218 protein-coding genes, 1 tRNA gene and 2 pseudogenes (1 of these 221 running past the window's edge) are annotated in these 225341 nt (G+C 67.1%); 82 read left to right on the top strand and 139 right to left on the bottom strand.

What is annotated here, in order from left to right; translation table 11 throughout:
- Positions 1-594, top strand: partial view of a methyltransferase domain-containing protein gene (locus QY917_RS16640; protein ID WP_123674943.1) — the 3' end only. 3225 nt of this gene lie to the left of the window's left edge; the window shows 594 of its 3819 coding nt (coding positions 3226-3819); the start codon falls outside the window, past its left edge; it ends in the stop codon at positions 592-594.
- Positions 595-698: 104 nt separating this feature from the next.
- On the opposite strand, the pseudogene QY917_RS16635 reads toward QY917_RS16640, so the two are convergent.
- Positions 699-1124: pseudogene (locus QY917_RS16635) on the bottom strand (SAM-dependent methyltransferase); the annotation flags it as partial.
- A 63-nt stretch (positions 1125-1187) separates the two neighbouring features.
- On the opposite strand from QY917_RS16635, the gene QY917_RS16630 reads away from it, so the two are divergent.
- Positions 1188-2317, top strand: a protein-coding gene (locus QY917_RS16630) for an IS3 family transposase (protein ID WP_085945346.1) whose coding sequence is annotated in 2 segments (ribosomal slippage) — positions 1188-1449 and positions 1449-2317 — 1131 coding nt in all. Because the reading frame shifts where the segments join, the coding sequence is not laid out codon by codon here.
- 62 nt (positions 2318-2379) lie between these two features.
- Here the strand turns inward: QY917_RS16630 and QY917_RS16625 are convergent.
- From QY917_RS16625 to gspE, 18 genes and pseudogenes are all read right to left on the bottom strand, one after another.
- Positions 2380-2811, bottom strand: a pseudogene (locus QY917_RS16625) (SAM-dependent methyltransferase); the annotation flags it as partial.
- A 27-nt stretch (positions 2812-2838) separates the two neighbouring features.
- Positions 2839-3732, bottom strand: a complete 894-nt coding sequence (locus tag QY917_RS16620) for a bifunctional 2-polyprenyl-6-hydroxyphenol methylase/3-demethylubiquinol 3-O-methyltransferase UbiG (RefSeq protein WP_123674941.1) — start codon at positions 3730-3732, stop codon at positions 2839-2841.
- A gap of 18 nt (positions 3733-3750) precedes the next feature.
- Positions 3751-5061, bottom strand: a complete 1311-nt coding sequence (locus QY917_RS16615) for an ABC transporter ATP-binding protein (RefSeq protein ID WP_123674940.1) — start codon at positions 5059-5061, stop codon at positions 3751-3753.
- Complete coding sequence (locus tag QY917_RS16610; protein WP_302078010.1) at positions 5058-5861, bottom strand: ABC transporter permease; 804 nt, start codon at positions 5859-5861, stop codon at positions 5058-5060. Before QY917_RS16610 ends, QY917_RS16615 begins: the two co-directional genes overlap by 4 nt.
- Positions 5862-5941: 80 nt before the next feature.
- On the bottom strand, positions 5942-6856 hold the full coding sequence (locus QY917_RS16605; protein WP_302078008.1) for a peptidylprolyl isomerase: 915 nt from the start codon (positions 6854-6856) through the stop codon (positions 5942-5944).
- A gap of 96 nt (positions 6857-6952) precedes the next feature.
- Positions 6953-8599 carry a cell surface protein gene (locus tag QY917_RS16600; protein WP_302078006.1) on the bottom strand — a complete coding sequence of 549 codons (1647 nt, stop codon included), beginning with the start codon at positions 8597-8599 and terminating at the stop codon, positions 6953-6955.
- A 307-nt stretch (positions 8600-8906) separates the two neighbouring features.
- On the bottom strand, positions 8907-9326 hold the full coding sequence (locus tag QY917_RS16595; protein ID WP_123675239.1) for a hypothetical protein: 420 nt from the start codon (positions 9324-9326) through the stop codon (positions 8907-8909).
- 37 nt (positions 9327-9363) lie between these two features.
- Positions 9364-11796 carry a type II secretion system secretin GspD gene (gene gspD, locus QY917_RS16590; protein ID WP_123674938.1) on the bottom strand — a complete coding sequence of 811 codons (2433 nt, stop codon included), beginning with the start codon at positions 11794-11796 and terminating at the stop codon, positions 9364-9366.
- Between the two features lie 52 nt (positions 11797-11848).
- Positions 11849-12523: a hypothetical protein gene (locus QY917_RS16585; protein ID WP_123674937.1), complete on the bottom strand. Its 675-nt coding sequence runs from the start codon at positions 12521-12523 to the stop codon at positions 11849-11851.
- Complete coding sequence (gene gspM / locus QY917_RS16580; protein ID WP_302078002.1) at positions 12520-13044, bottom strand: type II secretion system protein GspM; 525 nt, start codon at positions 13042-13044, stop codon at positions 12520-12522. Before gspM ends, QY917_RS16585 begins: the two co-directional genes overlap by 4 nt.
- 32 nt (positions 13045-13076) lie before the next feature.
- Complete coding sequence (locus tag QY917_RS16575) at positions 13077-14393, bottom strand: PilN domain-containing protein (RefSeq protein WP_302078001.1); 1317 nt, start codon at positions 14391-14393, stop codon at positions 13077-13079.
- Between the two features lie 6 nt (positions 14394-14399).
- Positions 14400-15218 carry a type II secretion system protein GspK gene (locus tag QY917_RS16570; protein ID WP_123674934.1) on the bottom strand — a complete coding sequence of 273 codons (819 nt, stop codon included), beginning with the start codon at positions 15216-15218 and terminating at the stop codon, positions 14400-14402.
- Between the two features lie 44 nt (positions 15219-15262).
- The gene (locus tag QY917_RS16565; protein ID WP_123674933.1) at positions 15263-15961 is read right to left on the bottom strand and encodes a prepilin-type N-terminal cleavage/methylation domain-containing protein; all 699 of its coding nucleotides are present in this window, start codon (positions 15959-15961) and stop codon (positions 15263-15265) included.
- Entirely contained in the window at positions 15958-16362 is a 405-nt protein-coding gene (locus QY917_RS16560) for a prepilin-type N-terminal cleavage/methylation domain-containing protein (protein WP_123674932.1), read from the bottom strand. Before QY917_RS16560 ends, QY917_RS16565 begins: the two co-directional genes overlap by 4 nt.
- The gene (locus tag QY917_RS16555; RefSeq protein WP_123674931.1) at positions 16359-16805 is read right to left on the bottom strand and encodes a type II secretion system protein; all 447 of its coding nucleotides are present in this window, start codon (positions 16803-16805) and stop codon (positions 16359-16361) included. Before QY917_RS16555 ends, QY917_RS16560 begins: the two co-directional genes overlap by 4 nt.
- A 32-nt stretch (positions 16806-16837) precedes the next feature.
- The gene (gene gspG, locus QY917_RS16550; protein ID WP_123674930.1) at positions 16838-17293 is read right to left on the bottom strand and encodes a type II secretion system major pseudopilin GspG; all 456 of its coding nucleotides are present in this window, start codon (positions 17291-17293) and stop codon (positions 16838-16840) included.
- Positions 17294-17321: 28 nt separating this feature from the next.
- Positions 17322-18578, bottom strand: a complete 1257-nt coding sequence (locus QY917_RS16545; RefSeq protein ID WP_123674929.1) for a type II secretion system F family protein — start codon at positions 18576-18578, stop codon at positions 17322-17324.
- Positions 18571-20310: a type II secretion system ATPase GspE gene (gspE, locus tag QY917_RS16540; protein ID WP_123674928.1), complete on the bottom strand. Its 1740-nt coding sequence runs from the start codon at positions 20308-20310 to the stop codon at positions 18571-18573. Before gspE ends, QY917_RS16545 begins: the two co-directional genes overlap by 8 nt.
- 152 nt (positions 20311-20462) lie before the next feature.
- Here gspE and QY917_RS16535 point away from each other — a divergent pair, with 152 nt between their 5' ends.
- Positions 20463-22325, top strand: a complete 1863-nt coding sequence (locus tag QY917_RS16535; RefSeq protein ID WP_123674927.1) for a hypothetical protein — start codon at positions 20463-20465, stop codon at positions 22323-22325.
- A 1-nt stretch (position 22326) separates the two neighbouring features.
- Here QY917_RS16535 and rfbC read toward each other — a convergent pair whose 3' ends face one another.
- From rfbC to rfbB, 4 genes are read right to left on the bottom strand one after another with little or no spacing between them, the layout of a single operon-like run.
- The gene (gene rfbC, locus QY917_RS16530) at positions 22327-22872 is read right to left on the bottom strand and encodes a dTDP-4-dehydrorhamnose 3,5-epimerase (RefSeq protein WP_123674926.1); all 546 of its coding nucleotides are present in this window, start codon (positions 22870-22872) and stop codon (positions 22327-22329) included.
- A complete protein-coding gene (rfbA, locus tag QY917_RS16525; RefSeq protein ID WP_123674925.1) occupies positions 22872-23762 on the bottom strand; it encodes a glucose-1-phosphate thymidylyltransferase RfbA in 891 nt (296 codons plus the stop codon). The genes rfbC and rfbA overlap by 1 nt, the downstream gene beginning before the upstream one ends.
- Before the next feature lie 17 nt (positions 23763-23779).
- Positions 23780-24670: a dTDP-4-dehydrorhamnose reductase gene (gene rfbD / locus QY917_RS16520; protein ID WP_123674924.1), complete on the bottom strand. Its 891-nt coding sequence runs from the start codon at positions 24668-24670 to the stop codon at positions 23780-23782.
- Positions 24667-25734 (bottom strand): dTDP-glucose 4,6-dehydratase, encoded by a 1068-nt coding sequence (gene rfbB / locus QY917_RS16515; RefSeq protein WP_088887692.1) that lies wholly within the window; start codon positions 25732-25734, stop codon positions 24667-24669. The genes rfbD and rfbB overlap by 4 nt, the downstream gene beginning before the upstream one ends.
- 188 nt (positions 25735-25922) lie before the next feature.
- On the opposite strand from rfbB, the gene QY917_RS16510 reads away from it, so the two are divergent.
- Positions 25923-26396: a phasin family protein gene (locus QY917_RS16510; RefSeq protein ID WP_123674923.1), complete on the top strand. Its 474-nt coding sequence runs from the start codon at positions 25923-25925 to the stop codon at positions 26394-26396.
- Between the two features lie 92 nt (positions 26397-26488).
- Positions 26489-27151 carry a TetR/AcrR family transcriptional regulator gene (locus tag QY917_RS16505; protein ID WP_123674922.1) on the top strand — a complete coding sequence of 221 codons (663 nt, stop codon included), beginning with the start codon at positions 26489-26491 and terminating at the stop codon, positions 27149-27151.
- Between the two features lie 21 nt (positions 27152-27172).
- On the opposite strand, the gene QY917_RS16500 is transcribed toward QY917_RS16505, so the two are convergent.
- A complete protein-coding gene (locus QY917_RS16500) occupies positions 27173-27949 on the bottom strand; it encodes a type III pantothenate kinase (RefSeq protein WP_011803993.1) in 777 nt (258 codons plus the stop codon).
- Positions 27950-28105: 156 nt separating this feature from the next.
- Between QY917_RS16500 and lysM the strand changes: the two genes are divergently transcribed.
- The gene (gene lysM / locus QY917_RS16495) at positions 28106-28594 is read left to right on the top strand and encodes a peptidoglycan-binding protein LysM (protein ID WP_047350082.1); all 489 of its coding nucleotides are present in this window, start codon (positions 28106-28108) and stop codon (positions 28592-28594) included.
- A gap of 94 nt (positions 28595-28688) precedes the next feature.
- Here the strand turns inward: lysM and QY917_RS16490 are convergent, their stop codons facing one another.
- The 12 genes from QY917_RS16490 to QY917_RS16435 all read right to left on the bottom strand — a co-directional run bounded on the left by QY917_RS16490 (position 28689) and on the right by QY917_RS16435 (position 40722).
- Positions 28689-29129 carry a rhodanese-like domain-containing protein gene (locus QY917_RS16490; RefSeq protein WP_123675238.1) on the bottom strand — a complete coding sequence of 147 codons (441 nt, stop codon included), beginning with the start codon at positions 29127-29129 and terminating at the stop codon, positions 28689-28691.
- 38 nt (positions 29130-29167) lie between these two features.
- Positions 29168-30088, bottom strand: coding sequence for a M48 family metallopeptidase (locus QY917_RS16485; protein ID WP_123674921.1), 921 nt, complete (start codon positions 30086-30088; stop codon positions 29168-29170).
- 1 nt (position 30089) lies between these two features.
- Positions 30090-30839, bottom strand: a complete 750-nt coding sequence (locus tag QY917_RS16480; protein ID WP_088887697.1) for a 1-acyl-sn-glycerol-3-phosphate acyltransferase — start codon at positions 30837-30839, stop codon at positions 30090-30092.
- 77 nt (positions 30840-30916) lie between these two features.
- Positions 30917-31492 carry a D-glycero-beta-D-manno-heptose 1,7-bisphosphate 7-phosphatase gene (gene gmhB, locus QY917_RS16475; RefSeq protein ID WP_012655568.1) on the bottom strand — a complete coding sequence of 192 codons (576 nt, stop codon included), beginning with the start codon at positions 31490-31492 and terminating at the stop codon, positions 30917-30919.
- An 84-nt stretch (positions 31493-31576) separates the two neighbouring features.
- Positions 31577-33739, bottom strand: coding sequence for a glycine--tRNA ligase subunit beta (gene glyS / locus QY917_RS16470; RefSeq protein WP_088887698.1), 2163 nt, complete (start codon positions 33737-33739; stop codon positions 31577-31579).
- Positions 33740-33769: 30 nt separating this feature from the next.
- Positions 33770-34723, bottom strand: coding sequence for a glycine--tRNA ligase subunit alpha (gene glyQ / locus QY917_RS16465; RefSeq protein WP_123674920.1), 954 nt, complete (start codon positions 34721-34723; stop codon positions 33770-33772).
- Between the two features lie 106 nt (positions 34724-34829).
- Positions 34830-36053: a beta-ketoacyl-ACP synthase I gene (gene fabB, locus QY917_RS16460; protein ID WP_011803985.1), complete on the bottom strand. Its 1224-nt coding sequence runs from the start codon at positions 36051-36053 to the stop codon at positions 34830-34832.
- Entirely contained in the window at positions 36050-36574 is a 525-nt protein-coding gene (gene fabA, locus QY917_RS16455; RefSeq protein WP_012655566.1) for a bifunctional 3-hydroxydecanoyl-ACP dehydratase/trans-2-decenoyl-ACP isomerase, read from the bottom strand. The genes fabB and fabA overlap by 4 nt, the downstream gene beginning before the upstream one ends.
- Before the next feature lie 183 nt (positions 36575-36757).
- Positions 36758-38356: an apolipoprotein N-acyltransferase gene (gene lnt / locus QY917_RS16450; RefSeq protein ID WP_123674919.1), complete on the bottom strand. Its 1599-nt coding sequence runs from the start codon at positions 38354-38356 to the stop codon at positions 36758-36760.
- A complete protein-coding gene (locus QY917_RS16445; protein WP_041835866.1) occupies positions 38356-39234 on the bottom strand; it encodes an HlyC/CorC family transporter in 879 nt (292 codons plus the stop codon). Before QY917_RS16445 ends, lnt begins: the two co-directional genes overlap by 1 nt.
- Before the next feature lie 93 nt (positions 39235-39327).
- Positions 39328-40056, bottom strand: a complete 729-nt coding sequence (locus tag QY917_RS16440) for a GNAT family N-acetyltransferase (RefSeq protein ID WP_041838783.1) — start codon at positions 40054-40056, stop codon at positions 39328-39330.
- Between the two features lie 180 nt (positions 40057-40236).
- Positions 40237-40722 (bottom strand): Lrp/AsnC family transcriptional regulator, encoded by a 486-nt coding sequence (locus QY917_RS16435; protein WP_123674918.1) that lies wholly within the window; start codon positions 40720-40722, stop codon positions 40237-40239.
- A gap of 185 nt (positions 40723-40907) precedes the next feature.
- Between QY917_RS16435 and hppD the strand changes: the two genes are divergently transcribed.
- The 3 genes from hppD to phhA all read left to right on the top strand — a co-directional run bounded on the left by hppD (position 40908) and on the right by phhA (position 44009).
- Positions 40908-42026, top strand: a complete 1119-nt coding sequence (hppD, locus tag QY917_RS16430) for a 4-hydroxyphenylpyruvate dioxygenase (RefSeq protein ID WP_123674917.1) — start codon at positions 40908-40910, stop codon at positions 42024-42026.
- Between the two features lie 89 nt (positions 42027-42115).
- Complete coding sequence (locus QY917_RS16425) at positions 42116-43084, top strand: tripartite tricarboxylate transporter substrate binding protein (RefSeq protein ID WP_011803978.1); 969 nt, start codon at positions 42116-42118, stop codon at positions 43082-43084.
- A gap of 85 nt (positions 43085-43169) precedes the next feature.
- Positions 43170-44009, top strand: coding sequence for a phenylalanine 4-monooxygenase (phhA, locus tag QY917_RS16420; RefSeq protein ID WP_123674916.1), 840 nt, complete (start codon positions 43170-43172; stop codon positions 44007-44009).
- 18 nt (positions 44010-44027) lie between these two features.
- Here the strand turns inward: phhA and QY917_RS16415 are convergent, their stop codons facing one another.
- A complete protein-coding gene (locus tag QY917_RS16415; protein WP_123674915.1) occupies positions 44028-44939 on the bottom strand; it encodes a triacylglycerol lipase in 912 nt (303 codons plus the stop codon).
- A 140-nt stretch (positions 44940-45079) separates the two neighbouring features.
- Between QY917_RS16415 and QY917_RS16410 the strand changes: the two genes are divergently transcribed.
- The 7 genes from QY917_RS16410 to QY917_RS16380 all read left to right on the top strand — a co-directional run bounded on the left by QY917_RS16410 (position 45080) and on the right by QY917_RS16380 (position 52981).
- Positions 45080-46765 (top strand): AMP-binding protein, encoded by a 1686-nt coding sequence (locus QY917_RS16410; protein WP_123674914.1) that lies wholly within the window; start codon positions 45080-45082, stop codon positions 46763-46765.
- 34 nt (positions 46766-46799) lie between these two features.
- Positions 46800-47726, top strand: coding sequence for an MBL fold metallo-hydrolase (locus QY917_RS16405; protein ID WP_123674913.1), 927 nt, complete (start codon positions 46800-46802; stop codon positions 47724-47726).
- 240 nt (positions 47727-47966) lie between these two features.
- The gene (locus QY917_RS16400; RefSeq protein ID WP_123674912.1) at positions 47967-50273 is read left to right on the top strand and encodes a TonB-dependent siderophore receptor; all 2307 of its coding nucleotides are present in this window, start codon (positions 47967-47969) and stop codon (positions 50271-50273) included.
- A gap of 52 nt (positions 50274-50325) precedes the next feature.
- The gene (locus tag QY917_RS16395) at positions 50326-51423 is read left to right on the top strand and encodes an alpha-hydroxy acid oxidase (RefSeq protein WP_123674911.1); all 1098 of its coding nucleotides are present in this window, start codon (positions 50326-50328) and stop codon (positions 51421-51423) included.
- Complete coding sequence (locus QY917_RS16390; protein WP_123674910.1) at positions 51417-52100, top strand: Fe2+-dependent dioxygenase; 684 nt, start codon at positions 51417-51419, stop codon at positions 52098-52100. The genes QY917_RS16395 and QY917_RS16390 overlap by 7 nt, the downstream gene beginning before the upstream one ends.
- 58 nt (positions 52101-52158) lie before the next feature.
- A complete protein-coding gene (locus QY917_RS16385) occupies positions 52159-52428 on the top strand; it encodes a PepSY domain-containing protein (RefSeq protein WP_011803970.1) in 270 nt (89 codons plus the stop codon).
- Positions 52409-52981, top strand: coding sequence for a cytochrome b/b6 domain-containing protein (locus tag QY917_RS16380; RefSeq protein WP_123674909.1), 573 nt, complete (start codon positions 52409-52411; stop codon positions 52979-52981). The genes QY917_RS16385 and QY917_RS16380 overlap by 20 nt, the downstream gene beginning before the upstream one ends.
- Positions 52982-53056: 75 nt before the next feature.
- Here the strand turns inward: QY917_RS16380 and QY917_RS16375 are convergent, their stop codons facing one another.
- The gene (locus QY917_RS16375; protein ID WP_123674908.1) at positions 53057-55039 is read right to left on the bottom strand and encodes a lytic transglycosylase domain-containing protein; all 1983 of its coding nucleotides are present in this window, start codon (positions 55037-55039) and stop codon (positions 53057-53059) included.
- 14 nt (positions 55040-55053) lie between these two features.
- Between QY917_RS16375 and QY917_RS16370 the strand changes: the two genes are divergently transcribed.
- From QY917_RS16370 to QY917_RS16355, 4 genes are all read left to right on the top strand, one after another.
- Positions 55054-55626, top strand: a complete 573-nt coding sequence (locus QY917_RS16370; protein ID WP_103738534.1) for a 5-formyltetrahydrofolate cyclo-ligase — start codon at positions 55054-55056, stop codon at positions 55624-55626.
- Between the two features lie 129 nt (positions 55627-55755).
- Positions 55756-56442 (top strand): glutathione S-transferase family protein, encoded by a 687-nt coding sequence (locus QY917_RS16365; RefSeq protein WP_047350066.1) that lies wholly within the window; start codon positions 55756-55758, stop codon positions 56440-56442.
- Between the two features lie 17 nt (positions 56443-56459).
- Positions 56460-57227 carry a metallophosphoesterase gene (locus QY917_RS16360; protein WP_123674907.1) on the top strand — a complete coding sequence of 256 codons (768 nt, stop codon included), beginning with the start codon at positions 56460-56462 and terminating at the stop codon, positions 57225-57227.
- A 305-nt stretch (positions 57228-57532) separates the two neighbouring features.
- Positions 57533-58810, top strand: coding sequence for a multifunctional CCA addition/repair protein (locus QY917_RS16355; protein WP_123674906.1), 1278 nt, complete (start codon positions 57533-57535; stop codon positions 58808-58810).
- A gap of 144 nt (positions 58811-58954) precedes the next feature.
- Here the strand turns inward: QY917_RS16355 and trxC are convergent, their stop codons facing one another.
- Positions 58955-59392: a thioredoxin TrxC gene (gene trxC / locus QY917_RS16350; protein WP_012655549.1), complete on the bottom strand. Its 438-nt coding sequence runs from the start codon at positions 59390-59392 to the stop codon at positions 58955-58957.
- A gap of 128 nt (positions 59393-59520) precedes the next feature.
- Here trxC and otsB point away from each other — a divergent pair, with 128 nt between their 5' ends.
- Genes otsB through otsA form a run of 3 tightly spaced genes read left to right on the top strand, consistent with a single transcriptional unit; the run spans position 59521 to position 63503 of the window.
- Positions 59521-60252, top strand: a complete 732-nt coding sequence (gene otsB / locus QY917_RS16345) for a trehalose-phosphatase (protein WP_011803962.1) — start codon at positions 59521-59523, stop codon at positions 60250-60252.
- Complete coding sequence (locus tag QY917_RS16340; RefSeq protein WP_123674905.1) at positions 60249-62069, top strand: glycoside hydrolase family 15 protein; 1821 nt, start codon at positions 60249-60251, stop codon at positions 62067-62069. Before otsB ends, QY917_RS16340 begins: the two co-directional genes overlap by 4 nt.
- A gap of 15 nt (positions 62070-62084) precedes the next feature.
- Positions 62085-63503: an alpha,alpha-trehalose-phosphate synthase (UDP-forming) gene (gene otsA, locus QY917_RS16335; RefSeq protein WP_123674904.1), complete on the top strand. Its 1419-nt coding sequence runs from the start codon at positions 62085-62087 to the stop codon at positions 63501-63503.
- Between the two features lie 76 nt (positions 63504-63579).
- On the opposite strand, the gene QY917_RS16330 is transcribed toward otsA, so the two are convergent.
- The 7 genes from QY917_RS16330 to QY917_RS16300 all read right to left on the bottom strand — a co-directional run bounded on the left by QY917_RS16330 (position 63580) and on the right by QY917_RS16300 (position 70352).
- Positions 63580-64590, bottom strand: coding sequence for an ROK family protein (locus QY917_RS16330; protein WP_123674903.1), 1011 nt, complete (start codon positions 64588-64590; stop codon positions 63580-63582).
- A gap of 96 nt (positions 64591-64686) precedes the next feature.
- Positions 64687-64881, bottom strand: coding sequence for a DUF2905 domain-containing protein (locus QY917_RS16325; protein ID WP_011803958.1), 195 nt, complete (start codon positions 64879-64881; stop codon positions 64687-64689).
- Between the two features lie 297 nt (positions 64882-65178).
- Positions 65179-66081, bottom strand: coding sequence for an ABC transporter permease (locus QY917_RS16320; RefSeq protein WP_012655545.1), 903 nt, complete (start codon positions 66079-66081; stop codon positions 65179-65181).
- Between the two features lie 9 nt (positions 66082-66090).
- The gene (locus QY917_RS16315; RefSeq protein ID WP_123674902.1) at positions 66091-67032 is read right to left on the bottom strand and encodes an ABC transporter ATP-binding protein; all 942 of its coding nucleotides are present in this window, start codon (positions 67030-67032) and stop codon (positions 66091-66093) included.
- Positions 67032-68132, bottom strand: a complete 1101-nt coding sequence (locus tag QY917_RS16310) for an ABC transporter substrate-binding protein (RefSeq protein WP_302077956.1) — start codon at positions 68130-68132, stop codon at positions 67032-67034. Before QY917_RS16310 ends, QY917_RS16315 begins: the two co-directional genes overlap by 1 nt.
- 95 nt (positions 68133-68227) lie before the next feature.
- The gene (locus QY917_RS16305) at positions 68228-69127 is read right to left on the bottom strand and encodes a TauD/TfdA family dioxygenase (protein WP_123674901.1); all 900 of its coding nucleotides are present in this window, start codon (positions 69125-69127) and stop codon (positions 68228-68230) included.
- Between the two features lie 115 nt (positions 69128-69242).
- Positions 69243-70352, bottom strand: coding sequence for a class I SAM-dependent methyltransferase (locus tag QY917_RS16300; RefSeq protein ID WP_123675236.1), 1110 nt, complete (start codon positions 70350-70352; stop codon positions 69243-69245).
- A 10-nt stretch (positions 70353-70362) separates the two neighbouring features.
- On the opposite strand from QY917_RS16300, the gene QY917_RS16295 reads away from it, so the two are divergent.
- The 12 genes from QY917_RS16295 to QY917_RS16240 all read left to right on the top strand — a co-directional run bounded on the left by QY917_RS16295 (position 70363) and on the right by QY917_RS16240 (position 80287).
- On the top strand, positions 70363-71148 hold the full coding sequence (locus QY917_RS16295) for an SDR family oxidoreductase (RefSeq protein WP_123674900.1): 786 nt from the start codon (positions 70363-70365) through the stop codon (positions 71146-71148).
- Positions 71149-71165: 17 nt separating this feature from the next.
- Positions 71166-71537 (top strand): dihydroneopterin aldolase, encoded by a 372-nt coding sequence (locus QY917_RS16290; protein ID WP_011803955.1) that lies wholly within the window; start codon positions 71166-71168, stop codon positions 71535-71537.
- Between the two features lie 4 nt (positions 71538-71541).
- Complete coding sequence (gene ttcA, locus QY917_RS16285; protein ID WP_011803954.1) at positions 71542-72495, top strand: tRNA 2-thiocytidine(32) synthetase TtcA; 954 nt, start codon at positions 71542-71544, stop codon at positions 72493-72495.
- A gap of 44 nt (positions 72496-72539) precedes the next feature.
- Positions 72540-73175: a DUF4136 domain-containing protein gene (locus QY917_RS16280; protein ID WP_234305518.1), complete on the top strand. Its 636-nt coding sequence runs from the start codon at positions 72540-72542 to the stop codon at positions 73173-73175.
- Between the two features lie 26 nt (positions 73176-73201).
- The gene (locus QY917_RS16275) at positions 73202-73666 is read left to right on the top strand and encodes a DUF2501 domain-containing protein (protein WP_123674899.1); all 465 of its coding nucleotides are present in this window, start codon (positions 73202-73204) and stop codon (positions 73664-73666) included.
- Positions 73667-73688: 22 nt separating this feature from the next.
- Entirely contained in the window at positions 73689-74333 is a 645-nt protein-coding gene (locus QY917_RS16270; RefSeq protein ID WP_011803951.1) for a histidine phosphatase family protein, read from the top strand.
- Entirely contained in the window at positions 74317-75498 is a 1182-nt protein-coding gene (locus QY917_RS16265) for a DSD1 family PLP-dependent enzyme (protein WP_123674898.1), read from the top strand. Before QY917_RS16270 ends, QY917_RS16265 begins: the two co-directional genes overlap by 17 nt.
- A gap of 396 nt (positions 75499-75894) precedes the next feature.
- The gene (locus tag QY917_RS16260; protein WP_123674897.1) at positions 75895-76362 is read left to right on the top strand and encodes a MarR family winged helix-turn-helix transcriptional regulator; all 468 of its coding nucleotides are present in this window, start codon (positions 75895-75897) and stop codon (positions 76360-76362) included.
- Between the two features lie 61 nt (positions 76363-76423).
- Complete coding sequence (locus QY917_RS16255; protein WP_011803942.1) at positions 76424-76840, top strand: organic hydroperoxide resistance protein; 417 nt, start codon at positions 76424-76426, stop codon at positions 76838-76840.
- Between the two features lie 130 nt (positions 76841-76970).
- Positions 76971-77729 carry a metallophosphoesterase gene (locus QY917_RS16250; RefSeq protein WP_088887743.1) on the top strand — a complete coding sequence of 253 codons (759 nt, stop codon included), beginning with the start codon at positions 76971-76973 and terminating at the stop codon, positions 77727-77729.
- A gap of 42 nt (positions 77730-77771) precedes the next feature.
- On the top strand, positions 77772-79211 hold the full coding sequence (locus QY917_RS16245; protein WP_123674896.1) for a bifunctional serine/threonine-protein kinase/universal stress protein: 1440 nt from the start codon (positions 77772-77774) through the stop codon (positions 79209-79211).
- Positions 79212-79246: 35 nt separating this feature from the next.
- Positions 79247-80287 carry a serine/threonine protein kinase gene (locus QY917_RS16240; protein WP_123674895.1) on the top strand — a complete coding sequence of 347 codons (1041 nt, stop codon included), beginning with the start codon at positions 79247-79249 and terminating at the stop codon, positions 80285-80287.
- Between the two features lie 6 nt (positions 80288-80293).
- Here the strand turns inward: QY917_RS16240 and QY917_RS16235 are convergent, their stop codons facing one another.
- The 8 genes from QY917_RS16235 to QY917_RS16200 form a co-directional block, all read right to left on the bottom strand.
- Positions 80294-80965 (bottom strand): exosortase H-associated membrane protein, encoded by a 672-nt coding sequence (locus QY917_RS16235; protein ID WP_123674894.1) that lies wholly within the window; start codon positions 80963-80965, stop codon positions 80294-80296.
- A gap of 26 nt (positions 80966-80991) precedes the next feature.
- Positions 80992-81591, bottom strand: a complete 600-nt coding sequence (xrtH, locus tag QY917_RS16230) for an exosortase H (protein WP_123674893.1) — start codon at positions 81589-81591, stop codon at positions 80992-80994.
- A gap of 213 nt (positions 81592-81804) precedes the next feature.
- Positions 81805-82797, bottom strand: a complete 993-nt coding sequence (locus QY917_RS16225) for a tripartite tricarboxylate transporter substrate binding protein (RefSeq protein WP_011803936.1) — start codon at positions 82795-82797, stop codon at positions 81805-81807.
- A gap of 203 nt (positions 82798-83000) precedes the next feature.
- Entirely contained in the window at positions 83001-84953 is a 1953-nt protein-coding gene (htpG, locus tag QY917_RS16220; protein ID WP_123674892.1) for a molecular chaperone HtpG, read from the bottom strand.
- Positions 84954-85299: 346 nt separating this feature from the next.
- A complete protein-coding gene (locus QY917_RS16215) occupies positions 85300-86337 on the bottom strand; it encodes a pseudouridine synthase (protein ID WP_302077940.1) in 1038 nt (345 codons plus the stop codon).
- Positions 86338-86393: 56 nt separating this feature from the next.
- Positions 86394-87200 carry a Crp/Fnr family transcriptional regulator gene (locus tag QY917_RS16210; RefSeq protein WP_302077938.1) on the bottom strand — a complete coding sequence of 269 codons (807 nt, stop codon included), beginning with the start codon at positions 87198-87200 and terminating at the stop codon, positions 86394-86396.
- Between the two features lie 158 nt (positions 87201-87358).
- On the bottom strand, positions 87359-88126 hold the full coding sequence (locus QY917_RS16205; RefSeq protein ID WP_123674890.1) for a general secretion pathway protein GspB: 768 nt from the start codon (positions 88124-88126) through the stop codon (positions 87359-87361).
- Positions 88127-88130: 4 nt separating this feature from the next.
- Positions 88131-89852: an ExeA family protein gene (locus QY917_RS16200; RefSeq protein ID WP_123675234.1), complete on the bottom strand. Its 1722-nt coding sequence runs from the start codon at positions 89850-89852 to the stop codon at positions 88131-88133.
- Between the two features lie 224 nt (positions 89853-90076).
- Between QY917_RS16200 and QY917_RS16195 the strand changes: the two genes are divergently transcribed.
- The 9 genes from QY917_RS16195 (at position 90077) to QY917_RS16155 (ending at position 101085) form a co-directional block, all read left to right on the top strand.
- Positions 90077-92011 carry a long-chain fatty acid--CoA ligase gene (locus QY917_RS16195; protein ID WP_041835859.1) on the top strand — a complete coding sequence of 645 codons (1935 nt, stop codon included), beginning with the start codon at positions 90077-90079 and terminating at the stop codon, positions 92009-92011.
- Between the two features lie 22 nt (positions 92012-92033).
- Entirely contained in the window at positions 92034-92819 is a 786-nt protein-coding gene (locus QY917_RS16190; RefSeq protein WP_011803929.1) for an ABC transporter ATP-binding protein, read from the top strand.
- Between the two features lie 10 nt (positions 92820-92829).
- Positions 92830-93759, top strand: a complete 930-nt coding sequence (locus QY917_RS16185) for a branched-chain amino acid ABC transporter permease (protein WP_012655498.1) — start codon at positions 92830-92832, stop codon at positions 93757-93759.
- A 118-nt stretch (positions 93760-93877) separates the two neighbouring features.
- On the top strand, positions 93878-94954 hold the full coding sequence (locus tag QY917_RS16180) for a branched-chain amino acid ABC transporter permease (protein WP_012655497.1): 1077 nt from the start codon (positions 93878-93880) through the stop codon (positions 94952-94954).
- Between the two features lie 76 nt (positions 94955-95030).
- Positions 95031-96356: an ABC transporter substrate-binding protein gene (locus QY917_RS16175; protein WP_012655496.1), complete on the top strand. Its 1326-nt coding sequence runs from the start codon at positions 95031-95033 to the stop codon at positions 96354-96356.
- 195 nt (positions 96357-96551) lie between these two features.
- Positions 96552-97361 carry an ABC transporter ATP-binding protein gene (locus tag QY917_RS16170; RefSeq protein ID WP_012655495.1) on the top strand — a complete coding sequence of 270 codons (810 nt, stop codon included), beginning with the start codon at positions 96552-96554 and terminating at the stop codon, positions 97359-97361.
- Between the two features lie 92 nt (positions 97362-97453).
- Positions 97454-98701, top strand: a complete 1248-nt coding sequence (locus QY917_RS16165) for a phenylacetate--CoA ligase family protein (RefSeq protein ID WP_012655494.1) — start codon at positions 97454-97456, stop codon at positions 98699-98701.
- A 191-nt stretch (positions 98702-98892) separates the two neighbouring features.
- Positions 98893-99882, top strand: coding sequence for a tripartite tricarboxylate transporter substrate-binding protein (locus QY917_RS16160; RefSeq protein WP_011803923.1), 990 nt, complete (start codon positions 98893-98895; stop codon positions 99880-99882).
- A gap of 165 nt (positions 99883-100047) precedes the next feature.
- Complete coding sequence (locus tag QY917_RS16155) at positions 100048-101085, top strand: tripartite tricarboxylate transporter substrate binding protein (protein WP_123674889.1); 1038 nt, start codon at positions 100048-100050, stop codon at positions 101083-101085.
- A gap of 37 nt (positions 101086-101122) precedes the next feature.
- Here QY917_RS16155 and QY917_RS16150 read toward each other — a convergent pair whose 3' ends face one another.
- Positions 101123-101446 (bottom strand): DUF1840 domain-containing protein, encoded by a 324-nt coding sequence (locus QY917_RS16150; RefSeq protein ID WP_011803921.1) that lies wholly within the window; start codon positions 101444-101446, stop codon positions 101123-101125.
- A 20-nt stretch (positions 101447-101466) separates the two neighbouring features.
- A complete protein-coding gene (locus QY917_RS16145) occupies positions 101467-102750 on the bottom strand; it encodes a class I SAM-dependent methyltransferase (RefSeq protein ID WP_123675233.1) in 1284 nt (427 codons plus the stop codon).
- 289 nt (positions 102751-103039) lie between these two features.
- On the opposite strand from QY917_RS16145, the gene QY917_RS16140 reads away from it, so the two are divergent.
- Complete coding sequence (locus QY917_RS16140; RefSeq protein WP_012655490.1) at positions 103040-103210, top strand: hypothetical protein; 171 nt, start codon at positions 103040-103042, stop codon at positions 103208-103210.
- 114 nt (positions 103211-103324) lie between these two features.
- Positions 103325-103879 carry a hypothetical protein gene (locus QY917_RS16135; RefSeq protein ID WP_302077929.1) on the top strand — a complete coding sequence of 185 codons (555 nt, stop codon included), beginning with the start codon at positions 103325-103327 and terminating at the stop codon, positions 103877-103879.
- A gap of 69 nt (positions 103880-103948) precedes the next feature.
- On the opposite strand, the gene QY917_RS16130 is transcribed toward QY917_RS16135, so the two are convergent.
- Entirely contained in the window at positions 103949-104620 is a 672-nt protein-coding gene (locus QY917_RS16130; RefSeq protein ID WP_123674887.1) for a DNA-3-methyladenine glycosylase I, read from the bottom strand.
- Between the two features lie 74 nt (positions 104621-104694).
- Between QY917_RS16130 and QY917_RS16125 the strand changes: the two genes are divergently transcribed.
- The gene (locus QY917_RS16125; RefSeq protein WP_123674886.1) at positions 104695-105840 is read left to right on the top strand and encodes an aminopeptidase; all 1146 of its coding nucleotides are present in this window, start codon (positions 104695-104697) and stop codon (positions 105838-105840) included.
- 86 nt (positions 105841-105926) lie between these two features.
- Here the strand turns inward: QY917_RS16125 and QY917_RS16120 are convergent, their stop codons facing one another.
- The 4 genes from QY917_RS16120 to QY917_RS16105 form a co-directional block, all read right to left on the bottom strand.
- Positions 105927-106184 carry an acyl-CoA-binding protein gene (locus QY917_RS16120; protein ID WP_011803915.1) on the bottom strand — a complete coding sequence of 86 codons (258 nt, stop codon included), beginning with the start codon at positions 106182-106184 and terminating at the stop codon, positions 105927-105929.
- An 84-nt stretch (positions 106185-106268) separates the two neighbouring features.
- Entirely contained in the window at positions 106269-107369 is a 1101-nt protein-coding gene (locus QY917_RS16115; RefSeq protein ID WP_123674885.1) for a M14 family metallopeptidase, read from the bottom strand.
- A gap of 100 nt (positions 107370-107469) precedes the next feature.
- Complete coding sequence (locus tag QY917_RS16110; RefSeq protein WP_012655485.1) at positions 107470-108675, bottom strand: M20 aminoacylase family protein; 1206 nt, start codon at positions 108673-108675, stop codon at positions 107470-107472.
- 115 nt (positions 108676-108790) lie between these two features.
- Positions 108791-109939, bottom strand: coding sequence for an ABC transporter substrate-binding protein (locus QY917_RS16105; protein ID WP_011803912.1), 1149 nt, complete (start codon positions 109937-109939; stop codon positions 108791-108793).
- A 121-nt stretch (positions 109940-110060) separates the two neighbouring features.
- Between QY917_RS16105 and QY917_RS16100 the strand changes: the two genes are divergently transcribed.
- The gene (locus tag QY917_RS16100; RefSeq protein WP_123674884.1) at positions 110061-112127 is read left to right on the top strand and encodes a molybdopterin-dependent oxidoreductase; all 2067 of its coding nucleotides are present in this window, start codon (positions 110061-110063) and stop codon (positions 112125-112127) included.
- Between the two features lie 64 nt (positions 112128-112191).
- On the opposite strand, the gene QY917_RS16095 is transcribed toward QY917_RS16100, so the two are convergent.
- Complete coding sequence (locus tag QY917_RS16095; protein WP_123674883.1) at positions 112192-113160, bottom strand: tripartite tricarboxylate transporter substrate binding protein; 969 nt, start codon at positions 113158-113160, stop codon at positions 112192-112194.
- 76 nt (positions 113161-113236) lie between these two features.
- Entirely contained in the window at positions 113237-114220 is a 984-nt protein-coding gene (locus tag QY917_RS16090; protein ID WP_011803909.1) for a fumarylacetoacetate hydrolase family protein, read from the bottom strand.
- A gap of 115 nt (positions 114221-114335) precedes the next feature.
- On the opposite strand from QY917_RS16090, the gene QY917_RS16085 reads away from it, so the two are divergent.
- From QY917_RS16085 to QY917_RS16075, 3 genes are all read left to right on the top strand, one after another.
- Positions 114336-115124 carry an IclR family transcriptional regulator gene (locus QY917_RS16085; protein ID WP_012655480.1) on the top strand — a complete coding sequence of 263 codons (789 nt, stop codon included), beginning with the start codon at positions 114336-114338 and terminating at the stop codon, positions 115122-115124.
- Positions 115125-115128: 4 nt separating this feature from the next.
- Positions 115129-116355, top strand: a complete 1227-nt coding sequence (locus tag QY917_RS16080; protein WP_123674882.1) for a DUF3108 domain-containing protein — start codon at positions 115129-115131, stop codon at positions 116353-116355.
- Between the two features lie 176 nt (positions 116356-116531).
- The gene (locus QY917_RS16075; protein WP_011803906.1) at positions 116532-116822 is read left to right on the top strand and encodes a DUF3567 domain-containing protein; all 291 of its coding nucleotides are present in this window, start codon (positions 116532-116534) and stop codon (positions 116820-116822) included.
- Positions 116823-117042: 220 nt separating this feature from the next.
- Here QY917_RS16075 and QY917_RS16070 read toward each other — a convergent pair whose 3' ends face one another.
- The 15 genes from QY917_RS16070 to QY917_RS16000 all read right to left on the bottom strand — a co-directional run bounded on the left by QY917_RS16070 (position 117043) and on the right by QY917_RS16000 (position 136616).
- Positions 117043-117588 carry a hemerythrin domain-containing protein gene (locus tag QY917_RS16070; protein WP_123674881.1) on the bottom strand — a complete coding sequence of 182 codons (546 nt, stop codon included), beginning with the start codon at positions 117586-117588 and terminating at the stop codon, positions 117043-117045.
- Between the two features lie 4 nt (positions 117589-117592).
- On the bottom strand, positions 117593-118018 hold the full coding sequence (locus tag QY917_RS16065; protein ID WP_011803904.1) for a hypothetical protein: 426 nt from the start codon (positions 118016-118018) through the stop codon (positions 117593-117595).
- Positions 118019-118681, bottom strand: a complete 663-nt coding sequence (locus QY917_RS16060; protein ID WP_123674880.1) for a nitroreductase family protein — start codon at positions 118679-118681, stop codon at positions 118019-118021.
- A gap of 5 nt (positions 118682-118686) precedes the next feature.
- Positions 118687-120021 (bottom strand): NnrS family protein, encoded by a 1335-nt coding sequence (locus QY917_RS16055; protein WP_123674879.1) that lies wholly within the window; start codon positions 120019-120021, stop codon positions 118687-118689.
- Positions 120022-120057: 36 nt separating this feature from the next.
- On the bottom strand, positions 120058-120735 hold the full coding sequence (locus QY917_RS16050) for a carbonic anhydrase (protein WP_011803901.1): 678 nt from the start codon (positions 120733-120735) through the stop codon (positions 120058-120060).
- A gap of 21 nt (positions 120736-120756) precedes the next feature.
- Positions 120757-121593, bottom strand: a complete 837-nt coding sequence (locus tag QY917_RS16045) for a peptidylprolyl isomerase (protein WP_123674878.1) — start codon at positions 121591-121593, stop codon at positions 120757-120759.
- Positions 121594-121684: 91 nt separating this feature from the next.
- A complete protein-coding gene (narI, locus tag QY917_RS16040) occupies positions 121685-122419 on the bottom strand; it encodes a respiratory nitrate reductase subunit gamma (protein WP_012655473.1) in 735 nt (244 codons plus the stop codon).
- On the bottom strand, positions 122416-123114 hold the full coding sequence (gene narJ / locus QY917_RS16035) for a nitrate reductase molybdenum cofactor assembly chaperone (protein WP_012655472.1): 699 nt from the start codon (positions 123112-123114) through the stop codon (positions 122416-122418). The genes narI and narJ overlap by 4 nt, the downstream gene beginning before the upstream one ends.
- Before the next feature lie 19 nt (positions 123115-123133).
- A complete protein-coding gene (gene narH / locus QY917_RS16030; protein WP_012655471.1) occupies positions 123134-124657 on the bottom strand; it encodes a nitrate reductase subunit beta in 1524 nt (507 codons plus the stop codon).
- An 18-nt stretch (positions 124658-124675) separates the two neighbouring features.
- Positions 124676-128464 (bottom strand): nitrate reductase subunit alpha, encoded by a 3789-nt coding sequence (locus QY917_RS16025; protein WP_123674877.1) that lies wholly within the window; start codon positions 128462-128464, stop codon positions 124676-124678.
- A gap of 36 nt (positions 128465-128500) precedes the next feature.
- Positions 128501-129946, bottom strand: coding sequence for a NarK family nitrate/nitrite MFS transporter (locus QY917_RS16020; RefSeq protein ID WP_123674876.1), 1446 nt, complete (start codon positions 129944-129946; stop codon positions 128501-128503).
- Positions 129947-129965: 19 nt separating this feature from the next.
- On the bottom strand, positions 129966-131273 hold the full coding sequence (locus QY917_RS16015) for a nitrate/nitrite transporter (protein WP_123674875.1): 1308 nt from the start codon (positions 131271-131273) through the stop codon (positions 129966-129968).
- Positions 131274-131419: 146 nt separating this feature from the next.
- On the bottom strand, positions 131420-132091 hold the full coding sequence (locus QY917_RS16010) for a response regulator (protein WP_123674874.1): 672 nt from the start codon (positions 132089-132091) through the stop codon (positions 131420-131422).
- On the bottom strand, positions 132088-134004 hold the full coding sequence (locus tag QY917_RS16005; RefSeq protein ID WP_123674873.1) for a type IV pili methyl-accepting chemotaxis transducer N-terminal domain-containing protein: 1917 nt from the start codon (positions 134002-134004) through the stop codon (positions 132088-132090). The genes QY917_RS16010 and QY917_RS16005 overlap by 4 nt, the downstream gene beginning before the upstream one ends.
- Before the next feature lie 170 nt (positions 134005-134174).
- Positions 134175-136616, bottom strand: a complete 2442-nt coding sequence (locus QY917_RS16000; RefSeq protein ID WP_123674872.1) for an adenosylcobalamin-dependent ribonucleoside-diphosphate reductase — start codon at positions 136614-136616, stop codon at positions 134175-134177.
- Between the two features lie 291 nt (positions 136617-136907).
- Between QY917_RS16000 and QY917_RS15995 the strand changes: the two genes are divergently transcribed.
- Positions 136908-137762: a ChaN family lipoprotein gene (locus tag QY917_RS15995; RefSeq protein WP_123675232.1), complete on the top strand. Its 855-nt coding sequence runs from the start codon at positions 136908-136910 to the stop codon at positions 137760-137762.
- Between the two features lie 27 nt (positions 137763-137789).
- On the opposite strand, the gene QY917_RS15990 is transcribed toward QY917_RS15995, so the two are convergent.
- Positions 137790-140060, bottom strand: a complete 2271-nt coding sequence (locus tag QY917_RS15990) for a bifunctional diguanylate cyclase/phosphodiesterase (protein WP_123674871.1) — start codon at positions 140058-140060, stop codon at positions 137790-137792.
- 102 nt (positions 140061-140162) lie between these two features.
- Between QY917_RS15990 and purU the strand changes: the two genes are divergently transcribed.
- The 4 genes from purU to QY917_RS15970 all read left to right on the top strand — a co-directional run bounded on the left by purU (position 140163) and on the right by QY917_RS15970 (position 144164).
- Complete coding sequence (gene purU / locus QY917_RS15985; RefSeq protein ID WP_011803889.1) at positions 140163-141011, top strand: formyltetrahydrofolate deformylase; 849 nt, start codon at positions 140163-140165, stop codon at positions 141009-141011.
- A 24-nt stretch (positions 141012-141035) separates the two neighbouring features.
- Positions 141036-141956, top strand: coding sequence for a LysR substrate-binding domain-containing protein (locus tag QY917_RS15980; RefSeq protein WP_012655462.1), 921 nt, complete (start codon positions 141036-141038; stop codon positions 141954-141956).
- A gap of 175 nt (positions 141957-142131) precedes the next feature.
- Positions 142132-143616, top strand: a complete 1485-nt coding sequence (locus QY917_RS15975; protein ID WP_234305534.1) for an FAD-linked oxidase C-terminal domain-containing protein — start codon at positions 142132-142134, stop codon at positions 143614-143616.
- A gap of 92 nt (positions 143617-143708) precedes the next feature.
- The gene (locus QY917_RS15970; protein WP_012655460.1) at positions 143709-144164 is read left to right on the top strand and encodes a hypothetical protein; all 456 of its coding nucleotides are present in this window, start codon (positions 143709-143711) and stop codon (positions 144162-144164) included.
- Between the two features lie 59 nt (positions 144165-144223).
- Here the strand turns inward: QY917_RS15970 and QY917_RS15965 are convergent, their stop codons facing one another.
- The 3 genes from QY917_RS15965 to QY917_RS15955 all read right to left on the bottom strand — a co-directional run bounded on the left by QY917_RS15965 (position 144224) and on the right by QY917_RS15955 (position 147541).
- Positions 144224-145570 carry a DUF445 domain-containing protein gene (locus QY917_RS15965; RefSeq protein ID WP_170163335.1) on the bottom strand — a complete coding sequence of 449 codons (1347 nt, stop codon included), beginning with the start codon at positions 145568-145570 and terminating at the stop codon, positions 144224-144226.
- A gap of 79 nt (positions 145571-145649) precedes the next feature.
- The gene (locus tag QY917_RS15960; RefSeq protein ID WP_012655458.1) at positions 145650-146786 is read right to left on the bottom strand and encodes an aminotransferase class V-fold PLP-dependent enzyme; all 1137 of its coding nucleotides are present in this window, start codon (positions 146784-146786) and stop codon (positions 145650-145652) included.
- Between the two features lie 38 nt (positions 146787-146824).
- On the bottom strand, positions 146825-147541 hold the full coding sequence (locus QY917_RS15955) for a YggS family pyridoxal phosphate-dependent enzyme (RefSeq protein ID WP_123674870.1): 717 nt from the start codon (positions 147539-147541) through the stop codon (positions 146825-146827).
- A gap of 39 nt (positions 147542-147580) precedes the next feature.
- On the opposite strand from QY917_RS15955, the gene QY917_RS15950 reads away from it, so the two are divergent.
- The 4 genes from QY917_RS15950 (at position 147581) to QY917_RS15935 (ending at position 151507) form a co-directional block, all read left to right on the top strand.
- Positions 147581-148624 carry a type IV pilus twitching motility protein PilT gene (locus QY917_RS15950; protein WP_011803881.1) on the top strand — a complete coding sequence of 348 codons (1044 nt, stop codon included), beginning with the start codon at positions 147581-147583 and terminating at the stop codon, positions 148622-148624.
- 76 nt (positions 148625-148700) lie between these two features.
- On the top strand, positions 148701-149330 hold the full coding sequence (locus QY917_RS15945) for a Crp/Fnr family transcriptional regulator (protein ID WP_047350275.1): 630 nt from the start codon (positions 148701-148703) through the stop codon (positions 149328-149330).
- A gap of 46 nt (positions 149331-149376) precedes the next feature.
- The gene (locus QY917_RS15940; protein WP_123674869.1) at positions 149377-150513 is read left to right on the top strand and encodes a PilT/PilU family type 4a pilus ATPase; all 1137 of its coding nucleotides are present in this window, start codon (positions 149377-149379) and stop codon (positions 150511-150513) included.
- A 64-nt stretch (positions 150514-150577) separates the two neighbouring features.
- Positions 150578-151507: an NAD(P)-dependent oxidoreductase gene (locus QY917_RS15935; RefSeq protein ID WP_123674868.1), complete on the top strand. Its 930-nt coding sequence runs from the start codon at positions 150578-150580 to the stop codon at positions 151505-151507.
- Positions 151508-151604: 97 nt separating this feature from the next.
- On the opposite strand, the gene QY917_RS15930 is transcribed toward QY917_RS15935, so the two are convergent.
- The 3 genes from QY917_RS15930 to QY917_RS15920 are packed head-to-tail and all read right to left on the bottom strand — an operon-like array spanning position 151605 to position 153326.
- A complete protein-coding gene (locus QY917_RS15930; protein ID WP_012655453.1) occupies positions 151605-152279 on the bottom strand; it encodes a BON domain-containing protein in 675 nt (224 codons plus the stop codon).
- Complete coding sequence (locus QY917_RS15925) at positions 152276-152869, bottom strand: SIS domain-containing protein (protein WP_011803876.1); 594 nt, start codon at positions 152867-152869, stop codon at positions 152276-152278. Before QY917_RS15925 ends, QY917_RS15930 begins: the two co-directional genes overlap by 4 nt.
- 58 nt (positions 152870-152927) lie before the next feature.
- On the bottom strand, positions 152928-153326 hold the full coding sequence (locus tag QY917_RS15920; protein ID WP_123674867.1) for a YraN family protein: 399 nt from the start codon (positions 153324-153326) through the stop codon (positions 152928-152930).
- Between QY917_RS15920 and rsmI the strand changes: the two genes are divergently transcribed.
- A complete protein-coding gene (gene rsmI, locus QY917_RS15915; protein ID WP_162844514.1) occupies positions 153326-154264 on the top strand; it encodes a 16S rRNA (cytidine(1402)-2'-O)-methyltransferase in 939 nt (312 codons plus the stop codon). The two genes, QY917_RS15920 and rsmI, sit on opposite strands and share 1 nt — an antisense overlap.
- Positions 154265-154469: 205 nt before the next feature.
- On the opposite strand, the gene QY917_RS15910 is transcribed toward rsmI, so the two are convergent.
- Both QY917_RS15910 and QY917_RS15905 read right to left on the bottom strand, forming a co-directional pair.
- Positions 154470-155399, bottom strand: coding sequence for a lysylphosphatidylglycerol synthase transmembrane domain-containing protein (locus QY917_RS15910; RefSeq protein WP_123674866.1), 930 nt, complete (start codon positions 155397-155399; stop codon positions 154470-154472).
- Positions 155396-156427: a glycosyltransferase family 2 protein gene (locus QY917_RS15905; RefSeq protein ID WP_123674865.1), complete on the bottom strand. Its 1032-nt coding sequence runs from the start codon at positions 156425-156427 to the stop codon at positions 155396-155398. Before QY917_RS15905 ends, QY917_RS15910 begins: the two co-directional genes overlap by 4 nt.
- A gap of 103 nt (positions 156428-156530) precedes the next feature.
- On the opposite strand from QY917_RS15905, the gene QY917_RS15900 reads away from it, so the two are divergent.
- From QY917_RS15900 to QY917_RS15890, 3 genes are read left to right on the top strand one after another with little or no spacing between them, the layout of a single operon-like run.
- Complete coding sequence (locus QY917_RS15900; protein ID WP_123674864.1) at positions 156531-158048, top strand: glycosyltransferase family 39 protein; 1518 nt, start codon at positions 156531-156533, stop codon at positions 158046-158048.
- Entirely contained in the window at positions 158045-159055 is a 1011-nt protein-coding gene (locus QY917_RS15895) for an NAD-dependent epimerase (protein WP_123674863.1), read from the top strand. The genes QY917_RS15900 and QY917_RS15895 overlap by 4 nt, the downstream gene beginning before the upstream one ends.
- Complete coding sequence (locus QY917_RS15890) at positions 159052-160392, top strand: UDP-glucose/GDP-mannose dehydrogenase family protein (RefSeq protein WP_123674862.1); 1341 nt, start codon at positions 159052-159054, stop codon at positions 160390-160392. Before QY917_RS15895 ends, QY917_RS15890 begins: the two co-directional genes overlap by 4 nt.
- A gap of 161 nt (positions 160393-160553) precedes the next feature.
- Here QY917_RS15890 and QY917_RS15885 read toward each other — a convergent pair.
- The 25 genes from QY917_RS15885 to QY917_RS15765 form a co-directional block, all read right to left on the bottom strand.
- A tRNA-Met gene (locus tag QY917_RS15885) sits at positions 160554-160630 on the bottom strand.
- Between the two features lie 24 nt (positions 160631-160654).
- On the bottom strand, positions 160655-161044 hold the full coding sequence (gene rplQ / locus QY917_RS15880) for a 50S ribosomal protein L17 (protein ID WP_011803868.1): 390 nt from the start codon (positions 161042-161044) through the stop codon (positions 160655-160657).
- 89 nt (positions 161045-161133) lie between these two features.
- On the bottom strand, positions 161134-162126 hold the full coding sequence (rpoA, locus tag QY917_RS15875; protein ID WP_011803867.1) for a DNA-directed RNA polymerase subunit alpha: 993 nt from the start codon (positions 162124-162126) through the stop codon (positions 161134-161136).
- A gap of 111 nt (positions 162127-162237) precedes the next feature.
- Positions 162238-162861, bottom strand: coding sequence for a 30S ribosomal protein S4 (gene rpsD / locus QY917_RS15870; RefSeq protein WP_012655444.1), 624 nt, complete (start codon positions 162859-162861; stop codon positions 162238-162240).
- An 88-nt stretch (positions 162862-162949) separates the two neighbouring features.
- A complete protein-coding gene (gene rpsK, locus QY917_RS15865; protein ID WP_011803865.1) occupies positions 162950-163354 on the bottom strand; it encodes a 30S ribosomal protein S11 in 405 nt (134 codons plus the stop codon).
- Positions 163355-163371: 17 nt separating this feature from the next.
- Entirely contained in the window at positions 163372-163737 is a 366-nt protein-coding gene (gene rpsM, locus QY917_RS15860; protein ID WP_011803864.1) for a 30S ribosomal protein S13, read from the bottom strand.
- Positions 163738-163760: 23 nt separating this feature from the next.
- Positions 163761-163874 carry a 50S ribosomal protein L36 gene (gene rpmJ / locus QY917_RS15855; RefSeq protein WP_003050535.1) on the bottom strand — a complete coding sequence of 38 codons (114 nt, stop codon included), beginning with the start codon at positions 163872-163874 and terminating at the stop codon, positions 163761-163763.
- Positions 163875-164018: 144 nt separating this feature from the next.
- A complete protein-coding gene (gene secY / locus QY917_RS15850) occupies positions 164019-165338 on the bottom strand; it encodes a preprotein translocase subunit SecY (RefSeq protein ID WP_011803863.1) in 1320 nt (439 codons plus the stop codon).
- Positions 165339-165361: 23 nt separating this feature from the next.
- On the bottom strand, positions 165362-165793 hold the full coding sequence (gene rplO, locus QY917_RS15845; RefSeq protein WP_011803862.1) for a 50S ribosomal protein L15: 432 nt from the start codon (positions 165791-165793) through the stop codon (positions 165362-165364).
- Between the two features lie 10 nt (positions 165794-165803).
- The gene (gene rpmD / locus QY917_RS15840; RefSeq protein ID WP_012655443.1) at positions 165804-165986 is read right to left on the bottom strand and encodes a 50S ribosomal protein L30; all 183 of its coding nucleotides are present in this window, start codon (positions 165984-165986) and stop codon (positions 165804-165806) included.
- Between the two features lie 14 nt (positions 165987-166000).
- Complete coding sequence (rpsE, locus tag QY917_RS15835) at positions 166001-166522, bottom strand: 30S ribosomal protein S5 (RefSeq protein ID WP_011803860.1); 522 nt, start codon at positions 166520-166522, stop codon at positions 166001-166003.
- 17 nt (positions 166523-166539) lie between these two features.
- Positions 166540-166905 carry a 50S ribosomal protein L18 gene (rplR, locus tag QY917_RS15830; protein ID WP_011803859.1) on the bottom strand — a complete coding sequence of 122 codons (366 nt, stop codon included), beginning with the start codon at positions 166903-166905 and terminating at the stop codon, positions 166540-166542.
- An 11-nt stretch (positions 166906-166916) separates the two neighbouring features.
- Complete coding sequence (gene rplF, locus QY917_RS15825; RefSeq protein ID WP_011803858.1) at positions 166917-167450, bottom strand: 50S ribosomal protein L6; 534 nt, start codon at positions 167448-167450, stop codon at positions 166917-166919.
- Between the two features lie 24 nt (positions 167451-167474).
- A complete protein-coding gene (gene rpsH, locus QY917_RS15820; protein ID WP_011803857.1) occupies positions 167475-167870 on the bottom strand; it encodes a 30S ribosomal protein S8 in 396 nt (131 codons plus the stop codon).
- A 20-nt stretch (positions 167871-167890) separates the two neighbouring features.
- Positions 167891-168196: a 30S ribosomal protein S14 gene (gene rpsN, locus QY917_RS15815; RefSeq protein ID WP_011803856.1), complete on the bottom strand. Its 306-nt coding sequence runs from the start codon at positions 168194-168196 to the stop codon at positions 167891-167893.
- 9 nt (positions 168197-168205) lie between these two features.
- Positions 168206-168745: a 50S ribosomal protein L5 gene (rplE, locus tag QY917_RS15810; RefSeq protein ID WP_011803855.1), complete on the bottom strand. Its 540-nt coding sequence runs from the start codon at positions 168743-168745 to the stop codon at positions 168206-168208.
- A 9-nt stretch (positions 168746-168754) separates the two neighbouring features.
- Positions 168755-169075, bottom strand: a complete 321-nt coding sequence (rplX, locus tag QY917_RS15805; RefSeq protein WP_011803854.1) for a 50S ribosomal protein L24 — start codon at positions 169073-169075, stop codon at positions 168755-168757.
- 10 nt (positions 169076-169085) lie between these two features.
- Positions 169086-169454: a 50S ribosomal protein L14 gene (rplN, locus tag QY917_RS15800; RefSeq protein WP_011803853.1), complete on the bottom strand. Its 369-nt coding sequence runs from the start codon at positions 169452-169454 to the stop codon at positions 169086-169088.
- Between the two features lie 191 nt (positions 169455-169645).
- The gene (locus tag QY917_RS15795) at positions 169646-171244 is read right to left on the bottom strand and encodes a glycerol-3-phosphate dehydrogenase/oxidase (protein ID WP_123674861.1); all 1599 of its coding nucleotides are present in this window, start codon (positions 171242-171244) and stop codon (positions 169646-169648) included.
- 101 nt (positions 171245-171345) lie between these two features.
- On the bottom strand, positions 171346-173079 hold the full coding sequence (locus tag QY917_RS15790; protein WP_123674860.1) for an ABC transporter substrate-binding protein: 1734 nt from the start codon (positions 173077-173079) through the stop codon (positions 171346-171348).
- A gap of 174 nt (positions 173080-173253) precedes the next feature.
- Entirely contained in the window at positions 173254-173562 is a 309-nt protein-coding gene (locus QY917_RS15785) for a DUF2160 domain-containing protein (RefSeq protein ID WP_011803850.1), read from the bottom strand.
- 12 nt (positions 173563-173574) lie between these two features.
- Positions 173575-174387, bottom strand: a complete 813-nt coding sequence (locus QY917_RS15780) for a carbohydrate ABC transporter permease (RefSeq protein WP_012655440.1) — start codon at positions 174385-174387, stop codon at positions 173575-173577.
- Positions 174380-175276, bottom strand: a complete 897-nt coding sequence (locus QY917_RS15775; RefSeq protein WP_123674859.1) for a carbohydrate ABC transporter permease — start codon at positions 175274-175276, stop codon at positions 174380-174382. Before QY917_RS15775 ends, QY917_RS15780 begins: the two co-directional genes overlap by 8 nt.
- A 147-nt stretch (positions 175277-175423) precedes the next feature.
- Positions 175424-176494: an ABC transporter ATP-binding protein gene (locus QY917_RS15770; protein ID WP_123675231.1), complete on the bottom strand. Its 1071-nt coding sequence runs from the start codon at positions 176492-176494 to the stop codon at positions 175424-175426.
- A 1-nt stretch (position 176495) separates the two neighbouring features.
- The gene (locus QY917_RS15765; RefSeq protein ID WP_123674858.1) at positions 176496-177590 is read right to left on the bottom strand and encodes an ABC transporter ATP-binding protein; all 1095 of its coding nucleotides are present in this window, start codon (positions 177588-177590) and stop codon (positions 176496-176498) included.
- 194 nt (positions 177591-177784) lie between these two features.
- Here QY917_RS15765 and QY917_RS15760 point away from each other — a divergent pair, with 194 nt between their 5' ends.
- The 3 genes from QY917_RS15760 to proC all read left to right on the top strand — a co-directional run bounded on the left by QY917_RS15760 (position 177785) and on the right by proC (position 181094).
- Positions 177785-178552 (top strand): DeoR/GlpR family DNA-binding transcription regulator, encoded by a 768-nt coding sequence (locus QY917_RS15760; protein WP_041838933.1) that lies wholly within the window; start codon positions 177785-177787, stop codon positions 178550-178552.
- A gap of 49 nt (positions 178553-178601) precedes the next feature.
- Positions 178602-180098, top strand: coding sequence for a glycerol kinase GlpK (gene glpK / locus QY917_RS15755; protein ID WP_123674857.1), 1497 nt, complete (start codon positions 178602-178604; stop codon positions 180096-180098).
- A 165-nt stretch (positions 180099-180263) separates the two neighbouring features.
- Entirely contained in the window at positions 180264-181094 is an 831-nt protein-coding gene (proC, locus tag QY917_RS15750) for a pyrroline-5-carboxylate reductase (protein ID WP_041836159.1), read from the top strand.
- Between the two features lie 54 nt (positions 181095-181148).
- On the opposite strand, the gene ubiA is transcribed toward proC, so the two are convergent.
- The 5 genes from ubiA to recG form a co-directional block, all read right to left on the bottom strand.
- On the bottom strand, positions 181149-182021 hold the full coding sequence (ubiA, locus tag QY917_RS15745; protein ID WP_047350289.1) for a 4-hydroxybenzoate octaprenyltransferase: 873 nt from the start codon (positions 182019-182021) through the stop codon (positions 181149-181151).
- A 194-nt stretch (positions 182022-182215) separates the two neighbouring features.
- Positions 182216-183754: a CYTH and CHAD domain-containing protein gene (locus QY917_RS15740; RefSeq protein WP_123674855.1), complete on the bottom strand. Its 1539-nt coding sequence runs from the start codon at positions 183752-183754 to the stop codon at positions 182216-182218.
- A 26-nt stretch (positions 183755-183780) separates the two neighbouring features.
- The gene (locus QY917_RS15735; protein WP_011803840.1) at positions 183781-184299 is read right to left on the bottom strand and encodes a Dps family protein; all 519 of its coding nucleotides are present in this window, start codon (positions 184297-184299) and stop codon (positions 183781-183783) included.
- Positions 184300-184376: 77 nt separating this feature from the next.
- On the bottom strand, positions 184377-185342 hold the full coding sequence (locus QY917_RS15730; protein ID WP_012655431.1) for a LysR substrate-binding domain-containing protein: 966 nt from the start codon (positions 185340-185342) through the stop codon (positions 184377-184379).
- Positions 185343-185410: 68 nt separating this feature from the next.
- Positions 185411-187582 carry an ATP-dependent DNA helicase RecG gene (gene recG / locus QY917_RS15725; RefSeq protein ID WP_123674854.1) on the bottom strand — a complete coding sequence of 724 codons (2172 nt, stop codon included), beginning with the start codon at positions 187580-187582 and terminating at the stop codon, positions 185411-185413.
- 58 nt (positions 187583-187640) lie between these two features.
- On the opposite strand from recG, the gene QY917_RS15720 reads away from it, so the two are divergent.
- The 3 genes from QY917_RS15720 (at position 187641) to QY917_RS15710 (ending at position 190988) form a co-directional block, all read left to right on the top strand.
- On the top strand, positions 187641-188900 hold the full coding sequence (locus tag QY917_RS15720; RefSeq protein ID WP_123674853.1) for an HD-GYP domain-containing protein: 1260 nt from the start codon (positions 187641-187643) through the stop codon (positions 188898-188900).
- A gap of 103 nt (positions 188901-189003) precedes the next feature.
- Positions 189004-190104, top strand: coding sequence for a tRNA preQ1(34) S-adenosylmethionine ribosyltransferase-isomerase QueA (gene queA / locus QY917_RS15715; RefSeq protein WP_123674852.1), 1101 nt, complete (start codon positions 189004-189006; stop codon positions 190102-190104).
- Positions 190101-190988, top strand: coding sequence for a DMT family transporter (locus QY917_RS15710; protein ID WP_123674851.1), 888 nt, complete (start codon positions 190101-190103; stop codon positions 190986-190988). Before queA ends, QY917_RS15710 begins: the two co-directional genes overlap by 4 nt.
- Here the strand turns inward: QY917_RS15710 and QY917_RS15705 are convergent, their stop codons facing one another.
- The 8 genes from QY917_RS15705 to trpE all read right to left on the bottom strand — a co-directional run bounded on the left by QY917_RS15705 (position 190989) and on the right by trpE (position 199165).
- The gene (locus QY917_RS15705; RefSeq protein WP_123674850.1) at positions 190989-191702 is read right to left on the bottom strand and encodes a uracil-DNA glycosylase; all 714 of its coding nucleotides are present in this window, start codon (positions 191700-191702) and stop codon (positions 190989-190991) included. It lies immediately after the preceding gene.
- Positions 191703-191756: 54 nt separating this feature from the next.
- Positions 191757-194429 (bottom strand): diguanylate cyclase, encoded by a 2673-nt coding sequence (locus QY917_RS15700; RefSeq protein WP_123674849.1) that lies wholly within the window; start codon positions 194427-194429, stop codon positions 191757-191759.
- A gap of 138 nt (positions 194430-194567) precedes the next feature.
- Positions 194568-195368, bottom strand: a complete 801-nt coding sequence (gene trpC, locus QY917_RS15695; protein ID WP_088887793.1) for an indole-3-glycerol phosphate synthase TrpC — start codon at positions 195366-195368, stop codon at positions 194568-194570.
- Positions 195369-195438: 70 nt separating this feature from the next.
- The gene (locus tag QY917_RS15690; RefSeq protein WP_162844513.1) at positions 195439-195612 is read right to left on the bottom strand and encodes a hypothetical protein; all 174 of its coding nucleotides are present in this window, start codon (positions 195610-195612) and stop codon (positions 195439-195441) included.
- 10 nt (positions 195613-195622) lie between these two features.
- The gene (gene trpD / locus QY917_RS15685; RefSeq protein ID WP_088887794.1) at positions 195623-196657 is read right to left on the bottom strand and encodes an anthranilate phosphoribosyltransferase; all 1035 of its coding nucleotides are present in this window, start codon (positions 196655-196657) and stop codon (positions 195623-195625) included.
- 98 nt (positions 196658-196755) lie between these two features.
- Positions 196756-197328 carry an aminodeoxychorismate/anthranilate synthase component II gene (locus QY917_RS15680; RefSeq protein WP_012655422.1) on the bottom strand — a complete coding sequence of 191 codons (573 nt, stop codon included), beginning with the start codon at positions 197326-197328 and terminating at the stop codon, positions 196756-196758.
- Positions 197325-197669 carry a chorismate mutase gene (locus QY917_RS15675; protein WP_011803830.1) on the bottom strand — a complete coding sequence of 115 codons (345 nt, stop codon included), beginning with the start codon at positions 197667-197669 and terminating at the stop codon, positions 197325-197327. The genes QY917_RS15680 and QY917_RS15675 overlap by 4 nt, the downstream gene beginning before the upstream one ends.
- A complete protein-coding gene (gene trpE / locus QY917_RS15670) occupies positions 197666-199165 on the bottom strand; it encodes an anthranilate synthase component I (RefSeq protein ID WP_123674848.1) in 1500 nt (499 codons plus the stop codon). Before trpE ends, QY917_RS15675 begins: the two co-directional genes overlap by 4 nt.
- Positions 199166-199521: 356 nt before the next feature.
- Between trpE and QY917_RS15665 the strand changes: the two genes are divergently transcribed.
- The 3 genes from QY917_RS15665 to QY917_RS15655 all read left to right on the top strand — a co-directional run bounded on the left by QY917_RS15665 (position 199522) and on the right by QY917_RS15655 (position 203793).
- A complete protein-coding gene (locus tag QY917_RS15665) occupies positions 199522-200124 on the top strand; it encodes a chalcone isomerase family protein (RefSeq protein WP_011803828.1) in 603 nt (200 codons plus the stop codon).
- Positions 200125-200245: 121 nt separating this feature from the next.
- The gene (locus QY917_RS15660) at positions 200246-201982 is read left to right on the top strand and encodes a methyl-accepting chemotaxis protein (protein ID WP_123674847.1); all 1737 of its coding nucleotides are present in this window, start codon (positions 200246-200248) and stop codon (positions 201980-201982) included.
- A gap of 35 nt (positions 201983-202017) precedes the next feature.
- Entirely contained in the window at positions 202018-203793 is a 1776-nt protein-coding gene (locus QY917_RS15655; protein WP_123674846.1) for a methyl-accepting chemotaxis protein, read from the top strand.
- A gap of 51 nt (positions 203794-203844) precedes the next feature.
- Here the strand turns inward: QY917_RS15655 and gph are convergent, their stop codons facing one another.
- Positions 203845-204570, bottom strand: coding sequence for a phosphoglycolate phosphatase (gene gph / locus QY917_RS15650; protein ID WP_088887799.1), 726 nt, complete (start codon positions 204568-204570; stop codon positions 203845-203847).
- Between the two features lie 166 nt (positions 204571-204736).
- Between gph and QY917_RS15645 the strand changes: the two genes are divergently transcribed.
- The gene (locus QY917_RS15645; RefSeq protein WP_011803825.1) at positions 204737-205102 is read left to right on the top strand and encodes a hypothetical protein; all 366 of its coding nucleotides are present in this window, start codon (positions 204737-204739) and stop codon (positions 205100-205102) included.
- A gap of 39 nt (positions 205103-205141) precedes the next feature.
- Here the strand turns inward: QY917_RS15645 and rpe are convergent, their stop codons facing one another.
- The gene (gene rpe / locus QY917_RS15640; protein WP_123674845.1) at positions 205142-205822 is read right to left on the bottom strand and encodes a ribulose-phosphate 3-epimerase; all 681 of its coding nucleotides are present in this window, start codon (positions 205820-205822) and stop codon (positions 205142-205144) included.
- Positions 205823-205933: 111 nt separating this feature from the next.
- Here rpe and apaG point away from each other — a divergent pair, with 111 nt between their 5' ends.
- The 7 genes from apaG to QY917_RS15605 all read left to right on the top strand — a co-directional run bounded on the left by apaG (position 205934) and on the right by QY917_RS15605 (position 213010).
- Positions 205934-206341, top strand: coding sequence for a Co2+/Mg2+ efflux protein ApaG (apaG, locus tag QY917_RS15635; RefSeq protein WP_012655416.1), 408 nt, complete (start codon positions 205934-205936; stop codon positions 206339-206341).
- Positions 206338-208320 carry a site-specific recombinase gene (locus QY917_RS15630; RefSeq protein ID WP_123674844.1) on the top strand — a complete coding sequence of 661 codons (1983 nt, stop codon included), beginning with the start codon at positions 206338-206340 and terminating at the stop codon, positions 208318-208320. Before apaG ends, QY917_RS15630 begins: the two co-directional genes overlap by 4 nt.
- A gap of 181 nt (positions 208321-208501) precedes the next feature.
- A complete protein-coding gene (locus tag QY917_RS15625) occupies positions 208502-209767 on the top strand; it encodes a cation:proton antiporter (RefSeq protein WP_123674843.1) in 1266 nt (421 codons plus the stop codon).
- Positions 209757-210881 (top strand): YbdK family carboxylate-amine ligase, encoded by a 1125-nt coding sequence (locus tag QY917_RS15620; RefSeq protein WP_012655413.1) that lies wholly within the window; start codon positions 209757-209759, stop codon positions 210879-210881. The genes QY917_RS15625 and QY917_RS15620 overlap by 11 nt, the downstream gene beginning before the upstream one ends.
- 15 nt (positions 210882-210896) lie before the next feature.
- Positions 210897-211871 (top strand): thiamine-phosphate kinase, encoded by a 975-nt coding sequence (gene thiL, locus QY917_RS15615; protein WP_123674842.1) that lies wholly within the window; start codon positions 210897-210899, stop codon positions 211869-211871.
- Positions 211872-211934: 63 nt separating this feature from the next.
- A complete protein-coding gene (locus QY917_RS15610) occupies positions 211935-212465 on the top strand; it encodes a phosphatidylglycerophosphatase A (RefSeq protein WP_011803818.1) in 531 nt (176 codons plus the stop codon).
- 5 nt (positions 212466-212470) lie between these two features.
- A complete protein-coding gene (locus QY917_RS15605) occupies positions 212471-213010 on the top strand; it encodes a CinA family protein (RefSeq protein ID WP_123674841.1) in 540 nt (179 codons plus the stop codon).
- 170 nt (positions 213011-213180) lie between these two features.
- Here the strand turns inward: QY917_RS15605 and QY917_RS15600 are convergent, their stop codons facing one another.
- The 11 genes from QY917_RS15600 to argS form a co-directional block, all read right to left on the bottom strand.
- Entirely contained in the window at positions 213181-214011 is an 831-nt protein-coding gene (locus tag QY917_RS15600) for a YecA family protein (protein WP_123674840.1), read from the bottom strand.
- Between the two features lie 482 nt (positions 214012-214493).
- Positions 214494-215795 (bottom strand): UDP-N-acetylglucosamine 1-carboxyvinyltransferase, encoded by a 1302-nt coding sequence (locus QY917_RS15595; protein WP_011803815.1) that lies wholly within the window; start codon positions 215793-215795, stop codon positions 214494-214496.
- Entirely contained in the window at positions 215783-216268 is a 486-nt protein-coding gene (locus QY917_RS15590; RefSeq protein ID WP_123674839.1) for a putative toxin-antitoxin system toxin component, PIN family, read from the bottom strand. The genes QY917_RS15595 and QY917_RS15590 overlap by 13 nt, the downstream gene beginning before the upstream one ends.
- Positions 216258-217589 (bottom strand): class I SAM-dependent RNA methyltransferase, encoded by a 1332-nt coding sequence (locus tag QY917_RS15585; RefSeq protein ID WP_123674838.1) that lies wholly within the window; start codon positions 217587-217589, stop codon positions 216258-216260. The genes QY917_RS15590 and QY917_RS15585 overlap by 11 nt, the downstream gene beginning before the upstream one ends.
- Positions 217586-218029: a thioesterase family protein gene (locus tag QY917_RS15580; protein ID WP_123674837.1), complete on the bottom strand. Its 444-nt coding sequence runs from the start codon at positions 218027-218029 to the stop codon at positions 217586-217588. Before QY917_RS15580 ends, QY917_RS15585 begins: the two co-directional genes overlap by 4 nt.
- 3 nt (positions 218030-218032) lie before the next feature.
- Positions 218033-219610, bottom strand: coding sequence for an RNA polymerase factor sigma-54 (locus QY917_RS15575; RefSeq protein ID WP_123674836.1), 1578 nt, complete (start codon positions 219608-219610; stop codon positions 218033-218035).
- 52 nt (positions 219611-219662) lie between these two features.
- Positions 219663-220415: an LPS export ABC transporter ATP-binding protein gene (gene lptB, locus QY917_RS15570; protein ID WP_012655406.1), complete on the bottom strand. Its 753-nt coding sequence runs from the start codon at positions 220413-220415 to the stop codon at positions 219663-219665.
- Positions 220416-220438: 23 nt separating this feature from the next.
- A complete protein-coding gene (gene lptA, locus QY917_RS15565; protein WP_041838776.1) occupies positions 220439-221098 on the bottom strand; it encodes a lipopolysaccharide transport periplasmic protein LptA in 660 nt (219 codons plus the stop codon).
- A 173-nt stretch (positions 221099-221271) separates the two neighbouring features.
- Entirely contained in the window at positions 221272-221922 is a 651-nt protein-coding gene (locus QY917_RS15560) for a thiol:disulfide interchange protein DsbA/DsbL (protein ID WP_123674835.1), read from the bottom strand.
- Positions 221923-221980: 58 nt separating this feature from the next.
- Positions 221981-222607 (bottom strand): SPOR domain-containing protein, encoded by a 627-nt coding sequence (locus tag QY917_RS15555; protein WP_012655404.1) that lies wholly within the window; start codon positions 222605-222607, stop codon positions 221981-221983.
- 12 nt (positions 222608-222619) lie between these two features.
- Complete coding sequence (gene argS, locus QY917_RS15550; protein ID WP_047349344.1) at positions 222620-224323, bottom strand: arginine--tRNA ligase; 1704 nt, start codon at positions 224321-224323, stop codon at positions 222620-222622.
- Between the two features lie 125 nt (positions 224324-224448).
- On the opposite strand from argS, the gene QY917_RS15545 reads away from it, so the two are divergent.
- A complete protein-coding gene (locus QY917_RS15545; protein ID WP_123674834.1) occupies positions 224449-224781 on the top strand; it encodes a PsiF family protein in 333 nt (110 codons plus the stop codon).
- Between the two features lie 100 nt (positions 224782-224881).
- On the opposite strand, the gene QY917_RS15540 is transcribed toward QY917_RS15545, so the two are convergent.
- On the bottom strand, positions 224882-225337 hold the full coding sequence (locus tag QY917_RS15540; protein WP_011803804.1) for a DUF2214 family protein: 456 nt from the start codon (positions 225335-225337) through the stop codon (positions 224882-224884).
- Positions 225338-225341 lie beyond the last annotated feature (4 nt).

The following is a 225341-nucleotide window of genomic DNA, read 5'->3' as shown; positions in this document are numbered from 1 at the left end:
ACCCAGCCGCGCGCACGCTTGACAGTGCACGGCGCCTATGAAGAGCAGGATCTGCCCGGCCTGCTCGCATGGCTGCAGCCCGATCTGGTTTGGTTCCCCGCCCAATGGCCCGAAACCTACAGCTACACGCTGAGCGCCGCACTGCTGGCCGGTTTGCCCGTGGCAGTGCCGAACCTGGGCGCCTTTGCCGAGCGCATCGCCGGGCGGCCCTGGAGCTGGGTGTACGACTGGGAGCTGGACGGCAAGGGTTGGGTGGACGCTTTCACCACCCTGCACACGCAGCACTTCTCCACCGGCAATACCCCAGTGCCAGGAGATGCGCAGCCCGGGACGGAAATCCCGTCCACAGAGGACGACTGGACTTACCGCCGCGATTACCTGACCGGACTGGCGCCCGCCGCACCGGCGGATGCGCCCGGCCTCGACCATGCAGCCCTGCTGGCCTACCTGCCCAAACCGACGCCCGCCGACGCCGCAAAATCCGGCTTGCTGGGGGCGGTCGTCTATCTGCGCTCCCTGCCCGTGCTACGTGGCGTGGCGCGCCGCATCCCCGCGCACTGGCAGCGGCAGGTCAAGAATTGGCTCAGAGCTTGATGTGAAAAACAGGAGCTTATGGCGCTTGCCATACGGTGATTTCACATGGAAATCAATCTGAAACCACCGTATATCAAGCGCAAACAGCTCTTTAATTCATAGCATCACTTGCTCAACAGCAGAAATATCTCATTGTTGAGCAACCAATCCTGCGGGTAGCGATCACGCAGAGACTGCGGGACTTCCATGTCCAGATGGCGGCGCTCCTGTCGCACGACATGAAAGCCCACATCGGTGGTGGCCTCCACCAGCTCATCGGCCGTGAGCCGGTTGAGCGCGCGATATTCGTTGAAGACGAACTTCTTGTACCCGTCCACACCGAAGTCGGCAAAGCCAAAGTCCACCTCAGCCGCGTCGATCGGCCCCTCATGGGCCTCGATGATCTTCCACAGCTCTTCTTCACTGGCCAGCAGGTGGTGCCAGGGAACGTCGTCATACCGGCGCAGGTGCGAGCCGAAAGGGGAATAGAACAACGGTTCGATCTGAATGAAGAAGTAGCCTCCCGGGCGTAGGCAGGCATACAGATCCCGTGACCTGCAACCCGCCACCCGTACCAAGGCAATAGAGAATCCGCGCAACCGAGAGGAAGCGCGATGCGCAAGAGCAGGTACACGGACGAACAGATCATTGGGTTCATCAAGCAGGCCGACGCTGGCATGAGCGTTGCGGACCTGTGCCGCCGAGAGGGTTTCAGCTCGGCCACGTTCTACAAGTGGCGAGCCAAGTTCGGCGGCATGGAAGCCAGCGACGCCAAACGGCTGCGCGACCTCGAAGCCGAGAACAACCGGCTCAAGAAGCTACTGGCCGAAGCGGTGTTGGACAACGAGGCGCTGAAGGTGGCCTTCGGCGTAAAGCGCTGAGCCCACCGGCGAAGCGACGCGCGGTGGGCAAGATGTTGGAAGAGACCTCGATCAGTGAACGGCGCGCCTGCGCTTTGGTGGGACTGTCGCGCGACAGCTGGCGGCACCCGCCCCAGCGCGCACAGCACGACCAGGCCACGAGTCAGCGCATCGTCGAGCTCGCGCACGAGCGGCGTCGCTTCGGCTACCGGCGCATTGCGGACCTGCTGCGGGCTGAAGGCACGAAGGTCAACGACAAACGCGTCTATAGGCTCTACAGGCTGGCTGAGCTGTCGGTGCGCAAGCGCCGCGGCAAGCAGCGCCTGAAGCTCGAACGCGTGCCGCTGCACCAATGCCAGAGCGTCAACGAGGTCTGGAGCATGGATTTCGTCAGCGACAGCTTGGCCAGTGGCCGGCGCATCAAGTGCCTGACCATCACCGATGACTTCAGCCACGAGTGCGTGGATATCGCCGTCGACCACGGCATCGGCGGCGAGTACGTAGTGCGCGTGCTGGAGCAGGTGGCGCGGTTTCGCGGTTACCCGCAGGCCGTGCGCACAGACCAGGGGCCCGAATTCACCAGCCGAGCCTTCATGGCGTGGGCGCAGGCCAGGGGCGTGCGCCATATCCTCAACCAGCCCGGCAAGCCCACGCAGAATGCCTACATCGAGAGCTTCAACGGCAAGTTCCGCGACGAGTGTCTGAACGAGCACTGGTTCCAGAGCCTGAAACAGGCCCGTGCCGAGATTGCGCGCTGGCGGGCTGACTACAACGAGATCAGACCGCACAGCAGCTGCGGCCGGATTCCCCCAGCAAAGTTCGCAGCGCGACATCGACAATCAACTGGCGGCGCCGTAACGGCGCCGCTTCAAACCCAGGAGTAATCTCCTTTAACCAGCGGATTTTCTCAAAACGACTGGTACGGGTATTGGGGGCAGGTCACCCGCAGGATCGGTGTCAGCTGCTCGCGCTGCACGTGCTCGAAAGTGGACCAGCTCATAATGCCATCCACTCCCGCATGGCGCTGGGCCAGTGAGGCTCCGGAACGAATGGTCTCAAAGCTCAGCGCAGCCGGCAGCCGTCGCATTCCCAACTGCTCACGTGCAATGCGCGGCAGCTTGGCATATTCCTGACGGATGTCCACACCATGGATCGCCGTCGCACCGTGCCGCAGAACGAGCGCCAGATCCGTGATCCCGTCGCCGCAGCCAAAATTCAGCAGACGCGCCGTGGGGAGATCCAACACCCCCCCCACCCAATGGTTCACGACGTCCGCTGCATACTCAAAATGCGCGCGAAACCATTCGTCGGTGATCTTCCCGGCATCCCACGGAGACACCCCAAACAGCCATTCCTGCCAATGGTTTAACGTTCTCATGTCGACGCCCCGCTCATTGATGCAGACTCATCGTTTGCGCAGCACATAGGCGTCCTGATGGTTCCAGAAGTGCACTGGCGCTTGGTGCACCAGCGCGCCAAGACCCCACGTCTTCTCGATCTGCGCCAACACGAACGGTTCGGCCGTAAAGGCAGTGCCATACTCGTGCACGTCAATTGCCTGTGATTCGCTGGAGGGGGCGAAGAAGTATCCGTCGTCCTCCAACGTCACATGGTCGAAATCGGCCGCCTTCTGCCCATGGGTACTGAACACCAGCACACCTCCTGGAGCTACTGCACCATGCAAAGCCTGGAGCCAACGTGTCCACGTATGGCGCGGCAGATGGCTGAAAAGCGACAGGACGAACACCAGGTCATATTGACGGGGCCATTGCACGTCCTCGGGAACGCTGGCCGATGGGAACCCCTGCACGCCGAAGGTGGCGCGGGAAAAATCCACCGCATCCGCCACCACGTCGGAGACCGTGACACGCGAAGCTCCGAGCGCCTTCACCAGGTGCCGGGTGAAACGGCCATGGCCACTGGCAAATTCCAGCACGTGGTTCATCTTCAGCAGGGGCTGGTCCACCGCCTCCAGCAGCACCAGTAGCTCCGACAGCGTGCGCCATCCATCGGCAAAATAGTCCCTCAGCGGATTCATGCTCGAGGGATGGCCCGCAAAGAAACCGAAGATGTCGTCATGCGCCGAAATCCGGCATTCCAAGCCCATCATGTTGGTGAAGGACCCCACGAGGCCGTGCTGCTCGATCAATGCGTGCGCCTGCAGCACCACGTCCTTTTCCGCCCGCGCTCGCGCCAGTACCTGGGCCGCTCCGGTGCGGTCGCCCCGCGCCAGCAGCTCCTGGCCTTCTTGTAGCAGTGCCTGCCCAGAACTGGGCGCGTTGTCATGTTGTGAACTCATAGCTATGTGGCGCTTGCATCAGCTCCAGTGGTGCGGCAAGCGAACGAGCCCCGGCAAGGGCTTGGGGAAAATGAATCGGAAATGCAGGAACTGGAACCACTCGTCATAAACCGCGAGTCCCGTCTCATCGAACAGAAATGCGCTGATGACGTAGTCGCCGCTGTGCAGCGGCAGATCAGGAAATGTCAATATCGAGCGCCACGTTCCATCCGGCAACTGCTCGGGAGTGGCGCCATCTTCATGCGTCGCCAAAGAGGTGATTCCCACGCCCTTGGATTGCTCGATCATGAAACCAATATGCGGCCGCTCCTCCCCCCGCCCCCGCACGGTAATGGTGACCACCAGATCCTGGCTGTGCAGAACGGCCGGTTGATCTCCTTCGGGTGTACCCAAATCCTTGACGTCCACCGACAAGATGCAAGCGTCGCCGCGTTCGACCGCGGCCACCGGTGATTCTGACGCGGGGCCGCTAGAGTCTCCCGACGTGGCGTTCGCATCCGACCCCTGTGCGTACGGAATGAGCTCAGGCGCCTCCTCGCCGCGCAGCACGTCCTGCGCCTGCCGCTGGCGCGTGTGCAGATCATAGGCGGCCAGCACCGGCTCCGTGGGCCCCATCTGCACCACCTGCCCGGCCCGCAGCCATAAGGCTGCGTCACACAAATGACGAATGTGATACGGACTATGGGAACAGAACAGAATGGTGCAGCCATTGTTGCGGAAGGCCATGATGCGCTCGATGCATTTCTTCTGGAAATGCTGGTCGCCCACGGCCAATGCCTCATCAATGATCAAGACGTCTGGTTGAACCGCCGTGACCAGCGCAAACGCCAGTCGAACAGACATGCCCGACGAGTAGGTCTTCACCGGCCGGTCCAGTGCTTCACCCAGTTCGCAGAATTCGATGATCTCTGGCTCCAGGCGCGCCATTTCCGCCCCGTCGATCCCTATCAGGCTTCCGCCGAAGTACAGGTTGTCGCGCCCGCTGAAATCCGGATGGAACCCCGCGCCCAACTCCAGTATGGCCGTGACGCGGCCCACGCGCTCGATGCGCCCAGTGGACGGCTGCAACGTGCCCGCCAACAGCTTAAGCAACGAACTCTTGCCCGCGCCGTTGTCGCCAATGACCCCGATGCACTGCCCGCGCCGCAACTCGAACGAAACATCTCGCAGTGCCCAATGGCTCCGATGCGTGGCCTTGCCGGTCACCAGTGCCCTGAGGCGTGAGCGGGGCGATGGATACAGCTTGTACTCCTTGCTGACGCCGTCCACCCGCAACACCACTTGCGAGCCCAAGCCACCGCCGGCGCCACCCACACTCAAGTCCGTCATAGCCAATCCACCAACTGATCACGGCTGCGCGCGATGAGCAGATTCAGCGCTACCACCAGCAAAGCAAGCCACACGGCAGAGACCCACCATACGCTCGCTGGCGGCCACGTTCCCTGCAATAGCACCTGCTGATAGCCCTGCACGAGTGCTGTCATGGGATTGAGCCAAAGCACCCAGGCCCAGGCGTCAGGGAACATGCTCAGCGGAAACAGTATCGGCGAGAGATAAATGCCTACCGAGAGTAGAAAGCCTACAACCTGGACCGTATCCCGGAGGGCTGCTGCCAGAATAGCCAACATATAGCCCAACAATAGACACAACAGCAGCTGCACTGCCAACAGCGCCGGAAGCGCCAGCGTGGGCCACTGGAATCGATGCAGCGGCATGTAAGCCAGCGCGACCAGAAGCAGCAACGGCCCATAGATGACGGCACTTGCCAACACGGTCCGTGTCGTAAAGAGAATGGGGGGCAAAGGGTTTTTCTGCAACAACCCGCCCGCTTCGATCAGACTGTTCATCCCCCGGGAAACGGCGTCGCAAAAGGCCATCCACGGCAAAGCCCCCACGATCAAAAAGGTGCCCACGGCATGCGTAGGCGCCCCGGAGCCCAGACGCATGGAGAACACGACGTCGAAGACCAAATAGTAGGCTGCAACGGTGAGCAACGGCTGCAGGTATGGCCACAGGATGCCGACTGCGGTTCCCGCATGGCGCGCAGCTACTTCTCGTCGGGTCATGACCCCAACGAGCGCACGTGCCCCCCAGACCGCACGCGCGTCATTCCACAAATAAGTCAGCATTCAGCAACCAGTGTGCAAACCAAGCAACCCGCGAAGTTAACACGCCTTGAAAGCCTGCACACCTGCTGCGAGCGACCTGGTTACTTGCCCACAGGGGTAGGAGCTGGCTTGGGCAGTGCGTCGTATCTGGCGGCTACGGCCTTAATAGCCTCTTCATTAATTTTCACACCTAGTTGCATCTTTTGCGCTTCCTCTACGCGTGCCTCCTGAATGGCCGCGTCGCGCACCTCTTTGATTAAGGCCTCACGCACCTCTTCGTAGGGGCGGATACCGGCGGGGCGCCTGTCTTGCAACTGAATAATGTGATAGCCGAACTTGGATTGCACGACGCCGCTCAGATCCCCGGGGTTCTTCAGGCTGAATACAGCCGTTTCGAACTCTGGCACCATGCGCCCCTTGCCAAAGAAGCCCAGGTCGCCTCCTTTTGCCGCGGAACCCTTGTCCGTCGAATGCTCGCGCGCGAGCTTGGCAAAATCACCGCCAGTCTTGATCTCTTCCAACAGCTTCTGAGCCTGTGCACGCTGCTCATCGCCCTCCCCGGCGATCAGAATATGGCGCGCGCGCACCTCTTCTTGCGCTTGAAAGCGCTCGGGCTTGGCCTTGTAGACATTACGAGCCAAGCCTTCTGCAGCTGCAGCACTGGGAGTATGCGCCTTGTCCAGCTTGGCGAGATATGCGTCGGAGAGGACCTTATCCCGCGCAATGCGCAATGCGGCCTGCACTTCGGGATCCTGTGCCAACTTCTGCGCTTCCGCTGACTCAGCCATTGCACGACGTGCATACAGATTGGTGGCAATCTGCATCACAGTCTGCGGGCGAGCCAACACGATGCTGCGCATTTCAACCGGCATGCGCAGCGAGTCGGCCTGAATGTCCGCCTCTGTAATGGAGATGCGCGGCCCTTGCACCAGCGCCTGCTCTTCTGCGGATGCCACACCCGCCGCACATACCGCCGCCACCGCGGCACACAGAGGAAGAAGAAATGCTCGAGTCATGCTTGCGTTCATCGTCAATCTAAAAAAGTAATAAAAAAAGGCGGGGTCTCCCCCGCCTTTTTGGATCGCATCGCTGCGATTAAGTGCCCACGAGAATTAACGCGTGAAGCGGTGCGGCCAGGTGATGCCGTACGTACCGGACAGGCCAGGAGCCACTTGGGGGTTCGACAGCTTGATGAACGAAGCGCCCATCAGCGGCAGACCTTCCACCACGCCAGCGCCCGGAGCGCCGATGTCGTTAGCCGTGGTCACAACACCCCAGCCGTTGGTGTAGGTACCGGACGTGATGGTCGAACGGGCCACGCTGGAGGCCAGCACGGAGTTGCCCAGGTCCTTGAATGCCAGCACAGAAGCCTCACCACACAGCGACACCACAGCGGCTACGCCAGGCGTACGGGGCGAGAACACCGGGCCAGGCGTAGAGGCACCAGGGGTGGTTTCTTCACGATCCCAGAACTTCTGAGCGTCGGCCTTCACGCAGATGTTACCCTTGCCATCCGTCGAGACGGGGGTGTTAGCTGCAAAGAACCACTCATCTTGCAAAGTTGCAGCAGCGTCAGGCGTTACGCCAACGATCAAGTCAGAGAACAGACGATAAGACGTGTTGGAGTCGTTAGCCGGCGTCGTGCCAGAGATAGCTGCATAGTTAGCGGCTACGCTGTAACGGCGGGTGGGCATCGAGAACACCCAGTCAGTCTTGGCGGTGATCGACTCATCGTTAGCGTACTGATTCGTCACCGAGGTCACAGCCAGAGCAGACGTCAGCTTCACAGCCTGGGCCTTGGGGTTGCCAATGTCAGCAGCCAGGTATGGCGTGGACATGTCGGGCAGGTCATAGTAGCCAGCGGCCAGGGCGGGCGTTGCACCGAAGGCCGTACCGTCCGTCTTCAAAGCATCCGTACGCAGCAGCGGGTCAGCCGTGAATGCGTCGATCGCAGCTGCGGCAACGCCGGTATCGATCTGCGGGAAATGCACGAAGTTGCCACGACCATCAGCCACCACTGCAGTGGAAGCACCGGAGAACGTGGTGGTTTCAGGCACATTGATGATGTACCAGTCGCCCATCAGGCCGCCCGTGGGAGTGTTGAAACCAGCGTTGGCAGCGTCAGCTTCCGCCGTGTAGTTCGTCAGCGCAACGCCGAACAGGGTTGCCTCAGCCGGCGAACCAGCCACCGAGCAGGGAGCCACAGCATTCACGTGCTTGATGGCAGTGTACAAGGCAGAGTTCGTGTTAGCAGTGGTGCCGACAGTGTAGAGTTTGTCGCTGGGGATGTCAGCCATGTTGAAGATCTCAACATAACCTTCACGCGTGCCGTTAGCCTTTTCGGCGTCAGACTTGTTGGGGTCCAGACGGTTGGTGGCGAAAGCTTGGGGCGTATTGTTACCCAGGGCAGGCACCGTGCAAGTGTTGTCTGCGCTCTGAATCTGCGCCACACCATCAGCGCCGGCCGTCACAGCAGCAGTCCACACGTCGCCAGGCGACATGAACACCTGGAAGTCCATCACGTCGTCGGAGTTAGCGGCGCCGCGGAAGCGCACCTTCACAGCCTTGCCGTTCAGGGTATCGGTGTTCACCACGTGCAGCACAGTCATGTTGCCATTCTGCGCGCTGTAGTAAGGCACCAGCAGCATATTGCCCACGCCGCCTTCAGACAGCGCAAGGTTAGCACCGAGAGCTTGACCGGACATCGTGCTGTTCGCAGGCGTGACGGCATCAATCAGCAGACCTTGCTGCACGTTCACGCTGCCAGCGCCCGCCGCTACGCCGGTACCGACGATGACGTCAGCCTATGCTGCACCGGCAAAGCCCAGGCCACCAATCATGGCAGCAATGCTCAGGGCCAGAACATTCTTTTTCATACAAAAAACTCCAGTTGAAAAGTTGGTAAGCGCAACTACCACGATTGATTACGCTGGTTGATGGTAGCACAGCGCTTTGGGGACTCATCCAACAGATAGATCGTAAAAAATCTCTCTGTTGAAGAAACGCAACACCGATGTCAGAACGACTCTATGCAGCCTCCTCTGGCGCCCAAGAACTGGTGCTCCATTACAGCTCCTGGTGTCGCCACCACTGACCGTCCTCGAGCAGCCAGATCTCGTCCACGTACGTGGTTACTGTACCCACATTCATCCCCATCAAAGCAGGCGTAGCGGTGAGTTTTATGCGTACGGAGCACTTTTCCGGCTCGCAGGTCACCTTGTGTGCTTCCCCAGCATTCACGGCCGCCCCCAAACCGAACTGGCGACGAAACTGCTCTTGTGTGCGCAGCTTGCGATACGACGGTGTGGAGAGCTCGTAGGCCTTAGCGTAATCTGCTGCCGCCCTTGCCTTCCAATATTCGTTGGCACGACGTTCCACAATTTGCTCGGGTGAGCCAGCCAATGTTGCGCAGCCCGTCGCAAACAGCGAAAACGTAAAAACAACCGCAGCCATGCCCCAAGGGCGCTTGGGCGTTGACACACTCATGTGATCATCCTTCAACAACATAACGGAACACATTGATTCAATTGGGGGGTAAAGGTTGCACTACCGCAGAGGCAGCTTCGCCATTGGATTGTTTCTGCAACTGGTCTCGCATATCAACAGCGCGCAGCCCCTTCAGCCGATCGCGCAAGTCTTCACTTACCTCCCGAATGTCGATGTCGGTGCGAACGACACGCGGGGTGATCACAACGATCAATTCAGTGCGGTTGCCTATCTTGCTGTTCGTTCCAAACAGATTGCCCACGATAGGAATGTCCTGCAGCAGGGGCACCCCAGTTTTACCCGTCGTCGAGCTGTCCTTGATCAACCCCCCCAGCACAATCGCCTCTCCTGAACGGACGGCAACCTTGCTGCTGATCTGCCGCTGCATGAAGGCACGCTGACCGCTGACTTCGTCCTGCGCACCCACGTCAGTGACCGTCTGATCAATCTGCAATGAAACGATGTTGCCAGCGTTGACAGATGGAGTGACCATCAGGCTCACCCCCGTGTCCTTATATTGAATGGTACTGGTAGTGGCGCCCGTTGAGCTCTCCACATACCTCGTCTCGCTGGTCCTCACAGGCGTCTGGTCTCCGACGGCAATCGTCGCAGTGTGGTTGTCCAATACCATCAGAGATGGGTTAGAGATCATCTTCACCAACGACTTGGTCGCCAGCGCATTCAAAACTGCTTTGAGGCCGGCCGCATTGCGAAGCGTGTAAGAGAAACCCTGTCCTACGCCGCCCAACGCACCATCCTTCAGACCGCTAATGACACCTCGCCCGGAGTACCCCCCTCCCACCCCGCCGTTGAAGGCCCATTGCAGGCCATACTCCAAGTCATCTTTCAACGAAACTTCCACGATGCTCGCGTCGATCAGCACTTGGGTTGGCGGCAGATCGAGCCGCTTCAGTGTGGATTCGATCTTGGTGTATTCCGCCTTGGTGCTCCATACCAGCACGGAGTTGTTCAGTTCGTCTGCCATGACCCGTATCGAGCCCAGCCCACCAGCGACGCCACCCCCTTGGATCTGCGTGCCGCCAATCACGTTTCTGGCCCCGAAAGCGTTGTTGGCACTACTGAGCCCGGTGCTTCCCGTAAGTCCGCTGCCAAAGCCCCCCACCTGACCCGAGCCAAAGGCGCCGGTGGTGCCATAGGCATTACTGCGGCCGAAGCCACCGGTATTTCCAAACATGGCGCCGCCTCCCGCCTGCCCCGATGAACTGCCCATGGCATTGTTGAGTCCAGGAGCCACCCCACTGTTCGCCACAACAGGCGTACCACCGCCGCCAAATATGCCATTCAGCACGCTGGCCAGGTGCTTCGCATTTCCGTTCTGCACCTGATAGATATACAACTGAGGCTCCGCCCCGCCGTCACTGGGCTGATCCAATTTTTCTATCCAACGCCGCGCCTCTTCCAGATAGGAGGCACGGGGTGTCACCACCAGAATGCTGTTGAGGCGCTCAATGGGCATGATGCGCAGCGCACCAAACAGCGGATTTCCCTCGCCCAGCATGGCCTGGGCGCTTCCGGCTGTACCAGGCGCCGCACCGGCTGCACCCTGGGTACCCGCCGCAGCCCCCCCGACCACGCCCGAACCACCAGGCGCAGCAGTACCGCCGCTCACCAAGCGCAATGCCGTTTCTACCTCTTGGATCGAGGCATGTTTGAGAGGAAAGACACCCACCGACATGCCCTTGAGAAGATCGACATCAAAGGTGTTGATGATGTCCAGCCAGCCTTCTGCCTGAGTACGCGTGCCGGCAAGCACCAGCAGATTGCGCACATTGTCCACGCGCACGATGGCATCTGCTGACGCCATCGGGCGCAGAATGGATGCCATTTCGCCGGCCCCGATGTATTGCAGTGGAACCACAATGGCACCATAGCCTGGTGGTAGCGGCCCACCGCCGACTTGGCGGATCGCACCGCCGATGCCCTTGAGCGTATCCGGTCGCCCTACGTGATAGGTACCCCGCGCGTCTCTCAGGAGTGCAAGGCCGTTGGCCTGCAAAGCGCTTTCCAGCAGGAAAACTGCCTGATCGGGAGGTATGGGGGTCCGTGTCGCCAGCGTCACCGTTCCGCTGAGCGGCGGATGCAGCACATAGTCGGCTTTGAGAATGTCTCCCAGAATCGTACGTACTACCTCGGCTACGGGCGCTTCTTCAAAGCTGAAGGACAAGGGGGCACCTTCAACGCGTTGCACCGGTTTGGCGGGCGCTATCACACGGTCGTTACCACGGATGTAGCGCGGCTCAGTCGCCTTTGTGTCGGCAGCCTCCTCATTGGACCGGGTTTGAGCGGGCTTATCAACGCTATCAGCCTCAATAACGGAGCCTGTTGATGCGCTCGTCTGCGTTTTGGTTTGCGTGGCACCCGTCGAGCCAGGCACCATGGGCCCTTGTGCTGTAGCGATATGGCACACCGTCAGGGCGGCCACCGACAGAACATAGCGAGAGAGGGTCATATATCAAGGCCCGAGACTTTAGAAAGTTCAAAAAACACTAGCAACTAAACACCTACCGGCGACTACTGCGTCCGCCAAAAGATGCTCGCGGCGGTGTGGCCGCCCTGCCTGCCGGTTGGGAGGCGCCAGCGCTGTTGGCCTGTGGCGAACCACCTGGGTTCCCCGGCGCAACAGCGCGCTGTATCGCAGGCTGCGGCGATTGTGCAGATGCTGGTGCCGTCGCGAGACCTGTATAAGTGGTGACCGCAGCCCGAGGAAGCTGCAGAACACGGCTTTGCCCACCTCTAACAAAGGTCACATTGCGGCCCTGTATGGTTTTCAGCGTCCATCCGTCCACCGCTTCATTCAAGCGCGCACGGCGGTGCTTGCCGGCGATCTGAATGATGATGCCTCCTGCTCCTTCACCCACGAACACCCCCGACAGACGAGCTGTGCTCAGATTATCGGAAGGAGGCTCTTCCGCTGCTTGCGGCGGCGCAGGTGGCGGTGGCGGTTTGCGCGTAGCGGAAAACAGTGGGCGGTCCAACATGGCAATGAACTGGCTGGTGTCGGCGGGCGCCACTCCTGGCACCGCCGGAAGCATGGCGGCAAAATCCGTGGTATGAGGTACCGGCGGCTTCCAGTGCACATCACGCAGCGAGCCATCTGCATCGATCCACAGCCAGGCCAGAAGCAAAGCCAATCCGCCATTCAGTGCCAGCAGAATGTACAGCGCATACCGCTTCATGAGCGCTCCCTCAACACGCTGAGGCTGAATTGCGCAGACAGCTTAGGCGCAACTTTGGGATTCTGGTTGGCGATCCCGCCCTGTACTTGCACCTCCAGCTCATTGATCACGATGACCGGCAGCTGGCTGCTTAATACAGCCAACGCACTCTGCACCGCCAGCAGTTCTCCTTCAGTACGCAGCGTCAGGGGGATGCGATCAAATCCTTTCTCCTCCTTCGCCGGGAGCACCTGGCTGCTTATGACTTGCAGGCCCGCGGCGCTGAAGATGTCCCGCACACGCTGCTGTGCCGAATTGCCCGTCTGATTGGCATCCTGCGTCGAGGGGTACACGAATTGCGTACGGGCAGCGCTGGCTTTGGCCTTGACCGTTTCAATCTCGGCGCGCTGTGCCTCCAATCCCAACAGACGGGCGTAGCGCGGTTCCAGCTGCTCCAGTTGCTGCTGCGCCCACTGGTGCTTGCCCACAACATACCAGCCCAGCAATGCCACAGGCAGCATGATCAGGGCAAGGGTGCCCATCAGGATAGCAACCTCACGGGAGGAGACTCGCCTCATGGAGCACTCCCGCTCGCGGCAACCGCAGGCGAAGAAGCAGGCGCCACGCGGCCACCGCCAAATGAGGCCCGACCTCCCCCGAACGTTGCTCCTCCTGCACGCGTACCAGCGCCCGACGTCATAGGCGCTGCGGCTTTGGATGCTGGCGCAACAGCCGCAGACGCAGCCCCCGCCGGAGCGACTGCTGCGCTGGAGGGCATGACGGGCGACGGTGCCACAGATCCATTAGATTTTGCAAGAGAGTCCGCCGACGTTGCACCTGAAAGCGGCCTATCCACGACGCCAAATTGTTGCGGATCAAGCATGAACTCGATCACAAAATTCTCCTTTGTTGCTCCTCCCAGACGCGTGGCTGCGCTGGGGGCCTTCACGTCCCGTAATCCAGGTTGGTCACCCAGCAGTTGCATCAGCGCTGACGCATTGGCCGTGACCCCCACAAGCGTCACCTTCAGGCCTTGCAGTTTGAAGCTCTGCACGGCCGTATCGTCCGGCAGTACCTGCGTCAGACGATCGAGAACTTTCAGCGGTTCGATCCGCCCAGACAGCACTTCGGACAAAGCTCCGATCGTCTCAATGGACTGCATGAGCCCTTCGCGCTCCTTGACCAGCGGGGCGGTGCGCCGGACAGCGTCTTGATAGGCCGCTGCAGCCTCCAAAGCGCGCATGCGAAGTTGCAGCGTCGGCGTGATTGCAATCACGCTCAGCAGCACCATAGCCAGCGCCAGTAGGCTATAGCCCGCGTTACGTTGGCGCTTGATATACGCCTTTCGCAAACCTTCCCCATAGCCTTCCAGTACCGTCGGCGGAGAAGAGAGGTTGCGCACCCAGACTTCTGGCTCTGCAACTCCTTCCAGCCGGGAAGACTGGCTTTCAAGGTAGAGACCAATCTGCCTGCGCGAAGCAAGGGCCAGCTCCACTCGGTGTCCGCCCTGCGATGGGGTCTGCACCCTATACCCATAGACCAAATCTTGTGGCGCAAAAGGGCTGTTGGCCCTTGCCTCAAGTGCGACAGCACTCGCCACATCCGCCGCCGCCATGGCGGGCAAGATCATTTCCCGCCTCAGGACATACTCTTCCGGTAGTGCGACCGCCGTAAACCGAGCTGTCAAAAAGCCCGAGGACTGAGCGAATGAAGATTCGCCTCGCCATAGGGATTGCCCCTCCACCGGATGGAGCAGCACGACAGGAACTGCGGGCGTAAGCCAGGACAACAGCGGCCAGTCATGCATGCCCGACCATGTCTGGCGGATTTCACGCCATAGCGCATGAAGATCAATCCCCAGGAAACGGGCATCAGATGTGATGGATGGCATGGTGTCTTAGGAATTTTTTCGGCGCACAGGCTCGACACCGGAAGTAGTGCGGAAGGTATGCCATGGAGCGCCATCTTGCGTTCGGGCGCCAAAATCGACGCTGCGTGAAACGCGTACAACTGATCCATCGGCCATAGGCACCCGCGCCTGGATGCGCAATCGCCGCACAGTCACGCTATCAATGAAATTTGCATCCAGTGCGGAAGTATCCACTCCAACCTGGCCAGCCTCACGATTGGCGGCAATCTGTATCGCCGCGCCAGCATTTCCATTGGCAAGCACTGCCAGTACCTCAACAGGCGCGGCCATGGGATTGACTTTCCCTGAGCCACGCAAGTCCGCAGTGAGAAGCGCGGCGAGTCTAGCATAGAGGTCATAGTCCATCCCAGGCACCCGCAGCAGATCTTCCTCCGCCTCGAATCGCTGTGGAGTTCCCTTGGCATCTCTGCGTTCGCGTGCATCCACGATGGCCTGCGCAATGGCCTGCGCTGCTGCGGGGGGCATCCCTCCGCCGACGGACAACAGACGTTCCAACAGCGGAATTCCCGCCGAATTGATGTCGATGAGGCCATTCAGGGGCATCGCCTGGACCTGCATCGACACCCCTTTGTAAACAACGTTCGTTTGAACCAGCTGCACCACAGGCTTGTTGCCCGCCACTATCGCCTGCAGTACCACCTGAATGGCAGCATCCCCCAGAGCCTGCGCTTGCACATCCTGTCGCGCGAGTGACATCAGGCGTGCTTCTTCGCGGATCGAGCGGGTCAGTCCCGTTGCGATGATGCTGAGGGCTGCGACCATCCACAGCACGGAGACAAGCGCCATCCCGCGGGGATGCATATGCGCATGATGGAAACGCGCATTAGTCACTATCGCCGCCCCCCCCCAAATACGGCACCGCCTGAAGCCGGATCGCTGCCCGGCATGGTGCGCATGGCGACCACGAATTCCGGCCACGGGCCAGAAACAGTCTGCAGGGAGATAATGACCCGCTGGGGGAGCCGATCAACCACAGACCACTGCTGCGTCCACACGGGAGGCTCTTCGGAGAAGTCGCCATATTGCATAGATAAGGCCGTGACACCCGTTACCAATGCGTAGCTTGCAGCCTGGCCCCAGTTCGGCTGCACCGCAGCATCAACCCAAGGTACGTATTGCAACATCAGCGTCCGGGTGCCCCCCTCACCATCCATCAGCCCCAGGCGGAAATGGTAGCGCCCGCCTGCGCCATAGCGGGCGGGCATGACCCCCACCCAAACCATTTCTCCAGAGCTTCCTGAAAAGAAAAACGGGCTGGCGTCGGCCGCAACCATGGCCCCCATCTTCTGTGCAGAGATCCGCCCCAGAACGGAGCGTAGGAAACCATTAGCAACGCGCAGTTCATCTGTCCGGTGCAGTCGCGCATCGACACGCTCCTCGGTTTGTGCAGTCGTTCTGAGCGCGGAACCCAGCGCTAGCATGATCAGCGAAAGCAAGGAGATCACGATCAGTAGCTCCACCAGCGTGAATCCCCCTTGGGGCTCACGACGCGGCAGGCACTCGAACACGGAGATCCTGTCTGCGTTCATGGCCTTCGCCCCGGCTCCGGCGGCTTACGCTGGGGACGCAATGTGCTCAGTTCAAAACTTCGAGCCCTCCCCCCGTCCGACCACGTGACGACAATACTGATTTCGTGCAGCGGAGGCACGGTGGGGCCTTCGACCCCCGTGAGAAAGGGTGCCGACACCACACGCCATTGGTAGCCTGCGGATTCTCCCGTCTGGTTCCAGCCCCGCTCAGGCACTGCATCTCGCATGGCAAGTAGCGATTCCGCAAGAACCACTGCGCGTTGGTACCGATCTACGTCGCCAACGCTGCGCATGCTGCCCCCCATCGCCCGGTAGAGCATGCCAAGGGACAACGCCATGATGGCAAATGCCACTAGCAGTTCCAGCAGGGTAAGGCCCCGCTGCCGCCAAAGCGCCTTCATTGGAACAAGGCTTCCCGCGTTACGCGGCCCGAAAGCCAGTCGACCCGTAGCCGCGTACCCACGCCTGGAGCCCGCAGTACTTCTATGCTCCCGCCCGTTGCTCCACCACTGGGCAGGAAGCGGATGGAAGCCTGGCCTTGGGGACCGATCTCACGTCCCGCAACGATGGCCCTCACTTGCAATGACTCCGGTAAGGACTTGAGCGCGGCATCCACTCCATACATACGCTGACTCAGGTCCACGGAAAAACTAACCTCCCGACCTTCCGTCATGGCCGCCATCCGCGCTCCACGCATCTGGCTGAGCATGGTGCGCACGGCGTCACGGTACTGCGCAGCATCGCGAAGCCGGTCGAATGCCACAGGAACCAAACCGATAACGAGCGCCATGATGGCAATGACCACCAGCAACTCGACCAGCGTGAAACCGCGCGCGCGCCGCATGCGTCGTCGGGCAAGGGGAGAAACGCGGCCGCTTACTGCGCGTTGCGAATGTCGGCTGATTCGCCGTCTCCGCCCGGAGCACCGTCAGCCCCCAGGGAGAGTATCTCAATGCCACCATTGGGACCTGGGTTCGCGTAGCGATAGGGATGGCCCCATGGGTCGGAGGGTACGCCGCCCTTGAGATAGGGGCCCGTCCAGCCATTGGTCGAACCTGGCCGCTTGACCAGCGCTTCTAGTCCTTCTTCCGTAGTGGGGTAACGCCCCACATCCAGCTTGAAAAGTTCCAGCGACTTGTCGAGGTCGGCGATCTGCACGGCAGCCGTCTTCGATTTGGCTCCACCTAATTGGTTGAGCACCCGGGGCCCCACCAAACCGGCCAGCAGCGTAAGGATGGCCAGGACAACCAGCAGTTCGATCAGCGTAAAGCCGCTTGCAGACTTGCGGGACTTCAGCACGTCGGCAGTGCGGCATGCATGAGGTTGGTCCATGAAGGAAGACTCCTTGGAGAAACGAAAATTATACGGCGAGGTCATTGATAGACAGTATCCCCAACAGGATAGAAACGATGATGGCGGCAATCAATACGCCCAGGACGAGGATGAGCACAGGCTCGACCAGCGTAAGCAATCGTTTGATGCCCGTTTCCACTTCCCGGTTCAATATATTGGACAGTTCGAGCATCATGGGGCCTATGCGTCCAGTTTCCTCACCGACGCGGATGAGATTGATCGCCAAAGGTTCGAAGATGCCAGCGGCGGAGATCGCCTGAACCACTTTCCCGCCCTCTTTCACGATAGGCACCACCTTCGCCAGGGCTTGCTGCAAGATGACGTTACTTACCGTCTCGGTAGCAATATGTAATGCCGTCAGCAGGGGGACTCCATTACCCAGCAGGGTTCCGAGCGACCGGGAAAACAATGTGAGCTGGTATTTCAGCGCCAGTGGCCCCATGAGCGGCATTTTGAGCAATCGCGCCTGCCACCAGTTCCGCCCGGCCGGCGAACGAAACCAGCGTGCAAGGAGTGAACCCAGCCCAAACAGCGCTACGGCGATGAGAAGCCCATAGCTCTTGAACGCATGGCCCAGCGCCATTACCCATTGTGTTGGTAACGGCAAGGCATCGCCCATGTCCGTAAACAGCTTCTCAAACTGTGGCACCACGAAACCCAACATGGCGATAAGCGACAGTACCGCAACCCCCAACAAGATAGCAGGGTAAATGGTGGCGGAGATAACGCTGTCACGCAGCGCGCGCTGTCGCTCCATATGCTCGACAAGGCGATCGAGCACGGCAGACATCTGGCCGCTGACCTCGCCGGAGCGCACCATATTGATGTAGAAATCACTGAATAGAGCCCGATGCTCGGCTAGTGCTCGCGATAAGGGAGTGCCACCTTTCACGCCATCCAGGACGCCCTGCACAAGCATGGCGACGCTGGGTTTGTGGCTCATATCGACGAGTACACGCAGCGCGTTGTCCAGCGCCAGGCCAGCGCGCAGCATGATGGCCAGTTCGGACGTAAGTGCCAGCACATCGGCGGCATTGACTGGGCCCTTGATTTGGCGAGCTTTATCGTGTCCCAGCAACGCCGTACCCGTAGCGCCCTTGTTCACAGCGGCGCCTACAGTGATCGTATGAGCCTCTTCCATGCGCAGCGGCGTCAGCCCTTGTTCCCTCAACTGTCGCAGGGCAACCGCACCATTAGGCGCAGACAAACGCCCTTCCTCAACCTTGCCGGCTGCCGTGGCAGCCCTCCACACAAAATCAGGCATCGGACTGGTCCTGCGTCACGCGCGCCAGCTCATCCAACGAGGTGACGCCCCCTGCAACCTTGCGCAGTCCATCCTCATGCAAGCTCAGCATCCCGCTCTGCGATGCGAGCGCATGCAATGCATTGGCATCGCGGCCATCAATGATGGCTCGGCGCATCGGCTCGTCGAGCACAAACAATTCGTGGATGCCGGTGCGCCCCCGGTATCCCGTTTGGCGGCATTGATCACAGCCCACAGCGCGATAAATCGGGCGGCCCACTTCGGAAAAGCGCGATAAGCCCGAGCTTTCGCGAACGTGTTGACCAGGCTCATAGGGCTCCTTGCAGTGGCTGCACAACGTGCGCACCAAACGCTGGGCCAACACGCCATTGACAGAAGAGGTAATGAGGTAACTCTCGACGCCCATGTCCTGCATGCGGACCACGGCACCCGCCGCGGTATTGGTATGCAGGGTGGAGAGCACCAAGTGTCCCGTCAGTGCCGACTGCACGGCAATTTGCGCGGTTTCGCCGTCGCGCATTTCACCAATCATGATGATGTCAGGGTCCTGACGCAAAATTGAGCGCAGGGCATTAGCGAAGGTCAGGTTGATCTGGGGATGCACCTGTATCTGGTTGATGCCTTCAAGCTGATACTCAACCGGGTCCTCCACGGTGATGATCTTGTTGGCCTCCGAGTCGATCTTCGACAGCGCTGCGTACAGCGTGGTGGTCTTCCCAGAGCCGGTCGGCCCCGTTACAAGAAGAATACCGTGGGGCCGCGCCAGCAGTTCATTGAAGCGTGAGAGCGTATCCGGGGCAAAGCCCATAGTGTCGAGATTGAGGCGCACGCTGGCCCGATCCAACACCCGCATCACGACGCTTTCGCCGTGCACAGTGGGAACAGTGGAAACACGCAAGTCCAGCTCGCGTCCCTTCACGCGGGTTTTGATGCGCCCATCTTGTGGCAAACGGCGCTCGGCAATATCCAGATGTGCGAGCAATTTGACGCGCGAACTGACGGCGGCCGACAGGCGCGGCGGTACCAGTTCGCCACGATGGATCACCCCGTCCACCCGGTAACGCACATGCAAGCCGTCATCGAAGGGTTCCAGGTGAATATCCGATGCACGCAGATCGGTGACGCGGCCGATGATGCTGTTGACCAGTCGAATGACAGGCGCTTCGCTGGCCAGATCCTTGAGGTGCTCGACAAAATCGCCACCGTCAGCGCCATCACCAAAAAAGCCGTCGTCGTCCTCGTCCTGCGCTTCTTCGATGGGCTCTGCCAACGCCTTCTCGATGGCGCTCTCCAGAGCCAGATGCGGCACAACTTCCCGGCCGGTGGCGAGATGCAGGGCCTTGACGACAAAGGGATCCTGCGGCGTGGCCATGGCCACATGCAACGCTCCATCGCGCAGCGCCAGCGGAAACACATGGTTGGCCTGCAGGAAAGAAGGCAGCAGGCCCTCCACCTCGGGCATTAGTTCGGGAAAATCGTCCGCAGCAACGAAGGGAATGTCCAGTTGCCGAGAAAGGGCCTGAGCCACATCGATCTCGGACACCAATCCCAAGCGCACCAGCACCCGTCCCAGCAGCCCACCCATTTCCTGCTGAGCCAGCAGGGCGCGTTCAATGTCGCGGGCACTGACTTTGCCCTCCTGGACAAGTAATTCGCCCAACCTGGGACGCAGGGTCAATACCGTCTCCGCCGACACTGGGTCAGTGGTCTCTGTTACAGATGGAGTCGTCATGGGAAACAATGGGGCAAGCTTTGAAGTGTAGCCTGCGAGGCTCCTCGACCCTCTTCTGTATTCCTTATCTCAGCCACGGCAGAGGTTCATGACTGTCTTACAGTGACGCCCCATACCTGCGTCCGCAAGACCACCATAGTTCCATGCATCCGATGTCCAGTTCCCTCCACCGTTTAGCATTCTGCGCAGCCGGCCTCGCCGTCGCTGCATTGGGCATAGCGGGGGCGCTGTGGTTCCAGGAGACGGCGCAGTCGTCAGGCAAGGCGCGCGCCATGTTTCTGGCCCCCATGGTCGGAGTGATCGATGCCTGCATTGAACAGCCGCCTGCGCGTGGCACGGTGCCTGCCTCGCTGGCACGACGCTGCGTCGCTGAAGAAGGCTCTGCTGGCGCGCTGGTAGAGGCATCCCTGCAATCCCTCTCACAAGCGGGAGCGCGAGCGACGAAATATGAAGTGGGCTACACGCTGCCAATTCCCTTGCTGAAACTGTTCCGGCAAGAGCCGACAGGCTGGGCAATTGACGATGCCATGGTGCAACGCCTGGTGAATACGGTGCGCGACGTACAGCGCCCGGTGATCATGTATTTATTCTCGACGCACTTCGAGGCACACGCCCCCATAGAGAACGAACTGGCGGGCGATGAGGCGAACATGGCACAGACCCGTGACGGTGCTCTCGGCACTGACAGCTACTACGACGACCATATCTATAACTGGAGCTTCGTTAGCACGCGCAATACCCTCACTGCACGTCGAGTTCAGGCTGTGCAGGCTGTGCTCAATGCAACGTGCCGGCTACCGGAACAAGACAGGGCAAAAATTCGCGGTGTGACGCTACTCGGCGAGTTGCACCATTTATTTCCGAACTTCCAGTCTGGCATGGGATTTGATGCCCCTTATCGCATCACCGACTACTCCTCGGCATCCGTACAAGGCTTTCGCGAATACCTGGCCCAGCGATTTCGCCGGATTGACCGGCTCAACCGGTTCCTGGGAAGTGACTATGCATCTTTCGACGATGTACACCCCCCATCCAAGGACATACGGACCGAACCGCTGAAACGCTTCACCGAACACATTGACGCCTTCGCACACGGCAGTCTGCCGATCTCTGGCTGGGCGCATGTGAGCAACAGGGCATCCGACTACACACCTCGAGTCCGTGTGTATCTCAATGGGGAGCTGCTTGGTCAGGCTTTTGTTGAACTGGGCCGTCAGGACGTGCTGGCGGCACGGCCTGAGTTGGGTGATGCCAATACCGGTTGGCGCCTGGACCTGGACTTTCGCAGGCTAACACCAGGCATGCACACGCTGAACCTGTTTCTGGAGAGCCGCCCCGGCCAGTTGGTCTCCATGGGCGCACGCCAGATCGCCGTCATGGATCGGCACCAGAGCACTCCGCAAGACCAGCCGCAGCAACCTCTCCCTTGGACTGCGCCTTCCCGCACTGCGCAGAACGCCACATTTCATATTGACTTTCCACGCGACCGTGCCGCGTTCTACTACAACCCCCTGGTTCCACTGTGGCACACGTTCCGTGCACAGCAGGTCACACGTTATCTCGCCTTCTTTGATGAACTCGTAGGTGAATCCTGCTTGGCTCCCGTGCCGCGCTACACACACCAGATCATTCCATTCACCAACCCCAGTTGGGACGCGACGCGCTTCGCTATCCAGGACTCGCTGCGCCCTCACGGCTCCATGCGGCTAGGGGTGAGCCTGTATGGCGAGCCGACCTACGGACGGTCCTTTGCCCATTGGCTGCGCCGCTCAGGCCAGTCGCGCTATGGCATCACAGAGTTCCACCCCCTCAAGGCTTTGGACCCCCAGGGGCTTGCCCAAGTTTTTGATACGCATGCGCAACAGGGCGCGGAGTTTCTGTCGTTCTTCCTCGAACCGGAATGGGAGGGGGAACGCGTGCCCCGGGGCCACAACATCTTTTCGTTCGATCCCCTGAACCCCCAGTTCGGTTCGGATGTACTCTACCGGTCGACGCAAGAGGCCTTGCGCCGATAGTTCAGACGAACACCTCCGCCGCAGCAAGCGTCAGCCCCTGCGTATCCTTGGCCGACAACCTGGGCTCGCCTTCATACGGCCAGCGGATCGCCAACTGCGGATCGTTCCACGCAATGCACCGCTCATGCTCGGGTGCGTAGTAGTCCGTCGTCTTGTACAGGAAGTCCGCGCTTTCGCTGAGCACCACAAAGCCATGTGCGAAGCCCGGCGGTACCCACAACTGGTGCTGGTTGTCCTCGGACAGTTCTGCCCCCACCCATTGCCCGAAGGTCGGTGAGCTCTTGCGGATGTCCACTGCCACATCCCACACCTTGCCCCGCGCCACACGCACCAGTTTGCCCTGTGGCTGCTGGATCTGGTAATGCAGACCACGCAGCACGCCCTGGCTGGAGCGGCTGTGGTTGTCTTGCACGAATTGGTGGTTTGTGCCCGTGGCCTCGTTGAAGGTCTTCTGGTTGAAGCTCTCGAAGAAGAATCCCCGCGCGTCGCCGAACACTTTGGGCTCGATCAGCACGACGTCCGGGATAGCCAGTCGCGTTGCCTTCATCAGTACACCGTCTCTTTCAGCAGTCGTTGCAGGTACTGGCCATAGCCGTTCTTGGCCAGCGGCTGGGCCAGTCGCTCCAGCCGGTCAGCGTCGATCCAGCCGTTGCGCCAGGCGATTTCCTCGGGGCAGGCAATCTTCAAGCCCTGGCGCTGCTCCAGCGTGGCAATGAATTGGCTGGCGTCCAGCAGGCTGTCGTGCGTGCCGGTGTCTAGCCAAGCGTAGCCGCGGCCCATGATCTCGACGCTCAATTGGCCTTGCTCCAGGTACAGGCGGTTGAGGTCGGTGATTTCCAGCTCGCCGCGCGGGCTGGGCTGGAGCCCCTTGGCCAGTTCGACCACCTGGCTGTCATAGAAGTACAGGCCCGTGACGGCGTAGCTGGACTTAGGCTTCTGGGGTTTTTCCTCCAGGCTCAGCACTTTGCCGCTGGCATCGAATTCGGCCACGCCATAGCGCTCGGGATCGTGCACGTGGTAGGCAAAGACGCTGGCCCCTTGCGGGCGGGCCATGGCATTGGCCAGCAGTTCGTGGAAGTCGTGGCCGTAGAAGATGTTGTCGCCCAGCACCAGCGCGCTGGGGCTGCCGGCCAGGAAGTCTTCACCGATCAGGAAGGCCTGGGCAAGCCCGTCGGGGCTGGGCTGCACGGCGTATTGCAATTGCAGGCCCCACTGGCTGCCGTCTCCCAGCAGCTGTTCAAAGCGCGGCGTGTCCTGCGGGGTGCTGATGATGAGGATCTCGCGGATGCCCGCCAGCATCAGCGTGCTCAGCGGGTAGTAGATCATGGGCTTGTCATACACCGGCAGCAGTTGCTTGCTGATGGCAAGCGTTGCCGGGTGCAGGCGGGTGCCGGAGCCGCCGGCCAGGATGATGCCCTTGCGCGTGGGTGTCGTCATTGCAATGGGGGGGTCGGTCAGAGGATTTCGGTGAGCATGCGCGCCACGCCCTGCTGCCAATGCGGCAGCACCAAGCCGAAGGTGGTTTGCAGCCGGGTGGTGTCCAAGCGCGAGTTGTGCGGGCGCCGCGCCGGCGTAGGAAAGGCGCTGGTGGGCACGGGCGCCACCTCGGTTGCTTTCAATTCAATAGCTGGCCGCGCTTGCCTGGCATGCTCCAGAACGTATTTAGCATAAGAGTGCCAAGTGGTCTCGCCGCTGGCCACGCAGTGGTACAGGCCGCCGTCCCCGGGGCGGCTTTGCAGATGGCGGACGGCATGTGCCGTCACGTCGGCCAGCAGGTCAGCCCCCGTGGGCGCACCCCATTGGTCGTCGATGACGGTGAGGCGCTCGCGCTCGCTGCCTAAGCGGAGCATGGTCTTGGCAAAGTTGCCGCCGCGTGCGGCATAGACCCAGCTGGTGCGCAGGATGAGGTGGTGGCACCCTGTCTGCTGGATGTGCTGTTCGCCCTCCAGCTTGGTGGCGCCATAGACTGACAGCGGAGCCGGCGCATCGGTTTCCACCCAAGGCCGCGTGCCGCTGCCGTCGAACACGTAGTCGGTGCTGTAGTGAACCAGCCAGGCCCCCAGGCGCGCAGCTTCTTCTGCCAGCACGCCGGGCGTGGTGGCATTGAGCAGCCGGGCAATCTCGGGTTCGCTCTCGGCCTTGTCCACGGCAGTGTGGGCGGCGGCGTTGACGATGACGTCAGGCCGCAGGGCGCGCACGGTCTCGCGCACGCCTTCCGGGTTGGCAAAGTCGCCGCAGTGCTCGGTGCTGTCGTGGTCCAGCGCGGTGACCCGGCCCAGCACGGCCAGGCTGCGCTGCAGTTCCCAGCCCACCTGGCCGCTCTTGCCCAGCAAGAGGATGTTCATGCCGCAGCGCCTTCGTATTGCTTTTGCACCCACTCGCGATAGGCACCGCTTTGCACCTGGGCCACCCATTCGGGGTGGTCCAGGTACCACTGCACGGTCTTGCGGATGCCGGTCTCAAAGGTTTCCGCGGGCTTCCAGCCCAGTTCGCGCTCGAGCTTGCGTGCGTCGATGGCGTAGCGGCGGTCGTGGCCAGGGCGGTCGGTAACGTAGGTGATCTGGGTTGTGTAGCTCTGGCCGTCGCTGCGCGGGCGCAACTCGTCCAGCAGGGCGCACACGGTGTTGACGATGTCGATGTTGGGCTTTTCGTTCCAGCCGCCTACGTTGTAGGTCTCGCCCAGCCGGCCCGCCTGCAGCACGCGCCGGATGGCGCTGCAATGGTCCTTGACGTACAGCCAGTCCCGGATCTGCATGCCGTCGCCATACACGGGCAGGCTTTTGCCTGCCAGGGCGTTGACGATCATCAGCGGGATGAGCTTTTCCGGAAAGTGCATCGGGCCGTAGTTGTTGCTGCAGTTGGTGGTGAGTACCGGCAGGCCGTAGGTGTGGTGCCAGGCCCGTACCAGGTGGTCACTGGCCGCCTTGCTGGCGGAGTACGGGCTGTTGGGCTCGTAGTTGTGCTCTTCGGTGAAGGCCGCAGCAGCCGGCGCCAGACTGCCATAGACTTCGTCGGTACTCACGTGCAGGAAGCGGAATGCTTCTTTTTGTGTAGCTGGCAGCGCTTGCCAGTAGTGCCTGACGGCCTCCAAAAGCCTGAAGGTGCCGACGACGTTGGTCTGGATGAAGTCCTCGGGGCCGTGGATGGAGCGGTCTACGTGGGATTCGGCGGCGAAGTTGATCACGGCGCGTGGCTGGTGCTCGGCCAGCAGGCGATCCAGCAGCGCGCGGTCACCGATGTCGCCCTGCACGAACACGTGACGGCCATCGCCCTGCAGGCTGTCCAGGTTGTGCAGGTTGCCCGCGTAGGTGAGCTTGTCCAGGTTCACCACCGGCTCGTCACCGACAGCCAGCCAGTCGAGCACAAAGTTGGCGCCAATGAAGCCTGCGCCGCCTGTTACCAGAATCATGGGTGGAAATCCTTCGCCAGAACCGTCTGCAGACCGGACTGCCTGCGGGGACAAAGCCTTGGATTATCCCATCGGCATGCACATGCCTGTAACAAACTCCCGTGACGGGATTTAGGGCGCTGCACCTACATGCGCACGCTGGAGGGCGCCCACAATCACCACTCAGGTCAATGCACAAGGAGTCTCTTATGCCCCACGTTCCTCCCGATGACGACACCGACCCCGCGCGCGAATTCCCACGCATGGCCCGGGAGTCCGCACAGCAAATCTGGCTGGCTGGCCTGGGCGCCTTTGCCAAGGCCCAGGCCGAGGGCGGCAAGGTCTTTGAGGCCCTGGTGCGCGAGGGCATGGCACTGCAGCGCAAAACCCAGGACACCGCCCAGGAGCATTGGGGCGAGGCCGCGCAGCGCATGGGGCAGATGGCCTCGGGACTGGGCGAGCGCGCCGCCGGCCAGTGGGACCGGCTGGAGGGCATCTTCGAGGAGCGCGTGTCCAAAGCCCTGCAGCGCCTCGGCGTACCCACCGCGCAGGAAGTGCAGGCCCTGCACGAGCGCATCGACGCGCTCACGCAGGAATTGCAAGCGTTGCAGGAGCGCCAAGCCGACCGCGATGGCGTGACAACCGCGCCGCCGCCGTCGCGCCCCTCCACCCACGAGGGTTGAACGACCCTCCGCATCAACCCGACTGTGCACCCGCGGGCGACTGGAGTAGATTTCCGGAGCACGACAACGCCCCCGATGGGAGGAGACAGCCCATGGCGAAGAAAGCTCCCCGCCGCACCGCCGAGCGCATCCTGGAGTCCAGCCTGGCGCTGTTCAACCGCTTTGGCGAGCCCAACGTCTCCACCACGGCCATCGCCGCGGACCTGCACATCAGCGCTGGCAACCTCTATTACCACTACCCTGCCAAGGACGAGATCGTTAACGCGCTCTTCGCGCGCTACGACGAGGCGCTGAGCGGCCTGCTGCACGCGGGTGCGGACGTGCAGGACGTGGAGGACGCGTGGTTCTTCATGCACACGCTGTTCGAGTTGATCTGGCAGTACCGCTTCTTCTACCGCGACCTGAACAACCTGCTGTCGTGCAACCGCCGGCTGGAAGAGCAGTTCCCCGTGCTGCTACAAGCCAAGACCGCCGCCATGCACGATCTGCTGCAGGCACTGCGGCGCCGTGGCGCCTTGCAGATGGAACCGGCGGACGCCATGCAGCCTACCGCGACCAGCATGGTGGTGGTGCTGACCTACTGGCTCAGCTTCGAGTATGTACGCGCCCCGCGCCAGGCGCTGGAACCCGAGAGCGCGCAGGCTGCGCTGCTGCACGGCGCGCGGCATGTGTTGGGACTGCTCATGCCCTATCTGGAGCCCACCCAGCGTGCGCACCTGGCGCGGCTGGTCGGGGCCTACGACCAGGCCACTTAACACCCGCGCTGGCGGGCCGTGTCAGGCCGGCAGCTCGGCAAACCGGCGCGCCGCGATCTCCAGCAGGCCGTCAAAGATCAGGTTTTCCACCAACTCGAACGGGCGCGTCATGCTTGGCGCCATCTTCCAGCCCGCGCCACCGGTCATCATGCAGGCGGGTTCCTGCCCGCAGTGCTGCCGCAGGTGCTGGTACATGCGCTCCACCGCGCCGGCAATGGCATAGGTGCCGCCGCTGGTCAGCGCATCGCTGGTGTTGGATGGGAACAGGCGCACCTCGCCCGTGGGCACGTGCAGCCCCGCGGTGCCGGACTCCAGCGCGCGCAGCATGATGCCGTGGCCGGGCAGGATCAGGCCGCCCAGGAAGCGACCCTCCGCGTCCAGGGCCTCCACCGTCACGGCGGTGCCCACCATCACCACGATCAGCGGCCGCGCGGGCCCCTGGGCCAGCAGGCGGTGGCGCGCACCGATCATGGCCACCCAGCGGTCCGCGCCCAGGCGGGTGGGATGGTCGTAGCCGTTGATGACGCCGGCTTCCTGCGCCGACGGCACCACCCAGCGCGCGGGCACGTCCCACAGCTCCATCTGCTCGGCCACGCGGCGCTTGACCGCGTCGCCCGCCACCACGCAACCCAGCATATGCCGGGGCGCAGGCAGGTGGGACCACGGGCCCTCGGCCAGGCGTTCGATATGGTCCAGGAATTCAGCGCCATGGGCCAGCAGGCCGGCACCAGGCTGCGCTGCGTCGAATAACGCCCACTTGAGACGGGTGTTGCCCACGTCGATGGCCAGGAAAGTCATGGCGCGGATTATCCGTTTTTTGCCTTTGCCTCCCGCAGAGCGCCGCAAATGCACGCGCTGCCGCCGGCGCGGGCGTTTTTCCGACATGGCGGTGCCGGACAGTACGGCTATAGTGGTCCCGACCGTTTCTGCAACCCCCAAGAAGGAGAGAAAGCCATGGGTCTTTTCAGTTTCATCAAGGAAGCCGGCGAGAAGCTGTTTGGCGGCAAGGACGCGCAGGCTTCCACAGCTGCCGCGCCCACGCAGGCCGAGCTCAACGACAAGGCAGGCAAGGCGATCGAGGCCTACATCGCGTCGCAGAACCTGGGCGTGAGCGACGTGCAGGTCCACTTCGAAGGCCCCGAGGGCAAGGTGACGGTGAAGGGCACCGCACCTACGCAGGCGGCCAAGGAAAAGGTCACCCTGTGCTGCGGCAACGTGGCCAGCGTGACCAGCGTGGACAACCAGATGAGCGTGACCAACCCCGAGCCCGAAGCGCAGTACCACGACGTGGTGCGCGGCGACACGCTGAGCGCGATCGCCAAGAAGTTCTATGGCGACGCCAACAAGTACCCGGTGATCTTCGAAGCCAACAAGCCCATGCTGACCCACCCCGACAAGATCTACCCCGGCCAGAAGCTGCGCATTCCACCGCTGGCCAAGTAAGCCCCCGCAATCTCAAGCCAAAACGGCTGCCAGCGCTTGCACATCAAGCGCTGGCAGCTATTTTTTTGAGAGCAAAAAAACTTCAGCAATCCGCTCAGCCCTGCCGCCACGGCAGGCCGCGAAAGCGCCAGCCGCTGCGCCGGTTGCGCTGGCCGTTCTCGTCCGGCTCACCCTCGAAGCCTTCCAGGATGTTGTAGGCCTTGATGCCCAGCTCGGTCGCGCGCCGCGCCGCGGCCACCGAGCGCACGCCGCTGCGGCACAGCAGCACCGCCGTGCCGCCGGGCGGCACTGCCGCGCGCAGCTGTGCGTCGAAATCGGCATTGGGTTGCATGCCGGGCCATTGCTTCCAGGCCGCGGCCACGGCGCCGGGCACGAGGCCCACCCAGTCGCGCTCGGCATCGGTGCGCACGTCCACCAGCACCGCCTGGCCGGCGCGCACCCATTGCCACGCCAGCGGCGGGCTCACGTCGCCGGCGTAGCCCTCGGCGGGCAGGGGTTGCTCAGAAGCGTGGAGGTCAGGCGTGGGCGTGTTCATGGCGGCCATTCTGGCAGACCATGGCCGCCGCGCGCCCATCAGTCCCAGGGCGGCGCCGGCTGCTCGCGCAGGCTGCGGCGCAGCGCGGCGTAGTCGGGCACCACGGTGGCCACGGTGTCCCAGAAGCGCGGGCTGTGGTCCATCACGCGCAGGTGCGACAGCTCGTGCGCGACCACGTAGTCGATGATGGCCGGGCGGTAGTGCATGAGCCGCCAGTTCAGCCGGATGGAGCCGTCGGCCCGCGCGCTGCCCCAGCGGGTGTTGGCGCTGGACAGGCGCAGCCGCGTCCAGCGCACATCCAGCAGCGGCGCGAAGTGGTGCAGCCGCTCGGTGAAGCAGCGGCGCGCATCGCGCATCAGCCAGGCCTGCACCGCGTCGCGCACCTGGGCGGGCGCGGCGCTGCGCGCCAGGGCGATGCGCAGCGCGCGACCGGTTGCGCCGCCCTGCTCCTCGAGCGCTCCACCGCGCGCGGCGAAGCCGTGCGTGGGGTCCAGCACCACGGTGAGCGGCTCGCCCAGGTAAGGCAGCACGGCGCCGTCGCCCCAGACGATGCGCGCGCGCTCTTCCTGCTGGCGGCGCGCCTGCTGCTCGCCAAGCTTGCGCAGGATCCACGGCGCCTTGTCGCGCAGCGCGGCATCCACGCACGCCAGCGTGACCCAGGAGGGCGCGCGCACGGACAGGCCTTCGGGCCCCACGGTGAAGCCGATGGAGCGCCGGCGCGCACGCTGCAGCGCATAGGCCACCACCGCGTCGCCCAGCAGCACCTCGCGGCTGGCCGCCGGGTGGCGGAACACGGCGGGCGTGAGCAGATCGCCCAGCGGTGGCGCTGGCGCTACCAATAAAGGAGCATCTGGCGCTTGCTGGACGGGCGCTATCGCCCGTTTCGGCTGTGGCACCCCGGAATCCGGGCTGCTCCCGCCGCCCAGGAAGTCCAGCGCCAGCTGCACCAACCGCTGCATGTCAGCCGGCGGCGGGGGGGTAGGCGTCGGGGTCCAGGCGGCGCATCTCGCCCTCGATCCAGGCCTCGACCTCGCGCATCAGCTCGTCAGGCTTGCGCCCCTCGGTGGGGATGGGCCGGCCGACGGACACGTGCACCACCCCCGGGCGCTTGATGAAGGCCTTGCGTGGCCAGACCGTGGCCGAGGTCACGGCGATCGGCACCACGGGCACGCCGGCGTCGATGGCCAGGCGCGTGCCGCCGCTCTTGTAGTCGCCCTTGGCGCCGCGTTCCGTGCGCGTGCCCTCGGGGAACATGATGACCCAGGTGCCCTTGGACAGCAGGCGGCGGCCCTGCTGCAGCACCTTGGCAAAGGCGCGGGCGCGCTGGCCACGGTCGATGTGGATCATGTCCAGGCTGCCGATGGACCAGCCGAAGAACGGCACGGAAAGCAGTTCCTTCTTGAACACGTAGGCCAGCGGGTGCGGCATGATCGCCGGCATCAGGAAGGTCTCGTAGGTGGACTGGTGCTTGACCAGCAGCACCGCGCCCTGCTGCTCGCCCTGGGGCAGGTGCTCCATGCCGGTGATCTGCGTGCGGATGCCCAGCAGCCAGCGCGCCGAGTCGATGCACAGCTTCAGCCAGGCGCGCGCCACGCGGTAGCGCGCCGCCGGGCTGCCGCCCAGCACACGTACCAGCAGGATGCCCAGGGTGTAGGGGACTACGGTGACGACCATCACCAGCAGATGAAGAATGGAGCGGATCAGTGCCATGAAGCAGTTTTCAGTGTTTTTGGCTTCTAGCGCCCATGCAGTAAGCGCCAGCAGCTATCAATTCAATAGTTTTCGCATCACAGGGCCACGGGCAGGCTGGCGCCGTTCTGCGGGGCGATGAAATCCGCCAGCGCGCCCAGGCTGGCATGGGCGCGCGTGCCGGCGGGCCAGCCGGGCGGCAGGCTCTGGCGCGGGTCCAGGTGGGCCGAGCGACCGGTGCAGACCATGTGCAGTTGCGCGCCCAGCTCGCTCGCCGCCTGCAGGTGGGCCGCACTGCTGCCCGCCACCAAAATTTCCTGCCCCTCCGCGCCGTAGCGATCGCGGATCTGCTCCATCAGGCCCGGAGCGGGCTTGCGGCAGTGGCATTGCTCGCTCTCGGTGTGGGGGCAGTAGAACACCGCGTCGATGCGCCCACCCAGCGTAGCCAGCTGCCGGTGCATCTTCGCGTGGATGGCCACCAGGGTCTGCGCATCGAAGAGGCCGCGGCCCAGGCCCGGCTGGTTGGTGGCCACAACCACATGCCAGCCCGCGTGGTTCAGCCGCGCCACGGCCTCCAGCGCGCCAGGCACCGGCACCCATTCGTCGGGCGAGGCGATGAAGCCATCGCCCAGCGCGTTGAGCGTTCCGTCTCGGTCCAGGATGGCGAGTTTCATGGCGCGATTATCAAAGCAACGCTGCCGCGCCGCCCGCGTCCGCCGTCACCGGCGTAACGGTCCAGGCCCCACAGCCGCGCACGGTCACACCGCCAGGCGCGAGAGGTCGGCCACGCGGTTCATCGCCATGTGCAGCTTCTTGAGCAGGCCCTGGCGGTTCAGGCGCAACGCCAGTTCCTCGGCATTGACCATCACGTCGTCGAAGAACGCGTCCACGGGCGCGCGCAGCACGGCCAGGGTTTGCAGGCTGGCGGTGTAGTCGCCGCTGTCGAACTGGGCGTTGGCCTCGGGCACGAAGCGCTGCAGCGCGGCGTACAGGTCCTTCTCGGCGGGCTCCTGCAGCAGTTCCTCATTCACGTGCGGATCCACCTCGCCGGCCTTCTTGAGGATGTTGGTCACGCGCTTGTTGGCCGCGGCCAGCGCGGGCGCCTGCTCCAGCGTGGCGAATGCACGCACGGCCTCGATCTGCCGGGGCACCAGCGCCAGGCGCTGCGGACGCAGGGCAATCACGGCGTCCACCTCCTGGGCGCTGTAGCCCTGCTCGCGCAGGGAGCCAGCCAGGCGGTCGTAGATGAAGTCGGCCAACTGGGCGCTGGTGTCCTCGATCTTGTCGCCGAAGGCCGGCACCGCGCTGGCCAGCAGCGCATCCAGATCCAGCGGCAACTCCTTCTCGACCAGCATGCGGATCACGCCCAGCGCATGGCGGCGCAGCGCAAACGGGTCGCGGTCGCCCGTGGGCAGGTTGCCGATGCCGAACATGCCCACCAGCGTCTCCAGCTTGTCGGCCAGCGCAACGACCACGCCCACGTTCTCGCGCGGCAGCGCGTCGCCGGCAAAGCGCGGCTTGTAATGGTCCTCGATGGCGTGCGCCACCTCGTCGGGCAGGCCGTCGCTCACCGCGTAGTAGCCGCCCATGATGCCCTGCAGCTCGGGGAACTCGCCCACCATGTCGGTGACCAGGTCGGTCTTGGCCAGCAGCGCGGCGTTGTCCACGCAGGTCAGCAGATAGTCCTGGGCGATCTCGCCTTCCTGGGAGTCCAGCGCCGCGTTGCCTTGCGCAAGCGCCGTGAACAGCTGCGTGGCGATGGCCTTGGCGATATGGCGCACGCGCTCCACGCGTTCGCCCTGCGTGCCCAGCTTGTTGTGGTAGACCACCTTGGCCAGCTGGTCCACGCGGCTGACCAGGGTCTTCTTGCGGTCCTGGTCGAAGAAGAACTTGGCGTCCGCCAGGCGCGGGCGCACCACGCGCTCGTTGCCCTGGATGACGGCGCTGGCGTCCTGCGGGCTGATGTTGCTCACCACCAGGAACTGGTGGGTGAGCTTGCCCTCGGCATCCAGCAGCGGGAAGTACTTCTGGTTGGCCTTCATGGTGAGAATCAGGCACTCCTGCGGCACGGCGAGGAACTCCTTCTCGAATTCGCAGACCAGCACGTTGGGGCGCTCGACCAGCGCCGTCACCTCGTCCAGCAGGGCGGCGTCTTCGATCGGCTGCATGCCACCGCCTACACGGTCGGCGGCCGCCTGCAACTGGCGCGCGATCTCGGCGCGGCGCTCGGCAAAGCTAGCAATCACCGCGCCTTCGCTGCGCAGTTGTTCGGCATAGCTGTCGGCGCTCTGGATCACGACCGGGTCCACGGAGGCCTCGAAGCGGTGGCCGTGCGTGGTGTTGCCGGCCGTCAGGCCCAGGGCCTGCACGCCCACCAGCACCTCGCTGCCATGCAGCGCCACCAGGCCGTGCGCCGGGCGCACGAAATGCACGCTGGTCCAACCGTCCTGCAGCTGGTAGCGCATCACCTTCGGGATCGGCAGCTTGGCAATGGCTTCGTCCAGCGCCTTCTGCAGGCCGTCGGCCAGCAGCGCGCCCTTGGCCATGCTTTCAAAGAACAGCACCTCGGCCTTGCCATCGTGCACGCGCTTGAGCTGCGGCACGCTGGCGGCGTCGGCGCCCAGCGCGGTCAGCTTCTTGAGCAGCGCCGGCGTGGGCTGGCCGCTCGCGTCCAGACCCACGGCCACGGGCATGAGCTTTTGCGACACCGCCTTGTCGGCCGCGGCGGGCAGCACTTCGGTGATGTGCGCCGCCAGCCGGCGCGGCGAGGCAAAGGCGGTGAGCTGCGAGTGTGCCGAGGTCAGGCCCTGCGCCTGCAGTTGCTCCAGCAACACGCCCGCAAAGGCATCGCCGAGCTTTTGCAGGGCCTTGGGGGGCAGTTCTTCGACAAACAGTTCGACAAGAAGATTCTGGTGATTCATGGTGTGTTTCTCGCTGCGCGGCGCGTGCGCTCAGGCGGCCTTCTTGTTCTGTTGTTCCGCGGCCTTGGCCAGTTCGGCCAGCACTTCGTCGGCATGCGCCTTGGGCGCCATGGGGAAGCCCAGGCGCGCACGGCTGTCCAGGTAGGCCTTGGCCACGGCGCGCGCCAGGTTGCGGATGCGGCCGATGTAGGCTGCGCGCTCGGTCACGGAGATCGCCCCGCGCGCATCCAGCAGGTTGAACGTGTGCGCCGCCTTGAGCACCTGCTCGTAGGCCGGCAGCGCGAGCTGCTCGCCCATCAGGTGGTTGGCCTGCTTTTCATGGGCGCCAAAGGCGGTGAAGAGGAATTCGGCGTCGGAATGCTCGAAGTTGTAGGTGGACTGCTCCACCTCGTTCTGGTGGTACACATCGCCATAGGTCAATTTCGCGCCATTCGGGCTCTCGGTCCAGGTCAGGTTGTAGACGTTGTCCACGCCCTGCAGGTACATGGCCAGGCGCTCCAGGCCATAGGTGATCTCGCCCGTGGCGGGCTTGCAGTCGATGCCGCCGACCTGCTGGAAATAGGTGAACTGCGTCACCTCCATCCCGTTGAGCCACACCTCCCAGCCCAGGCCCCAGGCGCCCAGCGTGGGGTTCTCCCAGTCATCTTCCACGAAGCGGATGTCGTTCTTCTTGAGGTCAAAACCCAGGGCTTCGAGCGAGCCCAGGTACAGCTCGAGGATGTTGTCGGGCGCGGGCTTGAGCACCACTTGGTACTGGTAGTAATGCTGCAGGCGGTTGGGGTTCTCGCCATAGCGGCCGTCCTTGGGGCGGCGGCTGGGCTGCACGTAGGCTGCCTTCCAGGGCTCCGGGCCCAGAGCTCTCAAAAACGTAGCTGTATGCGACGTACCGGCGCCCACTTCCATGTCATAGGGCTGCAAGAGTGCGCAACCCTGGTCGGCCCAGTAGGACTGCAGTTTGAGGATGATTTGTTGGAATGTCAGCATGGCTGTGTGTCTGAGAGAGCGGGCGCGCTCGCACGCGCGAACCGGCAATTTTAGGCGTCCAAGCAAAACGGGGGCCGCAGCCCCCGTCGTACCTGGCCCGAGACCGTCACTGGCCTTGCCAGCGGCGCAGCACCAGGCTGGCGTTGGTGCCGCCAAAGCCGAAGCTGTTGGACAGCACGTGGGTCAACTGCGCGTCGCGCGTCTGGGTCACCAGCGGCATGGAGCCCAGCAGCGGGTCCGGCGTCTCCACGTTGGCCGAACCGGCGATGAAGCCCTTGTTCAGCATGATCAGGCAGTAGATCGCTTCCTGCACGCCGGTGGCTCCCAGCGAATGGCCGGTGAGCGACTTGGTGCTGGAGAACGGCGGCACGGCCTCGCCGAACACCGCCTGCATCGCACGCACTTCCTGCATGTCGCCCACAGGCGTGGAGGTGCCGTGGGTGTTGATGTAGTCGATGGGTGCGCCCAGTCCTTCCATGGCCTGCTGCATGCAGGCGATGGCGCCGTCGCCCGACGGGGCCACCATGTCCTCACCGTCGCTCGTGGCGCCAAAGCCCACGACCTCACCCAGAATGGTGGCGCCGCGTGCCAGTGCATGCTCCAGGCTTTCCAGCACCACGGCACCGCCGCCGCCGGCGATCACGAAGCCGTCGCGGTTGGCGTCATAGGCGCGCGAGGCCTTCTCGGGCGTGGCGTTGTACTTGCTGGACATGGCGCCCATGCCGTCGAACAGCAGCGACATGCCCCAGGACAGCTCTTCGCCGCCGCCGGCGAACATCACGTCCTGCAGGCCCCAGGCGATCTGCTGCGCAGCCGCGCCGATGCAGTGGGCCGACGTGGAGCAGGCCGAGGTAATGGAATAGTTGATGCCCTTGACCTTGAAGTTGGTCGCGAGGCACGCCGAGACGGTGGAGCTCATGCAGCGCGTGACCTGGTAGGGTCCCACGCGGCGGATGCCCTTTTCGCGCAGCGTGTCGGCCGCCTCGATCTGGTTGGCGGGAGATCCGCCGCCCGAACCCATGATGAGGCCGGTGCGCGGGTGGCTGACCTGTTCGGGGGTGAGGCCGGCCTGCTGGATGGCGTCTTCCAGGGCAATCTGCGCATAGGCCGCGGCGTCGCCCATGAAGCGCAGCTGCTTGCGGTCGATGCGCGCCTCGACGTCGATCTCAGGCACGCCCGCCACCTGGCTGCGCAGGCCCAGCTCGGTGAACTGGGGCACGGCCTTGATGCCGGAGCGGCTGGCGCGCAGCGCCTCCTCCACGGTCTGCAGATCGTTGCCAATGCACGAGACGATGCCCGCGCCCGTGATCACCACCCGTTTCTTGGTCATGCTGCGCTTCCCTGTGCGTCGCCTTCGCGCAGGAACAGACCCACGCGCAGGTCGTTGGCCACGTAGATTTCCTTGCCGTCGGCCAGCAGGCGTGCATCGCCGATGGCCATGTTGAGTTTGCGCTTGATGACGCGCTTGATGTCGATTTCGTAGGTCACGAGCTTCACGTCCGGGCCCACCTCGCCGGTGAACTTGACCTCGCCCGCGCCCAGCGCGCGGCCACGGCCCGGCAGGCGCAGCCAGGTGAGATAGAAGCCGATGAGCTGCCACATGGCATCCAGCCCCAGGCAGCCGGGCATGACCGGGTCACCCTGGAAATGGCAGGCGAAGAACCACAGGTCGGGCTTGACGTCGAGTTCGGCCACGATCTTTCCCAGGCCATGCGCGCCGCCGTCGGTGTCGATGTGCGTGATGCGATCGAACATCAGCATGGGGGGCAGGGGCAGGCGCCCGCTGTCCGGACCGAACAACCGGCCCTCGCCCGAGGCGATGAGTTGTTCGTACGAGAAGGAATCAGCCATTGTCAATCGTGCTCCAGACGGCCCGTGCCGTCGCGGTAGGTGGTTGTCGTTGATGCAAAAAAATCAGCGCGCGGCCCGCGGCCACGGGCGGCGAAGGCCCTCTATTATCCAGGCTCGCGCGCGCTCTGGCCTGTAACCGTGCCCCGGGAAAGCCCGCTGGCTACCGCGCCGGGATGATCTGGATCAATTTCCAGCCCGCGCCCGCCCTGTGCGCCCGCGCAGGCACCAGGCCAGCCCCGCCACTGCAAACCCGAGCGCCCACAGGGGCCAAAGCCCCCAGCGCGCCACCCACCGGGCGTACGGCGTGGCGGCGCCACCACGCCCCTGCACCTGGGCGCGCAGCACGCCGCGCTGATAAGCCGGCATGCGGTGCGTGACCTGCCCGCGGTGGTCGATCACCGCCGTGGCGCCGGTGTTGGTGGCACGCACCATGGGACGCTCGAACTCCAGCGCGCGCAGACGGCTGATGGCCAAGTGCTGGTCCACCGCCACGGTGTTGCCGAACCAGCCGATGTTGCTCAGGTTCACGAGGATGCTCGGGCTGCTCGCCGGGTCGAGAAAGCGCACGCCGATCTCCTCGCCGAACAAGTCCTCGTAGCAGATATTGGGCGCTATGCGCTCGCCGGCCCACGCCAGCGACGGCTGACCCACCGCGCCGCGGTTGAAGTCGCCCAGGGGGATGTTCATCATCTCGGTGAACCAGCGGAAGAACGGCGGGATGAACTCGCCGAACGGCACCAGATGGTGCTTGTCGTAGCGGTAGGGCTGCGGCTGCTCTGGCGCAAAGCCCAGCACCGAGTTGGTATAGCCCTCTTCCAGGCTGCCCAGCGGGATGCCCAGCAGCAGCGCCTGGCCGCCTGCGGCATAGCGCTCGGCCATGCCCTCCAAATAGCCGGGCACCAGCTGCTGCGGCAGCAGGGGGATGGCCGTCTCGGGCGCCACCACCAGGCTGGCCTTGGCCGCGTGGATCTGGTCGTAATACCACTGCAGCGCCATCGGCACGCCACTGCCGGGCTGGAACTTCTCGTCCTGCGGGATGTTGCCCTGCAGCAGCGCCAGCGACAGCGGCGCATGCACGGGCGGCGGGGCACCGCAGCCCTCGACGGCGCATTGGCGCTGCCAGGCGGCCCCTGCCCCCACGGCCGTGAGCGCGAGGACCAGCGCCCAGGCACGTGCGTTGCGCAGGTCGGCGCGGCGCGCCTGCGCCAGCAACATGGCCAAGAGCGCCGCCGCGGCACCGATGCCGTACACGCCCACGCTGCGCGCCAGCGCGGCCAGGGGCCCCTGCACATGCGCGTAGCCGCCTGCGCCCCACGGAAAGCCGGTCCACCATTGGCCGCGCGCCAATTCCGCCAACAACCACAGCGCAGCAAAAACGATAGCTGCCAGCGCTCTATGGACGGGCGCTAGAGCCCAAAAACATGCAGAAACCGCTGCGTAATAACTGCCGAGGAACGCCGCGAGCCCCAGCACCGCCAGCACGGCCAGCGGCGCGGCCAGTCCCCCATACGTGTGCATGGAGATGAACAGCCACCAGAACGTGCCCGCGAGCCACGCCGTGGCGAACACCCAGCCCAGCAGGGCGGCCCGGCGTGTACCGCCGGCGCCCAGCAGCACATGCGCCCACAAGGCCAGCGACAGGATCTGCAGCCACCACAGCGGCTGTCCGCCCCAGGGCCAGGCCAGCGATGCGGCCTGCGCCAGCCCGGCCACCAGTGCCAGCACCCAGGGCAACGGGCCGCGGCGCGGTGCGTGCGCGGCCAGGGGCGGTGCGACGGCCATCAGCGTTCGGACTCGGGCGTGGCCGCCGCCGGTGCGACCTTGAACCAGCGCACCGACCCGCCCTTGGTGTGCATCACCACAAACTGCAGGCCGCCGAGCACCACGGACTCTCCCTTGCGCGGCATGCGGCCCAGCTCGTGCGCGATCAGGCCGCCGATGGTGTCAAAGCTCTCATCGGGGTCGCTGCCCTGCAGCGCCACGCCGAAGGCCTCGGCCACGCGCTCCACGGGCGTGTCGCCGCTCACGCGGAAGGTGCGGTCGGCCAGGCCGAAGATGTCGCCCTCGTCCTCGGGGATATCAAACTCGTCCTCGATCTCGCCCACGATCTGCTCGATCACGTCCTCGAACGTCACCAGACCGGCGATGCGGCCGAACTCGTCGATGGCGATGGCCATATGGTTGCGCGTGTTGCGAAACTCACGCCCCAGGTCATGCAGGCCCTTGCTCTCGGGCACGAACAGCGCCGGGCGCACCAGCGTGCGCACGTTCAGCCCCGGCGAGCGCCAGAGCTTGAGCAGATCCTTGGCCAGCAGGATGCCGATGATGTTGTCGCGCTCGCCCTGGTACACCGGAAAGCGCGAGTGCGCGGTGTGCAGCACCTGGTGCATGAGCTCATCCACCGGCGCGTCGATGTCCAGCATGTCCATGCGTGGCGCGGGCACCAGCACGTCGCCCGCAGTCATCTCGGCCATGCGCAGCACGCGCTCCAGCATCACCCGCGCATCGGCGTTGATGACGTCGTTGTCCTCGGCCTCGGCCAGCGTGGCGATGAGCTCGGCCGTCGAGTCCGGCCCGGGGTTGATGAACTCGACGAGGCGCTGCAGGAACGTGCGCTTGTCCTCCTTGTCGGAGGCGCGCGCAGGGTGGGGGTCGGACACGGGGACGGGTGCAGGTTGTGCAGGGAGTGGATCAGCCCCCAAGGATAGCGGATCGCCCCGCGCACCCGCGTGGCACGCCTGGGGCGCGCCTGCCTACTCGGCGGCCTGGTGGCGGCCGTCGCGCACGCCCTGGCGGATTTCCTGCAGGTCGGCCAGGAAACGCCAGAACTGCCGCGCCTGCTTCTTGAGCTGGTAGTCCACTTCGCCGAAATGCTCGGCCATGATCTCGGACACGCGCGTGTCGAAGCGCGCGGGCGGCAGCTGCAAGTAGGCCTCGGATTCGGATCCGTCGCGGCGCACCGTGGCGCCGGCATTGCGCGCGATCTTGAGCATGGCCGTGTTCTCGGTGAGCGCGTGGATGAACATCATGCTCACGCCGCGGTTGCGCGCCAGCATCACCGCGCGCTCGAACAGCCGCGCGCCGTAGCCGCGCCCGCGCGCCGTGGCCGAGACCGAGACGCCGAACTCGGCGCAGCTTTCGTACTCGCCCGATGGCGCAAACGCCACATGGGCCATGGCGATCAACTCCAGGCGGCGGTTGAAGATGCCGAACACCTCGTCGCGCGAGAAGTCCAGCAACTCGGCGTAGCGGCGCACCTGGTCGTCGTTGGCGGCGTAGCCAAAGCGCAGGTAGCGGTCGCGCGGCTCCAGGCGCAGCAGGTGGGCGGCAATGCGCTCGCGGTGCTGCGGGCCGAGCGAACGGATGGGCACCATCACAGTGTTCATGGCAAAACCTCGGTGGAAGCGTCCCCCGGCGGTGGGGCGCAGCATTTGCCGCCCTGCGTTCCAGGAAGCGCGAAGCCAGTCTTTGGTTGAAAGCATGATGCGGCCGATTCTAGGGTTTTCCCTAGGAATCTGGGGCGCATATGCTGCAATGCAACAAAAAAGTAGGGGAAATAAGATCCAAGGGGAAAATGGCCTCTAGCCCTTACCCAATATGCGCAAGCAGCTATCAATACAGGACTGCCTCTGTCCGCCACGCGACTGCCGTGCCTTTTTTATCTACACCGGCAGGGCGGTAGTGGCCTTCACCCGGTCCAGCACGAAGCTGGTCTTGCAGTCCTGCACGCTGGGGTGCTTGAGCAGCGTGTCCATGATGAAGCGGCTGTAGTGCGCCATGTCGGCCACCACTACGCGCAGCAGATAGTCCATCTCGCCGGTGAGCGACGCGCACTCCACCACCTCGGGCCAGGTCTGCACGCTGGCGCGGAACAGGTCCATCGGGTTGCGCTTGTGGCTCTCGGTGTGCTTTTCCAGGCGCACGTTCAGGTAGGCGGTCAGTCCCAGGCCCACGCGCTCGGGGCGTACCAGTGCCACGTAGCGGTCAATCACGCCCTCTTCCTCCAGCCGCTTGGCGCGGCGCAACACGGCGCTGGGCGACAGGCCCACCCGTTCGCCGATCACGTCATAGGTCTCGCGGCCGTTGTCCTGCAGGCGGCGCAGGATGGCACGGTCCAGCTTGTCGAGGGCGGGGGTGCGTTCGCTCATGGCGGCGGATTCTAGGCAAGCGCCGCACGAGACGCACCCGCGTGTTCCCTAACGCGAAATGGATGCACATCGCATTGACGTTGCGCAACATTCCTGCATATCCACACTCAAACCCGTGCGCATTCGCCAGAAACATGAGCCCCGCCCCTCCTACAGTGAAGCGACACACCCTAAGGAGACTGACGATGACTGCCGCCCTGCCCTTTCGCGCCACCCACGACGCCGACGCCTGGGAGAACCCCATGGGCCTGATGGGCTTCGAGTTTGTAGAGTTCACCTCGCCCACCCCGGGGCTGCTGGAAGCGGTGTTCGAGAAGCTGGGCTTTACGCTCGTGGCGCGCCACCGGTCCAAGGACGTGCTGCTGTACCGGCAGAACCAGATCAACTTCATCCTGAACCGCGAGCCGGCCAGCCAGGCCGCGTACTTTGGCGCCGAACACGGCCCCTCAGCCTGCGGACTGGCCTTTCGCGTGAAGGATTCGCACCAGGCCTACCGGCGCGCGTTGGAGCTGGGCGCCCAGCCGATCGAGATCCCCACCGGCCCCATGGAACTGCGCCTGCCGGCCATCAAGGGCATCGGCGGCGCGCCGCTGTACCTGATCGACCGTTTTGAGGACGGCAAGTCCATCTACGACATCGACTTCGACTTCCTGCCCGGCGTGGACCGGCGCCCTGTGGGGCACGGCCTGAACGAGATCGACCACCTCACGCACAACGTGTACCGCGGCCGCATGGGATTCTGGGCCAATTTCTACGAAAAGCTCTTCAACTTCCGCGAGATCCGCTACTTCGACATCCAGGGCGAGTACACGGGCCTGACGTCGAAGGCCATGACCGCGCCGGACGGCAAGATCCGCATCCCGCTGAACGAAGAGGCCAAGCAGGGCGGCGGGCAGATCGAGGAATTCCTGATGCAGTTCAACGGCGAGGGCATCCAGCACATCGCGCTGATCTGCGACTCGCTCGTCGAGGTGGTGGACAAGCTGGGGCTGGCGGGCGTGCCCCTGGCCCCGGCGCCCAACGACATCTATTACGACATGCTGGACACCCGCCTGCCGGGTCACGGCCAGAACGTGGCGGAACTACAGGCGCGCGGCATCCTGCTGGACGGCACCACGGCTGACGGCACGCCCCGTCTGCTGCTGCAGATCTTCTCCACGCCCATGCTGGGGCCGGTGTTCTTTGAGTTCATCGAACGCCAGGGCAACTACCGCGAGGGTTTCGGCGAAGGCAACTTCAAGGCGCTGTTCGAATCGCTGGAGCGTGACCAGATCCGGCGCGGCGTCCTGCAGACCCAGGCGTGAGCCCTGGGCGCGGCCCGCCATGGAATGACGCACTGCAACAACGGCTTTCTATACTGAGCGCCCTTTCAAAGAGACTCGGGAGAAATTCAATGTTGCGTCGCCGTCAATTGGTGGGTTCCCTTGCGCTGTGCATGGCTTGCGCCGTACAGGCACAGAACGCATCCGCCCCCATGACCATCGTGGTGCCCTACGCGGCCGGAGGCCCGCTCGATAAGAGCGCGCGCATCCTGGCCGAAGGGGCACAGGCCCAACTCGGGCCCATCCAGGTGCAGAACAAGCCGGGCGCCGGCGGCAACCTGGGCGCAGACACGGTGGCCAAGGCGCCCAAGGGCGGCAACCTGCTGGTGATGGGCGCGGTCGCCACCCATGCCGTGAACCCCTGGCTGTACAAGAATTTCCCCTACAACCCGGTCAAGGATTTCACGCCCATCGTGCTCGTCGCCCGCACACCGAACGTGCTGGTGATGAGCGCCGAACGGGCCAAGGCGTTGGATATCAGCACCACCACCGACCTCGTGAAGTACATGAAGGCCCACCCGGACCAGCTCAAGTACGGCTCGGGCGGCAACGGCAGCATCGGCCACATCGCCGGGGAGATGTTCAAGTCGCTCACCAACACGCGCATGCCCCATGCGCCCTTCCAGGGCGCGGGTCCGGCGCTCAAAGCGCTACAGGACGGCGGCGTGGACATCGTGTTCGACAACCTAGCGTCGTCACTGCCGCTGATCCAGGGCGGCAAGCTCAAGGCGCTGGGCGTGACATCGCTGGGCAGCGACGACGCCCTGCCCCACGTGCCCAGCATCAACAGCGAGGTGCCCGGCTTCAACGTGTCCACCTGGTTCGGGCTGTTTGCCCCCGCCACGCTGCCCGCCGCCGATGCACAGAAATACGCCACGGCGTTCTCGAAAGCCATGCACTCGCCGGCCGGCAAGGCGCAGTTCCAGAAGATGGGCCTGACGCCCGAAGAACTCACGCTGGGCGGCTTCGGCAGCTTCGTGCGCTCGGAACTGGGCAAGTACGAATTCCTCATCAAGGCCGCCAAGATCCACATCGACTGAACGCCGTCCTGCACTCCCGCCCGCCGGCCCACACCAGGCCGGCGGTGCACGACGACGGCGTGGTTCCAACAAGGAGACAAGCACCATGGGACAAGCCCCCGTCGTCTACGGACAATCCAGCCGCCCGCCGCGCGGCGACTATTCGCGTGCGCAGGAGGATTACACCTGCGCGCAGAACTTCGCGGCCTACACCGCCGCCGACCACGACACCTACCACCGCCTGTACCAGCGCCAGTCGGCCCAGCTGCAGGGCCTGGCGAGCGAGGCCTTCATCCAGGCCCTGCCGCTGCTGGGCGCCAAGGAGCGCATCCCGCGCTTCGATGACGTGAACGAGCGCCTGTACCGCGCCACGCGCTGGGAGCTGGTGGCCGTGCCGGGGCTGATCCCCGAGGTGCCGTTCTTCTCGCTGCTGGCGAACCGCAAATTCCCGGTCACCGACTGGATCCGCACGCCCCAGGAGTTCGACTACATCGTCGAGCCCGACGTGTTCCACGACCTGTTCGGCCACGTGCCGCTGCTGTTCAACCCGGTGTTTGCCGACTATGTGCAGCGCTATGGCGAAGGAGGCCTGAAAGCGGCGGGACTGGGCGCCTGCGAGATGCTCTCGCGGCTGTACTGGTACACGATCGAGTTCGGCCTGATCCGCGAGCAAGGCGGGCTGCGCGCCTATGGCGCGGGCATTCTCAGCTCGCGCGGCGAACTGCCCTACGCCGTGCACAGCCCCGAGCCGCAGCGCCTGCCACTGGAGCTGGAACGCACCATGCGCACGCGCTACAAGATCGACACCTACCAGCAGACCTACTTCGTGATCGACAGCTTCGAGCAGCTGTTCGAACTCACGGCGCAGGATTTCGCGCCGATCTACGAACGGCTGCGCGGCGAGCCCGAGTTCGCGGCCGATGCGCGCGAGCCGCACCCGGCCTGAAGCGCGTCGTCGACACGCTCAGGGCTGCTCGAGCAGCGCCAGGCAGTCCTGCAGCACGCGCGGGTGGAACGCCATCTCGACGTGCGCCACCCCCTCGATGAAGCGGTTGTCCGCGCCCTGCAGCATTGCGGCCGCGGGCGGATAGACCACGTTGTCGCAGTTGGAGTACCAGCACACGAAGACTGCGGCGCGTGCCGGCGGCTCGTCTTGCCCCAACTGGTGCACCCAGGGGCCGTGCAACCGCATCTGCCGGCCATTGGTGCTGCGTGCGCCGCGCGCGGGCCAGGTGCCGTGGTGCGGCGATCCCAGCGTGACGATGCGGTGCACGCGCTGCTCGCTGCCCGGCACGGCGCGCAGCCAGGCGCGTGCGGCCAGACCGCCCATGCTGTGGCCCACGATCAGCGGCGCCCGCCCAGTGGCCTCGGCCACGCGGCGCACGGCATCGTCGATGGTGCGGCAGTAATCGTCGATGGAGCCGAAGGCGGGCTCCAGCGTCACGGCCACGAAGGCATGGCCGCGCGCACGCAGCAGCGCCAGCCAGGGCGTCCAGAACCCTCGGTTGCACAGGAAGCCGTGCACCAGCACCACGCCGCGCGGGCCGGGCACGTCCGACGCGCGCGGTGGCAGCCAGTCCGACACGGCCTGGTGGCGGAACGGCTGCCACCAACCGAAGACCAGGCTGGCCCAGCGTGACTCGGCCCACCAGGCGCGCAGCAGCTGCCCGGCGCGCGGACGCGGCGTCGCATCCCCCCGGCAAACCCAGGCCATCAAGAAAAATTGCGGCGCCATGCCCAGGCGGAATATCAGCGGGACCGCGGCCACGCCCGCCAGCGCCAGCGCCGGCGAACGGCCCCAGAACCAGGCCATCCAGCCCGCGATCAACAGCAGATGCACGGCCACCGCCCAGCGTTGCCAACGCGCGTTCGTCATGAAGCTCCCTTGTGGTGGTTGTGGTGTGTCGCTTGGGTGACCTCTGCGGCATCCGGACTAGGACAAGCCCGGTATGGCGCGTGCAAGGCCACTTCCACAATCGGTGCGATCTTGCCCCATACCGCAACGAGGACCCTTGCATGGAACGAATCTGGCTCAAGAACTACCCCGCTGGCGTGCCGCACGACGTGGATGCCGATGCCTACCCCTCGGTGGCGCAGATGCTGGAGGAGTCCTTCCACCGCCACGCCGACAGCCCGTTCTCGGTGTGCATGGACCGGTGGATGAGCTACCGCGAACTCGACCGCCTGTCGGCCCGGCTCGGCGCGTGGCTGCAGGGCCAGGGTCTCACACCCGGTGCGCGCGTGGCCATCATGCTGCCCAATGTGCCGCAGTTCGCTGTGACCATGGCCGCCGTGCTGCGCGCGGGCTACACGTGCGTGAACGTGAACCCGCTGTACACCGCGCGCGAGCTGGAGCACCAGCTCAAGGACTCGGGCGCCTCGGCCATCGTCATCCTGGAGAACTTCGCGCACACGCTGGCCGAGGTGATCGACCACACGGCCGTGCAGCACGTGGTGATCGCCTCCATGGGCGACCTGCTGGGCGCCTGGTACGGACGCTGGATCACCTTTGCCGTGCGCCACTTGGCCAAGATGGTGCCCGCGTACGAGCTGCCCCTGACGGGCGGGCGCCAAGTGATCAGTTTCAAGCGCGCGCTGGCCCTGGGCGAGCGGCGCACGCTGACCCCGGCGCGCGTCGCGCCCGACACTCCGGCCTTCCTGCAGTACACGGGCGGCACCACGGGCCTGTCCAAAGGCGCAGTGCTCACCCAGCGCAACATCGTCGCCGCGACGCTGCAGGCCGAGGCCTGGTTCACCCCCGCGCTGGGCAAGATCGGCGACCTGAGCCGCGCCAACAGCATTGCCGCGCTGCCGCTGTACCACATCTTCGCGCTCACGCTGTGCCTGCTGGCCATCCGCCAGGGCTCGCGCCTGACGCTGATCCCGAACCCGCGGGACATCCCCAAGTTCGTGGAGGTGCTGAAGAAGCGCCCCTTCCACATGCTGCCCGCCGTGAACACGCTGTTCAACGCACTGCTGCAGAACCCGCAGTTCCGCCATCTGGATTTCTCGCAGCTGTGCGTGGCGCAGGCCGGCGGCATGGCCGCGACCGAGGCCACGGCCCAGCAGTGGAAGGCCGTGACGGGCGCCACCATGATCGAAGGCTGGGGCATGAGCGAGACCTGCGCCATCGGCACCAACAACCCGGTGAACAGCACCGCCTTCAGCGGCAGCATCGGCCTGCCGCTGCCAGGCATCGACATCGCCATCAAGGACGACGCAGGCGCGAGCCTGCCCATCGGCTCGGCGGGCGAAATCTGCATCAAGGGCCCCAACGTGATGCCCGGCTACTACAACCAGCCCGAGGAAAATGCCAAGGCCTTCACGCCCGACGGCTTCATGCGCACGGGCGACATCGGCGTGATGGACGAGGAGGGCTATACGCGCATCATCGACCGCAAGAAGGACATGATCCTGGTGAGCGGCTTCAACGTCTTCCCCAACGAACTGGAGCAGGTGGTGGCCCTGTGCCCGGGCGTGCTGGAATGCGCCGCCGTGGGCGTGGCCGACGACAAGCAGGGCGAGGCCATCAAGGTGTTCGTGGTGCGCAGCGACCCCTCGCTGACCGAGGACGACGTGGTGCGCTACTGCCATGAACACCTGACCGGCTACAAGCGGCCAAAATACATCGAATTCCGCGACGAACTGCCCAAGACCAACGTGGGCAAGATCCTCCGACGGGAGCTGCGCGACGGCAAGTGATGCCGCGCTCCGGTTACTCCAATTTTCATAGCTGATGCCGCTTATTCCACCTGCCCTACCGCCGGAAATCATTGTCATCGAGCGCGGCTGGCTGTCGGCCAACAACGTGCTGCTGTTGGGGCGCGACTGCACGGCGCTGGTGGACAGCGGCTACTGCGCCCACGCGCCGCAAACCGTGGCGCTGGTGGAGTCGGCGCTGGACGGGCGTGTGCTGGACCAGTTGCTCAATACCCACCTGCACAGCGACCATTGCGGCGGCAATGCCGCGCTGCAGGCGCGCTGGCCGCAGCTTGCCACCCGCATCCCCCCGGGGCAGTGGGCACAGGTGCAGGACTGGGACCCGGTGGCGCTGAGCTACGTGCCCACCGGCCAGGAGTGCCCGCGCTTTCGTGCCGACGGCGTGCTGCCCCCCGGCACCGAGGTGCAGTTGGGCGACCGCGCGTGGCAGGTGCACGCAGCCCCGGGGCATGACACCCATGCCGTGGTGCTGTTCGAGCCGCACGCGCGCGTGCTGATCTCGGGCGACGCGCTCTGGGAGAACGGCTTCGGCGTGGTGTTCCCCGAACTGGACGGCGAGCAGGCCTTTGCCGAGGTGGGCGCCACGCTGGACCTGATCGAGCGGCTGAATCCGCTCACCGTGATCCCCGGCCACGGCAGCGTGTTTGGCGACGTGCCCGCCGCTCTAGCGCGGGCGCGGCGCCGGCTGGCGGGTTTCGAGGCCGACCCGGTCAAACACGCACGCCACGCGGCCAAGGTGCTGCTCAAGTACAAGCTGCTGGAATGGCAGCAGGCGCCGCTGGCGCAAGTGCATGCCTGGTTGGCGGCCACACCGTACTTCGGCCTGCTGCACCAGCGACACTTTGCGCAGCAGACCGCATCCGTCTGGGCCGAGCAGCTGATGCAGGAACTGGTGGACGCCGGCGCGGCCCGGCGCGAGGGCGGCGCGCTGCTCAACGCCTGATCGCCCTGCCGCCGTGTGCCATCCGGTAACGGGGCACGCGCCAGCATTGGCCGAATGCTTGCCGCGCTGGGCGGGACTTCGCGCGCCCAACCGTGTGTTTGTTGTCAAACCACCACAAAACACCACTGCTGCTGACGTTTCCGCCACTGTGGGTGAGGCATTTTTGCACTTATTGACGCAAACGAGATTGATTCGCAACAATAATCCCTAGCAAATAATTCCAACCTCTCGTTTCCAGCAATGCCCTCCTCTTCCTCTCTCAAAAAGCCCAAAAGCCTGCGCATGGCCGCAGCCCTGCTGCCGCTGAGCGCCATCGCCCAGGTGCAGCCCACGCCCGCCCCCGTCACCACCCTGCCCACGGTGACGGTGCAGGAGCAGGCCATCGATCCCAACCCCAACGCCGAGGTCGGCGCGCCCTACAAGGCCAAGACCTCCGCCGACACGCGCCACACCCGCCCGCTGGCCGAGACGCCGCAGACCATCCAAGTGGTCACCGGCGAGGCCATCCGCGACTCCGGCGCCACCGACCTCAAGCAGATCCTGGCCGCGCAGCCCGGCATCACCCTGGGCACGGGCGAAAACGGCAACGCCTTTGGCGACCGCTACATCATCCGCGGCCAGGAGGCGCGCTCGGACGTGTTCGTGGACGGCCTGCGCGACCCCGGCATGACCACGCGCGAGAGCTTCGCCATCGAGCAGGTGGAGGTCACCAAGGGCCCCAACTCCAGCTTCGCGGGCCGCGGCTCGGCGGGCGGCGCGGTGAACGCCGTGACCAAGCAGGCCACGCTGGACTATGACTTCACGCGCGTGTCCGCCGGCGTGGGCACCGACAGCCACCACCGCGTGACGCTGGACATGAACAAGGGCTTCTCCGACAAGTTCGCCCTGCGCGCCAACGCCCTGACCTCGGGCGAGGACGTGCCGGGCCGCAGCCCCTCGCAGCGCCGCCGCGACGGCCTGGCGCTGTCGGGCCTATGGGAGCTGAACCAAGACCTGTCCGTCACGCTGGACTACTACGGCCTGCGCGCCAAGGACAAGCATCCCGACCTGGGCGGCTACCTCGTGGGCACGGTGCCCAACCGCCGCCCCGCCACGGGTGTGCCGGTCTATGCGCAGAACAGCGACTTCCTGAATTCCGACGTGGACACGGTCACCGCGCGCATCGCCTACCGCTTTGCGCCCGACCTCAAACTCACCAGCCTGACGCGCTACGGCCAGTCGGACAACCGCTACGCCACCACGGGAGCCTCCAACGGCACGGTGCTGGACGCGGCCAACAACCCGATCGGCACGGCCGGCGTGCTGGACGGCGGCCACACCGGCTGGCAGGACGTGAAATATTTCGCGCACCAGAGCAACCTGCGCTGGGACAAGCAGATCGGCAGCCTCAAGCATGAATTCATCTTCGGCTTCGAATACACCGACCACAAGGTGAAGTCCGGCAACTACGGCGTGACCAACACCGGCGCCACCAACTGCCGCGTTTCGGGCCGCAACGGCCCGCAGGCCGGCTGGTGCATCACTGATCTGAACGGCAACCCCGTGAGCAACCTGGGCGACCTGGCCGGCCGCAGCTACGAACGCCGCAGTTGGACACGCGACTGGCGCGTGAAGACCTTCGCGCTGTCGGCCATGGACACGGTGGACCTGACCGACCAGTGGACCGTGTTCGGCGGCCTGCGCGCCGACCACTACGACCTGTCGCTGGACACCCGCAACAACCAGACGGGCGCGATCACGGGCAACTACGGCTTCAACGACACACTGCTCAACGGCCACCTGGGTGTGAGCTACAAGATCAACCCCATGGGTATGGTCTATGCAAGCTACGGCACGGCGCAGGACATCAACGGCGGCGAACCCGACACCGGCACGAGCAGCGGCTACGGCGGCCTGGTGATCCACAACGGCAGCGCCGCCGGCGCCAAGCCCGAGACCTCGCAGAACATCGAGCTGGGCACCAAGTGGAACCTGCTGGACGACAAGCTGCTGGCCACCGCCGCCGTGTTCCAGACCACCAAGGACGACGTGATGGAGGGCGCCAACTACGACACTGAAGGCACCTTCAATACCGGCAAGAACCGCGTGCGCGGCATCGAACTGGGCCTGGCCGGCAATCTCACCAAGAACTTCCAGCTGCAAGCCGGAGCGGCGATCATGAAATCCAAGGTGCTGCGCTCGGCCGTGGCGTCCAACGTGGGCAACCCGCTGTCCAACTTCGCCGACCGCTCCTTCACCGTACAGGGCAAGTACCAGCTCACGCGTGACTTCTCCTTCGGCGCCGTGGCGCGCTACGAGAGCAGCCGCTGCGGCGGCCAGCCCGACACCGGTGCCGGCTACACCAACGGCATGTGCTCGCAGCCGGTGCCCTCGTTCAGCGTGTACGACCTGTTCGCGTCCTACCGCATCAACAAGCACGCCGACCTGCGCCTGAACGTGCTGAACGTGACCGACAAGGACTACTACACCGCCGTGTACCGCTCGGGCGCCTTCCTGTACAAGGGCGACGGCCGCGCAGTGCGCCTGACGTTGAACCTGGACTTGTAATCAAATAGGCTGCTAGCGCTTGATGGGCAAGCGCTGGCAGCTATCAAATTTGATGACACCACATATTCCCGCAGGCGTCTGGAACGCCATCGATTACGAACGGCTCGCGCCCCAGCACATGGACGCGGGCCGTCTTGCCTATGTGGCCGGCGGCTGCGGCTGGGACCGCACGGTGGCCGCCAACCGCGCCGCCTTCGCCGCCTGGGCCATCGTGCCGCGCCTGCTGCGCGACGTGCGCGGCGGCCACACGCGGCTCACGCTGGGTGGGCTGGACCTGCCCCACCCGCTGCTGCTGGCCCCGGTGGCGCACCAGCGCCTGGCCCACTCCGAGGCAGAAGTCGCCACCGCCCGCGCCGCCCTGGCCACGGGCACCTGCCTGGTGGCCAGCACGCTGTCGTCGTGCACGCTGGAGGCAATCGCGGGTGCCGCCGGCCCCGCGCGCTGGTTCCAGCTGTACCTGCAGCCCGAGCGAGAACACACGCTCGCCCTTCTGCGCCGGGCCGAGGCCGCGGGCTACCACGCCATCGTGCTCACGCTGGACGCCAGCATCCAGCTGGCCAGCCGCAGCGCGCTGCAGGCGGGTTTTGTGATGCCCGCCGACTGCACGCCCGCCAACCTGGCAGCCTACCCACCGCCCGCGCCGCCCGGACTGGGCGCGGATGACAGCCGCATCTTCCAGGGCGCCATGCGCCACGCCCCTACCTGGGACGACCTGCGCTGGCTGCTGGGCGAGACCCGCCTGTCCGTATGGATCAAGGGCGTCATGCACCCCGACGACGCCCGCGCGCTGCAGGCGGCGGGTGCGGCCGGCCTCATCGTCTCCAACCACGGCGGGCGCAGCCTGGACGGCGCGCCCGCGTCCCTGCATCGCCTGCCCGCCGTGCGCGCCGCCGTGGGCGAGGGCTACCCCGTGCTGCTGGACGGCGGCGTGCGCAGCGGCGCCGACGCCTTCAAGGCCCTGGCACTGGGCGCCGACGCCGTGCTCATCGGCCGCCTGCAGATGTACGCCCTGGCCGTGGCGGGTGCGCTGGGCGTGGCCCACATGCTGCAGCTGCTGACCGAGGAGCTGCACGCCTGCATGGCCCAGGCCGGCTGTGCCCAGCTCTGCGACATCACCCCCAATTGCCTCACACCGCAACCACCATGCTGATCTCCATCGACCAGGTCCTCTCCAAGACGGAGGTGCGCGACTTTCGCGCCCAACTGGACGCCGCCGCCTGGGACGACGGCGCCGCCACCGCCGGCACGCTGGCCAAGAGCGTCAAGCGCAACCAGCAGATCACCGACGGCAGCGAACTCTGCCAGCGCCTGGGCCAGCACATCCTGCGCCGGCTGAGCAGCACGCCGCTGTTCATCAGCGCCGCGCTGCCGCGCACCATCTACCCGCCGAAGTTCAACCGCTACGCCGACGGCGGCACCTACGGCGCGCACGTGGACAGCGCGCTCATGTTCCTGCCCGGCAGCCACCAGCAGATGCGCACCGACCTGTCGGCCACGCTGTTCCTGGCCGAGCCCGAGGAATACGACGGCGGCGAGCTGGAAGTGGAGGGCCCCTTCGGCGTGCAGGCCGTGAAGCTGGCCGCCGGCGACATGGTGCTGTACCCCTCCAGCAGCCTGCACCGCGTCACGCCCGTCACGCGCGGGGCGCGCGTGGCATCGTTCTTCTGGATCGAGAGCCTGGTGCAGGACGAGGGCGAGCGCACGCTGCTGTTCGACCTGGACCAGTCCATCCAGCAACTCGCGCCGCTGGTGGCGCCCGACGACCCGCGCCTGGTACAGCTCACGGGCGTGTACCACAACCTGCTGCGCCGCTGGGCCAGGCCCTGAGCACACCGGCGAACGATCACCGCAACCCATTCCTTCCCGGCAAGAAAGAGAGCCCCGCATGACATCCTGGATCCCGCACATCGCCGCCCTGGCGCTCGCCGTCTCGGCCAGCAGCGCCTTCGCCCACGGCAAGGTCACCTGCCCCGAGCATCCCCCCGCCGAATGGCGACCGCACACCGAGCTGGAGCAGAAGCTGGTGAAGGAAGGCTGGACCGTGCGCCGCATGGAAAAGACCGAGACCTGCTACGAGGTCTACGGCAAAGACCCGCAGGGCAAGCGCGTGGAAGCCTTCTTCGACCCCAAGACGCTTGAGCGCGTTCAAGACTGACGGTGCGCGCGCCGCCGGCGCACCGCTGCGCGTGTGGGACCGGCCCGTGCGCCTGCTGCACTGGGGCCTGGCCGCGTGCGTGGCCATGGCCTGGTGGAGCAGCGACGACACCGGTCCGCTGCACGAGCGCGTGGGCTACGTGGCCCTGGCCCTGCTGGCCGCGCGCGTGGCGTGGGGATTCGGCGGCAGCCGCTATGCGCGCTTCGCCCAGTTCGTGCGCACGCCGGCGGCCACGCTGGCCTATGCGCGCCTGGCGCTGGCGGGCCATGCGCCGCGCTACCTCGGCCACAACCCGCTGGGCGCCTGGATGGTGCTGGCACTGCTGGCGATCATGGCGTTGCTGGGCTTCACCGGCTGGCTCTACACCACCGACCGGTTCTGGGGCTATGGCTGGCTGGCCCGCCTGCACCAGTCCCTGGGCTGGGCTCTGCTGGCCTGCGTGGCCCTGCATGTGGGCGGTGTGCTGTGGACCTGCCTGCAGCACCGCGAGAACCTGGTGCGCGCCATGGTCACCGGCCGCAAGGCGCCGCCGCGGGGTGACGATGTGGCATGAAAAATGGCTCCAGCGCTTATCCAGCAAGCGCTAAAAGCTCCTTTTTATATAGCGCAGCAGGCCCTCAAGGCAGATTCAAGGCAGATCCTTGTTCGGCTCCGGCGCGCGCGCGTCGCGCGGGCCCACGGTGCCCAGCCGGCTCTTGAGCGACTGCGGCTGGCCGGTGAGGATGGCGGCGTAGTTCACCGTGTTGGCCAGCACCTTCTTCACATAGTCGCGCGTCTCGCTGAAGGGCACGTTCTCGGCCCAGATGGCCGCGTCCAGCACCGGGCCGTTGCGCCAGTTGCGCGGGCGGCCCGGACCGGCGTTGTAGGCTGCCGCCGCCAGGAGCATGGAACCGTCGAAGTCGTCCAGCGCCAGCTTCAGATAGGCGGTGCCGATGGTGATGTTGGTGTCGCGGTCGTAGAGCTGCTGGGGGGAGAAGCCCTCCAGGCCGATCTTGCGCGCCGTCCAGCGCGCGGTGGCGGGCATCACCTGCATCAGGCCCGACGCGCCCACGCCCGAGCGGGCATCCATGATGAAGCGGCTTTCCTGGCGGATCAGGCCATAGACATAGGCCGGGTCCAGCCCGATGCCCCGCGCGCGCTCCACCACGGCGGAGCGGAACGGCATCGGAAAGCGCTGCGCCGCATCGATCACGCCCTTGGTGCGCTCGCTGGTGTTGATGCAGCGGTCCCACACCTCGCGCTGGCAGGCGAAGTCGGCCGCCGCCAGCAGCTCGCGCTCGCCCATGCCGCCAGGGGTGTGCAGGTTGGTGGTGTAGTTCCACTCGCGCACGCCTTCGCTGCGCAGGCCCATCAGGATGGCGTACAGCGCACGGTTCAGGCCGGGGTTGGCGCGCGCGGTGGCTTTTTCTTCCTCGGTCAGCGGTGCGGGCGCCGGGGGCTGCGTGACGCGCTCGCCCAGCTCCTCCAGCGCCAGCTGTTCATAAAAACCCGTGGTGCCGGCGATGCGCGCATACAGCTGGCGCGCGGCCGCGCGATCCTCGTCGCCGGGGCGGTTGGCCATGAGGGCGCGCGCCTTCCAGTACGTCCAGACGCTTTCCTGGCGCGCCGCGGGGCTCATGGCATCGATGCTGCGGCCCACCAGCTTCCACTGCCCGGCCCGCAGCGCGGCGCGCGCGCGCCAGGCCAGCATGTCGTCGGTCAGGTCGGCATCGCGGCCCACGTTGGCGTAGTAGCTGAGCGCATCGGGCGACAGCGCCGTGGCAGCCTGCTTGCCGATCAGGCCCCAGAGCCAGTTGCGCTCCTCGGCCGACAGGTGCGGTCCCCATTTGCTGTCCAGCAGGCTGGCGGCGTTGGCGACATCGCTCATGGCCATGCGGGTCAGCGCCAGCACCACCAGTTCCTGGCGCTCCTTGCCACGCGCCGTGGCGCGGCCCGTGAGGTACTTGGTGGGCGAATCCAGCGCCTCGCGCAGTTGCGGCAGCGCATCGGGCGCGACGATTTCCACCGCCTTGCGCACCACGCGCAGGCGGTTGGCCTCTGCGCCCAGACGCGCCTTGCGCCACACGTCCAGGGGCTTGATTTTCTTGGCGGCCAGCATCTCGGCGGCGGCACTGGAGCAGCCGTCGTCCAGCTCGCGCAGCGCATACCAGTGGCGCAGCATCTCGGCGCCGGCACTCTCGGCGGCCGTGCCCTTGATCTGCTCGATCGCGAGCGCGTAGCAATGCACCTCGCGGTCATCGCCCATGCGGAACTGCGGGTGAAATTCTGCGAATTGGTCCCAGTCGCGGCGTTGACCCAGCAGCAGCAGCCAGTCGTTGCGCAGACGGTCTTCCTGGTAGGTGCCAGCCCAGCGCTGCAGGAAGGCGGTCACCTCAGCGGGCTGGGCCTCCTCGAGCCGCGCACGCAGTTCCCAGTACGCGGCCCAGGGCTCCAAGGCATGGCCGCGCGCGGCCGGCAGCAGCGCGGCAAGCCGCTGCTTGTCGCCCTTGCGGAAGGCCTTTTGCATCTCCAGGACGGTGTCATCGCCGCGGTTTTGCGCCCCGGCCCACGGCGCGGCGGTGGCCAGCGCAGCGCCGGCGATCAGCGGTGTCAGAATCTTCATCCAAAGCATTGGGGGATTATGTGATGGACAAAGCAGCCCTGCGCCGCGCATTGGTAGAACAGCGCCTGAATCTGCCGGACCGCCTGCAGCGCGCCGACCAGTTGCAACGCGTGATGCGCATCTGGCTGGTGGACCGCCCGGACACCATCATCGGCGCCTACTGGCCGATCAAGGGTGAGTTCGATCCGCTGCCCGCGCTGCACCGCTGGAAGGAAGATGGCGAGTTGCTGGACGAGCCCCAGTTGCGCCGCATCGGCCTGCCCGTGGTGGACAAGGTGCACAAGACGCTCACCTTCCACGCCTGGTATCCCGGCTGCCCCATGGAGGAAGACGCCTACGGCATCCCCAAGCCCAAGGACACCGAGCTCATCCACCCCACGCTGCTGTTCGTGCCCTGCGTGGGCTACGGCCCGGGCGGCTACCGCCTGGGCTACGGCGGGGGCTTCTACGACCGCACGCTGGCTGCGCTGCAGCCCCGCCCCGCCACCGTGGGCCTGGGGTTCACCCACGGCTACCTGGACGACTTCGAGCCCGAGGCACACGATCTGCCGCTGGACGCCATACTCAACGACAACGGCGTGGTCTGGCCGGTTTGACGCTTCAAAAACAAGAGCGGTTTGCGCTTGGCATACGGTGCTTTCAAGCAAATAACGAGCTCAAACCCTGTGATTACGGGCGCGAGCAGCTCTTTTTAACGTAGCACCACAGCATCAAGGAACCCCTCCATGCTCCAGCTCTACATTGGCAACAAGAACTACTCCTCCTGGTCCATGCGCCCCTGGGTGCTGCTGCGCCAGGCCGGCATCGCGTTCGAGGAAGTGCCCGTGCGCTTTGACAGCTTCGATGCCAATTCGCAGTTCAAGCGCCAGCTCAAGGCCGTCACCCCCGTGGCCAAGGTGCCCGTGCTGGTGGATGGGGACATCACCGTCTGGGACAGCCTGGCCATCGCCGAATACCTGGCCGAGCAGTACCCCGACAAGCACCTGTGGCCCCAGGACAAGGCCGCGCGCGCCCGCGCCCGCAGCGTGGTGGCCGAGATGCACAGTGGCTTCGGCGCGCTGCGCAGCCACTGCGGCATGAACATCGAGGCCCGCCTGCCCGAAGTGGGCGAGATCGTGTGGCGAGACCAGCCCGCCGTGCGCGCCGACGTGCAGCGCCTGGTGGACATGTGGAGCGAGCTGCTGGACCAGCACGGCGGCCCCATGCTGTTCGGCCAGTTCAGCATTGCCGACGCGTTCTATGCGCCGGTGTGCATGCGTCTGGCCACCTTTGCCCTGCCCGTGCCTGAACACATCACCGCCTATGTGCAGCGCGTGCAGCAGTTGCCGGGCGTGAAGGCCTGGATCGACGGCGCACTGGCCGAGCAGGACTTCGTGCCGTTCGACGAGCCCTACCGCGCACGGCGCGGCTAGCCCGCCGGCGCGGTGCCATGAAACTGCACATCCTGTCCGACCTGCACCTGGGCGTGCAGGGCATGGAGCACCCGCGCACCGACGCGGATGTGGTGATCCTCGCGGGCGACATTGCCCGCCCCGCGGCCGCCGTGGCCTGGGCGCAGGGCTTCGCCAAGCCGGTGCTGTACGTGCCGGGCAACCACGAGTTCTACGGCTCCAGCCTGCAGGACACCGCGCAAGAGCTGCGCCGTCTGTGCGAGGGCAGCCCCGTGCACCTGCTGGACAACCGCAGCCTGGTGCTGCAGGGCGTGCGCTTCATCGGCAGCACGCTGTGGAGCGACTTCCGCGTGGCCGGCGAGGGCGCCGCCCGCACCGAAGCCATGGCCCAGGCCCAGCAGTTCATGCGCGACTTCAGCCGCATACGCGCGGGTGGTGAAGACGATGGGGCGCTCTTCACGCCCCAGCACGCGGCCGAACTGTTCGACGCCAACGCCCGCTGGCTGGCGCGCGAACTCGCCCAGCCCTTTGCCGGCCCCACCGTGGTCATCACCCACCACGCGCCTTCGCCACACAGCATCCACCCGCGCTTTGCGGGCTCGCCCATCAACGCCGCCTTCGTGTCCGACGCACAGGCCCTGGTCGAGGGCAGCGGCGCGCGGCTATGGGTGCATGGGCACACGCACGACAGCTTCGACTACGGGCTGCACGGCACACGCGTGCTGTGCAACCCGCGCGGCTATGCCAAGGATGGGCAGGTGGAGAACGCGCGGTTCAACCCCCACCTGGTTGTAGAGGTGGCGTAACCACCAGTCAGGCCAACGCGCCGAAAGGCCTGCACCACGGCCGACGACACCACCCACCTGCGTGCCCGCGTCCCGCTGGCCGAGGGCACATGGCTTTTCACCTGGACAAGCCTGTGGGTTGCGCCTGCAAACCGGCCGTGGTCGCACGCTGCGCGCGGCGGACGACGCCGGCATCGACGAGGACGATCTGCGCTGCGAAGAATGCGTCGGCTACCACCACCTGCGCCCTGCCTCGTCCAGCGGGGCGGCAGTCCTGGCGATGACGTGCGGACAGCGGCCGATTCCAGGTTGAATACACTGCCCCCATGCAGATTTACATGGTGGGCGGCGCCGTGCGCGACCGGCTGTTGGGCCGCCCCGTCAATGACCACGACTGGGTCGTCGTCGGCGCCACGCCCGACGACATGGTGGCACGCGGCTACCTGCCCGTGGGGCGCGACTTCCCCGTCTTCCTCCACCCCGAGACGCGCGAGGAATACGCGCTGGCGCGCACCGAGCGCAAGAGCGGGCGCGGCTACCGCGGCTTCGTGGTGCAGACGTCGCCCGACGTGACACTGGAAGAAGACCTGTCACGGCGCGACCTTACTATCAATGCAATAGCTGCCAGCGCTGACTGGACGGGCGCTGAAGACCTGTTTGACCCTTATGGCGGCGCGCGCGACCTGCAAGCGCGGGTACTGCGCCATGTGACCGACTCCTTCCGCGAGGACCCGGTGCGTATCCTGCGCGTGGCGCGCTTTGCGGCGCGTTTCACCGACTTCACCGTAGCGCCCGAGACGATGCAGCTCATGCGCGAGATGGTGCACGACGGCGAGGCCGACCACCTGGTGCCCGAGCGCGTGTGGCAGGAGCTGGCGCGCGGGCTCATGGAGCCGCAGCCCTCGCGCATGTTCGACGTGCTGCGCGACTGTGGCGCGCTGGCCGTGGTGCTGCCCGAGGTCGAGCGCCTGTGGGGCGTACCCCAGCGCCCCGAGTACCACCCCGAGGTGGACACCGGCGTGCACCTGATGATGGTGCTGGACATGGCAGCCCATTTGCAGGCCCCGCTCACCGTGCGCTTCGCCTGCCTCACGCACGACTTGGGAAAAGGCACCACGCCGCACGACGTGCTGCCACGCCATATCGGCCATGAGCAGCGCAGCGCGCGGCTGCTCAAGGCCGTGTGCGAACGCTTGCGCGTGCCGGTGGAATGCCGCGAACTGGCCGACGTGGTGGCGCGCGAGCACGGCAACATCCACCGCAGCGGCGACCTGGGCGCGGCCGCGCTGGTGCGCCTGCTGGAGCGCTGCGACGCCATCCGCAAACCCGCGCGGCTGGACGAGATCCTGCTGGCCTGTGAATGCGATGCGCGCGGACGCCTGGGTTTTGCCGATCGGCCCTACCCGCAGCGCGCGCGCATCAACGCCGCGCTCGCGGCCGTGCAGTCGGTCACCACCAGCAGCGTGGCTGCGCACGCTGCGCAACTGGGCCTGAGCGGCCCCAAGGTGGGCGAGATGATTCACGCCGCCCGCGTACAGGCCGTGGCCGACTGGCTTCATGCCACCGCGCAGCCTGCCCCAGAGCCTCAGGGCAACGCTGGCTGAGCACCTGTGGTGCCTGGCCCTGGTGAGGATTCCCGGTGAGGATTGGCCGCGGGTACGCAGCAACAGCCATTCGTATGGCGAATCGTCAGCGCCGCGGCCCCACAACAGGGGCGAGCGCCACACGAGGGTTGGTTCCGCAGCGCCTTACACCGACTGCACCCAGCGCGCGATATCGGCCGCACCCAGCGCACCAGAGATGCGCGCTGCCTCCTGTCCGCCGCGAAACAGGATCATCGTCGGGATGCTGCGGATGCCGTAGCGCGCCGCGATCGCGGGGTGCGCCTCGGTATCCAGCTTGGCCAGCCGCACGCGCGGCTCCAACTCGCGCGCAGCCTGAGCGAAGGCTGGCGCCATCTGGCGGCAGGGGCCGCACCACGGCGCCCAGAAGTCCACCACCACCGGCAGATGGCTGCGCGCCACATGCCGGTCGAAGCTGGCCGCATCCAGCGCCAGCGGCTCACCCGTGAACAATGGCCGATGGCAGCTGCCGCAGTCGGGCGCACTGCCCAGTTGCGCGGCCTGCACGCGGTTGGTGGTGTGGCAGTGGGGGCAGACGACGTGCAGTGCTTCGGGGGAACTCATGGGCAGGGCCTCGCGGGGGTTGGCGAAACCAGGCAATTGCGGGTAAGGGGTCAGGTTTTCAATGCCTACGGCCCTGCGGGTAGCCGGCCTACAGTGGCCGCGCGCGTGCAGGGTTAAGGTTGCAGGCGATGCCCACGCCGCCTTTGCCGACTTCCCGCCACGCCCTGTTCCTCGACTTCGACGGCACGCTGGCCGACATTGCCGCACAGCCGCATGCCGTGCAGCTGCCACCCGGCGTGGTGGACTGCCTGCAAGCACTGCATGTGCGGCTGGAGGGGGCGCTGGCCATCGTCACCGGCCGCACCATGGCCGACATCGACCATTTTTTGGACCCACTGCGCCTGCCCGTGGCCTGCGAGCATGGCGCGCAGTACCGCCTGGGCAACGGGCGCAGCGGCGGCCTGCCGGCGCTGCCACTGCAGCCGCTGCTGGCCGCGCTGCGCCCGCTGATGGCGCAGCACCCCGAGCTGCTGCTGGAGGCCAAGAGCGCCGGCCTGGCGCTGCACTACCGACAGGCGCCGCAACTGCAGGCGTTGTGTCTGCAGGCGATCACACAGGCGCTGCGCGAGGTGCCGGGCGCCGAGTTGCTGCACGGCAAGTTCGTGTACGAGGTCAAGCCCGTGGGGCCGGACAAAGGCCGTGCGATCACGGACTTCATGCGCCTGGCCCCCTTCGCCGGGCGCGCGCCGCTGTTCGTGGGTGACGATGTGACGGACGAAGCCGGCTTTGCCGCCGCACAGTCGCTGGGGGGCCTGGGCATCAAGGTGGGCGAAGGCGCGACGCGCGCCCACGCGCGGCTGGCCACACCTGCTGCCGTACGCCAATGGCTGCAGCACGCCGTGGGCGAGGAGATCACATGACGAGCAAAGCACCTCACGTGGGCGCCACCGCCATGGCCGCACCGTCGCTGGCGCTGGGAATGATCGGCAATTGCACCATCAGCGCGCTGGTGGATGCGCGCGCCTGCATCGTCTGGAGCTGCATGCCACGCTTTGACGGCGACCCGGTGTTCAATGCGCTGGTCCAGCCCGGCCCCGATGGCAGCCGCTTCGCCATCGAGCTGGAAGACTTCGCCCGCAGCGAGCAGTGGTACGAGCCCAATACCGCCGTGCTGCGCACACACCTGACCGACGTGCATGGCAATTGCCTGGAGGTGACCGACTTCTGCCCGCGCTTCTTCGCACGTTCTCGCGCCTTTCGCCCCGTGATGCTGGTGCGCCGCGTGCGACCGGTGCGGGGGGCACCGCGCATCCGCGTGCTGGTACAGCCGCGCTACGACTGGGGCATGGCCCAGCCCGCCCTCACGCGCGGCAGCAACCATATCCGCTACGTGGGGGGCGACTTCACGCTGCGGCTGAACACCGACGCGCCCGTGGCCTACGTGCTCTCGGGCGAACCCTTTGTAGCGGGGCGCGAATACAACTTCCTGCTCGGTGCAGACGAAACGCTCTCCGGCGGCATTGGCGACACCGCACGCCACTATGAGCAAGAGACCGTGTCGTACTGGAAGCACTGGACCCAGCGCCTGCATCTGCCGCTGCAGTGGCAGGAGGCCGTGATCCGCTCGGCCATCACGCTGAAGATGTCGCTGTTCGAGGACACGGGCGCCATCGTCGCGGCGATGACCACGAGCATCCCCGAATCGGCGCACAGCGGCCGCAACTGGGATTACCGCTACTGCTGGCTGCGCGACGCGTTCTTCGTGGTGCGCGCGCTCAATAGCCTGTCGGAAGTGGGCACCATGGAGGACTACCTGCGCTGGCTCGGCAACATCGTGGCCAAAACCGGCAGCGGCCACATTCAGCCGCTGTACGGCATCGGGCTGGAGCACGAGCTGCCCGAATCCGTCCTGCCCCACTTGGCCGGCTACCGCGGCATGGGCCCGGTGCGCGTGGGCAACCAAGCGGCGGAGCACTTCCAGCACGACGTGTACGGCAACATCGTGCTGGGCGCGGCGCAGTCCTTCCACGACCGGCGGCTGCTGCACCCCGCCGGCGCCGCGGAGTTCGAGCGCCTGGAGCGCGTGGGCGAGCTGGCCGTGCAGGTGTACGGCAAGCCCGACGCGGGCATGTGGGAGCTGCGCACGCGCGCGCGCATCCACACCTCGTCAGCCCTCATGAGCTGGGCGGCCTGCGACCGGCTGGCCAAGATCGCACGCGCACTGCAACTGCCCGAGCGCGCCCATTACTGGCAGCAGCATGCGCAGCGCATGCATGGCGAGATCCTGGAGCGCTCGTGGCACGCCAAGCGCCAGGTGTTTGCTGAGAGCTTTGACGGCAGCGAACTGGACGCCAGCGTGCTGCTGATGGCAGAGGTGGGCCTGATCCACCCCACCGACCCGCGCTTCGTGAGCACGCTGGACGCCATGGAACACACGCTGTGCGACGGCCCCTTCATGCGCCGCTACGAAGCCGCGGACGATTTCGGCAAGCCCGAGACCGCGTTCAACATCTGCACCTTCTGGCGCATCGATGCGCTGGCGCGCACCGGCCGGCGCGAGCAGGCGCAGGAGATCTTCGAGGCCATGCTGGCCGTGCGCAACCCGTTGGGGCTGCTGTCCGAAGACACCCACGCCGCCACGGGCGAGATGTGGGGCAACTTCCCTCAAACCTATTCCATGGTGGGCATCATCAATGCCGCCATGCGGCTGTCCGCACCCTGGGACAGCGTGATCTGACCTGGAGCTTCCTGCATGAGCCGACTCGTCGTCATCTCCAACCGCCTGGCCGACCCGCGCAAAAGCGCTGCCGGCGGCCTGGCCGTGGCCCTGGGCGACGCGCTGGCACGCACGGGCGGCCTGTGGTTCGGCTGGAGCGGCACGGTCACCCCGGACGGCACGCCCGGCGAAGGTGCGCTGCAAACACACCAGGCCGGCAACGTGACCCTGGCCACCGTGGACCTGTGCCAGGCGGACCACGCGGCCTACTACCAGGGCTACGCCAACAGCGTGCTGTGGCCGGTGCTGCACTACCGGCTGGACCTGGCCGACTTCAGCGCCAATTACAGCGAGGGCTACCGCCGCGTGAACCAGATGTTCGCGCGCAAGCTGTTGCCGCTGCTGCGCGAGGACGACGTGATCTGGGTGCACGACTACCACCTGATCCCGCTGGCGGCGGAGCTGCGTGCGCTGGGTTGCCGCCAGCGCATCGGATTTTTCCTGCATGTGCCCGTTCCGCCGCCGCTCATCCTCGCGGCGCTGCCGCAACACGAGTGGCTGATGCGTTCGTTCTTTGCCTACGACCTGGTGGGCCTGCAAAGCGAGGCCGACGTCGTCCACTTCACACGCTACATGGTCAACGAAGCCCATGCGCAAGAGCTGGACGGCCAGCGCCTGCGCGCCTTCAACGCCACCGTGCGCGTGGCGGCCTTCCCCATCGGCATCGATGTGCAGGAGTTCCAGCGCCTGGGCCGCGCACCCGACGCCGTGCAGACCTGCGAAGCCCTGCGCGCCGAGTATTCACGCCGCCAGCTGCTGCTGGGCATTGACCGGCTGGACTACTCCAAGGGTATCCCGCACCGCGTGCGCGCCTTCCGCCAACTGCTGGAACGCTACCCCGAGAACGAGCACAGCGCCACACTGGTGATGATCGCCTCGCCCTCGCGCGACGACGTGCACGCCTATGCCGACCTGCGCCAGGAGCTGGAGGGCCTGTGCGGCGCCATCAACGGCGACTACGGCGACCTGGACTGGATGCCGCTGCGCTACATCCACCGCACCGTCGCGCGCAAGCGCGTGCCCGGCCTGTGCCGCGCGGCACGCGTGGGGCTGGTCACGCCGCTGCGCGACGGCATGAACCTGGTGGCCAAGGAATACGTGGTGGCGCAAGAGCCCGAGGACCCGGGCGTGCTGGTGCTGTCGCGCTTTGCCGGCGCGGCCGAGCAACTCAAGGAGGCCTTGCTGGTCAACCCCTACGACACCCAGGGCATGGCCGACGCGATCCAGACCGCGCTGCGCATGCCGCTGTCCGAGCGCCAGTGGCGCCATGAACGGCTCATGGAACGCATCCGGCGCCATGACGTGCACTGGTGGCGCAACAGCTTCCTGCAGGCGCTGCGCGACGAGGCTGCGCCGCCGGCCACCGCGCCGGCTGGGGCCGTGGCAGCCACTTGAGGGTTGTCTGGGTGCACGCGTCCTGCGCGCAGCGGCCCCTCCACGCCCCAGCCGGTCAAGGCTGCAGCTGTGGAGTTCAGCCCGGCTGCTGCAGCAGAGCCAACGCCGCGTAGTCGCCCACCTGGGCGCCCAGCCCCGCGGGCACCAGCTCTACCCCGGCGGTGAGCGCGGGGAAGTAGCGCGCCAGCTGCGCACGCAGCAGCGGCAGCAGCAGCGCCTGGTGGTGCAGAAACACGGCACCGCCCAGGCTGATGCGCCGCACGTCCAACGTGGCCACCAGGTTGTACAGCAGCCGTCCCATCAGCACGCACAGCGCCTGCACTTCGGCCAGCGCGGCCGCGTCACCCTCGTCCGCCGCCGCCATCAGCGCGGGCGCCTCCCGGCCCAGTCGGCGCGGCAGCGCACTGCCCGCGACGAGCGACTCCACATCGCCCTGGTTGCCGCAGCCGCACAGCGCCACGTCGCTGCCCGCGTCGGGGTCGCCCACGTAGCTGTGGCCGGCATGGCCCGCGTTGCCGTTCTTTCCGCGCAGCACGCAGCCGTCCACGCACAGGCCGACGCCGATGCCGGTGCTCCAGGTCACGTAGGCGCAATCGTCCTCCCCCCGCAGCGCTCCCCACAGCCGCTCGGCCTGCAGCGCGGCGACGGCATCGTTGGCAACATGCACGCGGTCTGCCCCCAGCGCCTGCGCCAACGGCGCCTGCAGCGGCACCCGGGTCCAGTCGTTGCCCAGGCCACGCGGCGCACCAGCGAGCCCTCCGCAGATGTTGGGGTTGACGACTTCGACCATGCCCGCACTCCGCACGAACGGCCCGCAGGACGCCACGCCCACGCCCGCCAGATCCGAACGCGTGATGCCCTGCTGCGTGCAGGCGGCATCCAGCAGCCGAAGCACCTGCTGGGCCAGCGCATCCGGCGCACCGGTCTTGGCGGTGGGCTCCGCCACGCGTGTGAGCAACACCGGCGGCCCGCTGCCGTTGGCAGGGTCCGCCAGGCACACGGCCACCTTGGTGCCGCCAATGTCCACGCCGGCATGCAGGCCCGGCGACTGGGAGGTAGGAGGTTGCTGCGGCATGGGGCCCATCATGGCGCAACCGCGGCCGCCTCGGCTGTAGGGCAAAAACGTTTATCTCAATTGATAGCTGCTCGCGCTTGTCCAGCAAGGGCTAGCGCCATAAAAGACTCACAACCATTTGACCGCTAGGCTGAGCAGGAAGCTCAGCAGCACGGTGCTGGCCAGCGGAATGAACCAGTCGCGCCCGAAGAGGCGGAACTGAAAATCCCCCGGCAGCCGGCCCAGCCCCAGGCGGCGCAGCCAGGGGGTGAGCCCGTTGATGAGCACCAGGGCGAGGAAGACGACGAGAAGCCAGCGCAGCATGGGCCGAGTGTAGGCGCCTGCAGCCCGCGTGGCGTGCCGCTAGGGCCTGTGATGGAAGGAGTCGCGAAGCTCATGACAGCCTGCCCATCAAGGCGCGTGACGCAGTGCGTGCGCCCGCACGCACAAGGAACGCAACACCGAGGGGGGCTGTCATGAGCTTCCCTTCGGGTTGCCTCGCAAAGGGGCCGTCTGCGGCGTTGCCCGCGCTTGCAAGGCACGAGCCTTGCGGCGCGCAAGTGCCTTGCATCCACCCCCTTTGCGAGGCAACGCGATCCCCTTCCCTAGTGTTCACAGGCCCTAGCGCTGCACGCCCCAGCGTCGCACCGTCAGGCGCTCCAGCGTGTGAAAGCCCAGGTTCTCCACCGCCAGGCCGATGGCGATCACCATGGCGAGGCCCGCGAAGACCTTGTCTGTGTAGAGCTCATTGCGGTTCTGGAAGATGTACCAGCCCAGGCCGCCCTGCCCCGAAGACGCGCCGAACACCAGTTCCGCCGCGATCAGCGTGCGCCAGGCGAAGGCCCAGCCGATCTTCAACCCCGACAGGATGGACGGCAGCGCCGCGGGCACCAGCAGTTGCAACACGTAGCGCAGGCCCTTCAGGCCGTAGTTGCGCCCCGCCATGCGCAGCGTTTCGGGCACGCCTTGAAAGCCCGCGTAGGTGTTGAGCGCCAGCGGCCACAGCACGGAATGCACCAGCACGAAGACCAGGCTGCCCTGCCCCAGGCCGAACCACAGCAGCGCCAGCGGCAGCAGCGCGATCGCCGGCAGCGGGTTGAACATGGCCGTGAGCGTGGACAGCAGGTCGCGTCCCAGTTGCGTGGACACGGCCAGCGTGGTGAGCACGAAGGCACAGGCGATGCCCGCGAGGTAGCCCTTGAGCAGCACGGCCAGCGACAGTGCCGTCTTGTGCAGCAGCTCGCCCGAAGCCACGCCCTGTGCGAAGGCCTGCGCGGTCTGCAGGAAGGTGGGCAGCAGCAGGTCGTTGTCCTGCCAGCGCGCAACGCCTTCCCACAGCAGCGCCAGCACGGCGAGGATCAGCGCCTTGCGCAGCGCGCCCTGCTGCCAGAGGCGGCGGCCCAGCGGCAGCGGCTGCGCGGGCGCCACGCGTCCGAGCGGGGGCAGGGTGTGCAGCACTTCGGGGCGCACGGGCGGGTGCAGCGCGAAGGGCGCCGCGGAGACGGAAGAGGTTGGAAGGCTCATGGGCAGAGGTCAGGCGAAGGTGGGCGGAACAGGCGCGTGCGGGGCATCGGAAGGTGCGGCGCCGTGCACAGGCTCATCGAACAGCAGCGCATGCACCCGCTGCGCGGTGGCCTGGAAATCGGCGCTGCCCGCGCTGTGCAGACCGTACTGGTGGCAGTTGATCTCGGCACGCAGGCGCCCGGGGTGCGGCGAGAGAATGGCGATGCGGCTGCCCACCACCAGCGCTTCCTCGATGGAATGAGTGACGAACACCAGCGTGAAGCGCAACTCGTCCCACAGCGCCAGCAGCTCCTCCTGCATGCGCCGGCGCGTGAGCGCGTCCAGCGCCGCAAAGGGCTCGTCCATCAGCAGCACCTGGGGCTGCATGGCCAGCGCGCGGGCGATGGCCACGCGCTGCTTCATGCCGCCCGACAGCTGGTGCGGGTGCACGTCGGCAAACCGTGCCAGGCCCACCTTGTCCAGGTACAGCGCGGCGCGTTCGGCCGCCTCGGCGCGCGTGGCGCGGCGCGAGGCCAGCAGCGGAAACATCACGTTCTCGCGCACGGTCTTCCAGGGCGGCAGCTGGTCAAACTCCTGGAACACCACCACGCGGTCGGGCCCCGGCGCGGCGACCGCCCGGCCCTGCAGGCGCACCGTACCCTCGGCAGGCGCGATGAACCCGGCAATGGACTTGAGCAGCGTGGACTTGCCGCAGCCCGACGCGCCCAGCAGCACATAGCGCTCGCCCGCATGCACGTCGAACGACACGCGGTGGGTGGCGCGCACCACGCGCTCATGCGTGCGGTAGTCGAGGCTCACACCCTGCACCTGCAACAGCGGTGCAGGTGCTGCTGGGGCCGCACTGGCTGGGTGGCTGGCCGGATGGGCTGCTGGCTGATGGCCTGCAATGGGGCCGGGCAGGCCGCCCCAGGCGGGCGCGCCACTCGCTTCACCCTGGAATACGGTGCGCATCAGTTGCCTCCTGCAATGCGCGGGTCGTCGAAGAAGTAGTCCTGCAGCGCCACGGGCTGGTGCTTGAGCGCGCCCACGCGGTGCAGGAACTGCCCCAGCCCCAGCGTGTTCTGCGGGCGGATCTGGAACTGCACCTCGGGGTTCTTCAGCACCTGCAGCAGCAGCTGCCGGTCGGTGTTGCCGCCGTGGGTGCGCAGGTAGATGTCGGCCGCTTGCTCGGGCTGCGCGGCAATGAAGCGCGCCGCCTCGTCCAGCGCGTCCAGCAGCGCGCGGTAGGTCTTGGGGCTTTCGTTGCGGAATTTCTCCGTGGCGTAGAGCACCGTGGCCGAGGCCGGCCCGCCCAGCACGTCATAGGACTTGAGCACGATGTGCGCGGCCGGGTTGGCGGCCAGTTCCTGCTCCTGGAAGGGCGGGTTGCCGAAGTGCGCGGTGATCTCGGTGCCGCCCTTGATGATCGCCGCAGCCGCGTCGGGGTGCGGCAGGGCCACCTGCAGCTTGTCCAGGCGGTTGAATGCCGGGTCGCCCCAGCGCTGGGCGGAGGCCAGCTGCAGGATGCGCGACTGCACCGACACACCCACGGCCGGCAGCGCAATGCGGTCCTGGTCGGTGAAGTCGGCAATGGTCTTGACCGCTGGGTTGTTGCTCACCAGGTAGTACGGGAAGTTGCCCAGCGACGCCACGCCTTTCACATTCTGGCGGCCGCGCGTGCGGTCCCACAGCGTGAACAGCGGGCCTACGCCCGCGCCGGCGATGTCGATGGAGCCGGCCAGCAGCGCATCGTTGATCACGGCGCCGCCCGAGAGCTTGACGAACTCGACCCGGATGTCCACACCCGCAGCCTTGCCGTGCTTTTCGATGAGCTTCTGGTCCTGCGCCACGTTCAGCAGCAGGTAGACGATGCCGAACTGCTGGGCGATGCGCAATTGCCCCTCGGCCGCCTGGGCCACACCGTGCGCGCCCAGCAGCAGGCCGGCGACCGAGCAGAGCACCGCAGCGCGGCGGGTGGCGCGACGCAGGAAACGAAGAAAAAAATGGCGCAGGGGCCCGTGCACCGGGCTGTGCGATTGCGGTGTGGGCGTCGCGGAAGGGAGGGTCGTCATAGGTTCTGTCCTGTTTCAGGCAAAAAGTGGCCCTGGCGCTTGCCCGGCAAGCGCCAACAGCTATCAATTGGTGAGTGTGCGAAGGGGCGGCGGGATCAGCGGGGCGCGTCGCCCTCTACCGTGGTGCGGTAGAGCTTGCGGCGCTCGGTGTCGGGGGTGCCGGCGGCCAGGTGCAGCACCGCGCGGTTGTCCCAGAACACGAGGTCGTGCGGCTGCCACTGGTGGCGGTAGACGAATTCGGGCCGCACGCTGGCAGCGAACAGCTCCTGCAGCAGCGCGCGGCTCTCCTCCTCCGGCAGGTCCAGGATGCGCGTGGTGAAGTGCTCACTCACGAACAGCGCCTTGCGCCCCGTCGCCGGGTGGGTGCGCACCACGGGGTGCACGGCCGGCGCCACCTCGGCGATCTGCGCGGGCGTCAGCCGGGGGCGCCAGGGGTTGCGCTGGCGCAGTTCCTCATAGCGTGCCAGGTAGCTGTGCTCCGCCCGCAGGGGGGCGATGCGCTGCTGGGTGGCCTCGGGCAGCGCGTCGTAGGCGGCGTACTGGTCGGCAAACAGCGTGTCGCCGCCCACATTGGGCAGCTCCTGCGCATGCAGCAGCGAGCCCAGGCTGGGCTTGTCCTTGTACGACAGGTCCGAGTGCCATAGCGAACCCGCGTCGCCCAGCCCGGTGGGTTCGCCGTTCTCGTCGCGGATGTTGGAGACCACCAGCACTTCGGGGTGGCCCTGCAGCGCGAATTTGCGCTGCACATGGATCTGCAGCGGCCCGAAGCGGCGGCTGAAGGCTACCTGCTGCGCGGGCGTGATGCGCTGGTTGCGAAAGACCAGCACCACATGCTCCCAGTGCGCGCGCAGGATGCGGTCGAAGTCCGCATCGCTCAGCGGCTGGGCCAGGTCCAGCCCGAGCACTTCGGCGCCCAACGGGGCCGGCAGGCGGCGGATCTCAAACTCTTGCGATGCCTGTGAGGGCAGGCCCGGATCGTGGGGTAAAGCGGACATCGTGACAGCTCCTGTGCAGCGGTGGGTGAAGACGTGCAGTCACTGTAGGTGTCGCTTTTTATTTCTAAAAATACTGTTTTTTTGGTTGTTTAATACCAAAACATCTATAGAAACCTCAGAGCCGGTGGCTTCGGTCGCCCTGCGCAAAGCCCATGGGCCGCCACGGCGCGCCTGCGCCCACGGCCAGCACCTTGAACAGCTCGCCCATCTCGTGCTCCATCATCAACTTGGCCGCTTGGGCGCGCTGGGCCTGCGTCAGCCGCTCCAGTTCGGATAGCAGACCGCAGTTGATGAGAAAGTGCGCCTGCGTCGTGTAGCCCAGCACCTGCAGCCCCGCGTCCTGCGCGGCCAGGGCCATCGCGGTGAAGTTGACGTGCGCGGTGATGTCCTTGAGGCCTACGTCCGCCAGCGGGTCGGAATCCACCTGGTGCCCGCGGTGGCACACCAGCGTGCCCATGTGCCGCTGGGGGTGGTAGTACTCGTCCTCGCCAAAGCCGTAATCGATCAGGAAGGCCGCGCCGCGCACGAGGTGCTGGGCCAGCGTGCGCATGAAGGCCTCGCCCTGGGGGTGGATCTCGGTGAGGTAGTCGTGCGGGCCGTCGATCTCCACCGGCGGGCGCAGCGGGGTGGGACGGTCTTCCCACACGAAGCCACCCTCCGTGCCATTCAGGGCCACGCCGCGCTCGTGCCACAGGCCCGCGCGGCGCTGCAGCAGTTGCACGGGCATGGCGTCCAGCACCTCATTGCCGACCACCACGCCCTGCATCTGATCGGGCAGGCGGTCGACCCAGTGCACGCGGTCGCCCCAGGCCGCCAGCGTGGCCTGCTGGCGTGCGCGCAGGCTGCCCGACAGGTCCACGATGGTGTAGCGCCGCACGCGGTCGCCCAACGCGCCCAGCAGCTGCGCGGCCAGCGCGCCGCTGCCGGCGCCAAACTCCCAGACCTCGTCGGTGGCGGTGGCGTCCAGTGCCTCGTGCACCTGGCGGGCCAGCACGCGGCCGAAGACGGGGGACAGCTCGGGCGCGGTCACGAAGTCGCTGCCGCTGGCGGGCATGGCGCCGAACTTTGGCAGGTCGCCCGCGTAATAGCCCAGGCCCGGCGTGTACAACGCCAGCGCCATGAACCGGTCGAAGCCGATCCAGCCTCCCGCCTCGGCAATGGCCTTGGCGACATGGGTCTGCAGGGTGCTCGGTAAAATTGTGGGTTTGCTCGTCACGCACCCGATTGTCCCCCCAATGACCTCCCCTCCCCGCCCCCGCACCGTGCTGGTGACAGGCGCCGCCCGGCGCCTGGGCCGCAGCATTGCGCTGGCGCTGGCGGCCGGGGGCTGGCAGGTGGCCGTGCATTACCGGTCTTCGCAACAGGACGCTCTTGAAACCGTAGCTGCTTGCGCAGAACTGTCGCGCGCTAGTGCCCATTTTGATGCTGATTTTGCCGATGAAGCGGCCGTGCGCGCCCTGTTGCCGCGCGTGGTGGCGCACTTCGGTGCGGTGGATGCGGTTGTCAACAGCGCCTCGCTGTTCGAACACGACACGGCCGCCAGCTTCAGCTACGCGCTGCTGGAGCAGCACCTGCGCAGCAACACCGGCGCACCCGTGCTGCTGGCGCAGGCGCTGCACGCCCATCTGGAGCAGCGCGCCGCCGCGGGCGAAGCCGACGTGCAAGGCGCGGTGGTGAACCTGCTGGACCAGAAGCTGTGGAACCAGAACCCGGACTTCCTGAGCTACACGCTCTCGAAGGCCGCGCTGGAAGCCGCCGGCACCATGCTGGCCATGGCGCTCGCGCCGCGTGTGCGCGTGGTGGGCGTGGCGCCGGGGCTCACCCTCACCAGCCATCTGCTGACGGGCGAGCGCTTTGAGCGCATGCACGCACTGAGCCCGCTGGGCCGCTCGTCCACGCCGGAAGACGTGGCCGCCGCCGTGCGTTTCGCGCTGGACAATCGCTCGCTCACCGGCACCACGCTGCTGGTGGACGGCGGCCAGCACCTGATGCGCTTCGAGCGCGACTTCTCCCTGATGTGAACCCCGCACGCCCCGCCATGCACACCGCCGCCGGCACCCAGATCCTCACGCTCACCGGTTTGCGCTTCGACGCGAACCTGGGCATCCTCGCGCACGAAAAGAACGCGCCCCAGCCCATCCAGGTGGACGCCGAGCTGAACCTGGGCACCCAGCCCCTGGCGCCGCGCGACGACGACATCCAGCACGTGCTGGACTACCGCAAGGTGCGCCAGATCATCATCGACGAGTGCACGGCCGAGCATGTGAACCTGCTGGAGAGCCTGATCGGCAAGCTGGCCAACCGGCTGATGCAGCTGCCCGGCGTGCTGGGCGTGCGTGTGAAGATCGCCAAACTGGAAATTTTTGATGACTGCGAAGTCGCGATTCGCGTCGAGACAGGACAGTGGTAAACCCATGAACACCGCCAACAACACCCTTCCCACCGCCGCCGACTGGGCCGGCGAAGATGCCGCGCCCGATGCCGCCGACACACGCAAGATCGAGCGTGAGTCCCACAAGCTGGAAAAGCGCCTGTGCCGCGAGGTGGGCCGTGCCATCACCGACTTCAACATGATCGAGGAAGGCGACAAGATCATGGTGTGCATGTCCGGCGGCAAGGACAGCTACACGCTGCTGGACATCCTTCGCAAGCTGCAAAAGCGCGCGCCGGTGAAGTTCGACATCGTGGCCGTGAACCTGGACCAGAAGCAGCCCGGCTTCCCCGAGCATGTGCTGCCGGACTATTTCAAGAGCATCGGCGTGCAGTACCACATCGAGAACCAGGACACCTACAGCGTCGTCAAGCGTGTGGTGCCCGAGGGCAAGACCACCTGCAGCCTGTGCTCGCGCCTGCGCCGCGCCATCCTCTACAAGGTGGCGGACGACCTGGGCTGCACCAAGCTGGCGCTGGGCCACCACCGCGACGACATCGTCGCCACGCTGATGCTCAATATGTTCTACGGCGGCCGCATGAAGGGCATGCCGCCGAAGCTGGTCAGCGACGACGGCAAGCATGTGGTGATCCGACCGCTGTGCTACGTGCCCGAGAAGGACACGGCGCGCTGGGCGCAGTACCAGCAGTTTCCCATCATTCCCTGCAACCTGTGCGGCAGCCAGGACGGCCTGCAGCGCGTGGCCGTCAACGAAATGCTGCGCGAATGGGACAAGAAGTTCCCGGGCCGCATCGAGAGCATGCTGCGCGCCATGGGCCACGTGGTGACCACGCACCTGATGGACCCCCACCTGCACGACTTCAAGAACGCCAAGGCCACCGGCATTGCCGACCCGAATGGCGACATGGCGTTCGATCACGAGGAATTTCCGGTCGCACCCGCGCTGCCCGGCCTGCAGGTGGTGCAACTGGGCTGAACGCAGCGCCGCGCAACGCCGTACCATCACAGGCGCGGGGCCTGATGCCCCGGGGAGATACCGCCATGGCCTTCCTGCGCCACATTCCTGCCCTTGCGCTGTGCGCCGCGGCCGCGCTGCTGGCCGGCTGCGCCGGTCCGCGCCTGGTGGAGAGCGACGTCAGCAGCTTCTCCACCCTCAGCGCCCTGCCCAGCCCGCCCACCTACCGCTTCGAGCGACTGCCCTCGCAGCAGGCACAGGCCGCAGCGTTTGCACCCATCGAGGCCCAGGCCGAACAGGCGCTTGCGCGCGTGGGCCTGCGCCGCGACGACACCCAGCCACGGCTGGTTGCACAGATCGGCGCCGAGGGCGGCTACGCCACGCCGCGCTACTGGCCCTATGCGCCCGATCCGTTCTACGGCCGCTTCGGCTGGGGCCTGGGCTACGGCGGTGGCTGGGGTTTTGGCGGCATGGGCTGGATGATGGACGGCCCGCCCACCCTCTACCACCGCAAGGTCAGTCTGATGCTGCGCGACGCCGCTTCGCAGCAGGTGGTGTACGAAACCTCGGCCGTGTACGAGGACGTGTGGACGGATGATCCCGCCATCTACGGCGTGCTGTTCGACCAGGCGCTCACCGGCTTCCCGCGCCCCCCAGCGGGCCAGCGCAAGGTCCGCACAGAAATCACGCCACAACGCTGACTCCCCCCGACCTGAAAGGACCCGCCATGCGAAGCTCCATCCGACACCTTGTTCTGTGCGCCTGCCTGGGCACCGTGAGCCTGGTCGCCCAGGCATCCGGCCTGGGCGACACCCTGCGCGGCGCGACCGGCGGGGGCGCCAGCCCCTCCACGCTCGGCGGCATGTTGGGTGGGGGCGCTGCGCCGTCGGCCCTGTCCGCCATGGGTTTGAGTGGATCGGCCACCCCCAGCAACGCTGCCGGGGTGATCACCTACTGCATGAAGAACAACTATCTGAATGCCGACAAGGCCGCGCTGGTCAAACAGCAGCTGCTGGGCAAGATGGGCCTGGGCGCGGCCCAGCCCGAGCCCCGCGACGAGGGCTACCTGAGCGGCCTGTCGGGCATGGTCAGCGGTTCCAACGGCAAGCAGTTCAACCTGAACCGCCTCAAGGGCGACCTGAAGGAAAAGGCCTGCGACTTCGTGCTCGACAACGCCAGTTCCCTGCTCTGACCCCACGCCTGCGCTCTTTTCCATGCACGCCACCCGCATCATCGCCATCCGCCACGGCGAAACCGCCTGGAATGTGGACACCCGCATCCAGGGCCATCTGGACATACCGCTCAACGACACCGGCCTGTGGCAGGCCCGGCAGGTAGGGCAGGCGCTGGCCGACGAAGCGGTGGCCGCCATCTACAGCAGCGACCTGCAGCGCGCCTACGCCACGGCCGAAGCCGTGGCCCGCACCACGGGAGCGCCCCTCACGCCCGTGCCCGGCCTGCGCGAGCGCAGCTTTGGCAGCTTCCAGGGGCGCACCTTCCAGCAGATAGAGACCGAGTCCCCCGAGCAGGCCCTGCGCTGGCGCAAGCGCGATCCCCACTTCGTGCCCGACGGCGGCGGCGAGTCGCTGGACATGCTGCGCGAGCGCATTGCTGTCACGGTGGACGGCATTGCCGCGCGCCACGCGGGCGAGCAGATCGTGCTGGTGGCCCATGGCGGGGTGATGGACGTGCTCTACCGCCTGGCCACGCGGCTGGACCTGCAGGCCCCACGCACCTGGCAGCTGACCAACGCCGCCATCAACCGGCTGCTGTGGACCGAGGGCAACGGCCTCACCCTGGTGGGCTGGGCCGACACGCAACACCTGGAGAACGCGAGCCGCGATGAGATCCACTCCTGAGCATCTGCCCGAACATCTGCGCGCCACCGTCGGGCTGCGCGTGGACCTGATCGACACGCCCGCACTCGTCGTCGACCTGGATGCCATGGAGCGCAACATCCAGCGCATGGCCGAATTCGCGCACAAGCACCAGGTGCGCTGGCGACCCCACGCCAAGATGCACAAGAGCGCAGAGATCGCCCTGCAACTGGAAAAGGCCGGCGCGCGCGGCCACTGCGTGCAGAAGGTGTCCGAAGCCGAGGCGCTCGCCGCCGGCGGCGTGGCCGACCTGTACATCAGCAACGAGGTACTGGGGGGAGCCAAACTATTGCGCGCGGCACGCCTGGCCGCGCAATTGGCCGCCCGCGGCGGCCGGCTGGCCATCGCGGTGGACAGCGAAGAAGGCATCACCCGCCTGTCCGAGGCCATGCGCGTGGCAGGCAGCGACGCCGGCATCGACGTGTTCGTGGAGATCGACGTCGGCCAGGGCCGCTGCGGCGTGCCGCCCGGCCCGGCGGCGCTCGCCCTGGCCCAGGCCGTGGCAGCCCAGCCGCGCCTGCATTTCGCGGGCCTGCAGGCTTACCACGGCAGCGCACAGCACCTGCGCGGCGCGGCCGAGCGGCGCGCAGCCATCGCCCACGCAGTGCAGGCCGCCGCCGACACCCGCGCGCTGATCGAGGCCGCGGGCCTGCCCGTGCCGCTGGTCACGGGCTCCGGCACCGGCACGCTGGTGCACGAGGCCGCCAGCGGGGTGTATGGAGAACTGCAGGCCGGCTCGTTCCTCTTCATGGACGCGGACTACGCCGCCAATGAACGCGAAGGCGCCCAGCCCGCCTTCGAGCATGCGCTGTTCGTGAAGACGCAGGTGATCTCTGCACGACCCACGCATGTGGTGTGCGACGCGGGACACAAGAGCCACGCCGTCGACTCCGGCATGCCGCTGGTCTGGGGCCTGCCGCCGGAACGCGCCCTGCGCTACGCCAACGGCGGCGACGAACACGGCGTCCTGCACGCAGCTGGCCCCAAGGCGCGCCTGCCGGCCCTGGGCCGCATGCTGTGGCTGGTACCCGGCCACTGTGACCCCACGGTGAACCTGCATGACTACCTGATAGGCGTGCGTGGTGGCCTGGCGCACGGCGTGGTGGAGCGCATCATTCGCGTGGATGCCCGCGGCGCGGTGACGTAAGCGCCAAGCTTGAGCACTGCCGAGTGCTCGTCCATGGCGGCTGCGGCGAGTACGTGATCGATGCGGGCACGCAAAGTCTGCACGCTGTCACCTCCATAGCCAAAACCAAGAGCGCTACCGCATCCATGGCAGTGCGGCGACCCACCAAGCCGCACCGCCGGATCGCACGCGCGACCGACGTTCCAAGGCGCCTCGGCAGGCGGTAAAAAGGGAGAAATAGGCCTTCGGGCCAATCTGGATCTGCGCAAAAAACTCCTAAAAGAGGAGCATTTGCGCATCAACTTCCTTACTGCCATCTCGCCCTTTCTGCTGGCACAACGCGCAATCTCCCTACCGCACTGGATGGAACCAGCAATTAAATTGTGATCAATTTAATTGCTGGCAATAATAGAGCCCATGTCCTCCCGCAACACTGCCACGCCGCCCAGCCCGCCCGAGCTACTGCTGGACAACCAACTGTGCTTCGCGCTGTATTCCGCGTCGTTGGCCATGACCAAGCTCTACAAGCCGCTGCTCGACACCCTGGGCCTGACCTATCCGCAGTACCTGGTGATGTTGGCGCTGTGGGAGCGTGACGGGCTCACCGTCTCCGAGCTGGGCGAGCGCCTGTTCCTCGACTCGGGCACGCTCACACCGCTGCTCAAGCGCCTGGAATCCGCAGGTTTGCTGGCGAGGCTGCGCGACGTGCAGGACGAGCGCCGCGTGCGCATCACGCTCACCGGCCAGGGGCGTGCGCTGCGTGATGGCGCCCAGCCCATCCCGCACTGCGTGCTGGCCCGCACGCAGTGCACACCCGCCGACATTGGCGCCCTGACCGCGCAGCTCCATGCGCTACGAGACCGGCTCGTGCAGCCGCAGGCCTGACACCGTTTTCCCTCATGCCCCCGTTGGCGGGGCCTTTGTTCCACTCTGAAAGGATGCACCCATGACCACGCTCGACAAGGTTCTCTACACCGCCCGCGCCCACACCACCGGCGGGCGCGACGGCGCATCGCGCAGCGATGACGGACGGCTGCAGGTCCAGCTGTCCTCGCCCGGCGGCAGCGGCACGGGCACCAACCCCGAGCAGCTTTTCGCCGCCGGCTACTCGGCCTGCTTCATCGGCGCCATCAAGGCCGTCGCCGCGAAGCAAAAGCTGACCCTGCCCCAGGACTTGGCCATCGACGCCGAGGTGGACCTGGGCACGATCCCCAATGCCTACGGCATCGCCGCACGCCTGAAGGTGCACCTGCCCGGCATGGACCGCGCCCAGGCGCAGCAGTTGGTCAACGACGCGCACCAGGTCTGCCCCTACTCCAACGCCACACGCGGCAACATCGACGTGACGCTGACCCTGGCCTGAGGCACCGTAGCGGGCGGCACGGTTCTCCGCGTTTTCCCTAGTCTGGCGGGATACCCATTGCAAGCGAGCGCTCAGCTTCCGGGTTCATCATGCGCGGTCTGTCCCCCGCTTCGCCTGCATTGCCCGCGCCATGAAGATCGCCCTGCTGTCCGACATCCACGCCAACCTGCCCGCCTTCGACGCTTGCCTGGAGCATGCGCGAGCACACGGTGCACAGCAGTTCGCGCTGCTGGGCGACCTGGTGGGCTATGGCGCGGACCCCGGCCCGGTGCTCGACCGGGCCATGCAACTGGCCGCCGCGGGCGCACTGTGCGTGCGCGGCAACCATGACGCGGCCGCCCTCGCCCCGCCCGCCGTTGCCCAGAACCTGGGCGACCAGAGCGCACAGTGGACCCATCCGCACCTGGACGAGCGCCAGCGTGGCTTCCTGGCCGGCCTGCCGCTGACCGAGCGCCTGGGGCCCGACGCGCTGCTGGTGCACGCCAGCGCCGACGGCCCCGAGCGCTGGCACTACATCACCGACAGCAACGCCGCCGAGCGCTGCATGACCGCCGCCACGCGCATCGACCCGGCCATCCGCTACGTCTTCTGCGGCCACGTGCATGAGCAGGCGCTGTACTTCCTCACGCCCACGGCCAAGCTGATGCGTTTTTCGCCCCAGCCGGGCGTGCCCGTGCCCGTGCCGCCGCACCGCCAGTGGCTGGCCATCGCCGGCTCGTGCGGCCAGCCGCGCGATGGCGACACGCGCGCCATGTATGCCCTGTTCGACCCGGACGCCGCCACCATCACCTTCCAGCGCGTGGCCTACAACCATGCCGCCGCCGCGGCCGCCGTGCGCGCCAGCGGTCTGCCTACGTTCTTTGCCGACCGGCTGGAGCGCGGGCGCTGAGCCGTCCTTTCCACCCTCTAGGACCAGACGCACCACCGCCCCATGAAGCTGCTCACGCCCGGCACCGAGATCGACGGCTTCGTGGTGCATGAGTGCATCCACGCGGGCGGCATGGCGCACATCTACCGTGTGGGCTATGCCAATGCGTCACGCGACCCGGGCTTTCCCATGGCCATGAAGATCCCGCGCATGACGGCAGGCGACGGGGCTGAGAACATCGTAGGTTTCGAGGTCGAGCTGACCATCCTGCCCACGCTGTCGGGCCACCACGCGCCGCGCTTCGTGGCGGCGGGTGACCTGATGCGGCTGCCCTACCTGGTCATGGAATACGTGCAGGGCGATACGCTGCAGCATTGGCTGGACGATCGCCCGCCGGGCGACACCGCTGCGCGCAGCGCGGAGACCATCGCCCGCATCGGCGGCGCCATGGCGCTGGCCGCACACAGCATCCACCAGCAGAACGTCTGCCACCTGGACCTGAAGCCTGCCAACGTGCTGCTGCGCCCCGACGGCAGCGTGGTGCTGCTGGACTTCGGCCTGTCCTGCCACGCGCACTACCCCGACCTGCTGGCCGAGGAAATGCGCCAGGCCGTGGGTTCACCCACCTGGATCGCGCCCGAGCAGGTGGTGGGCGTGCGCGGCGACCTGCGCAGCGACATCTTCGCGATCGGCGTCATGCTCTACGAGATGGCCACGGGCGAACTGCCTTTCGGCTCGCCCACCACACAGGGCGGCATGCGCCAGCGCCTGTGGATGACACCTGCGCCGCCGCGCCAGTACCGCCCCGACCTGCCCGAGTGGCTGCAGGAGGTGATCCTGCGCTGTCTGGAACCCGAAGCCGCGCAGCGCTACCCTTCGGCCGCGCACTTGGCCTTTGACTTGGCCAACCCCGACCAGGTGCCCATCACCGAGCGCGGCCGGCGCCTGCGCGGGCCCGGCGTGGGCGCGCACTTCAAGCGTTGGATCAAGGCTGCGGGCATGCACTACCAGCCCAGCCCGCTGCCGGCGCGCCAGATCGCCGAGGTGCCTATCCTCATGGTGGCAGTGCCGCACGACGACGTGACGGACGCCACGCTGTACTCCTTGCGCGAAGCGGTTGCCCGTTCGCTGGGCATACGCCCCGGCGCGCGGCTGGCCTGCGTGACGGTGATCTCGCCCTCGGCCAGCAGCACGTCCGACAGCACGCGCAGCGAGACCATGCTGCACCGCACGCACCTGGCGCGGCTCAAGCAGTGGGCGGCGGGGCTGGACCTGTCGCGCCACAGCGCCAGCTACCACGTGCTGGAGGCCAGCGACGTGGCCCAGGCCCTGGTCCGCTATGCCGAGGGCAACCGCGTGAGCATGATGATCCTGGGCGCCGCCACGCACGGGCTGCAGTTGCAGCGCTTCATCGACACCGTGCCCATCCGTGTGGCGCGGGATGCCCCCTGCACCATCATCCTGGTCAAGCAGCAACTGCCTTTCGACGCGCTGGGCCAGTGACCCCGCGGGGCTGCCGCAAGCGTGACAATCACGCCATGACCGCGCCCCACAACGATGACACGCTCCACCCCTACGCCAGCCTCACGCCCGACCTGGTGCTGGACGCGCTGGCCAGCGTCGGCTTGTATGGCGACGGCCGGCTGATGGCCCTGGGCTCCTACGAGAACCGCGTGTACCAGGCCACGCTGGAAGACGGCAGCCGCGTGGTGGCCAAGTTCTACCGGCCGGGGCGCTGGAGCGAGGCGCAGATCCTGGAGGAACACGCCTTCTCCCAGGAGCTGGCCGATGCCGAGGTGCCCGTGGTCGCGCCCCTGCTGCTGCACGGCCGCAGCCTGCACCGGCATGCGGGCTTCGACTTTGCCGTCAGTCCCTGGCGCGGCGGGCGCACGCCCGAGCTCGACGACTTCGAGGTGCTGGAGTGGCTGGGCCGCTACCTCGCACGCATCCACAACGTGGGCGCAGCCCGGCCCTTCGCGCAGCGCCCGGCGCTGGACCTGCTGGCGTTTGGCCAAGAGCCGCGCGACTGGCTGATCGGCACGCAGATCATTCCCCTGGACCAACAGACGGCATGGCGCGATGCCTGCGAACAAGCTCTCGAATTAATAGCTGCTGGCGCTTGTCTATCGGGCGCTACAGGCCAATTTGGCTTGAAAGACGCGAGCAACATCCGCCTGCACGGTGACTGCCACCCCGGCAACGTGCTGTGGACGCCCGTGGACGACGCCGGCCACGGCGGCCCGCATTTCGTGGACCTGGACGACGCGCGCATGGGCCCGGCCGTGCAGGATCTGTGGATGCTGTTGTCGGGCGAGCGCCGCCAGCGCACAGTACAGCTATCGGCACTGCTGGACGGCTACGAGCAGCTGCGCCACTTCGATCGGCGCGAGCTCGCGCTCATCGAGCCGCTGCGCACACTGCGCCTGATCCACTACAGCGCGTGGCTGGCGCGGCGCTGGAGCGACCCGATCTTTCCGATCAACTTTCCCTGGTTCGGCAGCAGCGACTACTGGCGCGGCCAGGTGGACATGCTGCATGAGCAGATCGAGGCCATGCAGGAGCCACCCCTGGTCGCCTGAGGACGGTCAGCCAGCCGGTCGCTGCGGGGCCGGCGAGGCAGCCAGGGACTGCTTCCAGCCCCGCACGATCACATCGGTGAAAAACTGACGGTCCAGCCAGAGCCAGACCAGCACCGGCACCAGCGTGGGCAGTACCAGCACGCCCACCTGGTAGCCGTAGACGATGGCCTCCAGCTGCCACTGGTCCACTCGCAGCATCCGCACATCGAACTGCGCCGCACCCGCCAGTTGCATGAGCAGGTACATCACCAGGCTGAAGGCCTGCGCCGGCAACAGCAAGACATAGCCCAGCGCCGCGCGGGAGGCCCGCCCCGGCGCACGCGCGGCACCCCAAGCCGCCACCAGCAGGGCGGCAAAGATCGGCAGGCCATAGGCGTAGCGGCCCGGGTCGGCCTCCAGCGTGACTTCGGCCCGGCGCCCGCCGGAGTTGGGTACGGCGATCTCCACCGCGGTGTCCACCTCCATGCGGCCCGGCTGCTGGTGTACGCCGCGCACCCACATGGGTGCCGCCTGTTCCAGCGCCACATGGGAGAGCCATGCCACAGGGTAGGAGAGCCATGGCGAGGCCTTGGTCCACAGCAGCGTCAGCACAATCATGGCGCCAAAGGCATATAGGACAAAGCGCGTGAGCACGGAGGGTCGGCGCGCAGGGGCTCCGGTTTGCACGGGTTTTGTCACGGGGAAATCCTCCTGCGCCTGGGAGCTCAGCGCGGCGACAGGTCGAGCGAGGTGCTCACCTGTCCATGGCCCTTGTCCAGGCGTGGCATCACCAGCGGCATCGGCGGTGCGGGCGGCTCATCGGGTGGCGGCGTTTCCTGGGGCGGCTGCGCCTTGGCACCGGCACGGACCCAAAGCAGCCAGACGATCAGCACATCCAGCATGATGAGCCCCTGCCACAGGAATTCGTGCGCAAAGTTGAACACCGCCGTGTTCCACTGGCCCAGGTAGAAGAGGCTGATCACCCGCACCACGTTCAGTGCCTGCACCGCAGCAAAGCCTGCGACCAGGCCGAACAGTTTGTGGCGCAAGGAGGAAGGAAAGGCGATCACGGCCGCGAACAGGACGATGCAGGCCTCGATCCCGTTGCACCCCGGTTCGATGGACACGCCAAAACCCGTGAGGGTGTTCCACAGCACCTTGCCCTGCGCAGCGGCCGTGGTATCAAACCAGGTGACCAGCCCTGCGCAGATGCGGGCCAACAGCGCCGTCCAGGGCAACACCAGATGCTGTTGCACCCAGTTCAGCATGTTGATGCCAAACAGCGATAACTGGATGGCGAGAAAGAGAAGAAAGAAGCGCAGCATGGTGTGAGGGCCCAGGAGGCCACGGGGCGATAGGCTTTGCGCAAGGCGCCTGCATTATCCGTGGCTGCCTGGACACCGCCAGCGCTATCGACCCGACCTGGCTGCCATCGGGTGCGGCAGGGGCTCAGCAGGCTCAGCCCTCACGCTGCAGAGCCCTCTTTGGACCTGCCTAGCCCACCCTGCAACGAACTGCGCGAGGACCGTGCGCCTCCATCAGTCCTGCTTGGCGCCGGATATTTTCACCAGCTTATCGATGATGGGGTTGGACGCCTCAAAGTCCTTGCGGAACTGTGCAGCCCCGCCTTCCACCCCTTCCAGGCCGAAGACCTGCAGGCGGGCCTTCATCGCGGTGGAGTGGATGATCTGCACCGCCTCCTTCTCCAGGCGGGCCAGGATGGGCTTGGGCGTGCCCGCCGGCGCCAGCATGGTGAACCAGGCGATGGTCTTGAACTCCGGGTCGGGAAAGCCCGCCTCGGCCATCGTGGGCACGTCGGGCAAATCGGCCAGTCGCCGGGGGCCCAGGATCGCCAGCGGGCGCAGGCGCTCGGCCTTGATCTGCGGCTGCGCGGCGGCCAGCGTGCCCATGCCCCAGGAGACCACGCCCGCAGATAGGTCCTGGATGTGCGGCGCCTCGCTCTTGTAGGCCACGTGCGTCATCTCCAGCTTGCGCGAGTCGCTGAGGTAGGCGCTCATCAGGTGGCCGGGCGAGCCGGTCCCGTACGAGCCGTAGTTGATCTTGCCCTTGTTCTGTTGCGCCCAGGCCATGAATTCCTTCATGTTCTTGACGGGCACGTTGGCATTGACCATCAGCACCAGGCTGGTCGCAGCGATCTGGGTGATGAACTCGAAGTCCTTGCGGATGTCGTACGGCACCTTGGAAAACATGTGGTGCGCGTAGAACACGGGCGTGGAGTACGACACCAGCACCGTGTAGCCATCAGGCGCCGCACGCGCGACCGCATTGGCGCCCAGCATGCCCGAAGCCCCGCTCTTGTTGTCCACCACCACCGGCTGGCCCAGGCGCTTGCCCAGTTCGTCGGCCAGCACGCGGCCCACCACGTCGGTGCCGCCCCCGGCTGCGGCCGGGATCACCATGGTGATGGGCCGGCGCGGATAGTCCTGCGGCGCGGCCGCATTCTGGGCCAGGGCCAGCCCCGAACAGCCCCACACCAGGGCAGAAAAAACCAGCGATGTCTTGATTCCCATGTCACAACCCTTTTTGATCGGAACGCAGGTTTCGATATTCACCATCTGCGGTCCAGACAACCATTAGGGATAGCCTTGATGTGGACCGGGACACGCGGAACCGCCGTAGCGCAAAAAAACCCGGCCTGCTTGCGCAGGACCGGGTGCGGTCGGTCTGTAGAGACGGCCCGGCACAGGCCGGGCGCGAGGGTGGCAAGCCCGCCTCAGGCCAGTAGCGCGTTCACGCGCTTCACGTACGCGGCCGGATCCTCAGGCAGGCCGCCCTCAGCGAGCAGCGCCTGGTCGAACAGGATGTGTGCCAGGTCGTGAAAGTGCACGCTGCCGTCCAGTTTCTTGACCAGCGCATGCTCGGGGTTCACTTCCAGCACGGGCTTGGCGTCAGGCGCGCTCTGGCCTGCCTGCTTGAGCAGGCGCGCGAGCTGCGTGCTCATGCCGCCGTCCTGTACCACCAGGCAAGCGGGCGAATCGACCAGGCGCGTGGTCACGCGCACGTCCTCGGCCTTGTCCTTGAGCGCTTCCTTGAGCTTGGCGAGCACGGGCTTGAAGGCCTCGGCGGCCTCCTCGGCGGCCTTCTTCTCGGCCTCGTCCTGCAGCTTGCCCAGATCCACCGCGCCCTTGGCCACGGACTGCAGGGGCGTGCCGTCGAAGTCCTGCAGGTAGTTCAGCGCCCACTCGTCCACGCGATCGGTCATGAGCAGCACTTCGATGCCCTTCTTCTTGAAGACTTCGAGCTGCGGGCTGTTCTTGGCGGCGGCCAGCGTGTCGGCGGTGATGTAGTAGATGGCCTCCTGGCCCTCCTTCATGCGCGCCTTGTAGTCGGCAAAGGAAACGCTCGGCGTATCCGATGTGGTGGAGGCAAAGCGCAGCAGCTTGGCCAGACGTTCGCGGTTGGCGAAGTCCTCGCCCAGGCCTTCCTTGAGCACGGCGCCGAACTCGGCGTAGAACTGGGTGTACTTGCCTTCCTTGGCCTTGTCCTCGGCGCTGACCACGTCCTGCACGCCATCGGCGCCTTCCGCCGCTGCCTCATGCTTGTCGTGCTTGGCCAGGTCCTCGAGCATGGACAGCACGCGCTTGACCGAGCCGTCGCGGATCAGGCGCACGTCGCGGCTTTCCTGCAGCAGCTCGCGGCTCACGTTCAGCGGCAGGTCGGCGGAGTCGATCACGCCCTTGACGAAGCGCAGGTAGCTGGGCATGAGCGACTCGGCGTCGTCCATGATGAACACGCGCTTGACGTACAGCTTCACGCCGGCCTTCTTGTCGCGGTTCCACAGGTCGAATGGCGCCTTGGCAGGGATGTACAGCAGCTGCGTGTACTCGGTGTTGCCCTCGACGCGGTTGTGGCTCCAGGTGAGCGGATTCTCGAAGTCGTGGCTGATGGACTTGTAGAAGTCCTGGTACTGCTCGTCGGTGATGTCCTTCTTGGGCCGCGTCCACAGGGCGCTGGCCTTGTTCACGGTTTCCCACTCGCCGGTCTTCACCATCTGGCCGGGCTCGCCTTCCTTCTCGCTCTCCTTCCACTCCTCCTTCTCCATGAGGATGGGCAGGCTGATGTGGTCGGAATACCTGCCGATCACCTGCTTGATCTTCCAGGCGTTGAGGAACTCCTCGGCATCTTCGCGCAGGTGCAGGATCACGCTGGTGCCGCGCGCCGCACGTTCGATGGCCTCTACCTCGAAGTCACCCGCGCCGCCGCTGGCCCAGCGCACGCCTTCGCTGGCGGGCAGGCCCGCGCGGCGGCTCTCGACCGTGATGCGGTCGGCCACGATGAAGCCCGAGTAGAAGCCCACGCCAAACTGGCCGATCAGCTGCGCGTCGGCCTTCTGGTCGCCCGACAGGCGGTTCATGAAGTCGCGCGTACCGCTCTTGGCGATCGTGCCCAGGTGGTCAATGGCCTCCTGCTCGCTCATGCCGATGCCGTTGTCGGTGATGGTCAGCGTGCGCGCTTCCTTGTCGAAGGACACGCGCACCTCCAGGTTGGGCGCATCCTCGTACAGCGCGGCATTGTTCAGCGCTTCAAAGCGCAGCTTGTCGCAGGCGTCCGAGGCGTTGGAGACCAGCTCGCGCAGGAAGATCTCTTTGTTGGAATACAGCGAATGCGTGACCAGGTGCAGCAGTTGCGCCACTTCGGCCTGGAAGGAATGGGTGTGCTTGCTCATAGGTGTTTTTCAAACAAAGGCAACGGGAAAGAAATCACAGGGGATTCAACCATGTTCTCCGGCGCGGCCGGAACGCATGCGCAGGTGGGGGCGCCGCGCCCGGCTTCAAGGGGCGCGGCACGGCGATTTGCCACCAACCGATGCCACGCTGGCCGCATGCCCCAGCGTCGGCGCGATCCTGGGCGCGGTGATCTACAACGCACCGCTGTCGAGCGGCAGCAGCGACTGAACGCCCACCGCAGCCATCAAAAAAGAGAGCGGCTTGCGCTCTCCTTTTCTGCATTTCAATGGGTTTTGAACTGCAAACGCCATTTTGGCGAGCGCTAGCAGCTCCTGATTTAATAGCTTAAAAGCGCTCACCCGGCGCCAGGTAGCGCCACTGGCCCGGCGGCAGCTTGCCCAGCAGCACCTGGCCGATGCGAATGCGCTTGAGGCCCACCACCTTGAGGCCCACCAGCTCGCACATGCGGCGGATCTGGCGCTTTTTGCCCTCGCGCAGCACGAAGCGCAACTGCTCGGGGTTCTGCCACTCCACCACCGCCGGCTTGAGCTCCTGGCCGTCCAGCGCCAGGCCATGGTTCAGCAGCGCCAGCTTGTCGGCGGGGAAGACGGCGCGCACATCCTGCGCGCGATCGCCGTACTGCACGCGCACCAGGTACTCCTTGTCCACCGTCGAGTCCTCGCCGATGAGCTGGCGCGCCACGCGGCCGTCCTGCGTCAGCACCAGCAGGCCTACGGAGTCGATGTCCAGCCGCCCGCAGGGTGCCAGGCCCTTGAGTTGCGCCGGCGCGAAGCGCGTGCGGCTCTCATCGTCCTTCCAGTGCGTACGTGGGTTGATCAGCGCCACGGCCGGCGTGTGGCCGTCCTCGGCCTGGCCGCTCACATAGCCCATGGGCTTGTGCAGCAGGATGGTCACCTGCTGGCGCTGGTGGCCCTGGGCCGCGCGGTCCACGTCGATGCGGTCGTGCGGCCCCACCTGCAGCCCCATGGCCGCCACCTGCCCGTTGACGCGCACCCAGCCCTGGGCGATCCAGTCGTCGGCCTCGCGGCGCGAACACAGCCCCAGATCGGCCATGCGCTTGTTCAGGCGCATGCGGCCGTCTGCAGGCGCCTGCGCAGCGCCAGCGGGCGCACGGGTGGCAGGAGGGCGCGGCGCGGCCGGCGCGTGCCGGCTCGCCGTACGGGGGGCACCTGCCGCGCCGCTGGGTGCGGCCGTGCCGGCCGTCCGGCCTGCGGACCGGCCCGGCGCCTTGCCGGCGGCCACAGGTGCTGCGGGCGCGATCGGCTTGCGCAGCACCAGCCGCGGGCGCAGCGGAGTGGGGGAAGCAGAAGCGGACGGTGCGGGGACGGACCGTGCGGGGGGACGGGCGGGCGTTTCGGGCATGGCGCTATTGTCTCGCGCCATGGAGCGCGCCGCGCCCCGCCCCCTCTACCGCGCCTTCAGATCATGGCGGCAGGCTCGTTCTCGTCGGCCGGCGCCCTGCGCGGTGAAGCGCGGCGCCGGGGCCCGGGGCGGTCCGCGTCCGCCGGCTCCATCCGCCTGAACAGGCTGGTGCGCAGCGCCTGCAGGTCCAGCACGCGCAGGCCGCCGTACTCCACGCGGATCGCCCCCTGCGCTTCCAGGGTCGCCAGGGCCTCGTTCACACGTTGGCGCGACAGGCCGACCAGGTAGGCCAGCTCCTGCTGGGTGATGCGCAGCACTTCCCCGACGCCCGGGTAGAGCACGGGGTTGAACAGCGCCGCCAGGCTGCGCGCCACGCGCAGGTCGGGGTTGGTGAGGCGGTCGATTTCCCGCGCGGCGATGAACTGTGCCAGGCGCTCGTTGAGCTGGTTCATCACGAAGCGGTTGAAGCCGATGGAATGGTCCAGCAGCCAATGGAAGGTGTCGATGGGCAGGCCCGCCACCACGCTCCTGCGCAGGGCCTGGATGTTGTAGCGGTAGGGCTCGCGCTTGACCGCCGTGCCTTCGCCGAACCAGCCGCCGGGGGGCACGCCGGTGAAGGTCATTGTCAGCCCGTCGGCGTTGTCCGCGCTCATCTTGAGCAGGCCCTCGACCACCCCAAACCAGTACGTCACCGGCCGGCCCACACGGCACACGTAGTCGCCCGGCTGGGCATCGCCGACGGCCAGCGCGGCCACCGCCCGTTCGCGCTCGGCGGGCTGCAGCAACGCCATCCAGGGAATGCCGCTGAGTTCTTGGGCCGTGGGCGGGCGGCGCCGCTGGTGCAGGGAGGCGTCTTGGCTCATGCGCGCAAGCATGCGGTCAAAGCGCGCAGCGGGGCAGCGGGAATACCACGAACCAACGCCTGGCCGGTCCGAGGTATCGACACACTCAAATGCTATTTATTTAATAGCTGTTAGCGCTTACTGATTCTGGGATCAAGCCCTGTTTGACTAGAAACCCATCACTGCGTCGGCAAGGCATAGCGGTAGCCGCGGAACGCCCACACGGTACGCGCCGGCTCGATGCGCTCCAGCACCAGGCCGGGGGCGGCGGTATCCCCCTCGTGCAGCACCTGGCCGTTGACGATCACCATGCGGTACACGGGATTGGACGAGTAGGTCACGCCCGCGAGCTGCAGGGTGGGCAGTTGCTCACGCACGCTCGCCGGCAGGTCGGCCAGGGCAAAGACGGTTCCCGTCGATTCCTGCGGCGCGGGAGCCGGCGGCGCAGCGCGCGGGGCCGGTGCGCGGGCAGGCGCCGCGGGGGCCGGCGCGCTGCGCTCGGGCCGGGGGGCAGGCGCTTCGGCGCGGGCAGAGCGCTCGGGCGTGGGTTTGGATGCTGGTGCAGATGCCGATGCCGGTGCTCGCGCTGGTGTTGGCGCTGGTGTTGGTGTTGGCGCTGGTGTGGTTGCGGGCGCAGTTTCGGGCAACGGCGCTGCCCCTTGGGCCGGCACGGCGGAGGCCGGAGCGGCAGGTGCCGGTATTGCGGGTGCAGGCGCCGGCACCACCGCGGCCACCGTCGCACTGGGCGCACGCACCAGCCACCAGGCGCCGGCTGCCGCCCCAACGCCCGCCAGCGCTGCAAGCACCATCCAGGGCAGCCCCCGCGCCGGTGCGGCGCGCTGCACGGTGGGCACCGCCACGGGCGACGCGGGGGTATGCAGGCCGGGCACGCTGCCACGGCCGCGCTCGGCCTGGGCGCGCCGCAGCGCATCAAGAATGTAGGACATGGGTTCAGGCTCCGCTGAGCAAACGCGGCTCCGGCACGCCTGCGGCGCGGTTGAGCAACATCAGGGTCAAGGGACCAGCGCGGCCATCGGGCGTGAGGCCCTGGCCCAGCTGAAATTGGTGGATGCGCGCGCGGCGCGCGGCGGGCGTTGCGGTACGGGCTGCGGCGGTGCCCGCGCCGGCGGCCGCCAGTTGCTGGTCCAGCCAGGCGGCGCCCGCGGCAGTGGCGGTGACGTCGCCCGAATCGGCCAGCTCGGCAGGGGCCTTCCACAGCGTGGCAACCTCGCCGCGCCACAGCGGCGCAAGCTCCGTCACGCGCACCTGCAGCGTCTGGCCCTGCACGCCTTCCAGCGTGGCGGTGCCGTCATCCAGCCGGCGCAGCAAGACCGCCACCTCAGGCGCCAGGGCCTCGCCCTGCGCATCGCCCTCGGCGGGCCGCAGCATCAGCAGCACGGGCCGGTCGAGCTGGCGCAGCAGGTTCAGGCTGGCGCGGCGGCTGCGGTAGCAGCGCAGGCCCTCGGACGCCAGCGCGGTGCAAGGGTCCGCGGCGCCGTCGGGCACGCTCGCCTGCCACTGCCGGGCCAGCGCCTGCCAGGCCGCCGGCGCCTGCGCCACGGGCTGGATGGCCAGGAACTGCGCCAATGTCGGCGGGGGCGCTGGCGGGGCCGGCGCGTCGGGTGCAGAAGCAGCCGAGGCGGGGGATGACGCGGGCACGGCCGCAGCCGACGCGGCGATGGTCGGCCTCTGTGTCTGTGTCTGTGCCTGCGCCTGTGTGGAGCCGGCGCCACCGTCTGCGAGCGGCCACCAGCCCAGGGCCCAGGCCAGCCCGCCCAGCGCCGCAGCGCCCACCAGCCCGCCGGTTCCAGCGGCGAGCCAGCGCCCCGCCGTGCCCGGGCGCGCCGTGGCGGGCGCATCGAACACCTCGCGCGCGGCGCGGCGCACCATGGCATCGGTCACCTCGCGCACACCCGCGCCGTAGGCACCCAGCAGGGCACGGTCGCACAGCAGGTTGATGCGCCGCGGCACGCCACCCGTGAGCGCGTGCACGCGCGCCAGCGCCCGCTGCTGAAAAGGCAGCGGCCCTTGCAGCCCGGCCACGGCCATGCGGTGGGCGATGTACTGGCGTGTTTCGTCGGCGCTCAAGGCGTCCAGGTGGTAGCGCGCGATCACGCGCTGCGCGAGCTGCTCCAGCTCCGGCGCCGCCACCATCGCACGCAGCTCGGGCTGGCCGATGAGGATGATCTGCAGCAGCTTGCGCTCGCTGGTCTCGAGGTTGGTGAGCAGGCGCAGTTGTTCCAGCACATCGGGCGCGAGGTTCTGCGCCTCGTCGATGATGAGCACGTTGTTGCGCCCCGCCGCATGCTGCTGCAGCAAGAAGTCGTTGAGCGGGTCCAGGCAGTCCTTCACGGTCTCCGCCCCCGGTATGGCGGGGCGGTGCGCCACGCCGAATTCGTCGCAGATGGAGCGCAGCAGCTCAGGCACCGTGAGCTTCGGGTTGAAGATGTAAGCGACGTTGCACTGCGGCGGAATCTGTTCCAGGAAGCAGCGGCACACCGTGGTCTTGCCGGTGCCGATCTCGCCGGTGAGCAGCACGAAGCCGCCGCCCGCATCCAGGCCATACAGCAGGTGGGCCAGGGCTTCGCGATGGCGCTCGCTCATGAAGAGGTAGCGCGGGTCGGGCGCGATGGAAAAAGGCGGGTGTTCGAGTCCGAAGAACGGGGCGTACATGGCGGCGAGCATAGCGCCCTCGCCTGTCGCGCCCATGAACCCCTCAGCCCCCCGCGATCACCACCTGTCGAGGGCGGTCAGGGTTAGACCCCTGAGGACTAACCCTTGAATTGTCATCGTAAAGACAAGATAACGTCAAAGTCGTTCCTACCATTGGTTGCAAACCGGCAGCGGACTTCTTGTTTCCCGTGCGCTGCCCTCCACAGACCCTGATAGGAACCGGAATGAAGACCACATTCCCCCATCTACTGCTGCAGCACGCCGCCCAGCGCCCCGACGCTGCAGCACTGCGCGAGAAAGAATATGGCATCTGGCAGACCTGGAGCTGGAAGGACGCCGCGGCCGAGGTGCGCCACATGGCCTGCGGGCTGCTGTCGCTGGGCTTTGCCAAGGGCCAGAACCTGGCGCTGATCAGCGACAACCGGCCACACCTGTACATGGGCTTCGTAGCCGTGCAAAGCGTGGGGGGCGTGCCGATTCCGCTGTACCAGGACGCCGTGGCCGCCGAGATGACCTTCGTCATCCAGGACGCGGAGATTGCCTTCGCGTTTGCCGAAAACCAGGAACAGGTGGACAAGCTGCTGGAGGTGCGCGAATCGGTATCCGGCATCCAGCACATCATCTATGACGACCCGCGCGGCCTGCGCCACTACGACCAGCCGGGCCTCATCAGCACCGCGCAGCTGGTGGCGCGCGGCGCCGAGTGGGACAAGGCCCACCCCGGCGCATGGGATGCCCTGGTGGAGCAGATCGACCCGCAGGACGTGTCGGTGATCCTCTACACCTCGGGCACCACGGGCAAGCCCAAGGGCGTGTGCCAGACGCATGCCAGCTTCATCGCCTCTGCGCAAGGCGCGGTGGAGGTGGACCGCCTGGGCCCGCAGGACAACGTGATTTCCTACCTGCCCCCTGCGTGGGTGGGAGACCATCTCTTTTCGCTCGCGCAGTGGATGGTGGCCGGCTTCACCATCAACTGCCCCGAGTCGGCCAGCACCGTCTCCATCGACCTGCGCGAGATCGGCCCCACCTACTACTTCGCCCCGCCGCGCGTGTTCGAAGGCATGCTGACGTCGGTCTCCATCCGCATGGAAGACGCCGCCGCGCCCAAGCGCTGGCTGTTCGAGAAATGCATGCAGCTGGCGCGCCGTGTGGGCTCCGATCTCCTGGACGGCAAGCCCGTGGGCGCAATTGACCGCCTCAAGTACCGCCTGGCCGATCTCGCCATCTACGGACCGCTGCGCAATGTGATGGGCCTGTCGCGCATCCGCGTGGCCTACACGGCAGGCGCGGCCATCGGGCCCGACCTGTTCCGCTTCTTCCGCTCCATCGGCATCAACCTCAAGCAGCTCTACGGTCAGACGGAAACCTGCGCCTACGTCTGCCTGCAGCGTGATGGCCAGGTGGACCTGAACACCGTGGGCCAGGCGGCCCCCGGCATCGAGCTGAAGATCGCCGACAACGGCGAGGTGCTGGTCAAGGGCGTGTCGGTGCTCAAGGAGTACTACAAGCGGCCCGACGCCACCGCCGAGGTGATCGACGCCGAAGGCTACTTCCACACCGGCGATGCCGGCGTGATCGACGCCAACGGCCAGCTGCGCATCATCGACCGCGCCAAGGACGTGGGCAAGACGGCCAGCGGCGCCATGTTCGCGCCCAACTACATCGAGAACAAGCTCAAGTTCTTCCCGCACATCAAGGAAGCCGTCTGCTTCGGCAACCAGCGCGATCAGGTCTGCGCCTTCATCAACATCGACTACGAGGCCGTGGGCAACTGGGCCGAGCGCCAGGGCATCCCTTACGGCGGCTATGTGGACCTGGCCTCCAAGCCCAAGGTGATCGAGCTGATCGCCGACTGCATCTCGCAGGTGAACGCCGACCTGGCCGCCGAAGCCGGCATGGCCGACACGCAGGTCGCGCGCTTCCTGGTGCTGCACAAGGAGCTGGACCCCGACGACGACGAACTGACCCGCACGCGCAAGGTGCGCCGCAATTTCATCGCCGAGAAGTACGGCGTGCTGGTGGACGCGCTGTACACGGGCAAGGCCGAGCAGTTCATCGAAACGCAGGTGAAGTTCGAGGACGGGCGCAAGGGCAGCGTGAGCGCCACGCTGAAGATCACCGACGCCAAGACCTTCCCCGCCACCCGGGCGGCCGCCTGACACGCAACGAGGCAGCAGACACATGACCAGCAAGAAGATTGGCGACGTCATCCTCGACGTCAAGAACATCAGCCTGCGGTTCGGCGGCGTCAAGGCGCTCACCGACATTTCGTTCAACGTGCGCGAGCACGAGATCCGCTCGATCATCGGCCCCAACGGCGCGGGCAAGAGCTCCATGCTCAACTGCATCAACGGCGTGTACACGCCGTCCGAGGGCTCCATCACCTTCCGCGGCCAGACGTTCGGCCACATGAACAGCCGCCAGGTCGCCGAGATGGGCATCGCGCGCACTTTCCAGAACCTGGCGTTGTTCAAGGGCATGAGCGTGATCGACAACATCATGACCGGGCGCAACCTCAAGATCAAAAGCAACCTGCTCCTGCAGGCACTGCGCATCGGACCGGCCGAGCGCGAGGAGATCGCCCACCGCGAGAAGGTCGAACACATCATCGACTTCCTGGAGATCCAGGCGCACCGCAAGACCCCCGTCGGCCAGTTGCCCTACGGCCTGCAGAAGCGCGTGGACTTGGGCCGGGCCCTCGCCATGGAACCTCAGGTGCTGCTGCTCGATGAACCCATGGCCGGCATGAACGTAGAGGAGAAGCAGGACATGTGCCGCTTCATCCTGGATGTGAACGACGAGTTCGGCACCACCATCGTCCTCATCGAACACGACATGGGCGTGGTGATGGACATCAGCGACCGCGTCGTGGTGCTGGACTACGGCAAAAAGATCGGTGACGGCGCGCCGGACGAAGTGCGCAACAACGAAGACGTGATTCGCGCCTACCTGGGCACCAGCCACTGAGGGCAAGCAAATGGCATTCTTTCTCGAAACCCTGATCGGCGGCCTGATGGCCGGCATGCTCTACGCGCTGGTGGCACTCGGCTTCGTGCTGATCTTCAAGGCCTCGGGCGTCTTCAACTTCGCGCAGGGTGCCATGGTGCTGTTCGCGGCCCTGGCCATGGCGCGCTTTGCCGAGTGGATCCCGGAGTGGACCGGCATCAGCAACCCCATCGTGGCCAATCTGGCCGCGTTCCTGATCGCAGGCCTGTGCATGTTCGCAGTGGCCTGGTTCATCGAGCGCCTGGTGCTGCGCCACCTCGTGAACCAGGAAGGCGCCACGCTGCTCATGGCCACGCTGGGCATCACCTACTTCCTGGAAGGCCTGGGCCAGACCTTCTTCGGCAGCGACATCTACAAGATCGACATCGGCATGCCCAAGGACCCGGTGTTCCTGCTGGACACCGTGTTCGAGGGCGGCGTGCTCGTGAACAAGGAAGACGTGATTGCCGCAGGCATTGCCGCCGCCCTGGTGGTGGTGCTGAGCATCTTCTTTCAAAAGACCAAGACCGGCCGCGCATTGCGCGCCGTGGCGGACGACCACCAGGCGGCGCAGTCCATCGGCATCCCGCTCAACCACATCTGGGTCATCGTGTGGTGTGTCGCCGGTGTCGTGGCACTGGTGGCCGGGATGATCTGGGGCTCCAAGCTGGGCGTGCAGTTCTCGCTGACCACGGTGGCGCTGCGCGCGCTGCCAGTGGTGATCCTGGGCGGCCTGACCTCGGTGCCGGGCGCCATCATCGGCGGGCTGATCATCGGCGTGGGCGAGAAGCTCTCCGAGGTGTACCTGGGCCCCTTCGTGGGCGGCGGCATCGAGATCTGGTTTGCCTACGTGCTGGCCCTCGTGTTCCTGCTGTTCCGGCCCCAAGGTTTGTTCGGCGAGAAGATCATCGATCGCGTATGACATACGCGATCAACCCGCAGGGTTCTTCGCCGCAGGCGAAGGATGGTCTTCCTGCGAGGGCACGCAGTGCCCGCAGCCAAAAGATCATCGCCCTTGGTTGAAAGATTTGGAGTAAATAATGTTCTACCGCGAAAACGGCCAGTTCAAGACCACCTACAAGGCCGACCAGCAGATCTTTCCCATCACCCAGGACCGCATCGCCATCCTGCTGCTGTTGGCCGTGGCCTTCGTGGCGGTGCCCGCGATGGCGTCGGACTACTTCTACCGCGCCATCCTGATCCCGTTGGTCATCATGTCCATGGCCGCGCTGGGCGTGAACATCCTCGTGGGCTACTGCGGGCAGATCTCGCTGGGCTCGGGCGCCTTCATGGCGGTGGGCGCCTACGGGGCCTTCAACTTCTTCGTGCGCTTCCCCGGGATGCCGCTGGTCCCGGCCCTCATCCTGGGCGGGCTGTGCGCCACGTTCTTCGGCATCCTGTTCGGGCTGCCCAGCCTGCGCGTGAAAGGGCTGTACCTGGCCGTGGCCACGCTGGCGGCGCAGTTCTTCAGCGACTGGATGTTCCTGCGCATCAAGTGGTTCACCAACAATTCCGACTCGGGTTCGGTCTCGGTCAGCAACCTGCAGGTCTTCGGCATGCCGCTGGACAGCGCCATGGCCAAGTACCTGTTCTGCCTGACGCTCCTGGTAGTCGTGGCCCTGCTGGCCAAGAACCTGGTGCGCGGCGCCATCGGCCGCGAATGGATGGCCATCCGCGACATGGACGTGGCCGCCGCGGTGATCGGCATCCGCCCTATGTACGCCAAGCTCAGCGCCTTCGCCGTCAGCTCCTTCATCGTCGGCATGGCGGGCGCGCTGTGGGCCTTCGTGCACCTGGGTTCGTGGGAGCCGGCGGCGTTCTCGGTCGAGGTGTCGTTCCGCCTGCTGTTCATGGTCATCATCGGCGGCATGGGTTCCATCATGGGCGCGTTCTTCGGCGCGGCCTTCATCGTGGTGCTGCCCATCTTCCTGAACCAGTTCCTGCCCGCGGTGGCCGGCCTGTTCGGCGTGGACATCTCCACCGCCGCCGTGTCGCATGCGGAACTGATGATCTTCGGCGCGCTGATCGTGTGGTTCCTCATCGTGGAGCCCCACGGCCTGGCCAAGCTGTGGTCCATCGGCAAGCAGAAGATGCGCGTGTGGCCCTTCCCCCATTGATGCCATTGCAAGGTGTGTTCCGCGCCGACCGGCGCAATTCAGGCGACGTTCCATCCAACCACAAGGAGACAAGACCATGAAATTCACCCGACTCGCTGCGGCCGCCACGGTGGCCTGCACCCTGGCCGGCTTTGCAGGCGGCGCCGCCGCCCAGGCCAAGGAACAGTTCTTCCCCCTGCTGTCGTACCGCACGGGCCCCTACGCCCCGAACGGCGTGCCATGGGCCAACGGCAAGCAGGACTACATCAAGATGATCAACGCGCGCGACGGCGGCGTGAACGGCGTGAAGCTGACCTGGGAAGAGTGCGAGACCGGCTACGCCACCGACCGCGGCGTGGAGTGCTACGAGCGTCTGAAGAGCCGCCCCGGCGTGACGCTGTTCGACCCGCAGGCCACCGGCATCACCTTCGCGCTGACCGAGAAGGCGCCCGTGGACAAGATCCCGCTGATGACGCTGGGCTATGGCCTGTCGGTCGCGCAGGACGGCATGGCCTTCAAGTGGAACTTCCCCTACATGGGCAGCTACTGGACCGGCGCCGACATCCTGATCCAGCACATCGGCAAGAACGCCGGCGGCCTGGACAAGCTCAAGGGCAAGAAGATCGCACTGGTCTACCACGACAGCCCCTTCGGCAAGGAGCCGATTCCGCTGCTGCAGGAGCGCTCCAAGATGCACGGCTTCGAGCTGCAGATGCTGCCCGTGACCGCGCCCGGCGTGGAGCAGAAGGCCACCTGGCTGCAGGTGCGCCAGAGCCGCCCCGACTACGTGCTGCTGTGGGGCTGGGGCGTGATGAACTCCACCGCCCTGAAGGAAGCCCAGGCCACCGGCTACCCGCGCGACAAGATGTACGGCGTGTGGTGGGCCGGTGCCGAGCCGGACGTGCGCGACGTGGGCGATGGCGCCAAGGGCTACCACGCGCTGGCGCTCAACGGCCATGGCACGCAGTCCAAGGTCATGCAGGACATCCTCAAGCACGTGCATGGCGCCAACCAGGGCACGGGCCCCAAGGACGAAGTGGGCTCGGTGCTGTACACGCGCGGCGTGATCATCCAGATGCTGGGCGTGGAGGCCGTGCGCCGCGCGCAGGAGCGCTTCGGCAAGGGCAAGGTCATGACCGGCGAGCAGGTGCGTTGGGGCATGGAAAACCTGGCGCTGGACCAGAAAAAACTGGACGCGCTGGGCTTTACCGACCTGATGCGCCCGCTGTCCACCAGCTGCGCGGACCACATGGGTTCTACCTGGGCCCGCGTGCACACCTGGGATGGCAAGCAGTGGAAGTTCTCGTCCGACTGGTACCAGGCCGATGAGCAGGTCATCAAGCCTATGGTCAAGGCCGGCGCGGACAAGTACCTTGCCGACAAGAAGATGTCCCGCCGCGAAGCGGGCGACTGCCAGTCCTAAGGACGTCCCCTGAGGCGCTGCGCGCCATCGCCCTTCTGCTCGGGAAGGGGGTGGCGCCGGTGGTCGGGCAAGACCCGTTCCACGGCGCCTGCTGGCGCGGGTTGCGCCAGGTTCAAGCGGCTGCGCAGGGCAGCCGCCAATCGAGAGGGCTGTGGCGACAGCCCTGCCGATTGGCACCACTACAAGGGCAAGGCTATGGAGTCCAGAAACATCGTTCTCAGCGTCAATGGCATCGAGGTCATCTACAACCATGTGATCCTGGTGCTCAAGGGCGTGTCGCTGCAACTGCCCGAGAAGGGCATCGTCGCCCTGCTGGGCGGCAACGGCGCGGGCAAGACGACCACGCTGCGCGCGATCTCCAACCTGCTCAAGGGCGAGCGCGGCGAGGTCACCAAGGGCAGCATCGAGCTGCGCGGCGAGCAGATCCAGAACCTCTCGCCCGCCGACCTGGTCAAGCGCGGCGTGGTGCAGGTCATGGAGGGGCGCCACTGCTTCGCCCACCTGACCATCGAGGAGAACCTGCTCACCGGCAGCTACACGCGCACCGACAAGGGCGAGATCGCCGCCAACCTGGAGAAGGTCTACAACTACTTCCCGCGCCTGAAGACGCGCCGCACCAGCCAGGCCGCCTACACCTCGGGCGGCGAGCAGCAGATGTGCGCGATCGGCCGGGCCATCATGAGCAACCCCAACATCGTGCTGCTGGACGAGCCCTCGATGGGCCTGGCGCCGCAGATCGTGGAAGAGGTGTTCAACATCGTGAAGGATCTCAACGCCAAGGAAGGCACGACCTTCCTGCTGGCCGAGCAGAACACCAACATGGCGCTGAAGTACGCGGACTACGGCTACATCATGGAAAGCGGCCGCATCGTCATGGACGGCGCCGCGCAGGACCTGGCCAGCAACGAAGACGTGAAGGAGTTCTACCTGGGCGTGGGCGGCGGCGAGCGCAAGAGCTTCAAGGACGTCAAGAGCTACAAGCGCCGCAAGCGCTGGCTGGCCTAATTACTCTCAAATTAATAGCTGCTAGCGCTTGACAGGCAAGCGCTGGAGGCCTATTTTGCCCTAAACCCCTCCCAACGACAGGAGACCCAGGCATGAGCATGTTCTACGACGCCCTGGAAACCCGCGCCCCCGCCGAGCGCGAAGCCGCCCTCATGGCGGCCCTGCCCCGGCAGATCGCCCACGCCCAGCAGGCCAGCCCCGCCTTCGCCGGCATCCTGGCGGGCGTGGACGCCACCACCATCACCGACCGCGCCGCGCTGGCCCGCCTGCCCGTCACGCGCAAGTACGAACTGCTGGAGCGCCAGCAGGCGCAGCGCGGCCAGAATGCGTTCGGCGGCTTCAGCGCCCTGGGATTCGGGCGTCACATGCCCCGCGTGTTCGCCAGCCCCGGCACCATCTATGAGCCCGAGGGCGCGCGGCCGGACTACTGGCGCATGGCACGCGCCATGTATGCCGCGGGGTTTCGCCCCGGCGAGCTGATCCACAACAGCTTCAGCTACCACTTCGTGCCTGCCGGCTCGATGATGGAGACCGGCGCCCACGCGCTGGGCTGCACGGTCTTTCCAGGCGGCACGGGGCAGACCGAGCAGCAGGTGCAGGCCATGGCCGAACTGCGCCCGGCCGGCTACATCGGCACGCCCAGCTTCCTGAAGATCATCCTCGACAAGGCCCACGAACACGGCGTGGCGCTGCCCAGCGTGACCAAGGCGCTGGTCTCGGGCGAGGCCTTCCCGCCCTCGCTGCGCGACTGGCTGGCCGCGCGCGGCGTGACGGGCTACCAGTGCTACGCCACGGCAGACCTGGGCCTGATCGCCTATGAGACCAGCGCGCGCGAAGGCCTGGTGCTGGACGAGGGCGTGATCGTCGAGATCGTGCGCCCGGGCACCGGCGACCCGGTGCCCGAGGGCGAAGTGGGCGAGCTGGTCATCACCACGCTGAACCCCGACTACCCGCTGATCCGCTTCGGCACCGGCGACCTGTCGGCCGTACTGCCGGGCCAGTGCCCCACGGGCCGCACCAACACCCGCATCAAGGGCTGGATGGGCCGCGCGGACCAGACCACCAAAGTGCGCGGCATGTTCGTGCACCCCGGCCAGATTGCCAGCGTGGTCAAGCGCTTCCCCCAGGTGCAGCGCGCGCGGCTGGTGGTCAGCGGCGAGATGGCCAACGACCAGATGGTGCTGCAGGTGGAGACCACGGAAACCGCCGCAGGCATGGCCCAGCAACTGGCCGAAGCGCTGCGCGAAGTGACCAAGCTGCGCGGCGACGTGCAGATGGTGCCTCCCGGCAGCCTGCCCAACGACGGCAAGGTCATCGAAGACGCGCGCAGCTACCGCTGATGCCCCGCGGGGCGGCCGGCCGGCGCCGTCCGTCGCCACGGCGTCGTGCGCGGCACACAAGCCGCCCGCAGCCGCGTCAACCCCCTGGGGTCAAACGTCGCCCATTTGTCAGGCGGTGCGGCCTCGGGGGTTTCCTTGATGTCCGGCACGCCGTTCCTCTCTATGATTGCGCCTCTTTTCCAAGGAGCATCATGAGAACGACATTCAAGATCGCCGTGGGAGCGGCCGCCATCCTGGCTGCATTCGGCGCATCCGCCCAGGCCTATCCGGTCAAAGATAAGAACATCACCATCGTCGTGCCCTTCTCGGCCGGCGGCCCCACCGACCGCGTGGCCCGTGACCTGGCAGAGGCCCTGCGCAAGCCCCTGGGCGGTGCCACGGTCGTCGTCGAAAACGCCGCCGGTGCAGGCAGCACCATTGGCGCAGCCAAGGTGGCCCGTGCACAGCCGGACGGCTACACCCTGCTGCTGAACCACATCGGCATGGCCACCATCCCCACGCTGTACCGCAAGCTGTCGTTCAACGTGTTGAACGACTTCGAGTTCCTGGGCATCGTCAACGACGTGCCCATGACCATCATCTCGCGCCCGACGCTGGAGGCCAAGAACTACAAGGAATTGGCCACCTGGATTGCGCAGAACAAGGAAAAGGTGAACCTGGGCCACTCCGGCCTGGGCTCGGCCGGCCATCTGTGCGGCCTGATGTTCCAGCACGCGCTGCAGTCGCACATGACGCCCGTGGCCTACAAGGGCGCGGCGCCCGCCATCACCGACCTGATTGGCGGCCAGATCGACCTGATGTGCGACCAGACCACCAACACCACGACGCAGATCGAGGGCAAGAAGGTCAAGGCCTTTGCCGTGACCACCAACCAGCGCCTGACGATGCCTTCGCTCAAGGACTTGCCGACGCTGCAGGAAAGCGGCCTGAAAGACTTCAACGTCTCCGTCTGGCATGGCCTGTATGCCCCCAAGGGCACGCCCGCCGCCGTGCTGACGCGCATCAACGAAGCGCTGCAAGTGGCCGTGAAGGATCCTGACTTCATCAAGAAGCAGGAAGGCCTGGGCGCCGTGGTGGTGGCCGACAAGCGCGTGCTGCCGGCCGAACACAAGAAGTTCGTGCAGTCCGAAATCGAAAAGTGGGGCATGGTGATCAAGGCAGCCGGCACTTACGCCGACTGATCTGCGCCAGCGCGGCGGGCGCGTCCGTCTGCCCGCCTTTCCTGCCAACGCCCGGTGCCCGCGCACCGGGCGTTTTTTCATGGGAACTGCGGGTAATCCTGCTGCCCCTGCGCGGCTGCGGCGCCTACAACCGAAGCCTTCTTTCACGCTTTTTGGAAAGACCGCATGCCGCACACATCCACCCCACGCCGCACCCCACCGCGCCGCCAGGCCCTGCACGCCATCGCGGCGCTTCTTGCATTGGGCCTGGGCGCCACGGGCGCCGCGTATGCCCAAGCCAGCCCATGGCCGGCCAAGCCGGTCCGCATCGTGGTGCCGTTCGCCGCCGGGGGGACCACCGACATCCTGGCGCGCGCCATTGCGCCCGAGCTGGGCAAGGCCTTTGGCCAGCAGTTCATCGTGGACAACCGCGGCGGCGCGGGAGGCAACATCGGTGCCGAACTGGTGGCCAGGTCCGCCCCTGACGGCTACACGCTGCTGATGGGCACCGTGGGCACGCATGGCATCAACCGCGCGCTGTACAAGCAGTTGCCCTACGACCCGATCAAGGACTTCGCGCCCGTCACGCTTGTCGCGTCGGTGCCCAACGTGATGGTCATGAACACCGAGAAGGCGCGCAGCCTGGGCATCAACACCGTGCAGGACTTCATCCGCTATGCCCAAGCCAACCCGGGCAAGCTCAACATGGCGTCCAGCGGCAACGGCACCTCGATCCACCTGGCCGGCGAGCTGTTCAAGAGCATGACCGGCACTTACATGCTGCACATGCCCTACCGCGGATCTGCGCCCGCGCTGCTGGACATGGTGGGCGGCAACATGGACGTGATGTTCGACAACCTGCCCTCCTCCATGGCCCATATCAAGGGCGGCAAGCTCAAGGCGCTGGCGGTCACCAGCGCGAAACGCTCCACCGCCCTGCCCGACGTCCCCACGGTGGAAGAGGCCGGCGGCCCCGCGCTCAAGGGCTTCGAAGCCAGTTCTTGGTTCGGACTGCTGGCGCCCGCGGGCACGCCGGCCGACATCGTCCAGCGCGTCCAGCAGGAAGTGGCCAAGGCGCTGGCCACCCCTGCCGTCAAGGAGCGGCTGCTGTCCCAGGGAGCGATTCCCGGCGGCAATACGAGCGCCGAATTTGCCAGCCTGATCGACCGCGAGCACCGCAAGTGGGCGCAGGTGGTGAAGGCGTCCGGCGCGAAGGTGGATTGAAGAGCGGATGCGCGCGCCCGCCAGGGCGCGCTGCGCGTCACCAGACCACGTCGCAATCCTCGGCGGCGCTGCGGCGCAGCATGTCGATGAAGGGCGCCGCGCGCTGGCGCAGGCGCACGCCGTCGCCGCGAGGGGCCTCTTCCTCGGTCTGATCGTCCTCGTCCGGGGCGGTGGCCGCTGCAGCGGCCTCTTCAACCGCTACCGCCTCTTCCAGCGCGCGGATGGCGGCAGGAATCTGCGCGGCGGTGATGATGCCGTGCGGCTCATTCGGCGACTTGCCGATGATCTCCAGCAGCTGTTTGCCATTGGGCTCCAGCATGATGACGTCGGCGGTGGCGCGGGATTTGAATTTGAAAAGCATCGAAGTTCCAGGACAAAGGATCAGTGGGTGGCCGCAGGGCCTTCATACATGTAGGCGCGGCTGAAAGGATAGTCGGACTGCGCACCCTTGAGCACGCCATCTTCCACGTGGCCCGTGGGCCGCACGGCCAGCATCTGGTGCAGCGCGGTCCAGCCGCGCTCGAAGGCCAGGGCGCAGCCCGCCAGGTACAGCCGGTAGGCGCGCAGGGCCTTCTCGCCGCGTTCCTTGCCGTGCTGCGCGACAAGCACGCTGCGCGCCTCGTCCTGACGGGCCTCCAGCGCATCCGACCAGGCCCACAGCGTGCGGGCGTAGTGCGGACGCAGGTTCTCGGTGTCCACCATCTCCAGCCCGGCCCGGGCCATGTCGTGCAGCACCGTGCTCACATGCAGTAGTTCGCCGCCGGGGAAGATGTAGCGCTCGATGAAATCGCCCAAGCCGGCGCCCAGCCGGGGATTGTCCAGCCCGCCCGACGTGATGCCGTGGTTGAGCAGCAGACCACCCGGGCGCAGCAGGCGGTGCACGGTGGCAAAGTACCGCTCCATCTGCGAACGGCCCACATGTTCGAACATGCCGACCGAGGCAATCTTGTCGAACGGCTGCTCCACCTGCAGTTCGCGGTAGTCCAGCAACTGCATGCGCACACGACCCTGCAGGCCGCGCTCCTCGATGAGCCGCTGCACATGCGCATGCTGGTTGCGCGACAGCGTGATGCCCGTGGCGTCCACGCCGTACTCCTGCGCGGCCCACAGCAGCAGCCCGCCCCAGCCAGCGCCAATGTCCAGGAAGCGGTCGCCGGGACGCAGCAGCAGCTTCCTGCAGATGTGGTCCAGCTTGGCCTCCTGTGCCTGGGCCAAGCTCATGTCAGGCACGCGGTAATAAGCGCAGGAATAGACGCGCCGCGGATCCAGCCACAGGGCGTAGAAGTCGTCGGACAGGTCGTAGTGGAACTGGATATTGCGTGCGTCATGGGACAGGGTGTGCGCCGCCATCGAACGCGCACGCAGCAACACGCGCTGCCACCCAGTCGCCGGTCCCTCGTGCGTGGGGTTCAGCTTGAGCAGCGCCGCGGCCGCCGTCATCAACTGGCGCATGCTGCCTTCCAACGCCACGCGGCCTTCGACGATGGCCGTGCCCACGTTGCCGATCTCACCCATGGCCAGGGCCACCACGGCCATGCGGTCGCGAAAACGCAACCGCAGGTCGGCATTCGCGTCACCCAGGCGCGCGCCGTCGGGCAGTTCGACAGCCACCCCTACAGGGGAAAGCGCCAAGCTGGCCTCCAGGGAGTGGAGCAGATGCTTCATGGCATGTCCCTCGGTCTCCATGACAGCTGCCATTCTTGAAGGGCGCGGGCAGGCCCGTCAATGGGCGCTTGCCGACATGCCGGCAAGGTGCTGTCTGACAGATGCCGCGCGCACCGCCACTGGCAATGCCACGGCAAAATTGCCGTGGATGCCTCACCAGACGTGCCCCAACAGCTCATTTATTAATAGCAGATTTGGTGTCACGCCTGGCACACCCCTCGGCCTTGGAAGGGCGCTCGCGGCTATGGCCTAATAGGGCGTTTTCACCGTTTTCATTTCAGGAGCCATCATGGGCAACAAAATCGTCACCGAAGCCGACCGCAAGCGCACTCCCCGTCCCACCCCCATGCCCGGCATGGCAGTGACCACCCACGGCCGCGGCCAGCGCGTGAGCCTGGAGCGCGGCGTGGCCACGCGCAGCAAGAAAAACCCTGGCAAGCGCAGCAACAAGGGCGGCTGATCGCCCCTTTTGCCCGGCTTAGCCTGCAAGCCCTCTTCGGAGGGCTTTTTCATGGGCGGCGCTGCACGCCGCCCGTGCCGCACAATCGCCGCATTCCCGCTACCGGAAGGCCCCATGCCCCAGACGCCCGCGCCACTGTCTCCCGAAGATGCCGCCGCGCTGTACCAGGCCCTGCGCGCCGAGGGCATGGCCGACGCCCTCACCACGCTGCACATCGGTGGCGCGCACACGCGGCTGCTGAGCGGCGCCGCAGACGCGCCCGCGCTGCTGCGCACGCTGGACATCGGCGCGCGCGTGACGGCCGCCACCTGCTTTGCCCACCAGCCGCCCACGGAGGCCGAGATGGAGCACGCGATCATGCTGGTGGAAGATGCGGTGATGCCGGTGCGCGACCTGCTGGCGCCCGGCTCCACGCTCTACACAGCCGACGGCGGCATACGCCAGATCGCGCTGGCTGCGGGCCTGCCGGCGCAGCCGGAGTTGCGCCTGCCGCTGGAAGCGGTGGAGCACACCTTCAACCGCCTGGCCGCCCTCAGCCTGGGGCGCCCCGCCACGCAGGACACCTTTGCGCAGGACAACGCCTTCGCGGCCACGCTGCTCATCCTGCGCGAGTGCCTGCACCATCTGGGGTTCGACCACATCGTGGTCCGGTCCGACGCGGTGGTCTAGGGCCTGTTCACACTATTTTTGCCAGTGCGAATAGCGTGAGCCGGCCTTAAGCCGGCTTTGGGGCGCGCATCAGCCCGCAGCGGGGGGTGTGAACGCGGCGCGCGCGGCCTCTGCCGCAGCGCGTGCGCCGCAGCCCTCCAGGTGGTCGTTGACCAGCCCCATGGCCTGCATGAAGGCATACATGGTGGTTGGACCCACGAAGCTGAACCCACGCTTCTTCAAATCCTTGGACAGCGCCACCGACGCCGCCGAGGTGGTCATCGAACGCACCGCAGGCAGCGTCATGCGCTCGGGCCGCTGCTGCGCGGCCAGGGGCGCATAGCGCCACACATAGTGCGCCAGCGACCCGAACTCGCGGCGCAGCTCCAGCACGCGGCGCGCATTGTTGATGGCCGACTCGATCTTGCCGCGGTGGCGCACGATACCGGCGTTGCCCATCAGTTGGTCCACCTCGGCGGCGCCGAAGTCCGCCAGCGGCTCGGCCTCGAACTGCGCCAGCGCCGCGCGGAAGGCCTCGCGCTTGTTCAGGATGGTGATCCACGACAAGCCGGCCTGGAACCCCTCCAGGCAGAGCTTCTCGAACAGGCGGCGCTCGTCCGTCACCGGGAAGCCCCATTCGTGGTCGTGGTAGTGCTGGTACAGCGGGCTGGCGCGGCACCAGAAGCAGCGCGCATGGCCGCCCTCGTCGGTGAACAGGCCACTGGCCTCGTCTGGGGGGGAGGGTTCGATGGTTTCGAGCATGGGGGCATTGTGGGGGTTGGGTCGCATGGCGCAAGAACGTCTTGCTATGCTTGGCCGCACCCGCCTCCGCCACCATGAGCACATCCACCCCATCGCCCCGGCGCCCGTGGCCACTGCTGGCAGCCGCGCTGCTGCTGGGCGGCTGCGCCCAGTCGGGCGGCACGTTGGGCTACTACTGGCAGTCCCTGCGCGGGCACCTGGAGATCATGAACGCCGCGCGCCCGGTGCAGGAGTGGATCACCCACCCCGACACCTCCGCGCCGCTGCGCGAGCGGCTGCAGCTGGCCCAGCGCGCCCGGGCGTTCGCGGTGGACGAGCTGGCCCTGCCCGACAACGCCAGCTACCGCCGCTATGCGCGCCTGGACCGCACGGCTGCCGTGTGGAACGTGGTGGCGGCGGGCCCCTATTCGCTCACGCTGCACCGCTGGTGCTTTCCGATCACCGGCTGCATCGGCTACCGCGGCTACTTCGACGAGCCCGGCGCACGGGCCGAGGCCGCGCGCCTGGCGGCCACGGGACTGGAGGTCAGCGTGTACGGCGTACCCGCGTATTCCACGCTGGGCTACAGCAACTGGATGGGGGGCGACCCGCTGCTGTCCACCTTCATCGGCTGGCCCGAGGGCGACTTCGTGCGGCTGCTGCTGCACGAATTGGCGCACCAGGTGGCGTATGCCGAGGGCGATACCGCGTTCAACGAATCCTACGCCACGGCGGTGGAGCGGCTGGGCGTGCAGCGCTGGCTGCAGCAGCACGCCACCCCGGCCACCCGCGCCCAGTTCGCGGCCAGCGAGGAGCGCCGCGCGCAATGGCGCGCGCTGACCCAGGCAACGCGCCGACGGCTGGCCGAGATTTATGCATCAAATGGGGCTGTAGCGCCCGACCATCAAGCGCTATCAGCTATGAAAAAAGAAGCAATGCAGGACTTCCGCGCGGCCTATGCCACGCTGCGCGCGCGCTGGCTGGCCGCACACGTCCCGGAGGCACAACTGGCGGCGCTGGACCGTTGGGTGCGCGATGCCAACAACGCCAGCTTCGCCGCGCAGGCGGCTTATGACGAAGGGGTGCCCGCATTCATGGCGCTGTTCGAGCGCGAGGGGCGCGACTGGCCGCGCTTTCATGCAGCCGTGCGGGCGCTGGCCCAGGCGCCGCAGGCCGAGCGCACCGCCGCGCTGCAGGCGCTGGCGCCACAGCCGCCCCGGGTGGCCCACGGCGGAGGCTGACGCCGCGTTGCCCCCGCCCCCGCGTGCCTGCTGCGGCTTCGCGGCCTGGGGGACGGTTGGCCCGCACGCTGGCGGGCCCACAGCGCTCAGCCGCGCAGGGATTCGATCAAGTCGATGTACTGCTGCTTGGCCGCGTCGCCGGACGTGCCCTTGAGCTTTTCCCAAGCGTCCCACTTGGCGCGCCCCACGATGTCAGAGAAGCTCGGCTTCTTCTCGGCGTTGTCGCCGGCGGTGGCCTGCTTGTACAACGCATAGATCTTCAGCAGCGTCGGGTTGTCGGGGCGCTCGCTGAGGTTCTTGGAATTGGCCACGGCGGCCTCGAAGGTGGCGTTCAGATCGGACATGGAGTGTCTCCGGTTCAGGGTTGGTATCGCCGCACAGTGTAGTCAAAACACGAACGACCGTTCTTTTTTAAAGCCTCCCCAGGATCACGCCATGCACAGCCCATCCACGGCCTGGAACAGCACCTGCCGCGCCTGGCTGATCACCTGACCCTTCCAGGCGTCGGTGTCGGTGTAGAAGGCCTCGCGCATCTGGGCATGGACCCGCGCGGCCAGGGCGGGCGATGCCTCGGGATGCCGGTGCAGCCAATGGTCCGCCCGCAGCGCCTGCAGCACGGCGGGCGCGGGCTGCGTGCCGAACTCCAGCGTGAGGGCCGTGACCTCCGCCTGCGGGCACTCGTCATAGGCGCTGTGGCACATCAGCCCCGTGAGCGGCGCAGAGGTGGAGGAGCCGTCTTCGGTGGACGTGACCGGCGTGGCGCCACCCCCGTCCCACCAGCGGCGCGCACGCGCCAGGGCCTGCGCCTCGTCGCGCCCCGCATGGATGCGCTCGCCATGGCCGCTCGGCCCCAGGCCCGTGTGCAGGTCCACCCAGGCGATGCGTTCGGCGCGCGCGCCCGCGCGGCGCAGCACGGCGCGCAACGTGCAGTTGCTCCAGGTGGGCGCCGTGCCGCCGAAGTACAGGCCGTCCGGGTGCTGGTACTGCCCGCGGGTGATCGCCGCCTGCAGCGCCTGCAAGCCGTGCGCATTCAGCAGATCGAGCAAGGCCTGCGTATTGGCCTCGCTGGGCGGCCATTCGGGCGGCAACAACACGGGGTGCAGCGCACTGTAGGCGGGGTTGGCCGGCAACGGCTGGCTGAAGTCCACGAAGTTGCGATTCAGGTCCACGTTTTCGTGTGTCACGCGGCGCAGGTGGGCGAAGCCGTACGGGTTGAGCGCATGCAGGTAGAGCACGGCCACACGCTGCGCCCGTGCCTTGGCGCGCCACTCGCCATCCTGCAGCGCGAACACCTGCACGCCACTGCCGCACAAGCCCTCCACGCCGTGGCAGCCGCTGCTCACGATGAGCAGGCGGGGCGCGTCAAGCGGCCCATCCCGCACCACGTCCAGCGCCAGCGTCTCGCCGTTGGGGCCGCACAGCGGATGCACCTGCGGATGCAGCGCCAGGCCGGCCACCGCCGCGGCGCCAACAAATTGAGCCCGCGCCTGTGCGTAACTTGCGGCGAACGCCTGCGGGATACCGATCATCGAAACCCCCTTTGGACATGTAAAAAAGGCCCCACCGCGCAACGGTGGAGCCTGGGCATGTCAGCCGTGTGAATGCCGCCTCACGGGGACCCGGAACCTCTCAGGCCGTGGGCTGTGCCAGCCATTGGCGCGCCAGTTCCACCCAATAGGTGCCGCCCAGCGGAATCAGCGCATCGTTGAAGTCGTAGCTGGGGTTGTGCAGCGTGCAGGGACCGCCGCCGTGGCCCATGGCGCGGTGGTCGCCGTCGCCGTTGGCGATGAACACATAGGCGCCCGGCTTGGCCTGCAGCATGAAGGAAAAATCCTCCGCGCCCCCGGTGGGCTCCTGCGCCAGCACCTTGTCTTCACCCACGATGCCCACCATCACCTGGCGCGCGAACTCGGCCTCGGCCGGCGAGTTGATGGTGGGGGGGTAATTGCGCACGAACTCGAATTCGCAGCGCGCCTCGAACGCGGCGCAGGTGTGCTCGGCCACCTGCCGCATGCGGCGCTCGATCATGTCCAGCAGCTCGGTGGAGAAGGTGCGCACCGTGCCCTGCAGCTCGCAGCTGTCGGGCACTACGTTGGTGGCCTCGCCGGCGTGGATCATCGTCACCGAGATCACGCCCGCCTCGATGGGCTTCTTGTTGCGGCTGATGATGTTCTGGAACGCCTGCACCATCTGGCAGGCCACGGGCACGGGGTCAATGCCCATGTGCGGCATGGCGCCGTGGCTGCCCTTGCCGCGGATGGTGATCTTGAACTCATTGCTTGACGCCATCACCGGGCCGGGGCTCACGGCAAAGCTGCCGGCCGGCATACCCGGCCAGTTGTGCATGCCGAACACCGCCTGCATGGGGAACCGCTCAAACAGGCCGTCCTTGATCATCTCGCGTGCGCCGCCGCCACCCTCTTCCGCCGGCTGGAAGATCAAATACACGGTGCCGTCGAAGTCGCGGTGCTTGGAGAAATACTGCGCCGCCGCCAACAGCATGGCCGTGTGGCCGTCGTGGCCGCAGGCGTGCATCCGGCCCTGGTGCTTGCTCGCATGGGCGAAGGTGTTGAACTCCTGCATGGGCAGGGCGTCGATGTCTGCGCGCAGGCCCACGGCGCGGCCGCAGGCACCGCCGTCACGGCCGTGCACGATGCCCACCACACCGGTGGTGCCCAGCCCGCGGTGGATGGGGATGCCCCATTCGGTGAGCTTGGCCGCGATCACGTCGGCCGTGCGCACCTCCTGAAAGCACAGTTCGGGATGGGCATGGATGTCGCGCCGCACCTCGGCGATGGCGGCCGCTTCGCGGGCGATGGAGTCGATGATGTTCATGGGGATCGGGCCTGTCGTCCTGAGAATGCCACAGTCTAGCCGTGCTCCCCGATCCGCGCCGAAGCGGGCCCGAAGCCCCTGCGACCCGCCGATGGCGCCGGCGGGCGAGGAGCGCTCAGGTGCGCACGCGGCCGTCGCCGGTGAGCATGGACATCTCCACGAAGCGCGAGCCCTCATGGTCGGACGGGCTGAAGTTGACCGTAAAACCGCCCACCGAACCGCGCAGGGATTCCAGCCCCGCCACCAGGCTCTCGCGGGTGAGCTTGCCGCTGGCGTGCGCCTGCGCGTTGCGCAGCCCCTCGATGAAGACGCGCGCGGCCAGGTAGCCCTCCATGCTGGAGTAGTTGGCCTGCACGTTGCCGCCCTTCTTGATGGCCTCTTGGAATTCACGCGTGATCTGGCGCGACTGTTGGTAGGGCGAAGGCACCACCTGCGACACCACCACGCCCGCGCCGTTGGCGCCCAGCGCATCCGCCAGCGCCTGCGTGCCCACGAAGGACACGTTGTAGAACTTGCCGCCGTACCCCGCCTTGCGCGCGGCCAGCACGAACGCCGCACTGGCGGCATAGGCACCGATCTGCACGATGGCCACGGGCTGCGCCGCCACCAGCGGCGCCACGGCAGCCGTCACGTTGGCGGAGTTGCGCGCCACCGTGCCGGTCGCCACGGGCGCCAGCTTGCGCGTGGCCAGTGCACGGGTCACGGCGTCCAGGCCAGCCTTGCCGTAGGCGTCGTCCTGGTAGAAGACGCCGATGCGGTCCAGCCCCAGGTTGGTGAGCTGGCGCACGATGAGCTCGGCCTCGTCCGCGTAGGAGGCGCGCACGTGGAAGGCCAGGCGGTTGAACGGCTGGCGCAGGGACTCCGCGCCCGTGACGGGCGCGAAGAATGGCACCTTGGCCTGCGTGAACAGTGGTTGCGCGGCCAGGCTGGTGGGCGTGCCCACGTAGCCAAAGAGGGCCAGCACGTCCTCATTGATCAGGCGGCGCGTGTTCTCGGCGCAGCGGTCGGGCTCGTAGCCGTCGTCCAGCGAGCGCAGCTCGATGGTGCGCCGCCCGATGCCGCCCTGGGCATTGACCTGATCGAACGCCAGCTTGGCACCCGCCTGGAACTGCAGGCCCAATTGGCTGGCAGGCCCGGTCAGGGCCGCGGATTGGCCCAGCACAATGCGCGTGTCGCTCTGCGCGCGCGTCAGGGATGCGCCGGTCAGCAGGGCCGCGCCCATCCCTGCCGAGAATTGCCGGCGGCTCAACCGCGTTGAATGCATAGAAAACCCTCAGAGTAAACCATTATTGAAATAAATAAGGCACTGCGTTAAACGGAGTGCCCGGCGCGAAGTTTACCGAAGCCCGTTTTCCCCGGTTCATCCCTCACCAAAGTCCCCACACATGCTCCCGACTCCCGTCCCCGACGCTTCGGCCACCCACCAGGTGCGCGGCGCCTGCCCCCACGACTGCCCCGACACCTGCGCCCTGATCACCACCGTGGAGAACGGCCGCGCCGTGCGCGTACAGGGCAACCCGGCGCATGCGCAGACCGGCGGCGTGCTGTGCGCCAAGGTGTCGAAGTACGCCGAGCGCACCCACCATGCCGAGCGCATCCTCACGCCACTCAGGCGTACGGGCCCCAAGGGCAGCGGGCAGTTCACACCGGTGAGCTGGGACGAAGCGCTGGGGGACATCGCGGCGCGCCTGGCGCACATCGCCGCGCGCGACCCCCAGGCCATCCAGCCTTACAGCTACGCGGGCACCATGGGGCTGGTGCAGGGCGAGAGCATGGACCGGCGCTTCTTCCACCGCCTGGGCGCGTCGCTGCTGGCGCGCACCATCTGCGCCACGGCGGGCGGCGAAGGCCTGGTGCACACGCTGGGTGCCAAGGTGGGAATGAAGGTGGAGTTCTTCGCCGAGGCCCAGCTCATCCTGATCTGGGGCAGCAACTCCATCGGCAGCAACCTGCATTTCTGGCGCATCGCGCAGCAGGCCAAACGCGACGGCGCGCGCCTGGTCTGCATCGACCCGCGCAAGAGCGAGACGGCCGAGAAATGCCATGAGCACCTGCAACTGCGCCCGGGGACCGACGCCGCGCTGGCCCTGGCGCTGATGCACGAACTGATCGTGCACGACTGGCTGGACCACGACTATCTCGCCCGGCACACGCTGGGCTGGGAGCAACTGCGCGAGCGCGCCCTGCAGTGGCCGCCCGAGCGCGCGGCCGAGGTCTGCGGCCTGCCCGTGGAGCAGATCCGCCGGCTGGCGCACGACTACGGCACCACGCGGCCCGCCGCCATCCGCCTGAACTACGGCGTGCAGCGCGCGCACGGCGGCGCCAACGCGGTGCGCGCCATCGCCAGCCTGCCGGCACTCACGGGCGCCTGGCGCCACCGCGCAGGCGGCGTGCTGCTGTCCAGCTCCGGCAGCTTCCCCGTGGACCGGGCCGCGCTGCAGCGCCCCGACCTGCTGGCGGGCCGCAGCCCGCGCACCATCAACATGGTGACCATCGGCGACGACCTGCTGCGCGACGCATCGCCCAGCTTCGGGCCGAAGATCGAGGCGCTGGTGGTCTACAACAGCAACCCCGTGGCCGTGGCGCCGGACTCCCGCCAAGTGGTGCGCGGCTTTGCGCGCGAGGACCTGTTCACCGTGGTGCTGGAGCACTTCCAGACCGACACGGCCGACTACGCCGACTACATCCTGCCCGCGACCACGCAGCTGGAGCACTGGGACGTGCACCTGGCCTACGGCCACACCGACGTGCTGCTCAACCGGCCCGCGATTGCGCCCCAGGGCCAGGCGCGCAGCAATGCGCAGATCTTCCGCGACCTGGCCGCGCGCATGGGCTTCACCGAACCCTGCTTTGCCGACAGCGACGAGGCACTGTGCCGCCAGGCCTATGGCGACCAGGTGGACTTCGATCTGCTGCTGGAACAGGGCTTCGCGCCCCTGTCCGTGCCCGATGCGCCATTCGCCGACGGCGGCTTTCCCACGCCCTCGGGCCAATGCGAGTTTTACAGCCAGCGGCTGGCCGACCAGGGGCTGGATCCGCTGCCGGGCTACGTGCCCAACCACGAGGGCGCGGGCACCTCGGCCGACTACCCGCTGGCCATGATCTCGCCGCCGGCGCGCAACTTCCTCAACTCCACCTTCGTGAACCTGCAGAGCCTGCGCGACATCGAAGGCCGCCCGCTGCTGGAGATCCACCCCGAAGATGCCGCGGCGCGCGGCATTGCCGACGGCGCCCTGGTGCGCGTATTCAACGACCGCGGCAGCTACGCCTGCCACGCCGCGCTCAACGGGCGCGCCCGTCCCGGCGTGGTGAACGGCCTGGGCGTGTGGTGGCGCAAGCTGGGCCACAACGGCACCAACGTGAACGAACTGACCAGCCAGGCCCTGACCGACCTGGGCGCGGGGCCCACGTTCTACGACTGCCGGGTACAGGTGGAGCCGCTGGCCTCTTAACTATCAAAAAGTTAGCTGTTAGCGCTTGACTGTCAAGCGCTACAGCCACTTTTGGCACCAAACCTCAATCCAGCTTCACGCCCGTGGCGGCAATGACCGGCCCCCAGCGCCGCGCCTCGGCGCGGGCCAGCGCGTGGAACTGCTCGGGCGTGCCGGCCAGCGGTTCCATGCCAAAGGCCCGCATGCGCTCCACCACCTCGGGCGCGGCCAACGCCTGGTTCAGCCCGGCATTCAGCCGTGCGGTGATGGCCGTCGGCAGCCCGGCCGGGCCCAGCAGGCCCTGAAACGCATAGACCTCGGCATCGGCCACGCCCACCTCTGCCAGCGTGGGCACGTGCGGCAGCGCGGCCGCACGCCGGGCGGCGCCGATGGCCAGCGCACGCACCTTGCCCGACTGGATCACCGGCAGGCCGGCCGCAAGGTCCAGGAACATGCAGGGCACCTGGCCACCCATCACGTCCTGCACCGCCGGGGCCGCGCCGCGGTAGGGAATGTGCGTAAGGAACGTCTGCGTGCGGTGCTTGAACAACTCCATCGCCAGGTGGTGCGGCGAGCCGTTGCCGGGCGAGGCGTAGTTCACCTGGCCGGGGTGGGCCTTCACATAGGCCAGGAAGTCCTGGAAGGTCTGCGCCGCGAACGCCGGATTCACCACCAGCACCAGAGGAAAGCGCGACAGCCCGCCGATGTACGTGAAGTCCTTGTCCGGGTGGAAGGGCAGCCGGCGGTACAGGTGCTCGTTGTAGGCCAGCAGCGCGTTGTCCGCCGACATGACGGTGTAGCCGTCCGGCTTGGCGGTGGCGACGATCTGGCTGCCGATGTTGGTGGACGCGCCAGGCCGGTTGTCCACCACGATCTGCTGGCCCAGCCCGCCGCGCATGGCCTCGGCCACGGTGCGCGCCAGCACATCGGTGCCGCCGCCCGCCGGGTAGGGCACCACCCAGCGGATGGGTTGGCTGGGATAGCCCGTGTCGGCGCGTGTCCACGGCGCCGCCGCCGTGGCGGCACAGGCCGCCAGGAAGGTTCTGCGTTCCATCGGTTGTCTCCTTGCTCTTTTATTAATAGCTGCTCGCGCTTGATGGACGGGCGCTACGGCCCAAAATGACCTCAAACTACTGCGGCGCGGCAATGGTCTGGTCAATGGCGCCGAACAGGCTCTGGCCGGCCTTGTTCTTCATCTCGATGCGGATGGTGTCGCCATAGCGCATGAACTCGGTGCTGGGCTGGCCGTCCTGGATGGTCTCGATGCAGCGCTTTTCGGCAATGCAGCTGTAGCCCTTGGCCCAGTCCTTGTTGCTCACCGTGCCGCTGCCCACGATGGAGCCGGCGCGCACGTTGCGTGTCTTGGCGATGTGCGCGATGAGCTGGCCGAAGTGGAAGGTCATCTCCGGCCCCGCGTCGCACATGCCCACCTTGCGGCCGTTCCAGGTGGACTGCAGCGTGAGGTGCACGCGCCCGCCCTGCCAGGCGTCGCCCAGCTCGTCCAGCGTCACCGCCACGGGGCTGAAGGCGGTCGCCGGCTTGGACTGGAAGAAACCGAAGCCCTTGGCCAGCTCGGCCGGGATCAGGTTGCGCAGGCTGACGTCGTTGGCCAGCATCACCAGGCGGATGCCGTCCAGGGCCTGCTCCGGGCTGGCGCCCATCTTCACGTCGCCGGTGACGACGGCAATCTCGGCCTCAAAGTCGATGCCCATGGCCTCGCTGGGCACCACCACGTCGTCGCAGGGGCCGATGAAGTCGTCGCTGCCGCCCTGGTACATGAGCGGATCGGTGTAGAAGCTGGCGGGCACCTCGGCATTGCGCGCCTTGCGCACCAGCTCCACGTGGTTGATGTAGGCCGAGCCGTCCGCCCACTGGTAGGCGCGCGGCAGCGGCGCCATGCACTGCTGCGGATCGAAGGGGAACGGATGGCGCGCGCGGCCGGCATTGAGCTGGTCGTACAGGTCCTGCAACTGGGGCGCCATGAAGTTCCAGTCGTCCAGCACCTGCTGCAGGCGGCTGGCAATGCCGGTCGCATAATGGGCCGTGCCCAGATCGCGCGACACCACGACAAGCTGGCCGTCGCGCGATCCGTCTTTGTAGGTAGCAAGTTTCATGGGCCTGGGTCTCCGGGTGAATGCATCGCCTGCGCCGCGCGAGCCCTCTCGCCTGGCACAAATTACGATCCAGTGAATTGATTTAACTAAACAAAACTCCAAAATTCTAGTGCAGATGGACAAGGAACGCGTCGGCATTCAGTCGGTGGAGGTCGGGTTCGCGCTGCTGGACGCGCTGTCGCGCGCCCGCGGGCCGCTGATGCTCAAGGACCTGGCGCAGGAGGCCGGCATGAGCGCGGCCAAGGCCCACCGCTACCTGGTGAGCTTTCAGCGCCTGGGCCTGGTGGTGCAGGACGCCCGCAACGCCCGTTACGACCTGGGCCCTGCGGCACTCAAGTTAGGGCTTGCTTCGCTGGCACGCCTCGATGCCATGCGGCTGGCGCGCGAGCGCATGGCGCCACTCATGGATGCGCTGGGCCACACGCTGGCGCTGGCCGTCTGGGGCAACCATGGACCGACCATCGTGCACTGGGAGGAGGCACCACGCGCGCTCACGGCCAACCTGCGCCTGGGCGACGTGATGCCGCTGCTCAGCTCCGCCACGGGCCGCTGCTTTGCCGCTTACCTGCCACGCGAGAAGACCGCCGCGCTGCTGGCCGAGGAACTCGCGCTCGCCACCCGCCAGGGCCGCGCCGACCTGCCGCACGACGAGGCCGGCGTGCAGGCACTGCTGCGCGAGGTGCGCGAGCGCCGCTGCGCGCGGGTGCTGGACACGCTGCTGCCGGGCATCCACGCTTTCTGCGCGCCCGTGTTCGACGCCGGCGGCCACCTGGCCCTGGCCATCACCACGCTGGGCCCCGCCGCCACGTTCGATGCCGCCTGGGGCGGTGCGATAGAGGCTCCGCTGCGCGCCGCGGCGGAGCAGCTCTCGCGCGACCTGGGTCACGCCGCCACACCCGGCTGAACGCATGCCGCGCCGCGCCCTGCTGCTGCTGACCGCCGTGGTACTGGCCCTGCACTGGCTGGTGCTGGTCGGGTTGCCGCGGGGCGGCACGGACCAAGGCGCGCCGCAGCGGCTGGCCTTCCATACGCGGATGGTGGAGCCCCCGCCTCCACCGCCGCCTCCCCCGGAACCCCAGGCCGCGCCAGTGCCGCCGCCGGCCCCCAAGCCGCGCCCCCGTCCTGTGCGCAAGCCACCGCCGCCGCCCGTGGAGGCACCGCCTCCCACGCAGCACGCCGAGCCCGCACCTGTCATGGAAGCGCCCGCGCAAACCGCACCGTCGCCCGCGGAGCCCCCTGCCGAGGTGCCGGCCGGTTCCTCCGCCCCACCCCCCGAAGTGCCGGCGGACGCCGCGGCGCCCCAGGCACCCTCCGCCCCCCTCTCCCCGGCCAGAGATCCGGCCATGCCCGCAATGGCCGAAGCCTCCAGCGCGTCCGCGCCAGCCGCCGCCGCATCGCAGCCGGCGCAGGAGGCGCCCGCGTTGACCGCGGGCGTGGAAATCCTGCCCCCGGGCGCCGCGGGTGCCGTGGCCGGCACCGAACCGCCCCCGGTACGCCTGCCGCCCTCGGCGCGGCTGGCGTTCGACGTTACGGGCGAGGTGAAAAAGTTCCACTACAACGCCAGCGCCGAACTGCTGTGGCGCCAGGACGGTACGCAGTACGAGGCGCGCCAGCAGATCAAGGCCTTCCTGCTGGGCGCGCGCTCGCAAAGCAGCGTGGGCCAAATCACGCCGCAAGGACTGCGCCCCACGCGCTTCGGCGACAAGTCGCGCAGCGAGCGCGCAGCGCATTTCGACTTCGAGCGCGGCGAGGTGATCTTCAGCGCCAACGCCCCGCGCGCGGCCATTGGCAGCGGCGCCCAGGACCGGCTGAGCGTGTTCATCCAGCTGGGCGCCCTGCTGGCCGCCGCTCCCGAACGCTATCCCCCCGGCACCCGGATCACGCTGACCACCGTGGGTGCGCGCAGCGCCGAGCGCTGGACCTTCACCGTGGAAGGGCCGCAAACGCTGGAGCTGCCCGCCGGCAGCACGCCCGCGCTCAAGCTGCAGCGCCTGCCCCGCCCCGACCAGCGTTACGATCAGAAGGCCGAACTCTGGCTGGGCACGGACATGGGCTATCTGCCGGTGCGCATCCGCCTCACGCAGGCCAACGGCGACTTCGCCGACCTGTCCTTGAGTCATCACGACACGCCCTGATGCCAGCATTTGCCGCGGGCGGCGGGCGCGTCCCGGCGTGGGACAAGGCCGCGACCGCGCACGAAGGCCGCCACGGCCCCTTTTCCGTGGAATACTGGTCCCAGCGGCGGGGCGCGGGGCCTTGAACTCTGCCGATCCGCTGCAATCTGACAGGCATACCGATAGGGGGACACGCCATGAATATGCTCTACGACTCCGACTCCTTTGTGGTGGTCCACATGCTGGCAGACGCAACCCCCGACAGCGCCAGCGACGCCGCCACGCCCGCCGTTCCACAACTGGTGCGCCATGGCTTCGAGATCGTGGACAAGCGCTCCGGCAAGGAGGTGTACCTGGATGGCTCCTGGGCCGAAATGTTCCAGCAGCAGATCCTGGCCTGGCAGCGCAACACGCCCACCCAGGAAGAGGTGGAGGACACGCTGGATGGCTACGTCGGGCTCGCGCAGAACCCGGTGATCGTGCACTGACGCGGCACGAGAGTTTCGGGGGCCAGGCCCCCGTTGCGGTCCGCCCCCGGCGGGTCGCCGCCCCGTGAGGGGCACAGCGCGCCGTGGCCTAGGCCACGGCGCCTTCTTTTTGGGGGCATCCCGCTGACGAACAGCGGCGCGCAGCCGCCCGTCCGATCCAGATGAAAAATGGCTCTAGCGCTTATCCATCAAGCGGTAGCAGCTCATATTTTAATAGCGATCAACGCACGCCGCGGCGACGCGCCATCTCCTGCCCCATGGACTGCTGTGCGGGGTCGTCCAGCAGCGCGCGCGCGGCGGGATAGATGCGGTCGTCTTCATGGCGCAGGTGATCGTCGTAGCACTGCGCAAACCGGTCCAAGGCCGTCTCGTGCTGCGGCGTGAACGCCTGCACGGCCCCGTCGGCCAGCGCCTGCAACCCCACGCGCGCGGTAGCCCAGCGTTCGGCCATCAGCACATGGTCCCGCTGCAGCTGGCGCACCAGGTCCGTCAGCGCGGCGTCGCCACCGGCCAGCAGGGGCGGGAAGACGTGGAGTTCCTCGTCCTCGTGGTGCAGCGGGGCGGCGATGTCGAAATAGCGCAGCACGTCGCGCGCCGCCTGGCGGGCGGAGTCATCGCAGGCGTGCGTCTTGAGGTAGTCGCGCAGGCGCTGCAGCAGGTCCAGCGAGCGGCGAACGCGGTCATGGCAGGCGCCCAGCATCTCGAACGGCTCGTCAAAGCCCGCGCCTGGCGTGTGCAGACCGGGCAGGGACACACGGCTGGCCATGGCGTCAGCCCAGCCGCACGGGCTGGCCGTCGCGGTTGAAGGGCAGATAGGCGCTGAAAGCGCCCGTTTTCACGGCCTCCACCATGCGGCGCAGCACCTTGTCGGCGTCGTCGTCGGACGGCGCCTGCGCCGCCGTGCCCGACAGCGCCGCGGTGAACACCAGGCGCCAGGGCTGGCCCGGCTGCTCGAACTGCTGCGACTCGCGCACCAGCGCGTCGAACGACTCCAACTCCTCGGGCAGCTTGTCCACGCACATCAGCGGCACCAGCACCCCGCCCTCGCCCTGCGCGAAGCGCTCGCGCTGCTCCGGCGTGGCCTCGTCGGGCAGCTCTGTGCCAGCAAACACGAACAGCAGGCGCTGGCGCTCGCGGTGGCTGCGCGCGGCGCGCAGCAGGTCGTCAAAACTGTTGATCTCGGTTTTCACTTGCATTCATTCCCCTTGTTGCGGCCAAGGCTGCACGCCCCGGCCGGGCACCAGCGTGCCCACATACTGCGCCGGCACGGGCCGCGCGCGCACGGGCTTGCGCGACACGACCGTTCCCACGCTCACGAAACACAGCGCGCGCTCGCCTTCGCCCAGCGCGAACAGCCCGCGCAGCGCCTGCGACTGCAGCGCCTTGCCGCTGGTGAGCGCCGAGCCAAAACCCAGCGCGGTCGCCATGAGCAGCAGGTTCTGCACCGCGCAACCCGCGGACACCAGCCGCTCACTGGGTGCGATCTCGGGATCGCCCCCGCATTCGTCCACCACCACCAGCAGCAACACGGGCGCGCGCAGGGCCTTCTCGCGCGCCTGCTCCTGCTGCTCGGGCGTGGCCTGCGCGTCGCGCTCGCGCAGCGCATCGGCAAACGCCTGGCCCAGCGCCGCGCGGGCCGCGTCGGGCACCAAAACAAAACGCCAGGGCAGCAGACAGCCATGGTCCGGCGCATGCGCGGCCGCGGCCAATATGGCCTGCAGCTGCGCGGCGTCCGGCCCCGGCGTGCCCAGCCGCTTTGGCAGGATGGTCTGGCGCGCCTGCAGCAGCGCGGCGGCCAGTTCCGCCGTGGCGGCTGCATTGTTCAAGGCCTGTGGAGGCACCGGTCTCTCCTGTTCCATGGCATTCACCCCGGCCGGCCATCGGCGCGCAGCCGGCCATACCAGCCGATGAGGCGCAGGCCCCACACCGCCATGATGCCAGCCCACAGCAGGGCCGCGACGGCCAACAGCACGGGCGACCAGGGCAATGGCGCGCTCGCCGCCAGCCGCACCACGGTCGCCAGTTGCAGCACCCAGAACAGCGTCCAGACCAGGCGGTCCGCCACCAGCGCGCGGCCGCCATGGCCGCAGGACACGCGCGTGACCATGGCGAGCATGAGCGAGCCCAGGCACCCCATGGTGAGCGCATGCAGCGCGCCCAGTTCCCCAGCAGCGCTGCCGTAGAGACCCTGCACCCCGTGCGCCAAGCCATGGCCCACGAAGGCCAACCCCAGCCAGATGAAGCCGATGTGCAGCATGGCCAGCAGGCGCTGCGCCAAGCTCTGCAGCAGGCCCCAGCGGTAGGCCAGCCACACCAGCACGGCCCCCACCGACAACTCCAGCGCGCCACGCACCAGCAGCCCGCCCGTGTCAAGCGCGGGCGCCCAGCCTAGCCACGGCAGCCAGACGGCGAGCGCCTCGGCCACCACCGCGGCAAGCATCAGCCACAGAACCCAGAAAGGGCGCCATGCCTGCACCATGGGCAGCACGGCCGAGGTGAAGAAAGGAATCATGCGGTGCGCCACCACCACGAAGACCGCGGCCACGAACCCCCACAGCCCGGTCAGCACCCAGGCACGCGCCAGGTCGCCACGGCCGCCGGCCAGGCTCAGCCCCAGCGCCGCGATGCACACGCAGCCCACCAGGCAGGCCGCGGCAATGGCGCGCGCATGCAAACGGTCCTGCAGCGTGCTGCGCTGGACCAGGCGGATGAAAAGCACTGTCATCCACCCCAACCCGAGGAACGCGACAGCGCAGCCGGCGAGCGCAACCAATAGCCCCCAGGAACCGCCGGCGAGCCACACCAGCCAGCCGCCGGCCTGCAGCAGCAGGGGCGGCATGACGCGGGAGACCGGCCAGGGCTCGACATGCAGCCACTTCGGTCCCGCGGTGAAAAGAAAGCCGGCGAAAAACAGCGGCATGAAGCCAAACGTCATCACCGCCGCGTGCACCAGCGACGGCGCCACACCGTATGGCAATGCCAGCGCCCCGCTCACGCGGTCGATCTGCACCAGAGCCCACCACAGGCCCGAGGCCATGAGCAGCAGCATCGCCAGGAAGAACCCCAGCCGGTGCGGCGCCAGCATGAGGTAGCGCGGCCGCCAGCGCCGGTCCAGCCGCGCCAGCGCCTCGGCCGAGGGCCGGCCCGGCGCGGCGAGCTCGCTGCGCAGGGGCACGGTGCGGCGCCGCGCTTCAGTCATGGGCGTGGGCCTCGCCCAGTGTGGCCAGCGCGCACCTCAATCCACCAGCACTTGCCCATCATGTTCCACATACGGCGCATACGGGCCCGTGCCGCTGCTCTTGGCCTTGGACGCCGCCACGAAGCCGCCGGTGGCCACGTCGAACACGTGGACCTCGCCCTCCTCGATCACGTAGTGCCAGCCATGCAGCGCAATGCTGCCGTCCTCAACGCGGCGGCGCACCATGGGGTACTCCATGAGGCGTTCCAGTTGCAGCACCACGGCGCGCTGTTCGGTGCGGCGCAGGGCTTCGGGGCCGGGCTGCACGGGCAGCGCGGCCTCGCGGCCCAGGTCCAGCCAGCGCTGCAGGTTGCGCGCCTCGGGCGAGACCTCGCCATACAGCGCCTTGATGGCGCCGCAGTGGCTGTGGCCACACACGACGATGCGGCTCACATGCAGTTCGAGCACCGCGAACTCGATGGCGGCGGCCGTGCCGTGGTGGCCGTAGGAGCCGTCGTAGGGCGGCACGAAGGCCCCCACGTTGCGCACCAGGAACAGCTCGCCCGGTCCTGCCCCCGTCAGCAGGTAGGGCAGCAGACGGGAATCCGAGCACCCGATGAACAGGGTCGTCGGGTGTTGCCCCTCGTCCACGAGCGTCTGGAATTGCTCGCGGTATTGGGGGAAGGCATCCAGATGGAAGCGGCGCAGCCGTTGCAGCAGCTCGTCGTCAGGCATGGGTGTCTCCCCTGCCTGGCGCTACTGCACCAGCGGCGTATCGGCCGCATCGAGGTGCACGCCCTCGACCTCGGCCTCGCCCGCCAGCAACTGCAGGTACTGGCGCAGCGCGTTGACCCACGCCTGCTGGCGCAGCATGAGCGCCACGCTGGTGCGCACCTGCTCGAAGGGCAGCTCCTGGCCCGGCTGGCGCTCGCACACCTCGACCACGTGCAGGCCGAAGCGGCTGTGCACCAGGCGCGAGAGCACGCCCACTTCCTGCGTGCCGAACACCTCGCGCGCGAACTCGGGCGCGCAGTCCTCGGCCGACAGCCAGCCCAGATCGCCGCCCTCCTGCCCGCTGGGGCAGTTGGACCACTGGCCCGCCGCGGCGGCAAAGCGCGCGCCGTCATCGTCAGCGCAACGCAGGTCCAGCAACACGCCTTCGGCGCGCTGGCGCAGCAGCTTCACATCCACCCCCGGGGTGACCGCGAACAGCACGTGGCGCATCCGCACGCGCTCGCCCTGCCCGCCCAGCGTCGGGTGGGCGGCGTGGTAGCGGCGGCAGGCCTCCTCGGAGGGCTCGGGCACTTGCAGGGCCTGGTCGAGCAGGCGCTCGATGGCCTGCGATGCCTCGGCGCTGGTGGCGCCGTCCAGGCCCGGCGCGTCGTCTTGCGACAACAGCCCCTCGCGCTGCGCCTGCTGGCGCAGCAGCTCGGTGCAGGCGCGCTGGCGCAGTGCATCGGGCGGCAGGATCTCGCCGTCGGCGTGCAGAGGCACGCCATTGATGCGGGCCACCGGGGCGGCGTCTTCCTGTGGGAGGTTGTCGGTGCTGCCGGCGCAGCCGCAGCCGCCCGATCCGCAGGTGGTGTTGCTCATGGGGTTCTCCTGGAGGCTGGGAAGCCGAAAGCCGATTTCAAGCGAAATTGACCTCCAGCCCGCTACCAGCAAGCGCTGGTAGCTATTTACTTCATAGCGCGTTGCGGTTGCCCGGCTGGTTGTGGCCTGCGGGCAGGTTCATGCGGCGGGCGCGCACCAGTTGGTACGGGCGCGTGATGTAGGCCAGTGTGCCAAACCCGCTCCACACGTGCACCAGGCGGGTGAACGGGAAGATCAGGAACACGGTCATGCCCAGGAACATGTGCGCCTTGAACACCCAGCCGGCATTGGCCAGCAGTTCCACGGCGCCGCCGCGGAAGGTGACGATGCGTTGCGCCCATTCGGCCAGCAGCATCATCATCGAGCCGTCCAGGTGCTGCGCCGACAGCGGAATGGTCGCCAGGCCCAGGGCCAACTGCACCCACAGCACCCACAGCAGCAGGATGTCGCTGGTCTTGGAGGTGGCGCGGATACGCGCATCCGTCAGGCGGCGGTGCAGCAGCAGCGTCACGCCGATGAAGCCCAGGGTGCCGGCCACGCCGCCCACGACCATGGCCATGATCTGCTTGGCACCTGCGCTCATGAAGGGCTCGTACAGCGCGTGCGGCGTGAGCATGCCCACGAAGTGGCCGAAGAACAGGACCAGCACGCCCACGTGGAACAGGTTGCTGCCCCAGCGCAGGCTGCCGCGGCGCAGCAGCTGCGAGGAGTCGCTCTTCCATGTGTACTGGTCGCGGTCGAAGCGCGCCCAGCTGCCGATGAAGAAAACGGCCAGACAGATGTAGGGGTACAGGCCGAACAAGAGGTTGTCGATCCAGGCGGTCATACCGAGGCTCCTTGGGACGAGTTGGTGCGTGCGTTGCGCACGAAATGCAGGGGTTGGGGCTGGTCCGGGCGGTTCTGGCCGCGGGTGGCGCAGCCGTCGAATGCCTCGGGCTCCGCCCAGGCGTCGTCCAGGCCCGGCTCGGGCGCGATGGCGACGGCCTGCACGCGCTGGCCGGCGACTTCGAGCACCGCCGCGATCACGCAGGCGTAGGGGTTGCCCTTGCTGGTCAGCGCGGTGAACAGCGCATTGAGGATGTGCGCCATCTCGCCGAGGAATTCGCGCGCCACGGCCGGCGGCTGGGTGGAGGCGAACTCCAGCACCACCGCCAGATGGTCGGGCAGTTCCTGCGCGTCGAACTGCAGGCCGGCCTTCTCGTAGGTCTGCATCAGGTCGATGAGCGCGGGGCCGCGCTCGCGCGAGTCGCCGTGCACGTGCTCGAACAGGTGCAGCGAGGTCTGGCGGCCGCGGTCGAAGGTGTCGACGTAACGCGCCTCGGCCTCGTAGGGCTCCATGGCACACAGTTGGCGGCACAGGGCTTCGATCTCCTGCATGCGCGCCTCGGGCAGGGCGCGCTCCAGCCGCAACGCGTCCAGCAGTGCCGGCGCGTTCGCACGCAGCGCGGCATCGGGATAGCCCAGCAGGTGCGCCAGCGCACGCAGCGTCAGGCGCAGGGATTCAGGCGTTTTCTGGAACATGGCAGTTCTTCCTTTCGCCTCAGACCGTGGCCTTGATGGGGATGGTGCGTCGCTTCTTGCCACCGAACATGCTCACGTCCGTGGAGCCGTCGGAGCACCCGTTGCCGAACGAGAAGCCGCAGCCACCGCGCAGGTCGAATGCGTTCTCGGCGTACTCGCGGTGCGCCGAGGGGATGACGAAGCGGTCTTCGTAGTTGGCGATCGCCATGACCTGGTACATGTCTTCCACTTCATGCACCGTGAGCCCCACCTGCTGCAGCACGGCCAGGTTCTGCTGGCGGTCCACATGCATACCGCGCTGGTAGGCGCGCATGGCCAGCATGCGCTCCAGCGCCCGCACCACGGGGCCGGTGTCGCCGGCGGTGAGCAGGTTGGCCAGGTACTGCACGGGGATGCGCAGCTGCGACACATCGGGAATCTCGCCATTCACGCCCAGGTGGCCGGCGTTGGCCGCCGAGGTGATGGGCGACAGCGGCGGCACGTACCACACCATGGGCAGTGTGCGGTATTCGGGGTGCAGCGGCAGTGCGATCTTCCAGTCCACGGCCATCTTGTAGACGGGGCTGTTCTTGGCGGCTTCCAGCCAGGCGTCGGAGATGCCGTCGGCTTTGGCCTGGCGGATCACGTCCGGGTCGTTGGGGTCCAGGAAGATGTCCAGCTGCGCCTCGTACAGGTCGCGGTCGCGCTCCACGCTGGCGGCTTCCTGGATGCGGTCGGCGTCATACAGCAGCACACCCAGGTAGCGGATGCGGCCCACGCAGGTCTCGGAACACACCGTGGGCTGCCCCGCCTCGATGCGCGGGTAGCAGAAGATGCACTTCTCGGCCTTGCCGGTCTGCCAGTTGTAATAGATCTTCTTGTAGGGGCAGCCCGAGACGCACATGCGCCAGCCGCGGCACTTGTCCTGGTCGATCAGCACGATGCCGTCTTCCTCGCGCTTGTAGATCGAGCCCGAGGGGCACGATGCCACGCACGCCGGGTTCAGGCAGTGCTCGCACAGGCGCGGCAGGTACATCATGAAGGTGTTCTCGAACTGGCCGTACATGTCCTTCTGGACCTGCTCGAAGTTCACGTCGGCGCTGCGCTTGGAGAACTCGCCGCCCAGGATTTCCTCCCAGTTCGGGCCCCATTCGATCTTTTCCATGCGCTGGCCCGTGATCAGGCTGCGCGGGCGCGCCGTGGGCGCGGCCTTCATCTCGGGCGCCGACTGCAGGTGGTCGTAATCGAAGGTGAAGGGCTCGTAGTAGTCGTCGATCTGCGGCAGGTTAGGGTTGGCGAAGATGCGCATGAGCAGCTTCCACTTGCCGCCCTGGCGGGGGGCGATGGAGCCGTCCGGGTTGCGCACCCAGCCGCCGTTCCACTTGTCCTGGTTTTCCCATTCCTTGGGGTAGCCGATGCCGGGTTTGGTCTCGACGTTGTTGAACCAGGCGTATTCCACGCCGGGACGGCTGGTCCAGACGTTCTTGCAGGTGACGGAACAGGTGTGGCAACCGATGCACTTGTCCAGGTTCAGCACCATGCCGATTTGTGCGCGAATTTTCATCGTGTCTCTCCTTATCGCTCAGGCGTGGGCGGCGCTGGTGGATGCCTCGTCGTCCATCCAGTCGACGCGGCGCATCTTGCGCACCAGCACGAACTCGTCGCGGTTGGTGCCGATGGTCCCGTAATAGTTGAAGCCGTAGCTGTACTGCGCGTACCCGCCGATCATGTGCGTGGGCTTCAGCACCACGCGCGTGACGGAGTTGTGGATGCCGCCGCGCGTGCCCGTGATCTCCGAGCCCGGGGTGTTGATGATCTTTTCCTGCGCGTGGTACATGAGCACCATGCCCGGGTTCACGCGCTGGCTGACCACCGCACGGGCCGCAATGGCGCCGTTGGCGTTGAACAGCTCCACCCAGTCGTTGTCCACGATGCCGCCGCGCTTGGCGTCGTCCTCGCTGAGCCAGATCACCGGGCCGCCGCGGTTGAGCGTGAGCATGTGCAGGTTGTCGCTGTACGTGCTGTGGATGCCCCACTTCTGGTGCGGCGTGATGAAGTTCAGCGCGATCTCGGGATTGCCGTTGGGCATCTTGCCCTCGACCTCGTGCAGTGCCTTCAGGTGCACCGGCGGACGGTAGCTCACGAAGCCCTCGCCAAAGTCGCGCATCCAGGGATGGTCCTGGTAGAACTGCTGGCGACCCGTGAGGGTGCGCCATGGGATCAGCTCATGCACGTTGGTGTAGCCGGCGTTGTAGCTGACCTTCTCGCTCTCCAGCCCGCTCCAGGTGGGCGAGCTGATGATCTTGCGCGGCTGCGCCTGGATGTCGCGGAAACGGATCTTCTCGTCCTCGCGGTGCAGCGCCAGGTGCACGTGGTCGCGCCCGGTCTGCTTGCCCAGGGCCTCCCAGGCCTTGCAGGCCACGTGGCCGTTGGTCTCGGGGGCGAGCATCATCACCACTTCGGTGGCGTCAATATCGCTCACGATGCGCGGACGGCCCTGCGTGACGCCTTCCTCGCGCACGCGGCCGTTGAGGTCGCCCAGCTGCGCCACTTCGGTCTCGGTGTTCCAGGCAATGCCTTTACCGCCGTTGCCTACCTTGTCCATCAGCGGGCCCAGGGCCGTGAAGCGCTTGTAGGTGTTGGGGTAGTCGCGCTCGACCACCGTCACCTGCGGAGCGGTCACGCCGGGGATCAGGTCGCACTCGCCGCGCTTCCAGTCCTTCACGCCGTAGGGCTGTGCCAGCTCGGCCGGGGTGTCGTGCATGATCGGCGTGAGTACGACTTCCTTTTCCACGCCCAGGTGGCCCACGCAGACTTCGCTGAAGGCCTTGGCGAAGCCCTTGTAGATCTCCCAGTCGCTGCGCGACTGCCACGCAGGGTCGACGGCTGCCGACAGCGGGTGGATGAAGGGGTGCATGTCGCTGGTGTTGAGATCGTTCTTCTCGTACCACGTCGCCGTGGGCAGCACGATGTCCGAATACAGGCAAGTCGTGCTCATGCGGAAGTCCAACGTCACCAGCAGGTCCAGCTTGCCTTCGGGCGCCTGGGCATGCCACTTCACCTCGGTGGGCTTGGCCTCGTCCTTGCCCAGGTCCTTGCCCTGCACGCCGTTGGTGGTGCCCAGCAGGTGCTTGAGGAAGTACTCATGCCCCTTGCCCGACGAGCCCAAGATGTTGGAACGCCACACGAACATGTTGCGCGGCCAGTTCATCGGGTTGTCGGGGTCCTCGCAGCTCAGCGTGAGCGAGCCGTTCTTGAGCGACTGCACCACGTAGTCCTTGGCGTCCATCCCCTTGGCGGCGGCATCCCGCACCACTTGCAGCGGGTTGGTCTGTAGCTGCGGCGCGCTGGGCAACCAGCCCATGCGCTCGGAGCGCACGTTGAAATCGATCATCGATCCCTGGTAGGCCTTGGCATCCGCCAGGGGCGATAGCACTTCCTCGACGCCCAGTTTCTCGTAGCGCCACTGGTCGGTGTGGGCATAGAAGAAGCTGGTGGAGTTCTGCTGGCGCGGCGGGCGGATCCAGTCCAGCGCGAAGGCCAGCGCGGTCCAACCCGTCTGCGGGCGCAGCTTTTCCTGGCCCACGTAGTGCGACCAGCCGCCGCCGCTCTGGCCGATACAGCCGCACATCATCAGCATGTTGATGATGCCGCGGTAGTTCATGTCGCAGTGGTACCAGTGGTTCATGGCCGCGCCGATGATCACCATGGACTTGCCGTGGGTCTTGTCGGCGTTGTCGGCAAACTGGCGCGCGATGGCGATCACCTGATCGCGCGGCACGCCGGTAATGCTTTCCTGCCACGCCGGGGTATAGGGGGCGTTGGCGTCGTAGCCTCCGTCCTTCTCCTCGCCCTGCAGGCCGCGCAGGATGCCGTAGTTGGCCACCTGCAGGTCGAACACCGTGGCCACGGCCACGCGGCCCTGCACGCCCTCGCCCTGCAGGTCGAGGTGGGTGATGGGCACGCGGCGCACGATCACGTCGCCGCCCTGGTCGTTGGCCTCGAAGTTGGGTGTCTCGATGCCGCCGAAGTACGGGAAGGCGACATCGGTCACCTGGTGCTCTTGCGCCCCGTCTTCCAGCACCGACAGCTTGAGCTGCACGTCGTTGCCCGTGCGCGCCTCCTTGGACTCCAGGTTCCACAGGCCCTGGTCGTCACGGCCGTCCTTGCCCCAGCGGAAGCCGATGGAGCCATTGGGCAGCGCCACCTTGCCGTCGGTGCCGTAGGCCACGGTCTTCCAGTCGGGGTGGTTGGTCTGGCCCAGCTTGTCGCCGAAGTCGCTGGCGCGCACATAGCGGTCGGGGACCATCACCGTGCGGCCATCCGGCAGCGTCTTCTCCTTGAGCACCACCAGCAGCGGCAGGTCGGTGTAGCGGCGCGCGTAGTCGTCGAAGTACGCCGAGCGCTTGTCGAAGTAGAACTCCTTGAGGATCACGTGGCCCATGGCCATGGCCACGGCGGCGTCGGTGCCCTGCTTGGGGTGCAGCCACAGGTCGGCCAGCTTGGCCACCTCGGAGTAATCGGGCGTCACGGCCACGACCTTGGCGCCCTTGTAACGCACTTCGGTGAAGAAGTGCGCATCGGGCGTGCGCGTCTGGGGCACGTTGGAGCCCCAGGCGATGATGAAGTTGGAGTTGTACCAGTCGGCCGACTCGGGCACGTCGGTCTGCTCGCCCCACACCTGCGGGCTGGACGGAGGCAGGTCACAGTACCAGTCGTAAAAGCTCATCGGCACGCCGCCGATCAGGTTCAGGTAGCGGCTGCCGGCAGCGTACGAGATCATCGACATGGCCGGGATCGGCGAGAAGCCGATGATGCGGTCCGGCCCGTGCTTCTTGATGGTGTAGACGTTCGCCGCGGCGATCATCTGGTTGACCTCGTCCCAGGTGCTGCGCACGAAGCCGCCCAGGCCGCGCTGCTTCTGCCATTCGCGGCGCGCGCTGTCGTTCTCGACGATGGCGGCCCAGGCGTCCACGGGGCTCTTGGCGATGGCCAGTGCGGCACGCCAGTGCTTGAGCAGGCGGCCACGCACCATGGGGTATTTCACGCGATTGGCGCTGTACAGGTACCAGCTGTAGCTGGCGCCGCGCGCGCAGCCGCGGGGTTCATGGTTGGGCAGATCGGGACGCGTGCGCGGGTAGTCGGTCTGCTGTGTTTCCCACGTGACGATGCCGCCCTTGACGTAGATCTTCCACGAGCAACTGCCCGTGCAGTTCACACCGTGGGTGGAGCGCACGATCTTGTCGTGCGCCCAGCGGTCGCGATAGGCGTCTTCCCATGTACGGTCTTCGCCGTTGGTCTGGCCGTGGCCCTGCGAGAAGGTTTCGCGCGGCTGCGCAAAGTACGAGAGACGGTCTAGGAAATGGCTCATCGTGGGACTCCTTGGAAATCGTTGTAGTGGCGTGGCTCAGCAGGGCATCTCTGCATGCTTGCGAGAGTAGTACCACCAAGTGATGATGATGCAGAGAACATAGAAAACGGCAAACATCCACAGCGCGAATTCGGGACCGCCCGTCGCGGCGATGGAGCTGCCATAGCTCTTGGGAATGAAGAAGCCCCCGTAGGCGCCCAGCGCTCCGGCGAAGCCCACCGCGGCCGCGCCTTCGGTGTTGCCGTCCTTGATGGCCTGGGCGCGCGATGCTTCGTCATCGGTGCGCAACTCGCGCAGCTTCTGGGCCAGAAAGATCACGGGGATCATGCGGAAGGTGGAGCCGTTGCCGATGCCGGTGGTGAAGAAGAGCACCAGGAACATCAGGAAGAAGCCCGTGAAGCTGCCTTCAGCCGGGCCAAAGGGCAGTGCAAAACCGCCCGAGCCCTTGGGCAGGAAAAACAGAACGCCTACCACGGCCAGCGCCATGACGAGGAAGTTCCAAACCGTGACCCGAGCACCGCCCACCTTGTCGGCCAGCCAGCCGCCGAACGGACGCACCACGGCGCCCACCAGCGGACCCAGCCAGGCGTAGGCCAGGGGGTTGACTTCAGGGAAGAGCGCCTTGATCAGCAGCGGAAAGCCTGCGGCAAATCCGATGAACGAACCGAAGGTGCCCAGGTACAGCACGCACATGATCCAGTTGTGCTTGCGCTTGAAGATGGCCGCCTGCGCGGCGAAGCTGGCACGCGCATCGGCAATGTCGTTCATGCCGAACCACGCCGCCACCGCGGCCAGTGCGATCCAGGGCACCCAGATGAAGGCGGCGTTCTGCGCCCACACCATCTGCTCCTGGCCATTCTTCACGATGGTCTGGGGCTCCCCGCCAAAGATACCGAAGATGCCTGCCGTAATGACCAGCGGGCTCAGGAACTGCACCACCGACACCCCCAGGTTGCCCAGGCCGGCGTTCACACCCAGCGCGGAACCCTTGCGCTCCTTCGGGAAGAAGAAGCTGATGTTGGCCATGCTGGAGCTGAAGTTGCCGCCGCCCAGGCCGCACAGCAGCGCCAACAAAAGCATGGTGGGGTAGCTGGTGGTGTTGTCCTGCACCGCATAGCCGATGCCGATGGCGGGGATCAGCAGCGACGCGGTGGACAGCGCAGTCCAGCGGCGGCCGCCGAAGATGGGCACCATGAAGGAATAGAAGATACGCAGCGTGGCGCCAGACAGCGCCGGGGCGGCAGCCAGCCAGAACAGCTGGTTGGTCGAATACTTGAAACCCAGTGCCGGCAAGTTCACGGCGACCACACTCCAGACCTGCCAGATGGCGAAGGCCAGGAACAGTGCGGGCACCGAGATCCAGAGATTGATCTTGGCGACAGCCTCGCCCTCTCGCGCCCAGAAGGACTTGTCCTCGGGGGTCCAGAGCGTGAGCACCCGGCCTTTGCGGCCGCTGCCTTGCGAAACGGTGTTGGTGGACATGTGGGATCTCCGGTGGGGATCAGTGGGCAGCCGGGGCGGCGTTGTGAGACTTCATCACGTCGGTGCGGCGCACCTCGGTGAAATACATCCAGATCAACGAAACCCATACCACGCCGTACATCAGCATGAAGGCACTGGAGCGGATGCCCGTCCAGTCCATGAGCATGCCGAACAGGATGGGCAGGATGAAGCCGCCCATGCCGCCCGCCAGGCCCACGATGCCGCTGATGGCGCCGATGTTCTTGGGGTAGTCGTCGCTGATGTACTTGAACACGCTGGCCTTGCCGAAAGCCCAGGCGATGCCCAGGACGAACATCAGCGCGGTGAACATGTATACGTTCAAGCCGACGTGCAGGGTGGTGGGTCCGTTGACGGTCTGGATGGTGAAGTCGGTCTGCGGGTAGGACAGCAGGAACAGGCAGATCCAGCTCACCCACATCACCCACCAGGTCACGGAGTGCGCACCGAACTTGTCGGACAGCACGCCGCCAATGGCGCGCAGCACGCCACCCGGCAGCGAGAAGCAGGCTGCCAGCAGCGCCGCCACACGGATGTCGAGGCCGTACTCACCGACGTAGTACTGCACCATCCACAGGGAAAGCGCCACATAGCCACCGAACACGATGCTGTAGTACTGGCAGTACTTGAGCACCTTGGGGTCCTTCAGTGCCTTGAGCTGTTCGCCAAAGGACACGTTGCTGGGCACCAGGTGTGCCGGGTCGCTGTGGCTGAACAGCCAGAACAGCACCAGCGTACCGAGCATGATGGCGGCATACACATGCGGCACGGCCGCCCACCCGAAGGCCACCAGGATCACGGGCGCCACGAACTTGTTCACGGCCGCGCCCGAGTTGCCCGCGCCATACACGCCCATGGCCGTGCCCTGGCGGTGCTTGGGGAACCACCGGGCCACGTAGGGAGTACCGACCGAGAACGAACCGCCCGCCAAACCGACGAACAGGCCGATCACGAGGAAATGCCAGTATTCGGTGGCGTAACCCATCATCCAAATGGCGGGAACGGTGGCGGCCATGAGCAACGCCATCACGATGCGGCCGCCGTAGCGGTCGGTCCAGATACCCAGCGGCACGCGCACCAGCGAGCCCGTGAGCACGGGCATGGCCGTGAGCAGGCCGAACTGGGTGGAGCTGAGGTTCAGCATCTTCTTGATCGGGATCCCGATGACGCCGAACATCATCCAGACCATGAAGCAGACGGTGAAGGCGAGCGTGCTGACGATGAGCACTGACCAGGCTTTGCGGGTATGGCGTGGATCTTCGCCGACGGTTGAGGCGCTCGGCGCGGCGCGCTGGGGCAGTTGAGCCATTGCAGATGTCCTCTCTTGGGTACGGTGCAATCGTCCCGCAACTGGCCGTGCCTGCACATCCTTCGCTGGGACACCGCGGGCGGTGCAAAAGGACGAGGGCGGCCTATGCCGCCCTACTCCCTAAGAACTATGCCGGGCTCTGGGGGTTATTCCGTGAGGCGGTGGCGGTCCGAGGCGTAGACCGCCGCCTGCACGCGCGAGGACAGTCCCAGCTTGCGCAGAATGTGCTGCACATGGATCTTCACGGTGGTCTCGGCAATGTCGAGCGCACGTGCGATTTCCTTGTTGCTGAGACCGCGCGCAATCTCGCGCAACACGTCTTCTTCGCGCGGCGACAGCACCGACACGGGCTCTTCCTCTTCGGGCAGGGGCTCGGGCGTGGGCGCCCCCTGGGACTGGAACGCCGCCACCAGCTTGCCCATCATTTCGGGGCTGACCACCGGCTCGCCGCGTGCGGCCCGCCGTATCGCCTGCGCAAGCAGGTCACCGTCAATGGTCTTGAGCAGATACCCCTGCGCGCCGTTGCGCAAGGCGGCCGCCAGGTCCTGTCCATCCTCGCTCACCGTGAGCATCAACACGCGGCTGCCCTGCGACGCCTCGCGCAGGCCGGCGATGGCGTCCACGCCGCGCACACCGGGCAGGTGGTTGTCCAGCAGGATCACGTCGGGGCGCAGCGCAGGCAGCAGACGCAATGCCTCCGCGGCGTCCCCGGCCTCGCCCACCACGCGCAGGTCCGGCTGCTGGGACAGCAGCGCCACCAGTCCGCGGCGCAGCAAGGTGTGGTCATCGATCAGGAAAAGCGTGGTGGGAGCATTCATGCGGCGGCGGAAGAAACAAGGGAGAGGGGCAACGCAGGCTCCTCGCGGGTGGTTAGTGGCAGCTCCAGGACTACGCAGGTGCCACCGCCGCCGGGGCGCGAAACCAGCTCCAGATGCGCACCGATGCGCTGCGCGCGTTCACGCATGATGCCCAGGCCCACATGCAGCGAATCGGGTGGCACGCTGTCCGGGTCAAACCCGCGGCCATCGTCCTGCACCTCGAAGCGCCAGCGGGGGTGGCGCTGCACCCGCAGCTCCACACGGCGTGCATCGGCGTGCTTGCGCACGTTGGACAAGGCCTCCTGCAGGATGTGCAGCACCTGGATCTGCACGTCCTGCGCCAGCGGCAGGCCGTGCCCCGCCATGCTCAGCGCCGTGGCCGCGCCGGTCTGGTGTTCGAACTTCGAGAGCGTGGCGCGCAGCGCCGCTTCGATGTCCTCGTCCTGCGTGCGCGTGCGAAAGTGCACCAGCAGCTCACGCACGTCGGCATAGCATTCGCGCACACCGGTATCCAGCTCCGCCATGCTGCGGTCACGCGCTTCGGTGTTGCCCTTCGCCACCGCGTCGCGCAGCAGCTGGGTTTGGATCTTGAGAAAGGCCAGCGACTGCGCAATGGAGTCGTGCAATTCGCGCGCAATGAGGCTGCGCTCCTGCGCCACCGCTGCCTCGCGCTCCAGCGCCGAGGCGCGCAGGCTTTCCATGGAAGTGGCCAAGTGGTGCGCCATGGTGGACAGCAGCTCGCGCATCTCCGCCGACAGCTCCAGCGGACTGCGATACAGCAGCGTGACCTCGCCCAACAGGCGCTGGTGCATCTGCACCGGGATACTCACCACCGTCTCGAAGCCGGCCTCGCGGCAATGCGGCAACTGCAGGCCCCCGGCAGGCATGATCGGAATCACACGCATGCGCGCCTGGCCCTGCGCCTGTCCGCATTCGCAGGCGCCGGTGACCACGCAGTGCTCATGTTCCACCAGCGACTGGGGCAGCCCGTCGGAGGCCAGCAGCACGTAGCGCTCGTTGGCCTCGTCCGACCAGCGCACGGCCGCCGCGTCGCACCCCGCCACGCGGCGGATCTGCTGCACGAAACCCTGGGTCAACTCTTCCAGGCTTCCCGCCTCCGCCGCAAGGGCGCTCACCGCATACAACGCCGCCAGGCGCTGGTTGCGCACTTCGATGGTGGCGGTCTTTTCGCGTACCTTGCGCTCCAGGTCCTCGTGCGAGGTCTGCAGCGCATGGGCCATGAGGTTGAAACCCGCCGTCAGCTGGCCGAACTCGTCGTCGGCTTCCACCTCCAGGCGCGTGCCCAGATCGCCCTTGCGCAGCCGCGCCAGGGCCTGTTGCAGCCGCGTGACGGGGTTGAGTACGAGCAGGTAGCTCAGCGCCATGAAGGCCACAGCCGAGCCGATGGCCAACGCCACCATGAACAGGTGGAACAGATGCAGCACCGCCGTGAGGCGCACGATCTGGATCTCGATGGCCTCGACGAAGCTGTCCAGGTCCAGCACGAAGGCATCGGCGCGCGCCACGGCCGCGGCGCTGCTTTCATAGCGCGCGGCGGCTTTCCAGTCGTTTTCGATGAGCAGCCACTGCCGCCGGATGTGTTCGTAGCGCTCGCGCGTGTCATCGCTCCAGGGCACGAACAGCGGCCGGGCGGGGTCACCCGTGCGCAGCAACTCCAGCCCTTCGTTGAAGCGCGTTTCCAGCCGCGCGAATTCCTGGGGCGACTCGTTCTGCTGGGCCAGCACCATGCGCAGCATGTTCATGCGCAGGCGACCCGCCTCGTTCACCGCAGCGGCGCCCCCCTCCAACTTCCAGGTCACCCACAGCGTGAAGCCGATGGATGCCAGCGCCACCAGCAGGAACACCGTGCCCATGGCCAGCAGCTTGGTGGACAGCGTGGACTTGTTGCGCATGGCGGCAGTGTAGGCACGCGCTTTTGAAATGTCTTGATGGAAGTCAAGTTTGCTCAAGCCTATGGCCGCGGCATACAAGCGAAAACATGCTTTCGCGCGCTCCCATCAAGCGCGAATAGCTATCATATTGATAGTAAACGCCCTGGTGTTGCCAGGGCGTTCCGGTCTGCTCAGCCGCAGCTGCCCAGGGCGCCGCACTGGGTGCAGTAGTCGCAGCCATCCTTGCGGATCACGGCGTGGGCACCGCACTCATTGCACTTCTTGCCGGCCATGGCCGGGGGCATGCCGGTCGCGGGCGCTGCGGCGGGCTCGTCCAGCGGCAGCACCTGCTGCTGCGGCATGGCACGCTGGGCCAGGATGTTCTGCACGGCATACGCGATGGCGGCCACCTCGGAGTCGTGCCACAGCGGCACGTGGGTGCCGTCGGCCTTCTGGTGCGTGCCCAGGCGCACGGGGCCGCGGTCCCAGGCCACCTTGCGCATGTCGGACAGCGCGCGCTCCAGGAAGCCACCGCGCGCGGCCAGCGACAGCAGGCGCATGCTGGAGGTGATCCACTGCTGCGATTCGCCGCTCTGGCCCACGGGCATGAAGAACTCGATGGCGCGGTCCACCGTGCCGCCGCGCCCGTCAGGCACGGGCAGGAAGGAGACGATCAGGTACAGCGTCTTGTGGCCTTCCTGCGTCCAATACTCCAGCTTCTCCGCCACGGCCGACAGGCCGCCCGTGGGACGGCTCTCGATCATGGTGCGCATGGGGTCCACCACCACCGGGGCGGGCGCGGCCTCGGGTGCGGCGACGGGGGCCGGCGCTGCGGCGGGCGTGACTTCCAGCACGGCGCCCAGGATGCTGTTGGGACGGTAGGTGGCCAGGCCCTTCAGGCCCGAGTGCCAGGCCTGCATGTACAGGCCCTTGAAATCGGCGTAGGGGTAGTCCTCGGGCACGTTCACGGTCTTGGAGATCGCCGTGTCCACGAAGGGCTGCACGGCCTCCATCATGGCCACGTGGTCGGCGGCGGCCATGTCCATGGCGCTCACGAAGTACGCAGGCAGATGGTTCACGTCGCCGCCCAGCGTCTTGTACAGACGCCAGGCGTAGTCCTCCACCACGTACTCGCTCTTGCTGCCGTCGGCCTCGCGCTTGCGGCGCGTGTAGCTCCAGGAGAACGGCGGCTCGATGCCGTTGGAGGCGTTGTCGGCGAAAGCCAGGCTCACCGTGCCCGTGGGCGCGATGGACAGCAGGTGGCTGTTGCGGATGCCGTGCTTGCGGATGGCCTTCTGGATGTCCGCGGGCAGGCGGCTGGCGAAGGTGCCCTTGGCCAGGTAGCCATCGGCATCGAACTTGGGGAATGCGCCCTTTTCCTTCGCCAGTTCCACCGACGCGCGGTAGGCCGCGTTGCGCATGCGCTCGGCGATCTGTACCGCCATGTCGCGCCCTTCCTGGCGGTCGTAGCGCTTGCACAGCATGGCGAGAGTGTTGCCCATGCCCGTGAAGCCCACGCCGATGCGGCGCTTGGCCGCCGACTCGGCCTGCTGCTGCGGCAGAGGCCAGAAGGTCACGTCCAGCACGTTGTCCAGCGCGCGTACCTGGGTGGCCACGGCCTGCTCGAAGGCATCGAAGTCGAACGACGCCTCGCCATGCAGCCCAAACGGGTTGCGCACGAAGCGTGTGAGGATGACCGGGCCCAGGTCGCAGCAGCCGTAGGGCGGCAGCGGCTGCTCGCCACACGGGTTGGTCGCCTGGATGGTCTCCGTGTAGTGCAGGTTGTTGTCGGTGTTGATCTGGTCCAGGAACAGGATGCCGGGCTCAGCGAAGTCGTAGGCCGACTTCATGATCGTGTCCCACAATTCGCGCGCGCGCACCGTGCGGTACACCCACTGGCCGTCGGCACGCTGGTGTGCGCCCTGGGCCTGCAGCTCCGCACCGGGCGCGGCGCCATGCACCAGCTCCCAATCACGGTCCTGCTCCACCGCCTCCATGAAGGCATCGGGCACGCCCACGGACACATTGAAATTGTTCCAGCGGCCCGGCGTACGCTTGGCGGTGATGAAGTCCAGCACGTCCGGGTGGTCGATGCGCAGCACGCCCATCTGCGCGCCGCGGCGCGCGCCCGCACTCTCCACCGTGGAGCAGGACTGGTCGAAGACGTTGATGTAACTGCAGGGGCCCGAGGCCATGGAGGCCGTGCCCTTCACCAGCGCGCCGCGCGGGCGGATGCGCGAGAAGTCGTAGCCCACGCCGCCGCCGCGGCGCATGGTCTCGGCGGCCTCGCGCAGGGCCTCGTAGATGCCGGGGTAGCCCGCGTCGTCCACGCCCTGGATGCAGTCGCCCACGGGCTGCACGAAGCAGTTGATGAGGGTGGCCTGGATGTCGGTGCCGGCAGCGCTCATGATGCGCCCCGCCCCGATGGCGCCGGCACGCAGGTTGTCCAGGAAGCGCGCCTCCAGGGCCTGGCGCATGTCCTCGCGCTCGACCGAGGCCAACGCCCGCGCCACGCGGCGGAACAGATCCTCGACATCGCTCTCGCCGTCTTTGAAGTATTTCTCCTTCAGCACATCCATGCTGATGGGTTGTGTAGACAGGGCGGGGGCAAGGTCGGTGATTTCACGCTGCATGGAAGGGGCTCCGAAAGGATCTAACTGACGTGCACGCCGCGACCCAAGCGCGGCGGCAATTCTCGAATTTTCACACCGCGCGGGACGCTTCGCCGCGAACCTTACATGAAGACCCTGCGAAGTCGTTGTCGCCTCGGCGGTCACGCGGCCGTGCAGCCTAGTTGCGCTCTCCGTTTCCTGTAGCACGCCAGCCGCCCGTGGCGCGGCCCGCCGCAAATTACGGCCCAAAGCGCTCCTCATGCAAGTCACATTTACGCCCGGTTGCAATGCCGCCACGTCCTACCATTGGGCATGCCAACCCTACCGCTGTACCGCTTTCTGCTCGCCACGCTGGCTCTGGCATTCGCCGCCGGCTGTACCACACTTCTGGAGCAGTCGGCACCAACCACCGCGGGCAACGCCGCCTGGGACGCCCAACTGGAGCGCTGGCCGCCCGTGGACGCCCTACTGCTGGGCGAGCAGCATGACGCCGCCGCCCACCAACAGTGGCAGCGGCACACGGTCCAGTGGCTCGCCGCGCGCCAGCGCCTTGCGGCCCTGGTGTTGGAGATGGCGCCCGAAGGCGCGGGCACCGATGGCCTGCCGCCGGACGCGGGCGCTGCCCAGGTGCGCGCCGCGCTGCAATGGGATGAACAGGCCTGGCCCTGGGACCGCTATGCGCCGGTGGTGATGGCTGCCGTGGCCGCGGGCGTGCCGGTGCGCGGCGGTAACCTGCCGCGCAGCCAGATGCCGCAAGCCATGCGCGACACCGCGCTGGACACGCACTTGCCTCCCGCCGCGCTGGCGCGCCAGCGCACCGCGATCGAGGAGGGCCACTGCGGCCTGGTGCCGGCGCAGCGGCTGATGCCCATGGTGCGCATCCAGTTGGCGCGGGACGCCCGCATGGCGCGCGCCGTGCAGGCCGCCCACCGCCCCGGCCGCACGGTATTGCTGGTGGCGGGCTTCGGCCATGTGCAGCGCAGCTTGGGCGTGCCCACGTGGCTGCCGAGTGATTTCACGTCAAAAGTGGCAATAGCCCAAGCGGGACAAGCGCGAGAAGCTATTGAAAGCGAAGCGGATTACGTCCACCGCACGCCGGCGCTGACGCCCCACGACCCGTGCGCGGAGCTGCGCGAGCGCTGGCCCGGCCCGCCGTCCGCGCCGTAGCGGACGCCGGCCCCAGCCCGCGCTCGCTCAGCCCGCCATGCCGTTGTGCGCCTGCAGCAGCCGGGCGAACTCCTCCGCCGGCAAGGGACGGCTGCACAGGTAGCCCTGGTAGGCGTCGCAGCCGCGCTCGCGCAGGAACGCCAGCTGCTGCGGCGTCTCCACCCCCTCGGCCAGCACCGACAGCCCCAGGCTGTGCCCCATGGCAACGATGGCAGCGCTGATGGCCATGTCGTCGGCGCTGCGGGGAATGTCGCGGATGAAGCCCTGGTCGATCTTGAGCACGTCGATGGGAAAGCGCTTGAGGTGCGCCAGGGACGAATAGCCGGTCCCGAAGTCGTCCACCGCCATGCGCACGCCCAGCTGCTGCAGGCGTTGCAGCACGGCGCGGATCTCGTCGGGCCGCTCGGCCAGCACCGACTCGGTCAGTTCCAGCTCCAGGCAGCGGGCCGGGAAACCGCTGGCCTTGAGCGCCTCGGCGGCGCAGGCGGCCACGTCGGTCAACTGGAACTGGCGCGGCGAGAGGTTGATGGCCAGGCGGATCTCCGGCAGGCCGTCGGCGCGCCAGCGTTGGCCCTGCTCGCAGGCGGCGCGCATCACCCACTGGCCCAGCGGGCCGATCACGCCCGAGGTCTCGGCCACGGGGATGAAGCGCGCGGGCGAGATCATGCCCTCTTGCGGGTCCAGCCAGCGCACCAGCGCCTCGGCCCCCATGATCCGGCCGGTGGCGATGCATACCTGCGGTTGGTAGTACAGCCGCAGGTGCCCCTGCGCCAGGGCCACGCGCAGCCGCGCCTCGATCTCCAGGCGCTCGCGCGCGGCCTGAATGAGCGATTCGTCAAAAAAGCAATACGCGCCGCGCCCGCGGGCCTTGGCGCCGTACACCGAGGAATGCGCGCCCTGCAGCAGCGCCTCGGTGGTCCGCGCATGCCCGGGGAACATGCAGATGCCCACGCTCACGCCCACCACCACCTCGATGCCGTCGGGCGTGCTCCAGGGCGTACTGGCCGCGGCGATCAGGTGCCGCGCCACGGCTGCCGCGCCGTCCGCATGGCGCAGGTGGCGGGCCAGCACGGCGATCTCGTCGCCTGCCAGCCGCCCCAGCAGATCGCCCGGGCGCAGGCTCTGCTCCACCTGGCGGGTGATGTGCCTGAGCACCTCGTCGCCCACGGCGTGGCCGTAGCTGTCGTTCACGTCCTTGAAGCGGTCCAGGTTCAGGAGCAGCAGGGCCATCTGCTCGCCGCTGTCCTGTGCCTGGCGCACGGCGCTGTCGAGCTGCTCGCCAAACCAGGCGCGATTGGGCAGGCCGGTCAGCGGGTCGCAGTGCGCCAGAAACTCCAGGCGCTGGTGCTGGGCCTTTTCCTCGGAGATGTCGGTGAACATGCACACGTAGTGCGTCACCGCGCCGTCCGCGCCGCGCACGGCCGAGAGCGACATGCGCTCCGGGAACACCTCGCCGTTCTTGCGCCGGTTCCAGATCTCCCCCTGCCAGTGGCCCGTCTGGCGCATGGTGTCCCACATGGCCTCGTAGAACGCCGGTCCGTGCCGCCCCGACTTGAACACGCGCGGGTTCTGGCCCAGCAACTCTTCCTCGGTATAGCCCATGAGCCGCGTGACGGCCGGGTTGACCGAAAGGATGCGGCCGTCGGCATCGGTGACCACCACGCCTTCGATGGTGTTATCCACCACCGTGGCCGCCAGGCGCCAGCGCTGTTCGCTGAGCGCCTGCGCGTCGCGCGCGGCATGCACTTCGCGCAGGGACTGCAGTACGCACACTAGGTGGTCGGGCTCGCTCTCCAGGGCCAGCACATGGCTCACGGTGCACAGCACGGGCAGCTGCGATCCATCGCGCTGGTTGCGGCACCAGCGCTCGCCCTGGTAATGGTCGATCTCGCCGGCGCGCAGCCGCTGCAGTTGCCGCTGTGCCCAATCGCTGTCGTGCGGGCGCACCAGCGTGCGGAAGTCGATCTGCGGCAGCGGCTCGTGCGGCGCCACGCCCAACCATTCTCGCAGGCGTTCATTGGCCCACACCAGGCGGCCGTCCATGCTCAGCCGCGCCATGCCGGCGGGCGCGTGGCGCAGCACCTGCTCCACCCGGCGCGCCAGGGTGCGCCGGCTCCCGCCCCGGCGCCAGCGCAGCAGGAGCCAGCCCAGCAGTGCGCCCGCCAGCACGGCGTCCAGCCCGCTCTTGTACTGCAGCAGGGTCTGCAGCGCCTGCGGCTCCAGGGGCAGGTACTGCAAGGCGGCCGCACCCGCCCAGGCCCAGGCCGCACCCATGGCAACAACGGCCAGCGCCAACATCCAGCGGCCCTGCAGGGGCCTCCACGAGGGCCTGCGGCCCGCGCCTTTACTCAGCAATCCACACTCCTGAAGGGGCCTCGCGTGCTGCGACAATCGCAGCATATGACCCATTCCTACATCCTGACACTGTCCTGCCCCGACCGGCTCGGGCTGGTGCACGCCGTCTCCGGCTTCCTGCTGGACCACGGCGGCAACATCGAGGAAGCCGCTCAGTACAACGACCAGGGCACCGGCCTTTTCTTCATGCGCGTGCAATTCGCATGCGAGTCCACCGACGAAGCCACCCTCAAGGCCGAACTGGCCACCTTTGCCGAAGAGCACAGCATGCGCTGGAGCCTGCATGCCACCAGCGCGGCCATGAAGACCGTGCTGATGGTCAGCAAGGAAGGCCACTGCCTCAACGACCTGCTGTTTCGCTACAAGAGCGGTCTGCTGCCCATCGACATCCGCGCCATCATCAGCAACCACCGCGACTTCTACCAGCTCGCGGCCAGCTACAACATCCCCTTCCACCACATCCCCGTCACCGCCGCCACCAAGGCGCAAGCCGAGGCCAAGCAGTACGAGATCATCCAGGCCGAGGGGGCCGAACTGGTGGTGCTGGCGCGCTACATGCAAGTGCTGTCCAACGACCTGTGCACCAAGCTATCGGGCCGCGCGATCAACATCCACCACAGCTTCCTGCCCAGCTTCAAGGGCGCCAAGCCCTATTACCAGGCGCATGACCGCGGGGTGAAGCTGATTGGCGCTACCGCCCACTACGTGACGGCCGACCTCGACGAGGGGCCGATTATCGAACAAGATGTTACAAGAGCGGATCACACGGATACCGTGGAAGATCTCACCGCCCGCGGGCGGGACACCGAAAGCCAGGTGTTGGCGCGCGCCGTGAAGTGGCACAGCGAGCACCGCGTGCTGCTCAACGGCCACAAGACCGTCGTCTTCCGCTGAACCCGCCTTGCCCCACACGCCGCCATGGCCACGCAATCCCTTTCCATCGCGGCCAAGGCGGCCCTGGACGCCGCCAGCCTGCGGCGCATCCCGCCCATCCAGTGCCTGCTGACCTTCGAGGCGCTGGCGCGCCTGCGCAGCGTGACGCAGACGGCCGATGAGCTGTGCGTCACCCCCAGCGCCGTAAGCCACCGCGTCAAGCAGCTGGAGCAGATCCTGGGCACGCGGCTGTTCGGGCGGGCCGACTTTTCCCTGACCACCGACGGCAGCGCCTATCTGGCCCATGTGCGCGAGGGGCTCACCGCGCTGCAGCGCTTCCCAGGCACGGCAGTGGCCCCGGGCAAGCGCCGGCTGAAGATCGCGGTCACCCCCACCTTCGCCCGCGCCTTGCTCATCCCGCGGCTGCGCCAGTTCACCGAGACCTACCCCGAGATCGACCTGGCCCTGCAGGTCTCCATCCCGCTGCTGGACGTGGTGGCGGAGGACGCGGACCTCGTCGTGCGCTACGGCCCCGGCCACTACGCCGACATGGAGCATGTGGAGATCGCACGCGACGTGCTCACGCCCCTGGCCTCGCCCGGCTTCGTGCGCGAGCACGGCCCCTTCGAGCGCCCCGAGGACCTGGAAGGCCTGCCCCTGCTGCGCAGCCCGCTGGAGCCCTGGCGCAGCTGGTTCGCAGCCGTGGGCCTGGCCTGGGCCGAACCCAACGAAGGCTCGCAATTCAACGACGTGGGCCTGATGTGCGACGCTGCCGCGGCGGGCATGGGCGTGGCCCCGGTACGGCTCAAGCTCGCCGCGCCCTGGCTGGACCAGGGCACACTGGTACGCCTGTTCGACACCGACGCCCCCAGCCCCTACGCGCACTACCTGTGCTGGCGCACCGGCACCATGGACCGCTGGGAATGCGCGGCCTTCGCGGACTGGCTGCGCCGCACGCTGGGGTAACCCCGCAAGCGGCGCGGCCGTGCGCAAGCCAATTTCTATAAGCCAAATCAGGCTCTAGCGCTTATCCATCAAGCGCCAGTAGCTATTAATAACGCAGTAATTGGCGCAACACGGCTCACGCCCGCCTGCAAGAAAACTCACGCCGCGCGCGCACGCCATGGCCTACAGTCACGCCATGCCCAGCCCCACATCCACCGAACGCGCCCAGCGACAGGCCGAGGTCGTGCAGGCCCTGTCGGCCTGCGTGCCGCAGCATGCGCTGCTCTGGCAGCCCGAGGACACCACGCCTTACGAATGCGACGGCCTCACGGCCTACCGCCAGCGCCCGCTGGTCGTGTGCCTGCCCGAGACGGAAGGCGAAGTGCAGGCCGTGCTGAAGACCTGCCACCGCCTGGGCGTGCCCGTTGTGGCGCGCGGCGCTGGGACGGGCCTGTCGGGCGGCGCCATGCCGCATGCCATGGGCGTGACGCTGTCGCTGGCCAAGTTCAACCGCATCCTGGACCTGGACCCGGTCGCCCGCACGGCGCGCGTGCAGTGCGGCGTGCGCAACCTGGCCATCAGCGAGGCCGCCGCGCCCTACAACCTGTATTACGCCCCTGACCCCAGCAGCCAGATCGCCTGCACCATCGGCGGCAACGTGGCCGAGAACTCCGGCGGCGTGCACTGCCTGAAGTACGGCCTCACGGTGCACAACGTGCTGCGCGTGCGCGGCTACACCATGGAGGGCGAGCCCATCACCTTCGGAGCCGAGGCGCTGGACGCGCCCGGCTACGACCTGCTGGCCGCCGTGATCGGCAGCGAGGGCATGCTGGCCGTGGCATTGGAGGTCACCGTCAAGCTGGTGCCCAAGCCGCAGTTGGCGCGCTGCATCATGGCCAGCTTTGACGACGTGCGCAAAGCCGGCGACGCCGTGGCCGCGGTGATCGCCGCCGGCATCATCCCGGCCGGCCTGGAGATGATGGACAAGCCCATGACCGCCGCCGTGGAGGACTTCGTCAAGGCCGGCTACGACCTGACGGCCGAGGCCATCCTGCTGTGCGAGTCCGACGGCACACCTGAGGAGGTGGAGGAAGAGATCGCGCGCATGAGCGAGGTGCTGCGCGGCTCGGGCGCCACGGCCATCTCGGTCAGCACCAGCGAGGAAGAGCGCATGCGCTTTTGGAGCGGGCGCAAGAACGCCTTCCCCGCCAGCGGCCGCATCAGTCCCGACTACATGTGCATGGACTCCACCATCCCGAGGAAGCGCCTGGCGGACATCCTGCTCGCCATCCAGGAGATGGAGAAGAAATACCAGCTGCGCTGCTGCAACGTGTTCCACGCGGGCGACGGCAACCTGCACCCGCTGATCCTGTTCGATGCCAACGACCCCGACCAGCTCCACCGCTGCGAGCTGTTCGGCGCCGACATTCTGGAAACCAGCGTGGCCATGGGCGGCACCGTGACGGGCGAGCACGGCGTGGGGGTGGAAAAGCTCAACTCCATGTGCGCGCAGTTCACCGTGGAGGAGAACGCGCAGATGTTCGCGCTCAAGGAGGCGTTCGACCCGCAGGGCCTGCTCAACCCCGGCAAGGTGATCCCGACGCTGAACCGCTGCGCCGAGTACGGCAAGATGCTGGTGCGCAACGGCAAGATGAGCCACGCCAACCTGCCGCGCTTCTGACGGCCACCACGCGCGCTCGCGCCCTGGGCTGACAGCGCGGCGCGCAACGAGGTGCCAGCATGGCGCTTTTACCCCTGACAAGGAGGTGCGCCATGCCCGTGTTGTCCCCGTTCCCGTTTCGACTTCCCCGCCGTCTGGCGCCGCTGGGTCTGTGTGCCCTGCTGGCCAGCGGCGCCAGCGCCGTGCAGGCGCAGGCCGACAGCGCGCCCCGCCCGGCCGTGCTGCCGCCCGTGCAGACGGCCGGCGCGCTGCACTACCAGTGCGGCGGCATCGGCACGGACGAATCCACCGCCATGCGCGCAGCCATGAAGGACTACCCCCTGTCGCTGCTGTTCGCGCGAGCGGATGGCGCCTACGAGGCCAACGTCGACGTGCGCATCACCCCGCAAGGCGGGGGCGACGCGATGCAACTGCGCGCCGGCGGCCCCGTGTGCCTGCTGCAACTGCCTGCGGGCAGCTACCGTGTGGAGGTACAGGGCGCCGGCCAGAACCACAGCCGCACCGTGCAAGTGGGCCGGGCGCCGCAAACGCTGGATTTTCGGTTCTAAGCAAAATCGGGTCTTAGCGCTTATCCAGTAAGCGCTAGCAGCTACTAATTAGATAGCACTCACGGCCCGGCCACCGCCGCCCACAACGCGCCCGCGTGCGAGACGGCGAACAGCAGCAGCCCGATGCAGCCGCCCACCACGGTGCCGTTGATGCGGATGTACTGCAGGTCGCTGCCGATGTGCAGTTCCACCAGCCGCGCCATCTCCTGCGCGTCCCAGCGCTGCACCGTAGCGCGGATGTGTTCGGCCACCGACTGCGCCACATCGGGCGCAAAGGTGGCGGCCCACAGTTCCAGGCGCACGTTCAGGCGCACGCGCAGCGCCGCATCACCCGCCAGCGACAGCCCCAGCCACTGCCCCATGTCGGCCACGCGCGCGGACAATGCCGAGTCTTCGTTCATCAGATCGTCGCGCAGCTTCTGGCGCAGGTCGCTCCACAGATCGCGCACATAGCGGCCCAGCACTTCGTCGTTCTGCAGGTAACCGCGCACCTCGTCGCCGCGGCGCGCCCAATCGGGGTCGGTCTGCAGGCGGGCGATGAGGCGCTGCACGGCGCCGTCCAGCGCCTCGCGCAGCTCGTGCTGCGGGTCCTCGGCCACCGCCTTGAGCAGGGTGTCCACGGCGTGCGTGATGGCCGAGGCGCCCTTGCCCGAGAGCCAATCGGTAGGCAGCACCTTCTGCTTGAGCGGATGCTCACGCTTGATCCACTGCAGCAGCGTGTCGGCCACGAAGGCGCGCGTGTCCTCCGATCGCACCATGCCGCCCAGGCGCTCCAGCAGGTCGTCCAGCAGCGCCTGGTGCCGGCCCTGGTAGGTGAGCGCGCCCAGCGCCGACGCCATGGAGCGCGACAGGTCGATCTTGCCCACCAGCGTGCGCGCGGCCTGGCTCAGGAAGGCCTGGATCTTCGCGTCCTCCACCGTGTCCAGCGCGGTCAGCGCCAGCCTGGCCACCTGCCTGCCCAGCAGGCGCGCGTTGGCCGGTGCCGTGAGCCACTGCGCCAGCATGTTGGCCGGATCGTGGCGGCGGATCATGGTCACGAGCGAAGGCGCGTCCAGGAATTTGTCGCGTACGAACACCGCCAGGTTGCCGCCGATGCGGTCCTTGTTGCGCGCAATGATGTCGGTGTGGCGCTGCACCAGTGGCAGCGGGATGCGCCGAAACAGCGCCGACACCGCAAACCAGTCGGCCAAGGCGCCCACCATGGCGGCCTCCGCCACGGCGCGCACGCAGGCCACGCCCAGACTGGGTGGAAAGAAATAGGTCAGCGCAAAGACGACGACCACTGCCAGCAGCAGGCCGGTGGCCTGGCGCTTGGCCCGGGACAGCTGGGAGGCACGGCCCGCGAGCGCGGCCGGCTCGGCCGAAGCCGCGGCCTGCGCACCAGGCTCCAGGGGGGACGCATGCATGCGGGAAAGCATAGCCGCGCACCGCGGCCCACGCCACCCCGCGGTTGTAGGAGATGGACGCTTTTGCGCCACCGGCCAGTCAGCGCGCCGGCGCGACCTGGTCCAGCGCCGCGGCCAGGTGGCCCACCGTGCGGTCCACGTTGTGCCACTTCTCCAGGCCGAACAGGCCCAGGCGGAAGGTCTGGAAGTCCGCACCCTCGCCGCATTGCAGCGGCACGCCCGAGGCGGTCTGCAGCCCCGCCTCGGCGAACTTCTTGCCGCTCTGGATGCCGGGGTCGGTGGTGTAGCTCACCACCACGCCCGGTGCCTCGTAGCCCGCAGCCGCCACACTGGGAAAGCCCCGCGCCTGCAGCAGCGCGCGCACCTTGGCGCCGAGTGCGATCTGCTCGTCGCGCACCTTGGCAAAGCCGTAGTCGCGCGTTTCCAGCATCACGTCGCGCAGGCGCACCAGCGCATCGGTGGGCATGGTGGTGTGGTAGGCGTGCTGCCCCTTCTCGTAGCCCTCGGCGATCTGCATCCACTTCTTGAGGTCGCACGAGAAGCTGGAGCTCTGCGTCTGCTCGATCGCCTCGCGCGCGCGGGCCGACAGCATCACCATGGCGCAGCAGGGCGAGCCGCTCCAGCCCTTTTGCGGCGCGGAGATCAGCACGTCCACACCGGTCTTTTCCATGTCCACCCACATGGCGCCGGAGGCCACGCAGTCCAGCACGAACAGCGCGCCCACCTCGTGCGCGGCGTCGCTCACGGTGCGCAGGTAATCGTCGGGCAGCAGGATGCCACTGGCCGTCTCCACATGCGGGGCGAACACCACCTTCGGCCGCTCGGCGCGGATGGCGGCGGCCACCTCGCTCGCCGGGCAGGGCACCCAGGGCGCCTGTGGACCGTCGCCCTGGCGGCGCGCCTGGCAGACCACGGCACCACCGCCCAGCCCGCCGGCGTCGAAGATCTGGCTCCAGCGGTAGCTGAACCAGCCGTTGCGCACGATGAGCACCTTCTCGCGGTTGGCGAACTGGCGTGCCACGGCCTCCATGCCGAAGGTGCCGCTGCCGGGCACGAGCACCGCCGTGTGCGCGCGGTAGACCTCCTTGAGCGTCGCCAGGATGTCTTGCATCACGCCCACGAAGCGGCGCGACATGTGGTTGAGCGCACGGTCGGTATAGACCACCGAGAATTCGAGCAGGCCATCGGGATCGACATCGGGCAGCAAACCGGGCATGAGGGAATCTCCGTCAAAACTAGATGACGGCCAGCTTATCAGGCCGGGTAGTGGCGCGCACCGAAGATGCCGCTGCCCACGCGCACCATGGTGCTGCCGGCGCGCACCGCGGCCTCCAGGTCGCCGGTCATGCCCAGCGACAGGGTATCGACCGCCTCGAACCCCGGGCCGTCCTGCGCGCGCAGGGTGTCGAACACCTGGCGCACGCGCAGCAGCACGGCCAGTTGCGCGGCCTCGTCGGGCGCCGGGTCGGGGATGCTCATGACGCCGCGCAGCGTGAGCCGCGGCAGCGCTGCCACCGCCTGGGCCAGCGCCAATGCCTCCTCGGCCGGCACACCGGCCTTGGTGGCGCCACCATCCACGTTCACCTGGATACAGACCTGCAGCGCAGGCAGGTTGTCGGGACGTTGGTCGGACAGACGCTGCGCCGTCTTGGGGCGGTCCACCGTGTGCACCCAGTCGAAGTGCTGGGCCACCAGGCGGGTCTTGTTGCTCTGCACCGGGCCGATGCAGTGCCACTCCAGCGGCTGCGGCAGCCCGAGCGCCGCCACCAGAGCCATCTTTTCCACGGCTTCCTGAATGTAGTTTTCGCCAAACCGCCGCTGGCCCGCCAATGCCGCGTCACGCACAGCCTCGGGGCCGAAGGTCTTGGAAACCGCCAGCAGCGCCACGGCATCGGGTGGCCTGCCGGCCGCCGTGCAGGCGCGCGCGATGCGCTCCCGCACATTCTGGAGGTTGCTGGCAATCGTCGTCATAATGTTCGCCCAAGCGTATCAAACGATAAGAGGGAATCCGTGGACATCACCCAATTGCTCGCCTTCAGCGTGAAGAACAAGGCGTCCGACCTGCACCTTTCCGCCGGCCTGCCGCCCATGATCCGGGTCCACGGGGACGTACGCCGCATCAACGTCGATGCACTGGACCACAAGACCGTCCACGCCATGGTGTACGACATCATGAGCGACGCCCAGCGCAAGACCTACGAAGAGTTCCTGGAAGTGGACTTTTCCTTCGAGATCGACGGCCTGGCGCGCTTTCGCGTCAACGCGTTCAACCAGAACCGCGGCGCGGCCGCGGTGTTCCGTACCATTCCGAGCAAGATCCTGACGCTGGAGCAGCTCAACGCGCCCAAGATCTTTGCCGACCTGGCGCTCAAGCCGCGCGGCCTGGTGCTGGTGACGGGCCCCACAGGCTCGGGCAAGTCCACCACCCTGGCGGCCATGGTCAACTACCTCAACGAAAGCGAGTACGGCCACATCCTCACGGTGGAAGACCCGATCGAGTTCGTGCACGAGTCCAAGAAGTGCCTGATCAACCAGCGTGAAGTCGGCCCGATGACGCTGTCGTTCGCGGCCGCGCTGAAGTCCGCCCTGCGCGAAGACCCGGACGCCATCCTGGTGGGCGAAATGCGCGACTTGGAAACCATCCGCCTGGCCATGACCGCCGCGGAAACGGGCCACTTGGTGTTCGGCACGCTGCACACGTCCAGCGCCGCCAAGACCATCGACCGGATCATCGACGTCTTCCCCGCCGAAGAAAAGGAAATGGTGCGCGCGATGTTGTCGGAGTCGCTGCAGGCGGTGATCTCGCAGACGCTGTGCAAGACCAAGGACGGTTCTGGCCGCGTGGCGGCGCACGAGATCATGCTGGGCACGAGCGCCATCCGCAACCTGATCCGCGAGGCCAAGGTGGCGCAGATGTACTCCACCATCCAGACCAGCAACAGCGTGGGCATGCAGACGCTGGACCAGAACCTCTCCGACCTGGTGCGCCGCAACATCATCAGCCCGGCCGAGGCGCGCAGCAAGGCCAAGATTCCCGAGAACTTCCCCGGCTGACCCCCCTCCAAGGCGGGCCCGCACACTTTTTCACTACCAGGCTCGTTGGTACACGAGCCCGCATCGGAGCCCCATCATGAAAGGCATTCTCGGCCTGCTCAAGTCCAAAAACCGCAAGTCCGGCGAGGAGAGCACCGACTCGGTGTTCTTCACCACCGCATTTGCCGGCCAGGGCGTGGAGCAATCACAACTGGTCCCCTGGGAGGCGCGCGCCGTCGAAGTCGATGCCAAGCGCCTGCCCCAAAGCCGTGGCGGCAGGCTGCTGCAATCGCTGTGGAGCAAGGACAAGTACATGGCGCACCTGGACCACGACGCCGTGGAACGCATGGAGCGCTTCTTCGAGTTCGCCTCCGTTGCGCCCAACCGCGACCTGATCCGCCAGGACGAATACGGCAACTTCATGGTCGTGCTGCTCACGGGCACCATCGCCGTGGACCGTGTCCAGCCCTGGGGAGAGCAACTGCGCCTGGCCGAGACGCGGCCCGGCGATATCCTGGGCGAGATGTCGCTGCTGGACAGCGGCATCCGTTTTTCGGCGTGCACCACGCTCACGGAATGCGAGATAGCGGTGCTCAGCGCCGAGGCGCTGGATGAGATGATGGCCCACGACCCGCAACTGGCCGCCAGCCTGGTGGCCCTGCTGGCGCGCAAGCTGTCGCAGCGCCTGCGCGTGGTGAGCGCGCGTCTGAGTGAAAATCAACGCTGAACAGCCCGGCACAACAACACAAGGCTGACGACCAAGGGGGTATGGGATGGAACGGGATCAGGCGAGTAAATTCATCAACGATCTGCTCAAGCTGATGGTCAGCCGCGGGGGGAGCGACCTTTTCATCACGGCGGAGTTTCCGCCGGCGATCAAGGTCGACGGCAAGGTCACCAAGGTCTCTCCCCAGCCTCTGACGCCCAACCACACGCTCACGCTGGCGCGCGCCATCATGAGCGACAAGCAGGTGGCCGACTTCGAGCGCACCAAGGAGTGCAACTTTGCCATCTCGCCTGCGGGCGTGGGCCGGTTCCGCGTGAACGCCTTCATACAGCAGGGCCGCGTGGGCATGGTGCTGCGGACGATTCCGCTCACGCTGCCCACCATCGACGGCCTGGGCGTTCCGCAGGTGCTCAAGGAAGTCACCATGACCAAGCGCGGACTGTGCATCCTGGTCGGCGCGACGGGCTCGGGCAAGTCCACCACGCTGGCCGCCATGCTGGACTGGCGCAACGAGAACTCCTTCGGCCACATCATTACGGTGGAAGACCCGGTGGAATTCGTGCATCCGCACAAGAACTGCGTGATCACGCAGCGCGAGGTGGGCCTGGACACCGTCAGCTGGGAGGCGGCCCTCAAGAACACGCTGCGCCAGGCGCCGGACGTGATCCTGATGGGCGAAATCCGCGACCGCGAGACCATGGAGCACGCCGTGGCGTTTGCCGAAACCGGCCACCTGTGCCTGGCCACGCTGCACGCCAACAGCGCCAACCAGGCACTGGACCGGATCATCAACTTCTTCCCCGAGGAGCGGCGCGCCCAGCTGTTGATGGACCTGTCGCTGAACCTCAAGGCACTGGTCTCGCAGCGCCTGATTCCCAAGCAGGACGGCAAGGGGCGCGCGGCCGCCGTCGAGGTGATGCTGAACACGCCGCTGATCGCCGACCTCATCTTCAAGGGCGAGGTGGCCGAGATCAAGGAAATCATGAAGAAGAGCCGCAACCTGGGCATGCAGACCTTCGACCAGGCACTGTTCGACCTGTTCGAGGCCAACGTGATCAGCTATGAGGATGCCCTGCGCAACGCCGACTCGGTGAACGACCTGCGCTTGCAGATCAAGCTCAGCAGCCAGCGTGCCAAGACGACGGACCTGGCCTCGGGCACCGAGCATTTCGCCATCGTCTGATACCCACACACTCGCCCCACCCGGCCCGCCCCTGCGGGCCTCTCTTTTTGACGGAGCCCAACCCATGAGCAGCAGCATCAATCCCCGCACCTACGATCCGGTCCCCGCACGCCGCGTGGCCTTCCTGGGCTTGGGCGTCATGGGCTACCCGATGGCGGGGCACTTGGCATCGGCGGGCCATACCGTGACGGTGTACAACCGTACCGCTACGAAATCAGAAGCATGGTGCGCTGAATTCAAGGGCGTTACAACCGTAAAACATGCCAAGACGCCGCGCGAGGCCGCACAAGGCGCGGACATCGTGTTTTGCTGCGTGGGCAATGACGACGACCTGCGCTCCGTGGTGCTCGGGGCCGACGGCGCGTTCGCCGGCATGCAGCAGGGTGCGGTCTTCGTGGACCACACCACGGCATCCGCGGCGGTGGCGCGCGAACTCTATGGCGCCGCCCGCACGCTGGGCCTGCAGTTCATCGACGCGCCGGTCTCCGGCGGGCAGGCCGGCGCGCAAAACGGGCAACTGACCGTGATGTGCGGCGGCGACGCTGCAGCCTTCGATGCCGTACGCCCCACGGCGATGGCCTTCTCGCGCGCGTTCACCCGTATTGGCGACAGCGGCGCCGGCCAACTGGCCAAGATGGTCAACCAGATCTGCATTGCCGGCCTGGTGCAGGGTCTGTCCGAGGCGATCGCCTTCGGCCAGCACGCGGGCCTGGACATGCCGCTGGTGCTCGACGTGATCGGCAAGGGCGCTGCCCAGAGCTGGCAGATGGACAACCGCGGCAAGACCATGGTGGAGGGCCGTTTTGACTTCGGCTTTGCCGTGGACTGGATGCGCAAGGACCTGGGGCTGGTGCTCGACGAAGCCAAGCGCAACGGTGCGCGTCTGCCGGTCACGGCGCTGGTGGACCAGTTCTATGCCGACGTGCAGCTTGCCGGCGGCAACCGCTGGGACACGTCCAGCCTGATCACCCGCCTAGCGCCCAAAAAAGACTGAGGCCCCAGGCGCACTGCCCGCGCAGGGCGGGCAGTGGTTCAATCACCTGTCACAAGGCGCGGATGGTGCCGACTTGGTCGGCGCGAGCAGCCCGTGCTCAGGGCTTGACTGGCTGCGCCGCCGCGGCGGGGTCCTGCGAGACGGGCGCGGGCTGCTGCGCCGCGCCACCGCGGATCAGTTCCTCTTCGGAGATCACCTCGAACACGCGCACGACCTTGCGTACGCCATCCACGCCGCGCGCGATCTCCGCGGAGCGCTTGGCTTCGCGCTGCGTGACACGGCCCATCAGGTACACCACGTCGCGCTCGGTGACGACCTTGAACGCATTGGCAGACAGGTCCTTAGCGTCCACGAGGCTCGCGCGCACCTTGGTCGAGATGAAGGCGTCGCGCGAGCGCTGCGTCAGCGAGGACGCGGGCATCACGCCCAGGTCGTTGACCACCGAGCGCACGTTGTCCACGCCTTGCGCGATCTGCTCCACCTTCTGGCCGTCGGCGGCCGTGGGCACTTCGCCCGTCAGCAGCACCTGGCGGTTGTAGCTGGTCACGTTCACGTGCACGCGGTCGCCCAGGGTCTCACGGATGCGGCTGGCGGTGCGCATCTCGATGCCTTCGTCCTCCACCTGGGTGCCGGTGGTGCGCCGGTCGGTCGCCATCAGGGTGCCGACCACGGCACCGCCGCCGATGACCAGCGGCGCGCAGCCGGCGAGGCTGCCGGCCAGGGCCGCGGCCGCGAGCGCGGCGCTAGAAATTCGCAGCAGGGGAAATGTCATAGAGGAATCTCCTGTTCTCCAAGTAACTGGGCGTCCACGCCGTCGCACAGGCAGTGCAGCACCAGCGCATGCACCTCGCGCACACGGGCGGCTCGGTCGTGCGGCACGCAGATCTGGACATCGGTCTCGTGCAGCAGCGCGCCCAACGCCCCGCCGTCGCGGCCACACAGGGCGACCACGGTCATGTCCCGCTCATGGGCGGCCTGCACGGCCTGCAGCAGGGCTGGCTCGTTGCCGCCGATGGTGATGACCAGCAGCAGATCTCCTGCCTGCCCCAGGGCACGCACCTGGCGCGCCAGCACGGCGCTGTCCGCTACGGCGCTGGTGCCGGTGGCCAGGGCATCGGGCAGCAGGGCCAGCGCCGCCAGTTCGGGCCGATCGCGCTCGAAACCGGCCACGCAAAAGGCCGCGAACTGCAGGGCCTGCGCGGACGAAGGGCCGCTACCGCAGGCCAGCACCTTGGCGCCGTTGGTCACACAGGCCCAGATGGCCTGCACGGCTGCGCTGATGGGATGGCTGAGCGCCTGGGCCGACTGGTATTTCAGGTCGGCGCTGTCGATGAAATGCTGTTGGATGCGTTGCTCAAGCATGGGCCGTGAATGATACCTGGGGGTATCGCGGCGCCTGTAGCAAACGGTAGGCCGCGCGCTACGCGGCGTCGAATGCGCCGCGCAGCCACTGCAGCCGGTCGCCCTCGATGAGCACCGCATCGAAGCGGCACGGCGGCGGTGCGGGCCAGCGCAGCAGGTAGTGCTGCGCGGCAAAGACGATGCGCCGCTGCTTGGCCACGCCGATGCTGCCGCCCGCGCCGCCGTAGCCGCTGGCGGCGCGGCTGCGCACCTCCACGAACACCAGCGTGCCGTCGCGCTCGCGCAGGATCAGGTCGATCTCTCCGCCGCCGCGCCCCGGCGTCCGATAATTGCGCTCCACCAGCGCCAGGCCCGCCGCCGTGAGATGGGCCAGCGCGCGGTCTTCCCCCGCCTGCCCCGCGGCGCGCGTGGTGCGCGCGGGCGCACTGCCATTCACCTTCTTGCCGAGGAATCCCATTGAGCGCCTCTTTTGCCTCTGCCTTGAGCGCCGCGCGCGATGCGGCGGCCGCGCAGCATTATCCGCAGGGCGCCCTGTACGTGGTCGCCACGCCCATCGGCAACCTGGCCGACATCACACTGCGTGCGCTGCACGTGCTGCAACTGGCCGACACGCTGGCGTGCGAGGACACGCGCCACACCCAGTCGCTGCTGCGCGCCTACGGCATCGACAAGCCCTCCGACCGCCTGCTGGCGCTGCACCAGCACAACGAGGCGCAGGCCGCGCAGATGGTGGTGCAGCAACTGCAGGCCGGCCAGCGCGTGGCATACGTGAGCGACGCCGGCACGCCCGGGGTGAGTGATCCCGGCGCGCGCCTGGTGGCGGCCGTGCAGGCCGCGGGGCTGCGCTGCATTCCCTTGCCAGGGGCCAGCAGCGTGACGAGCGCGCTGAGCGTCGCGGGCGCGGTGGCCCCCACCGCCGACAGCGGCGGCTTCCTGTTCGCGGGCTTTCTTCCGCCCAAGGGCGCCGAACGCGCGGCCGCGGTGCAGCGCCTGGCGGCCGAGCCGCGCTGCGTGGTACTGCTGGAGGCGCCGCACCGCATCGCTGCGCTGGCCGACACACTGGCGGACCTGGGCGAGCGGCCGGTGACGCTCGCACGCGAACTCACCAAGCAGTTCGAGGAAGTCTCCACGCATCCCGCGCGGGAGCTGGCCGCGTGGCTGGCCGGCGCTCCCCAGCGGGTCAAGGGCGAGTTCGTGGTGCTGCTGCACCCGTTGGCGGCCACGCAGGGCGACGGCGCGGAGGCCGAGCGCGTGCTGCGCCTGCTGCTGGACGAGCTGCCGACCAAGACCGCGGTGAAACTGGCGGCCGACATCGCGCACGCCTCGCGCAACACGCTGTACGAGCGCGCGCTGCAGATCAAGCGGGACGCAGAGACTGCGGGCGAACACGGCTGAATCGCGCCGGCGCCCCGGCGCCGGCAGCGCCAGCGCCCCATCCGACCGGCATGCACGGGCACGGCGCCGCTGCATGGTCGGCGCGGGCACGCCCTTCATTTCAAGCCCAATTGACCTCCAGCGCTTATCCATCAAGCGCAAGGTGCTATCAACTTGATAAAAGTACACCAATGATGGCCAGGCCATCGCGGGCCAGCGCCCGGGCCTACCGCCCCGCGCTGCGCGGCAGGCCGAACGCCAGCGCCCCCAGCGCGCCCTGCGCCAGGCCGTAGACGCCATAGACCACGCCCACGCCCACGGCGGCGGACGCGGCCACGCCGAAGGGGGCCAGCGCGGCCACGGCGGCCGCCTCGCGCGTGCCCCAGCCGCCCACGCTCACCGGCAGCGCCGCCATCAGGAACACGGGCGCGATCGCCCAGGCCCACACGCTGGCCGGCAGCGCCACACCCAGTGCCAGCCCGCCCCCCGCCAGCGCCGCGGCCGACAGCAGCTGCACCGCCGCCGATGCCCCGGCCTGCCAGACCAGTTGACGCAGGAAGTCGGGGCGCGTTGCGGCTTCACGCAGCGGCGCGAGCCAGCCGCCCGCAAACCGGCGGCTGCGCAGCAGCGCAGGCAGGCACCACGGCAGCGCCAGCCACAGCAGCGTGCCCACAAACATCAGCGCGATGAAAAGTCCCCTTGGCAACCGCAGCCAGGGCGCCAGCACGTCGGCACAGGCGGCAGCGCCCAGGCCGCCGATGGCGCACAGCATCCACAGGCCACTCAGCCGGTCCAGCACCACCGACCAACTGGAGGCCGCCGTGTCCTGACCGGTACCACGCAGTACCACGGCGCGGTACACGTCGCCCCCCACCACGGCCCCCGGCAGCAACGCATTCAGGCCGATGGCCTGGAAGTACCAGCGGCAGGCATCGCGCGCGCTCGCGTCGGCGCCCAGCCACCGCGCCAATGCCCGCCAGCGCAGCGCCGAGACGAGGTTGGAAGCGATGCCCGCCAGCAGCCCCGCCAGCAGCCACACTGGCTGGGCCTGGCGCAGTTGGCCCCACACGCGGGACGGATCGGCCAGCGCCACCACCGCGCCCAGCAGGGCCAGGCCCACCAGGCCGCGCAGCAGGGCCTTGAACGGACGTTTCACGCTATCTTATTAGTAGCTGCTTGCGCTTGCTGGTCGCGCGCCGCAGGCATATTTACTCTTGAATCCGGCACATATTCCTGCGCATGGAACTGCGGTGCCCCGCCGGCCTCGTGGTAGATGCGCATCAGCAGCTCGCCGATCAGGCCCGCCACCACCATCTGCACGCCCATCAGCACCAGCATGACGCCGGCAAGCAGCAGCGGCCGGCCGCCGATGTCCTCGCCCAGCACTTTCTGCAGCAGCAGCCAGGCCAGGATCAGCACCCCCGGCGCAGCCAGCCACAGCCCCAGCCCGCCGAAGGCATGCAACGGGCGCTGGCGGTAGCGCATGAAGAAGACGATGAGGATCAGGTCCAGGATGACGCGGAAGGTGCGGTCGATGCCGTACTTGGACACGCCGCGGGTGCGCGCATGGTGGCGCACCGGCACTTCCGTGATGCGCGCGCCCGCCTCCTTGGCCAGCGACGGGATGAAGCGGTGCAGCTCGCCGTAGAGGCGGATACGGTCGATGATGGGCCGGCGATAGGCCTTGAGCGCGCAGCCGTAGTCGTGCAGGTGCACGCCCGTGGCGCTGGAGATCAGCCGGTTGGCGATGCGCGAGGGCAGCTTGCGCGACAGCTCCGCGTCCTGCCGGTCCTTGCGCCAGCCGCTGACCATGTCCACGCTGGAGTCGTTCTCCAGGCGCTCCAGCAGCAGCGGAATGTCGCCGGGTTCGTTCTGCAGGTCGGCATCCAGCGTCACCACATAGCGGCCGCGCACGCGATCGAAACCCGCCTGCAGGGCGCTCGACTGGCCGTAGTTGCGTGCCAAGAACACCGGGCGCAACCAGGGGCGCGTGGCCGCCAGTTCACGCAGCGTGTCGGCGCTGCCGTCGCGCGAGCCGTCGTCCACCGCGAGCAATTCGAAGCTGAGCGGCTGCGCAGACATCGCCTGCGCGATGCGCTCCACGAGGTCGGGCAGGTTCTCGACCTCGTTGTAGATCGGCACCACGATGGAGACGTCGGGCGCTGGAGTAGGGGCGGTGTTCATCAAGGAAACAGTTGTAGCGGGATAATGGCTGCGATTGTGCCTCGCGCGCCCCGCGCGTTCGCGCCCGCCGGACGCACACGGTGCGCTACTTTCCCCTTGCCCCATGACCGCCTCCACCGCGCCCCGCGCGCTTTCGTCCCGCCTTCCCTGGACCCACCCGCTGTTCTGGTTCGCGGCCATCTCGCTGGCGCACGTGGCCATGCGCCTGCTTGCGTCGCCCGCGCTGAAGTGGGATGAGGCCGAGCAGATTCTGTGGACCCAGGAGCTGGCACTGGGCTACGGCCCGCAGCCGCCGCTGTACACCTGGCTGCAATGGGCGATGAACCAGGTGTTCGGCCCCAGCGTGCTGGCGCTGTCGCTGCTCAAGCATGGGCTGCTGGCACTGACGTATTCGCTCATGTACCTGGCCGGGCGGGAACTGCTGGACGAGCGGGGGGCCTTCTGGGCGTCGGCCAGCATGGTGCTGATGCCCGCGCTGGGCTGGTATTCGGTCCGCGACCAGACCCATACCATTCTGGTCACGGCGATGGCCTGTGGCGCGTGGTGGCTGCTGCTGCGCATCGTGCGGCGCCCCCGGCCGCTGGACTTTGCCTTGCTGGGGCTGGTGTGCGGCTTCGGCATGCTGGGCAAGTACAGCTTCGCGTTGGTGGCGGGCGCCATGCTGCTGGCGGCACTGTCGGTACCCGAGGCGCGCCGCGCGCTGCTGTCGCGCGGCTGGTGGTGGGCGCCCCTGGTGGGCCTGCTGGTCGTGCTGCCGCATGCGGCATGGCTGCTGTCGCACCTCACCGAGGCGACGTCCGGCACCATCAGCAAGATGAACATCCAGCCTGAAAACGGGCTGGTCAAGGGCCTGCTGAGGCTGCTGGAGGGTGTGGTCCCCAGCACGCTGCTGCTGTGGGCGCTGTTCGCGTTGTGGGCTTTCCGTTCGGCCTGGTGGCAGCGGCCGCTGGCGCCGGTGTCGCCGCCGATGCACCGCGTGTTCGTGCGCTACCTGGGCCTGGTGTTGCTGGCGCTGGCCGGCATGGTGGTGTTTGCAGGCGTGAGCAACTTCAAGGGCCGCTGGATACTTCCACTGCTGTGTATGGCACCCCTGGCCGCCTTCTCTGCGCGGCCCGAGTTGCAACACCACCCGCGTGCACGGCGCTACACGATCGCCGTGGCCACGATGGCCGTCATCCTGCTGGTCGCTGCCGGCATACGCCCCTGGTTCAGCGGGCTGCGCGGCGAGGTGGATGAGCTGAACCACCCGTCCATCGAACTGGCGGACGCCCTGCGCGCCGCGGGCTATGACGGCACCAGCCCCATCGTCGCGTCCGACCATATGCTGGCCGGCATGCTGCGGGTGCGCTTTCCCGACGCACTGGTGGACGCCTGTGCGCCGGGCGAAGACGAGATCCCGACCTGTGTCGCCGACCATTTGCGCCGCAGCGTGCAGCGGGGGCAAGGCCTGCTCTTGATTTCACGCACCGACTACGTTCCGTCGAGCTGGTGGGATCAGGCCCAGGCCCGCATCGCGCCGCGTGCGCTGCAGTCCATCCACCTGCCATTCCACATGGTGCGCGCGGGCACACCCCAGGCCCATTACGAATACATCTGGAGCCCACGCGGCACACAACCATGAGCGTCACCCTGGTCACCGGCTGCGCCGGCTTCATCGGCATGCATTGCGCGCAGCGGCTGCTGGAGCGCGGCGAACGGGTGGTGGGCATCGATAACCTCAATGCCTACTATGACGTCGGCCTGAAGCACGCGCGCCTGGGCCGCTTGCACGGTCAGGGCGAATTCACTTTCGAGCAGATCGATGTCGCCGACCGCGACGCCATGCATGCGCTGTTTGCGCGGGTGCGTCCCCATCGGGTGTTGCATCTGGCGGCACAGGCCGGCGTGCGCTACTCCATCGACCAACCCGACGATTACACCGACTCCAATCTCCTGGGCTTCGGCAACATCCTGCAGGGCTGCCGCGCACAGCAGGTGGAGCACCTGGTGTTTGCCAGCAGCTCCAGCGTGTACGGAGGCAACGCGAAGTTGCCGTTCTCCGAGCGCGACGCGGTGGACCATCCCGTCAGCTACTACGCGGCGACCAAGAAGGCCAATGAGGTCATGGCGCATGCCTACGCGCACCTGTACGGCATTCCGACCACGGGCCTGCGGTTTTTCACGGTGTATGGGCCATGGGGGCGGCCCGACATGGCGCTCTTCAAGTTCACCCGCGCCATGCTTGCGGGCGAGACGATCGACGTCTACGGCGAAGGTCAGTTGGTGCGTGACTTCACCTACATCGACGACATCGTCGAGGGCGTATTACGCGTACTCGACAAGCCCGCCACACCCGACGCCGCATTCGATCCACTGTCGCCGTCGCCCGGCTCGAGCCTCGCGCCCTACCGTATCTTCAATATCGGCAACAGCGCTCCTACGCTGCTCATGGACTACATCCATGCGCTGGAGGAGGCGTTGGGGATGGTCGCCCTCAAGCGCATGCTTCCACTACAACCCGGCGACATGCACAGCACGGCGGCCGACATGTCGGCGCTGGCTTCCTGGGTCGGCTTTGCCCCCCATACGCCCGTGCGGGACGGCGTGGCGCGCTTCGTCCACTGGTACAAGGACTTCTACCCATCATGAAAGTTACGGTTTTTGGCACCGGCTATGTCGGCCTGGTGCAGGGTGCAGTGCTGGCCGACGTCGGCCACGATGTGATCTGCGTGGACGTCGATGCCGCCAAGGTGGCCGCGCTGCAGGCGGGCCATATCCCCATCCACGAGCCGGGGCTGGAGCCCCTGGTGCAGGCCAACCAGGCGGCAGGCCGCCTGCGCTTCACTACTGACGCCGCTCAGGGCGTGGCCCATGGGGAGCTGATCTTTCTCGCCGTCGGCACCCCGCCCGATGAGGACGGCAGCGCTGATCTGCAGCATGTGTTGGCCGTCGCGCGCACCATCGCGACGCACATGACCGAGCCGAAGACCATCGTCAATAAATCCACCGTCCCCGTGGGCACGGCCGACAAGGTCGCCGATACCGTACGCAAGGTGCTGGAGACGCGGGGCGTGGCCTTGGCATTCGAGGTGGTGTCCAACCCCGAATTCCTCAAGGAAGGTGCTGCCGTCGCCGATTGCAAGCGGCCCGACCGTATCGTCATCGGTACACGCGCACCCCAGGCCGAGCGCCAATTGCGCGAGCTGTATGCGCCTTTCAATCGCAACCACGACCGCATCGTGATGATGGATGTGCGCAGCGCCGAACTGACGAAGTACGCCGCCAACGCCATGCTGGCCACCAAGATCAGCTTCATCAATGAAATGGCCAACCTGGCCGAGCAACTGGGTGCGGACATCGAAGACGTGCGCCGCGGGCTCGGAAGTGACCCGCGCATTGGCTACCACTTCATCTATCCCGGCGTGGGTTACGGCGGGAGCTGCTTTCCCAAGGACGTCAAGGCCCTCATCCACACGGCCCAGTCCATTGGCTTCACCCCCGATCTGCTACTGGCCGTCGAAAGCCGCAATGACGCGCAACGGCAGTTGCTGGCGCGGCGCATCATTGCGCACTACGGCGGCAACCTGCGCGGCAAGACCATCGCGGTCTGGGGGCTGGCCTTCAAGCCGGAAACCGATGACATGCGCGAAGCGCCCAGCCGTTACCTCCTACAGAGCCTGTGGGCAGCAGGCGCCCAGGTGCGCGCCCACGACCCGGCCGCCATGGACGAGGCCCGGCGCATTTTTGGAGAACGTGACGACCTGGTGCTGTGCGGCAGTCCCACCGAGGCATTGGAAGGAGCGGACGCGTTGGCCATCGTGACGGAATGGAAAATTTTCCGCGTGCCCGACTTTGCGCAGATGGCCCATGCACTCCACGACCGTATGGTCTTTGACGGGCGTAACCTCTATGACCCCGAGACCATTACGCGCTTCGGCCTCGGGTACGTATCGATAGGACGCGCGCCAGCCGTCGGCAGGTCCTGAAACACAACCTCCTGAAACACAACCACGTGGGGGACCTAAGACAACAGAGGGCCGTTTCCGTCCGCCCTCGGGTCCCGCGCGCCGCAGATTCAAGAAGCGGAGCAGCCTGAACAAAAACAAAAAGGCCCACCGAGGTGGGCCTTTTTTTGACTGCCAGAATTTGGTTGCGCGAGAAGGATTTGAACCTCCGACCTTTGGGTTATGAGCCCAACGAGCTACCAGACTGCTCCATCGCGCGGTAGACAGAAATTATAACCTATATTTAAGCTTCCGTGGAAGAAACTTCAGGCGTCTCAGCACGATCAACCAGTTCGACGTACGCCATGGGCGCGTTGTCGCCCACCCGGAAGCCCATCTTCAGAATGCGGGTGTAGCCGCCGGGACGCGTCTTGAAACGCGGACCCAGGTCGTTGAACAGCTTCGTCACGCTGTCACGATCACGCAGGCGATTGAAAGCCAGGCGGCGATTCGCAACGGAATCTTCCTTGGCCAGAGTGATCATGGGCTCGATCACGCGGCGCAGTTCCTTGGCCTTGGGCAATGTGGTCTTGATGGCCTCATGCTCGATGAGCGAGTTCATCATGTTCTGCAGCATCGCGAGGCGGTGCGAGCTGGTGCGATTGAGTTTACGGAGACCGTGTCCGTGGCGCATGGTGCTTTCCTTTGATGTAATTAAATCGGGCAGCCGTATCAGGTACTGCCCGAGGCACTGGCTCTTTTCAGAGATCTTTAAATTATAACTTAACGCTTGTCGAGCCCTGCCGGAGGCCAGTTCTCGAGCTTCATACCCAGGGTCAGGCCGCGCGAAGCGAGCACTTCCTTGATCTCGTTGAGCGACTTGCGACCCAGGTTTGGCGTCTTCAGCAGTTCATTCTCGGTTCGCTGAATCAGATCACCGATGTAATAGATGTTCTCCGCCTTGAGGCAGTTGGCGGAGCGCACGGTGAGTTCCAGTTCGTCCACAGGACGCAGCAGGATCGGATCGAAGGTCGCAGCGCCGCGAGAGCTTGCCGGCGCATCGAAAGCTGCCAATTCACCGCCTTCCAGCTGCGCGAATACTGCCAACTGTTCCACCAGAATCTTGGCGGAAGCGCGGACCGCGTCCTCGGCAGTAATAGCGCCGTTGGTTTCGATCTCGACGACGAGCTTGTCCAGGTCCGTGCGCTGTTCCACACGCGCGCTCTCAACGGTATAGCTCACGCGTTTCACCGGCGAGAAGGAAGCATCCAGCACGATACGGCCAATGGACTTCGTCGCCTCGTCCGCGTAGCGGCGCAGGTTGCCGGGCACGTAGCCGCGGCCCTTCTCCACCTTGATCTGCATGTCCAGCTTGCCGCCCGCAGACAGCGTGGCAATGACGTGCTCGGGGTTCACGATTTCAACGTCGTGCGGCGTCTGGATGTCGCGCGCCGTGACGACGCCTTCGCCATCCTTGCGCAGGCTCAGCGTGACTTCGTCACGGTTGTGCAGCTTGAACACCACCCCCTTGAGGTTCAGCAGGATGTTGACCACATCCTCCTGAACGCCGTCAATGGACGAGTATTCGTGCAAGACACCGGCAATCGTCACCTCCGTTGCTGCGTAACCCACCATGGAAGAGAGCAGTACACGGCGAATGGCATTGCCCAGCGTGTGCCCGTAACCGCGCTCAAAAGGCTCCAACGCCACCTTGGCACGGTTGGGGCCAAGTTGCTCGACATTGATTGCCTTGGGTTTCAGCAAATTGGTTTGCATGCAGACTTCCTCTCAATACCCCCAGCTCGTTACACCGGTAAGGCTGGTGAAGCGCCTAAACCGCGATGCCTCGCGGTTCAGGGACGATTTCGGCTAACTTAAAGCTATGGTTTAACGCGAGTACAACTCAACGATCAGGGATTCGTTGATGTCTGCACCGAACTCATCGCGATCCGGGACCTTCTTGAAGGTACCTTCTACCTTGTCGGCATTCACTTCGACCCAAACGGGCATGCCCACCTGCTGCGCCAATTGCAAGGCTTCAACAATACGTGCTTGCTTCTTGGATTTTTCGCGTACCGCAACCACGTCGCCGGCCTTGACCAGATAGGATGCGATGTTGACGCTTTGACCATTCACAGTGATGGCCTTGTGGGACACGAGCTGACGCGCTTCGGCACGGGTCGAGCCGAAGCCCATGCGGTACACCACGTTATCCAGGCGGCACTCGAGCAGGCCGAGCAAATTAGCGCCCGTATTGCCCTTGAGGCGTTCAGCGGCCTCGAAATAGCGGCGGAATTGCTTTTCCAGCACGCCATACATGCGCTTGACTTTCTGCTTTTCGCGCAGTTGCAGACCATAGTCTGACGTGCGTGCGCCAGAAGTACGGCCATGCTGGCCTGGCTTCGAATCAAACTTGGCCTTGTCCGCGATAGAGCGGCGTGCGCTCTTCAGGAACAGGTCGGTGCCTTCGCGGCGGGAGAGTTTGGCCTTAGGGCCGAGATAACGTGCCACTTTTTATATCCTTGAATCGACTGCCGCAGCGGACTGCGGGAGCCACCATCGCGCCAGGCGATCGGTGGCGGTGGGCTTATGAAACCAATTAAATACGGCGACGTTTCTGGGGACGGCAACCGTTGTGGGGCACAGGCGTCACATCCGAGATGGAGGTGATGCGGATGCCGAGAGCGCCCAGCGCGCGCACCGAGGATTCGCGGCCAGGACCGGGACCCTTGATTTCGACATCGAGGTTCTTGATGCCTTGTTCAATGGCTGCGCGACCGGCCACTTCCGATGCCACCTGAGCAGCAAAAGGAGTCGACTTGCGCGAACCCTTGAAACCCTGGCCACCAGAAGACGCCCAGGACAGAGCATTGCCTTGGCGATCGGTGATCGTAATGATCGTGTTGTTGAAGGAGGCGTGCACGTGGGCGATGCCGTCCGAAATGTTCTTGCGAACCTTCTTGCGCACACGTTGCGCGGCGTTATTGGCAGGAGATTTAGCCATAGTGATCTTTCAGAATCTTACTTCTTCAGTGCCGCTGCACCCTTGCGCGGGCCCTTGCGGGTGCGTGCGTTGGTGCGCGTGCGCTGACCACGCATCGGCAGACCGCGACGATGACGGAAACCGCGATAGCAACCAATATCCATCAGTCGCTTGATGTTCATCGTGGTCTCACGGCGCAGGTCACCTTCGATGGTGAACTGAGCGATCTGGTCGCGAATCTTCTCCAGATCGGCATCGGTCAATTCCTTGACCTTCTTGGAATAAGCAATTCCGCATGCCTCGCAAATCTTGCGAGCACGGGTACGCCCGATCCCGTAGATGGCCGTCAGGCCAATCTCGGTGTGCTGATGGGGCGGGATATTGATACCAGCAATACGTGCCATGTTCGTCCTCTAATACTTCCCAATCAACCTTGGCGCTGCTTATGGCGCTGATCCGTGCAGATCACGCGCACAACGCCCTTGCGGCGGATGATTTTGCAGTTACGGCAAATTTTCTTGACCGAAGCCGAAACCCTCATTGCATTCTCCTAAACTTGTCCAATCGTTCCGGCCCAGTGCGCGGAACACAAAATAAGTGCCCGCGATGGATCGAAGGGCATCAATAAGCCGTTGCTTCTTGGCGAACCCGCGACTATAGCGCATTCGCCAAAGGCACACGGACATCAGGTACCTAATGTCGTCTTGAAGTTAGCCTTCTTCAGCAGCGATTCGTACTGCTGCGACATCATGTAGTTCTGTACCTGAGCCATGAAGTCCATCGTCACGACAACGATGATCAGCAACGACGTACCACCAAAATAGAACGGCACGTTGTACTTCAGGATCAGGAACTCGGGCAGCAAACACACGAAGGTGATGTAAACAGCCCCGGCCAGCGTCAGCCGCACCAGGATCTTGTCGATGTAGCGCGCGGTATGTTCACCCGGGCGGATGCCTGGAATGAATGCTCCGCTCTTCTTCAGGTTGTCTGCCGTTTCGCGGCTGTTGAAAACCAGAGCCGTGTAGAAGAAACAGAAGAAGATGATCGCCGCGGCGTAGAACATCACATAAACCGGCTGGCCAGGCGTCAGTGCCGCAGAAATATCACGCAACCACCGCATCGACTCTCCCGCGCTGAACCAATTCACAATGGTTGCAGGCAGCAGGATGATGGACGATGCAAAGATTGGAGGAATCACACCGGCCATGTTGAGCTTCAAAGGCAGATGGGAGGATTGCCCACCATAGACCTTGTTGCCCACCTGGCGCCGCGCATAGTTCACCAGTATCTTGCGCTGACCACGTTCGACGAAGACGACGAAGTACGTCACCAGTCCCACGACGATCACGATGAAGATGGCTGCCAGGATGCTCATCGCCCCCGTGCGCACCAGCTCCAACAGACCACCGATAGAACTGGGCAGACCCGCGGCGATACCGGCAAAAATCAGGATCGAAATACCGTTGCCCAGGCCGCGCTCAGTGATCTGTTCACCCAGCCACATCAGGAACATCGTGCCGGCGGTCAGGCTGACCACTGCCGTGAGCCGGAAGCCGAAGCCCGGACTCAACACGAGACCTGCGGAGCTCTCCAGAGCCACCGCAATACCCAGCGATTGGAAAATCGCCAAGCCCAACGTTCCATAACGGGTGTACTGCGTGATCTTGCGGCGCCCGGCCTCCCCTTCCTTCTTCAACTGCTCGAATGTGGGCACCACATAGGTCATCAGCTGCATGATGATCGATGCCGAGATGTACGGCATGATCCCCAGCGCGAAGACCGTGAAGCGCGAGAGCGCTCCACCCGAAAACATATTGAAAAGGTTGAGAATGCCGCCCTGCTGGCCACTGAACAACTGCTGCAGCTGCGCCGGGTCAATCCCAGGAACGGGAATGTGCGCGCCGATGCGGTACACAACCAACGCGAGCAGCAGAAAGACCAGACGCCGGCGTAGATCGCCAAACTTACCGGTTTTTGCCAGTTGAGCTGCGTTAGTAGCCACAGATGCCTTTCGTCAGAACCAGATCAGGCCAGGCTACCGCCGGCCGCTTCGATGGCAGCCTTGGCGCCAGCAGTTGCGGTGATTCCCGACAGCTTCACAGCCTTGGAAATCTCGCCACTCTTGATCACCTTGACCACCTTGGCCAGCTCGCCCACCAATCCTGCGTTCTTCAACGCCAGCACATCCACCTCAGCCAACCCCAGGTTTTCCAGGGCGGTCAAGGAGATTTCCGCATTGAACTTCAGCAGGTGCGATTTGAAGCCGCGCTTGGGCAGACGGCGCTGCAAAGGCATTTGACCGCCTTCGAAGCCCACCTTGTGGTACCCCCCGGAGCGGGACTTTTGTCCCTTGTGGCCACGGCCAGCGGTCTTGCCCAGGCCGGAACCAATGCCGCGACCAACGCGGCGCGCGGCGTGCTTGGCACCATCTGCGGGCTTGATGCTATTGAGTTCCATCATCAACCTCTCAGAGGACTTTGACCAGATAGCTGATCTTGTTAATCATGCCGCGCACTTCAGGCGTGTCCTTGAGTTCGCTGATGCTGTTGAGCTTGCGAAGACCCAGGCCACGAACGGTAGCGCGGTGCGATTCTTTGGTGCCAATCGGGCTGCGCACCAGTTGAATCTTGATGGTTTGTTGCGTTGTCATTGCACGCCTCCCTATCAGGCAGCGAAGAGGTCTTCGACCGTCTTACCGCGCTTAGCGGCCACTTCGGCCGGCGTAGTGGAATTGGTCAGGGCGTCAAACGTGGCGCGAACCATGTTGTAAGGGTTGGACGAACCGTGGCTCTTGGCCACGATATCGGTAATGCCCATCACCTCGAACACGGCGCGCATCGGGCCGCCAGCGATGATGCCGGTACCCTTGGGGGCCGGGGCCATCATCACCACGGCTGCGCCGTGGTGGCCCGTCACGTTGTGGTGAATGGTGCCGTTCTTCAGCGACACCTTCACCATGTTGCGACGTGCCTCTTCCATGGCCTTTTGCACGGCGGCGGGCACTTCCTTGGACTTACCCTTGCCCATGCCCACGCGGCCGTCACCATCGCCAACCACCGTCAGCGCAGCGAAGCCCAGAATGCGGCCACCCTTCACGACTTTGGTCACGCGGTTGACCGCGATCATTTTTTCGCGCAGACCGTCGTCCTGACCTTCGCTCTGTACCTTGGGTTGAAATTTAGCCATTTTGTATTCCGCTCCGCTTAGAACTGCAGGCCGGCTTCACGGGCTGCATCGGCCAGGGCCTTCACGCGGCCGTGGTATGCAAAACCTGCACGATCAAATGCAACCTTCTCGACACCGGCCGCCTTCGCCTTCTCAGCGATGCGCTTGCCGATGATCTGGGCTGCAGCGGCGTTGCCACCCTTGCCCGAGCCACCGAGCGACTTGCGCACATCGGCTTCGGCCGTGGATGCGCTGGCCAGCACCTTGCTGCCATCGCCGGAGATCACACTGGCGTAGATATGGAGATTCGTACGATTGACCGTCAGACGCGCGACACCTTGCTGGGCAATGCGGATGCGGGTCTGGCGGGCACGACGAAGACGCTGCTCTTTTTTGGTCAACATGCTGCAGCTCCTTACTTCTTCTTGGTCTCTTTGATCGTGACTTTTTCGTCCGCGTAGCGGATACCCTTGCCCTTATAGGGCTCGGGCGGACGAACGGCACGGATCTCGGCGGCCAGCTGGCCCACCACTTGGCGGTCAGCACCCTTGATCACGATTTCGGTGGGCGTCGGCGTGGCAACGGTGATGCCGGTGGGCATCTCGAAGTTCACGGGATGCGAAAAACCGATGGCCAGGTTCAGCTTGTTGCCGGAGGCTGCTGCCTTGAAGCCCACGCCGATCAGCGTCAACTTCTTCTCAAAGCCCTTGCTCACACCGACCACCATGTTGTTCACCAACTGGCGCACGGTGCCGCTCATGGCATTGGCTTCACGCGAGTCGTTGACCGGCTCAAAGCTCAGCTTGCCTTCGTTGTTAGACACCTTCACCAGCGCGTTCTGCGCCAGCGACAGCACGCCGCCAGCACCCTTGACACTGATCTGGTCGTCCTTGATGGACACATCCACGCCTGCGGGGATGCTTACCGGGGATTTACCTACACGGGACATTTCAGTCTTCTCCTCAATGCCACGTTAAGCGACGTAGCAAAGCACCTCGCCACCGACACCGGTAGCGCGCGCCTTGCGGTCGGTCATCACACCCTTGGGCGTCGTGACAATTGCCACACCCAGGCCGTTCATGACTTGCGGAATGGAACCACAGCCCTTGTACACGCGCAGGCCGGGACGGCTGACGCGTTCGATGCGCTCGATCACCGGGCGACCGGCGTAGTACTTCAGGGTGATTTCGAGTTCAGTCTTGCCGCTCTCGGACTTCACTTCGAAGCCGTCGATGTAACCCTCGTCCTTCAGCACCTGGGCGATGGCAACCTTCACTTTGGAAGAAGGTACCGACACGGTGGCCTTGGACACCATTTGTGCGTTGCGGATGCGGGTCAGCAAGTCAGCGATGGGATCACTCATGCTCATGTTGTATCTCTCCTGCCTGCTTACCAGCTGGCCTTGGTGACACCGGGGATGTCACCGGCAAATGCCAGTTCACGGATCTTTGCGCGACCCAGACCGAATTGACGGAAAGTGCCACGGGGACGACCGGTGATTTCGCAGCGGTTACGCTGGCGCGTGGGGTTGGCGTTGCGAGGCAGTTTCTGCAGGCCCAGACGGGCCGCTTCGCGCTCTTCGTCGCTGCGCTTGGCATCGCCGGCAATCGCCTTCAGTTCCGCGTACTTGGCGGCGTACTTGGCGGCCAGTTTTTCGCGCTTCAGTTCGCGCTGGATCAAAGCTACTTTAGCCATACGCTGCCTTTAGTTCTTGAACGGGAAACGGAAAGCCGTGAGAAGCGCCTTGGCTTCTTCGTCGGTCTTGGCCGTCGTGGTGATGCTGATATTGAGGCCGCGCAAGGCATCCACCTTGTCGTACTCGATCTCAGGGAAAATGATCTGCTCTTTGACGCCGATGTTGTAGTTGCCACGGCCGTCGAATGCGCGACCGGAGATACCACGGAAGTCGCGCACGCGGGGCAGCGCGATCGTCACGAAGCGATCCAGGAATTCGTACATCTGCGCACCGCGCAGCGTCACCATGCAGCCAATGGCCTGGCCTTCGCGGATCTTGAAACCGGCGATAGCCTTCTTGGCCTTGGTCACCACGGGCTTCTGACCAGCGATCTTGGTCAGGTCCGCCACGGCGTTGTCCATGATCTTTTTATCCGCCACGGCCTCGCTCACGCCCATGTTGAGCGTGATCTTGGTCAGACGGGGAACCTGCATGGGCGAGGTGTAACCGAACTGCTTGACCAGTTCGGGGGCGATCTTGTCGCGGTAGATTTCTTGCAGTCGTGCCATGTGGACTCCTTAGGCAGCCTTGATTTCGGCGCCGCTGGACTTGAACACGCGAACACGCGTGCCGTCGGCCTGCACCTTGATGCCCACGCGGTCAGCCTTGCCGGTAGCGGCATTGAAAATGGCCACGTTGGATTGGTGGATGGGCATGGCCTTTTCCACGATGCCGCCAGTCGTACCCTTCATGGGGTTCGGCTTGACATGCTTCTTGACCAAGTTAATGCCTTCGATGACCAGATGAGAGTCATCCTTGCGCAGCGACACCGTGCCGCGCTTACCCTTGTCGCGCCCGGTGAGCACGATGACTTCGTCGCCCTTGCGGATCTTGTTCATGGCGCGTCCTTTAGAGAACTTCGGGAGCCAGGGACACGATCTTCATGAAGCGCTCGGTACGCAGTTCACGCGTCACGGGGCCGAAGATGCGGGTGCCGATGGGCTCCAGCTTGGAATTGAGCAACACTGCTGCATTGCCGTCGAACTTCACGAGCGAACCGTCGCCGCGGCGGATACCCTTCGCCGTACGCACAACCACTGCGCTGTAGACCTCGCCCTTCTTGACGCGGCCACGCGGAGCAGCTTCCTTCACGCTCACCTTGATGATGTCGCCAACGCTGGCATAGCGACGCTTGGAACCGCCCAGCACCTTGATGCACAGGACGGACTTCGCGCCGGTATTGTCGGCAACGTCTAACCGAGATTCTGTTTGGATCATTTCAATATTCCCAACTTGCACCAGCGGTCGAATGCCCCGAAGCCTTTCAAGGCGGCCGACCTGCCAGTCAGTCTTGGGCCCGTCGTCCACGCCGCAAACCATTTGCGGCGCTTCCCGCTGGGCAGAAACCTCGCGCACTTAACGCGAAGCCTGGTAGTATCGCAAACTTAAAACCGGGCGTCAAGCGCTTTTTATGCCGGCACCGTGGCGTAGTGTGCGGCCAACTCCAGGAACGCGGGCAGCTGCGGGTCCTGGCCGGGGATTTCCTCGCGCAGGATGTCCGCCACGCGCGGCGCCAGCGCGGCCGCCAGGCGCGCATCGAGAAACAGCACGCGCGAGCGCCGCGCGAGCACGTCCTCCACGGTGCGTGCGTACTCATGGCGCGCGGCAAAGCGCACCATGGCCTCGCTGAGCCCTTCGGCCAGTTGCACCTGCGAACCCGGAAGGGCTTGCACCCGTGCGGCCTCGTCACCGTAGGAATGCAGACCCTGGGGCGCGTTCATTCCCTGTCGCTCCCGGGTGGCACCGGCTCCTACCAGGGGCAGCGCAACGGTGATCCCGCCCGGGCGGCGCGGCAGCAGGTGTTCGTCCATGCACTTGAGCAGTACATCCTCGGCCATGGCGCGGTAGGTGGTCCACTTGCCGCCAGTCACGGTGACCAGCCCGCTGCGGCTGGCCAGCACGGTGTGTTCCCGGCTGATGCTCTTGGTGGCGGCGGCGTCTTCATCCGAGGGCTTGACCAAGGGACGCAGGCCCACCCAAATGCTGCGCACATCGCTCGCCTGGGGGGCGCGCCGCAGGTAGCGCGCCGATTCCCCCAGGATGAAGGCCACTTCCTCCCGCATGGCCTGGGGCTCGCGCGCCAGATCCTGGCGTGGGCTGTCGGTCGTGCCCAAAATCACCTTGCCCAGCCAGGGCACCGCAAACAGCACCCGCCCGTCGGCCGTCTTGGGCACCATCAGCGCATGGTCGGAGGGCAAAAACTCGCGGTCCACCACGATATGCACCCCCTGGCTGGGCGCCACCATGGGCTTGGCGGGCTGGCCACTCACATCACCGTCGCGCTGGCGCAGGGCGTCCACCCACACGCCGGTGGCGTTGACCACGCAGCGCGCGCGCACCTCGTAGCGCTGCCCGGTCTCGGCATCCTGGCAAACCACGCCCGCCACCTTCCCCCCGTCGTACAACAGGTCGTCCACGGGGCAGTAGTTGAGCAGCAGGGCCCCCCGCTGCGCGGCGGTACGCGCCAGGGCCAGGGCCAGTCGGGCGTCGTCGAACTGCCCGTCCCAATACTTCACGCCGCCCTTGAGCCCGTCGGCCATGGCCGTGGGCAGGCAGCGCAGGGTTTCCATGCGCCCAAGGAATTCGGTAGGCCCCAGGCCCGCCTTGCCGGCCAGGGCGTCGTACATCTTCAGTCCCACACCGTAGAACGGCGTTTCCCACACCTTGTAAGAAGGCATGACGAATGCCAACGGCTGCGCCAGATGGGGGGCGTTGCGCAACAGCGTGGTGCGCTCGTGCAGCGCCTCGCGCACCAGGGCGATGTTGCCCTGCGCGAGGTAGCGCACGCCGCCGTGTACCAGCTTGGTGGCACGCGAGGAGGTGCCCTTGGCGAAGTCGTGCGATTCCAGCAGCACGACGGAAAAGCCGCGCGCCGCCGCATCGAGCGCCACCCCCAGGCCCGTCGCCCCACCTCCGACGACCGCCAGGTCGTAGGTCACGGGTTGAGCCAGGCGGGCCAGCAGGTCGGCCCGTACGGTTGCCAAAGGGGTGGAGGTGTCGCTAGTCATAAGGGGAATGGTCCGTAACCCTGGCGGAAAAATCAGGGTTTACCCTGAATTGTGACCCGATCCGCGGGATGGGCCCGGCGAAGGGCCCATCCGCTGCGGCATCAACGCACCTTGCCGTCCTTCCAGGCCTGCAGCAGGGTGTTGTAGTTGATGGTTTCGCCCTTGGGCTTTTCATTGGCGAGCTTCTTCCAGGGCGCGTGCTGGTCGCTCAGCCACTTGGCCGGGTCACCCTTGGCGTTCAGCTTGGGCGCGCAGCGCTCCATGCCGGCGCGCTGCAGGCGGGCCATCACCTGGTCCATCTCGTCAGCCAGTGTGTCCATGGCTGCCTGCGGGGTCTTCTCGCCCGTGACGGCCTGGGCCACGTTCTTCCACCACAGCTGCGCCAGCTTGGGGTAGTCGGGCACGTTGGTGCCGGTGGGAGACCAGGCCACGCGCGCCGGGCTGCGGTAGAACTCGACCAGGCCGCCCAGCTTGGGCGCCATGTCGGTCATGGCCTTGGAGCGGATGTCGGACTCGCGGATCGGCGTCAGGCCGACGACGGTCTTCTTCAGCGACGTGCTCTTGGCCGTCACGAACTGGGCGTAGAGCCACGCGGCGGCCAGGCGGTCGGGGTTGTGGTCCTTGAAGAAGGTCCAGCTGCCCACGTCCTGGTAGCCGTTTTGCATGCCCTGCTTCCAGTACGGGCCGTTGGGACCGGGGGCCATGCGCCACTTGGGCGTGCCGTCGGCGTTGACCACGGGCAGGCCGGGTTTGGTCATGTCGGCGGTGAAGGCGGTGTACCAGAAGATCTGCTGCGCGATCTGGCCCTGGGCGGGCACGGGGCCGGCCTCGCCGAAGGTCATGCCCATGGCTTCCTTGGGCGCGTACTTCTTCATCCAGTCCACGTACTTGGTGAGCGCGTAGACGGCGGCCGGCGAGTTGGTCGCGCCGCCACGGGCCACGCTGGCGCCCACCGGGGTGCACTTGTCGTCGGCCACGCGGATGCCCCATTCGTCGATGGGCAGGCCGTTGGGCGTGCCGATGTCGGCGCTGCCGGCCATGGACAGCCAGGCGTCGGTGAAGCGCCAGCCCAGCGACGGGTCCTTCTTGCCGTAGTCCATGTGGCCGTAGATCGGCTTGCCGTCGATGTTCTTCACATCGTTGGTGAAGAACTCGGCGATGTCCTCATAGGCGCTCCAGTTCAGCGGCACGCCCAGGTCGTAGCCGTACTTGGCCTTGAACTTGTCCTTCAAGTCCTTGCGGTCGAACAGGTCGGCGCGGAACCAGTACAGGTTGGCGAACTGCTGGTCGGGCAGCTGGTACAGCTTGCCGTCCGGGGCGGTGGTGAACTTGGTGCCGATGAAGTCCTGCAGGTCCAGGCCGGGGTTGGTGTAGTCCTTGCCCGGGCCGGCCATGTAGTCGGACAGGTTCAGGATCTTGCCGTAGCGGTAGTGGGTGCCGATGAGGTCGGAGTCGCTGATCCAGCCGTCATAGATGGACTTGCCCGACTGCATGGAGGTCTGCAGCTTCTCGACCACGTCGCCTTCCTGGATCAGGTCGTGCTTGACCTGGATGCCCGTGATCTCGCTGAAGGCCTTGGCCAGGGTCTTGGATTCGTACTCGTGCGTGGTGATGGTCTCGGAGACCACCGCGATCTCCTTCACGCCCTTGGCCTGCAGCTTCTTGGCCGCGTCGATGAACCACTTCATCTCGGCCATCTGCTGGTCTTTGCTCAGCGTGGAGGGCTGGAACTCGCTGTCGATCCACTTCTTGGCCTCGGCCTCGCCGGCCCAGGCTGCCTGCCCCAGCGCCAGCGCCGCGGCGGCGAACGCGATCGCCTTGAACTGCATCTTCATTGCTGTCTCCTCACAAGAACGCTCCCCGGGGGTTGGATGGGCGCCGGTGCCGGGGGAGAGTCGGCTGGCCCCTTTTATAAAAATGTGAGCTACTGGCGCTTTTTGTTATTGGGTTTTAGATAGTTTTCTATCTCAAACCGCCGTAAATCAAGCGCAAGCAGCTATCTTTTTTGACTACCCTTTGCGCAGCACCAGCGCCAGCACCAGCATGGACAGCACGAAGCTGATCCACACCGAGGGCTCGGCCTCCAGCGAGAACCACTGCGCCATCTTCTCGCCCAGGCCCACCCAGGCCAGGTTGATGTACGCGGCGGTGAGCAGGCCGATGAACAGCCGGTCGCCGCGCGTGGTGGTCATGGGCAGGAAGCCCTTGCGCTCCACCGTGGGGGATTGGATTTCCCACACCGTCATGCCGATCAGCATGAGCACGATGCAGGTGAAGAACACCGCCACCGGGGTGGTCCAGGCCATCCAGTCAAACATTGCCCGCCCTCCTCAAACACGGCCCATCGCGAACCCCTTCGCGATGTAGTGGCGCACGAACCAGATCACGATGGCGCCCGGCACGATGGTCAGCACGCCGGCAGCGGCCAGCGTCGCCCAGTCCATGCCGCTGGCACTCACGGTGCGCGTCATGGTGGCCACGATGGGCTTGGCATTCACGCTGGTGAGCGTGCGTGCCAAGAGCAATTCCACCCACGAAAACATGAAGCAGAAGAACGCTGCCACGCCCACGCCCGCCTTGATCAGCGGCAGGAAGATGGTGAGGAAAAAGCGCGGAAAGCTGTAGCCATCGATGTACGCCGTCTCGTCGATCTCGCGCGGGATGCCGCTCATGAAGCCTTCCAGGATCCACACCGCCAGCGGCACGTTGAACAGCAGGTGCGCCAGCGCCACGGCGATGTGCGTGTCCATCAGCCCCACGGTGGTGTAGAGCTGGAAGAACGGCAGCAGGAACACGGCCGGCGGCGTCATGCGGTTGGTCAACAGCCAGAAGAACACGTGCTTGTCGCCCAGGAACTGGTAGCGGCTGAACGCATAGGCCGCGGGCAGCGCCACGGTGAGCGAGATCACCGTGTTGATGGCCACGTAGATCAGGCTGTTGATGTAGCCCGAGTACCAGCTCTCGTCGGTGAAGATGGTCTGGTAGTTGGCCCAGGTGAAGTGCTGGGGCCACAGCGAGAAGCTCGACAGGATCTCCTCGTTGGTCTTGAAGCTCATGTTGACCATCCAGTAGATGGGCAGCACGGCGAACACCAGGTAGGCGATCAGGAACAGTGTGCGTTTCTGGAAGCGGGGCTCATTCATGGCCGGCACCCTCCTTCGGCGTGGTGCCCACGCGCTGCATCCAGTTGTAGAGGATGAAGCACAGCAGCAGGATGATGAGGAAGTAGATCAGCGAGAACGCCGCCGCCGGCCCCAGGTCGAACTGGCCCACGGCCTTTTGCGTGAGGTACTGGCTGAGGAAGGTGGTCGCGTTGCCCGGCCCGCCGCCCGTGAGCACGAAAGGCTCGGTGTAGATCATGAAGCTGTCCATGAAGCGCAGCAGCACGGCGATCATCAGCACGCCGCGCATCTTGGGCAGCTGGATGTAGCGGAACACGGCGAACTTGCTCGCACCGTCGATGCGCGCGGCCTGGTAGTACGCGTCGGGAATGCTGCGCAGCCCCGCGAAGCACAGGAGCGCCACCAGCGGTGTCCAATGCCACACGTCCATGGCCAGCACGGTGAGCCAGGCGTGGGTGGCGTTGCCGGTGTAGCTGTAGTCGAAGCCGATGGCCTCGAACGCCGCGCCCAGCAGGCCGATGTCCGAGCGGCCAAAGATCTGCCAGATGGTGCCCACCACGTTCCACGGGATCAAGAGCGACAGCGCCACGATGACCAGCACCGCCGACGACTTCCAGCCCTGCGCGGGCATGCTGAGCGCCAGCAGGATGCCCAGTGGAATTTCCACCAGCAGCACCGCCAGTGAGAACGTGAGCTGGCGCAGCAACGCGCCGTGCAGTTCCTCGTCGCGCAGCACGGCGGCGAACCATTCCGTGCCCACGAACACGCGGCGCTCGGGGCTGATGATGTCTTGCACCGAGTAGTTCACCACCGTCATCAAGGGCAGGATGGCCGAGAAGGCCACGCACAGAATCACCGGCAGCACCAGGAACCAGGCCTTCTGGTTCACGGGTTTGGTCGTACTACTCATGGCAGTGCTCCAGGGCGTGGGCATTGCCTGCGACGCGCACCACTGGTGCGGCGCAGACGGCGGAGCGCCCAGCAAGGGCCGCTCCGCAGCAAAGGGCGCCGTCCCCCTTCCAGGGGGAAGCCGCGCAGCGGCTCAGGGGGTAGCCATTCATGGCAGCAGCTCCTCGTTCTTGTAGAAGCAGGTGTGCTCGCCCAGCACCTGCAGCCAGACCGCCTCGCCCGGCGCGGGCAGCGCCTGCTCGGGCGCGAAGCGGGCCTTGAGGGACTGACCCTCTACGGTGGCCGTGAGCATCTGGTGCGTGCCCACGTCCTGCACGCGCGCCACGGTGCAGCGCAACGCACCGGGCGCATGCGCGTCGGCCAGGGCCAGGTATTCGGGGCGCACGCCCAGTTGCACAGTGCCCTCCGGCAGCGCACGCGGCAGGGCCCAGCGCTGCGCGGCCACGGTGATCTCGCCGCCCTGCACCTGCGCGGGCAGGAAGTTCATGCCCGGCGAGCCGATGAAGTGGCCCACGAAGGCGTGCTGCGGGCGCTCGAACAGATCGCCCGGCGTGCCCATCTGCACCACGCGCCCGCGCGTCATCACCACCACCTGGTCGGCGAAGGTGAGTGCCTCCACCTGGTCGTGCGTCACGTAGATCAGCGTGAGCTTGAGCTCATGGTGGATCTGCTTGAGCTTACGGCGCAGTTGCCACTTGAGGTGCGGGTCGATCACCGTGAGCGGCTCGTCGAACAGCACGGCCGCGACGTCCTCGCGCACCAGGCCGCGGCCCAGCGAGATCTTCTGCTTGGCGTCGGCCGACAGGCCGGCCGCGCGCTGGTCGAGCTGGCCGCTCATCTCCAGCATCTCGGCGATTTTCCCCACGCGCTGGCGGATGTGCGCCTCAGGCACCTTGCGGTTCTTCAGCGGGAAGGCCAGGTTCTCGGCCACCGTCATGGTGTCGTAGATCACCGGGAACTGGAACACCTGGGCGATGTTGCGCTCCTGCGGGCTCGCGCGCGTGACGTCGCGGCCGTCAAACCGCACCTGCCCCTGCGAGGGCACGAGCAGGCCGGACATGATGTTCAGCATGGTGGTCTTGCCACAGCCCGAGGGGCCCAGCAGCGCGTAGGCGCCGCCGTCGTCGAAGACCATGTCCAGCGGCAGCAGCGCGTAGTCGCTGTCCTGCTGCGGGCGGTGTTTGTAGGAATGCGCCAGGTTGAGCTCGATGCGCGCCATGTCAGTGCCCTCCCTGCGCGCGTTCCGAGGCGCGTACGGGCGCCAGGGCCAGCGCGCCATCGGCGCCGAACACATAGGCCTGCGCCGGATCGAGGTACAGCGTGACGGCGCTGCCCAGTTCCAGATAGTGCACGCCCGTGACCTGCGCCACCAGCGCGCCCCAGGGCGTGGCGGCGTGCACGAAAGTGTCGGAGCCGGAGATCTCCGCCAGCTCCACCACGCCCTGTACCGCCACGTCGCCCGCGCGCTGGGCCAGCCGCAGGGCACTGGCGCGCAGGCCCACCGTGAGCGTGCCGCCCGCAGGGGCCTGCAGCGGCTGGCGCAGGGCCAGCACGCTGCCACCCGCCAGCTGCACGCCGCCGGGCACGGGCTGCGCGGGCAGCAGGTTCATGGGCGGATCGCTGAAGGCGCGTGCCACGCGCAGCGAGCGCGGCGCGTGGAACACCTCGGCCGTGGGGCCGTACTGCAGCAGCTCACCCTCGTGCAGCACAGCGGTGTAGCCGCCCAGCAGCAGCGCCTCGCCCGGTTCGGTGGTGGCGTAGACCACGGTAGAGCCGCCGGCGGCGAACAGTTGCGACAGTTCCTCGCGCAACTCCTCGCGCAGCTTGTAGTCCAGGTTGACCAGGGGCTCGTCCAGCAGCATCAGCGGGGCGCCCTTGGCCAGTGCGCGCGCCAGCGCCACGCGCTGCTGCTGCCCGCCCGACAGCTCGGACGGCAGCCGATCGAGGAAAGGCGTGATGTGCAGCCGCTCGGCCAGTTCGCGCACGCGCGCGGCCACGTTCTTGTCGCCGCGCAGCTTGAGCGGCGAGGCGATGTTGTCCGCCACCGTGAGCGACGGGTAGTTGATGAACTGCTGGTACACCATGGCCACGTTGCGCTCACGCACGGGCACGCCGGTGACGTCCACGCCGTCCACACGCACGCGGCCCTCGGTGGGCCGATCCAGCCCGGCCATGATGCGCATCAGGCTGGTCTTGCCCGCCTGCGTGGCCCCCAGCAGCACGGTCACGGCGTCGCTGTGCAGCCGCAGGTCCATGCCATGCAGCCACACCTGCGGGCCGACCCGCTTGGTGATGCCGTCCAAAATCAGCTCCATGCGCGCTCCTCGCCTCCCCTGTGGCAGCGGGGTGCCAGGCGTCCGCACGCCTGCCACTCCCGACAAAATCTTCGTATTCATTCATTTTTGTTCTTTTGTGATCGAAACGAATCAAGGTTTACCCTTGTTCGATTCCTTTTTGTTCGTTTTAAAGTGCATCCCGCCCCACTGACATGCCCGCCCCAGCGCCGCCCGTGAACACCAACCCCCGCCAACTCCAGTTGCTCGATGAAGTCCGCCTGCGCAAGTCGCTGAGCGTGGAGCAGTTGGCCGACATCCTGGGCGTGACGCTGCAGACCGTGCGCCGCGACGTACAGCGCCTGGCCGAACTGGGCCTGGTCAGCCGCTTTCATGGCGGGGTACGCATGCCCAGCTCCACCGTGGAGAACCTGGCCTATACCCAGCGCGAGGCGCTGAACTCCACGGGCAAGGCGCGCATCGCACGCGCCGTGGCCGCGCAGGTGCCCGACAACTGTTCGCTGATCCTGAACATCGGCACCACCACCGAAGCCATTGCCAAGGCGCTGCTGCACCACAAGGGCCTGCGCGTGCTGACCAACAACCTGAACGTGGCCGCCATCCTGTGCGCCAACCCCGACTGCGAGGTGATCGTGGCCGGCGGCGTGGTGCGCAAGCGCGACCGCGCCATCGTGGGCGAGGCGGCGGTGGACTTCATCCGCCAGTTCCGCGTGGACATCGCGCTCATCGGCATCTCCGGCATCGAGCCCGACGGCTCGCTGCGCGACTACGACATGCGCGAGGTGAAGGTCGCGCAGACCATCATCGAACACGCGCGCGAGGTCTGGCTGGCCGCCGACCACACCAAGTTCAACCGCCCGGCCATGGTGCAGCTGGCGCAGCTCGCGCAGATCGACCGGCTGTTCACCGACGCGCCGCCGCCCGAGCCCTTCCCGGCCCTGCTGCACGAGGCCGGCGTGCAATGCACCGTGGCTGCCGCATGAGAGGCCCTCCCGGCGACTGAACAGCGCCCCAACACGTTACGCTCCGCCCATGACCTACCTGCTCGCACTCGACCAAGGCACCTCCAGCTCCCGCAGCATCGTGTTCGACGAACGTGGCCGCATCGTGGCCCAGGCGCAGCGCGAGCTGCCGCAGATCTATCCCCGCCCCGGCTGGGTGGAACATGACCCGCGCGAGATCTGGCGCACGCAGCTCGCCACCGCGCAGGACGCGCTGCGCGAGGCGCGCATCACCGCGCAGGACGTGCGCGCCCTGGGCATCACCAACCAGCGCGAGACCACCGTGCTGTGGAACCGCCGCACCGGCCAGCCCGTGCACCACGCCATCGTCTGGCAGGACCGGCGCGCCGAGCCCGCCTGCGCGCAACTGCGCGAACAGGGCCATGCCGCCGCCATCCAGGCCAAGACGGGCCTGCTGATCGACGCCTACTTCTCCGGCACCAAGCTGCAGTGGCTGCTGGACCACGTGCCCGGCGCGCGCGACGCGGCCGAGGCCGGCGAGCTGGCCTTCGGCACCGTGGACAGCTGGCTCATCTGGCAGCTCACCGGCGGCAAGCGCCATGTCACCGACGTGAGCAACGCCAGCCGCACCATGCTGTTCAACGTGCACACCAACCAGTGGGACGATGAGCTGCTGCAGCTTTTGCGCATCCCGCGCGCGCTGATGCCCGAGGTGCTGCCATCGGCCAGCGACTTCGGCGCCACCGACGCGGCGCTGCTGGGCGGCCCGATCGCCATCGGCGGCGTGGCGGGCGATCAGCAAAGCGCGCTCTTCGGCCAGGCGTGCTTCACCGCCGGCATGGCCAAGAACACCTACGGCACGGGTTGTTTCATGCTCATGCACACCGGCAGCCGCTTTCAGAAAAGCGAGAACGGCCTGCTCACCACCAGCGCGGCGCAAGCCAGCCGATCGCCCGAGTACGCCATGGAAGGCAGCGTGTTCGTGGGCGGCGCCGTGGTGCAGTGGCTGCGCGACGGGCTGCGCGCCATCTCGGCCAGCTCCGAGGTGCAGGCGCTGGCCGAAAGCGTGCCCGACTCGGGCGGCGTGATGATGGTGCCTGCCTTCACCGGGCTGGGCGCGCCCTACTGGAAGCCCGACGCGCGCGGCACCATCACCGGCCTCACGCGCGGCACCACCATCGCGCACATCGCGCGCGCCGCGCTCGAATCCATTGCCTACCAGAGCGCCGCGCTGCTGGCCGCCATGAGCCGCGACGCCGTGGCCGCAGGCGGCGCCCCGGTGAGCGAGCTGCGCGTGGACGGCGGCGCCTGCGTGAACGACCTGCTGATGCAGTTCCAGGCCGACCTGCTGGGCATTCCCGTGGTGCGCCCCGCCGTGGTGGAGACCACCGCCCTGGGCGCCGCCTACCTGGCGGGCCTGGCGAGCGGCGTGTATGCCAGCACCGACGAGCTGTCTGCCCTGTGGCAAGCCGAGCGGCGCTTTACCCCCACCCTGCCGCGCAGCCAGGCCGAGGCGTTGATGGCGCGTTGGGAGCACGCCGTCGCGCAGGCCGTGCTACCCGGTTGACGTAAAAACCATAGCTGCTGGCGCTTGCTGCAACGCATTTTCAGACACAAAACCCTCTGAATCCCCTGCATAGCAAGCGCGAGCAGCTCCTGTTTTTGAATCACTCTGAATGATGCTGGACGGCGCACAATGCCGCCTGACCCCATCGCTTCCCCGCCCAATCCCATGACAGCCAGCGCATCCCCCCTTCCCCCCATTGCCTTCATCGGCGGCGGCAACATGGCCAGCGCCATCATCGGCGGCCTGCTGCAGCGCGGCCTACCGGCCGGCCAGATCGAGGTGGTCGAACCCTTCGAGCCCGCGCGCGCCGCGCTGCGGGAGAAGTTCGGCATCACCGCGCAGCCCGCGGCTGGCGATGCGCTCGCGCGCGCCGCGCTGGTCGTCTGGGCCGTCAAGCCCCAGACCTTCAAGGAAGCCGCCGCCGCCACCCGCGCCCACACCGCCACCGCCCTGCACCTGAGCGTGGCCGCCGGCATTCCCACGGACAGCATCGCGCGCTGGCTGGACACGCAGCACATCGTGCGCGCCATGCCCAACACCCCCGCGCTGGTGGGCAAGGGCATCACCGGCCTGTTCGCCCGCCCGCAAGTGGACCCGCAGGGCAAGGCGCTGGTGGAACGCGTGATCGCCACCACCGGCCAGTTCGTCTGGGTGGAGGCCGAGGAGCAGCTCGACGCCGTCACCGCGCTGTCGGGCTCCGGCCCGGCCTATGTGTTTCTGTTCCTCGAAGCCATGACCCAGGCCGGCGTGGACATGGGCCTGCCCCCCGCGCAGGCCTACCAGCTGGCCGTGGCCACGTTCCAGGGCGCATCGGAGCTGGCCGCGCGCTCGCCCGAGAGCGCCGAGGTGCTGCGCCAGCGTGTGACCAGCAAGGGCGGCACCACGCACGCCGCCATCACGCACCTGCAGGCGGCACAGGTGCCAGCGCACTTCATCGCCGCCATGCGCGCGGCAGAGGCCCGTGCCAAGGAACTGGCGGCCGAGTTCGGCGCCTGATTCATGCGTCAAAAATAGCTCCAGCGCTTGACTGTCAAGCGCTGGCAGCTATCACTAGCGTAGCAAATACCCTAGCGCCACGCCGGCAAAGATCGCCGCGCCGATCCAGTGGCTCTTGCTGAAGGCGGTAAAGCACCCCTCGCGCGTGCGGTCCTTGATCAGCGTGAAGTGCCACGCCACCTGCGCCGCCGCCACGCCCAGCCCCAGCCACAGCGGCCAGCCCAGGCCGTAGGGCGCGAGCACCCACGCCGTGAGCCCCAGGCACAGCACGAAGAAGCCCATGATGGCCGCCACGTCGAAGCGCCCCAGCGTGATGGCCGAGGTCTTCATGCCGATCTTCAGATCGTCGTCGCGGTCCACCATGGCGTACTCGGTGTCGTAGGCCAGCACCAGGAACAGGTTGGCCAGCCACAGCACCCAGGCCGTGGCCGGCACCCGGCCCTGCACGGCCGCAAAGGCGATCACGATGCCGAAGTTGAACGCAATGCCCAGGAACGCCTGCGGCATGGCGAAGAACCGCTTGGTGAACGGGTACAGGATGGTGAACAACACCGCGGGCACCGACCAGGCCACCGCCTCCCAGCGCGTGGTGAGCACCAGCACGAAAGCCACCAGCGTGAGCACCACGCCCACCAGCGCGGCCTCTTTCACGCCCAGCTGGCCGCTGGTGATGGGGCGCTGCGTGGTGCGCTTCACATGGCGGTCGAAGTCGCGGTCGGCAATGTCGTTGATGGTGCAACCGGCACTGCGCATGAGCACCGTGCCGGCCACGAAAACCGCCAGCAGGTGCCAGCCGGGAAAGCCGTCCGCCGCCACCCACAGCGCCGCCAGCGTGGGCCACACCAGCACCAGCCAGCCCGCGGGGCGGTTCCAGCGGATCAGGTCGAGGTACAGGGACAGGCGGGAGCGCGGGGCGACAGCGGACATGGAGGCAAGGGAAAACACAGGTTGCGCGGGGCGCCACGGGGCGGACACGGACACCTAAGGCACAAGGCCCGCGGACGACGCAGCACACGGGGGGGGGTGCCCGCCAGCGTGCGCCAAAGCCCGCTTTTATACGCCATGGCGGCCGGCGCGTCCGCGTGGTCCCACGGCACTGCCCGTGAGCGGAAGACTGCCGTTCAACGGCGCGCGGCGTCCCGCAGGGGATCCCAGCCGCGCCCCAGCGCGGCCCCGCGCAGGAAGGCAACCACGGCGGCATCGCCCCCGCAGCCAGCCACCAGAGCGGCGGCCTGCGCCCAGTCGCGCTGCGCGCCCAGGCGCTCCTGCCACTGCTCGGCCGCGCCCCGGTGGCGGCCCATGCGACGGGGCAGCAGCGGCGCCAGCGACGTGCTGCCGTAGCGCAACCGCTTGGCGAGAATGCGGGCATGGTGCAGGCCTTCGTCATCGCCCGCCGTTTTGAGCGCCGCGCCCAGGCGCCGTACCAGCCGCTGGACGCGCTTGCGCACCCAGTGCCGCGCCGGCGCGCCGGCCAGGGCATCGCTGGCACAGGCGTCCACGCCGCACTCCCCCTGCGCGGCCAGCGCCCAGCCATGCAACCAGTCCTGCCAGGCCAGCAGCGCGGCGCCCACGGCGGGCCGATGGAGTGCGGCGCGCGTTTGCGCGCGGGCCTGGTCTGCGGCGGCATCCAGCGCGGCCTGCGCTGCCGCCCAGGCGGCGGCCTGCCGCGCGCCGCCCTGCGCGTAGTGCGCGGCCAACGCAGGCAGCGTCTGGGTGCGCGCCACATCCAGGTCGCGTAAATGTCCCAGGGACTGCAGCAGCGGCGCCAGCGCCGCGGCGGCGGGGGCCGGCCGCGCGGCGCAGGCCGGGGCGAAGAGGCGCGCCAGGCTGCGCAGCCGGCGCCAGCCCACGCGGGCCTGGTGCACCACCTCGGGCGCATCGCTGCCCTGCTGCAGCGCAAACAGGTTGGCGCAGAACTGGTGGAAAGGCTCCTGCAGCACGCGTTCGGCGACCTGCGCAACCGTCATGCCGCGCTTCAGCGCGGGCGGCTGGGCCTCCACGGCCGGGCTGGCCGGCGGGTGCAGCAGCGCGTAGCCGCGTGCGGCCTTGCTCGCGGCCAGCGGCAGCACCGGCACGTGCCGCGCGATGCGCCGCGCCAGCGCCAGCAGTGCCTCAGGGGGCCCCTGCAGCAATTCCAGCTCCAGTTCGCACAGCGGCGTGGCATGCGCCGCGCCGTCCACCGTGGCGGTCACGGCGCCCACGTCCAGCGCCACCTCCACCACGGCGCCGCCGCGCACCCGCACACGCCAGCGGGTGCGCACGAAGTCGGTGGTAAAGCACGGTTGCAGCGCGGCGGCCAGCACGCCATCGGGGTCCATGGCGGGCCAGGGCGTGCCCTCCAACCGGTGCAGCTCCAGCGCCGGGCCGGCCACGGGCATTTCCCACTCGCCGCGCTGGCTCAGCGCGGACGTGGTGTCGCCCGCGGTCTTGAGGGTCTGCAGCCAGCGGGCACCCGCGCCCCCAGGCCCCTCGCGGCGCAGGCGCAGGGCGACGCGCTGGCGCAGCAGGTCCTGCGCAGGCGTGTCGTGGTAGAGGCTGACCAGGTGCTCACGCACCGGCGTGGCGCGTGCCAGCGCCGGCACGCGCATGAGGCGCGCCGCCAGCGCCGCCGCATCGCGCGGGGGCAGCGCCAGCTTGATCTCTGTCTCGGTGGCGGACATGGCCCGGCCCGAGTGCACAGTTGCGCTCAGTCCTCCAGCAGCGAGCGCAGCATCCAGGCCGTCTGCTCGTGCACCGTGAGGCGCTGGGTCAGCAGGTCGGCCGTGGGCTCGTCGCTGGCCTTGTCGGCCAGGGGAAACAGCTCGCGCGCAGTGCGGGCCACGGCCTCATGGCCTTCCACCAGGATGCGGATCATCTCGGTCGCCTTGGGCGGCTGGGCCGGCACGTCGGGCAGGCTGGTGAGCTGGCCGAACTGCGCGTAGGAGCCCGGCGCCACATGGCCCAGCGAGCGGATGCGCTCGGCCACCGGGTCCACGGCGTTCCACAGCTCTGTGTACTGCGCCATGAACATGGTGTGCAGCGTGTTGAACATCGGGCCCGTCACGTTCCAGTGGAAGTTGTGGGTCGTGAGGTACAGCGTGTAGGTGTCGGCCAGCAGGCGCGACAGGCCCTGCGCGATGGCGGCCCGGTCCTTGTCGCTGATGCCGATGTTGATGCGCGGTGCGCCGCTCTTGGTGCTGACGGATTTGCTGCTGGGCTTGGCCATGGTGCGTCCTTTCTGGGTGGTTGGGATGACTCTGCCATGACTGTACCAACTGCCGCGCCGCGCAGCATCGCCCTGCGTCAAGACAAGCGCGTGACGCCGGGCAACTCGCAGGCGTAGACAGCGTTACGCAGCGCGGCGATGGCCTCGTAGCGCGTGAAGCTGCGCCGCCAGGCCAGCACCACGCGGCGCATGGGCGGCGGGCTGCCGTCGCTCTCCTTGATGGGCAGGTAGCGGATGTGCGTGTCGTCGCTCTTGCGCCGGCGTGCACCCGTGTGCAGCGCATCCCGCGGCACCGACAGGCGCGGCACCAGCGTCACGCCCATGCCGGCGGAGACCATGTGCTTGATGGTCTCCAGCGACGAGCCTTCGAACGTGCGGCGAATGCCTTCGGCATTGCTCGCGTAGCGCGCGAACTCGGGGCACACCTCCAGCACGTGGTCGCGAAAGCAGTGGCCCGCGCCCAGCAGCAGCATGGTTTCGTTCTTGAGTTCCGACGCCGAGACCGCATCGCGCTCGGCCAGCGGGTGGCTGCTGGGCACGGCCGCCAAGAAGGGTTCGTCATACAGCGGCGCGATGGCCAGGCCGGTGTCGGGGAAGGGCTCGGCCATGATGGCGCAGTCGATCTCCCCGGTGCGCAGCATTTCCAGCAGCTTCACGGTGAAGTTCTCCTGCAGCATCAGCGGCATCTGCGGCGTGCGCGCGATGGCATGGCGCACCAGCTCGGGCAGCAGGTAGGGGCCGATGGTGTAGATCACGCCCAGCGTGAGGGCGCCGGCCAGCGGGTCCTTGCCGCGCTTGGCGATCTCCTTGATGGCGGCGGCCTGCTCCAGCACGCTCTGCGCCTGGCGCACGATTTCCTCGCCCAGCGGCGTGACGGAGACATCGCCCGCGCTGCGCTCGAAGAGCTTGACCTCCAGCTCGTCCTCGAGCTTCTTCACCGCTACCGACAGCGTGGGCTGCGAGACATAGCAGGCTTCAGCGGCGCGGCCGAAGTGTTTTTCACGCGCAACGGCGACGATGTATTTGAGTTCGGTAAGAGTCATGGCGAATCCGGCCGGCAGAATCGGCCATTGTGCAACGCCCGCCGCGCTATGCGGCCACGGGCGGCCCATCAGGCTTTGAGATAGTCCGATTTTCCGCCAAGCCAGCGCTGGATGTGGTGCTCGGCCAGCAGCGGGTGGCGGTCCAGCATCTGCGGCGCCGTCTCGCGCGCCCATTCCAGCAACAGCGTATCGGTGGCCAGGTCGGCAAAGCGCAGCAGTGCGTCGCCCGACTGGCGAGCGCCCAGGAACTCGCCAGGCCCGCGGATCTCCAGGTCGCGCCGCGCGATCTCGAAACCATCGGTGGTCTCGGCCATGGCCTTCAGGCGGTCGCGCGCGGTCTCGCCCAGGCGGCCCGAATCGCCCGTGGAGTACAGCAGCACGCAGGCCGAAGCCGCCGCGCCGCGCCCCACGCGCCCGCGCAGCTGGTGCAGCTGCGACAGGCCGAAGCGCTCGGCATGCTCGATGACCATGAGCGAGGCGTTGGGCACGTCCACGCCCACTTCGATCACGGTGGTGGACACCAGCACGCCCATCTGCCCGCCCTTGAACAGGTCCATCACGGCCTTCTTCTCGGCGGCGGGCATGCGCGAGTGCAGCAGGCCCACCATCACCGGCGCGCGCCCGTGCGCCGCGTCGCCCTGCAACGCCTCGCTCAACTCGGCGTGCGTGGCGGTGGCGTTGGACAGGTCCAGCGCCTCGCTCTCCTCGATCAGCGGGCACACCCAGTACACCTGCCGGCCCGCCGCCACCTGCGCGCCGATGCGCTCGACCACCTCATCCTTGCGGCTGTCCGCGATCAGCTTGGTGACGATGGGCGTGCGCCCAGGCGGCAGCTCGTCGATGGTGGACACATCCAGATCGGCGTAGTAACTCATGGCCAGCGTGCGCGGGATGGGCGTGGCACTCATCATCAGCAGGTGCGGCTCCATGCCGGCGTGCTCCAGCTTTTTGCGCAGCGCCAGGCGTTGTGCCACGCCGAAGCGGTGCTGCTCGTCGATCACCGCCAGCGCCAGGTTCTTGAAGCGCACCTGCTCCTGGATGACGGCGTGCGTGCCCACGACCAGCGCGGCCTCGCCGCTTTCGATGCGCGCAAGCATCTCGGCGCGCTCTTTCTTCTTCTGTCCGCCCACCAGCCACGCCACCTGGCGCCCGCGCGCGGCCAGCAGCGGCTGCAGCCAGCCGATGAGCTTGGCGAAGTGCTGCTCGGCCAGGATCTCGGTGGGCGCCATCAGCGCGCACTGCCAGCCTGCGTCCATGCACACCGTGGCGGCCAGCGCAGCCACCACGGTCTTGCCCGATCCCACGTCGCCCTGCAGCAAACGGTGCATGGGCACCGGCCGGGCCAGATCGCGCGCGATCTCTTCACCCACGCGGCGCTGCGCGGCCGTCAGGCTGAAGGGCAACACGCCCAGCAATTGTTCGTGCAGCGGCGTGCTTCCCGCCTGCGCCTGCGGGCGCAGGGCCGGGGCACGCAGGCGGGCGCGCTCGCGCTTGGCGGTGAGTTGCGACAGCTGCTGCGCCAGCAGTTCCTCGGCCTTCAGGCGCTGCCACGCCGGGTGGCTGTGGTCCTGCAGCGTGGCCAGCGCCACATCGGGCGTGGGGTGATGCAAAAAAAGGAGCGCCTCGCGCAGGCTCCATGGGCGCTGGAGGCCATTTTGGCCATTCCCCCGCACCCACGAGGGGACCGCGGGGGGCTCCAGCCCCGGCGGCAGCGTCTCGGGCAATTCCACGCGCGTGAGGGCGCTCGCCACGGCGCGGCGCAGGTACGCCTGAGGCAGCTGCGCCACCGTGGGATAGACGGGGGTCAGCGCCGCGGGCAAGTCCCCTTCGGCCTTGCGGAACGCCGGGTGCAGCATCTGGCGGCCCCAGAAGCCCCCCTTGATTTCACCGCGCACGCGCAGGCGCGCGCCCACGGCCATGGTCTTCTGGTGCGAAGGGTAGAAGCTGAAGAAGCGCAGCTCGCAGCTGCCGGTGCCGTCCTCCACGGTCACCACCAGTTGCCGGCGCGGGCGCATCTGCACCTCGCTGGCGGTCACCGTGGCCTCGATCTGCACCGTGTCGCCATCGCGTGCGCTGCGGATCGGCGTAATGCGCGTCTCGTCCTCGTAGCGCAGGGGCAGGTGCAGGGCCAGGTCGATGTCGCGCACCAGCCCCAGCTTGACGAGGGCCTGCTGTGCGGGGCTGGGGGCGGGCTTCGCGGAGGACGAGGCGGACGTGGAGGAACGTGTGGGTCTGGGCACGGCAAAAAGGCTACCATGCCCGCAGTTACCACACGTTACCGTCTCGTCGTCTCCCGTCATGCTCAAGCGCATCGAAGTCAAGCATCTCACCCTGGGCATGTACCTGCATGAGTTCTGCGGCTCCTGGATGGAGCACCCCTTCTGGCGCTCGCGCTTTCTGCTGCAGGACCCGCAAGACCTGGCGCGCATCCGCGCCACGGAGATCCACGAGGTCTGGATCGACACATCCAAGGGCCTGGACATCGCGCCCGGCACGGCCTGCGTGTCCCGCGCCGAAGCCGACGCGCAGCTGGACAGCGACTTCCAGCACCTGGAGGACCTGCCGACCCAGCCCACGCCTGCCCCGGCCGTGACGCCCCAGCCGGCAGGCATGGACCAGGAGCTGCGCCGCGCCGCGGCCATCTGCTCGCAGGCCAAGCAGGCCGTGGTCACGATGTTCGGCCAGGCACGCCTGGGCCGCGCCATCGATACCGCCGTGGCGCAGGAGATGGTCGACGAGATCACCGACTCGGTCACGCGCAACCCCGGCGCGCTCATCAGCCTGGCACGGCTCAAGACGGCCGACGAGTACACCTACATGCACTCGGTCGCCGTGTCCGCGCTGATGGTGGCGCTGGCCCGGCAGATCGGCATGGACGATGGCGCCACGCGCATGGCCGGGCTGGCCGGGCTGCTGCACGACATCGGCAAGGCGGCCGTGCCGCTGGAAGTGCTCAACAAGCCCGGCAAGCTGACCGACGACGAGTTCACCGTGGTGCGCAGCCACCCCGTGGCCGGCTACGACTTGCTGCAGGGCACCGACCTGCCCGAGCCCGTGCTGGACGCGTGCCTGCACCACCACGAGAAGATGGACGGCACGGGCTACCCCCACCGCCTCACGGGCGAGCAGATCAGCACGCTGGCGCGCATGACTGCCATCTGCGACGTGTACGACGCCGTCACCTCCGACCGGCCCTACAAGCGCGGCTGGGACCCCTCAGAGTCGCTGCGCCGCATGGCGGAATGGACCCGCGACCATTTCGACAGCCGGCTGTTCCAGGCCTTCGTCAAGAGCATCGGCATCTACCCCGTGGGGTCGCTGGTGCGCCTCGCCTCGGGCCGCCTGGGTGTGGTGACCGAGCAGTCGCCAGGCAAGCTGATCGCGCCGCGCGTGAGGGTCTTCTACTCCACCCGATCCGATCTGCGCATCCTCCCCGAGGTGGTGGACTTGTCCGAGCCCGACTGCCGCGACAAGATCATCGCGCGCGAGGACCCGGCGCGCTGGCAGTTCCCCGACCTCGCGCAACTCTGGTCCGACCTGCCCGATCCTCGCTGGTAGCGCCCGAGGTGCACCAACGCGCTGCACGGCGGCGGCATCTTTGCGAGAATCGCGGGCTTGTCTTTCTGCCTTGGAACGGGCCCGTCCGGCCCTCAAGCCCCGCATGTCCTCTGCTTCCACTGCACCCCGCACCTTCACCCTGAGCGACTTCGACTTCGAGCTGCCCGAGCTGCTCATCGCCCAGCACCCGGCCCCCCAGCGCAGCGGCTCGCGCCTGCTGGACGGGCGCACCGCCCCGCCCACCGACCGCATCTTCCGCGAACTGCCCGACCTGCTGCAGCCGGGCGACCTGCTGGTGTTCAACGACACGCGCGTGGTCAAGGCCCGCGTGTTCGGCGAGAAGGCCAGCGGCGGCAAGCTGGAACTGCTGATCGAGCGCGTGCTCACCGGCAACGAGGTCGTGGCGCACATGAAGGTCAGCAAGAAGCCGCTGCCCGGCGCCACGCTCCACCTGGCCGGCGGCGCGGCCGCGGGCGGGTTCGACGCCACGCTGCTCGGCCGCTACCCGGATGCGGACGGCCCGCTGTTTCGCCTGGCCCTGCGCGGCCCCGCGGGCGAGAGCCCCTGGGAGCTCATGGAGCGCCACGGCCACCTGCCGCTGCCGCCCTACATCGAGCGCCAGCAGGCCGGCGGCAACGACCCCCATGCCGGCGAGGACAGCGAGCGCTACCAGACCGTGTTCGCGCGTGCGCCCGGCGCGGTGGCCGCGCCCACGGCCGCGCTGCACTTCGACGATGCCGTACTGGCCCGCCTGGCCGAGCGCGGCATCGAGCGCGCCAGCGTCACGCTGCACGTGGGCGCGGGCACCTTCCAGCCCGTGAAGACCGAGAACCTGGCCGAGCACCGCATGCACAGCGAGTGGTACGAGGTGCCGCTGGCCACGCTGGCGGCGCTGGAGCGCTGCCGCCAGCGCGGCGGCCGCGTGGTGGCCGTGGGCACGACCACGGTGCGCACGCTGGAATCCTGGGCCGCGAGCGGCCAGGCCGCGGGCGACACCAGCATCTTCATTACGCCCGGCTTCCAGTTCCAGGTGGTCGACCTGCTGCTCACCAACTTCCACCTGCCCAAGAGCACGCTGATGATGCTGGTGAGCGCCTTTGCGGGCTACGAGCACATCATGCACCTGTACCGCCACGCGGTCGCGCAGCGCTACCGCTTCTTCAGCTACGGCGACTGCATGCTGCTGGAGCGGCCCCGCGCATGAGCGCCGCGCCGGCCGGGCACAGCCCCCGCACCGCCCTGGCCGGCATCGCGCTCACGGTGGGCGCCTGCGCCTCGTTCGCGCTGCTGGACACCGCCACCAAGCTGGTGAGCGCCACCACGCCGCTGCTGCTGGCGCTGTGGCTGCGCTATGTGTTCCAGTCGCTGGTCACCAGCGCCTATGTGCTGCCACGCAGCGGCTGGCGCCCGCCGCGCACGGACCACCCGCGCTATCAGCTGTTGCGCGCGGTGTTGTTCGCGGCCACCAGCCTGTTCGGCATCTTCAGCATCCGCGCCATGCCGCTGGCGGAGTTCACCGCCATCGTGGCCGCCACGCCGCTGTGCGTGACGCTCGTGGCCGCGTTGTGGCTGCGCCAGCCGGTCAGCCCACTGCGCTGGCTGCTGGTGGCAACGGGGCTGGCCAGCGTGCTGCTGATCCTGCGCCCGGGCGGCCAGTCCTTCAGCTGGGTATTGGTGCTGCCGCTGGGCATGCTGGCCTGCGGCACGGGGTACCAGATCTTGAGCAGCCGCATGGCCGGGCAGGAGGCCCCCACGACCACGCAGTTCTACACCAGCTGGATTGCCGCCGGGCTGATGACGCTGGCGGCGCCCTTCGTGTGGACCGCCATCACCAGCGCCTGGGTATGGCTGGGGCTGGTGGTCATGGGACTGTCGAGCGCGCTGGGCCATCTGTTGCTGCTGCGGGCCTACGCCTGCGCAGCGCCCGCCACGATCGCGCCGTTCCTCTACACCCAGATCGCGTTTGCCATGCTGGCCGGCTGGGCGGTGTACGGCCACATGCCGGACCGCTGGTCGCTGCTGGGCATCTGCCTGATCGCCGCCAGCGGCGCCGCGAGCGCGTGGCTGACGGTGCGCGAGCGGCGCTGATCAGTACCCGTGCTGCTGGCGGAACGCCCGCGCCTGGCCGAAGTGGCCGTTGCCGATGAACGGCACGGGCGGGCGCAGCGCCGACAACGGCGAGGGATGGTTGGAGGTAAGCACCAGGTGCCCCCGGTCCTGCGGGATGAAGGCACGCTTGGACTGCGCATGGCTGCCCCAGAGCATGAACACCACGGGGCGCGGCCCTTCGGCCACCTCGCGGATGACGGCATCGGTCAACTGCTCCCAGCCCTTGCCCGCGTGGCTCGCGGCCTGGCCCTCTTCCACCGTGAGGCAGGTGTTGAGCAGCAGCACACCGTTCTGCGCCCACTTCACCAGGCTGCCGCCCGGGTTGGGAAACGGTGGGAAGGGTACGCCCATGTCGCGCTGCATTTCCTTGAAGATGTTCTGCAGCGAGGGCGGCAGGCGCACGCCCGGCGCGACCGAAAAGGCCAGCCCCTCGGCTTGGCCACGGCCGTGGTACGGGTCCTGCCCCAGGATGACCACGCGCGTATCCTCGGGGGCGGTGAGCTGCAGCGCCCGCAGCGGCTGCGGCGGGAAGATGGCGGCTCCGGCCTCCAGCCGCGCCTGCAGGAAGGCCAGCAACTGCCGCCCGCGCGCGCTGGCAAAGAACGTGTCGACCAGCGGCTGCCAGCCCGGCGCGACAGGCCAGTCGGCGGGGTCGGCACTTTGCAGTTGCGTGGCGGCGGGAGTATTTAGCATCAAATCATGCTCCAAGGCTTATCCATTCTGCGTTACAAGCTATATTTACGATAGCTAATCCATTCCATCATGCACCCGGTTGCGGCCTGCCGCCTTGGCGCGGTACAGGTTCGCATCCGCGCGCGCCAGCAACTGTTCGGGGGTGTCTTCGGCGCCGGGCACCACACAGGCCACCCCGGCACTCACCGTGACCACGGGCGCAATCGGCGAGCCGCGGTGTTCCATCTGCCGCGCATGCACGGCCCGGCACAGCGCCTGCGCCTTGGCGCGCGCGCCGTCCAGGTCGCACTCGGGCAGCAGGCAGACGAACTCTTCACCGCCGTAGCGGGCCACGAGGTCGTGCGACCGCCCCAGGCCGCCGCGCAGCGCGGCGGCCACGGCGCGCAGGCAATCGTCGCCCTGCTGGTGGCCATACAGGTCGTTGAACTGCTTGAAATGGTCGATGTCCACCATCACCACGGACAGGGGCTGGCCGCTGCGCCGGCAGCGCCGCCATTCGGCTTTGAGGGTGCGGTCGAACTGGCGGCGGTTGGCCAGGCCCGTGAGCCCGTCCATGAAGGCCAACTTGCGCAGCAGTTCATGTTGCGCGCGCTGCTCGGTCACGTCCACGAACGTGGCCATGCAATGGTCTCCAAACGCGAGCCCGCCGATGGTCATCGTATGCAGCCTGCCGTCGCGGTCGGTGACGCGGTATTCCCTGTCCGCGATCTCGCCCCCCTGCGCGCCTGCCTGCGCCAGGTCTGCGTTCCACGCGGCGATGACCTGTTCGCGGTAGTGCGGATCGGGATAGGCGCGCGGCCACCACTGCCCCAACGTGGGCACCTCGGCCTCGGTGTAGCCGAACAGGTCCATGAAGCGCCGGTTGCGAAAGTAGATCACGCCCGCGGCATCGATCATGCACAGCCCGATGGGCATTTCCTGCATCAGATGCCTGAGCAGGCGCTCGGTCTCCTGCAGCTGCAGCGCCTGCTGCTTGGCCAGCGTCACGTCATGGATATAGCCATGCCACAGCACGGCACCCGAGGCCGTGCGCGCGGGCCGCGCCTGGTCGCTGACCCAGCGCTCGCGCTCGCCCGGCACGAGCACACGGTATTCGGTGCGCCACAGCTCCAGGGTCTGCGCGGATGCCAGCACGCTCTCGCGCAGCGCCTGCAGGTCGTCGGGGTGGATGCGCGCGAAGACCTGCTCCGCGTCCACGCACAGGGCCTGCGGGGGAAGCCCGTAGATGTCCTGCACCCCGGGGCTGGCGTACGGGAAGTGACTGCGCCCGTCGGGTTCGCGCTGGTACTGGTACAGCGCGCCGGGCACGTTCTCGGCCAGGCGGTCCAGCGTCTCTTGGTGCTGCCGCTGCGCGGTCACGTCCGTGTGGGTGCCGATGAGGCGGGCGGGTCGGCCGCTGGCGTCGCGCGCGATCACCTGGCCGCGGTCCTGCACCCATTTGTAGCTGCCGTCCTTGCAGCGCATGCGGTGCACGTTTTCATAGACCACCGTTTCACCCGCCAGGTGGCGCGCCACGTCGGCGTGCACGCGCGCCAGATCGTCGGGATGCACGCGGCTTTCCCATTCCTGCAGGCCGTCGCCGATGTCGCCTTCTGCGTAGCCGAGCATGGTCTTCCATACCGGCGAGAAATACACCGTGCCCGCGGCCATGTCCCAGTCCCACACGCCCTGCTGGGTGGCGTGCAGCACCGCCTGCCAGCGGGCCTGCAAGGCGGCTTCCTGGGCAGCCAGCGCCTGCTCGCGGCGCCACAGCTGGCGGCGCCGGCGCTGCATGAAGCCCAGGCCCAGCCCAATGGCAACCCCCGTCAGCAGCCATGCCACGCCCAGCGTCCAGGCCCGCGCGCGCCAGGCGGCGAACACCTGGCTCCAGTCCCGCGCAACGGCCGCAACCAACGGCTTGTCCATGTGCAGGTGCGCCGGAAAGATGGTGTGCAGCGCCACCAGCCGCACGGCCGGGTCCGGCTCCATCGCGCCGACGAAGAGGCTTTCCATCCGCCCGCTGTCCAGGTGCGCCTGAAAGAGCGTGCCGGGCTGTGCCAGCGTGGCGCCCAGCAGCCCCGCCCGTTCGGGCACGCGCAGGAAGCGCACGCCGTCGCCGTGCACCAGGGTGCTCTCCACGTCGGGGGCGTAGCGCACGGAATCCAGCAAGGTCTTGAACTCGTCGGGGTCCAGCGTCGCCGCGACCACGCCGCCGGACAGCCCATCTTCCGCCACCACCGGGCGCGACAACGTGATGGCCCAGATACCCAACACCGTGCGCATGGGCGCACTGACGATCAGCGAGGGCTGCTCGCGGCTTGCCAGTCGCCGCGCCGACTGGAAGTAATCGCGGTAGGCAAAGTTCTCCCCGAGCAGTTCGGCGCGGCTGGAGGCGACCACCGTACCCTCGGCATCCAGCACGGTCAGCGTGCGCACGCCGGTCATGGCGTCGCTGAAGGCCCGCAGCCGCTCGTTGAATGGCAAGGCGCCTTCAGGGCGCGCGCGCCACTGCGCCAGGTTCGCAACAATATCCCCCAGCGCCTGGTTCACGGCATGCAGTTGGCGCTCCAGGTTCTCATGGACGATATGCACCTGGTGCGCGACCTGCTGGCGCTCGCGTTCCTCGGTGTCGCGCCGCTCCAGGATCAGCACGACCGCGATCAGCGCCCCCAGCGCCAGCCACAGGCCCGCCAGCAACCACCACTCCCTGCGAAAACGCTCGGCCTGCGTATCCGGTCTCTCGCGCAAGGCAACTCCTCCATGCGGGCACGATAAGAATGGCCGGGTAACCGCCTCAGACAAGGCTCATCGACGCGGCCCGATGACTTTCATGGGCGCAGTATGCCGCCACCGCCCCAACCCCGGGGGACGCCCGGCCTGCGGCCGTCAGGCGAACAGCTGGGCCAGCGCCCGCCCCGGGTCGGGCGCGCGCATGAAGGCCTCGCCCACCAGGAACGCATTCACGCCGGCATCGCGCAGCGTGTGCACATCCACCGGCGCAAGGATGCCGGACTCGGCCACCAGCAGGCGGTCGGCGGGCACTTCCTTCTTCAGGTCCAGCGTGGTCTGCAGGCTGACCTCGAAGGTGCGCAGGTTGCGGTTGTTGATGCCCACGAGCGGCGTCTGCAGGCGCAGCGCGCGCTCCAGCTCGGCGCCGTCGTGCACCTCCACCAGCACGGCCATGTCCAGGCTGCGGGCGATCTGCTCCATCTCGGCCATCAGGCCATCCTCGAGGCAGGCGGCGATCAGCAGCACGCAGTCGGCGCCCATGGCGCGCGACTCGTAGATCTGGTACGGATCGATCATGAAGTCCTTGCGCAGCACCGGCAGCGGGCAACTGGCGCGTGCCTGCTTCAGGTAATCGGGCTGGCCCTGGAAGAACTGGCGGTCGGTCAGCACCGACAGGCAGGCCGCGCTGACCTTGCCGTCGCCCTCGGCGTAGCTTTGCGCGATGTCGGCCGGGATGAAATCCTCGCGGATCACGCCCTTGCTGGGGCTGGCCTTCTTGATTTCGGCGATCACGCCGGCCTGGCCTTGGTCGATCTTGGCGCGCAGCGCGCCCACGAAGTCGCGCGTGAGCACGCGGCTCTCGGCGTCGCGGCGCATGTCGGCGAAGGACACGCGCTTTTGCGCGGCGGCCACTTCCTCGACCTTCACGTCGCAGATTTTCTTCAGGATGTCGGACATGCTTGCTTCCTTGCCCCCCGCAGGGAGCGTCAATGGTGACGGCGCGCACCGGCGCCAGCGCCCGTCCCGCTCATTCGCGCGGAGGTACCGGGCCCTCGTGGCCTTGCGTGGGCGGTGCCGGGCCGCGCACCACCTTCATGATGATGCGGTGCATCACGATGCCCACGACGATGAACAGCAGCGACACGCCCAGCACGATCCACGTCGCGGGGTCGTTCCAGATGGGAGCGTCCAGCAGACTCATCGCCGTGCGCTCAGGCCGCGAGCTTCTGGGTGTAGGCGACCAGCTGCTGCAGCTTGGCCAGGGCCGCGCCGCTGGCCAGGGCCTGCTGGGCGCGGCGCAGGCCGTCTTCCAGCGAGTCGGCCACATTGGCAGCATACAAGGCGGCACCGGCATTCAGGCAGACGATGTCGCGCGCCGGGCCTTCGTCGCCCTGCAGCACGCCCATCAGCATGGCCTTGGATTCGGTCGGGTTCTCCACGCGCAGCGCCCGCGTGCCCGCCATGCGCAGGCCGAAGTCCTCGGGGTGGATCTCGTACTCGCGCACCGCGCCGTCTTTCAATTCACCCACCAGCGTGCCCGCGCCCAGGCTGATTTCGTCCAGCCCGTCACGGCCGTAGACCACCAGCGCGTGCTCGGCGCCCAGGCGTTGCAGCGCACGCACCTGGATGCCCACCAGGTCTTCGTGGAACACGCCCATGAGGATGTTGGGCGCACCTGCCGGGTTGGTCAGCGGCCCCAGGATGTTGAAGATGGTGCGCACGCCCAGCTCCTTGCGCACCGGCGCCACGTTCTTCATGGCGGGGTGGTGGTTGGGCGCGAACATGAAGCCGATGCCCACGTCGTCAATGCACTGCGCGATCTGCGCAGGCTGCAGGTTGATGTGCACGCCCAGCGCCTCCATGGCGTCGGCGCTGCCGCTCTTGCTGCTGACGCTGCGCCCACCGTGCTTGCTGACCTTGGCGCCCGCGGCGGCGATCACGAAGGTGGCGCAGGTGGAGATGTTGAAGGTGTTGGCGCCGTCGCCGCCGGTGCCCACGATGTCCACGAGGTGCTTGGTGTCGTGCACCTGCACCTTGTGGGAAAACTCGCGCATCACCTGCGCGGCGGCGGTGATCTCGCCGATGGTTTCCTTCTTCACGCGCAGGCCGGTGGTGATGGCCGCGGTCATGACGGGCGAGAGTTCGCCGCTCATGATCATGCGCATGAGGTGCAGCATCTCGTCGTGGAAGATCTCGCGGTGCTCGATGGTGCGCTGCAGCGCTTCCTGGGGGGTGATGGGGGTCATGGAAGTACCTCTATTTTTGATAGCTGCTTGCGCTTGCTACATAAGCCATTCAAGCATTTTTCGCATTGAAATCGTTTACAGACAAGCGCTAGCAGCTCTTATTTTTGATCCAGGAAGTTCTTGAGCATCGCGTGGCCGTGCTCGGTGAGGATGCTCTCGGGGTGGAACTGCACGCCCTCGATGGCCAGCTCGCGGTGGCGGATTCCCATGATCTCGCCGTCGTCCGTCCAGGCCGTCACCTCCAGCACCTCGGGGCAGCTCGCGCGCTCGATGGACAGCGAGTGGTAGCGGTTCACCGTGAACTGCTTGGGCAGCCCGGCGAACACGCCCGTCTGCGTGGTGGTGATGACGCTGGTCTTGCCATGCATGAGCTGCTGCGCCCGGATGATCTTGCCGCCGAAGGCCGCGCCAATGCTCTGGTGGCCCAGGCACACGCCCAAGATGGGGAGCTTGCCCGCGAAGTGCTGGATCGCCGCCACCGAGATACCCGCCTCGGCCGGCGAGCAGGGCCCGGGCGAGATCACCAGCCGGTCGGGCGCACGCGCGGCAATGCCCTCCAGCGTGATCTCGTCGTTGCGGAACACCTCGACTTCGGCGCCCAGCTCGCCGAAGTACTGCACGATGTTGTAGGTGAAGCTGTCGTAGTTGTCGACCATCAGCACGCGCGTCATGGCGTCACCTCCTGGCCCTTGCGGCCCTCTGCGCACAGGCGCGCGAATTCACGGTGTTCGTAGGCGATGTAGGCCTCCATCATGCTGCGGTAGATGGCCTCGATCACGTCGGGCTCGCCGCCCTCGGCCGCCGCACGCGCGCGCACGCGCTGCACGATGGCCTCGATGCGCGCTTCGTCGCGCACCTGGTCTTCGCGCGGCTTGTTGAGGGCAGCCTGGGTCATGTAGCCGCCGCGCTCCACGAGCAGCGGCACCAGGATGTCGTCCAGCGCGTCGATGCGCGCGCGCACCTCGGCCATGCTGGCGCAGGGCTGGGTCTTGTCGATTGCACGGGTGGTCATTCCAGCCCCTCCTCCACCAGTTCGGCCGCACGCAGCAGGGCGCGCGCCTTGTGTTCCGTTTCCTTCCATTCGAGCTCGGGCACCGAGTCGGCCACCACGCCGGCCGCCGCCTGCACGTAGAGCGTGCCGTCCTTGACGATGCCGGTGCGGATGGCGATGGCCACATCCATGTCGCCCGCATAGCTCAGATAGCCGCAGGCGCCGCCGTAGAGGCCCCGCTTGCTGGGCTCCAGCTGGTCGATCAGTTCCATGGCGTGCACCTTGGGCGCGCCGGTGAGCGTGCCGGCCGGGAAGGTGGCCTTGAGCACGTCCATGCTGGTCATGCCGTCGTTGAGGATGCCCTCCACGTTGCTCACGATGTGCATCACGTGGCTGTAACGCTCGACCGCGAAGGCCTCGGTCACCTTCACGGTGCCGGTCTTGGCGATGCGGCCGATGTCGTTGCGCGCCAGGTCGATCAGCATCACGTGCTCGGCGCGTTCCTTGGGGTCGTTCACCAGTTCCACTTCGGTGGCCTTGTCGGCCTCGGGCGTGGCGCCGCGCGGGCGCGTGCCGGCCAGCGGGCGGATGGTGACCTTCTGCCCCTCGGGCGTGCTCTCCTGGCGCACCAGGATCTCGGGACTGGAGCCCACCACCTGGAAATCGCCGAAGTTGTAGTAGTACATGTACGGCGACGGGTTCAGCGAGCGCAGCGCGCGGTACAGCGACAGCGGCGATTCGGTGTAGCGCTTGTGGATGCGCTGGCCCACCTGCACCTGCATGAAGTCGCCCGCGGCGATGAGTTCCTTGGCGCGCTCCACGGCCGCCAAGTAGTCGGCCTTGGCAAAGCTGCGCTGTGCGGTGTGGCTCTCGGTGGGCCGCACCACGGGCGCGCTCACGGAATACTTGAGCTGGTCCTTCAGCTCCCGCAGGCGCTTCTTGCCCCTGGCGTAGGCCTCGGGCTGGGCCGGATCGGCGTAGACGATGAGGTACAGCTTGCCCGAGAGGTTGTCGATGACCGCCAGTTCCTCACACTGCAGCAGCAGGATGTCGGGGCAGCCCAGCGTGTCGGGCGGGCAGGTGGCCTCTAGCTTCTTCTCGATATAGCGCACCGCGTCGTAGCCGAAGTAGCCCGCCAGCCCGCCGCAAAAGCGTGGCAGCCCCGGGCGCAGCGCCACCTTGAAGCGCTTTTGGTAGGCGGCAATGAAGTCCAGCGGGTTGCCCGGGTGCGTCTCCACCACCTGGCCGTCGGTCACCACCTCGGTGCGCGCCGCATCGCCGAAGCCGCTGGACCGCAGCAAGGTGCGCGCAGGCAGGCCGATGAAGCTGTAGCGCCCGAAGCGCTCGCCGCCGACGACCGACTCCAGCAAAAAGCTGTGCTTGCCGTCGCCCTTGCCATGGGCCAGCTTGAGGTACAGGGAGAGAGGGGTTTCCAGGTCCGCAAAGGCTTCCGCCATCAGCGGGATGCGGTTGTAGCCTTCGCTGGCCAGGCTTTTGAATTCCAGTTCAGTGATCACAAGAAGATTCCCAGCTCGTGCGGCGCGGTCGCTGGCTGCGCCAGTGCGCCGCAGGATCATTCAGAGGAGTCGGCCCCGTGCAGGACAGCACGTGTGGGGCCACGGGCGCACGCTGGGGAGGCGCCCAGGTGCAGTCAGGGGTTCAACGACGCAGGCTTGCGCCAGGGCCAGGCTCCCCGGTCGCTGCAACCTGTGATGAACGTGTGGTGAATGAACATGGACCCGCAGTGTAGCAAAGCACTTTGTCACCTGCGCGGTGGATGCTGCAGCGCATCCACGCGAAAACCCTATTGCCGACCGCCCCTCGATGGCGCAACATTTAGAAACGAACGATCGTTCTTTTTTGGAGTTGCGCAATGCCCTTCACCCGTCGTCGCACCCTGCAGTGGGGTGCTCTGGCCCTTCCCCTGTGCCTGGCGCTTCCGGCTCCCGCATCGACGGAGCCGACGACCGCAGCCGGCGTCAAGTTCGAGCCCACTCTCGACCTGGGCGGCAGCAAGCTGCAACTCAATGGCGCCGGTGTGCGCTACAAGGCCGTGTTCAAGGTGTATGCCGCAGGCCTGTACCTGGAGAAGAAGGCGTCCACGCCTGCCGAGGTCTACGCGCTGCGCGGCCCCAAGCGCATCAGCGTGACCATGCTGCGCGACATCGACTCCACGGAACTCGGCAAGCTGTTCTCGCGCGGTATGGAAGACAACATGGACAAGGCCGCCTTTTCCAAGCTGATTCCGGGCGTGCTGCGCATGAGCCAGATCTTTTCAGAGCACAAGAAGCTCATGGCGGGCGAACAGTTCGTCGTGGACTGGCTGCCCGGCACGGGCACGCAGGTGACGGTGAAGGGCGTCCCGCAGGGCGAACCGTTCAAGGAGCCCGAATTCTTCAACGCATTGCTGGGCATCTGGCTCGGCAGCCAGCCCGCCGACTGGAAGCTCAAGGACGCCCTGCTGGGCAAGGAATAAAGCCCGTCGGCCCACGCAGTGACGATGCGCAGAGAAAGCATGCCATTGCCCCCTTGATGGCGTTTTCAGCCACCTCCCCTTGGCGATACACTTTATTGCAATTACGCAGCAAGGGGCCTCTATGCATCTCAGCAACCTCAAGGTCGGCACGCGCCTGGCCTTGTCCTTCGGCTTGGTTCTGCTCATCACCGTGGTCATCGCGGCGGTAGGCATATGGCGTTTGCAGGAATTGGCAAGCGTCACCCATCAGCTCACCAGCACGGACAACGAACGGCTGCGCGCCGCCAGCACATGGCGGCAGGCGATTGACCTGAACTGGGTGCGCACGCGCGCCGCCATCCTGGATGCGGACACCTCCCATCTCTCGAGCTGGCAAAGCGAGATTGCCAAGACCTCCGAAGAAGCATCCAAGGCGCAGGAGGTGGTGGAGCGGCTGGTGACCACCGACGAAGGACGCCGCTTGCTCGCCGACATCGCGAAGACGCGCGAAGCCTATCGCGGCCCGCGGGCTGAATTGCTCAAGCGCAAGGCTGCCGGCGAGAGTGTGGGTGAGTTGCTCGACAGCCAGCTCAAGCCGTTGGCCGACGCTTACCTACAGTCCATCGTCGCCATGGAACAGCGCCAGCGCGCGCTGTACGAAAGCACCCGCGACAACGCTGCCAAGCAGGCCACGCTCAGTCGCGCCATCCTGATGGTCGTGACCGCAGTGGCGCTGCTGGTGGGCGCGGGCGCCGCCATCTTGTTGAGCCGATCCGTGACCGGGCCCCTGCAGTTGGCCGTGCGCGGCGCAGGCTTGATCGCCGAAGGCGACCTCACCCAGTCCATCCAAGCCCACGGCCGCGACGAAGCCGCGGCGCTGCTGAAGGCACTGGGCCACATGCAGGGCAACCTCGCTCGCGTAGTGGCCGGCGTGCGCGCCAATGCGGAGAGCGTCGCGTCGGCCAGCGCGGAGATCTCGCAGGGCAACCACGACCTGTCCGGCCGCACCGAGAGCCAGGCCAGCGCCCTGGAAGAAACGGCCGCCTCCATGGAGCAGTTGGGCGCCACCGTGCGCCAGAACGCCGACAACGCCCGCCAGGCCAACCAACTCGCCATGAATGCCAGCACCGTCGCCGTGCAGGGCGGCGAGGTGGTCTCCGAGGTGGTGGACACCATGCGCGGCATCAATGAGTCCAGCCGCAAGATCGCCGACATCATCGGGGTGATCGATGGCATTGCCTTCCAGACCAACATCCTGGCGCTGAATGCCGCCGTGGAGGCCGCGCGTGCCGGTGAGCAAGGCCGCGGGTTTGCCGTGGTGGCCGGCGAGGTGCGCGCGCTGGCGCAGCGCTCGGCCGAGGCCGCCAAGGAGATCAAGCAGCTCATCACCGCCAGCGTGGAGCGCGTGGAGCAGGGCTCGCAGCTGGTGGACAAGGCCGGTGCCACCATGACCGAGGTGGTCACCGCCATTCGCCGCGTGACCGACATCATGGGGGAGATCAGCGCCGCCAGCAGCGAGCAAAGCGCGGGCGTGGCCCAAGTGGGCGAGGCCATCACCCAGATGGACCAGGCCACGCAGCAGAACGCCGCGCTGGTCGAGGAGATGGCCGCCGCAGCCAGCAGCCTCAGCGGCCAGGCCCGCGAGCTCGTCGAGGCCGTCGCCGTGTTCAAGCTGGCGAGCCATGGCCACGCACTCGCAACGCCCGCCGCCCTCCGGACGCCCCAGCCATCCGCACCCGCCGTGACGCAGGCCGCGCCCCCCGCACGCCCGGCGTCCGCGCCTGTACAACCGGCGGCACGCCAGGCCCGCCCCGTCTCCGCCTCGCCAAAGGCTGCGCCGGCACCTTCCGCCGACGACGGCGCCTGGGAAAGTTTCTAAACCACCTGCAGCCGCCAGCGGCGGGGAATACCACCATGCAAATGTTCTACCGATTGCCCGTTTCCCGCCGCCTCGGCGGCTTGGTGGCCCTGGCCATACTGGCCATGCTGGCGCTGGTTGCCAGCATCATGTGGACCGAACGCTCCCTGATCATGGGTGAGCGCCAGGCCAGCGTGCGCCAGACCGTGGAGGCGGCACATGGAATCGTCGTGCACTTCCACGCGCAGGCCAGCAAGGGCACGATCACCGAGGAAGAGGCCAAGCAGCGCGCAATGGATGCGCTGCGGCCGCTGCGCTACAGCGGCTCGGAGTATTTCTGGATCAACGACATGCACCCGCGCATGGTCATGCATCCCATCCGCCCCGAGCTGCAGGGGCAGGACCTCAGCAGCAACAAGGACCCCACGGGCAAGCATCTGTTCGTGGAGTTCGTCAACACCGTGAAAAGGAGCGGCGCAGGCTTCGTGAGCTACATGTGGCCCAAGCCGGGCAGCGACCAGCCCGTGGAGAAAGCCTCGTACGTGATGGGTTTCGAGCCCTGGGGCTGGGTGATCGGCTCCGGCGTGTACGTCGACAACGTGCAGGCCACGTTCGTGAGCCGGCTGGCCCGCTCGGGCGCGGTGACTGCCGTGCTCGCGCTGCTGCTGCTGGCCATTGGCTGGCTGGTGGCGCGCAGCATCCTGCGCCAGCTGGGCGCCGAGCCCAGCCAGCTCAACGCCATCACCCATGAGATGGCGCAAGGCAACCTGGCCGTCGAAATACCACCCGCCCGCGACAGCGACAGCGTCATCCACGGCATCCAGACCATGCGCGACAACGTGGCCGAGATCGTGCAGGGCGTGCGCCGAAGCTCCGAGCACGTGGCCACGGCCAGCGCGGAGATCTCGCAGGGCAACCACGACCTGTCCGGCCGCACCGAGAGCCAGGCCAGCGCCCTGGAAGAAACGGCCGCCTCCATGGAGCAGTTGGGCGCCACCGTGCGCCAGAACGCCGACAACGCCCGCCAGGCCAACCAACTCGCCATGAATGCCAGCACCGTCGCCGTGCAGGGCGGCGAGGTGGTCTCCGAGGTGGTGGACACCATGCGCGGCATCAATGAGTCCAGCCGCAAGATCGCCGACATCATCGGGGTGATCGATGGCATTGCCTTCCAGACCAACATCCTGGCGCTGAATGCCGCCGTGGAGGCCGCGCGTGCCGGTGAGCAAGGCCGCGGGTTTGCCGTGGTGGCCGGCGAGGTGCGCGCGCTGGCGCAGCGCTCGGCCGAGGCCGCCAAGGAGATCAAGCAGCTCATCACCGCCAGCGTGGAGCGCGTGGAGCAGGGCTCGCAGCTGGTGGACAAGGCCGGTGCCACCATGACCGAGGTGGTCACCGCCATTCGCCGCGTGACCGACATCATGGGGGAGATCAGCGCCGCCAGCAGCGAGCAAAGCTCGGGCGTGGCCCAGGTGGGCGAGGCCATCACCCAGATGGACCAGGCCACGCAGCAGAACGCCGCGCTGGTCGAGGAGATGGCCGCCGCCGCCAGCAGCCTCAGCGGCCAGGCCCGCGAGCTCGTCGAGGCCGTCGCCGTGTTCAGGCTGGCGCAGAACGCCTCCGCCCTGCCACGCATGGCGCCCGCGCATGCCGCGGCCGTGCCGGCTCCCGTACCCGCCACCTCCGCGACACCCGCCGCCCCTGCCCGGCCCGCCACTCCCCCGGCGCCCGCCCGGGCGCCGGCCGCCGCCTTGGCACGTCCGGCGGCAGCGCGCCCTCAACCCGCGCAGGCGGCCCGCACGGCTGCCGACAACGACGAATGGGAGAGCTTCTGAGGACCCGGGTGCCCCGCGCGGCGCCCATGGCGCGCATGCGGCCGGAGGAATTCAGCTAGCGATCAGCTCGGTGAGCGCATCCACGTAGCCGTCCGCGTCCACGCCGCGCACGGGCTGGCCGTGGTTGTAGCCGTACGTCACCAGCACCACGGGGCAGCCCGCCGCACGCGCGGCCTGGGCATCGTTGCTGGAGTCGCCGATCATCAGCGTGCGCGCCGGCGAGGTTCCCACCGCCTCGCAGGCCTTGAGCAGTGGCAGCGGGTCGGGCTTCTTGCGCGCGAACGCATCGCCGCCGAACACGTGGGTGAAGAAGCCGTCCAGCCCTTTGGCGCGCAGCAGAGGCCGGGCGAAGTCGGTGGGCTTGTTGGTCAGGCACACCAGCGGCCGACCGGTGCGGTGCAGCGCCGCAAGCCCTTCGGCCACGCCGGCGTACAGCGCCGCATACTGGCCGTTGATGGCCAGGTAATGGTGCTGGTAGCGCTCCCACGCCTGGGGATACAAGGCCTCGGCCTTTGCTTCCAATTGCATAGCTGTCAGCGCTTGCTGGTCGGGCGCTAGAACGTGTTTTAGCACTGAACGCAGGAGATGCTCCGACCCCTTGCCGACCATGCGCTCGATCGCCCCCGGCGCGATGGCGGGCAGCTGCAGGTCGCGCAGCATGCGATTGAGCGCCTCGGCAAAATCACCCAACGTATCCACCATGGTGCCGTCGAGGTCCACGATCGCGGCGTCGGTGCGCGCGAGCAGCGCGGCGAGGTCTTGTTGCACCCGTTCCATCCCTTGTCCTTGTCAGTCATGCATTGAGCGCGGGCAGTGTATGCGCTGTCCGACCCGTCCGACACACCACGGCGCCGCATGCGGACAGACGCCTTCCGGGTGGCGTCCTACGCTGGACAGCCATTGTTGGAACCGTCAAAACCATCGCCTTTCAGGAGGTCATCCCATGGCATTGCATCGATTCACCGCCCTGCTTCCCGCCGCATTGCTGCTGTGCGCCGGCGCGGCGCAGGCTGCCAACGAAGTGCGCAGCCAGTACAGCAGCGACCGTGCCGCCTGCGCGTCCGTGCCCGCGGAAAGCCGCGCCGCCTGCGTACGCGAGGCAGGGGCGGCCGCCCAGGCCGCGCGCACGGGCCAGCTGTCCAGCAGCGACACCAGCATCTATGAGCGCAACGCGCTGGCCCGCTGCGAGGCCTTCAAGACTCCACAGGACCGGTCCGATTGCGAGGCGCGCGTGCGCAGCAGCGCCACGGTGTCGGGCTCGGTGGAAGGCGGTGGCGTGCTGCGCGAAGCCACCACGCCGGTGCAATAGGCCTTTCAGCGGATTGCGATCAAGCCGCGCGGCGGCGCCTCACGCCAGTTCGGCGCGCATGGCGTCGATCACCGCCTTGTAGTCGCTCTTGCCGAAGATGGCGCTACCTGCAACGAACGTGTCCGCGCCCGCATCCGCCACCCGGCGGATGTTGTCGGCCTTGATGCCACCGTCCACCTCCAAGCGGATGTCCTTACCCGAGGCCTCGATGCGCTTGCGGGCCGCCTCGATCTTGCGCAGCGTGCTGTCGATGAAGCTCTGTCCGCCAAAGCCGGGGTTCACGCTCATCAACAGGATCAGGTCGATGTCCTCGATCACCCAGTCCAGCACGTCAAGCGGCATGGCGGGGTTGAAGGTCAGGCCCGCCTTGCAGCCCTGCGCGCGGATGTTCTGAATGCTGCGGTGCACGTGCGCCGAGGCATCGGGGTGGAAGCTGATGAGGTCCGCCCCCGCCTTGGCAAACGCCGTGGCCAGTTCGTCCACGGGCTGCACCATCAGGTGCACGTCGATCGGTACGGCGTGCCCTGCGGGCGTCACGGCATGGGGCTTGAGGGCCTGGCACACCATCGGGCCGAAGGTGAGGTTGGGCACATAGTGGTTGTCCATCACGTCAAAGTGGATCCAGTCGGCGCCGGCGGCGATGACGTTGCGCACTTCCTCACCCAGGCGGGCAAAGTCGGCGGACAGGATAGAAGGGGCGATGCGGTAGGTGCGGCTCATGGCCGCGATTGTCGCAGTTGACGCCGCCGCCGCGCGACGGTCGCATGCCGGGCACAGCCGGAGCGGGTCCTTGTGCGGCGCGGGACTCACCATCGCCGCTACCATTACACGATGCCGAAATACCAGTTCCAGGTGGAGGTGCAGCCGCAGTACCTACCCGACGAGTCCGCGCCCGACGAAGGCGTATACAGCTTTGCCTACACCATCACGATCACCAACACGGGCGACGTGACCGCGCAGCTGATTTCACGCCACTGGATCATCTCCGACGCCAATGGCCACACCGAGCAGGTCAAGGGCCTGGGCGTGGTGGGCCAGCAACCGCTGCTCAAGCCCGGTGAGGCATTTCAGTACACCAGCGGCTGCCGCCTGCGCACCGCCAGCGGCAGCATGCACGGCAGCTATTTCTGCGTGGCTGAGGATGGTGAGCCGTTCACCTGTCCGATCGAGCTGTTCGTGCTGGAGGCCTTCTCGCCCGGCCAACCGGGCCAGCCCATGGCGGCAAGGGTGCTGCATTGAGCCGCAGCGGCCCTGACCTGGCGCAGCTGCTCGCCGGTATCGACCCGACCGCACCGCTGGCACAGCGGCACTTGCAACTCATCGCCGTGCTGGATTGGGTGCGTGGCGACGGCCAGTCCACAGAGGGCGCCGCAGGCCGCGTGGCCCTGCTGGTCGAAGCGGCGGAACGCTCGCCCGACATCCAAGTGCGGCTGCAGGCCTGGTGGGCAGCGCTCACGCAACAGGTGGACATCACCACGCTGCTGGCGGACTTCGGCTTTGCCCAGCGCACCTCCATGGCCAGCGAGCTGGCCGAGCGCGTGCGCTACAAACTGCTGCCCTCCAGCCCCGAAACGCTGGATGCGTCGGAGTTGTTCATGCTGGCGCTGCCTGGCGATTTCGACGCGCGCTGGCTGGCGTCGCTGGACGAAACCCTGCTGGGCCGCCTGCTGGCCGTGCTGGTGCCCGCCTGCGAGCAGGGCGGCGCCAGCCATTGGCAGCGCGCGCTGCTGGACGCCATCACCTACTGCGCCGGGCAGATCCTGTCCACCGGCTTTGCGCCCGAGCTGCGTCTGCGCATGAGCGAAGAGGCGCGCGAGGCCCAGCCCTTTCATGCGCTGATCCGCGATGTGGAGAGCCTGCGCGTGGAGGTGGAGCACCCGCTGCGCACCGGCGACCGCCTGCAGGAAGCCGTGCAGCGCCTGCGCGAGCGCCTGGACGCCTGCCGCGCCGCCACCAACACGGTGTATGCACACTTCGAGGACAACGGCATCTCCGTGGGCCTGGTATTTCGCCTGCGCCAGCTGCGCGAGCGCATCCTGCGCGTGCGCGAGCTGCTGGAATGCCTGCTGTCGCCCCGCCCCGCCGTGGCGGCGGCCAAGTTCCTTGCGCGCCTGGTGACCGTGGGGCGCGAGCGGCGCAGCCTGCGTGCGCTGGTGGCGTCCAACTCGTCCATGCTGGCGGCCAAGGTCGCCGAGCGCAGTGCCGAGACAGGCGCGCACTACATCACCCGCACGGCAGGCGAATACCTGGCCATGGTGCGCAAGGCGGCCGGCGGCGGGCTGGTGATGGCCTTCACCACGCTGGCCAAGTTCGGGCTGTACGCGCTGGCGCTATCCGCGTTCTGGGGCGGCTTCATGGCGGGCGTGAACTACGCCGTCAGCTTCGTGCTGATCCAGCTGCTGCACTTCACCGTGGCCACCAAGCAGCCCGCCATGACGGCACCCGCCATGGCCGCCAAGCTCAAGGACCTGGACGAGGCGCAGGGGCTGGAGTCCTTCGTGGACGAGGTCGCGCACCTCGTGCGCTCGCAGGTGGCCGCCGTGCTGGGCAACGTGCTGCTGGTGTTCCCCGCGGCGCTGGCCCTGGCGCTGCTTATCGCGCAGATGCTCGGGCAGCCGGCCATTGGCACGGCCCAGGCGGAACACGTGCTGCAGTCGCTGCACCTGCTGGGCCCCTCGCTGCTGTTCGCGGCCTTCACCGGCGTGCTGCTGTTCGCGTCCAGCATTTTCGCGGGCTGGGTGGAGAACTGGTTCGTATTGCGCCGGCTGGACTCGGCCATCCAGTACAACCCGCGCATCACGCACATGCTGGGTGCTGCACGCGCCGCCCGCTGGGCGCGCTTTCTGCGGGGCAACATCTCGGGCTTTGCGGCCAACATTTCGCTCGGCTTCATGCTGGGGCTGACGCCGGCCTTTGCCGCGTTCTTCGGGCTGGGCCTGGATGTGCGCCACGTTACGCTGTCCACCGGGCAGATCGGCGTGGCCAGCGCCACATTGGGCATGGACGTGCTGCACCAGCCTGCTTTCTGGTGGGCCGTGGCCATGGTGCCCTTCAACGGTGCGCTCAACGTCCTCGTCAGCTTCTACCTGGCGTTCCGCCTGGCATTGCGTGCGCACAACGTGGGCAGCGTGGACCGCGCGCGCATCTACCGCGCGCTGCTGGCGCGCTGGCGCAGCGCGCCGCTGGGCTTTTTCCTGCCCCCGCGCCGCACCGTCTGATAAGGTGCGCCCACCGCAGGCTGCGCGCCGTCCTACAGAAGCAACGCGACCGCTGCAGATACATTCAGTTAACAGCCTGGGAACGTAGTCACGTTCCACGCAGCTGCAGCGCGCGCCCTTGGGGCAGGCTGCGCCCGGGCATCCAGCGGGCCTGCCCGCACGAGACAGAGGATCTACAACAATGAATGAGCTGATGAGCTTTTGGGCGCAGTGGCTGCGCCCATCGGCGGGGTTGCCCACGGTGCAGTGGTCGCTGCTGCTGGCCGTGGCCTCCATCACGGGCTATCTGGTGCAACGCTACAGCGGCCTGCCCAAGGTCGTGGGTTACACGCTCGTGGGCACCATCGTGGGCCTGCTGGGCTTTGGCGGCGCCGTGTGGCCGCTGCAGGGCATTGGCCTGTTCCTGGTGGAGCTAGGCGTGGCCGTGGTGCTGTTCGAGGCGGGCGGTCGCATTCCACTGCGCTGGTTCCGCCATAACCCCATGGTGCTGGTGCAGAGCATCGCGGAGTCCGCCTTCACCTATTTCGCGGTGTACTGGACGATGCTGTGGTTCGACGTACCCGAGCGCGCCGCCGGCCCGCTGGCCCTGGTCGCAATGGCGGCATCACCGGCGGTTCTGACGCGCGTGGTGTCCGACACGCGCGCCGCCGGCCCCGTGACCGACCGTGCCGTGGTGCTCGCAACGCTGTCGTCCCTGTATGCGCTGGCGCTGGGCAGCGCGCAGGCCGAGCTCATCAACCGCCCGGGCGTGGGCCTGGTGGGCACGCTGTATCCCGCGCTGGTGGTGCTGGGCGTTTCTGTGGCCGTGGGTGCGCTGCTGTCGCTCATCCTGCGCCTGGCGTTGCGCGTGATGAGCCCGACGAGCGAGAACACCTCCATGCTGCTGATGGCCCTGATCGCCGCCAGCACCGCCGTCACCGCGCACATGGGCGGCTCGGCCCCGCTGGCCGCGCTGCTGGGCGGCATGCTGCTCAAGCAGCTGCACCCGCGCCCCTGGGCCTGGCCGCGGCAGATGGGCACCGCCTCTTCGCTGCTGACGATGCTGATGTTCGTGCTCGTCTCCACCGTCGCCGCGCAGGCCGACTGGAGCGGCCCGGTGGTCGGCGCCGTGCTGGCGCTGATCTTCGTGCGCCTGCTGGCCAAGGCGCTGGGCGTGGGCGTGGGCAACGCGGGCAGTGGCGCCAGCTGGCGCCAGGCCCTGTGGCTGAGCTGCGCCATGGCGCCGATGTCGGCCATCGCATTGCTGGTGGCCTCGCAGTTCGTGGTGGCCTCGGCCTCCACGGGCCACCTGATCGCGCGCATCGCCCTGCCGGCCATCCTGGTGATGGAAGTGCTGGGCGCGGTGATCGCCACCGTGGCCATCTACCGCGCGGGCGAAAGCTCCAAGCCCTGGGCGCCCCTGAGCAGCCGCGGCAGCAACACCGGAGACACCCAACGTGAGTCTTGAAGCCTTCCACCATTCCGAGCCCCTGACGCTGGGCGTCGAGCTGGAACTGCAGCTCGTGAGCACCAACGACTACGACCTCGCGCCCTACGCCGAGGACATGCTGCGCCTCATGAAGAAGGTGCCGCTGCCCGGCAGCGTGGTGCCCGAGATGACCAACAGCATGATCGAGATCTCCACCGGCGTGTGCCACAGCAGCTCCGAGGTGCTGGGCCAACTCACGCAGATCCGCGACGCGCTGGTCAAGAGCGCGGACAAGCTCAACATCGCCGTCGTCGGCGGCGGCACGCACCCCTTCCAGCAATGGCACGAGCGGCGCATCTACGACAAGCCGCGCTTTCAGGAGCTGTCGCAGCTGTACGGCTACCTATCCAAGCAGTTCACCATCTTCGGTCAGCACGTGCACATCGGCTGCCCCGACGCCGACTCCGCCCTGCTCATGCTGCACCGCATGAGCCGCTACATTCCGCACTTCATCGCGCTGTCGGCCTCCAGCCCGTACGTGCAGGCGCAGGACACGCAGTTCGACTCCGCGCGCCTCAACTCGGTGTTCGCGTTCCCGCTGTCGGGCCGCGCGCCCTGCGTACTCACCTGGAGCGAGTTCGAGCAGTACTTCAACAAAATGACGCGCACCGGCGTGGTCAAGAGCATGAAGGACTTTTACTGGGACATCCGCCCCAAGCCCGAGTACGGCACCATCGAGATCCGCGTGTTCGACACGCCGCTCACCATCGAGCGCGCCGCGGCGCTGGCCGGCTACGTGCAGTCGCTGGCCGCGTGGTTCCTGGCCGAGCAGCCCTTCACCCCCACCGAGGACGACTACCTCGTCTACACCTACAACCGCTTCCAGGCCTGCCGCTTCGGGCTGGACGCGGTGTACGTGGACCCTGCCAGCGGCGACCACATGCCGCTGCGCGACCACATCCTGCAGACGCTGGACCACGTGGCGCGCTACGCCGGCACGCATGGCGCATCGGGCGCGCTGCACATGCTGCGCGGTGAGACCGCGCTGGGCCAGAACGACGCCCGCTGGCTGCGCGAGCGCCAGCGCGAAGAGCAGTTGCTGGCCGAGGTCAGCCGCCAGGCCGCGCTGCGCTTTCGCGGGCACGACATCTGAACGCGGCAGCCGCCCATGGGTGAGTTCGACCTGATTGCGCGCTACTTCACGCGCCCGGTGCGCCGTGCGGCGCTGGGCGTGGGCGACGACTGCGCGCTGCTGTCGGTCACGCCCGGCATGCAGCTGGCCGTGTCCAGCGACATGCTGGTCGAGGGCCGCCATTTCTTTGCCGACGTGGACCCCGCGCACCTGGGCCACAAGGCGCTGGCGGTGAACCTGTCGGACCTGGCCGCCTGCGGCGCCAGGCCGCTGGCCTTCACGCTGGCGCTGGCGTTGCCGCGCGTGGATGCGCCCTGGCTGCAGGCGTTTGCGGACGGCCTGCTGCGGCTGGCCGACGCGCACCAGTGCGAACTGGTCGGTGGCGACACCACGCAGGGGCCGCTGAACCTCTGCGTCACCGTGTTCGGCGAAGTGCCCACGGGCCAGGCCCTGCTGCGCAGCGGTGCGCGGGTGGGCGACGACATCTACGTGAGCGGCACGCCCGGCGAGGCGCGCCTGGCGCTGGATGCGCTGCGCGGCCGCCTGGCGCTGCCGCCCGCCGCCCTGCAGCAGTTGCGCCCACGGCTGGAGCAGCCCACACCGCGCGTGGCGCTGGGTCTGGCGCTGCGCGGCGTGGCCAGCAGCGCCATCGACGTGAGCGATGGCCTGCTGGGCGACCTGGGTCACATCCTGAAGGCCTCGGGCGTGGGCGCCTGCGTGGACGCCACCGTCGCTACCAATTTGCTAGCTGCTAGCGCCCAGCAGGCGGGCGCTACAGCCGATTTTGACGCACAAACGCTGATGCAATGCGCGCTGGCCGGCGGCGACGACTACGAACTGGTCTTCACCGCCCCTCCCGCACAGCAGGCCGCCGTGCAGGCCGCCGCGCAGGCCAGCGGTACGCGCGCCACGCGCATCGGCCGCGTCGAGCCCGCGCCCGGCCTGCGTGTGGTGGACAGCCAGGGGCAGCCCGTGGCGCAGCACTTCGCCTCGTTCGACCACTTCGCCTGACCGCTCCCGCTACCGGGCCGGCGCCGCTGGTAGCATCGGCCGGCCCTCGCATCCTTGTCGCCCATGCCCGATACGCCGCCCCCCACCCCGCTGCCGCCCCACGCCCTGCGCCGCTTTCTGTTCGTGCACCCCGCGCACTGCATCGCGCTGGGCTTTGGCAGCGGACTGTCGCGTGTGGCACCGGGCACGGTGGGCACGCTGTGGGGATGGCTGGCGTTCCTGGTGCTGCAACTGTGGCTCACGCCGCGCGGCATGGGGCTGCTGATCGCGCTGTCGCTGCTGCTGGGCTGGTGGGCCTGCACCGTCACCGCACGCCACATGCGCGTGGCAGACCCCGGCCACATCGTGTGGGATGAGATCGTCGCGATCTGGATCGTGCTGTGGCTGGCCATGCCCATGGGCTTCTGGGGCCAGCTCGCCGCCTTTGCGCTGTTCCGTTATTTCGATGCCGCCAAACCCGGCCCTGTGGCCTGGGCCGACCGGTTGTTCAAGGGCTTCGGCTGGCGCGGCGGCCTGGGGATCATGCTGGACGACCTGGTGGCCGCGTTCTGCACGCTGCTGGTGATCGCGCTGTGGCGCCACTGGTTCGGGTGAGTGCCATGGAACTATCAAAAATAGAGCTGCCAGCGCTTGATGGACAAGCGCTGAAGGCCGATTTGATTCATATCTCCACGGACCTGCTCGCACGCGGCTGGATGCTGGCCACGGCCGAGAGCTGCACCGGCGGCCTGATCGCGGCGGCCTGCACCGACCTGTCGGGGTCGAGCCAATGGTTCGAGCGCGGCTTCGTCAGCTATTCCAACGCCGCCAAGACCGCGCTGCTGGGCGTGCCCGCCGATCTCATCACGGCCCACGGCGCCGTGAGCGAGCCCGTGGCCCGCGCCATGGCCGAGGGCGCCGTGCGCCACAGCGCCGCGCAGGTCAGCGTGGCCGTGACGGGCGTGGCCGGCCCCACGGGCGGCAGCCCGGACAAGCCGGTGGGCACGGTGTGGTTCGGCTGGTGCGTGGCGGGCGCCACCCATTCGGAACTGCGGCGCTTTGCCGGAGACCGCGCCGCCGTGCGCACCGCCACGGTGCGCCACGCGCTGGGGCGGCTGGCGCAGTTGCTGGCCCAGCTGCCCGCCCCTTCGCGCTCCTGACGGTCCCACTGGGCCTGGCGGCGCCATAGCACCTGGGCAGGCCCAGAGCGCAATACCGGGCCACCGGCTGCGTGCCGCCCACTCAATGCCGGCGAGTCGAACCGGGCCGCGTCAGACCGCGCCGCGTCAGGCCAGCTACACCAGGCAAGGCCGCGCTAGGCCGGGCCGCGTCAAGCCGCGCCGCAGCACTTCTTGTACTTCTTGCCGCTGCCGCAGGGGCAAGGGTCGTTGCGGCCGGGCTGCTCGCCCTTGACGATGGTTTCCTGGCGCGGACCCAGGCTGCGCCAGAGCTGGCGCAGGTCGTACACGCCCCAGATGGCCTCGCCAAAGACCTCCAGGCGCTCCTGGCTGGTACTGGGCGGGCCGTCTTCGGCGTACATGCAGATCTCGGGCTTGCCGGTGTCGTCCTCGGTGAGGGCGACGATGGATTCGAGCGCGCCATCCAGCCACTGGGCGGCTTCCTTGTCGCGCGGGGTGGCCCAGTCCTCGGACCAGTTCTCCACGGCGAACATGAAGCCCAGTGCCCAGACCTGGCCGAAGGAAGGAATCTCCTGCCCCGCCATCTCGGCGCGCTCCTCCTCGGGCAGACTGGCGATGGCGCCGCGCATGTCGATCACCTCGGGCTGGAAGGCGTTGTCGGCGTCTAGCGATTCGGCCTGCTCGTCCAATTGCGCCTGCACCTCGGCGCGGCGCAGCTCCCACAAGGCAAGAAAGCGCTCCTGCTGCGCCAGGTCCTTGAACGTGGGCACCAGCGGCAGGGGCTCGCCTTCGGCCACGTCCAGCTCCAGGCCGTCGCCCAACAGCATGGGCAGCCATTCCGCCGCGGGCACGGGGCGGCGCGTGCAGACCAGCGCCGTCAGGAAGCCGTCGCAGAACTCCCACTGCGGCACATCTTCCTCACGCGTGCGCAGGTCGTCCAGCAGGCTGTCGAGTTCATCCAGTTCGTCCGGCCCCAGGGCGGAGGCGGCGGCGGATGCGGGGGTGTCGGAGGTGGCGTTCATGCGGAATCGGGCGGGGCTTGGACCCGCGGGCTAAGGAGGAGGAGAAACAGAGCCCCAGGAGGCCTGAGGCGCGCAGTGTAACGTCGTAGGTTGCGCGTTAGCTATTGTATTAATAGCTGTTCGCGCTTATTACACAAGCGCTAGAGCTTGATTTGGCCTTAAAAACAGAAACGCCCCATGCCAAGGCAATGGGGCGCAGCGGTCGGTAACAAAGGGCCGTCTGGGCGGCCCACCCAGCCTTATTGGCTGGCGATCTCCAGATGGGCCTCGCGGGCTTCTTGGATGAACTCGAGGATCAGACGGACGGCTTCGCGCATGGTGTGGTTTCCTGACTGAGATGCTCATCCGGTGCGGAACGGCGCGCATCTCATACGCCGACCAACACCGGGTTAACCACTAAGTGTTAACCCTTGGGCGTAAGTATAAACCACAATCCACTTTTGTGCTGCAGCGCAGCGAAGGCTGGGGCGATCAGGGCGCGGCTACTCCTCTGCCGTCCACTCCACCCGGGCCCCCAGGCTGCGCAGGTTCTCCACAAAGTGCGGGTGCGCGCGGCGGATGGGCGTGGCGTTGCGGATCTCCGAGCGCCCCGGGATACTGGCCGCGACCATGAACAGCGCGATCGCCACGCGGATGATGTAGGGGCTCTCCACCACCGCCGGCGCCAGCGGCCCGCCACCGAAGGTGACGATGCGGTGCGGGTCGGACTGGTACACATGCGCGCCAAACTTGGACAGCTCGCCCGTCCAGCCTAAAGCGCCGTCGTACACCTTGTTCCAGAACATCGCGTTGCCCTGCGCGCGCACGCCCAGCGCGATGAAGATCGGCAGCAGATCCACGGGGAAATAGGGCCAGGGCGCGGCCTCCACCTTGGTCAGCACGTTGGGGGTGAAGGGCGTCTGCACCGTGAGCGGCCCGTCCACGAAGGCGCGCGACCAGCCGTCCCGGTGCTCCACGCGCACGCCAAACTTGGCAAACGTGCGGTCGATCAGCGGGAAGTTCTCCGGCGCGCTGTTCTTCACCACCACGTCGCCGCCGGTGATGGCCCCCAGCGCCAGGAAGGTGGTGATCTCGTGAAAGTCCTCGGCAAAGCGGAATTCACCGCCCCCCAGGTCGCCGCCGCCATGCACCGTAAGCCGCGAGGTGCCCACGCCCTCGATCTGCGCGCCCAGCATTTGCATGAAGCGGCAGAACTCCTGCACGTGCGGCTCGGACGCCGCGTTGGTCAGCGTGGAGGTGCCCTGCGCGGCCACGGCGCACAGCACGAAGTTCTCGGTGGTGGTCACCGAGGCATAGTCCAGCCAGTGGTGCACCGGCGTGAGCATGCCCACGCGGCGCACCAGCAGCGAGCCCTCGGCCCGCTCCACCTGGCCGCCGAAGCTGCGAAAGACCTCCACATGCGGGTCGATCTCGCGCACGCCCAGGGTGCAGCCCTTCACGTTGTCCTCCAGCCGCGCCACGCCGAAGCGCGCCAGCAGCGGCGGCACCAGCATGATGGACGAGCGCATCTCCTCGGGCAGGCGGTGCGTGGCGGCGTCGAAATGCGTGGCCTGGTGGTGCAGTTCCAGCGTGGCGCTGGCATGGTCCCAGCGCACCTCGCTGCCCAGGGTGCGGAAGATCTCCAGGATCTTGCGCACGTCGGTGATGTCGGGCACGCCCACCAGGCGCAGCGGCGCGCGCGTGAGCAGCGTGGCGCACAGCACGGGCAGCACCGCGTTCTTGTTGGCCGAGGGGGTGACGCGGCCACGCAGCGGCGTGCCGCCATGCACGATCAGGTTGGACATGGTTCGCAAATCTCTTCAAAAACAATAGCTGCCACCGCATGCGTGTCCTGCGTCAACAGCCGTTTTCGCATGCAAAGCACGGCCTTGTCCTTGGACACGATGATGGCGCGGTGCGCGACCGCCAGGTCGATGAACTTCTGGTCGTCCGCGTCCTTGCAGGCCCAGGGCGCGCGTGGCGCCACCTCGACCAGGCGCACGCCCGCGTCGAACGCCGTCAGTACGTCATCCGCGCCCACGCCGTAGTACGCCATACGCGGCTGCAGGTGGGTGTACTGCAGCACGCGCTCCAGTTCGTCCCGCATGTGCTGCGTGGCAATCCAGTCCAGGCGCTGGGCCTGCAGCAGCGCACGCACGGTGGCCACGGCCGCGTCGGCGAAGATGAACAGGTCGAGCACGATGTTGGTGTCCAGCACCACGGCACGCGCTCTCTCGCCCGCCGGCGCCACGGCGGGCAGGCGCAGCTCAGGACGCATCCGAGGCTCCGCCGGCCGGCGCACCCGGCGCACCCGGCGCACCGTTGGCCGCGCCGCCCTCCCCCGTGTGGCCGGCGCGCGGCCGATCCCGCACGGCGCCCGCCACGAGGTCGAAGCGGAACAGGCGGCATTCGATGGGGCCGTTCCACAGCGGCACGCGGCGCGACTCCTTCAGGCGCATCTTGCCGGGCAGCTTGAGGTCGGGCGTGAGCATCCAGGCCTGCCAGCCGGCGTAGTGCTTCTTCCAGTGTGCGGCCAACTGCGCGAAGAAGTCCACGCCGTCCTCGGTCTGCGCCGTCTCGCGGCCCATGCGCTCGACCGTGGACATGCGCTCACGCGCATTGCGCCCCGCCGTGCCCGCCGCGGCGATGCGCTCGCCATACGGCGGATTCAGCAGCATCACCCCGGGTTGTTCACTGGGCGGCATGCGCTGCAGCGCGTCGCCGCCGCGCAGCTGCACCGCGTCGGCCACGCCGGCGCGCACGGCATTGCGCTGGGCAAAGTCCACCATGCGGTGCGACACGTCGCTGCCAAAAATCGGCACCGAAGCCGCGGTAACGGCGCTGGCCGCTTCATCCTTGATAGCAGACCAGACATGCGCCTGGTGCGGCAATAGCTTCTCGAAGGCAAAGCGCCGCTGCAGCCCCGGCGCGATGCGGCAGGCGATCTGCGCAGCCTCGATGACCACGGTGCCGCTGCCGCAGCAGGGGTCGTACAGCGGCAGCGGCTGCTCGCCATGCGGGTCCCAGCCGGTGGCGGCGATCATGGCGGCGGCCAGCGTTTCCTTGAGCGGCGCGTCGCCCTTGTCCTCGCGCCAGCCGCGTTTGAACAGCGGCTCGCCCGAGGTGTCGATGTAGATCTGGGCGCGGTCGCTGGTCAGGTGCAGGTGCACGCGCACGTCGGGCCACTGCGTCTGCACGTCGGGACGCACGCCGGCCTTGGCGCGGAAGCGGTCGGCCACGGCATCCTTCACGCGCAGCGCGGCGAAGTTCAGGCTCTTGAGCGGGCTGTGCTGGGCCGTCACCTCCACCTTGAAGCTCTGGCGCGGGGTGAACCAGATCTCCCAGGCCACGTCGGCCGCGGCGGCATAGATGTCGTCCTCGTTGCGGTAGGGCCGCTCGGCCAGTTGCACCAGCACGCGCTGCGCCAGGCGGCTGTGTAGGTTCAGGCGCAGCGCATCGCGCCACGAGGCGCGCAGCAGCACGCCCGCGCGGCCCACGAGCAGGTCCTGCCCGGCCAGCCCCGTGAGGCTGTGCACCTCGTCGGCCAGATAGCCCTCCACGCCAGCGGCGCAGGGCAAAAAGAGTTGAAGCTGGTTCATTGCGGCTGTGCTGCGCGCTGCAGCAATGGCTGGAGCACGGATTCAGGAATGGGTGCGGGCTTGCGGGCCGCCCGGTCGATGAAGACGATGCCGGTCTTGCCGCGCGCGATCTCGCGCCCCCGGCTCTTCTCGGTCAACCGGAAGACGAGGTCGAAGCCGTAGCGGTTGAAGTCCTGCGGCGTCATCTCCACGCGCAGCGTCTCGCCGTGGAACGCCTCGGACTTGTACTGCGCCACGATGTCGCCCACCACGGTGGACAGGCCCGCCACGTCGGCCTCGGGGTAACCCAGCGACTTGAAGAAACGCACGCGCGCCTCGGACACGAGGCTGAGCAACTGCGCGTTGTCCAGGTGTCCGCCCTGGTTGACATGGCTGATGTAGATCTGCAGCTCGGTACTGAAGCCGAAGTGCGGGGGAAGGTCGAAGACGACGCGTGCCATGGTTCAAAGTGCCTTGCGGAGGTTGGCCGGGGCGATCTTGAGCGCCTCACGGTATTTGGCCACGGTGCGGCGCGCACATTCAATGCCCTGCTCCTTGAGCATCTCGGCGATCTGGCTGTCCGACAGCGGCTTGTGCGGGTTCTCGGCCGCGATGAACTGCTTGATGAGCGCGCGCACGGCCGTGCTGGAGGCGTTGCCGCCGGTTTCGGTGCCCAGCCCCGAGCCGAAGAAATACTTGAGTTCGTAGGTGCCTTGCGGCGTGGCCATGTACTTGGCGGTGGTCACGCGGCTGATGGTGGACTCGTGCAGGCCCAGTTCATCGGCAATGTCGCGCAGCACCAGCGGGCGCATGGCCAGTTCGCCATGCACGAAGAAGTTCTTCTGCCGCTCCACGATGGCGCGCGACACGCGCAGGATGGTGTCAAAACGCTGCTGGATGTTCTTGATGAACCAACGCGCCTCCTGCAGCCGTGCCTGCAGCGCCTGGTGGCCTTCGCCACGGCCGCCGCGCAACGCACCGGCGTAGATGTCGTGCACGCGCAGGCGCGGCATCACGTCCGGGTTGAGCTGCACGCTGAAGTTCTGCTGTCCGCCGCGGCCGGTTTTCTTGACGATCACGTCGGGCACGATGATGTTGCGGTCCACGTCGGCAAAGCGCCTGCCCGGGCGTGGCTCCAGCCGCGCGATCAAGGCCATCGCGGCGCGCGTGCGCTCTTCGCTGGTGCCGCAGGCCTGCGCCAGGCGGCGCACGTCGCGCTTGGCCAGCAGGTCCAGCGGCTGGTCGCAAATGGCCAGCGCGGCCTGGATCACGTCGGGGTCGCCCTCTTCGTCCTGGTCCATCGCACGCAGCTGCAGCGTGAGGCATTCGGCCAGGCCGCGCGCGCCCACGCCCGCGGGTTCCAGGCTTTGCAGCAGGCGCAGCGCCACGGTGAAGCGGTGCACCAATTCATCGAGTTGCTCGGGGTCTTCGGTGCCCGCCAGGCTGGCGGCCAGGTCCTGCAGCGACTCGTCCAGGTAGCCGTCGTCGTTCAGCGATTCGATGAGGAAGCGCAGCGCGGCCATGTCCAGCTCGGACAGGCGCAGCGCCAGCGCCTGGCGATGCAGGAAGGCCGTGAGCGACTCCTGGCTGCGGGCCAGCTCGGTGGCGTCCACCTCGTCGTCGCTCCCCGCGCCGGCACCGTTGCGCGCCGGGGCGTCGCCGCCCCACTCGCTGTCGTCGGGCGCCAGGTCTACCGAGCCGTCGCCTTCCCAGTCCGCGGGTTCGGCCGTGGATTCGGCTGTGGAGGTTTCTGCATCATTTTGGCTTGTAGCGCTTTCCTGCCCTGCGCTGACAGCTCCTGAATAAATAGCATCTTCAACTTCTCGGTCTTGCTCGCTCACCGGTGCATCGGCCTGGGCCAGGCCGAACTCCTCGCGCGGGGCCTCTTCCAGCGTGCGCTCCAGGAAGGGGTTCTCGTCGAGCATTTGCTCGACCTCCTGGGCCAGCTCCAGCGTGGACAGCTGCAGCAGGCGGATCGACTGCTGCAACTGCGGTGTGAGCGCCAGGTGCTGCGAGACGCGCAGCGACAGGCCGGGCTTCATGGCCTGCAACCCACTGTCTGGTCCTGCATCGCGCCGTGGTCGCCCATCACTCTCACATGCGGAAGTGCTCGCCCAGGTACACCCGGCGCACTTCCGCGTTGTCGACGATGTCCGACGGCGTACCCTGAGCCAGCACCTGGCCGTCGCTGATGATGAAGGCGTGGTCGCAGATGCCCAGCGTCTCACGCACGTTGTGGTCGGTGATCAGCACGCCAATGCCGCGCGCCTTGAGAAAGCCAATGATGCGCTGGATCTCGATCACGGCGATCGGGTCGATGCCGGCGAAGGGCTCATCCAGCAGGATGAAGCGCGGCTGCGTGGCCAGCGCGCGCGCGATCTCCACGCGCCGGCGCTCGCCGCCCGACAGCGCCAGTGCAGGCGACTTGCGCAGGTGGTCCACGCGCAGCTCCTGCAGCAGCGCGGTCAGGCGCCGCTCCACCTCGGCGCGCGGCAGGGAGCGGCCGGCCTCGTCGGTCTGCAGCTCCAGCACCGCGCGCACGTTGTCTTCGACATTGAGCTTGCGAAAGATCGAGGCTTCCTGCGGCAGGTACGACAGGCCCAGCCGCGAGCGCCGGTGGATGGGCATGTCCGTCACGTCCTGCCCGTCGATGCTGATGCGGCCGCCGTCGCTGCGCACCAGGCCGACGATCATGTAGAACGACGTGGTCTTGCCGGCGCCGTTGGGGCCCAATAGGCCCACCACCTCTCCCTTTTGCACGACCACGGACACGTCCTTGACCACCTTGCGGCTGCCGTAGGACTTCTCCAGGTGCAGCGCCTCCAGGCGGCTGACGCCTTCGCTCATGCGCGCATCGTCCAAGGCCGCGCTCACTTCGCGCCGTCCAGGCTGGGGCTGGTACGCAGCGCGGGCGGCTCGGTGCGCACGGGCGGCGTGGCGCTGGTGCCCGAGGCAGGCTCCTTGGGCGCGAGCACCGCCCGCACCCGGCCGCCCGGCGTGCCAGCAGTGGCGCCGGCGGGCGCGGTCTTCTGCCCGTCCACGGTGAACACGTCCGTGAGGTTGTTGTAGACGATGAGGGCGCCGGCTAGCTCGTCGGTCAGTGTGGCCTCGCGGTAGCGGCGCAGCTCGGCGCGGCGGATGAGCTTCACCACGTCGGCGCGGCCGTCGTATTCGATGACCTCGCCCTCGCCCTCGACGAACTCGTCGGGCGCGCCCGGCGCGGTGTCACGTTTTTGCCGGAAAAAAGCGCGCTTGCCCGGCTCGGCCGTCACCACACCGTACTGGAAGCCGTCGGCATCCTGGCGCACCTCCAGCTGCGCGCCGCGCAGCACGATGGTGCCCTTGGTCATGACGACACGGCCGGTGAAAACGCTGGTCTGCTTGAGCTCATCGTGGCGCAGGGCATCGGCCTCGATGTTCATGGGCTTGTTGCGGTCGGCTTTTTCGGCGTGCACCAGCGGCGATGCAGCCAGCGCCAGGGCCAGCGCTGCGGCGCGGGACAGGAGGAGGAAGGGCAATCGGGTTCTCATAGAGGGCACGAATCTTGCGGTCATTGTACTGACGCAAGCGCGCCGCCGCCGCAGTGGATCGCATCAACCCGTACAGGCCTGCCACCGGCTGTCATGCCGCCGCGCCAACCGGTGCGCAGGCATGAAAAAAGCGCGCCCGTAGGCGCGCTTGTCGTTGGTCGCGGCGGGGCGCTTCAGCCCTTGCGCGCTACGCCAACCAGGTGCTCCACCACCTGCAGCACGCTTTGCATGTTGCCGGCCATGGTGCCGTCGGTGTAGTAGCGGCCGGCCACTCCCATGGAGGGCACGCCTTCGACCTGGTAGCCGTCCTGCAGCTGCGACGCCTTGCGCACCTGGTTGGATACGGTGAAGGAGTTGTAGACCTCCTTGAACTTCGCCACGTCCACGCCCTGCTTGCCGATCCAGTCGAAGATCAGCTCGTCCTTGTTCAGCGGCAGGCGTTCCACGTGCACCGCGCGGAACACCTTCGCATGCAGCTCGGGCAGCTTGCCCATGCCTTCCAGCGCGTAGTAGAGCTTTTGCTGCGGCACGAAGCTCGCATTGAACGCCACGGGCACGCGGCGGATGTGCAGGTCCTTGGGCGCCGACTTGATCCAGGCCTCCAGCGAAGGCTCGAACGTGTTGCAGTGCGGGCAGCTGTACCAGAAGAACTCGATGACCTCGATCTTCCCGGCAGGTGCCTCGAGTGCGACGGGCTTGCCCAGCTTGACGTAGTCCTTGCCTTCCTTGAACTGGCGGCCTTGCGCCAGTGCGGGCGCCGCCAGCGGCAGGCTCAGGGCGGTGGCCGCGGAGGCGACGGTCAGAGAAAACTCACGGCGTTTCATAGGTTGGGATCACTCCTGGACAGTATGGAGGGTTGTGAGCGCCAGCGCGGGCAAAAGTTCAGCGCTGCACCCGGACCAGCGCGGACTCCACCCCCGCGCCATCGAGTTTTTCCTTCAGCGACTCGGCGTCGTCACGCTTGCCGAACGGGCCCACGCGCACGCGGAACACCGTGCGGCCGTTCTGCTCACGCTCGCTGACGCGCGCCTCCCAGCCCAGCATGGCCAGCTTGGCGCGCTGCGCATCGGCATCCTGCTGGGTGCGGAACGCGCCCGCCTGCACGAAGTATTCGAAAGGATCGGCACTGGTCGTGGGAGCGGGCGCCGCGTTGGCCTTGGCGCGGGCCAAGTCGCCCAGCGGGTCGGCCGACGTCGGTGCCGCGCCGGGCCGGCTGGCCGCCGCCCGCGGACCCGACGCAGGCTGGGCTGCGGCGGTCGCGGTGTCGGACGCGGGAGCGGCAGCCGGCGCAGCGGGGCGCACAGGGTTTTTGCCGTACAACGGCGCGTTGGGGTCCCAGTTCTTGTTCTTCGTGGCCTCGTCCTGCTCGGACGCACGCGGCGTGCTCTTGTTCAGGAAGGGCACGGGCACCTTGGTCACATACACGGCCACGGCCAGCGCGGCTCCCAGGCCCACGATCACCCCGAGGATGAAGCCTACGATGGTGCCGCCGCGTTGCTGTTTCTTCATATCAGTGGTCACTTACATTCTGGCTGGCGCAGACACGCCCAGCACCGCCAATCCATTGTGCAATACCTGCGCTGTGGCCGCGACGAGCGCCAGCCGCGCCTGCTTGACAGCCTCGTCGTCCACCAGAATGCGTTCGGCGTCGTAATAGCTGTGGTAGGCGGCAGCCAGGTCGCGCAGGTAGAAGGTCACGTCGTGCGGCGCATTGCCGGCCGCGGCCGCGGTGAGCATCTCGGGATACTTGGCGAGCAGCAGCATCAGCGCCTGGGCCTGCGGGCCTTCCAGCGGCGACAGGTCCACATCGCGCAGCGCGGCCACGTCGTAGTCCTCGCGCCAGCCACGCAGCACCGAGCAGATGCGCGCGTGGGCGTACTGCACGTAATACACGGGGTTGTCGTTGTTCTGCGCCACGGCCAGGTCGACGTCGAAGGTGTATTCGGTGTCGGGCTTGCGCGACAGCAGGAAGAAACGCACCGCGTCCTTGCTGGTCCACTCGATCAGGTCGCGCAGCGTCACGTAGCTGCCGGCGCGCTTGCTGATCTTGACCTCCTCGCCATTGCGCACCACGCGCACCATGGTGTGCAGCACGTAGTCGGGGTAGCCCTGGGGGATGCCCACGTCCGCCGCCTGCAGGCCGGCGCGCACGCGCGCGATGGTGCCGTGGTGGTCCGTGCCCTGGATGTTCACCACCTTGGTGAAGCCGCGCTGGAACTTCTGGATGTGGTAGGCCACGTCAGGCACGAAGTAGGTGTATGTGCCATCCTGCTTGCGCATGACACGGTCCTTGTCGTCCCCGTAGTCGGTGGACTTGAGCCACAGCGCGCCGTCCTGCTCGTAGGTCTTGCCGTTGGCGACGAGGCGCTGCACGGTCGCGTCCACATGGCCGTTGGCGTAGAGGCTGGACTCCAGGTAGTACTGGTCGAATTGGAGGTTGAAGGCCTGCAGATCCTTGTCCTGCTCATTGCGCAGGTAGGCCACGGCGAACTGGCGGATGTTCTCGTAATCCTCGACATCGCCATTCGCCGTGAACGCGCGGTCATCGGCCTGGACGGTGGACTTGGCGAGGAAGGCGTCGGCGATGTCCTGGATGTAGTCGCCGTTGTAGAAATTCTTGGCCAGCGGGTTGTCCGCGTCGGTGGGCCAGCAGTCATCCCCCGGTTTGAAGCCCTTGGCGCGCAGTTGCGTGCTCTTGGTGAGGGTGTCGATCTGCACGCCCGCGTCGTTGTAATAGAACTCGCGGTGCACACTCCAGCCCTGGGTGGCGTACAGATGGCTGATGGCGTCGCCGATGGCGGCCTGGCGGCCGTGACCGACGTGCAGCGGGCCGGTGGGGTTGGCGGAGACGAACTCCACCAGGACTTTCTCGCCGCGCGCCGGCTGGTAACCATATTGCGCGCCTTGCGCCAGCACCTCGTGCACCACCTGCTGCTTGGCGGCGGGCTTGAGGCGGATGTTCAGAAAACCGGGGCCGGCGATCTCGATGGCCTGTACCCATTTTTGGAACGCGGGCGTGGCCTCCAGCGCGGCCTGTAGCTGTTCGCCCAGTGCGCGGGGATTCTGCTTGAGGGGCTTGGCCAGCTGCATGGCGGCCGTGCACGCGAGGTCGCCATGAGCAGCGACCTTGGGAGATTCGAAGGCCGCGCGGCTGCCTGCGCCGGGCGACACCTTTTCCAGCTCGTCGGCCAGCGCCGCGAGCAATTCCTGTTTGACGGAGAGCATGGGGGCGGATTCTACGGGCCGACCCGTCATCCATTCGTGACCGCCCGGCGTTATGCTGGGTGGCCCGTGGGGCACTGCGTTGCCGGCGGGCGCATTCACCTTTTCCTTTTTTGCAGGAGCATTACATGAAGAAACTGCTTCCCCTGTTGGCCGCTGCCGGCTTTGCCCTTTCGTTCGCCGCACACGCTGCGGACGCCCCCGCGGCCGGCGCCTCCGCCACCGCCAAGGCGCCCACGGCGCAGCAGACGCGCATGAAGACCTGCAATGCCGACGCCGGCGCCAAGAACCTCAAGGGCGACGAGCGCAAAGCTTTCATGAAGGAGTGCCTGAGCGGCAACAAGGCGTCCACCCAGCAGGACAAGATGAAGAGCTGCAACGCGGACGCCGGTGCGAAGAACCTCAAGGGCGACGCCCGCAAGGCCTTCATGAAAGAGTGCCTGAGCGGCGCGGCCAGCTAAAGGACCGACGCACCGCACGGGCCCGCCCATCGGGCCTGCACGAGCAAACCCCGCGCGCCTGCCGCCCGCGGGGTTTCTTTTTTTGCCCTTCCCTCGGCGCTCAGCGCGTGCCCACGCCGCGTGCCAGGAAGACGGCCAACAGCGGAATCAGTGCCAGCAGATGGGCCTCGATCATCACCAGACGGCGCGTGCTGCGCACTTGGTCATCCGAGGGCAGCGCGCCGCCGGCGCGCACCGCGCGGCGCCAGCGCAGGAAGCGCATGGTCGGGACGATGGACATCAGCCCGATCACCACGAACAACGTGACCTTGGCATGCAGCAGCGGCTGCGACCAGTACCACGCCCCGCCCTTCATGCCCCACCAGGTGCGCGCCAGCCCGGTGGCCAGCACCAGCAGCGCCGAGATACCGTACAGCATGTCCACCCGCGCCAGCCGCTCGACTGCGGCCGCGTTCATCCACTCCTTGCGGCACAGCGCGGTCTCGCTGGCAAGGAAGGTGGCGGCCATGAGGAAGGCCAAGATGTGGGCATAGGCGAGCAGGGCTTCGGTGGTCACGGGT

It is taken from the genome of Diaphorobacter sp. C33, assembly GCF_030503915.1.
GTDB lineage: Bacteria > Pseudomonadota > Gammaproteobacteria > Burkholderiales > Burkholderiaceae_C > Diaphorobacter > Diaphorobacter nitroreducens.
This window is presented reverse-complemented; position numbering and strand designations above follow the sequence as displayed.

Excerpts from the sequence above, each read along its gene's own strand:
- QY917_RS16355 (WP_123674906.1), top strand. The coding sequence starts at position 57,533 with ATGCAGATTTACATGGTGGGCGGCGCCGTGCGCGACCGGCTGTTGGGC.
- QY917_RS15955 (WP_123674870.1), bottom strand. The coding sequence starts at position 147,541 with ATGACGACGATTGCCAGCAACCTCCAGAATGTGCGGGAGCGCATCGCG.
- rpe (WP_123674845.1), bottom strand. The coding sequence starts at position 205,822 with ATGAGCCGCACCTACCGCATCGCCCCTTCTATCCTGTCCGCCGACTTT.
- QY917_RS16390 (WP_123674910.1), top strand. The coding sequence starts at position 51,417 with ATGCTGATCTCCATCGACCAGGTCCTCTCCAAGACGGAGGTGCGCGAC.
- QY917_RS15895 (WP_123674863.1), top strand. The coding sequence starts at position 158,045 with ATGAGCGTCACCCTGGTCACCGGCTGCGCCGGCTTCATCGGCATGCAT.
- rfbC (WP_123674926.1), bottom strand. The coding sequence starts at position 22,872 with ATGAAGGCAACGCGACTGGCTATCCCGGACGTCGTGCTGATCGAGCCC.
- xrtH (WP_123674893.1), bottom strand. The coding sequence starts at position 81,591 with ATGCTGCGCTTCTTTCTTCTCTTTCTCGCCATCCAGTTATCGCTGTTT.
- rplE (WP_011803855.1), bottom strand. The coding sequence starts at position 168,745 with ATGGCACGACTGCAAGAAATCTACCGCGACAAGATCGCCCCCGAACTG.
- QY917_RS16320 (WP_012655545.1), bottom strand. The coding sequence starts at position 66,081 with ATGAGCCTTCCAACCTCTTCCGTCTCCGCGGCGCCCTTCGCGCTGCAC.
- rplN (WP_011803853.1), bottom strand. The coding sequence starts at position 169,454 with ATGATCCAAACAGAATCTCGGTTAGACGTTGCCGACAATACCGGCGCG.
- QY917_RS16180 (WP_012655497.1), top strand. The coding sequence starts at position 93,878 with ATGTTCTACCGCGAAAACGGCCAGTTCAAGACCACCTACAAGGCCGAC.
- QY917_RS16295 (WP_123674900.1), top strand. The coding sequence starts at position 70,363 with ATGACCTCCCCTCCCCGCCCCCGCACCGTGCTGGTGACAGGCGCCGCC.
- QY917_RS16480 (WP_088887697.1), bottom strand. The coding sequence starts at position 30,839 with ATGGCACTGATCCGCTCCATTCTTCATCTGCTGGTGATGGTCGTCACC.
- QY917_RS15980 (WP_012655462.1), top strand. The coding sequence starts at position 141,036 with ATGGCCACGCAATCCCTTTCCATCGCGGCCAAGGCGGCCCTGGACGCC.
- QY917_RS16050 (WP_011803901.1), bottom strand. The coding sequence starts at position 120,735 with ATGCCTGACGACGAGCTGCTGCAACGGCTGCGCCGCTTCCATCTGGAT.
- QY917_RS16085 (WP_012655480.1), top strand. The coding sequence starts at position 114,336 with ATGGACAAGGAACGCGTCGGCATTCAGTCGGTGGAGGTCGGGTTCGCG.
- lnt (WP_123674919.1), bottom strand. The coding sequence starts at position 38,356 with ATGGCCGTCGCACCGCCCCTGGCCGCGCACGCACCGCGCCGCGGCCCG.
- QY917_RS16215 (WP_302077940.1), bottom strand. The coding sequence starts at position 86,337 with ATGCCCGAAACGCCCGCCCGTCCCCCCGCACGGTCCGTCCCCGCACCG.
- QY917_RS16055 (WP_123674879.1), bottom strand. The coding sequence starts at position 120,021 with ATGACTGAAGCGCGGCGCCGCACCGTGCCCCTGCGCAGCGAGCTCGCC.
- QY917_RS15605 (WP_123674841.1), top strand. The coding sequence starts at position 212,471 with ATGGAACTATCAAAAATAGAGCTGCCAGCGCTTGATGGACAAGCGCTG.
- QY917_RS16280 (WP_234305518.1), top strand. The coding sequence starts at position 72,540 with ATGCCCCGGGGAGATACCGCCATGGCCTTCCTGCGCCACATTCCTGCC.
- QY917_RS16245 (WP_123674896.1), top strand. The coding sequence starts at position 77,772 with ATGAAGCTGCTCACGCCCGGCACCGAGATCGACGGCTTCGTGGTGCAT.
- QY917_RS16130 (WP_123674887.1), bottom strand. The coding sequence starts at position 104,620 with ATGCTCGAAACCATCGAACCCTCCCCCCCAGACGAGGCCAGTGGCCTG.
- fabA (WP_012655566.1), bottom strand. The coding sequence starts at position 36,574 with ATGGCTGATTCCTTCTCGTACGAACAACTCATCGCCTCGGGCGAGGGC.
- QY917_RS16505 (WP_123674922.1), top strand. The coding sequence starts at position 26,489 with ATGGCGAAGAAAGCTCCCCGCCGCACCGCCGAGCGCATCCTGGAGTCC.
- QY917_RS15960 (WP_012655458.1), bottom strand. The coding sequence starts at position 146,786 with ATGCCCGGTTTGCTGCCCGATGTCGATCCCGATGGCCTGCTCGAATTC.
- QY917_RS16120 (WP_011803915.1), bottom strand. The coding sequence starts at position 106,184 with ATGTCCGATCTGAACGCCACCTTCGAGGCCGCCGTGGCCAATTCCAAG.
- QY917_RS16205 (WP_123674890.1), bottom strand. The coding sequence starts at position 88,126 with ATGTCCTACATTCTTGATGCGCTGCGGCGCGCCCAGGCCGAGCGCGGC.
- rpoA (WP_011803867.1), bottom strand. The coding sequence starts at position 162,126 with ATGCAAACCAATTTGCTGAAACCCAAGGCAATCAATGTCGAGCAACTT.
- rpmJ (WP_003050535.1), bottom strand. The coding sequence starts at position 163,874 with ATGAGGGTTTCGGCTTCGGTCAAGAAAATTTGCCGTAACTGCAAAATC.
- rpsH (WP_011803857.1), bottom strand. The coding sequence starts at position 167,870 with ATGAGCATGAGTGATCCCATCGCTGACTTGCTGACCCGCATCCGCAAC.
- QY917_RS15575 (WP_123674836.1), bottom strand. The coding sequence starts at position 219,610 with ATGAAGCCCGGCCTGTCGCTGCGCGTCTCGCAGCACCTGGCGCTCACA.
- QY917_RS15680 (WP_012655422.1), bottom strand. The coding sequence starts at position 197,328 with ATGACGCGCGTGCTGATGGTCGACAACTACGACAGCTTCACCTACAAC.
- QY917_RS16360 (WP_123674907.1), top strand. The coding sequence starts at position 56,460 with ATGAAACTGCACATCCTGTCCGACCTGCACCTGGGCGTGCAGGGCATG.
- QY917_RS16010 (WP_123674874.1), bottom strand. The coding sequence starts at position 132,091 with ATGAATGCTCCCACCACGCTTTTCCTGATCGATGACCACACCTTGCTG.
- QY917_RS16375 (WP_123674908.1), bottom strand. The coding sequence starts at position 55,039 with ATGCTTTGGATGAAGATTCTGACACCGCTGATCGCCGGCGCTGCGCTG.
- QY917_RS16270 (WP_011803951.1), top strand. The coding sequence starts at position 73,689 with ATGCACGCCACCCGCATCATCGCCATCCGCCACGGCGAAACCGCCTGG.
- QY917_RS15655 (WP_123674846.1), top strand. The coding sequence starts at position 202,018 with ATGCAAATGTTCTACCGATTGCCCGTTTCCCGCCGCCTCGGCGGCTTG.
- purU (WP_011803889.1), top strand. The coding sequence starts at position 140,163 with ATGACCCATTCCTACATCCTGACACTGTCCTGCCCCGACCGGCTCGGG.
- QY917_RS16090 (WP_011803909.1), bottom strand. The coding sequence starts at position 114,220 with ATGAAACTTGCTACCTACAAAGACGGATCGCGCGACGGCCAGCTTGTC.
- QY917_RS16165 (WP_012655494.1), top strand. The coding sequence starts at position 97,454 with ATGAGCATGTTCTACGACGCCCTGGAAACCCGCGCCCCCGCCGAGCGC.
- QY917_RS16190 (WP_011803929.1), top strand. The coding sequence starts at position 92,034 with ATGACCAGCAAGAAGATTGGCGACGTCATCCTCGACGTCAAGAACATC.
- QY917_RS16240 (WP_123674895.1), top strand. The coding sequence starts at position 79,247 with ATGACCGCGCCCCACAACGATGACACGCTCCACCCCTACGCCAGCCTC.
- QY917_RS15675 (WP_011803830.1), bottom strand. The coding sequence starts at position 197,669 with ATGACCACCCGTGCAATCGACAAGACCCAGCCCTGCGCCAGCATGGCC.
- QY917_RS15925 (WP_011803876.1), bottom strand. The coding sequence starts at position 152,869 with ATGCTTGAGCAACGCATCCAACAGCATTTCATCGACAGCGCCGACCTG.
- QY917_RS16065 (WP_011803904.1), bottom strand. The coding sequence starts at position 118,018 with ATGCAAGTGAAAACCGAGATCAACAGTTTTGACGACCTGCTGCGCGCC.
- QY917_RS15710 (WP_123674851.1), top strand. The coding sequence starts at position 190,101 with ATGAGCGCCGCGCCGGCCGGGCACAGCCCCCGCACCGCCCTGGCCGGC.
- QY917_RS15660 (WP_123674847.1), top strand. The coding sequence starts at position 200,246 with ATGCATCTCAGCAACCTCAAGGTCGGCACGCGCCTGGCCTTGTCCTTC.
- QY917_RS15560 (WP_123674835.1), bottom strand. The coding sequence starts at position 221,922 with ATGAAACGCCGTGAGTTTTCTCTGACCGTCGCCTCCGCGGCCACCGCC.
- fabB (WP_011803985.1), bottom strand. The coding sequence starts at position 36,053 with ATGACCAAGAAACGGGTGGTGATCACGGGCGCGGGCATCGTCTCGTGC.
- htpG (WP_123674892.1), bottom strand. The coding sequence starts at position 84,953 with ATGAGCAAGCACACCCATTCCTTCCAGGCCGAAGTGGCGCAACTGCTG.
- QY917_RS15920 (WP_123674867.1), bottom strand. The coding sequence starts at position 153,326 with ATGGGATTCCTCGGCAAGAAGGTGAATGGCAGTGCGCCCGCGCGCACC.
- argS (WP_047349344.1), bottom strand. The coding sequence starts at position 224,323 with ATGCTCTCCGTCAAACAGGAATTGCTCGCGGCGCTGGCCGACGAGCTG.
- lysM (WP_047350082.1), top strand. The coding sequence starts at position 28,106 with ATGGGTCTTTTCAGTTTCATCAAGGAAGCCGGCGAGAAGCTGTTTGGC.
- rpsN (WP_011803856.1), bottom strand. The coding sequence starts at position 168,196 with ATGGCTAAAGTAGCTTTGATCCAGCGCGAACTGAAGCGCGAAAAACTG.
- QY917_RS16185 (WP_012655498.1), top strand. The coding sequence starts at position 92,830 with ATGGCATTCTTTCTCGAAACCCTGATCGGCGGCCTGATGGCCGGCATG.
- QY917_RS15555 (WP_012655404.1), bottom strand. The coding sequence starts at position 222,607 with ATGAAGAAACAGCAACGCGGCGGCACCATCGTAGGCTTCATCCTCGGG.
- otsB (WP_011803962.1), top strand. The coding sequence starts at position 59,521 with ATGCCCACGCCGCCTTTGCCGACTTCCCGCCACGCCCTGTTCCTCGAC.
- QY917_RS16250 (WP_088887743.1), top strand. The coding sequence starts at position 76,971 with ATGAAGATCGCCCTGCTGTCCGACATCCACGCCAACCTGCCCGCCTTC.
- QY917_RS16155 (WP_123674889.1), top strand. The coding sequence starts at position 100,048 with ATGCCGCACACATCCACCCCACGCCGCACCCCACCGCGCCGCCAGGCC.
- QY917_RS15890 (WP_123674862.1), top strand. The coding sequence starts at position 159,052 with ATGAAAGTTACGGTTTTTGGCACCGGCTATGTCGGCCTGGTGCAGGGT.
- rplR (WP_011803859.1), bottom strand. The coding sequence starts at position 166,905 with ATGTTGACCAAAAAAGAGCAGCGTCTTCGTCGTGCCCGCCAGACCCGC.
- QY917_RS16195 (WP_041835859.1), top strand. The coding sequence starts at position 90,077 with ATGAAGACCACATTCCCCCATCTACTGCTGCAGCACGCCGCCCAGCGC.
- QY917_RS15930 (WP_012655453.1), bottom strand. The coding sequence starts at position 152,279 with ATGACATTTCCCCTGCTGCGAATTTCTAGCGCCGCGCTCGCGGCCGCG.
- QY917_RS15580 (WP_123674837.1), bottom strand. The coding sequence starts at position 218,029 with ATGGCACGCGTCGTCTTCGACCTTCCCCCGCACTTCGGCTTCAGTACC.
- QY917_RS16200 (WP_123675234.1), bottom strand. The coding sequence starts at position 89,852 with ATGTACGCCCCGTTCTTCGGACTCGAACACCCGCCTTTTTCCATCGCG.
- rfbA (WP_123674925.1), bottom strand. The coding sequence starts at position 23,762 with ATGACGACACCCACGCGCAAGGGCATCATCCTGGCCGGCGGCTCCGGC.
- QY917_RS16565 (WP_123674933.1), bottom strand. The coding sequence starts at position 15,961 with ATGAACGCAGACAGGATCTCCGTGTTCGAGTGCCTGCCGCGTCGTGAG.
- QY917_RS16110 (WP_012655485.1), bottom strand. The coding sequence starts at position 108,675 with ATGAACATCATCGACTCCATCGCCCGCGAAGCGGCCGCCATCGCCGAG.
- narI (WP_012655473.1), bottom strand. The coding sequence starts at position 122,419 with ATGACCGCCTGGATCGACAACCTCTTGTTCGGCCTGTACCCCTACATC.
- QY917_RS16045 (WP_123674878.1), bottom strand. The coding sequence starts at position 121,593 with ATGAGCAACACCACCTGCGGATCGGGCGGCTGCGGCTGCGCCGGCAGC.
- apaG (WP_012655416.1), top strand. The coding sequence starts at position 205,934 with ATGCCGAAATACCAGTTCCAGGTGGAGGTGCAGCCGCAGTACCTACCC.
- gspE (WP_123674928.1), bottom strand. The coding sequence starts at position 20,310 with ATGACGACTCCATCTGTAACAGAGACCACTGACCCAGTGTCGGCGGAG.
- QY917_RS16150 (WP_011803921.1), bottom strand. The coding sequence starts at position 101,446 with ATGCTTTTCAAATTCAAATCCCGCGCCACCGCCGACGTCATCATGCTG.
- QY917_RS16610 (WP_302078010.1), bottom strand. The coding sequence starts at position 5,861 with ATGCTGACTTATTTGTGGAATGACGCGCGTGCGGTCTGGGGGGCACGT.
- QY917_RS16275 (WP_123674899.1), top strand. The coding sequence starts at position 73,202 with ATGCGAAGCTCCATCCGACACCTTGTTCTGTGCGCCTGCCTGGGCACC.
- QY917_RS16410 (WP_123674914.1), top strand. The coding sequence starts at position 45,080 with ATGGAACGAATCTGGCTCAAGAACTACCCCGCTGGCGTGCCGCACGAC.
- QY917_RS15730 (WP_012655431.1), bottom strand. The coding sequence starts at position 185,342 with ATGACTCTTACCGAACTCAAATACATCGTCGCCGTTGCGCGTGAAAAA.
- gmhB (WP_012655568.1), bottom strand. The coding sequence starts at position 31,492 with ATGAAACTCGCCATCCTGGACCGAGACGGAACGCTCAACGCGCTGGGC.
- QY917_RS16310 (WP_302077956.1), bottom strand. The coding sequence starts at position 68,132 with ATGACGACCCTCCCTTCCGCGACGCCCACACCGCAATCGCACAGCCCG.
- QY917_RS15720 (WP_123674853.1), top strand. The coding sequence starts at position 187,641 with ATGCTCAAGCGCATCGAAGTCAAGCATCTCACCCTGGGCATGTACCTG.
- QY917_RS16510 (WP_123674923.1), top strand. The coding sequence starts at position 25,923 with ATGCCCCACGTTCCTCCCGATGACGACACCGACCCCGCGCGCGAATTC.
- rplQ (WP_011803868.1), bottom strand. The coding sequence starts at position 161,044 with ATGCGCCACGGACACGGTCTCCGTAAACTCAATCGCACCAGCTCGCAC.
- QY917_RS16330 (WP_123674903.1), bottom strand. The coding sequence starts at position 64,590 with ATGATGGGCCCCATGCCGCAGCAACCTCCTACCTCCCAGTCGCCGGGC.
- QY917_RS15590 (WP_123674839.1), bottom strand. The coding sequence starts at position 216,268 with ATGCGTCCTGAGCTGCGCCTGCCCGCCGTGGCGCCGGCGGGCGAGAGA.
- gph (WP_088887799.1), bottom strand. The coding sequence starts at position 204,570 with ATGGAACGGGTGCAACAAGACCTCGCCGCGCTGCTCGCGCGCACCGAC.
- gspD (WP_123674938.1), bottom strand. The coding sequence starts at position 11,796 with ATGACCCTCTCTCGCTATGTTCTGTCGGTGGCCGCCCTGACGGTGTGC.
- QY917_RS15595 (WP_011803815.1), bottom strand. The coding sequence starts at position 215,795 with ATGTCCAACCTGATCGTGCATGGCGGCACGCCGCTGCGTGGCCGCGTC.
- QY917_RS16305 (WP_123674901.1), bottom strand. The coding sequence starts at position 69,127 with ATGTCCGCTTTACCCCACGATCCGGGCCTGCCCTCACAGGCATCGCAA.
- QY917_RS16255 (WP_011803942.1), top strand. The coding sequence starts at position 76,424 with ATGACCACGCTCGACAAGGTTCTCTACACCGCCCGCGCCCACACCACC.
- QY917_RS16415 (WP_123674915.1), bottom strand. The coding sequence starts at position 44,939 with ATGACGAACGCGCGTTGGCAACGCTGGGCGGTGGCCGTGCATCTGCTG.
- QY917_RS15585 (WP_123674838.1), bottom strand. The coding sequence starts at position 217,589 with ATGAACCAGCTTCAACTCTTTTTGCCCTGCGCCGCTGGCGTGGAGGGC.
- QY917_RS16440 (WP_041838783.1), bottom strand. The coding sequence starts at position 40,056 with ATGCTTTCAACCAAAGACTGGCTTCGCGCTTCCTGGAACGCAGGGCGG.
- otsA (WP_123674904.1), top strand. The coding sequence starts at position 62,085 with ATGAGCCGACTCGTCGTCATCTCCAACCGCCTGGCCGACCCGCGCAAA.
- QY917_RS15735 (WP_011803840.1), bottom strand. The coding sequence starts at position 184,299 with ATGGCCAAGCCCAGCAGCAAATCCGTCAGCACCAAGAGCGGCGCACCG.
- QY917_RS16140 (WP_012655490.1), top strand. The coding sequence starts at position 103,040 with ATGGGCAACAAAATCGTCACCGAAGCCGACCGCAAGCGCACTCCCCGT.
- rpsK (WP_011803865.1), bottom strand. The coding sequence starts at position 163,354 with ATGGCTAAATCTCCTGCCAATAACGCCGCGCAACGTGTGCGCAAGAAG.
- trpC (WP_088887793.1), bottom strand. The coding sequence starts at position 195,368 with ATGTCCGACATCCTGAAGAAAATCTGCGACGTGAAGGTCGAGGAAGTG.
- QY917_RS16160 (WP_011803923.1), top strand. The coding sequence starts at position 98,893 with ATGAGAACGACATTCAAGATCGCCGTGGGAGCGGCCGCCATCCTGGCT.
- QY917_RS16605 (WP_302078008.1), bottom strand. The coding sequence starts at position 6,856 with ATGACTCGAGCATTTCTTCTTCCTCTGTGTGCCGCGGTGGCGGCGGTA.
- QY917_RS15770 (WP_123675231.1), bottom strand. The coding sequence starts at position 176,494 with ATGGCGCGCATCGAGCTCAACCTGGCGCATTCCTACAAACACCGCCCG.
- QY917_RS16020 (WP_123674876.1), bottom strand. The coding sequence starts at position 129,946 with ATGTCCACCAACACCGTTTCGCAAGGCAGCGGCCGCAAAGGCCGGGTG.
- QY917_RS15610 (WP_011803818.1), top strand. The coding sequence starts at position 211,935 with ATGCCCGATACGCCGCCCCCCACCCCGCTGCCGCCCCACGCCCTGCGC.
- QY917_RS16545 (WP_123674929.1), bottom strand. The coding sequence starts at position 18,578 with ATGCCTGATTTTGTGTGGAGGGCTGCCACGGCAGCCGGCAAGGTTGAG.
- QY917_RS15600 (WP_123674840.1), bottom strand. The coding sequence starts at position 214,011 with ATGAACGCCACCTCCGACACCCCCGCATCCGCCGCCGCCTCCGCCCTG.
- gspG (WP_123674930.1), bottom strand. The coding sequence starts at position 17,293 with ATGGACCAACCTCATGCATGCCGCACTGCCGACGTGCTGAAGTCCCGC.
- QY917_RS16260 (WP_123674897.1), top strand. The coding sequence starts at position 75,895 with ATGTCCTCCCGCAACACTGCCACGCCGCCCAGCCCGCCCGAGCTACTG.
- phhA (WP_123674916.1), top strand. The coding sequence starts at position 43,170 with ATGGGACAAGCCCCCGTCGTCTACGGACAATCCAGCCGCCCGCCGCGC.
- QY917_RS15665 (WP_011803828.1), top strand. The coding sequence starts at position 199,522 with ATGCCCTTCACCCGTCGTCGCACCCTGCAGTGGGGTGCTCTGGCCCTT.
- QY917_RS16105 (WP_011803912.1), bottom strand. The coding sequence starts at position 109,939 with ATGCATTCAACGCGGTTGAGCCGCCGGCAATTCTCGGCAGGGATGGGC.
- QY917_RS15900 (WP_123674864.1), top strand. The coding sequence starts at position 156,531 with ATGACCGCCTCCACCGCGCCCCGCGCGCTTTCGTCCCGCCTTCCCTGG.
- rfbD (WP_123674924.1), bottom strand. The coding sequence starts at position 24,670 with ATGAACATCCTCTTGCTGGGCAAGAGCGGCCAGGTGGGCTGGGAACTG.
- QY917_RS16560 (WP_123674932.1), bottom strand. The coding sequence starts at position 16,362 with ATGAAGGCGCTTTGGCGGCAGCGGGGCCTTACCCTGCTGGAACTGCTA.
- rpsM (WP_011803864.1), bottom strand. The coding sequence starts at position 163,737 with ATGGCACGTATTGCTGGTATCAATATCCCGCCCCATCAGCACACCGAG.
- QY917_RS16265 (WP_123674898.1), top strand. The coding sequence starts at position 74,317 with ATGAGATCCACTCCTGAGCATCTGCCCGAACATCTGCGCGCCACCGTC.
- QY917_RS16075 (WP_011803906.1), top strand. The coding sequence starts at position 116,532 with ATGAATATGCTCTACGACTCCGACTCCTTTGTGGTGGTCCACATGCTG.
- rpsE (WP_011803860.1), bottom strand. The coding sequence starts at position 166,522 with ATGGCTAAATTTCAACCCAAGGTACAGAGCGAAGGTCAGGACGACGGT.
- rplO (WP_011803862.1), bottom strand. The coding sequence starts at position 165,793 with ATGGAACTCAATAGCATCAAGCCCGCAGATGGTGCCAAGCACGCCGCG.
- QY917_RS16385 (WP_011803970.1), top strand. The coding sequence starts at position 52,159 with ATGACATCCTGGATCCCGCACATCGCCGCCCTGGCGCTCGCCGTCTCG.
- QY917_RS16370 (WP_103738534.1), top strand. The coding sequence starts at position 55,054 with ATGGACAAAGCAGCCCTGCGCCGCGCATTGGTAGAACAGCGCCTGAAT.
- QY917_RS16115 (WP_123674885.1), bottom strand. The coding sequence starts at position 107,369 with ATGATCGGTATCCCGCAGGCGTTCGCCGCAAGTTACGCACAGGCGCGG.
- QY917_RS15785 (WP_011803850.1), bottom strand. The coding sequence starts at position 173,562 with ATGTTTGACTGGATGGCCTGGACCACCCCGGTGGCGGTGTTCTTCACC.
- QY917_RS15545 (WP_123674834.1), top strand. The coding sequence starts at position 224,449 with ATGAAGAAACTGCTTCCCCTGTTGGCCGCTGCCGGCTTTGCCCTTTCG.
- QY917_RS16095 (WP_123674883.1), bottom strand. The coding sequence starts at position 113,160 with ATGGAACGCAGAACCTTCCTGGCGGCCTGTGCCGCCACGGCGGCGGCG.
- queA (WP_123674852.1), top strand. The coding sequence starts at position 189,004 with ATGTCCTCTGCTTCCACTGCACCCCGCACCTTCACCCTGAGCGACTTC.
- QY917_RS15790 (WP_123674860.1), bottom strand. The coding sequence starts at position 173,079 with ATGAAGATGCAGTTCAAGGCGATCGCGTTCGCCGCCGCGGCGCTGGCG.
- QY917_RS15690 (WP_162844513.1), bottom strand. The coding sequence starts at position 195,612 with ATGAGTCTGCTGGACGCTCCCATCTGGAACGACCCCGCGACGTGGATC.
- QY917_RS15795 (WP_123674861.1), bottom strand. The coding sequence starts at position 171,244 with ATGACTAGCGACACCTCCACCCCTTTGGCAACCGTACGGGCCGACCTG.
- trxC (WP_012655549.1), bottom strand. The coding sequence starts at position 59,392 with ATGAGTTCCCCCGAAGCACTGCACGTCGTCTGCCCCCACTGCCACACC.
- glyQ (WP_123674920.1), bottom strand. The coding sequence starts at position 34,723 with ATGCTGACATTCCAACAAATCATCCTCAAACTGCAGTCCTACTGGGCC.
- QY917_RS16290 (WP_011803955.1), top strand. The coding sequence starts at position 71,166 with ATGCACACCGCCGCCGGCACCCAGATCCTCACGCTCACCGGTTTGCGC.
- ttcA (WP_011803954.1), top strand. The coding sequence starts at position 71,542 with ATGAACACCGCCAACAACACCCTTCCCACCGCCGCCGACTGGGCCGGC.
- QY917_RS16405 (WP_123674913.1), top strand. The coding sequence starts at position 46,800 with ATGCCGCTTATTCCACCTGCCCTACCGCCGGAAATCATTGTCATCGAG.
- QY917_RS16585 (WP_123674937.1), bottom strand. The coding sequence starts at position 12,523 with ATGAAGCGGTATGCGCTGTACATTCTGCTGGCACTGAATGGCGGATTG.
- lptA (WP_041838776.1), bottom strand. The coding sequence starts at position 221,098 with ATGAGAACCCGATTGCCCTTCCTCCTCCTGTCCCGCGCCGCAGCGCTG.
- QY917_RS16535 (WP_123674927.1), top strand. The coding sequence starts at position 20,463 with ATGTCCAGTTCCCTCCACCGTTTAGCATTCTGCGCAGCCGGCCTCGCC.
- rplF (WP_011803858.1), bottom strand. The coding sequence starts at position 167,450 with ATGTCCCGTGTAGGTAAATCCCCGGTAAGCATCCCCGCAGGCGTGGAT.
- gspM (WP_302078002.1), bottom strand. The coding sequence starts at position 13,044 with ATGGGCACCCTTGCCCTGATCATGCTGCCTGTGGCATTGCTGGGCTGG.
- QY917_RS16315 (WP_123674902.1), bottom strand. The coding sequence starts at position 67,032 with ATGCGCACCGTATTCCAGGGTGAAGCGAGTGGCGCGCCCGCCTGGGGC.
- QY917_RS16225 (WP_011803936.1), bottom strand. The coding sequence starts at position 82,797 with ATGGGAATCAAGACATCGCTGGTTTTTTCTGCCCTGGTGTGGGGCTGT.
- QY917_RS16485 (WP_123674921.1), bottom strand. The coding sequence starts at position 30,088 with ATGCAGCGGTTGGTGCAGCTGGCGCTGGACTTCCTGGGCGGCGGGAGC.
- QY917_RS16080 (WP_123674882.1), top strand. The coding sequence starts at position 115,129 with ATGCCGCGCCGCGCCCTGCTGCTGCTGACCGCCGTGGTACTGGCCCTG.
- QY917_RS15990 (WP_123674871.1), bottom strand. The coding sequence starts at position 140,060 with ATGTTGGCGCTGGCCGTTGTTGCCATGGGTGCGGCCTGGGCCTGGGCG.
- QY917_RS16125 (WP_123674886.1), top strand. The coding sequence starts at position 104,695 with ATGAGCACATCCACCCCATCGCCCCGGCGCCCGTGGCCACTGCTGGCA.
- QY917_RS16175 (WP_012655496.1), top strand. The coding sequence starts at position 95,031 with ATGAAATTCACCCGACTCGCTGCGGCCGCCACGGTGGCCTGCACCCTG.
- rpmD (WP_012655443.1), bottom strand. The coding sequence starts at position 165,986 with ATGACAACGCAACAAACCATCAAGATTCAACTGGTGCGCAGCCCGATT.
- QY917_RS15705 (WP_123674850.1), bottom strand. The coding sequence starts at position 191,702 with ATGCTAAATACTCCCGCCGCCACGCAACTGCAAAGTGCCGACCCCGCC.
- QY917_RS16620 (WP_123674941.1), bottom strand. The coding sequence starts at position 3,732 with ATGAGTTCACAACATGACAACGCGCCCAGTTCTGGGCAGGCACTGCTA.
- narJ (WP_012655472.1), bottom strand. The coding sequence starts at position 123,114 with ATGTTCCAGAAAACGCCTGAATCCCTGCGCCTGACGCTGCGTGCGCTG.
- QY917_RS16615 (WP_123674940.1), bottom strand. The coding sequence starts at position 5,061 with ATGACGGACTTGAGTGTGGGTGGCGCCGGCGGTGGCTTGGGCTCGCAA.
- QY917_RS16595 (WP_123675239.1), bottom strand. The coding sequence starts at position 9,326 with ATGAGTGTGTCAACGCCCAAGCGCCCTTGGGGCATGGCTGCGGTTGTT.
- QY917_RS15765 (WP_123674858.1), bottom strand. The coding sequence starts at position 177,590 with ATGGAGCTGATTTTGGACGGCATCACCAAGCGGGTCGGCCCGCAGGTG.
- QY917_RS16170 (WP_012655495.1), top strand. The coding sequence starts at position 96,552 with ATGGAGTCCAGAAACATCGTTCTCAGCGTCAATGGCATCGAGGTCATC.
- QY917_RS16340 (WP_123674905.1), top strand. The coding sequence starts at position 60,249 with ATGACGAGCAAAGCACCTCACGTGGGCGCCACCGCCATGGCCGCACCG.
- QY917_RS16145 (WP_123675233.1), bottom strand. The coding sequence starts at position 102,750 with ATGAAGCATCTGCTCCACTCCCTGGAGGCCAGCTTGGCGCTTTCCCCT.
- QY917_RS16025 (WP_123674877.1), bottom strand. The coding sequence starts at position 128,464 with ATGAGCCATTTCCTAGACCGTCTCTCGTACTTTGCGCAGCCGCGCGAA.
- QY917_RS16060 (WP_123674880.1), bottom strand. The coding sequence starts at position 118,681 with ATGGAACAGGAGAGACCGGTGCCTCCACAGGCCTTGAACAATGCAGCC.
- QY917_RS15740 (WP_123674855.1), bottom strand. The coding sequence starts at position 183,754 with ATGTCCGCCACCGAGACAGAGATCAAGCTGGCGCTGCCCCCGCGCGAT.
- QY917_RS16400 (WP_123674912.1), top strand. The coding sequence starts at position 47,967 with ATGCCCTCCTCTTCCTCTCTCAAAAAGCCCAAAAGCCTGCGCATGGCC.
- QY917_RS16395 (WP_123674911.1), top strand. The coding sequence starts at position 50,326 with ATGACACCACATATTCCCGCAGGCGTCTGGAACGCCATCGATTACGAA.
- hppD (WP_123674917.1), top strand. The coding sequence starts at position 40,908 with ATGACTGCCGCCCTGCCCTTTCGCGCCACCCACGACGCCGACGCCTGG.
- trpD (WP_088887794.1), bottom strand. The coding sequence starts at position 196,657 with ATGACCCCCATCACCCCCCAGGAAGCGCTGCAGCGCACCATCGAGCAC.
- QY917_RS15940 (WP_123674869.1), top strand. The coding sequence starts at position 149,377 with ATGGAACGGGATCAGGCGAGTAAATTCATCAACGATCTGCTCAAGCTG.
- QY917_RS16070 (WP_123674881.1), bottom strand. The coding sequence starts at position 117,588 with ATGGCCAGCCGTGTGTCCCTGCCCGGTCTGCACACGCCAGGCGCGGGC.
- QY917_RS16135 (WP_302077929.1), top strand. The coding sequence starts at position 103,325 with ATGCCCCAGACGCCCGCGCCACTGTCTCCCGAAGATGCCGCCGCGCTG.
- QY917_RS15780 (WP_012655440.1), bottom strand. The coding sequence starts at position 174,387 with ATGAATGAGCCCCGCTTCCAGAAACGCACACTGTTCCTGATCGCCTAC.
- proC (WP_041836159.1), top strand. The coding sequence starts at position 180,264 with ATGACAGCCAGCGCATCCCCCCTTCCCCCCATTGCCTTCATCGGCGGC.
- glpK (WP_123674857.1), top strand. The coding sequence starts at position 178,602 with ATGACCTACCTGCTCGCACTCGACCAAGGCACCTCCAGCTCCCGCAGC.
- QY917_RS16570 (WP_123674934.1), bottom strand. The coding sequence starts at position 15,218 with ATGGCGCTTGTCTCCGTGCTGTGGATGGTCGCAGCCCTCAGCATCATC.
- QY917_RS15645 (WP_011803825.1), top strand. The coding sequence starts at position 204,737 with ATGGCATTGCATCGATTCACCGCCCTGCTTCCCGCCGCATTGCTGCTG.
- QY917_RS16325 (WP_011803958.1), bottom strand. The coding sequence starts at position 64,881 with ATGCTGCGCTGGCTTCTCGTCGTCTTCCTCGCCCTGGTGCTCATCAAC.
- QY917_RS16490 (WP_123675238.1), bottom strand. The coding sequence starts at position 29,129 with ATGAACACGCCCACGCCTGACCTCCACGCTTCTGAGCAACCCCTGCCC.
- QY917_RS15965 (WP_170163335.1), bottom strand. The coding sequence starts at position 145,570 with ATGCATGCGTCCCCCCTGGAGCCTGGTGCGCAGGCCGCGGCTTCGGCC.
- QY917_RS16005 (WP_123674873.1), bottom strand. The coding sequence starts at position 134,004 with ATGCGCAACAAGTCCACGCTGTCCACCAAGCTGCTGGCCATGGGCACG.
- QY917_RS16365 (WP_047350066.1), top strand. The coding sequence starts at position 55,756 with ATGCTCCAGCTCTACATTGGCAACAAGAACTACTCCTCCTGGTCCATG.
- QY917_RS16210 (WP_302077938.1), bottom strand. The coding sequence starts at position 87,200 with ATGAGCCAAGACGCCTCCCTGCACCAGCGGCGCCGCCCGCCCACGGCC.
- QY917_RS16000 (WP_123674872.1), bottom strand. The coding sequence starts at position 136,616 with ATGCAGCGTGAAATCACCGACCTTGCCCCCGCCCTGTCTACACAACCC.
- QY917_RS15970 (WP_012655460.1), top strand. The coding sequence starts at position 143,709 with ATGCCCGTGTTGTCCCCGTTCCCGTTTCGACTTCCCCGCCGTCTGGCG.
- rplX (WP_011803854.1), bottom strand. The coding sequence starts at position 169,075 with ATGAACAAGATCCGCAAGGGCGACGAAGTCATCGTGCTCACCGGGCGC.
- QY917_RS16100 (WP_123674884.1), top strand. The coding sequence starts at position 110,061 with ATGCTCCCGACTCCCGTCCCCGACGCTTCGGCCACCCACCAGGTGCGC.
- QY917_RS15995 (WP_123675232.1), top strand. The coding sequence starts at position 136,908 with ATGCCAACCCTACCGCTGTACCGCTTTCTGCTCGCCACGCTGGCTCTG.
- QY917_RS16575 (WP_302078001.1), bottom strand. The coding sequence starts at position 14,393 with ATGCCATCCATCACATCTGATGCCCGTTTCCTGGGGATTGATCTTCAT.
- glyS (WP_088887698.1), bottom strand. The coding sequence starts at position 33,739 with ATGAATCACCAGAATCTTCTTGTCGAACTGTTTGTCGAAGAACTGCCC.
- narH (WP_012655471.1), bottom strand. The coding sequence starts at position 124,657 with ATGAAAATTCGCGCACAAATCGGCATGGTGCTGAACCTGGACAAGTGC.
- lptB (WP_012655406.1), bottom strand. The coding sequence starts at position 220,415 with ATGAGCGAAGGCGTCAGCCGCCTGGAGGCGCTGCACCTGGAGAAGTCC.
- QY917_RS16425 (WP_011803978.1), top strand. The coding sequence starts at position 42,116 with ATGTTGCGTCGCCGTCAATTGGTGGGTTCCCTTGCGCTGTGCATGGCT.
- rfbB (WP_088887692.1), bottom strand. The coding sequence starts at position 25,734 with ATGATTCTGGTAACAGGCGGCGCAGGCTTCATTGGCGCCAACTTTGTG.
- QY917_RS16015 (WP_123674875.1), bottom strand. The coding sequence starts at position 131,273 with ATGGCTCAACTGCCCCAGCGCGCCGCGCCGAGCGCCTCAACCGTCGGC.
- QY917_RS15905 (WP_123674865.1), bottom strand. The coding sequence starts at position 156,427 with ATGAACACCGCCCCTACTCCAGCGCCCGACGTCTCCATCGTGGTGCCG.
- ubiA (WP_047350289.1), bottom strand. The coding sequence starts at position 182,021 with ATGTCCGCTGTCGCCCCGCGCTCCCGCCTGTCCCTGTACCTCGACCTG.
- QY917_RS15775 (WP_123674859.1), bottom strand. The coding sequence starts at position 175,276 with ATGAGTAGTACGACCAAACCCGTGAACCAGAAGGCCTGGTTCCTGGTG.
- QY917_RS15945 (WP_047350275.1), top strand. The coding sequence starts at position 148,701 with ATGAAAGGCATTCTCGGCCTGCTCAAGTCCAAAAACCGCAAGTCCGGC.
- QY917_RS15935 (WP_123674868.1), top strand. The coding sequence starts at position 150,578 with ATGAGCAGCAGCATCAATCCCCGCACCTACGATCCGGTCCCCGCACGC.
- QY917_RS15975 (WP_234305534.1), top strand. The coding sequence starts at position 142,132 with ATGCCCAGCCCCACATCCACCGAACGCGCCCAGCGACAGGCCGAGGTC.
- QY917_RS16555 (WP_123674931.1), bottom strand. The coding sequence starts at position 16,805 with ATGCGGCGCGCGCGCGGTTTCACGCTGGTCGAGTTGCTGGTGGTCATT.
- QY917_RS16435 (WP_123674918.1), bottom strand. The coding sequence starts at position 40,722 with ATGAGCGAACGCACCCCCGCCCTCGACAAGCTGGACCGTGCCATCCTG.
- QY917_RS15625 (WP_123674843.1), top strand. The coding sequence starts at position 208,502 with ATGAATGAGCTGATGAGCTTTTGGGCGCAGTGGCTGCGCCCATCGGCG.
- thiL (WP_123674842.1), top strand. The coding sequence starts at position 210,897 with ATGGGTGAGTTCGACCTGATTGCGCGCTACTTCACGCGCCCGGTGCGC.
- QY917_RS16500 (WP_011803993.1), bottom strand. The coding sequence starts at position 27,949 with ATGACTTTCCTGGCCATCGACGTGGGCAACACCCGTCTCAAGTGGGCG.